Below are 213,235 nucleotides of genomic sequence, written 5' to 3' on the forward strand. Positions count from 1 at the left end.
AAGAATAATTCTCATTTCTAAAGCATCACGGGTTGTTCCTGCTTCTTCCGTTACAATAGCAACAGATCTTCCTGAAAGACGATTCATAATGCTTGATTTTCCAGAATTTGGAGCACCAGCAATAACAATTTTTAATCCATCACGTAAAATACTCGCACGCTCTCCTTCAATAATATATTCACGAATAGAAGTACAAAGATCCTCAACATCTTTCCAAACTTTATCAGATATTGCGTTGGGAATATCTGCTTCATCAACAAAATCAAGTTCTGCCTCAATAAAAGCACGCGCCTTCATAAGCTTATGACGCCAATCACGATAAAGCGTCGTTAAATGTCCACTTGTACCCATAACAGCTAAACGCCGTTGGCTTTCCGTTTCTGCTTCTATTAAATCAGCAAGACCTTCTGCTTGAACAAGATCTAATTTTCCTTCCATAAAAGCACGACGTGAAAATTCACCTGCTTCTGCAATACGGCATCCAGAAAATGTCGACAATTCATCGAGAAAACGACTAACAACGGCTTTTCCTCCATGTAAATGGAATTCTGCACAATCTTCCCCCGTAAAACTATGAGGAGCAGGAAAAAAAACAGTTAAACCAGAATCTAAAAAGCTCCCATCACGAGCAGTAAGATTTCCATAATGCATAAAACGTGCTTTAGGTAAACGACCACAAAGCGTTTTAACTATATCCACAACATGAGGACCAGAAAGCCTAATGACTGCAACCCCTGAAGGTAACAATCCACTCGAAACAGCAAAGATTGTATCCACAGGTTTTATCCTAATAAAAACTTTAATGACTCTACGTATTCATTGAATCAAAAAATTCACTATTGTTTTTTGTTTGCTTTAATTTATCAATCAAAAATTCAATTGCATCTGTTACATTCATAGATGCTAAAATACGACGAAGAACAAAAATTTTGTGTAAATCTTGTCGTTCTACCAAAAGTTCTTCCTTACGCGTTCCTGACTTTAAAATATCCATAGCAGGGAAAATACGCTTATCAGCAACTTTTCTATCAAGAACAATTTCAGAATTACCTGTTCCTTTAAATTCTTCAAAAATAACCTCATCCATACGACTTCCTGTATCAATCAAAGCCGTTGCAATAATGGTTAAAGATCCACCTTCTTCAATATTACGTGCTGCACCAAAAAAACGTTTTGGACGCTGGAGAGCATTTGCATCCACACCACCTGTTAAAACTTTCCCCGAAGAAGGAACAACTGTATTATATGCACGTCCAAGACGTGTAATAGAATCAAGAAGAATAACAACATCGCGTCCATATTCAACGAGGCGTTTGGCTTTTTCAATGACCATTTCTGCTACTTGTACGTGACGTATTGCAGGTTCATCAAAAGTAGAAGAAACCACTTCTCCTTTTACTGAACGCTGCATATCTGTAACTTCTTCTGGTCGTTCATCAATTAAAAGAACAATGAGATAACATTCAGGATGATTAGTGGTAATAGAATGAGCAATATTTTGAAGTAAAACTGTTTTTCCTGTCCGAGGAGGAGCAACAATTAACCCTCTTTGTCCTTTTCCCAATGGAGATATCAAATCAATCACGCGTGATGACATATCTTTCTCTGTAGGATCTTGTATTTCCATTTGGAAACGCTCATTTGAATAAAGAGGAGTAAGATTATCAAAGTGAATTTTATAACGAATCTTTTCAGTTTTTTCAAAATTAATTGTATTAATTTTAAGGAGAGCAAAATAACGTTCTCCCTCTTTTGGACTACGTATAGGACCTTCAATGGTATCGCCTGTTTTTAAAGAAAATGACTGTATTTGTGCTGGTGAAAGATAAATATCATCGGGACCAGGAAGATAATTAGCGTCAGCAGATCTCAAAAAACCAAATCCGTCTTGTAAAACTTCAACAACACCCTCTCCTATAATTTCTACATCTTGTAGAGCAAGTTTTTTCAAGATAGCAAACATTAATTCTTGTTTGCGCATAAGAGAGGCATTCTCAACTTCTAATGTTTCAGCAAAAGAAACAAGTTCAACGGGATTTTTGCTTTTAAGTTCTTGTAGTTTCATTTTTTGCATGAAATATGCTCTTTGTAATTAAGGAGAAGATTATCTTAAATAATTTATGAAAATTTATGAACGAAATATTCTTAAGAAGAAAAATATTTTACACTCAATTTTTTTAATCTGCAAGTACCATTTATATGAAATTTATCCCTGTAATATTAAGTAATTATATGAAAAAATTGAAAAAATATAAATAGTGTTTAATTTATTTTATAACAAAAATATGAGTTAGAGTTATAGCATTAATTAAATGCTATTCAAAAGTATTTTTTACAGAAATTTATATTAATAAATTTATATTAAAGAAGGGATTCTTCTTATTTATAACTGTGTTTAGTGTGGATTATTATTTATCCCCAATTTTATCCACAAAAGGGACTAAAAAAAAGAATAAAAATAACACTATCTTAAAGATATTATCCCCTCTTTTTTATAAGAGGTATAAAATTATCACAAGCATTTAATTTGTGTATAAAAACGAAGAATTTTTCCTAAATTTTAGTTTTATAAAAAACGGTAAGGATATATACACATATCTTAACAAGGAGTTAAAATTTCTGTGACAAAAGAAAAAAAAATCTTTCATTTACACATGCTTTCTGATGCAACGGGAGAAACGTTAATCTCTGTTGGGAGAGCTGTAGCATCGCAGTATACAATGAGTCAGGTAACAGAGCATATCTATCCTATGATTCGTAATGAAATACAGTTACAAAAAGCTCTTGATGAAATACAACAAGAGCCAGGTATTGTTCTCTACACAATGATTGATGAAGAATTTAAACTTCTCCTTCAAAAAAAGTGTAAAAAAATAAAAGTTCCCTGTATTGATATATTGCATCCTGTTTTAAATGCTTTTCAGTCTTACCTTGGAATGCCAACACATTTACGTGCGAGCGCACAACATGATCTTAATGCAGATTATTTTCGCCGTATTGAAGCACTGGATTTTACAATAGAGCATGATGATGGACAGTCTTCCAGTAGCTTATCCGAAGCAGATGTGATCCTTGTTGGAATTTCAAGAACTTCTAAAACGCCAACAAGTATCTATTTAGCAAATCGCGGAATAAAAACGGCTAATGTTCCTCTTATTCCTAATATTGATTTGCCAGAATCCCTTTTAGAGGCAAAAAATTCTTTAATTATTGGTTTAATTGCTTCAGCTGAAAGAATCTCACATATTCGTCAAAATCGAGATTTGGGAGAAGGTTTTGCTCTTGATAGTTATACAAATCGTATCAACATAGCTGAAGAATTAATCTATGCAAAACGCATTTGCGAACGTTTTGGTTGGCCTATTATTGATGTCACAAGACGCTCTATTGAAGAAACTGCTGCTGCAATATTTGAACTTTTATCACGATTTCGTGAAGGAAAATGAGAGAAAATTCTCATGAACGCAGATACGTTAATATTAGCATCTCTTAGTTTTTATCGTGCAAAATTATTAAAAAAAGCAGGTTTAAATTTTTTCATTGAAGGAGCTTCTTTTGATGAAAGAGAAGTAGAAAAAAAAGCAAAAGAAAAAACACCTAAAGAACTCAGCTGTTTTCTTGCGGGTGCAAAAGCAAAAAATGTTTCAGATCGTTTTCCTGATGCTTTCGTTATTGGTTGTGATCAAGTGCTTGATTTGGAAGGTAAAGTTTTTCACAAAGCAACAAATATTAAGGAAGCACATCAACGTTTATGTGAGTTATCAGGAAAAACCCATTCTCTTCATAGTGCGGTAGCTTTATTTAAAAATGGTCAAAAAATTTGGGTTGAAGCTTTTAGTGCACATATGTCCGTCCGTTTGCTCTCGTCAGAATTTATTGAACATTATTTAGCACGCGTAGGAAAAGATGTTCTAAACAGCGTGGGAGTATATCAAATTGAAGGGGAAGGGATTCATCTCTTTGAAAAAATTGAAGGAGATTTTTTTACCATTGTTGGTTTACCTTTGCTGCCTCTACTCATAAAACTGCGTCATTTAGGAATTATTGATGGTTGACTTAACAATAAAAAAAATAAATTATCCGCGTGCTTTTGTTGTTGGTTCTCCAATTCATCATTCAAAATCGCCTAAAATTCACAATTTTTGGCTTAAACAATATGGTTTACAAGGAGAATATCTTGCACAAGAAGTAACATCTGAAGAATTCAGTCATTTTATTGCGTCTTTACAAAAAATAGGCTTTTGTGGAGGAAATGTTACTTTGCCTTACAAACAGGAAGCTTTTCGTTTAGCAGATTATAAAGATGAGAGAGCAACAATGATTGGTGCTGTTAATACACTTTGGTATGAAGGAAATAAGCTTTGTGCCACGAATAGCGATGCCTATGGTTTTAGCGCTAATCTTGATGATTTTGCATCTGATTGGGGAGGGGAAACAGCTCTTGTTTTTGGAGCAGGTGGTGCCGCACGCGCTATCATATATGCCTTAAAAAAACGCGGATTTGAACAGATTTATTTGGTTAACCGTACAAAACAACGCGCTGATAATTTAGCTCAGCATTTTGGAAAATACATTAAAGTTTACGATTGGCATAAAATCCATGAAATACTTCATCAAGCTGATTTGATTGTTAATACAACCTCTATTGGCATAAAAAATCCAGAAGAAAAAAGTGATTCTTTTTTTTGTGATTTTCATAAAGCAAAAAAAACGGCGTTAGTAACAGATATTATTTATACACCATTAATAACTCCTTTTTTACAACAGGCAAAAGCTTGTGATCTCAAGACGGTTGATGGACTTGGGATGCTTCTACATCAGGCTGTTATAGGGTTTGAACAGTGGTTTGGAATAAGACCACAGGTAACAAAAACATTACGGACAGCTATTTTAGAGGATATGAGTGAAAAGAAAGAATGAAGATCATAGGATTAACGGGATCAATTGCTATGGGAAAATCAACAGTTGCTGATTTTTTCAAGCAAGCGGGTATATCTGTTTTTAGTGCTGATGAAGCAGTACAACGGCTTTATAAAAGTGAGCCAGTTTTGTCATTCATAGAGAGTATTTTTCCTGGTGTTGTTGAAAAAGGTGAAGTTAACCGTTTGAAACTCTCTGAAATTTTGATTGATGATAAGGAAAAATTACAAACATTAGAAAAAATAATTCATCCTTTGGTGCAAGAAAAAGAAAGGGAATTTATTGATATAGCGCGTAAACAAGGGAAAAAATTAGTTATTCTTGATATTCCACTTCTGTTTGAAAAAAATGGTGAAAGTCGTGTGGATAGCGTTATTGTTGTTTCTGCTCCACCAGAAATACAAAAAGAACGTGTAATGATTCGCCAAGGTATGAATGAGAAAAAATTTGCCTTTATCAATGCTCGACAAATGCCGGATGAAAAAAAACGAGAACGTGCTGATTTTATTATTTATACAGGGAAAGATTTAGAGAATACACGTCAACAGGTTTTTGATGTGATAAAAAAACTAAAGAATTGAAGTCATGCGGGAAATTATTTTTGATACAGAAACAACAGGTTTAGATAAAGAAAAAGATCGCATAATCGAAATTGGTTGTGTAGAAATGGTTGATCGTTATCTTACGGGGCGACAATTTCATGTTTATTTAAACCCTGAAGGCGTTATTATTCCTGATGAAGTTGTAGCAATTCACGGATTAACCAATGAACGCCTAAAAAACGAGAAAAGTTTTAGTGATATTGTTGATGAATTTCTGGAATTTATCAAAGGTGCGACAATGATTGCGCATAATGCGAGTTTTGATATTGGTTTTATTAACGCAGAATTAAAACGCGTCAACAAACCGCTTATCAGTGTTGATAATATTCTTGATACATTGGCTATGGCACGGCGTAAATTCCCTATGGGTCCTAATTCTCTTGATATTTTATGCAAACGTTTTGGAATTGATAACAGCCATCGTGTTCTTCATGGTGCTTTGCTTGATGCAGAGATTTTAGCCGATGTTTATATTGAACTGATCGGTGGAAAGCAAGGTGTATTGGGTTTTGATAACAGAAGGGGACTTGAACATATCCAGAATGATAAAGATACATCTTATGCAGTTAAAATTCGCCCACAGGCTTTACCTTCAAGATTGAGTCCGCAAGAAAAAAGGTTGCACGCTGATTTTATCAACAAGATAGGTGAAAAAGCTCTGTGGAATAACTTTAAAATTCATGAATAACATCATTTTTTCTCTAAAAAAATCACTATTTAAATTAAAGAATATGGATGTCAAAAAAATGGTCGTTGTGGGGAGGGGAACACCACAACGACCCTGTCGCTACATCGTACCTCAGCTATCATAGGAGGAGCAAAATGAAAGCTATTAATCCTGTAACAGCAAAGAAAAGCTCTAGGTACTTAATATAAAGTGCAACGACTTCATGTGTTATGAAAAGAAAAAATGGCTTTTTAGAGGCAAAATGAAAAAATAAAAATAAAAGTGAAAAAAAATATATACAGGTAATTTGTTTTTTAGCTGAAATGGAGAAATAGAATTGTCATGAAAGCAACAGATCATCTTTTTTTGGTTGACGGATCAGGCTATGTTTTTCGTGCTTATTATGCTTTGCCGCCTTTAAAACGTAAAAAGGATGGACTTCCTGTAGGAGCAGTAGCTGGTTTTTGCAATATGTTATGGAAATTACTTTGTGATGCTCGTAATACAGCTACTGGTATTGTTCCAACACATTTTGCTGTTATTTTTGATTATTCATCTGATACTTTTCGGAAACAAATTTATCCTGAATATAAAGCGAATCGCGCTGAACCTCCTGAAGATCTAATTCCTCAATTTGCGCTAATACGCCAAGCAACGAAGGCTTTTAATTTGCCTTGTATTGAAAAGGAAGGCTTTGAAGCGGATGATTTGATTGCTACCTATGCAAAATTGGCAACAAAGGTTGGGGCAAAAACAACCATTATTTCTTCTGATAAGGATCTTATGCAACTCGTAAATACGCATGTATCTTTGTATGATGGAATGAAAGACAAACATATAGGTATCTCAGAAGTTGTAGAAAAATGGGGTGTTGCGCCTGAAAAAATGATTGATTTACAAGCATTAATTGGAGATTCAACAGATAATGTACCAGGTATTCCAGGTATTGGTCCCAAAACTGCAGCTCAGTTGTTAGATCAGTTTGATTCTCTTGATCTTTTATTGCAAAACGTAACAGAAATTAAACAAACAAAACGACGCGAAAACATTCAAGCTTATAGAGAACAAGTTAAAATTTCTCGTGAACTTGTTAGGCTTAAAACAGATGTTCCTATAGATAATGATTTAGATGATTTTGTTTTGGAGCCACAAGATGGTCCACGTTTAATTGCTTTTTTGAAAGCGATGGAATTTTCAACATTAACGCGTCGCGTGGCAGAGGCAACGTCATGCGATGCAGCTGTTATTGATGCCCTTGATATAGATGTTGAATGGGAAAAACTGAGCCACAGGCATGATTCTGATATCAATAATACTGAGCGCGCATCTCTTCATAATTTTTCTGAAAATTCTCCACAAGTTTTTGCACAAAAACGTAAAGATCAAGCGCTGACTCAAAAAATTACAAGAGATGCTTATACAACAATTCTTGATGAGGAAATTTTAAAAGATTGGTTATCACAAACACAAGAGCAGGGTTTTTTCGCTTTTAATACTGAAACAACATCTCTTGATCCGATGCAAGCAAAGCTTGTTGGTTTTTCACTCGCATTACAGCCAGAAAAAGCAGCTTATATACCTCTTGAACATTTTGATGAAGGAGAAGAGGACCTTTTGAGGGGCGGGCGCATTGCCTCGCAGATTGAGACCCGAAAAGCTTTAGCACTTTTAAAACCGATATTAGAAGATTCATCGGTGTTAAAAATTGGCCAGAATATAAAATATGATTGGTTGGTGATGAAGCAATACGACATTATGATAAGCTCTTTTGATGATACCATGCTTTTATCATATGCTTTTGATGCTGGAACATTAACCCATAATATGGATGATTTATCTGAACGTTGGCTTGAGCATAAACCAATTTCCTATAAAGATTTAACGCATAACGGAAAAAAAATTACTTCTTTTGCACAAGTAGATTTAAAACAAGCAACCCTTTATGCGGCGGAACATGCTGATATAACGCTACGCCTTTGGCAAGTATTAAAACCGCAACTTGTTGCTCGTGGAATGACAAAAATTTATGAGCGTCTTGATCGACCCCTTGTAGAAGTTCTTGCAAAAATGGAAGAACGTGGGATTCTTATTGATCGGCAGATTTTATTGCGTCTTTCAGGAGAATTGGCACAAGCTGCTTTGATTTTAGAAGAGGAAATTTACAAACAAGCTGATGAAAAGTTTAATCTTTCTTCGCCAAAGCAATTAGGGGATATCCTTTTTGGCAAAATGGGATTACCTGGAGGCGCTAAAACTAAGGGTGGACAATGGTCAACTTCTGCACAGACCTTAGAAGAGTTGGCTGCTGAAGGTCATGTTTTGCCGCGTAAAATTATTGAGTGGCGTCAACTTGCAAAGCTAAAATCTACCTATACAGATGCCTTGCCTTCTTATATTTTTTCAAAAACAGGGCGAGTTCACACGAATTATTCTTTGGCAATAACATCAACAGGGCGGTTATCATCATCAGAGCCAAATTTGCAAAATATTCCAGTGCGGACTGCTGAAGGGCGTAAAATTCGAACAGCTTTTATTGCTCCCAAAGGACATGTGTTACTTTCTGCTGATTATAGTCAGATTGAATTGCGCATTCTTGCACATATTGCGGATATAAAAGCATTAAAAGAAGCTTTTGCTAAAGGGCATGATATTCACGCTATAACGGCATCACAAATGTTTGGCGTTGCGATAGAAGGAATGCATTCAGATATACGACGGCGTGCAAAAGCGATTAATTTTGGTATTATTTATGGTATTTCAGCTTTTGGATTAGCCAATCAATTGGGAATTTCACGCCAAGAAGCGGGTCGTTATATTCAACTGTATTTTGAAAGATTTCCAGGAATTAAAGATTATATGGAGAAGACCAAAATCTTTGCACGTGAAAATGGTTATGTAGAAACAATTTTTGGACGTCGTATCCATTATCCAGAAATAAAAGCAAAGAATGTAAAAATTCGTTCTCTTAATGAGCGAGCAGCTATCAATGCTCCAATTCAAGGTTCTGCAGCTGATATTATTCGCCGCGCTATGATACATATGGAAGATGCTTTAAAAGAAGAAAAACTATCAGCAAAAATGTTGCTGCAAGTGCATGATGAACTGATTTTTGAAGTAACAGAAGAAGAAAGTAAAAGAACCATGGCTGTTGTTAAAAATGTTATGGAAAATGCTACAATGCCGGTTTTATCTTTATCTGTACCGCTTGAAGTAAAAGTCATGACGGCTCAAAATTGGGATGAAGCACATTAATTTTTTTATTTATTTTTAAGAATGTTGATTGCGTTGGAAAGATTAAGATAGGCTTTGATAGGCAAATGATCTGAAGCAATGCGTGCAAGCGGTGAATGATGATTTTCAATACTTGTTACCAATTGGTGTGGAAAAGAAAAAACTCTATCAAGGGCTAAAAAAGGAAAGCGAGAGGGAAAACTTGGTACAACTTCAAAAGTGCTATCAAAATAGGGGAAAAAATGATTTAAAGATGAGCCTTTTCCCATCCGCCATTCATTAAAATCTCCTATGAGGAGTGTAGGCATAAGGGAGCGTTTTTGGAAAATTTCAAGGAGCATTTTTGTTTGTTGTTTACGAGAGTAACGTAATAAGCCAAAATGAGCCGCAATAATACGAATAGGGCCTGCTGCCATTTCCAACTCTACAATTACAGCCCCACGTGGTTCAATACCAGGAAGAGTGACTTGTAAAGTATCACGTACATATCCCTTTCGCAAAAAGAGAGCATTCCCATGCCAACCATGTCCATGAGGTGACATAGTATTAAGAGGTACAGGAATCAAACCGGTTTCAGCTTTTAATAGCTGAAGATTAATCAAACCGATGCGTTCTCCAAAACGTCTATCTGCTTCTTGAAGAGCAAGGATATCAACTTGTAATTCAGTAATAACACGGACAATTCTTGTAGGATTAAAAATTTTATCAACACCTACACATTTATGCACATTATAGGAAGCAACGGTCAGATCATAATTACTATTTTTATTGATGATGTTTGATTGATGATGAGAACGGCTGTGAATTGCATTTAAAAAGGAGCTATGGAGTTTTTGTTGGATAAAACCGGTAAACCAAGGAAATTTTTGCTTATAGGGTATTTTTGTCATTTTGCGAAAAGAATAGTCCCTAAGAAACAAAGGGTAAAGACTTACACTAAAAACAAAAGAACCTTGTCTCTTTTAGAAACAAGGTTCTTTAATTAAGTTATGATTTTTGCAATCAATCACGGTTTGAGCCAAGAAATTGTAGCAAGAAGACAAACATATTGATGAAATCAAGATAAAGATTCAACGCGCCCATAATAACTTTACGTCCTCTGGTGTCGCTTTCATCTCCTTCATAATACATCAACTTAATGCTTTGGGTATCGTAGGCTGTCAAACCAGCAAAGATAAAAACACCAATTACAGAGATAGCAAATTGCAAAGCGCTTGATCCAAGAAAAATGTTCACAATCATGGAAAGAAACAAGCCGATCAATCCGATGAATAGGAATGAACCGATTGCTGTGAGATCACGCTTTGTTGTGTATCCATAAAGTGAAAGAGCTCCAAAAGTTGCGGCGGAAATGACAAAGGTTTGCACAACACTTTCTGTCGTATAGCGCAAAACGATTGAAGACAGTGAAAGACCAACCAGAGCAGCATAACCAAAAAAGAGGCTACGAGCAGCGTTTGTACTCAATGTATTAATTTTAAAACTGAGGAATAAAACTGCTATGAGTGGTGCAAACATAACAATGTAAGAGAATGGCGATGTATAAAATGTTACTCCAAATGATGTTAGATAAACACTGCTATTGATCTGAGCTGCTGCTTGGCCCATATCCGTTGTCGTTGCTAATGATACAATTGCATAAGCGGCAGCAGCTGTAATAAGCAAACCAATGGCCATTGTATTGTAGACACCCAACATATAGTCGCGTAATCCCTGATCAATTGATGCATCGGCATGAGAAGCAGGTGCCGAACGTAAATCTTTAAAATTAGCCATAATATAAAATCCTTTAGCATATGTTCCGTCAGGTACAGGGCTTTAAAAGTATCTCTGTCATTATACAGATAAGCTTGGCATAAGCTTTAATTTGGCAAATACAAAAAACCCTTAAGAATCACTGACAGAATTCCAGTATACCTACTCTTATTATGGCGATTTATTTAAAAATTACAAGAGATTTATATAAGCAAGGAACCTTACAAATTGGTAAGGAAATGGTTCATTTTAATAAAAAATGTTTCCATTTTTCGCCATATTTTTACAAGATAATAAAGACTACACTCAAAAATTTTTATTATTCACAGAAACTATGTAATACAATCCTTTATAAAATATCCACTATTTTTGCGTTTATGAGAAGAGCGGCAACTATCATAACGCTATTTTTCAATCTTCAATATTGCACCTGTTTTGCACGGTTAGAAGAGCTATTGAATTGGATTTATATAACATATTGAGATATAATGATAAACTGTCTTTTTGTATGCTAGATAATATTCCGAATATCGTAAGATTCTCTGGTTGCAAATCTGTTTATATTACATAAATCAAGATTATTGACTTGCTTGTGTCTTGCAAGAGACATGGTTTTAATAAATTCAGCATGAACAGATTTCAAATAAAAGAGATTTAGGCTATTAAGGGCTTTTATTCAATATGAAAAACGGTAATTTATATTTATAATCAATAGGTTGATTTAAGAAGACACCATTGAAGATAGTTGAAAAAATGTTTTTTATTAAACAATATATAAACCAAAAAAGGAGAGTTTTTTAACGAAGCGCTTAAGAAGGGCTCTGTAAAAAACAATACCTGTAAAAACTAAAAACATATGAAAAGCAAATGTTCTAAGCAAATAATAGAACTTTAAATGCTGTAAAATATTTTCTCTCTGAATTTGATAGAGGACATATGGATAAAAAATATTGATTTCTATTTGAGTTCATTTCTTTTGCATTGACCAAGTGTAGAAGTGTAAAGTTGAAAAATAAGATTTTATAATCTTATGAAAAGAAACACGAAAAACAATTAGCTGCAAGAATTATCCAAGAAAAATCAATTTATAATCAGGCTTATGATGGTCAATGATCTCTGTTTTCTAAGACAATGAGCATATCAATGAGAAGATGTATTGTTAGAATGATTTTTTGCTTTCATCCAAGCGCGCAATTCTTCAATAAGGATGGCAATAACACCGAGAGTGATAAAACTATCTGCAAGGTTGAAAATAGCAAAATAAAAAATATCATCAATATGAAAGAGTATATAATCAGTGACATGATGAAAGCGAATACGATCAATGAGATTGCCAATTGCTCCCCCAATAATAAGGATAAGGCCAAAGCGCATTAAAGACTTATTATATTCAGTATTTTTCCATAGCCATAGAAGGAAGATAATCACAATGATTGTGATGGCGATGATTACCCAGTGAGAAAAGGAAGAAAAAAACGAAAATGCAATGCCAGAATTACGCACATGATAAAGGGAAAGAAAAGGAATAAGCGAAATTTCTGTTCCTAAAGGCATATTGTGCATAACCCAGTATTTGACAGCTTGATCAAGTAGTACTGTAAAAGCCAAACCCAAGAGAAGAAAAGGGAGTGATTTAGGCGTCATATTTTTCCTCACATGGTTCCAGTATTAAATAGGGGCGACGGATTTCATAAAGCATAACAGCTGTTGCTACAGCTAGATTAAGCGAGTCTGCGCGTCCGCTTTGTGGAATACGCGCAAGTTTATCACACCGATTTGTAAGAAGATCTGATAATCCCTGTTTTTCATTCCCCATTAAAAGGATAATAGGGCCATTTTTGAAATCAAGTGTGCGATAATCCAGAGATCCTTTGAGATGTGTTCCAACGATCATACCTTTAAAGTGAGCAGACCAGTTTAAAAAGGCGCTTTCATCAAGACGATAAAGTGGCACAGAGAAAATAGATCCCATGGTTGCACGGACCGTTTCAGGCGAGAAAGGGTCTGTTGTTTCGCCAATTAAAATAACACCTTTAGCACCTACAGCATCAGCAGTTCGAATAATGGTACCAAGATTTCCAGGATCACGTACACGATCAAGCGCGATGTAAACATCTTTAATCTGTCCTTTTATCATTTCAAGAGAGTGCCATTTTTGCTTGAAAATACCAATAACTGTTTGTGGATTATCGCGTCGGGTAAGTGATTCCATAACCTTTTGTGAGGCTTTAATAACAAAACCACCGTTGGCTACAGCATGTGCGGCAGTATTTTCGATAGCAGCATTACCGATTTTACTTTTAGAAAAAATAAGCGTCTGTATTGTCCAGCCGAGATTGAGAGCATCAATGACCAATTTCAATCCTTCTGCCATGAAAAGACCTTCTCTATTACGGTTTTTCTTTTGGCTAAGTGCTTTAAGATCTTTTATGATGGGGTTGCTAAGAGAGGTAATTTCTTTCACTCTACCAGTTTTGGGTCTACACATATTCAAGCAATCCAACGGCTAAAAAGAGAAGTAGAAAGAGCACGTCCTGCAACTTCTTCACGCAAAATGAGTTCTCCTGATTCGACCGTACCACCAAGATTTACAAATGCATCACGCATTAAAGCATGAAGTGCAAAGAAGGAAGCACGAATAGAATAAGCTGTAAGGACAACAGAGAGCGGTTTATCAGAGAGAAGTTTACGACAATTTGTGATCATAGCGGGTAAATGATCAAACAGTTGCCAAATTTCACCATGGGGTCCACGCCCATAAGCAGGGGGATCAAGAAGAATCATATCATAGCTTTTCTTACGACGCAGTTCACGCTCGACAAATTTCATAGCATCATCGCAAATCCAGCGAATAGAATGATCTGGTAATCCTGCTTTTTCTTGATTAGCTTTTGCCCACGCAATGGCTTTTTTAGAAGCATCAACATGGGTAACATTCGCACCCGCTCGTGCCCCAATCAAAGAGGCAATACCTGTATAGCCAAAAAGATTCAACAATTTTATAGGACGTTCGGCTTTAACAATTTGTTTTTCCATAGAGCGCCAATGGGCATCTTGTTCAGGAAAAACCCCCACATGACGAAAGGAAGTAAAACGGCCTAGAAAAGGCAATCCATTCCAAGAAAGAGTCCATGTTTCATCAAGTGGCTTTTTAGGAAAATGCCAACGACCAACCCCTTCTTCATCACGGTTTCCTGTGAAAATAGCATCAACATCAGCCCATTGTTTTTGTGGTAAAGCGGGTTTCCATAGTGCTTGACCTTCTGGTCGAATAATGCGGTAAGCTCCATAACGTTCTAATTTTTGTCCATGACCAGAATCAATGAGAGCATAGTTTTCACTTACACCTGTTTCTAAAATAAGGGGCAACTTTTCCTGCGGATATCTATTGTTATGGGAGGAGGATTGAAAGCATTGTGCGGGCATGTTTTGTATCACGGTATATGAGGTATGAAAATATATTATAAAGTTCTTAAGTGTTTCGTAAAAGTGCAAAAGAGCTAAAGCCAATTAAAATATGTATAAAAAAGAAAAGAGCACCTTTAACTCTGTACTGAATATAAAATACAGAGAGAAGAGAAAAGATTTAATTAAAATACCATTACACCAGATTTGTGATAGACGTTTTCAATTTCTCTATCTCGGCGTTACTTTTTTTGAGAGCTTTTTTGTATTTGTGATAGGAAAACCAACTGATCAGATTCCCTAATAAAATACCAAAACCAAAGAAAATAAAGAGCCATATAAAGAGGGGAGCATGATAAGTAAAACTTTCAGAATCTGCTCGAAAAGGATCAAGGGTTAACGGAACCATTTGACGATTAGCAACGATAAAAACAATCAAAAAAGCTGCAAGAATCACACCGATACTTGTTAGAAGAATACGTTTAATTATCATAAGTTTCTCACTGATTAAGACGGTCGCGTAAATCCTTGCCAGTTTTAAAAAAAGGAATCCACTTTTCTTCAACAGAAACAGCTTCACCTGTTCGTGGATTACGTCCATTACGGGCTGAACGGCTTTTTACAGAAAAAGCTCCAAATCCACGAAGTTCAACACGATTGCCATTTGCAAGTGCTGTTGAAATTTCCTCAAAAATAGCGTTTACAATATTCTCCACATCCCGTTGAAAAAGATGCGGGTTATGACGAGCGATAATTTGCACAAGCTCTGATTTTACCACAATAGCCTCACTTTCACACAAAAATTTTTTTGTAATTGTGCACTTCATACATATTACAATATATAAACGGATAAAAGCAAAATAAAACGAAGAAAAAACAAATTGCAAGAAACAAAATTTGAAAATACCTTCTATAAAGGTTATACAGATTAAAAATGCGGAGTATTTAAGAGATTAGGAGAGTATGTCCGTACACAATCATTATGAAGCCTTTTCGACGCAATCATCTTTCGGAGATGTTTTTAAAAAAGCATCCCGTCATTCGCGTCGCGTTAGCATATTAAAATTTTTTTTACCTCTCTTAGCGTTGATTTCAGCGCTGGTTTTTTGTTGGTTTACGTTTTTCTTGGTTCCCGTTACTTCTGATTCTATGCCTTTGAATAATGAAGAAAGTGGCGTGGTGAATTTGACGATGCTCAATCCAAAGTTAGAAGGGTATACGCGTGCTCATGAACCTTATTGGCTTAAAGCAGAAAAGGCATTTCAAGACCATACACACTCTGGAATGATTGGATTACAAAACATTACAGCTAAAGCATTTATGGGTCAACAAAGACAGGTTTTTCTTGCAGCACAAGGGGGGGTTTACGATAATATTAATGGTTTTTTACAGTTGGACAAGCCATTCACCATTACGACGAATGATGGGATGATGGCACAATTTATGTCAGCGAGTATTAATTTATCCGAGGGACAGTTAAAAACAGACCAACGTGTTAATATTCAGCAAGCCGGTTTGCATCTTGCCGCAAATGCATTACAAATTCGAGAAAAAGGAAAAAACATGTATTTCCATGGTGGTGTGCATTTAGTGCTTCAAAAGCAATGACGTAATATCAATTTGAATCTTCAAAGGATATTTATAAAGAGAAGTATGTGTATATACAAACAGAAGAATTGAAATAATGAAATCGTACAAAAGATGGATAGGTGTGACGTTAGCTTTTAGCATGGGAATGTTAGGAGGAGGAGCAATTTTAGGATATGCTGAAGTGGCTCATTTTGGAATAAGTTTATCAAGCGACAAAGAACCGGTAGAACTTCATGCAGATTCTTTGGAAATACGTGATAAAGAAGGGATAGCGCTTTTTAAAGGTGATGTTTCAGTGGTGCAAGGTGAACGTCTTTTAAGAACGGCAAAATTAGTTGTTTACTACGATAAAGCACATAAAGAAATTGATAAAAACAAGGAAGATACAAAGGCATCATCTGTTTCTTTATTTGGTTCGTCGAGTATACAAAAAATGGAAGCTTTAGGAAAAGTTTATATAAAAATTGCTACGCAAATTGCTACGGGTGATAAAGGCGTTTTTGATGGAAAGTCAAAAATAATGAGTTTGACAGGGAGTCATGTTGTGTTAACTGATGGTGACAATGTGGCCACGGGGTGCAAACTAACGGCAAATATGGAAAGCGGAAAGGCTTTTTTAGAAGGTTGTGAGACGCCTAAGAAAAAAGGTCGTGTTTCTATTATTTTAAAACAAAATCAAAAGAATGGCCATTAAGATTTCATGTTTGGAATCAAAAGAAAAAGACAGACCGATAGGTATAATCTTGAAAGTGAAGCTTCAAAAAATCCCTTAAAAGGGACCTTGATTGCCAGTAACTTGATTAAAATTTATCGAGGAAGACGAACTGTTAATGGTGTTTCTTTTGGCATTCGTACGGGAGAAGCCGTTGGCATTTTAGGTCCTAATGGGGCAGGTAAAACAACTTGTTTTTATATGGTTATGGGGCTCATAAAATCTGATGGAGGATCCATTAAAATTGATGGATTTGATATTACACATCTTCCGATGTATCGACGTGCACGTTTAGGTATTGGATATCTTCCACAGGAGGCTTCGATTTTTCGTGGTCTTTCAGTAGAAAATAACATTAAAGCTGTTTTAGAGGTCGTTGAAAAAGATCGCCTTAAACAACGTGAAGAATTAGATAGCCTTTTACATGAATTTAAAATTGATCATTTGCGTAAAATGTCTGCACTTTCGTTATCTGGAGGCGAACGTCGGCGACTTGAAATTGCGCGCGCTTTAGCTTCTCGTCCCCATTTTATGTTACTTGATGAACCATTTGCAGGAATTGATCCTATCGCTATTTTCGATATTCAACAACTTATTCGTCATTTAACTAGGCGTGGTATTGGTGTTTTAATAACGGATCATAATGTGCGTGAGACATTAGGGCTTGTCGATCGCGCTTATATTATTCATACAGGGCGGGTGTTAGTTCATGGTTGTCCTAATGATATTATCAACAACGTTGATGTACGCAGAATTTATTTGGGAAATCAATTTTCTCTTTGATTTTACAGCTTTCACGAGTTTCCATTTAAATTTAACCAAACATTATTACTGAAAATCTCCTTATTTATGCCAAAACTTCTTTTATGACTATAACCTTAATGTTGTTATTGAGCGGTGAAAAAGGCTTCATCATTAGAGGTTAATTTGTTGTTTTATAAGTTTAGCTTGCTCATGATTGTATTATAGAAAGATATCACTAGATTAACTTGATAATGAGTGATAAACGAAGCTCTTAATAAATGCGTGCATTATTGAAAGGTAAAAGATATTTATCATATTTTTTTCTGTCGAATCAAATAATATATCGATGATGCTGTTTTAGGTATTTTGATGGGAGCACCGGTTATATATTGCGGTTATTCAATAGGAGTTGTCGTATTTTATTGGTTTATATGGCCTATTTGAAAATAGGAGCTGGGCTACAGATATCAGGATAAATCTATAAATCTTTTAAACTAATCATTAAATCTCTAAAAACCTTTATATTCTTGTTATAAGGCGATGTTCAAGCTATACAATAATTTTCAAAGTAAAGGTCCATTTTGCTCAGTATGCTTTTCATCTTAATTTAAGGGCTCATTTTTAAAGAAAGAAAAACTCTGATGGCGAATTATACATCAACTCTTATGACAAGTTTAATAAATTTATGAATAATGACCTTTTCTAGAGTCGTAAGGAAATTAACTTTATGAACAACTTCATTTCTTTGGTTTCTCATGCCGTTAATGATGATCCGAATACTATTTATTGTTGTGATAGAAGTGATATGAGATGTATTGAGCCATCATCCATTATAAATTGAAAAGTAAAAACACATGCGATGTTGCGAAAAGTGAAAGAACATTAAGTATCTATACTGTTTATAGGTTTATTGATGAGCATTTTAGCGTGTAAGAGGAAAATTAAAGTATGAATTTGAGTGAGTTAATAGCACCGGAAGCGATCATTCCGGCTCTTAAGGCTAATTCGAAAAAACAGGTTCTGCAAATTTTAGCCGAAAAAGCTTCCAAGCTAACAGGTCTTAGTGAGCATGTGATTTTTGATGTTGTTTTACAGCGCGAGAAGCTTGGTTCAACGGGTTTGGGCGGAGGTATTGCAATTCCTCATGGAAAATTACCTGATATTAATCGGATCATTGGTATATTTGCACGTCTTGAAAGTCCTGTTGATTTTGAAGCTCTCGATGACGAACCTATAGATCTCGTTTTTCTCCTTTTAGCACCTGAAAATGCTGGTGCGGATCACTTAAAAGCTTTATCACAGATCGCACGTGTTTTGCGTCACACTGATGTTGTGCAAAAGTTGCGCAATACGCATAATGCTAATGCGCTTTATGCTTTACTGATTCAAACTTCAGAATCAAATGCAGCTTAGAAGATATTATGAGTGCATAAGTTGCAAGGTATACACCACGGAACGTAGAAAATAATATAATTTTTATCTTAAAAGACTGATAGCAAAAGGTTATGTCATGCAATTTATGAGAAATCGTTTCTAAGCGAACTTTCTTTTTAAAGAGCAAGTAACAAAACGAAGTACTTGTTTTTTCTTGTTCTTGTATATTAAAGCATCTAAACATTATGCTTCATGGATTCTTTTATCCTGTTATACTGTAAAAAGCCATCATTTGAGGTGTGGAGAGATAAATCCTTTAAGTCTTCTTAATATATTAAGTGCTTTTAGAGTGCGTGGTAAATATTCTTAAGCAGGACTTGTCTGTAGAGCCTTTAGTTAAGTGAATCACATGAGTAGGAAGACAAGAGTAGACTGCTCGACAAGAATCCAAACTTTTTCAGTCCAGATTGGATTAAGAATCTTCGTCCTTTGAAAGCGGGAAAGAAATCAACAGAAAAGTTTATTTATGCATCGAATTTTTCGTAAGTTGAGTTTGAGTGTTTAGGGATAATATTTTAATGCTCAAGAAAAAATAAGAGTGTATGCTCAGTATAGCAAGATATTGATTTATAAATATAATTAACTATTTTGCATGTTGGATGAGAGATGCGAATACTGTAAGATTCTCTCACTTCAAACCTGCTTATGTTGAATCAATCAAAACCATTTTCTTGCATGTTGTAAACGGAATTAGCGTGTGGATAAAAACTGTACAAGAAAGGGGTAAAAATGAAAGTTATAGCTTTAGGTTGGGTGAAACAGCTTTGTGCATGGGAAGATTTATTAAGATCCACTTTAATTGATTAAAATGTTGTTAAAAAATGATAAGGTTAGAATTGCTGTAGAAAAGGTTTTATATTTTTGTTGATAAATTACTTAGAAATAAGAGAAGGAAACTTTTCAAAAGAATTCTTAGGAAGTTTTTTATAACAGAAAGGAAAATGTCGTCTAACATATTAAAATAATATGATTAAGCTATTATAAGCTACTAAAATCATTTTAGAAATTAATAATTGGAGATAAAATATATAGGGAAATAAGATCAAAAGAAACAAAGTGGTATGTGATTATTGAGATAGAATCTGAATTCTTTATGTTTTATTATTAATATCTTGATAATATTTTATTATTTTTACAAGATATTTTGAAGATTGAGAAAAAGTGTTATCGGGACGATATTGAATACGAAGTATGAATGCACTATAATGGGTGAAAGATGGAGTATTTTGCGAACATAAATGTATTGAATGCATAAAGTCGAGGAGTGATATCCGTAAGGCGATTAAGCTTTTTTGCGGGGAGTACGGTGTGTATTTTCAAAATTTTGCATCAGATTGCTTGTGACATAAAGAGTATGGTTTATTTCTTAACAGAGTGATGGTATATTTTCATCTCGTTTTGAAGTTCTATAGCTTAAAGAAATCTTTTTTTATACAAAAACGAAATGAGTAGCGTAAAATGAAGATGTTATTTTTTAATGTGATTATTGAATAAGAAGTTTATGTTTTGGTAACGATTAAAAGGTCACAATGAAACGTAGAAATCTATTCTGGTTAGTGTGAAAATATTTCGCTTATTGAAGGAATTAAGACAATAACACATGAATATCGAGGAGTTTTTGTTGAATTTTTCCAATGAAGAGAATCTTGTTAGAGACTAAAGAAGTGAGCTAAATGAAGATGTTTGAAAAGACTGTTATTGCTGCATCTGTAATGGTTCTTGTTACAGCGGGCGTGGCATGTGCACAAACGCCAAGCCGTTTAAATCAATTTGAAGCGTGGGGAGCCTATTCTTATAAATCGCCCAAAAATACGATTTGCTATGTGTTATCGGTACCTTTGAAGGCTCTTCCAACGACAGTTAATCATGGTGATAATTTTTTCTTGGTTACCAAGCGTTCTCATTCACCTATTTCGTTTGAACCGCAGTTTATGGCTGGTTATACCCTTCAAGAAGGGTCGAGAGTGACAGTGACCATTGGAGGTAAGGACTTTGATTTTTTCACGAAAGATTCCTCAGCTTGGTTGGCTTCATCAGAGCTAGAAAAGCAGCTTGTTTCTGCTATGCGTGCAGGAAGCAATATGACAGTGAAAGCGATATCAAAACGAGGAACGCATACCACTTATACTTATTCCTTAAAAGGGATCACTGCTGCATTAAATGCAGCTCAAAAGTGCCATTAAGGTTTTGATAATTTCTAAAATAGTGATGTGAATTGGAAAGCAATGGCCATTTCCTATGACCTTAGACCAGTTGGTTCATGTTTTGCGCGAGAAACAGATAATGTGATCGTGAAGGAGAGTTCTAAGCTCTCTTTAATTGGTTTGTCGCAAAATGAGATGGTGCAGGCTTTAAAGACAGTTGGTGTACCAGAGCATCAAACGCGTATGCGTGTGCGTCAGCTTTGGCATTGGCTTTATGTGCGTGGCGTTTCAAATTTTGATGAGATGCTGAATATTTCTAAAGCAATGCAAGAAACACTTAAGTGTCATTTCTCCATTGCGCGCCCAGAAATTGTTGGAGAACAAATATCAAAAGATGGTACGCGTAAATGGCTCTTACGTTTTCCTGCACGTGGAGCTGGAAGGCCTGTTGAAATTGAAACGGTTTATATCCCTGAAGAAGGACGTGGTACTTTATGTCTTTCATCGCAAGTAGGGTGTACGTTAACTTGCTCTTTTTGCCATACGGGAACGCAGATGCTTGTTCGCAATCTGACTGCGGAAGAAATTTTGGCACAATTATTGGTTGCACGTGATTGTTTGGGTGATTTTCCTGATAAAAATAACCCTGATGGGGCAATAGTTCCCATTGAAGGTCGCAAAATTACCAATATTGTTATGATGGGGATGGGAGAACCTCTTTATAATTTTGAAGCTGTTAAAAAAGCTTTATTGATTGCTTCTGATGGTGACGGGCTTTCTTTATCAAAACGTCGGATTACGCTTTCAACCAGTGGGGTTGTTCCTGGAATTATCCGAACCGGAGAAGAAATTGGTGTTATGTTGGCGATTTCACTCCACGCAGTACACGATACATTAAGGGATATGCTTGTTCCCATTAATAAAAAATATCCGCTTGCTTTATTAATGGAGGCTTGCCGTAATTATCCTGGTCTTTCCAATGCAAAACGAATCACTTTTGAATATGTTATGCTGAAAGATATCAATGATAGTTTAGATGATGCTAAGGGATTGATTAAGTTATTGAAAGGGATTCCTGCTAAGATCAATTTAATCCCTTTTAATCCGTGGCCAGGGAGCAATTATCAGTGTTCTGATTGGGAGCAAATCGAGCGTTTTGCTGATGTTGTTAATCAAGCGGGCTATGCTTCTCCTATTCGGATACCGCGTGGACGCGATATTTTAGCGGCATGTGGACAACTTAAATCAGCTTCAGAGCGTTTACGGAAATCTGAACGTTTGCGACTTGAAAATGCCATTGGTCATTAGTTAATACAACTTTCTGCGATATTAAAGCCTATGCTTTTTTTCAGTAAATCAGCATATAATAGCATGTGTGAGACAAAGATTAAGATGGATAAGTGCTAGACGAACAGTTTCAGCTTTTATATGCTCAATGGGGGAAAATATTGTATATAGTAGTCTGTTTGCGTAATCTCTAAAATGAGGAGGAAACCTCATTTAGAGGCAATATGAAGTCTTAAGGGTCTTAACTAATTTCCATATTATTACCATACCTTTTAATTCTATTTTATGACTTTTAAAAGCATCTACGGTAATATCTTTTAAAAAGTGGAGATTGTATATTGCCTCACTCTTTTGTTTATTACGTTCTTTAAAAAGATTTCGCTTTACACACGAAAACTCCCGATTCGCTTATAACGTACAAGGGAAAGATATTGTTTGATTCAAAATAAACAGGTTTAAAATGAGAGAATCCTACAATATTTTTGTTCTCATTTAAATTAAAAACGATAAATTACATTTATAAATCAATGTTTTGTAACTATAAGGAGATGGAGGGCAAAGATAGTAAAAGTACCAGCAATAAGCCAGTCGAGAAAGCGAATATAAAGAGGATTTTTATTGAGAATTTTGGTAAATTTATGCGCTGTAAAAACGATAGAAATTGTAATGGGAAAAGAAATAGGAATATAAGAGAGTCCTAAAAAGAGTAGCTTTTGTGTTGCCATAGGATCATCCGCATTGATAAATTGTGGTAAAAATGTGGCGTTAAAGAGTATAACTTTAGGATTTAAAAGATTGATTCCAATACCAGCAAGATAGTTACGTTTAGCGCTTTGAGATTTAGAAGATGTCTGTTCAAAGGAAAATGTCGGATTTCTCCGTAACGCTTGAAAGGAAAACCATAAAAGGTAAAAGGCGCCAACAATTTTTAGAAGAATAAAAGTGTGTGGTGCAGCAAAAATAAGCGCTGATAAGCCAAGTGCTACAGCGGTAACTTGAATGGCAAACCCTGTTGCACTACCCAAGGCGCACATAATTCCAGCTTTTTTGCTTTGTGTAATGGTTCGTCCTACAGAAAGCATCATATCAGGTCCTGGAATAAGTGCTAAAATCAACGATGCTAAAGCAAATTGTACAACAATAGACCACTCCGGTAGAAATGACACGTAAATCTCCTTTTATTTTTAAGCAGTATTCATTATTTACACTCTAAAGCGTTTTTATTTACCTTTTTTGCGTCTTTTTAATGTTGCTTAAAGAGAATTTATTTTTATACTTGTTGCATTGTTTTGATTTCTAGGTAGAAATAAAAGAGCAGCTCATATAGAACTTTGAAATGAAGAAGTGGCAAAATATTAGAAAAGTTGTTTTGGCTTATTCGGGGGGATTGGATACGTCAATTATTCTCAAATGGTTGCAAAGTACGCTAGGCGTTGAAGTTGTAACTTTTACAGCGGATTTGGGGCAGGGGGAAGAGCTAGAATTTGCTCGTCGTAAAGCTGAAATGTTAGGTGTTAAAGAAATCTATATTGAAGATTTGCGTGAAGAATTTGTGCGTGATTTTGTTTTTCCGATGTTTCGAGCCAATACCGTTTATGAGGGGACTTACCTTTTAGGAACATCAATTGCACGCCCACTTATTTCAAAACGCCTTATTGAAATTGCTAAGGAAACGGGAGCAGATGCAATTGCTCATGGGGCAACGGGCAAAGGCAATGATCAGGTGCGCTTTGAGCTTTCCGCTTATGCTCTTAACCCTGATATAAAGATTATTGCTCCATGGCGTGATTGGGATTTTAAGAGTCGGACAGATCTGTTTGAATTTGCTCGTACACATCAAATTCCTGTAGAAAAGGATAAGCAAGGCGAAGCACCTTTTTCAGTGGATGCAAATTTATTGCATTCTTCATCAGAAGGAAAGATTTTAGAAGATCCAGCACTTCCTGCTCCTGAATATGTCCATATGCGTACTCTTTCGGTAGAAGATGCTCCAGATCAAGCAACAAGAATCACTCTTGGCTTTAAAAAAGGTGATGCTGTTTCAATCAATGGAAAAAATTTATCTCCTGCAACTTTACTTGCAGAATTAAATCATTATGGGCGCGATAATGGTATTGGTCGGTTAGATTTGGTGGAAAATCGCTTTGTGGGTATGAAGTCGCGGGGTATTTATGAAACCCCAGGGGGGACCATTCTTTTAACGGCTCACAGAGCTATAGAATCTTTAACGCTAGATCGTGGTGCAGCTCATTTGAAAGATGAATTGATGCCACGTTATGCAGAACTCATTTATTATGGATTTTGGTTTTCGCCGGAACGTAAGATGCTGCAGGCAGCTATTGATTTATCTCAAGAACATGTTGAAGGTGAAGTCACGTTAAAACTCTATAAAGGAAACGTGATTGTTGAAGGGCGCCAAAGTAAAAAATCACTTTATTCGAGTGAGTTGGTAACTTTCGAGGATGATCAAGGTACTTATGATCAAAGAGATGCAACTGGTTTTATTAAATTAAATGCTTTACGTTTGCGTACATTAGCAATGCGTCATCAAGGCGATAAAGAAAAGAAATAGAAAATTACGGTGACAAGTGTAATGTGGATTAGTGCTTTTGTATGGAATGCCTAGTTGAAGCATTTTTTCTGTTGGTTTTTACCGTTCTTTCGTTCAATATTAGAAGCTTATCTTTTGCGCTAATAAATATAATAAGCAAAACCCATGATAATAATAGCAATGAAGGCTTCGATAATCAAAACAAGTCAATTTTGCTTTATAATATTGAATGTTTTTGATTTTTATCAGAACAAAATATGTTTATAGCGAGGGCGGTTTTTGTATTGTGACTTAAGAGTATAAAGAAATTTTCATCTTTTTGCTTGCTATTATTGACGAATAAATTCAAGAACCATACACCCTATTTTGAAAGAGTGTAATTTTTAGGACAAATAATGATGCGTGATCAGTGTGATACCCTTAACCTTACGCCTGAATTAAAAGATGCAGCTTCTCAATCGAGAACTTGGCCATTTGAAGAAGCACGTAAGATTATCAAACGGTATGAAAAGACGGGTTATCCAGACAGTGTGATATTTGAAACAGGTTATGGCCCTTCTGGTTTACCGCATATTGGAACTTTTGGGGAAGTTGCACGTACAACCATGGTGCGTCATGCATTTCATATTCTTACGGAGAATAAAGTAAAAACAAAATTGCTTTGTTTTTCTGATGATATGGATGGTTTGCGCAAGATTCCTGAGAATGTGCCTGATCGCGAAAGGATGGAACATTATCTTGGTCAACCGTTGAGCCGTGTACCCGACCCTTTTGGAGATGATTATCCTTCTTTTGGGGCAGCGAATAATGCCCGGTTACGGGCTTTCCTTGATCGTTTTGGTTTTGATTATGAATTTGCAAGTGCTACGGATTATTACAGTTCCAGTCGTTTTGATGAAACGCTTTTGAAAATTCTTGCCTGTTATGACAAGGTTATGGCAATTATTTTACCAACATTAGGTGAAGAGCGGCAAGCGACCTATTCACTCTTTCTACCGATTTCTCCCTTTTCTGGAAAAGTATTACAGGTACCGATGATTGCGCGTAATGTTGAAAAAGGTACAGTTACTTATATTGAGCCAGAAACAGGAGAAACCATAGAAACAGAGGTTACAGGGGGCAAGGTTAAGTGTCAGTGGAAGGTAGATTGGGCAATGCGTTGGACAGCGCTTGGCATTGATTATGAAATGGCAGGAAAAGACCTTATTGATTCCACAAATCTTTCTTCTAAAATTTGTAAAGTATTAGGTGGAAAGCCCCCAGAAGGATTCAACTATGAGCTCTTTTTAGATGAGAAAGGGCAGAAAATTTCCAAATCCAAGGGAAATGGCTTAACCATTGATGAATGGCTTACTTATGCTCCAACAGAGAGTTTAGGGCTTTATATGTTTTCAAAGCCTAAAACAGCAAAAAGGCTTTATTTTGATGTCATTCCTAAAGCGGTTGATGAATACTATGCGCATCTTTCAGCCTATGGTCGCCAAGAATGGAAAGAGCGTCTGAATAATCCTGTATGGCATATTCATAATGGTTGTCCACCGCAGGTTGATTTGCCTGTATCCTTTGCGATGCTCCTAAATTTGGTAAGTGCTTCAAATGCGGAGAATGCAGAAGTTCTTTGGGGTTTTATTTCTCGTTACGCTAAAGGAGCAAATGCACAAACTTATCCAGAACTTGATCAATTGGTGAAGTTTGCTATTAAATATTTTGATGTTTTTGTTAAACCAAACAAGAAATTTCGTATACCAGATGATAGCGAACGAGCAACATTAGCACAAATTGAGGAAAAATTAGCTAATTTACCTGAAACTATTGATGGCAACATGTTACAAAATATGCTTCTTGATGTTGCACGATTAACGGAACGTTATCAAGATCATAGCAAAAAAAGCCCTGAAGGTGGGCCTGGTGTTTCCAATGTTTTTTTTCAAATGTTGTATGAAGTCCTTCTTGGACAAGAGCGAGGTCCACGATGGGGATCATTTATAGCGCTTTATGGGATTAATGAAATGCGTGCACTGATTGCTGAAACACTTGCACGGCCGACGGAGGAATAATGGAACGAAGAGTGCAGGAAGTAAAGCGACGCCGTACATTTGCAATTATTGCTCACCCAGATGCGGGGAAAACAACATTAACAGAAAAGCTTTTATTGTTTGGTGGTGCTATTCAACTTGCAGGAGAAGTAAAAGCCAAAAAAGATCGTATTCAAACCCGTTCTGATTGGATGAATATTGAGCGTGATCGTGGTATTTCCGTTGTGACTTCGGTGATGACGTTTGAATATGAAAATCATATTTTTAATCTCCTAGATACCCCAGGACATGAGGACTTTGCGGACGATACCTATCGCACTCTCACAGCTGTTGATAGTGCTATCATGGTATTGGATGGGGCACGCGGAATTGAGCCAAGAACACTGAAATTGTTTGAAGTATGTCGGATGCGGGATATTCCTATTGTTACGTTTATCAATAAAATGGATCGTGAGGCACGTGATCCTATAGAGCTTTTAGATGAAATTGAAGAAAAGCTTGCTCTTGATACTGCGCCTATAACATGGCCAATTGGTACGGGTAAAGATTTTGTTGGTACCTATGACCTTCATCATAATCGTTTTCGTCAAAAAGATGATGAGATAACACAGCGGATAGTTTCAAATCCCAGAGAGGTTGTCCATTTACTCCCTGAATATCAACGTTCCACTTTTATTGAAGGGGTAGAACTCGCTCAAAGTGTTTGCAAGAATTTTGATCTTCAAGCTTTCCGTGAAGGTCATATGACTCCGGTTTATTTTGGTTCAGCTTTGCGAAATTTTGGTGTTCGTGATTTGATCAATGCGCTTATTGATTTTGGTCAAAGTCCTCGTGATCAAAGTGCAGATCAGCGCAATGTCATAGCCATGGAACCTAAAATGACGGGATTTGTTTTTAAAATTCAAGCGAATATGGACCCTAATCATCGTGATCGTATTGCATTTTTTCGGGTATGTTCGGGAACACTTGAACGTGGTATGAAAACAAAGTTGGTTCGAACAGGAAAACCGATGACACTTTCGGCTCCACAATTTTTCTTTGCGCGTTCACGCCAAATTGCTGACCAAGCCTATGCCGGTGATATCGTAGGGATTCCTAATCATGGAACATTGCGTATTGGCGATACTTTGACTGAAGGAGAAGATATCCTCTTTAAGGGAGTACCAAATTTTGCACCAGAGATTTTGCGTCGTGTTTGTTTGGGCGATCCAATGAAAGCAAAAAAGCTCAAGGAAGCTTTGCAACAAATGGCTGAAGAAGGGGTTGTACAATTGTTTATTCCTGATGATGGGTCGCCTTCTCTCATTGGTGTTATTGGTGCTTTGCAAATTGATGTTTTAACGGAACGACTTAAGGTGGAATATTCTCTGCCGGTAAGTTTTGAATCAGCGCGCTTTAATTTATGTCGTTGGATTTCAGCGCAGAGCAAAGATGAGTTGCAAAAGTTTCTTAGCAATCACCGCTCTGCTATTGCGTATGATTTAGAAGGTGATCCAGTTTTTTTAGCGGAGAACCATTTTTCATTGAATTATGAGGCAGAAAGAGCTCCTAAAATAAAATTTTCTGCTTTTAAAGATTATCAAGTACGCTCTTAAAATAAAGAAAAATATTTTCTACAATAATTTGATTTATAATGATAATTTATCGTTTTTCATATTGAAACAATCAAAATCATTTGTTTTCACGTCATAAGTAGGATTGGTGTGTGCGTAAAAACACTTGAAGCAAGAAATACAAAGCCTCTTATAAATTTTCTCTATAGCCAAGAGCTTTCAAAATATTGGGCGAGGGTAAAAAAGTGATTATGGTGGTTTGTAGCGTTATGATGTAGCGATGGCGGTGTGTGATGTATCTTATCCCATTCACGGAAGTTTACATTATACTATTCATTTATATTATTATGGGACGACATTACGAGGTAAGCTCAAGTACAATGAAAGATGTCTATTTAAAAACAAACATATAAAATTGCAACATAATGATATTTTTGGGCATTCTATTTTGCATAAGGGATGTGATCCTAGCAAGATAGAGGCTTGCACGATAAACTTTTGCAAAACTCTCTCCATAAAAGTAATCTATTTTCGCTGTTAAAGGTAGACATATTATTTTTTTCTGAAAATGGTGGGGTATGTAAAGGATATTTTCAGATTGCACTGTATAAAGAATACGGTAAATTTATTATATTCAAAGAGCTGCAATGCATTGGTACCCCTAGCACCTTTTAAAACTTTAATATTTATTTTTATATTACCTATTTGAGTTAGAGAATAAACTGTAGCCAATTCTACGTTGAAAAATATCAGAAAAATTTTATATATTTTTTCGCGATGATTTAAGACATATAATTTACTTCAATATTTTTTTAAATTTAAACTAAAAAATCTGCTGTATAAATATAGCTTTTCAGTTTTTCCTTGTATAAATATTGTATACAGTCAAAATAATACAAATAATCAATAAGCTGAAATTTGTTATCCCAAATATGAGATCATATGACCTATAAACCGCGTGTCTTTTCTATTTCTCCGGGAACTGCTTTTTTGCCTCACTTTGTTGATGCACTACTTTCTGGTAGCCTTATTGATAATTTCGCTTCCAGTGGAGATATTCAAACTGCCCTTGCTGATAGCCTTATTTATGTTCCAACACGTCGTGCTGCTCGCGCTTTGCGTTTAGCTTTTGTTGAAAGAAGTGATACACAATCAACATTTTTGCCAACCATTCGTGCTCTAGGAGATGTAGATGAAGACAGTTTCCTTTTTGTTGAAAATCATACCAGCGCTCTCGATCCACCTATTGGAGAAAGCGAACGTCTTTTACTTTTAGCGCGCCTTATCCGTCCATGGCGTGAAAATTTGCCTGCGCATCTGCGTGCCATGTTTGGTACAGAAGATGTGCTTATTCCGGCTCATAGTGCTGATGCTATTTGGCTCGCGCAAGATTTAGCACATTTGATGGACGAAATTGAAACAGAAGGAGCAGACTGGTCAAAACTTAAAAATATTGCATCTGATATGGTCGCTGAATGGTGGCAAATAACGCTCGATTTCTTGACTATTGTTACGCAAAATTGGCCAAAAATCTTGACAGAAAGACAACGAAGTAATCCCGCGGAATGGCGTAATCAAGCACTCACAATGCATGCAGAAACTTTACGACGTATGCCGCCTGATAAACCGATCATTGCAGCTGGTGTATCAGGTTCTATGCCCGCAGTTTCTCATCTTTTAAAGGTTATCGCTTCTCTACCAAAGGGGGCTGTTGTTCTTCCTGGCCTTGATCTTCATATGGATGAAGAACAATGGAATGCACTAAGCACAAGCAATGAAGAAAAAACAGCTTGTGATTTTTTTGATCTTGCAGAAAATGTTTTTAGCCATCCTCAATATCATTTAAAAAAACTTCTAACTCTCATGGAGTGTCAACGTCATCATGTTTGCGAAATTGGCCAACAAAGTATAACAAAGAAAAAACGAATTGCTCTTTTATCAGAAGCACTCCGACCAGCTTCTACAACAGATAAATGGGTACAAATTGTTCGTAATGATTATGAAAATCTTTGTGCAGATTGGTCATTTATTGAAGCTATAAATGAACGTGAAGAAGCTCTCGCGATTGCTGTTACCTTACGCAAAGCTATTGAAGAACCTCAAAAAACTGCAGCCCTTATTACAAATGACCGTAATTTAGCACGCCGTGTTGCTGTGGAATTACAGCGATTTGGAATTGAAGCAAATGATTCAGGCGGAATACCACTTGCACAAACATTGCCTGTAACTCTCTTACGACTTATCTTAGAAAATGTGTTGCAACCCGATGATCCCATTGCTTTTCTTTCTCTTCTTAAACATCCACTGACAACACTCCAACAAAACCGTCATCGTTTACGGGAAATGGCAGAAAATTTTGAACTTTTTGTTCTTCGAGGGAATACAGGACGCATCAATCTTTGCGAATGTGATCAATTTCTTGAAAAATGGATTGAAACGCACTTTCATAATAGTTCTGAAATCAACGCTCTTGATCAGCAGAAATGTGAAGAAGCACGTTTCCTTTGTCATCTTTTGAGGAAAGCTGTTGAACCTTTAATATCTCTTATGAAACAAGAGAAAGAATGCACCATCAACGAAGCTGCAATAGCAACTGTTGAAGTTTTTGAAAATTTTGGGCGCAATGAGGATAATTCTCTTGCACATCTTTATCAACACGAAGCAGGACAAACCCTATCAAAATTTTTGCGTGAATTGGTCAGTGATCAATCCGGATTAACATTTCATCTTTGCGAATGGCCCGCTATGTTTTCTGCCATAATAGCAACCCGTTCTGTCACACCTTCGCCTGGAGGACATCCACGTTTATTCATCTGGGGTACGTTGGAATCACGTTTGCAAACGGTTGATACAGTGGTCATCGGCGGTCTTAATGAAGGGTCATGGCCGATATCAACCCGAAATGATGCTTTTTTATCGCGACCGATGAAAATGATGTTAACTCTGGAACCACCAGAGCAGCGTATTGGTCTTTCTGCGCATGATTTTCAATGGGCGATGGGAATGGATAAAGTGGTGATGAGTCGCGCATTGCGCGTTAATCATACGCCTTCTATTCCTTCACGCTGGCTACAACGCATGGAAACAGTTGTAGGAAAACAGGTTTGGGAACAAATCCGTGAACGAGGTGAAATACTACGCCATTGGGCAAAGATGCTTGATCATACAAGCATAACTTCTGAGGTGGAACGTCCTTGCCCTGCTCCGCCTCTTGATATACGCCCGCGTCATTTTTCAGTTACTGAAATAGAAACATTACGATATGATCCCTATGCTATTTATGCTAAAAAAATCTTACGGCTCAAACCACTTAAAGAACTTATTCATGATCCTAGCGCTTCAGAACGTGGAACACTTTATCACGCTATTCTTGCAGCCTTTTGCACACAAATAAAAAATCCAAATGATGCAAATGCACTCAATGTACTGCTTTCTATTGGACGTAAAGAGTTTGATAAATTCAATTTTCCACCCGATATTGAAGTAATTTGGTGGAATAGTTTTGAAAATCTTGCTCCACGCTTTATTCAATGGGAACAAAGTTTAGGACTGCGAGAGCGATATTCGGAAGTGGTATCACAAAAAATTCCTATAGGAACAACAGGAGTAACCCTTTCAGGACGTGCTGATCGTCTTGATGTTTTGCCAGATAAAACGGTTGAAATTCTAGATTTCAAAACCGGAACCCCTCCTTCATCAAAACAAGTTCGTGAATTATTATTTCCGCAATTGGCTTTAGAAACAGCTTTACTCATACAAGGGGGCTTCCCAGATTTTCAAGATTTTACCCCCTCAAATTTATTTTACATTCCTCTTAACAAAAAAGGTGAAATTAAATCCCAATCAATTCTTTTAAAGAAAAAAGACGGAAAAACTCATCTAAGTGCTGTTGATCTTGCTGACAATGCATGGGAAAATCTTATCGCACTCATAACTTATTATAAAAATCCACAACAAGGTTATCTTTCACATGCTGTCCCCATGTCAAAACGATATGAAGGTGACTACGACCATTTGGCTCGGTTGTGGGAATGGTCAAGTGGTTTTCATAAAGAAGAGTAATCATGACGTTTTTTTCTATTCCTGAAGCCGCTCTTGATGCACAAGCAACAGCAACACATCCCCAAAAAAACGTGTGGGTTTCTGCAAATGCTGGATCTGGAAAAACCCACGTTTTAAGTGAACGTGTTATCCGTTTGCTTTTAAACGGTACGCCTCCAGCACGTATTTTATGCCTTACTTATACAAGAGCTGCTGCTGCTGTTATGCAATCACGAATTTTTCGCACGCTTTCCAGTTGGAATGAACTCGATGATGCACAGCTGCAAGAAACCTTAACACGGTTTGAAAAAAAACCTGTTAATGCGCAAAAACTAACTTATGCACGACAACTCTTCGCGCGTGCTCTCGAAACGCCTGGTGGCTTAAAAATCCAAACGATTCATGCTTTTTGTGAATCTCTCTTGCATCAATTTATGTTAGAAGCCAATATTGCAGGGCATTTTGAACTTCCCGATGATATCAGTCGAAAAAAATTACGACAAGAATCTCGTCGTCAACTTTTAGCCCGTCGTGATGTACAACCTGCTTTGCAACAGTTACTTCAAGTTATTAGCGAACATACTTTTAACCAATTGCTTTATGAGGCAGTTGAAAAGCAACATAAATTGTCTGATTTTTTATCTTCTCTTTTATCTGAAAATGGAGAAGAAAAATTGCGCGCGCTTTTTAACTTAGCGCCCAATGAAACAAATCAATATCTGCTGGAACAAATTAAACAAACAGCGCGCCTTCCTCTTTATGCTCTTAAGCATTGTGAAATCAATGGTAGTCAAAGCTTTAAGGATATGGTGGAAAAACTTTCCCAATTAGAAAAGGTGCATGATGAGACAAATATTCTCAATATTATTTCTGATATTTATTTTACAACAAAAGGTGAGCCGCGTAATTTTTCACATTTATCTCGTAAAAAATCAGATGAAATTTGGCCTTTTATTCAACAAATGCTTGAAGATAAACAAAAAAAGCTTTCTATTCTTTTAGAGAAATATCAATGCGCAAAAGTTGCTACTCTCAATATGGCTGCTTTTCAGTTATGTGCTGTTTATCTCAAAATCTATACGAATCTAAAAAAGGCCAATGGCTTCTTAGACTTTGACGACCTTATTGAGCGTACACTTCATTTGTTACAGCGTAAAGGTGCAAGCCAATGGGTTCATTATAAACTTGATCGTGGGCTTGATCACATTCTACTTGATGAAGCACAAGACACTAATCCTGAGCAATGGCAAATTATTCAACTGTTGGCACAAGAGTTTTTCTCAGGTTATAGCCAACGAACAAATATACGGACTCTTTTTGCTGTTGGAGATGAAAAGCAATCTATTTATTCTTTTCAAGGCGCAGCTCCAGAAAATTTTGCTGAAAATGGACGAATCATTCAAAAAAAAGTGCAGCAAACCAATCAACAATTTGAAAAAATACAACTGCATTACTCTTTTCGCTCTACAGCGGATGTTCTTAAAAGCGTTGATATTGTTTTTGAAACACCAGAAAACTATAAAGGACTTTCGGCAGAAAATACAAAAACGGTGCATGAAGCTATTCGTGTTCATAGTCCCGGTGAAGTTGTTATATGGGATGCAATTTCTAGAGAGACGAGTGAATTTCCTCATGATTGGCATTTAAGCGTTGATCATTTAGATACCCCTGAAGTTCGTTTAGCAGAAAAAATTGCTGAAACTATTGCCAACTGGTTACAAAAAGGTGAAATGCTTCCAGCAAAAGGACGCTTAATACGGGCAAGTGATATTATGATATTGGTTCGTAAACGTGATCAATTTGTCTCAGCTCTTACCCGTGCTTTTAAACACCGCAATATTCCCGTAGCAGGGGCTGATCGTTTACAGCTTACCAAACATATTAGTATCCGTGATTTAATGGCGCTTGCACGTTTTGTTTTGCAGCCACAAGATGATCTTTCTCTTGCTTGTGTTTTAAAAAGCCCCCTTTTTGCTCTTAGTGAAGAGGAACTCTATCAGCTTGCTGCACACCGCACCGGCTCTCTTTGGCAAAGCTTATGTACGCACGCATCATCGCAGATATCTTTTAAAGATGCTTTTGAAAAGCTAAACCATTATCGCGCTTTAGTGGATAAAATACCGGTTTTCGAGTTTTATAGCCATATTTTGAATAATGATAAGGGAAGACAAAAAATTCTGTCTCGTTTAGGATCTGAAGCAAATGATGTGCTCGATGCTTTTATGGATTATACGCTCACTATTCAAAAAACAGGATTACCAGGATTACAAGCTTTTTTAGAAACATTAAGTGCAAGTGAACCAGAAATTAAACGTGAATTTGAACAAAATAATGAAGAAATCCGCATTATGACTGTTCATGCTGCAAAAGGACTAGAGGCTGCTATTGTGTTTTTAGTTGATCCTGGTAGTGCGATTTGGCATCCTCAGCATGCGCCTCACTTGCTTAAAGTTCCTTTAAACAATGCACAATGGAACGGAAAACAAACCTTTATTTGGCGTCCCAATGAAAAGTTTGATACAAAACTCTCTAAACAAGCAATTTCACACTTAAAAGAGCGTGCAGAAGAAGAATATAGGCGCCTTCTTTATGTAGGAATGACCCGCGCTGAGGATCGCTTGTTTATTTGTGGATATAAAGGACAGAAAACGCCATCTCATACATGGTTACAACTGGTAAAAAAAGCCCTTGAACCGCATGCTCTTGCTATAAAAGATTCTGCGGAAGATATTGCAGCTTGGCGTTATTGTATTACACCTCCTTCTTCTGCTTCTATAAACCCAAAAGTCCTTTGCGCTGAATGCCAAACCTTACCACCTTTGCCTGCTTTTTTCTCCCATAAAGTACCAGAAGAGCCAGTGCTACCAAAACCGTTAAAACCCTCAGTCGCGAGCCTTGCCATTGAAGCTGATACAGAGCTGTCCTCAAGTCCAAAACAGCTTACCATCTCCCCTGTTTTAGGAGAAACAAACACTAACAGAGCTTTTTTCATTGAATATGGTAATATCGTTCACCGATTATTACAATATTTACCCGATTACCCCCCCAAAAAACGTCGAGACTATGCTCGAAACTATCTCAATATCAAAGCCTCTCATTGGTATAAGAGCCAAAGAGAAGATGCTCTTCGCCATGTTTGGAAAATATTAGATCATGTTTACCTCAAGCCCCTTTTTTCTGAGCATTCACGTGCTGAGGTTTCCTTAATGGGTATTGTAAAAATTCGTGGAAAAGAACACGCAATTTCTGGTCAAATTGACCGTCTCTACATCACGCAAAACAGCATCATCTTTGCCGATTTTAAAACAGGAACCCCGCCAGAAAATGAAGCTGCTATTGCTTCCCATCACTGGTTGCAAATGGCTCTTTACCGAAAATTATTACAAGCTATTCATCCTGATAAAGATATCCAAGCTCTGCTTATCTACAGTAAAGAAGCCAAAATTTTTAAGCTTTCTCCAGAAAAACTCGAGGCATTTCTTGGTGAAGTTGCCTTATAAGTTATTCCTTTCCTTCAAAGTATCCTTACGCTTTTTGACTTTCATAAAATCGCCCAAACAAACACAATGCACAATCTCTGGTGTAAAAAAGTCCTTTAATAATTTATCTTTGCAATAACTTGATATGAATTGTTATCATACCAATCTATAAAGAGTGAATATAAAGGATAAATCAATGACGTGTATAAAAGTTGATAAGGACAATTTCGAAAGTGAAGTTCTAACCTCTTCCACCCCTGTTGTAGTTGATTTTTGGGCAGAATGGTGCGCCCCTTGCAAAATGATTGCTCCAATTTTGGATGAAATTTCAATGGAAATGCAAAATCAAGTTAAAATTGCTAAGGTAAATATTGATGAAAATCCGGAACTGGCTACCCAATACGGAGTACGTTCTATCCCTACATTATTAATGTTTAAAAATGGAAATATTTCATCGAATATGGTTGGTGCTACCTCTAAAGGACGTCTTTCTGAATGGATAAAAGATGGGCTTAGTTAATTCCACATATAATCACTATAAAGGAGAGAAGCTTTGTCTCTCCTTTTGATTTTTTAAACATTCTTTTTTGCATTATATTATAATAAAAAGATAATAAAATCAAAATGTTAAATGAATTTAAGAATTCGTACTTTTATGCATGATTCAATTGACTATTTTTTATAAAAAATTGCCCTGTATGAAGAATATAGGCAATTCTTTCCTTATATGCGCGTCAAAAATATTGGGTGAATGATAATTTCATAAAGGTATTTTCTTCTTGAATAAGACTATAGAGATAGATAGTGCTTTCAACACATAAAAAGGCAATATCAATCTAGAAATAAGGAGATTTTTGTTTGGAGTCCTTTGCAATCATGAAAGGAGATTTTAAGAAAAAACTTTGCAAATTACTTTTCTGAAGTTCACAATTTTTAAGCAGAAAGAAGCAAGCAATTCACTATAGGTTATATAATGCTCTTCTAAAGGGTTACCACTTCAATTTAAAATTCTCTTACGCTATTCTCTAGAATCAAAAGACTTTTTTTGAAGCCTTTACTAAAAGTATGAAAGGCAAAAAACATTCTCTAAAATAAATTGATAAATTGCTATAAATTAACGGATGTCCTTTGCAATTTATGTCATTGTTATATAAAAGAGCCAGTATTTCATCTCATCTTCATAGTTGATTACATCCATGAGGGACTTCTTTATGTTGTTCATCATCTCAAATTTCGGTACGTATTGAGGTATTATCAATTAAAAAATGATGATGTTCATGCTCATGTCGATGTTTTTTTAAAATGTACGAATTGCAAAAGACTGTTGCAAACGTTCAATGGAATGTTGTGCTGATCTGAGTGTTACATGACGCCCATGTTCTTTATAGTGTAAGGTGAGTGCAAAAGTGGCGAGTTCTAAAAGAGCTGTATTTCTTTCTGGCCATTCAACAAGTAAAATATTTTTCTCACGAGCTTCATGAAGCCCTAATTCATCAATTTCTTCTGCCATAGAAAGGCGGTAAAGATCAGCATGAATAATTTCAAACTGTGGAAGTTGATAGCTTTGCACAAGAGTAAAAGTAGGGCTTGGAACATCCATAGTATTATCGTTCGCAAGTGTTTGGATGATTGTACGTGCAATAGTTGATTTTCCAGTCCCAAGATCTCCTTGCAGCGTTACAAGATCCCCCGGCTTTAAAGAAAGGGTTAAATGTTGTGCAAAAAGCTTTGTTGCCTCTTCATTTTCAAGAAAAAAACTAAAGTTCATTAAGGGTTCCATGAAATGGATGAAAAATTTTTGTTATAATAAAGATTGAAATTAAAAAATCTTATCTCCTTTGGGAAGTGGGAAAAAACATTTAACTGTTGTTCCTTTTCCAGAACCGGTAAGAATCTCAACATGTCCACCGTGTAGTTCAACGAAACTCTTCACAAGGGAAAGGCCAAGACCCGCTCCTGCACGCCCGCCATGGTGTGAATGAGAAGAAAAACGTTTAAAAATACGATCAAGGACGTCTTTTGGAATATCAGAGCCTTCATTGTGAACGCTAAAGACAATATTATCATCTTGTTCATCAACGCAAAATTCAATAGTGCTCGCCTCCGTTGCAAAATTAATAGCATTACTCAGCACATTCACAAAAATTTGATGCAAGCGTTTTTCGTCAGCAGAAATGGAATTTAAGGAAGGAGAAATTTGTTGTAAAAGCGTAATATGGCGTCCATTAAGGCGATCTTCTATACGTGCTACTGCTTGTATCATAGCATCTGCAATATTAACCGATTTTATGTCCAACTCCATAATGCCTGCATCAAGGGTAGCAAGATCAAGAATATCGTTAACAATATTTAAAAGAGTTCCTGATTCTGAATGAATATGCCCAAGATATTCTTGTTGACGTTTATTGATAGAGCCGAAAATTTGATCACGTAAAATATCCGAAAATCCAATAATATTGGTGAGAGGTGTACGCAATTCATAGGAAACATGTTGGACAAATTCATTACGCAAACGATCAGCACTTTCTAATGCTTCATTTCTTTCTTGAAGAGCACGCGCAACATGGACAGTGTCTGTAACATTCACAAAAGTAAGCATTGTTTGTCCATCGGGAAGAGGAACCAGAGTATAGTCAATAATCATATCATTTTTAAGATCTATACGACCTGAATATGTTTCACGTTTTTCAGCAAAACCGGTAATGAATTTGGTAAATTGATCCCATTCTTGTCCTAAGGTTAAGGCTGAACAATGGCTTTGTAACTGTGTAATATGGGTCCCTTCTACCAGTAAATTATAAGGAAGCGACCACAATTTCGACAAGGCAGGATTCGATAAACGAAGGCGTCCATCGGTACCAAAAACAACCACGCCTTCGGAAAGTTTATCAAGTGTTTCACCTTGTATTTTAATAAGTGTATTATAACGGCGTTCAAGATCAATTTTTTCTGTAAGGTTTTCGTAAAGCCAAGTGACACCTCCTTGTGGATGAGGGTTCGAGATAACACGCACCGTACGCCCATCTGGAAGATTCCAAATTTGTTGGTTCGATTCTGTTTGTCGATAGGCTTTAAAAAGTTCTTCTTTCCATGCGCGCCAATCGGGGTGTTCAGCAATGAGCCCTTTTTCACGTAGACGTTCAAGAAATAATGTATGGCTTGGTTCACTTTCTAAAAAGGAAGTCTCCAACGGCCATAAAACTTTAAAAGCATGATTACAGAATTTTAATTTTTGGTTTGTATCAAAAATAGCTACAGCTGTTGAAATTTGGTCAAGTGTTTCACAATGGCTTTGAAGAACATAACGTAATTCATGAGCAAGATTTTCATATGCGCTGTCATCACGCGCAAAAGCTGCCATCCCTTCGGCTGTTGTAATACGTGTGAGATGAAAACGATGTCGTTCTCCATCAATAACTGTGTGAACATGTTCTTGAAAAATTGTTTCTATTTCATCTGTTTTGCGTTGTGTATTTTCATTGAAAAGATCCCCCACTTCATCACTGCCTTCACGAAAGTCTGTCATTTCTCTAAAGGCGCGATTGATAAAACAAACTTTTCCTTCACAATCTTTTATCCATACGGGCTCTTGAATAAGATCAAGAAGATTACGCTGCATTCTCAGTTCAGTAAGAAGGCGGGCGATATCTTTCTGTAAACGAGCATTTTCACTCTGTTGTTTTGAGATATCTTGAAAACGAGCAATAGCGACTGTTCCTGCGATGACGCCTGTAACTTGTAGCAGTACATTGTTTGTGGTGGTGATAGAAAGATCAAAAGGGTGACATTTACAACGTAGTTGAGTCAATGCATAATCAAGTTCTCGCAGAGAATTTTCTTCAACCCAGAGCTCAAAACGCTGAAAATCTTTCTGATCGATTCCTATTTTTTGCAATGCAGAAAGGGCACCAACGACACGGGGTAAGGTTGTTGGATTTTCCCAAATAAGAAGGAATTGCTCGGTTTCTTCCAGAAGCCATTCATAATATTTAAGTTTTTCAGAAAAATTTGCCTGAATTATCTTCAATGGCTTCTGTGCAGTTTTTTTTGCACACATAATAACAGCTAGACACGTGAGAAGTGAAGCACAAGAAATTCCTCCACACAGCGCTAAAAGCAGCCATGGACCATCTAGTAAAGTGAAGAAAAATGGTAAATAACCTTCCAATGACTGAGCAACAGCGCATGTTGGAGAAAAAAAGAAAAAAAGGCAAAATATATACGCATAGATTCGAATCATTTTTTGAGCTTTTTCTTTGGGGTTATAGTCACCAAAGCTGCGCACGACATCTTACCCTTTTTTAACCCAAGGAAATGTTTAGTAACGGTAATGGTTTGGTTTATAAGGTCCTTGTGGTGTGACTCCAATATAAGCGGCTTGTTCTTCTGATAAAACACTTAATTTTATTCCTAACCGATCAAGATGTAGACGTGCAACTTTTTCATCAAGATGTTTAGGCAAAACAGTGACTTCATTTGTATAGTGTTCTGCACGGGTAAAAAGTTCAATTTGCGCTAAAACTTGATTAGTAAACGAGGCTGACATGACAAAAGAGGGATGCCCAGTCGCATTCCCGAGGTTTAACAAACGCCCTTCAGAGAGCAAAATGATGCGTTTTCCATCGGGAAAGGTGATCATATCAACTTGTGGTTTAATATTTGTCCATGGCAAATTTCTAAGGGCTGCGACTTGGATTTCGTTATCAAAATGACCAATATTGCCAAGAATACACATATCCTTTACTTGTCGCATATGGTCTAAACGAACAACATCTTTATTGCCTGTTGTCGTGATGATAATATCAGCACTGGAAGCAGCATCATCCAAATTAACAACTTCATAGCCATCCATAGCTGCTTGAAGAGCGCAAATAGGATCAATTTCTGTTACTTTAACACGAGCCCCAGCACCAGAAAGAGATGCTGCTGAACCTTTTCCTACGTCACCATAACCACAGACAATGGCAGTTTTACCAGCGATCATCACGTCTGTTCCACGTCGAATACCATCGACCAATGATTCTTTACATCCATATTTATTATCAAACTTTGATTTAGTGACGCTATCATTGACATTAATAGCAGGAAAAGGCAAAAGCCCTTCTTTTTGTAACTGATAAAGACGGTTTACACCTGTTGTGGTTTCTTCGCTTACACCTTTAATTGCTGCGCGCTGTCGTGTAAAAAATCCTGGCGTTGCATCCATACGCTTTTGTATTTGTTTGAAAAAAATTTCTTCTTCTTCTGTTTTGGGATGCGATAGGATATCTTTATTTTGTTCTGCACGACTTCCCATTAAAATATAGTTTGTGGCATCAGCGCCATCATCTAAAATAAGATTGGAAGGATTACCATCTGGCCATTGGAAAATTGCATCTATATAAGTCCAATATTCTTCCAATGTTTCACCCTTAACGGCGAATACAGGAATACCAGTTGCGGCGATAGCTGCTGCTGCATGGTCTTGCGTAGAAAAAATATTGCTAGAGCTCCACCGTATATCGGCGCCAATTGCTTTTAATGTTTCAATTAAAACAGCTGTTTGAATTGTCATGTGCAATGAGCCAGAAATACGCGCTCCACGCAAAGGTTGATTAGAGGAAAACTCCTTGCGACAAGCCATCAAACCAGGCATTTCAGTTTCAGCAATATCAAGTTCTTTACGACCATAAGCGGCAAGTGCAATATCTTTGACAACAAAATCTTGAGCTGCCATTCTTTATTCCTTTAAAATAAGTTTTTCCAAGACGGTAGGAGAAATTAAAAAAAAATGCAAGACAAGAAGAGGACTTCTTTATGTGAAAAAGCTCTTTTAAAATCTCCATAAATTTGTGCAACAAATATGCATTTATGAATCTGAGTAATGATGTTACTGAAAGAATAAGAGATCTTCATGATAAGTCTTATTATATAAACAAAACTCTATCCTTTTCACGTAACTTTAAAGCTTTTAAAAATCTCCAGAGAGAATACCTTTTAAATAATAAAAATTGTGCATTGCTTCACAGTTTTTATATCGATTTTTTATGGGATAATATCGAAAGTAGAATACTTATATTCTACGCGCTTATGCGGTTGTTGAAAAAGGAAGTATTACCCTACTTTAATCTCATTATTAAGCTTTCTACCAAAATAATATAATGCAAAGTCATAGGTTATCATATTTATGAATAGGCAATTCAGAATCGGTTCTTTAGGATTCCAATGTTGCATCTGCTCTTGGATAAAGACAGTTTATAAGAAGTGCTTTTCTCTTGTTTTCAACGATTTTTATCAAAATACTATAGGTATACGATTAAACATTTTTTGTGATACTGAATAGAGCATTTAAAACGCAAAAACATTACTCTATTGAGCATTCTGATTTCAGAATCGCTAACAACGAGCTATAAATTATAAATCAAATAATTAACTCAGTTTTGAAAAAATTTATTCTAGACGAATAAGTTTTGCGAAAATTGACCATGTGGACGAAATCGCCAAAGATAACTTGGCAAGAATGCAGCCATTGCTCTGGGAGTAATTCCCACACCTTCTAGAGTATATCCATTCTCTATAGCCTCTTTAGAAACAATGTTATCCATTTGCAAAAAACGTATCTGATTGGCTGTTACGAGTGTTGGTACAAAAGGCAATTTACCGATAGTTCCCAAAATTCCTCCAATCAATAGACCAGCAGAAAGGGGCATGGATAGGATTGTTTTTTTACGGTGAATAATTTTGAGTATATTTTCAAGAGTATTTTGAAAGGTGATAATCTGGGGACCACCAAGATCATAATTTTTTCCCCAAGCAACCTGTCCATCTAAAGTGCGCGCGATAAACTCAGCAACGTCACCAACATACACGGGTTGCAATTTGCTTTGCCCACCCCCAAAAAGAGGCATAATTGGTAAAAAACGTGACAAATCTGCTAAGGTGTTAAAGAAACAATCCTCTGGTCCAAAGATAACGGATGGACGGATAATAATTGCTTGAGGATGCTTGTTATGAACGATTTGTTCACCCATAAACTTAACACGTGCATAAAGACATGAAGCATTCTCGTTAGCCACAAGTGCTGACATATAGATGAGTGGAATAGCAGCTTGTGCTGTTAATTCAGCAACATTGTAAGCACCATCAATTTGTGTGTTTTTAAAATTCGATTGATTTGCTTGTTTTAAGCTACCAGGTAAAAACACTGCCGCATCAGCTCCAAGCAACGCGCGTGCAACAGAAGCACGATGCTTGATATCCGTTTTAAGCATTTGGGTTTGTCCTACTTCTCCTATTTGGAGCATGTAATAAGCTTTTTGTGGACAACGAACAGCGATACGAACGCGATATCCCCGCTTAGTCAAAGTTTCAACGACATGTCGTCCTACAAAACCAGATCCGCCAAAAACAGTAACAAGTTTAGGATGTTGATAAAGTGCACAATCAAGTTGCATGATTAAAAAGTCTATCTTTCAACGCTTTTAAAATAATCGATTTTTAGCACGGAGGTGTTTTATTGTCACGCAAAATATCGCCCGCAAGATAAAGGGAACCACTAATAAGGACAATTGCCTCTTTATATTCGGCTCTAATCTTATGCAAAGCATCTTGTAGATGCGCTTGTGGAGTAGCAAAGATTCCTGCTTTTTGCGCTGATTCAGCTAATTTTATTGGAGAGATACCGGCATTATTGTTAATCAGCGGTATCGTATATATTTTATCGACAAGGTTCGCTAAGGAACGAAAATAACCAACAGCATCTTTGGTATTGAGCATACCAGCAATCATAATAATGGGACGATCTGTTTTTTTTCTCCATTGTGTAAGTTCTGCCGCAATAACTTTTCCAGCAGCAGGATTGTGACCACCGTCTAACCATAAATCAATATTAGGAGACAGTTGATCAACCAAATGTCCTTGGATAAGATGTTGCATCCGTGCGGGCCAATAGATATTTTTCAAAGCGTCATTTATGGTTTGTTCTGAAAGTTGAAAACCCGCTTGACAAACTGCTTCAAGAGATGCGCCAGCATTGGCAACTTGGTGGTCTCCAATAAGGTTAGGAAGTGAAAGATCCATGAGACCTTGATTGTTTTGAAAAACCATACGTCCATGTTCTTTATAACTTTGATAATCTTGATCAAATAGAGAATAAGGTGCTTTATTTTTATCGGCAAGGGGTATTAAAGTAGCAAGAGTTTCTTCATAATTTTGCTTCCCGATGACTACTGGAACATTTGGTTTGATAATCCCTCCTTTTTGAAAAGCGATTTGAGCAATTGTATTTCCAAGAAAGGTTTCATGATCATAATCAATGGGCATAATAAGCGATACAGCTGGTTTGTTAATGACATTGGTAGCATCAAAACGTCCTCCCAAACCAACTTCTAAAATGACAACATCAGCTGGATGTATACTAAACAGCATAAAGGCAGCGGCTGTAAAAATTTCAAAAATAGTAATCGGCTCTTGACGATTTACTTTTATAATTTCACGGATTATCTCAGCCAATTGGTTTTCTGTAACAAGTTGACCACCTCCTTTTTGACCTAACCGGCAGCGTTCATTCCAGTTGACGAGATGAGGTGAGCTATAGACATGAACGCAGTATCCTGCACTTTCTAAAAGAGCACGGCAAATTGCTGAGGCAGATCCTTTGCCATTTGTTCCAGCGATGTGAATAATAGGGGCAAGTTTTAAATGCGGATTACCAAGACGCTCTAAAAGGTGAATAATACGCTCTAAAGAAAGATCAAATTTTTTCGGATAATTTTTTAGTAAATCATCCACCACCCTTTGTATTTGGCTTTGTTGCATAAACTTAAGCTGCTTTTGTCCTAGAAAGCGATGTTTGAAAGTCTGTTGGGGATGGATCGGAAGGGTTAAAAACAGCAGGGCGTTTCATCATCAAGCGTAAAAGACGCGCAATTGTTGTTTTCATTTCTAAACGCGATACAACCATATCAATCATACCATGTTCGAGCAGATATTCACTACTTTGAAAGCCTTCTGGTAGGGTTTCACGTATAGTTTGTTGAATCACACGTGGACCAGCAAAACCAATCATAGCGCCAGGTTCGGCAATGTGAATATCACCAAGCATGGCGTAAGAAGCAGTAACACCACCGGTGGTTGGATTAGTCAGCACAACAATATAGGGAAGTTTTGCTTCTTTCAACATTTCAATCGCTACAGTTGTACGAGGCATTTGCATCAACGAGAGCGTTCCTTCTTGCATGCGTGCGCCACCAGAAGCAGAAAAAAGAACTAACGGGCGCCTTTCGGCAATGGCAGTGTCAAAAGCTTTAATAATAGCTTCTCCTGAAGCCATACCGAGTGATCCACCCATAAAGGCGAAATCTTGAACAGTTGCAATAATTGGTAAGCCTTCAATCGTACCACGTGCACTTAAAATATTATCATCAACACCAAGTTTAGAACGATAATCTTTTAACCGGTCAATATAACGTTTTTCGTCACGAAATTTTAAAGGATCTGTTACAACCTTTGGATTTTCAAGAGCTGTATAAACACCATCATCAAAAAAATGCATGAGACGATTTTTAGCGCTGATACGCATATGATGGCCAGAATTGGGAGCGACAAATTGATTAGCTTCCAGATCTTTATGGAAGATCATTTCACCACTGGTAGGATCTTTAATCCATAGATTTTCTGGAATTTCACGGCGCCCCAATATAGAATTAATTTTAGGACGAACATAATTTGTAATCCAGTTCATCTTTATAACCTTCCTTTAAATATTACACATCTTTCGCATAATTTGAAAGAATATGAACCTAAGCAGTCACATTTGCTTTACCGGTGTAACAAAGAAGCCTATTTAATACTTTTATCAGTGTACGTATAGCTTGTTTTTTAATTTTTTAATTTTCCAATATCATAACAATCATATCTATGAAGAGTATTCCCTATAACAAATTTCTCATAAGTTTAAGAACTTACATGTTTTTATTTTTTTACTTTGGTATTAAAATTCACTCCTTGCGATGGTTAACAACCCCCTTATTTTTCAATAAAAATGAATATCCAATTAATCATTCGTATCAACAGTTTTGAAGAAAAGAAACCTTATAATATAAGGCGTTAACAAGGCTAAAATAATCCATTTAAGATAATGTATATGATAACACCATATTAGCGAAACGCTAACATCAGAGCAAGATTTTTTTCAAAAGGTTTTTTTAAAGCGCGCGCTTTTCACAATTAAAATAGAATACCCTCAAAAATGCTATCATATTACTCATTCATGTGCTTGTTTTACACAGATATTTTTCAATAATCCCCAAAACTCTCTTATGACGGTGCTCAGAAGAGTGTACACTCTCCATGAATGGTATAAAATACATTATGCTCTTCATTTTTACTGAAATAGAAGGTACAAATCGATACCATCATACTCTTTTCCAGTTTTAATGTGACGATAATGTTTGTATTGAGAGGATTCATAAAAGATATTTTACGCCTTTTTGAAAGTACTTTTATCCACACACCACCTTCGTTTATGACATATTAACAAACGATTTCAATTGATCCAATATGGATAGGATTAAAATGAGAAAGCCTCATGATATTTAGGTTTTTCACTCATGTTATGAAACGATAAATTATCTTTATAAATCAATATATTGCTTTAATAAAAGATAAAGCATAAGATTTTAATATTATGCTTTCTTTGGCTGGCAAGTTTTATTAGCCTTAAAGTCAAGTAACATTATTTTTGTGTAATGCGTGCCATGGTCTTTTGGGAAAGCATTTTGTGTAAATATGTCATAAAGGCGGCTGCAAAAAGCGGTGTTGATAAATTAAGAATTGGAATCGAAACAAAAAGCGCTATCAATAATCCTGCACCAAAAACCGTTGTATAATGAGTATGTAAAAAAGCACGTGCATCTTGCTCTGTTCGAAAACGATAAGCAGCAAACAAGAAATATTCATGACCAAGCAAATAACCATTAATAACATAAAAAGCGATTAAATTAATACCTGGTATGAAGAATAAAATAAAAGCAATTCCATTACCAAGAAGGCTTAAAATAACAAATTTAAAGGAAATGATAAGAGAACGCTGAAACGGCAAAGCTTGTCCAATAGGCTCGTTTGGGTAATCCTCTTTTTCAATGATTTCAGCAACAGAGTCAATGAAAAAACCACCAATCATAGCTGCGATTGGTGCAATCAAAAAAGCCAACAAAAGAGCCAAACCAAGATTAAAAATGATAAGCACGCTAAAACCAATCCATCCCGCCCAACTAGGGAGTCCAGGAAGAAACTGAGCAATCCAGGGCCAAAAGTAAGACACAAAAAGTTGGTGCACACATAACCATAAAATGGCGAGAATGAAAAAAGTAATCCCCAATGCTTTCAGTATCATAATACTATATTGCGAGGTCAGAAGACGTTGTAAAGCACGATAGGCAGCAGTAAAAATCATAGATTAATAAACTAAGGAAAGAAGCAAAAAAACAAGAAATATATTTAAAGAATGCACAGTGTAATTTTTTATTTTTTGAATTACAAGATTTCTTTTCAAGAACATTATAAAAAACGGCTAAGGCTTCTTTGTTTAAAATAAAATTTGAATAAATAGAAATTTTGATTTTTAAAAATCAAGAAGAATTTAAAAAGCAGCTGTTGTAGAAGAAATTTTTAATATTTTTCTACAGAGTGCAGGTTATTGCGTTTATATGATATATGTGAAAAATTAAGGAATAAGAACTATTTGGGAGGAAAGTTGTTGACTTCTATTTATTCAGTAGTGTTGTCTAACTTCGTTTATCTACGTGCTTAATTGTTTTGTACAATTCCTAATGCTCTGTACTTTTATACTATTTGGCGGCATGCTTTTGCCTCTCGCTTTTATTCAAAACATATTGAGTTCAATGGAATCGGAGTAACGTAGTAGCTTGTAGATATTCTGATTTGGGCAACAGAATGATTAATATGATAGAAGTGGAAAATAAGCTTAGGCGATTGATCGTCCATATCCCATGGAAGGGTAATTTCTTGAGAAGAAGCAAAGAGTGGGAGACACCACTGATGATTAAAAATGATGAGATTTTGAATTTTAAAAGCTATAAGTGCAATGAAGTAAGAATTCATTGAAGCACTTTTCATACAAGTGGTGCAATGTATCAAATAATTTTTAGATAATAACACCACTAATTTATGAAGAGAATTGATCATTTTCAACTTGAATAAGAATCCAAAATATAGAAATATTCTTTAATTTCAAAGCCTTTATTCAACATCAAAAAATTATTTACTTGCACATTATAGGCGAGACCAATGTATGGATACAAAGCTTTCGATAAAGGACTAAAAATGCTTCTCATGAAACATCACAATGTGAGGATATCATGGATCAAATTCTAGTCTTTGTGGTCTTGGTATGCTGGAGAGAGGACACACACATTTAATTTTAAAGACCGATCACTGAGGAAAATAATAAAGGCATCAGTTTCATAAACTTATAGACAGTGGTGCAATGAATTTTATCTACACTCTTTATGAGCATCAGTGTAAGATATGCTTCAAATTGTATTGAGATGTTACAATACATTGATTTATTACATTATTTTTCATAGTGAATAAGAGCTTCAAATAAAGTTGTCATATTTTCTCATTAGCTGCTCTCATCATGAAATAATCAAAATCATTTATTTGCACATCATAAATAGGAGCAATATCGGGATAAAAACATTGAAGAAAGAAAATGCTTTTATAAATTTTATTCAGTGCAAGAGCTTTCTCAAAATTGATGATAGGCAAAGTGAATGATAGCTTGTTTTTTTATAAGCTGGGGAGACAGTGGTGCAATAGATCCTACTTTTGTATGAAGACTATGGCAATTTTTTAAAGAAACATTTCCCAACAGTGCCTGTGAATGGTATAAGGGTAAAGCTCTCGTGAATAATATAAAACTTATAGGGCACCACTATCTTTACACTTAATAAAAGAGCACGGCGGGCACCATCATTCTCTCAGTATTGCTCGACAGCTCTGTTCTTGAGACGGTCCATTATAAGCGTTTTTAGTTCTTTCTTAAACGTTTTGTATTCATACGGCTATCCTTCTTTGCAACGTGCAAGAAAATGGTTTTTATTGATTCAACATGAGAGAGATTTGAAATGAGAGAATCTTACGATATTCGGGATTCTAATTTAATATGAACAACGCTAGATTATCACTATAAATCAAAATATTGTATACTAATCGAGATAGATAGACACCTATTGTTAGTTCTATTTTATAAGGTGTTTTAATATGAATGCATTTGAAGGGTTATTATTTGAAATGGGGTATATTTTCCTCATGAGGAGTAGGTGTTTGGGGGGCAAAAAATGATACAATCATGTTTGCTAATTTTTGCGCTACGTGTTGTTTACTCATATGGGGCCATTGTTCAACTTTTTCCTTACTCACGAGATAAACTTGATTTGTATCAGCACCCATGACACTTGTGCCATCTAGTTGAAGAGAAATATCATTAGCAAGAATGAAATCAGCTCCTTTTTCAACACATTTTTTTTGCGCATTGGCAATGATATCACATGTTTCAGCAGCAAAACCAATGACCAATGAGGGGCGATTTGGAGCGTGTCCAATCGTTGCTAAAATGTCAGGATTTTCGACCATATGAAGGGATGGTGGTATTTTATGAGCATTCTTTTTAATTTTGTGTAAAGACTGCGTTTGACTGCGCCAATCACAAACAGCGGCAACGAAGATGGCACCATCAGCAGGCAATGCGGTTTGAACGGCTTGTAACATCTGTTGTGCTGTTTCAACATGAATGGTTTTTACTTCTTGTGGGTCTGCAAGATTAACAGGTCCACAAATAAGTGTTATTTTTGCACCCAAATGCGCAAGAGCGGTTGCGATGGCATGACCTTGTTTTCCTGAAGATCGATTAGCAAGATAACGCACCGGATCAATTGGTTCATGGGTAGGGCCAGAGGTAACGATGAAATGGCGGTCAGAGAGAGGTTTTTCATGCACATTCAAAAGAGCCTCTATGGTAGCGACAATCGTTAAAGGTTCACTCATGCGCCCATATCCTATCTCGTCACGTTCAGCCATATTTCCGATTTCTGGTCCAATGATATGAACGCCATCTGCGCGCAGTTGTGCAACATTGCGAATAGTGGCCGGATGCGCCCACATGGACGGATTCATAGCAGGTGCAATTAAGAGTGGACAGCGTGCCGCTAAAAGGATGCAATCAGCCAGATCATCTCCTATGCCATTGGCTATTTTTGCAATGCGATTGGCTGTAGCAGGGGCTAAAATAATAAGGTCAGCATTACGTGCTAATCGGATATGTCCAATATCGTGTTCTTCTTCGCGTGAAAATAAATCAGTATATACAGTACTACCGCTTAAAGCTTCAGCGGCTAAAGGCGTAATAAATTTTTGTGCTGCTTTTGTCATCACAACTTTTAAGTGTGCTCCGCGTTCTTGTAAACGGCGCATCAAATCAAGTGCTTTATAGGATGCAATACTTCCTCCAATGATAAGAAGGAGAGATTTTGATTTCAATGATTGCACTTCAACAGCACTAGTATGAGAGAGTTGTGTGGTGTAAGGAGTGGGATTGCTTAAAAGGCGTCGGACTTCTTCTTCCATAGAAATACCATTTTTCGCGGCGCGTATGCGCAAAGCTTCTTTGGTTTCAGGAGACAGGTTACGAATAGTAATACTGGCCATAAAATACCTCCAAGAAATAAAATGATTGCAATGATTTCATTATTGATATTTTTAGCATATTAAGGAAATTAGAAAAGATGAAAAAAGTAAAAAGTGAGACAAACGCAACAAAGCGCAATGATGAAAAGGCTATAACGACCATAACGGTTTCTGCGACTTTGTTCGACAGCAAGTTGTTTGAGGGTGGCAGGAGAAAGATTAAAACCTGTTTTTCTCATTTGATCTAAATCTTCTTCTATCCGTTGGAAATTTTGAACCAATTGTGGTGTTTTGCGTGCCAGCGAAAGGAGAGCTTGCGCTCCTTCACTAAAGTCTTTTGCAACGCCTACGGGCCCTAAATTTTTACTAATCCATTCTTTGACAACAGGTTCAGAAGCTTTCCACATATTAAAAGTGGGGTCTAATGTGCGGGCAACACCTTCCACGACAACCATCGTTTTTTGCAGCAATAAAAGTTCAGGTCGCGTTTGCATGTCAAATAATTCAGTGACTTCAAACAATAAAGTGAGCAATTTAGCCATGGAAATGCTTTGTGCTGATTGTCCGTGTATTGGTTCACCAATAGCGCGGTTGGCTTGCGCAAAGCTTTCAATATTATGGTATGAAGGAACATAACCTGCTTCAAAATGGGCGCGTGCAACCCGATGGTAATCGCGGGTAATAAAGCCGTAAAGAATTTCAGCAAGGAAATGCTTTTCTTTTTTGCCAAGTCTTCCTGTAATGCCTAGATCAACAGCAACAATACATCCTTTTGCATCTACAAATAAATTACCAGGATGCATATCGGCGTGAAAAAAACCATCACGCAATGTATGACGAAGAAAAGATTGAATAAGCGTAATGGCAAGCGCCTGCAAATCAAATCCTGCTTCTTTGAGTTTGGAAATTTCGGATATTCTGATACCATCAATCCATTCCATTGTGAGAACATTACGTCCTGTCCGTTCCCAGTCAATACGCGGAACCCGAAAGCCTGTATCATGTTGAATATTTTCAGCCATTTCAGATATAGCTGCTGCTTCTAACCGTAAATCCATTTCAAGGCGTGTTGTTTGTGCTAAAGTATCCACCACACGAACAGGACGAAGCCTTCGAGAGGCAGGGATATAGCGCTCTTGTAAGTGAGCAATGAGATAGAATCCTCTAAGATCTTTAGAAAAACGCGCTCTGATATTAGGACGAATAACTTTTACAGCACATTTTTTCTTATGACCAGTTTCATCACTGTATTCAGCTGGGTGAACTTGAGCAATAGAAGCGGCAGCAATGGGGGGATAAAAATTTATGAATAAATCATCGATAGAGCGACCAAGAGAACTTTCAATTTGAGCGACAGCGGCAGTGCAAGAAAATGTTTGGACACGATCTTGTAGTTGTGACAAATCTTCCGCAATATCACGCCCAACAATATCAGGTCTTGTGGCAAGAAATTGACCAAGTTTTATGTAAGAGGGTCCAAGCTTATTAATGGCATACGAAATATTTTCAGAACGCTGTTTTTTTTTTGTTTTGCGTCGTGCTAATGCACTCGCTATACGATGACATAGCGCTGGAAATCCTTGAAGGTCATCATGAGGAAGAGCACTTAAAACACCTTCACGTGTTAAAACCCATCCTGCACGCATCAATTGAAAGTAAGGGGAAATTTGCACCATTTTTAAATTTTCCAACCTGAATGCAGTGCTGCAATCGCACCGGTGAGATTACGGTACGATACCCGCGAAAATCCCGCATGCTTGATCATATGGGCAAAATCATCTTGCTTAGGAAATTTGCGGATAGATTCAACCAAATAACGATAAGCATCACCATCATTTGCAATAAATTGACCCAGCTTAGGGATAGCATGGAAAGACCAAAGATCATAAATTTTATCGAGCCAAGGCATCTCGACATTTGAAAATTCTAAACATAAAAAACGTCCACCGGGCTTTAAAACACGAAAAGCTTCTCTAAGAGCTTGATCAATATGAGGAACATTGCGAATTCCAAAAGCAATAGTGTAAGCGTCAAAGCTTTGATCTTCAAAAGGTAGATTTTCTGCATTGGCTTCAACAAAATCAATCAGAGGAGCAAGACCATTTTTTTGTGCGCGTTTTTTGCCAACGTTGAGCATTGAGCCATTAATATCAAGCACTGTAGCATGGGCTTTTTGGCGTGAAGCATTAAGAATACGAAAAGCAATATCACCTGTACCGCCAGCGACATCAAGAACTTTCCAATGAGAAAGTGTTGGTGGGGAAAGCCAAGAAATCATGGAATTTTTCCACACACGGTGTAGCCCTAAGGATAAGATATCATTCATCTTGTCATAATTTTCAGCAACAGAATGAAACACACCATCCACCATGGATTGTTTTTGTGTTTCATCTACTCTTGTAAAACCAAAAGAGTGCTCCATGCCACCCTTGGCTCCTACACGTTCTGTTTCAACTGCCATGTGTATGACCTTCCTTATTTTTCTTTTATCGTAAATGAAATAAAGAGGGAATGTTCAAATACGAAAAAACAACGTATAAAACTGCGACATTTACACAGCTAAAAACAGAAGAGTACCTTTAGATATCAAGATTGGCAACGCTTAAGGCATTGTCTTGAATAAAAATACGTCTAGGTTCAACTTCATCACCCATGAGACGAGAAAAGAGTGAATCTGCATCGGTTGCATCATTAATTTTTACTTGCAAAAGAGAACGTGCATTAGGATCAAGCGTTGTTTCCCAAAGCTGTTCAGCATTCATTTCCCCAAGGCCTTTATAACGTTGAAGAGTAACACCTTTTTTACCATTTGTAAAAATGCTTTCTAAAAGGCTCATAGGACCAAAAATACGCTCTGTTTTATCTTTGCGACGTAACAGAACAGGAGGATGATATATGTCGATAAAATTTTGAGAAATGCGATCAATTTGGCGTGCGTCAGTTGAATTTATAAGTCCCACATCAAGCGTAACAACATCTTTAACACCACGCAAAATACGCTCAAAACATAAGTTTCCATCTGCTGTATATTGTCCACTCCAACCTTGTTCCATATCATCAGCAATCAGATTAAGGCGGTGTGCTATAGTATCTGCTATTTTTTGCGCTTTTTCTTGTGTTGCAAAGACTTCAAGATTAAAAGCGCCAACAATTGCTGCTTGTTCAACAATATTACGATCATAACGGGTATGAAGACCATTTAAAAGTTGACGTAATATACGAGCATCTTTAGCGAGTTGATACAAATCAGCCCCTGCACGAACTTCTCCCGTTGAAAGCTCAAGCGTTGTTTCTTCTAATCCAGTATCGATCAAGAATTCTTCAAACGCTGCTTCATTTTTAATATATTGGGAAGATTTTCCACGCGATACTTTATAAAGAGGAGGCTGAGCAATATAAAGATGTCCACGTTCAATCAATTCGGGCATTTGTCTAAAAAAGAAAGTGAGCAGCAAAGTTCGAATATGGGCTCCATCAACGTCCGCATCTGTCATGATAATAATCTTATGATAACGTAACTTATCCGGTGAAAATTCATCTTTACCGATAGACGTTCCAAGAGCTGTAATAAGTGTTCCAATCATATCAGATGAGAGCATGCGGTCGAAACGCGCTCGTTCAACATTGAGAATTTTACCACGAAGGGGTAAAATTGCTTGATTTTGACGTGAGCGCCCACTTTTTGCTGAACCGCCAGCCGAATCCCCCTCGACAATAAAGATTTCTGATTTTGCAGGATCACGTTCTTGGCAATCGGCAAGCTTTCCTGGCAGAGAAGTGATATCAAGCGCCCCTTTTCGTCTTGTGAGCTCACGTGCTTTACGTGCTGCTTCACGTGCTGTTGCAGCTTCTACCACTTTACTAATAAGAAGTTTTGCTTCATGAGGATGTTCTTCCAGCCACACTGAAAGACCTTCATTGACCAAACTTTCAACAATAGGGCGCACTTCAGAAGAGACTAACTTATCCTTTGTTTGTGAAGAAAATTTTGGATCAGGAACTTTGACAGAAAGAATAGCTGTTAATCCTTCACGGCAGTCATCACCGGTTAAGTTCACTTTTTCTTTTTTAGCAATACCTGAAGATTCAGCATAGCCATTAATTTGACGCGTAAGGGCACTTCTAAAACCTATCAAATGAGTTCCACCGTCACGCTGAGGAATATTATTGGTAAAACACAAGACTTTCTCATGATAAGAATCATTCCACCATAGGGCAACATCAACGCTCATACCATCCTTTTCACTTGCAATGTAAATAGGATTATCAAGCAGGGCTTTTTTTGATTGATCAATATATTTGACAAACTCCGTTAATCCACCTTCATAATGTAATTCAACTGATTTAGTATCAGCATGACGCTCGTCAACAAGGAGAATATAAACCCCAGAATTTAGAAAGGCTAATTCCCGTAAACGGCGCTCCAAAGTTTCAAAATCAAACTCAACCATAGTAAAAGTTTCAGAACTTGGTAAAAATCTGATTTCTGTTCCACTTTCTTTATCGCAATCGCCAATAATTTTTAATGGAGCATCAGCCACTCCGTGGGTAAATGATATTTCATGAATTTTACCATTCCGTCTGATTTGCAATTTAAGCCAAACGGATAATGCATTCACAACTGAGACGCCAACACCGTGTAATCCACCTGAAACTTTATAAGAATTTTGATCAAACTTTCCGCCGGCATGAAGCTGTGTCATAATAACTTCAGCTGCAGAAACACCCTCTGTTGGGTGGATATCTGTTGGAATCCCACGTCCATTATCACGAACAGAACAAGAACCATCAGCATGGAGTGTGACGTTTACAAGAGTAGCATGACCAGCTAAAGCTTCATCGATAGCATTGTCTACAACTTCATAGACCATATGGTGTAAACCTGATCCATCATCAGTATCACCAATATACATACCAGGACGTTTGCGTACAGCATCAAGACCTTTGAGGACTTTGATAGAAGAAGCGCCATAATCATCACTTTGTGCCGCTGAGGTTATTTCATCACTCATAAGTTAGTCCATTCCTGTGTTCAATTTACAATATTCTATCTGCTTTTTTAAAGCTTAATGTTCTGATCAGTTATTTATGGAATAACCACATTAAACATTTACCGTATATCAGAACTAGATTCAATATCTGTCGATATATAATGAAGAGAATGATGAAATGAGATTGTACTGTTATGTCGTAAAACTCCGTCATTTAGGGCGGTGATATAAGGAAAGTAAGCACTACCTTGATACATTAAGTATTTTTAAAGTGCGTGGTGAATATTCGGAGCAGGGTTTATTTGTATAATCTTTAGTTAAATGAAGCGCATGAGTGGATAGCCCCGAGGAATTAGTCGAGAGAAGCAGGATTGTCTAGACGTCAACGCTAATAGGAATCCTTTTCCTTTGAGAGTGGGGATGAGGTCAATTAAGCTTTACAATAATGATGCTATTTATTTTGTTTATTTTTGCATATGCGTGATGTTTCAAAATTAGTTATACATTTTTGTGTTAAACTAACAAAGGTCTTACTTGTTTTATCCATAAATCAATTTTCAATTCTAATGCTGCCGTATATTTAAAACAAAGGTTACGAGCTCTCTAAGCAGCTCAAATTTTTGTATATTAGATTGAGGCGAAAATATTGGGTATATTAGACTGTGTATATTAGTTTATGTTATCTTTAAAATGTGGAAAATATAAAGGCGTAAATGTAAAAGCACGTTTCCACTATCGTTCTTTTATTCAGTTTTACAACTTTTAAAAACGTTTACGGCGATGTTTTTAAAGAATGGGGGTGATGACGCATTGTCTTACGCTTTTGTTTTTCTCATTTCTGTAATGGAGGTTACGTCCCTTATTTAAAACAAAGCCCATTGCACTGTTATTCACGCGCTTTTTTAAGAAACATCTCTCAATGTTCCTAAACTCATTTTACAACGATGTTTGAATAGTATAACGCAAAATACCCTGTGAATACTACAAGATTCATGTCCCTCATTTTGCCCATATTGACAATAAGGCACAAACCAGCATCATCATTTTATTTTCCGGTTCTTAAATGTTGATGCAACCTTAATGTTGAGAAAACCCTCGGCATTTGAAGGGTATTTTTACTCTTTTCTTTAATAGTGTCTATATACTCCCTCTGGTTGTGATACGCAAGAAAATGGTTTTGATAAAATGGAGTGTGCCACTAAAGTATGTACAGCTTATTTCTTATATTTAAAAAATCAAATCGCCTTTCTCTCAAATTACTTTTTATAAATAGCAAGAATTTTATTTATTAAACGCCAGATATTTTGGTGAAGTGCGTTAGATAATAATTGAGAAGGGTTGCATCTTAGCTTTAAAAATGGGGGAGAGATTTTGAAAATAAAAAAATCTATATATATAAAACATCTTCAATTGCGTTTATGGTACTTTTTATTCAATAATCCATACAATATTTTTATTCGTATTTTATTTGTAGCAGGGGGGGTTCTATTTTCCTCTTACGGAGAAGCTGAAAGGTTGCCTTCTTTTTTTGATTCGCATGAACATTTGGTACAACCTGATACGACGGATATTCTTCGTTTGCGTTTTGTAACAACTTTTGATTTTCCTCCTTTTAATTTCCTTGATCAAACGGGGCATCTTGCAGGTTATAATATCGATTTATTGCGCGCTATTTGCTCAAAATTAAAATTAGAGAAGCTTTGTGAAGTAGAAGTAATTCCTTGGAAAGAGCTTGTAGAATATGTTAAAAATGGTGGTGCAGAAGTCATTATTGCGGGTTTAAAAGAAACAAGTAAAACCCAGCAAGATCTTGTTTTTACAAAGTCATATTTGCGCTTTCCAGCGCGATTTGTTGCTTCTCGACTTTTAGATCTCGATGAGCCAATAAGCGATCAATTGGTGCATTTAACCAGTGGTGTTTTGTCTAAAAGTATTCACGAAAAGCTCTTTCATCATTATTTTCCTAAAGCAAAATGGCAAGAATTTAAAAAGAGAGAAGAGCTCTATAAAGCATTACAGGAGCGTAAAATTGACCTTATTTTTGATGATGGATTTGCTTTATCGTTATGGTTCAAAAAACAAAAATCTGTTGATTGCTGTCATTTTGTTGGGGGGGCATATATGGCGCCACAGTTATTGGGACAAGGAATGCAGCTTGCTGTTGGAAAAAAGAATGAAAAATTGGTTGATATACTCAATTATGCGCTGAAATCTCTAGAAGAGGATGGTAAACTTACAGAACTTTATTTGCGGTATTTTCCAATAAGTTTTTATTGATGAATAGTTTTTTAATTAAGAGCTGTTAATCTTTCTGTGCCTAGTCGATAGGAAATAGCTTCTGCGAGATGATAGCGTGAAAGATTATCTGATTCGTCAAGATCAGCAATTGTGCGTGCAACTTTGAGAATGCGATGATAAGCGCGTGCAGAGAGGTGCATTTTTTCACTCACATCTCGTAAGAGTGTGGTCGCACTTTTATCAGGAATGGCAATCTGTTCTATAATTTTGGCAGGGCAATCGCCATTGGTGCGAATATGATCAAACCCCATTGTTGCAAAACGTTTAGCTTGAATGGTACGGCATCGTGCGACGCGTTTGGCAACATCGCAGCTTTTTTCTGATTGTTCTGGTTGCATAAGGTCCATAGCTGTCAAAGCAGGGACATCAATCCGTAAATCAATTCGGTCAAGCAGAGGACCAGAAATACGGGACTGATAATCGATTTGGCAGCGTATTCCTTTAGCGCAAACATGGTCTTTTTCGCCTGCCATACCACAACGGCAAGGATTCATTGCGGCAATGAGTTGGAAGCGAGCAGGATAGCTAATATGGTGATTAGCGCGGGCGATAACCGATTCCCCACTTTCTAAGGGTTGACGAAGAGAATCAAGAACCTGCGGAGAAAATTCAGGCAATTCATCAAGAAATAACACACCATTATGGGCAAGGGAGACCTCTCCCGGTCGTCCTTTAAGTCCCCCACCAATCATTGCGGCCATGGAAGCAGAATGATGTGGGGAACGAAAGGGGCAATGAAGTGAAATGGTATTATGAACCGCTTCTCCTGTAATAGAAGCAATCAGAGAGACATCTAAAAGCTCACGGCTATCAAGAGGTGGCAAAATGGAAGGTAAGCGTTGCGCTAACATAGATTTCCCAGCACCAGGAGGTCCTACAAACAAGAGGTTATGGCGTCCAGCAGCACAAACTTCTAAGGCACGTTTGGCTGTTTTCTGTCCTTTGATTTCGCAAAGATCTGGAAGTTCAGTTTCGATAGTATATTGGCGCGGTTGTGGACGTTTTTGAATTTGGGTTCCTTTGAAATGGTTGACTATAGTGAGCAGAGTCTCTGGGGCAAGAATATTTATTTCTGCATTTGCCCAAGCAGCTTCAGGTCCACATTGGAAAGGACAAATCAGTCCTTTATCGAGTGATAAAGCTGTCATGGCAGCTGGTAAAACACCATTAACAGCGGTAAGTGAACCATCCAGTGATAATTCTCCTAAAATGATATAGTCTTGTGCTACTTCGGGAGGGAGGATTCCCATAGCAAGCATTAAGCCTACGGCGATTGGCAAATCATAATGCGAGCCCTCTTTAGGCAAATCAGCTGGTGCAAGATTAATCGTAATCCGTTTAGTAGGCATAGAAAGTCCACAAGCGTGGAGGGCTGCTTGTACACGTTCACGGCTTTCTGCAACTGCTTTATCAGCTAATCCAACAATAGCCATTCCTATTTTACCAGATGAAATCATAACCTGTACATCCACAGGGACTGCTTCTAGACCGCGAAAAGCGACAGTTGTAACACGTGCGATCATTTGTTTATTTCCCCCTTTAGACTTTGTAGAGACAATCATATCTATGCATAAAAATCAAGAAGCATCTCTATGGTTTTTTTTATAGAGAGATCTATATACGTAGGCAGTTTTTTAGCGTTCTCATGGAAAGTCATTTGTACAAATTTAACCATGATAGTATGGAACGCAATAAAACGTTTATAATAAGCTAAATAAATATGTTAAGGAAAAAGAATGAGGCTGTTCGTGTTATGCAACAGTGCAGAATTTTATGAAAATATAAGGGGAGGGTGACGTCATGTATCGCAGAATGTTATTTGATGTGATAAAACGTGTAAAATGTGCAAAGTAATTATATTTACCTTTCCCATTTTTATATTATTTAAAGTGTAGTAGATGCAAAGTGTATTATAAGGTATCTGATTTTATGGTATACCAGGCAAGAATTTTGTTAAAATCAGGGACTGTGCGCTGTGTATTTATAGGCTTGTGTTTCGCTTTTGCTTTTCCACAGCCACTTGCTGCATTTGATTTTTTCGGCATACCTTTTTTTGGTCAAAAGAAAACAAATTCTCCTTCAAATTATGCCAAAAGTACAGAGAGATTTTATAAAGTTGATGTTGTTGCTCCGCCAGGCGCGCCATTAGAAGGTATAAAAATAGTTAAATCTGTTTCTTCTCTTGTTGCTGATAAAGAGAAAGCGTCCGCCAGTTCTTCTGGTTTGCTAGCCAAGGCGCGTTCAGATTATCGAGCAATTCTTTCTGCTCTTTATGCTGATGGACGCTACGGTGGTGTTATTAGTATTAAAATTAATGGCTTAGAAGTCGCTGATTTAAGTCCGGTAACTCAACTTCCAGCACAATCCAATATTGTTATTACAATTAATGCCGGTCCACAATATGTTTTTAGTATTGCAGATATTGATAAAGTAGCTCCGTTTGAAAAACGTAAAGCGCATAAAATGCCCACAATTGAAGAATTGGGCTATAAAGTTGGGGCTATTGCTAAATCTGAAACCATTTTGAAAGCAGAAAAATGGGCGATAGAAGGATGGCGTCAACAAGGTTATGCCAAAGCTAAAATTATGAAAAGTGAGGTCGTGGCTGATCATGCTGCGTTGCGTGTTGAAGGACGGATTGTTGTTGATCTTGGACAAAAGGCTCATTATGGTCCTTTAAGTGTGCGTAATATAAGTAATAAACCACGTGTAGATTCAGCTTATATCGCATGGATGACCGGATTGAAGCAAGGTCAGAAATACGATTCCGATGCGTTAGCGAAGGCAAATGAACGTCTTGCGCGCCTTGGTGTTTTTCGTGCTATCAATATACGTGAGGCTGATACCATTAATCTAGATGGCAGTTTACCGCTTTCACTTGTTGTACAAGAACGTAAACCGCGTCGTTTTGGTGTAGGCGGTAGCTATTCAACATTAGATGGTGCTGGTTTTGAAGCTTATTGGATGCATAACAATCTTTTTGGTCATGCAGAGGTTCTTAAAATTGAAACAAAAATAAGTGGTGTTGGTAGCAATAAAAAGCAATCGTATAATTTTAAAAATTTTGATTATCTTTTCGGTGGTACGTTTATAAAGCCTGGTGTACTCACGCCAGATACAGATCTCAGATCAGAATTAAAAATACAACAAGATGTTCTAGAAAATTATACGACAAAGGCCATCAAAGGAAGATTAGGAATTACACATATTTTCAATGGTAATCTATCGGGACAGGCTGCTGTAGAAGTTTCAAATGGTTATTCACGTGATATTTATTTTGGGAGCCGTAATTTTACAACAATAGGTTTCCCTAGCGGTTTGATTTACGATAGTCGTAATAATAAGCTTAATGCAACAAAAGGTTTATATGGTGAAGTTTTCATTGAGCCTTTTTATGAGATGCGTTTTAGCAACTTTGTTGCAAAAGTAACAGCAGAAGGTCGTTCTTATTGGGCGTTGGATGAAGGGAATCGTTTTGTTTTTGCTACGCGGGCAAAGCTTGGTACAATTCTTGGGAATGATACAGCACAAATCCCCGCGAATACGCTTTTTTTTGCTGGTGGTGGGGGCTCTGTTCGTGGTTATGCTTACCGTAATATTGGTATCAAAACAGAAAATGATGCGGTTGTTGGTGGACGGGCAGTTGTTGAGGGATCGGCAGAATTGCGTGTTTCTTTAAATGATAAAATAGGGTTTGTCGGTTTTCTTGATGGAGGTGCCGTAGGGGAAAAGGCGAATTTTGATTTTTCTCAAAAAATTAAATGGGGAGCCGGTATAGGAGGTCGTTATATGACGGGTCTTGGTCCTTTACGCGTTGATTTAGCCTTTCCTTTAAAGAGAGAGAAGGGTGATCCTCGCATTGGTTTTTATGTGGGTATAGGGCAAGCATTTTAATGAAAAAAGGTGTACATTTATCAGCTTTCTTCTTTGTATTTTTGTTTTTTGGGGTGGGTGGTTTTGTTTTTGCGCAAAGAGGAGATACTCTTCCCTCTAGCGAAATGAAAACAGATGATCGCTCATGGTTTGTTTCTTTAATTGAACGAAAGCTTTCAACGCCCAATCGTCAAGTTCGTTTACATAATATACAAGGGACACTGTCTTCTCAAACATCAATTGATGCTATTACTGTCAGTGATAAAAAAGGGGTTTGGCTTAAAATTACCAATGCTAAAATGGATTGGAATCGTCTAGCGTTGCTGAGAGGGCGGATGGACATTAACCAGCTTTCGGCAGAACAGGTTACATTTTTACGAAAACCGCAAGGCAATTCTTCTTTTGTTTCTTCCCTTGGGACGGGCAAGTTCTCTTTACCAAAATTGCCGCTTGCTCTTTCTATCAATACGCTTATAGCTCAACATGTGACATTTGAACAGAATCTTTTTGGTTTTTCTGCTGATATGTCATTAAAAGGTAATCTCACTTTGGCTAGTGGTAATTTTGATGTCGATATAGCGGCGCATCGTTTAGATGCACCAGGTTCTTTTTCTGTTGTCACCAAGATATCTGATAGTAATCGTACAGCTCAAATTGATATTTCTGCTAACGAACCACAAAATGGTATTTTGGCGAATATTTTTAACATTGAACAACGTCCAGCATTAAATCTCGTCGTGAAAGGTGATGGTACTTTTGATGATTTGGTTATCAAACTTTCTTTAGAGTCCGATCATCATTCTATTTTAGATGGTAATGTTATTCTTGCAAGTGTTCCAGAAGGACACAGTTTTTCTACGAAACTAGAGGGAACACTGAGCCCTTTAATACCTTCTCAATATCGTAGTCTCTTCGAATCTGATATAACATTAAAAGCAAAGACAAGAAGAACAAAAGAAGGTGTGACACACCTTGATCAGATGGTTATTCAGAGCAAAGCAATGAATGTTATAGCCAATGCTGAAATAACCGCTGATGGATTTTTGCGGCGGCTTTTTGTTGATGGTAAAATGGCTCTTGATAACGAACAGGAGTCTATTCATTTACCTGTATCGGAAGTATCAAAACCTGCGAATACTCTTGCTTTGAACATTGACTATGGTCGCGAAGGGCAACAATCTTGGAATGGGCGGTTGGTTGTAGGTCATTTAAGCAATAAAAATATTTATATTCGCGATGCAATTTTTGATATGGGAGGAGTAAGCGAAAATCTTGATAATGCAGCTTCTCGTCATGTTGGTGTTCAGGTTAAAGGAACGCTTCAAGGGGTTAAAAAAATTAAGGGAGCGTTAGTAGAAAATTTAAGCCAAGCGGTTCATGTGCATTTAGATACGGATATTGTTTCGAATAAACCAATTTTGATTCATGATCTGAGTGTTACGGCTCAGGGTTTTTCTTCTTGGTTAAAAGGGACAATGGAGGGTTTTGTTTTTAAAGGCGATCTCGGTTTAAAAGCTCAAACATTAACTCCTTTGGAAGTGTTCAGTAAACAATCACTTTCTGGTAGTGCAGATATTAAAGCCAAAGGAACGATCAATTTATTGAGTGGCATTTTTGATCTCCAATTATCAGGAATGGCTGACGATATGAAAATAGGCGTGCAGTCTTTTGATCGTTTATTCAAAGGAAACATCACTCTTTCAGGTGGTGCTACTCGAAATACGAAGGGTTTCATTTTTCGTCATTTTAATTTGAAAAATCAATATACAAACATAAAGGCTAATGGTTATTTTTCAGATGAAAGCGCTAAAATGGATCTATCTGCTGAAATATCTGATTTGTCCAAATTAGATCCAAAGATAAGCGGTGCGCTTACGATTGAAAGTACGGCGAGAGGGCGCAATAGCCATATAAAACTAAATACACGTGCTCATATTGCTGAAGCATTAATCGTAGGGAAGAAACTTCAAAACACAACATTTAACATAGATGCACTTATAGATAATACAGCACCAGTTACTGCTTTAACGGGGGTGGTAAAAGGTGAAGGGATTTTTGCTAAGAAACCTTTGCATTTATCGGCCTCTTTTAAAGATTCTCATAAAATTCGAAAACTTGAAAATATCGATATTAGAGGGGGAAGTGCAAAAATAACGGGTGCTCTTTCTCAACAACTTGGGGGGGGTTTGAAAGGAGCGTTGCATATTGATGCCGATGATATTTCCGTACTTTCAGCGTTATTTTTGCAGGATGGTAGTGGAAAAGTAAAAGGAGATTTTATTTTTGATGAACAAAATGGCAGACAAAAAACCAATGTGAAGGCGCATGTTAGCCATTTGAATTTTTCCAAGAATAAAATAAAAAAATTGGCAATAGATGCTGACATATTCGATCCTTTTGGCATGACACAGTTTGAAGGAGTTATCAATGCAGAACATATTCAAACACCTTTGATAATGGTCAATCGTTTAAATGCTCACGCCGATAGAAATAATGGACAAACGGTTTTTACTGTCCAAGCGATGTTGCATGATACTCTCAATGCACAGCTTTCTGGTCGTTTAATGGTTGAGGAACTTCCAGACAGTATAAAACGAGAAGTGCAAATTGAAACTGTGGATCTAAAACAACACATTTTTCATGCAACATTGCTGAAACCATCCATAATTGCTTTTGATAAAGATGGAATGACAATCAATGAATTAGGAATTGCAATAAATGGAGGCAACATCATCTTAGCAGGGAATATTCAAGATACCCTGAATTTGCAACTTACAATGAATGCGCTTCCTGCTACTTTAGTCAATCTGTGGAAAGCAGATCTTGGAGCAGCAGGGAGTGTAACAGGGCATGTTATGATTCGTGGTCATTTAAAAAAACCTGATATAACGTACGATATAAAAGGTGAGGGACTGACAACCGTTGCTTTTCAAGATAAAAAAATTATGCCTTTTTCTCTTTCTGCTACGGGAAACACTGTAGATCAAAATCTTACTTTAAATGCAAATTTAACAGGAGAAGGAGTACAAGCACAAGCTCAGGGGCATGTATCTCTAGAGAAAAATACGCTTGATCTTCATATTAATTTGCAAAATTTATCTGCACGTTTGGCGAATGGTTTTATTGCAGGACAAGCGCTTGATGGGACACTGATAGGCAAAATTGATATTGGTGGAATAATGAAGGATCCATCTGCTCATTTTGAGCTTTCTAGTCAAAATTTAACCGCTATGACGCATAAAGGACCAATGTCAATCAATATAAATGCTCGTGGTTCTTATAAAAAATCGACATTTCATATTGAAAATATGATAGCTACTGGAGATAAAGGATTAGATCTTTCCGTCCATGGGCCTGTATCTCTTAATGGTTCAGAGGCAAAATTAAACGTTAAAGGGATAATGCCTCTTGATTTTGTTAATCTCTTATTAGCTAAGCGTGGTGCACATATAACGGGTACAGCAAGAATTGATACAGTTCTTAATGGAACGTTATCAAAGCCACAATTGATAGGAAATATTTCTATAGGCGACGGTAGCTTTTTTGATTCACAAACAAATGTAGGATTGAATAATATAACGCTTGAAGGCAAATTGAATGGTGATCATATCCTTATAGAGAAAGCTTCAGCTTCTTCGTTTGAGGGGGGGAGAATTTCTGCTTCAGGTCGTATCTCTAATGGTCTAGAGACAGATTTGATATTTCATCTTGATAATGCCAATTATAATGATGGTTCTATGATTCTGGCAACATTGTCAGGTGAGATGACAATGAAAGGTCATTTTTTAAATGATCTTGTTGTTGGTGGTGATATCATCGTTGAAAAAGCTGAAGTTTTTGTTCCTGATCATTTTAAAAGTGCTAAGTTTCTTGATATTAGAAATAAGAATTTAACTAAATCGATTCAAACAACACTTGAACGTGCTGATGTTAAGAAAACGAACAAAAGCAAAAGCCGTATAGTTACACAAGAATCTTCATCTGTCGTGTTATCAAATATGAGTATTACAGCACGCAATCAATTTTTTGTACGCGGAAAAGGCTTAGATGCTGAACTTGGAGGACGCATTAATCTAGCAGGCCCATTGAATGATGTGCATCCAGTTGGTGAATTTAGAATGATTCGTGGACGTTTTGATATTCTTTCGCAACGTCTTAATTTTGATCAAGGGCAAGCGAGTTTTAGCGGTAATCTTAATCCTACGGTTTATTTTGTAACCAACAATAACAGTGGTGATATTCGCGTCACTGTAACGGTAAGTGGGACGATTGATAATCTTGATATTAATTTTTCTTCACAACCGAATTTGCCTCAGGATGAGATTTTGGCGCGTTTGATTTTTAATCGCTCTCTTAATGAATTATCACCATTTCAGATTGCTCAACTTGCAGCAGCAGCGGCTGATCTTGCAGGTGCTTCTAATACATCTTTGTTGAATACTTTACGAACTAAAATTGGGCTTGATGATCTTGATGTTATCGTTAATGAGAAGGGTAATACAGGCTTACGTATTGGACGCTACATACACAATAATATTTATTTGGGCTTTGAAGCAGGGTCCGATGGAACGACGAAAGGAACAATTAATTTAGATATTTCGCGTCATCTCAAAGCTAAAGGTGCCATAGGAAATGAACAAAATTCTAGCATTGGTCTCTTTTATGAAAGAGATTATTAAAGATTGAATTTAAAAAATAAATTCTTTGTCTTTTGTCTCTCATTTCTAAATCTGAGGAAGGATACATAGACTAGAAATCCTATAAAAGAAGAAGATTTTTTGAGGCGTGAAGAAATATATCTGAAATATTCGATTTTTGTTTATTGTGTTTTTGAATGAGATCACTTTTCTTATAATGAATAGCCCCCCAAACAGAACACTCCAAAATATAACACTATTGTGTTGCAAATTCATGTGCTTGTTTTAAAGAAACATTTCTCAATGTGGCTTGAGCCTATTTCATAAGATTGCTTGTGAAATGATATAAAGTACCTCTTATGAATGGTATAAAATCCATACTACCATTGTTAATAAAGGTATAAGTATTTATTAAAGATATAAGCCGGCATTATCATTCTATTTTCCAGCTTCTCATGTTGCCGACAATCTTTTCACTTGAAAATGTAGAGGTATTTTTATTGCTTATCTTAAGAGTTTTTATGCATACACCAATATCTCTTATGACGTACAACAAGTGCTTTTGATTAATTCATCATAAATATAGAGAAAATTTACAATAAGCAAATTACATTTTATCTTTTATTTAAGATGTAAAGTAATAAATTATGATTATAAATCAAAGTATTAAAATGCAGGTCAAAAGATATTTTTTGTAAAAATGTTTATCAGAGTTATATGCCGTATTTTTCTATTTAGGCGGTTAAAAGAAAGAGGAATGTCATTTTACTTTTCATCTGTTTTTTTTCATATTGAAATCATAGCCTTATATAAGCACTAACGTTGTGCATTTATAAACTCTTCAAGAAGTTAAGGTATTGGAGGAATATCACTTTAGTTTCGGATGTAGAAAAAACAGCAAAGCTTGCTTTAAAGCAATCTACAACAGTAAAAAAGTTTTATAATAAATCTTCTCTTATTTTTTAATGTTTTTCTTTTACGCTGAGTGTATCTATAATTTGCAGCACAATTTATAATTGTGAGCCTATCCTGCTGTACCATAAAAGACTGACATTTGAGGTTTGGTGATATAAGGCATGTAAGTCTTTTTGACAAAGTATTTTGAAAGCACAGGGTGAATATTTAGGGTAAGCCTTGTATAAGTGAATCACATGATTTGTTATCAAGTGGAACGAACTCAATAAAAATCTGGATTGTTTACAGATCAGATTGGGTAGAATCTTTGTCCTTTAAGGTGTGTGGAGAAAAAATTGTTAGTGCAGGGATAAACACGGATAAAGGTAGTATTAATCCAGATTCATCATCATAATCCGCGGCAATTTTTTCAGACCTTGATGCTCTCTCTTTTAGGATTCAAAACATTTATGAATGTTTCAACACTTATTTGAGGAAGGAAAGGGGTTTTTGAAGTTTCACTGTTAAAGTCAATTGCATTCAACAAAATAGCGAGTAAAGTTTTCATCTAAATCCAAGAAGTTTATTTTCAATAAACCATAAATTCTTTGCCAATTCTTGATTGAAGTAATACTTTTTTTGGTAACAAGCCTTTTTTATAAATGGAGCATTACCTTCTATCCATTTTTATTTCAAATCTTATTTAAGGATCTAGAAATTAGGAGGTATGTCTTTGAACTGGATATTATGAATTTTTTTATAAAACCCATGTTCTTTTGCTAGCAATTCTTTCTGAGTACCTTGTTCAATCAGTTGTCCATTTTGTATGACCACAATTTTATGAGCACGAGCAATCGTTGAAAGGCGATGAGCAATAATGATCGTTGTGCGTCCTTTGGTAAGGTGGTGAATGGCTTCATTAATTTGTGCTTCGGTGTGTGAATCAAGCGCACTCGTTGCTTCATCAAGAATCAGAATTTCGCTATCGTGAATCATTGCTCTAGCGATAGCGAGCCGTTGTTTTTGCCCCCCTGAAAGGTTACAGCCATTATCACCTATCTGTGTATCATAACCATTTGGCAAACTCATAATAAAGTCATGAGCATTTGCTGCTTTTGCTGCTTCGATAATTTCGTCATCACTAGCCCCTTCTTTTCCAAGTCCGATATTATATTTAACAGTTCCTTGAAAGAGAAAAGTATCCTGTCCTACATAGGCCATCAGGTTTCTCAGAGAGCGAAATGTTGTGTAGCGAATATCTTGATCATTAATCAATATGCGTCCTTTTGTGGGGTCATAGAGGCGCATAATAAGGTTGATAAGGGTTGACTTTCCCGAACCGGATGGTCCCACCAATGCTGTCATTTTTCCGGCTTCTATTTCTAGGTTGATATCTTTCAATATCATTTTGTTATTAGTGTATGCAAAAGAAACATGTTCGAAACGAATAGTTCCCTGCTTTTTACTCAGATCTTTAGCTTCTTTATGTTCTATAACTGTAAGGGGACAATCGAGTATTTCAAACATTGTACGGATATTGACCAAGCCAGATTCAATTTTGACACGTACATTTGCTAGTCTTTTTGCGGGTTCATAAGTTAAAAGTAAAGCAACAATAAAGGACATAAATTCACCTTGAACACCTGCGCGTTGGGTTGCAAGATAACCGGAAAAACAAATAATACCTGCAATGGCAACACCCGTGAGTGTTTCCATAATCGGATTGGTAATAGCTTCGAGTGTGGCAATATTGTTTGTTTGTTTTTCAACATCACAAATGGCTTTGTCCATCCGTTTTTTCATGACCTCTTCTAGTGAAAAGGCCTTGATGATTCGAATACCAACAGCCGTTTCCTGTACGATTTTAATAATTTCACCAAGTGAAAGGAGCTCTTTTTCCATCAGGCGGCGAACGCGTTTTAAAGCCATTCGAACGCCTAAAAAAGCTAGTGGTCCTACGATTAAAGTAATGGAGATTAACACAAAGTTTTGAATGAACATGACAAGCAACAGACCACTAACGGAAAGCAAATCACGTACAAAAGTTGTGATAATAGTATCAATTATATTACGTACAGCTGTCGCATTATGAGTTACACGAACAAGAAGATCAGATGAAGTGTTATTATGATAAAAAGAGACTCCTTGTTCCATAAGTCGTGCAAAAATTTTACGCTGTTGTTCCGCAATGATACTATTGCCTGCTTTGTTTAGAAAGTAAGTTTGGGAAAAAGTTGCGACTCCTTTGAGAATAAAGATAAAAGCAATGAAGCTAGAAATCAAAACAATCATAGGAAAATTTTGTGCATCAATAATCTGATTAACAACATCACGCATAATCCATGCACTGGTTGCTGTGGTACAAGAAATGATGATCATTGAGAAAATCGCAGCACTGTACCAACGCATATGTTTACGAAAATTTTCTCGCAAAAGGCGGATAATAAGATGTTTATCAAAAGAGGAAATTTGTTTTTTAGCCATGAAATGCTTCTATATTCTCTCATTATTTTATGCAAGATTGAAACATTCTTAATTAAAAAGCCCCTTAATCTTTTTTACAAAAATAGCCTTTTCTTTCAAGGTTCATCATATCAATTTCACGACGGTGAGAGTGAAAAATGTAGTGCAAAGTTTCTGTGAAAGGTATAACGAAAATTTGTTGTTCATCATTATTTTTAATTTTCAATAAAAGGTAACGGCGAGTTTCACCATTGTATTTACCAATTTCTATATTGTGATAGCCTTTGGCACTTGAAATAGCTCACAAAAAATATTTCGCTTTTTAATAATTTTTATGTATCATTTCCGTTTGTGATGTGTAAGCAAAAATTTTTGCCGCATTACATGATAAGAGAGCTTGAAATAAGAACACCTTACGATGTTTGAGCTTTTTCATTTAATATGCAAAATAACGAATTCTTCTTATAAATCGATAAAGCATTATTAAACTCTTAAAAGGATTTATACACATTTATAAAACCTTAGAAGCACCACAAAAACTCTATGTGGTGCTTCTAAATAATACCATACGCATCATTTTGATGAGTTGCACGCTGACGAGTTGCATGCAAATATTATTCCAATGCAAAACTATTTAGGTGCTATCACCATCATCATTTGCCGGCCTTCAAGCTTTGGCTCCAATTCAATTTTGGCAATTTCACTTGTATCTTCTTTCACACGCTGAAGAAGCTTTAATCCAAGATCTTGGTGAGCCATCTCACGACCACGAAAACGCAAAGTAATCTTTACTTTATCACCATGATCAATAAAGCGATGAACAGCCTTGAGTTTGACTCCATAATCATGGACATCAACATTTGGGCGCATCTTAATCTCTTTGATTTCGATGACTTTTTGCTTCTTACGTGTTTCAGCAGCTTTTTTTTGGGTTTGATATTTTAATTTGCCCAAATCGATGATTTTACATACGGGTGGCTCCGCATTTGGTACAATTTCAACCAAATCAAGCCCCGCATCTGCAGCCATAGCAAGAGCTTCTTGTATCGCAACAACTCCCTGATGTTGCCCCTCATCATTGATAAGCTGAACATGAGGTACTCGGATATCCTGATTTGAACGTGGTCCGTCTTTTTGGGTAGGTGTCATTTTAAACGGTTTACGAATGGTTTATGCTCCTTAATTTTGATTCAACTACAGTTAATTTAATATACAATTATGCGCCTAAAAACAACTATAATTCGCGCCTTTTTCATTATTTGATTTATTACTTTTTGAAATGATTTAGATTATAAAAGTTTTTCTTTTAATTTAAAGAAATCGTTTTATGGAGGATAAAGAATTATGGATCAAAATATTCCTTGTCAGTTTTTTTCGTTTGAGAACACCGCACTTGCAGTACGCTATCGCAAGGGGCGCCAATCTCCAGGTTTGGTTTGGCTTCATGGCTATCTATCCGATATGTCAGGGGATAAGGCGATGTTGGTTGATAGTTTTGCTCAGAAGAATGATTTGTCTTGTTTACGTTTTGATTACTCTGGACATGGAGAATCAGGTGGTGATTTTTTTCAAGGAACGATTTCACGCTGGGTTAAAGAAAGTTTAGCGGTTTTTGAAACTTATTGTGAGGGTCCACAAATTTTGATTGGCACCTCTATGGGCGGGTGGATTGCGCTCAAGCTTGCTATGATGTTAGCACAGAAAAATAAGAAGCTTGCTGGCATGATCTTGATTGCGCCAGCTCCTGATTTTACACAAACATTGATAGAATCAGGGTTGGGTCGAAAGGGGTGGAAAATTTTAGAAGAAACAGAGCATATTGAACGATCTGCGATTAGTTATACGGAGCCGGTTCCCTTTACAAAAGTATTTATTGAAGATGGCAGAGACAACTGCGTCATGAAGGGATGTATAGATGTTGGATGTCCAATCCATATTCTACAAGGGATGGAAGATGTGGAGATACCCTATCAGCATACTATGACTTTACTTGATCATTTGCCTCTCCATGATGTAACATTGACACTCGTTCGTGATGCTGATCATCGCTTTTCTCGTCCGCAAGATTTGGATTGCCTCGAAACGGTATTGAGGTCATTGATTGACCGGATTAATGCGGGAGAAGGGGCAAATTCATTGATGATGAAGATATAATGTATGAGCATTTCTAAACAGCATTTTATTTTTTCTGATCGCTCTGTACCTGTACAGGTGCGGGAAAATAAGTGCGCGCGCCGTCTTACCTTACGTATTGATGCGAGCGGACAGAGGATTTGTGTAACAACACCACCAGCGATAAGTCTCTGTACGATTCAAAGTTTTATTGAAAAGCATCGGTCTTGGATTGAGGCGCGTCTTGCTCGTGTACAAATCTCTCATGAAAATGCTTATCTCAAAGAGGGGGCAACGATTCCTTTGTTGGGTGTTTGCCATTCCATAAAGCATAGAGAAGGACGTGGGGTAACGGAAATTATTGCAGGAGATGCAGAACAAGAACCTCAAATTATCGTTTATGGTCAATTAGAATACCTTCCAAGACGCATTGCTGACGTTTTGAAAAAACAAGCAGCACGTATTATAACACCTTTGGTGGCACATTATGCCCATAAAGTAGAGCGTAAAGTCAAATCAATTTGTTATAAAGATACGAGAAGTCGTTGGGGGTCTTGTTCAATAGATAAGCGTCTTTCTTTTTCTTGGCGCCTTGTTATGGCACCAAAAGAAGTTGTGGAATATGTTGTTGCTCATGAGGTTGCTCATCTTGTTGAAATGAATCACGGTCCAAGATTTTGGGCTCTTTGTGAAGAACTATGTCCTGATAGTAAAACGTATCGTGCTTGGTTGAAGGAAAATGCTCATAGATTGCAAGCAATTAATTTTGATTCATATAATTTAGAGGCGTCAAAAACTTTCAAATGAAGGCAATATTTAACGGAACTTTTTGTTGAGTGTTTTGTTGTGTGTGTACTTGCTCATGCATAATGAGGAAGCCATTGAAGCTCTCAGCACGATTGTTTTCCCCTGCTTGGTTTGCTGAGTGTCTTCAATGTTTTTGCTTTATCTTTTTTGTAATTCAGCGTAATAACCTTAAGTTGCTATGACTTATAAAAAATGGGAAGGGACCTTATGCCTGTTCTTACAGATCCGCTTCAGCTATTACAGAGACTTATCCGTTGTCCTTCTGTTACACCTCATGAAGCAGGGGCTTTATCAACTTTGGAACAATTTTTGAAAAAAATGGGATTTCATGTCGAGCGCCCTATTTTTACGGATAAAAATACAGATAATGTTGAAAATCTTTATGCCAAAATGGGAAACGAAGGACCCCATCTTATGTTTGCGGGTCATACAGATGTTGTACCACCAGGTGCATTGGATGAATGGACCTATTCACCTTTTGAAGCTGTCATAGATCAGGGAAAATTATATGGGCGGGGTGCTGTTGATATGAAGGGCGGAATCGCTTGTTTTATTGCGGCGCTAGCGCGAGTTCTTGAGAAACGTACCATTAAAGGAATGGTAAGTTTTTTGATTACCGGTGATGAAGAGGGACCTGCTGTTAATGGTACTATAAAACTTCTCAAATGGGCGGAAAAAAAGGGCGAAAAATGGACTGCGGCTCTTGTGGGAGAACCAACAAGTGTAAAGACTGTTGGGGATGTCATCAAAATTGGTCGCCGCGGATCGATTTCTGGTATCATTACCGTGAAAGGTCGCCAAGGTCATGTTGCTTTTCCAGAGCGGGCTGCTAATCCCTTGCCTTTGGCAAATAAGCTTATTCAGGCATTGACACAAACTGCTTTAGATAAAGGGACAGAGAATTTTCAACCCAGTAATTTGGAGCTAACAAGCATCGATACCGGTAATTCAACAGTCAATATTATCCCAGCGCAGACAACAGTTCGTTTTAATATACGCTACAATGATCTTTGGACAAAAGAAACACTGGTGGAAGAAATTGAAAAGCGTCTTGCTTTGGTGCAATCAAAAAACAATAGTGATCAATATCCCTCTTATCAGCTTGAATGGATTCCAAGTTTAGGGGATGTTTTTTTGACCAAAAATGATAAACTCATTCAAACTTTATCCAATGCTATTAAAAGTGTAACAGGGAATATACCAGAATGCTCCACTTCAGGTGGGAGTTCGGATGCGCGATTTATTAAGGATTATTGCCCAGTGGTTGAATTTGGCTTACCAGGGCAAACGATGCATATGGTAGATGAGTGTGTAGCCCTTGATGCGGTGGAAGCTCTTACTACTATTTATGAGCGTTTTATTGTTGATTTTTTTGCATGAAGAAATGATTGCTGGTTCAAAAATACCTTTGTCTTGTTGTTCCATAAGATATTACCATTTAAGGTGTGGTGATATGAGACTCGTAAGACTTAATATATTAAGTGGTTTTAGAGTAAGTGGTGAATCTTCTTAAATTGGGCTTCTTGCCTGTAGCGTCTTTAGTTAAGTGAATTACATAATTTGAAAGCCAAGAGGGAGCTGCTTTAAGAAGCAGAACTGTTTACAGACTATATTGGATTAAAAATATTTGTTTTTTAAAGTTTGGAAAGGAAGTTAATACGCAATCATAATGGAAAACAATGAATATTATATCATAATTGTGTGATGACCGGTTGAAGCCATAAAGACACACAAAAACATGCTGCTATTGTAAAAAATTCATACAACATAAATGCGCTCATTCATAGCTCGTGTCTTAATATGGTTTCTGCACTCTCATAAAAGGTACCTCTTATTTCAATTAGCCTCTCTTAGAGTAAAGTCCATAGGAAACGCGTTTTAAGTTTGTTTGACTTCATATATTTTGCCCTGCCTTTTTGTTCCCAAGAACTTCTGTTGCAAAATCATTACGAGATAGAAGGTGAGCTCATTTAATCAGCTTTAATATTGGTTATGATAAAGATACACAGAAATTCTTTTGTAGCATCACGTTGACTTCTTTAGCCTAGTATTTTTCTCAATTTTTTAATAAAATAACCTTAAAGGACGCGTACAGACACTCATAAGCATGTATGCATACAAATAAAATCATATGGGATTAATGTCGTTTCGCTCGCTAACAAAATAATCTCGATTCATATCTGATATATTTGCCATTTGAGTGCATTATTTGTTTTAATAAAACTCATGATTTTGCTGTGACTTATAGATCAATACCAATCATACAGCCGCGTATCTCAAATAAATATTGGTTCAGTATTTTTTTGCGACAACAGCTTTTATATACCAGAATAGGATAAAAGTATTGTGTATATCTATTTTTTTGTAATCTCTGAAACAGACATACAACCACAACCTGATTGAGGGAAAATATAAAGGTATAAAGGTGAAAATCAGTGTGCTTTTTTACTCTCCTTTTTTATTCGGTTTTACGGTTTTCAAAATTATCTAGAGTAATACCTTTTTAAATAATTAGAGATTGATACATGGTTTCATGCTCATTTCTCTGGTTCTTTAAATGGTGCCACGATTTCATAAAAAACAATACATTATCGTATTATGCATTCACATACTTGTTTTAAAGAAATTTTCTCAATATTTGTCACATTCGTGCCATTACGGTGTTTGTGAATAGTGTAATATAAAATTTTCCGTGAAGTGTATAAAGTCTACAGTGCCCACCATCTTTACGTTTATGAAAAAAAAGTTAGACCACCACACACTTTCTAGCTCAAAATATTGCGATAGCTTTTAGCACTTAAGGGTGTTCATAAGAGTTATTTTTACTTCTTTTTATAGCTTTTTTATCCATACGTTTCTCTACTTTTAAGGTGTAAGCAAATGGTGGTAACTAATTTACTGTAAATAGTTTTGAAATGAGAGTATCTCACGATACTCTAATCTCGCCTTTTCTGTGAAAAATGATGATTATGATTAAAATAAGTATGTTGTTATAAAAACTTTAGTTTGCGAGTTGGCTGATGATGTGATCAAGAACAATACGTCCTTTGGTTGTCGCTTTTAAGCGTTGGTTATCCACCATTTCTATCAATTCTTGGTGTTGTAAATCGATCAGTTTTTCCATTGGGATGCGTTTAGGGCTTAAGGTTTCATAGCGTATAAGTTCTAAGCCTTCGCTAAGGCGTAATCCCATAAGGAGCATTTCATTTGCCTGTTGTTCAGTGGTTAAATGTTCCGTTTCAATACAGCCATGTCCTGTTGTTTCTACCAAATTAAGCCATTGTTCAGGATGCTTTTCATTTATTGTGACATAACGTTCGCGGTTTTCAAGGTGTGATGACAATGTTTTTGAACAGGCAGAGGAATGATTCGGTGCGTGCTCAATGAAACGTCCATGTGCTCCTGGACCAAAGCCTGCATATTGGTGATAACGCCAGTAAAGAAGATTGTGTGCTGATTCAGCACCGGGTATTGCGTGGTTTGAGATTTCATAGGCAGGAAGACCATGCAATGCTGTTATTTCTTGGGTAAGATTATACAGATCTGCTGCTAGCTCTGATGGGGGAAGGATAAGTCTTCCTGCATCATGAAGCCGTTTAAAGGCAGTTCCTTCTTCGATTGTCAATTGATAAAGAGAAAGATGGTCCGCTGCCAAATCAATTGCTTGTACAAGTTCAGATTTCCATTGTTCAAGGGTTTGTTCGGGGCGGGCATAAATGAGATCAAAGGATAAACGTGGAAAAATTTGCCGTGCTAAATCAATGGCACAAAGAGCTTGTTCCACATTATGGAGTCGACCAAGTTTGCGCAATGCTTTATCATTGAGCGCTTGTATCCCTAGAGATAAGCGGTTAACACCTGCTGCACGGTATCCACGAAAGCGCTCTGCCTCCACACTGGATGGATTAGCTTCTAATGTAATTTCAACTTTATCATCAACTACCCATTTTTTTGCAAGTGCTTGCAATAGGGCATCGACAGTTTGCGGCTCCATAAGAGAAGGAGTTCCTCCACCAATAAAAATACTTGTAATATGGCGTGGGCCTATTTTGTGGTATTGCGTTTCTATTTCGCGCTTAAAGGCGGCAACAAAACGTTGTTGATCAACACCATGGATGCGAACATGCGAATTAAAGTCACAATAAGGACATTTAGCTGCACAAAAGGGCCAATGAATGTAAATGCCAAAAGGTTCATTCATGAGAATGCTAAAAGGTTTTCTGCCAAAAGTTTGAAAGCACGTGCGCGATGTGAAAGAGGCGGAATATCATTACGTTTCCAGTTGTGTTTTTGCTCTGTTGACATTTCTCCAAAGGTATTTTCATATCCATCCGGTAAAAAAATAGGATCAAAACCAAAGCCTTTGTCTCCCCGTGGAGGCCAAATGAACGTTCCTTCAACGCATCCGCGGAAGTAATCTGCATGAGCATCAGGCCATGCAATGCAAATGACGGATATAAAACGGCATTTTCGTTGGCTTTTTTCTCGCGCTCCAACTTTTTGGAGTTCATTTTCTATTTTTTCCATAGCTTTGGGAAAATTACGTGTACCATCAGCTTGAATTGCCCAATCAGCGGTATAAACGCCTGGTGCACCCTCTAATGCATCTACCTCTAAGCCTGAATCATCAGAGAGGGCAGGAAGTCCTGTCTTTTTTGCTGCTGAAAAAGCTTTAATATAAGCGTTTTCTTCAAATGTTTTTCCCGTTTCTTTTGGTTCTGGCAAGCCCAGTTCTTTTGCCGATTGTATTATTAAACCGAAAGGCTTAGTTAAAGTAGTGATTTCATGCAATTTGCCGGTGTTATGTGTAGCAATGACAAGTTTTTTATCTGCTATGCTTCTCATATAGATTTCTCCAAAAATGAAAGGGGAATTGTTTTTGTGCTAAAAACCGGCTTAAATGCTCATACACACACATTCTGCTTGATTTTACATAATATGATTATTTTACACGTTTTATGATATTTTATTCCAATAAAATTTTTTATCTTGTATGAAGATAACCTTGCAAAGATATGAAAGACATGTCTTTTTCTTATGATAGCATTTTTATGGTAAATTTCCAATTTCTTGTTTGCTCTAAAGGGTGAAATTTTCTATTTACAGCGGTTTTTGAACAATCCAGATTCTCTTGGTCAAATTATCTTGGCAAGTTCCTACAGCAGACCACTTTACAGATCAACTCTTAATCTTAAATATTTCTCACACACTCTAACAAAAAATACCTCCTGCGTAATTTATCAATCATCACTCTGAAGCTAGCATTTTACGGGTCAATAGGATAATATGTTTTTATACTACTTTAGACTATTTGACCAAACCTTGGCAAAACTTATATAAGAGATGAGGATTTTAAAAGTAGTGAAACAATTGTGATGAAGCACAAAACTATTGATAATGAACTAAAATATCTTGATGAACGTTCGCGTGATATTTTTCGCCATATTGTTGAAGCTTATCTTAATGATGGTGAACCTGTAGGGTCACGCAATCTTTCGCGGCTTTTACGACAGACATTATCGCCTGCGACGATTCGCAATGTGATGAGTGATCTTGAACATCTCGGTTTGATTTATGCACCACATGTTTCTGCGGGTCGAATGCCGACACAATCAGGTTTACGCTTTTTTGTAGATGCATTTATGGAAGCGGGTGATTTGCCAAACGAAGAGCGAGAAAATATTGAAATGCAAGTCAAAGAGGCTGGTCATGCACAATCGGTTGAACATTTTCTTGTTCAAGCAAGCCGAGTTCTTTCAGATCTTTCACGTGGGGCAGGGCTTGTTTTAGCAACAAAACAAGAAGGAACATTGAAACATATTGAATTTGTGCGTCTTGATAGGGAGCACGCTCTTGCCGTTTTGGTGACTCAACAAGGTGAAGTTGAAAATCGTATTGTTCATTTGCCAGAAGGGGTTACCCATGCACAATTGACGGAAGCAACGAATTTTCTCAATGCTCATATCCAAGGGCGTACATTGAGTGAAGCTAAAGGGGAAATTGCCCGCTTATGCGCAGAAACACGGGCTGCACTTGATGACTTATCGCATCATCTTGTTGAAACGGGATTAGCTCTTTGGGGAGGAGAAGGTGCTGATCATAAAATACACCTCATTGTTCGCGGGCGTAGCAATTTACTTGAAGATGTGAAAGCAGAAGAAGATTTAGAACGGTTACGCCATTTGTTTGATGATCTTGAAACGCGTGAGAGTATGGCACAGCTTCTCGATTTAACGGATGAAGGTTCTGGGGTTCGAATTTTTATTGGTTCAGAAAATAAGTTATTTTCACTTTCTGGTTCTTCTTTAGTTGTAGCACCTTATCGTGATTCACAACAAAGAGTCATTGGTGCTTTGGGCGTTATTGGTCCTACAAGGCTTAATTATGCAAGGATTGTGCCCATGGTTGATTATACAGCTCAACTTGTGTCACAGTTATTGCGTTAAAACGATGCAGGTAAGTATTTGTACTATAGAAGCTCATTGTATTATATACATCGATACCCCTTGATTTTTGTCTGTAGAATTTCGATATCGAGAATAACGAATCTTATGAAGGAATAAAATTTTTATGTCTGATGAAAAAAACAAATTTACTGACGCTTCATTTGAAAATTGTGATTTAAAAAATCCAGCTGATCGTAATACACTTAAACAGGCAGCCGATGAATTTTTAAAAACACATAAAACAGAGGAACACGAAAACGTTGAAAAAGAAAGCAATGAGGTTAGTGATCTTTTAGCGTCTTTGCAGGATGAAAATAAAGAACTGAAAGATCAGCTTTTACGTCTTGTTGCAGATATGGAAAATCTTCGACGCCGTACTATGCGAGATGTGGCGGATGCAAAGGCTTATTCCATTGCTAATTTTGCACGGGATATGTTATCGGTTTCTGACAATCTCAATCGTGCTTTGGAAGCCATTCCAGAAGGGGCGCGGGAAAGTGATGCTGGTTTGAAATCATTGGCAGAAGGCGTTGAAATGACTGAACGTGCCATGATGGCAGCATTAGAACGTCATGGGGTGCAAAAAATTCATCCAGAGGGACAAAAATTTGATCCTCATTTTCATCAAGCGATGTTTGAAATTCCTAATGCCGATGTTCCAGATAACACTGTTCAACAAGTTGTTCAGGCAGGTTATATTATCGGGGAAAGGGTGTTACGTCCAGCTATAGTGGGTGTAGCCAAAGGAGGAGCAAAAGAAGCTTCTGGTGAAGCTGATTCTGCTTAAAACACATCAATAATAAATCTCCAACATAAAATGCAGTATTCCCTGCAATTACACATATATGAGGTCTTTTCTCAAAGAGTTTTTAAAGGGTGTTATAAACACCCTTTTATCTTTGAAGCGCCCAACTTCCTTTTACAAGATACACGGACTCGCTTGAGGGAGATGACGATGAAAATAAAACAAAATGATCAACCTCAAAAGGAGGGACAAAAAAATTATCTTGAAAAGATAGATAAGAAGAAAGATCTTCAAGATTGATATCAAATATTCGTGCAAGAGTAATATGCGGAATAAATTGTCTTTCATCAGGCTTTAACTCTAATTTATTCCGGATATATTGCATCTTTTCATGTAAAAGATTAAGCTTTTCACAAGGTTCAATGCGAACTACAAGAGAATGAGGAGTATTTTCTGAACCAAAAACTTCAAAACCATCTATTTGTAGCATAAAAGGAGAGAGCTTTATTGTATCAAAGGCGTGCATAAGTGCATCTGCGGTAGCACTTTCAACTTCACCGAAAAAAGATAAGGTGACGTGAAAATTTTGCGGGTTGATCCATTGCGCTTTTGGTAAGCCATTTTGCAACGATACAAGTTGTTGTGTTGTTTGTTGAGGAATCTGAAGGGCACTAAATAGACGACCCATAATATTATCTCCTTATAATGAAAGATGCTATTCCAAGCACAATATAGATAATAAGGGCGAGGCATGTACCATAGAAAATAAGGCAATAGTATTGAAAAAGAATGTCTAAAAAATGCTTACTATAATTATGAGCGTACAAAGCTTATTCGTTTTAAAAAATGGTTATGATATCGATAAGAATTGCGTTTTCATGAGCTGTATCACAATGATGTGCAATAGAAGATTACTTGTGTATTATAAAGACTATAAAGTTAGCAGAAAATAAGAAAAGTTGATAGATTTTTGATGTGCGAAATTATTTTGACATCTATCTTTAGCTTAAAATAAAGCATATTCTAATACAAGGTGAGGAGTTCTCTTTTTCTGTAAAGATTTAATTATACGATTCAGTCGGGTAATAGCCGTAATACGCAAAACTATTCAAATTGATCAAATAATGTTAGGAAAGGAAGGAAAAACTCCAGTATAATAAAATTACTATAAACTTTTACATTTATGATAATTATGCCAATCTATAATGGATATGAATATTGGTATAAAAGCGGGAAGAGAAATTAAAATTCAAAATAATGATGGAAAGTTCCTATTTTCTAAGAATCATCATCCTTATTTATGGTGAGAAAGCGCTAGTTTTCCTCTCCAAAGTTGTTATTGATAAGCTTTTCAAGAGCATTAAGAGCATCTGTTGCTTCTGGTCCTGAAACACGAATGGTGAGGTTGCAACCGGATGAAGCCGCTAGCATCATAAGTCCCATAATTGATGATCCACCAACGATTTTTCCATCCTTTTCAACTTCAACAGTAACATTAAAATTGTCAACAGTTTGTACAAATTTTGCAGAAGCACGTGCATGCAAGCCACGTTTATTACAGATATTGAAATGACGACTTATACATGGGAGGGTATCTTTGGAAAACATTGGTATTTTATTATCCACTATAAAATCATACTTGGTACATTAATATATTTACGCCCTGCTTCTTGTGCTATTCTTAACGCGTCTGATAATGAAATATCAGGACATTTGCGAATAGAAATCAGTTTAATAAGCATGGGCAAATTAACACCCGCAATCATTTCAACGCGTCCTTTTTCAATAGCAGGGATAGCTATATTCGATGGTGTTCCACCGAACACATCTGTTAATATGATTACGCCATGATCCGTATCTGTATCGGTTACTGCGGCTATAACATCACCTCGGCGCTGATCTATATCGTCATCGGGATAAACGCATATTGTTGCGAACTTTTCTTGTACTCCAACAACATGTTCCACGGCATGTAAAAATTCGACAGCCAGCTCACCGTGCGTTACAAGCACGAGTCCAATCATTTACGCAAACTCCTGTTAACTAATAAGATCCGACCATATTGGTGGGAAACACATTTTACAAGGCTTTGTCTTGCTGCCAAGAAAAATTTGCAAAAAAAAGGCAAAAATTGTGATTTTTTTATCTTTAGAAAAAAATTAGACAGATTTTTGCCATATTTTTCTAAACAAAAATGCTTCAATAGCTTGACAAATGGCTGTACAATCGGCTTCACGAAGAGAGGGAAGTTTTAAAAGAGGAATGTGCAAATCTTCAAACTGAAAAGTTTTATTTGTGGAAAAACGTTCATATTTCGGACCGAGAAAAATAACACAATCGATAGTTGTATGCTTTTCAAATTCTATCATATAAAGACCAACGCCACGAATCTCGATACCGCCCTCTAAATTATCAGGAGTGTATCCGTGGAGCTTTCCATTTTCCGCACGCAACATTGTATAATCATCACTGATAAGCTTCGCTTCACGTTTTGACCACTCAGCACGGTCGAGCAAAGAAAGGGTAAGGGTTGATTTTCCTGATCCCGATGGACCTATAATTAACAGCCCCTTGCCGCCTAATTGAAGGCAATTTGCGTGGAGTATTTCACATTTTGTTTTCATGTCTTTTACTTTGGATAAAAGATTTATTTAGCGAGGGGAAGCATAATAATAAAACGTGCACCAGTTTTACACTTCCCAAGTGTAGGATCAATAATATTTTCGGCTGTAATTGTCCCATTATGAGCCTCGATAATTTGCCGACTAATAGAAAGGCCAAGTCCAGAGTTTTGTCCAAAAGCATCTTCGTTTGGTCGATCTGTATAAAAACGCTCAAAAATGCGTTCAATATTTTCTGAACGAATACCTGGGCCATTATCTTCAATGGTTAAAATAAGGGTTGAAGCATGACTTTTCATAGTAATGCAAATTCTGCCACGATTCCGAGGAATAAAAGAACGTGCATTTTCAAGAAGGTTTGAAATCACTTGCCCTAAACGGAGTTCATGTCCCAATACAAGATAGGCTTTTCCATGAGGACGCGGGACAATATTAAGGCTTATATCAATGGTTTGCGTATTACGATACACTTCCTGAACAGCATGAACAAGACTTTCCAAAAGCGGTGTCATATCAACAATCTCTGCGGTTTCTCGTGCAAGCTCTGCATCGAGCCGCGATGCATCAGAAATATCTGTAATCAACCGATCAAGACGGCGCACATCATGTTGAATAATTTCAAGCAATTTCTCTTGTGCTTCTTCATTTTTAGCCAGAGGGAGCGTTTCAACAGCACTGCGTAGGGAGGTGAGAGGATTTTTTAATTCGTGGCTTACATCAGCAGCAAAGCGTTCAATGGCTTCAATGCGCATATAAAGGGCATTAGTCATATCACGAATAGAGGTTGAAAGGTGACCAATTTCATCTTCACGCATTGAAAAATCAGGAATTTCTACACGCTGATTATTGCCATTACGCACTCGATTAGCCGAGGCAGATAATTTACTTAATGGATGGGCAATCGTATGGGCCAAAAAGAGAGAAAGAACCAAAAGTACGCTGCCTACAACGGCAAAAACTTTAAAGATAACCAGTCTTTCACCTTTTACAATGTTATCAATATCAGAACCAGTGGTTGAAAGAAGAAGAGCTCCAACCACTGCGCGATAGCGTTGAACAGGAACGGCAACAGAAACAATTAATTGACCTTGTCTGTTGCGTCTTTTAGCCGTAGCAAGAGATCCGTTTAATGCGCGGTACACTTCTGGATAAGCAATACCACTGGTTTTTGTTTGTTCTCTGTCAAGAGCAATACCTTTGCCATAAAATGTGCTTGAATACCATGAAGTAAGGCGATCCCACATGCTTTGTTCTGTTTTGAGTGGGGGTAAATCATAACTGAAAACTTCTCCACTAGAATAAAGAACGCGCGAATCAAGAAGGAGAGTAGCATCACGATCATAGATACGTGCTCTTGTCGTTTTAGGTGTGATGAGACGTCGTAAAAGAGGGGCAACTTGCTCAGGGTTAATAGGGAAATCCCAAGAATCGGTTGATTGAGGGGCGGGTGTAACGCTTTCACCAGTTTGTAACTCTAAGAGTTTTTGGGGATCAATGAGGATAGAATTTGTATCTACTGTTGCAGAAGCAGCAATAGCCCCAGCAATAATTTTTCCTTGGGTACATAAACTTTTAATTTTTGCTTCAATTAAACCATCGCGAAATTGGTTAAGGTATAAAATGCCTGTAACTAAAATGGCAAGGGCAGCAATGTTTAATATAACAATGCGACGTGTGAGGCTGGAAAAAAGCAATTGTCTAAAGAGACGTTGTGTACGAAGATGCAAACGGGCAAACATAAGAAATGGCGTTGAGGATGTACCATTAACGGTTGTTTTTTGTAAAGTTTCCAGTTGAGAATTGTCTGTCATCGATTTGATTGCCGTTCAAATTTTTGCGACAAAGTAGTTTTATACCTCGTGGAAACGATAACCTACACCATAAAGTGTTTCAATCATTGCAAAATCATCATCCACTTGTTTAAACTTTTTACGCAGACGTTTAATGTGACTATCAATGGTGCGATCATCTACGTAGACTTGATCACTATAGGCAGCATCCATTAAAGCATCACGACTTTTTACAACTCCTGGTCTTTGTGCTAAGGTTTGCAGAATCAAAAACTCCGTAACGGTTAAAATAACAGGTTTATCTTTCCATGTACAGGTATGGCGTTCTTGATCCATCACAAGATCTCCACGTTTGAGAGAAGAGGTGGAAGAAGTTCCTGTAGAAAGTGGTTGGTTACGTGCATTAGAACGGCGCAAAATAGCTTTCACGCGTTCAATGAGAAGACGTTGGGAGAAAGGTTTAGTAATAAAATCATCAGCTCCCATTTTGAGACCAAATAATTCATCAATTTCATCATCTTTAGAGGTAAGAAAAATAACTGGAAGATCAGATTTTTGACGTAAACGACGCAAGAGTTCCATCCCATCCATTCGGGGCATTTTAATATCAAAAATAGCTAAGTGTGGAGGGTGAAGTGTGAGACCCTTGAGTGCAGATGCTCCATCTGTATAGCTTTCAACCCGATATCCTTCTGTCTCAAGCGCAAAAGATAAAGATGTCAAAATATTGCGATCATCATCAACAAGTACAATCGTTTGTGTGATTGTTGGTGTATCTTTCATGGTTTCTTAGACCTTTCTATTGCTGTGGTAGCAAATTACCCACACTTATTTATATGGGAGTTCATATTTTTTTTGCAAAACAAATATGATACAAATTGTAGCAAAGTAAAAAACCTTTTGTCATTACTGTAAAATCTTGTTTTGCTTTCATAATTCATAATGTTTCTACGTCTATTAAGATCCCTTCGTTTGAGAGAAAATTTTCATAAAGGCTTTTTTTATCAAGGTTTATTACAAAGTTTATTATTGTATTTGTCTCATAATTGAACAGGTATAGTTTTGATTGTTGAAGTTTAGAAAATCTGCCTATGTGTTTTAAGAGCAAAGAAAAGAATGTGGCAATATATGCACAAAAATTTGTTTCTGCTACACGGAAGGAGGTTGTAATGGGATTTTTTAATTTTATTAAAACTGTAGGGGAAAAGTTAGGTATTGGGGACCATGAACCAAAAGAAAAAGATTTTAAGACGGCATTTGATCATTTTCAACTCGGTACAGAAAAAGTAAATATTCAAGTTGAAGACGGTAAAGCTATTTTAAGCGGTGAAGTTCCAGACAGGGAAACACTTGAAAAAGCACTGCTAGTTGTTGGCAATTCACAAGGTATCTCTTCTGTAGATGTTGATCAATTAAAGGTTATAGATACAACGCCCAGAAAACCTTCTCGCTTTTATGAGGTTAAATCTGGTGATAATCTTTGGAAAATTGCTGAAGAGGTTTATGGAAAAGGGCAAGGTAATAAAAACACTTTTATTTTTGAAGCCAATAAGCCAATGCTAAAATCTCCCGATAAAATTTATCCTGGACAAGTTTTACGTATTCCTGAAATTGACCATAGTTAATTCATCAAAGGGGATAATTTTTTACTGATGGCATTAAACAAAAAATAAAGAAGCGTGCAAAAGTTTCACGCTTCTTTATTTTAAAAGTGTGTATTATAAAAAAGGAATTTAGTGACCAGGAGAGGATTTAGAAGGTGATGGTGTTTTCATAGCGTTTACAGAGAAATCAACATCAATCGTTCCTGCTTTCTCAAATGTCAATTTTGCGCTAATTTTATCACCTAACTTGAATGGTTGTGAAAGCCCCATAAACATAATATGATCGCCGCCAGGCTTAAGCGTAATTTCGCCATTTCCCGGAATTTCAATGCCATTGTGCATTTTTTCCATTTTCATAATATCATTAACGACAGCCATAGAGTGTATCTCTGTTTTTTTTACTCCGTTTGTGGAAATAGAAACCAAACGGTCTGGGGTATTACTGTGATTAATAATGTAGAGATAACCGCTACCAACTCTTATACCTCTAGGTGTTTCGCGTGTCCAAGGATTGAGAATTTCTATGTCGCCAAGTTGATATTGCTGAGCACCTGCAGGCAGGGTTATACCAGCAAAGAGAAGAGCACACACGATATTTATGATAACCTTTTTGTATGGATATTGTGTATTTATTATATTCTTAAAGATAAGATTTGTTATTTTCTTAATAATAGATGTCATCATTGATTTACCCTCCTTCATAAGGTTCACACTTTGAATAACTGTTTATTTTAGCAGAGCTTTTATTTAAAATAAAAGAAAGAAATGCTAAAATGAAATTGATTTGAATATGAGAATAAAAATCATAGAATTCTTTGATTTTAAAGGAAGATAATAAGGTTTACAATGACAACACACCTCTTAACGCTTCCGTGTTCATCTCATAATAGTGTTTGTAAATGGTATAAAATCTATGATGCACTACTATTTTACTTAATAAAGATATAACACAGAACAATCATCAACCACTTTACCAATTTTTAATATTACGACAGCTCTTGGTATCTTAAAGCGTTTATACAGAGACATTTTTATATATTTTCAAAATTCAAAATTATACAGTTAAGAAAAAACGCTTTAGGTGAGTTTAAAGCACATCTTTCAAATAGCAGTAAACAATGAGACCGTTAAAAGGAGAATTTTTGAAAGGAGATCGATAAATAATATCTCTACTGATATGAGCATTAGATATGATGACTATTTTAGTCCAAGGAAAATTTATAATATTCGTGATATAAATTATTCGCCTTTTAAAAAGCTTTTACGTGAGTATCTTTTGTTAATGATGAGAAAATTAAGAGCGAGAGTGTAATCATTCTTTTGTTTTTTAATTTTTATAGAAAGATATATTTATTGAAAATTGCAAGAAAGATATATTATGATCTCAAGTCTCTCATAAATATGGTATTTATGGGTCATTAGAGCGCCTATTTTAAAATAAATTTTTTATTTTGGAGATGTTTCTCTCATTATTCTCTTGTAGCAATAAAAGCCTGTTCTTATATACGAGGCAGCAAGGCTTATTGCGACTTGCAATTTAATTATTTTATGTTGCTTAAAGCAATATATGGGCTTTGAGTGTTATGAGGAGCTGTCTTAAAAAGATGCTTTATGAAGGTTGAGGTAGCTTGCTGAATGGAGATTATAATATGGCAAAAGTAATTGGTATTGATTTGGGGACAACGAACTCTTGTGTGGCTGTTATGGATGGCAAAAACGCAAAGGTTATCGAGAACTCAGAAGGAGCACGAACAACACCTTCCGTTGTTGCCTTTACTGATGGGGGAGAGCGGCTTGTTGGACAGCCTGCTAAACGGCAGGCGGTAACAAATCCTGAAGGGACAGTTTTTGCAGTTAAACGTTTGATAGGGCGTCGTTTTGATGATCCTATGGTTGAAAAAGATAAAGCACTTGTGCCTTATAAAATTGTTAAAGGTGACAATGGTGATGCATGGGTTGAAGAAGCGGGTAAGAAATATTCTCCATCGCAAATTTCAGCTATGATTTTGCAAAAGATGAAGGAAACAGCTGAATCTTATCTGGGTGAAAAAGTTGAACAAGCGGTTATTACTGTTCCTGCTTATTTTAATGATGCGCAACGCCAAGCGACTAAAGATGCGGGTAAAATTGCTGGACTTGAAGTTTTACGGATTATTAATGAGCCGACTGCTGCTGCTTTAGCTTACGGTTTGGATAAAAAAGACGGAAAAACAATTGCTGTTTACGACCTTGGTGGTGGTACATTTGATATTTCAGTACTTGAAATTGGAGATGGCGTTTTTGAAGTTAAATCAACCAATGGAGATACGTTTTTAGGGGGTGAAGACTTTGACATGCGCTTGGTTGGTTATTTTGCAGATGAATTCAAAAAAGAGCAAGGAATTGATCTGAAAAATGATAAACTCGCTTTACAGCGCTTAAAAGAAGCGGCAGAAAAAGCAAAAATAGAGCTTTCTTCGTCACAGCAAACAGAAATCAATTTACCATTTATCACGGCAGATCAATCAGGTCCCAAGCACTTAACAATGAAATTGACTCGGGCAAAATTTGAATCTCTGGTTGACGATTTAGTGCAGCGCACCATCGAGCCTTGTAAAGCTGCGTTAAAAGATGCTGGATTAAAGGCCGGTGAGATTGACGAAGTTGTTTTAGTGGGTGGTATGACACGTATGCCCAAGATTCAGCAAGTCGTGCAAAGCTTCTTTGGTAAGGATCCACACAAAGGCGTTAATCCTGATGAAGTTGTTGCAATGGGTGCTGCCATTCAAGGGGGTGTATTGCAAGGCGATGTCAAAGACGTGTTGCTTCTAGATGTAACACCTTTATCCTTGGGGATCGAAACCTTGGGTGGTGTTTTTACACGTCTCATTGAGCGCAATACCACTATCCCAACGAAAAAATCTCAAGTTTTTTCAACAGCTGATGATAACCAGAGTGCTGTGACTATTCGTGTTTTCCAAGGTGAACGGGAAATGGCGAGTGATAATAAGTTATTGGCTCAATTTGATCTTGTTGGGATTCCTCCAGCACCACGCGGTATACCTCAAATTGAAGTTACGTTTGATATTGATGCGAATGGTATTGTTAATGTTTCGGCCAAAGATAAGGGAACTGGTAAAGAGCATCAAATTCGTATTCAGGCATCAGGTGGTTTAAGTGATGCTGATATTGAAAAAATGGTACAGGATGCGGAAGAGCATGCAGCTGAGGATAAAAAGCGCCGTGAAGGTGTTGAAGCTAGAAATCAAGCCGAAGCTCTTATTCATTCAACTGAAAAGTCACTCAATGAATATGGCGATAAAGTATCAGCTGAAGAAAAAGGACAGATTGAAACAGCAATATCTGATTTGAAATCTGCGCTTGAAGGCAGTGATACTGAAGAAGTAACAACAAAGATGCAAAAATTAGCTGAAGTCAGTATGAAGCTTGGACAGGCTATGTATGAAGCTTCACAAGCAGCGAGCGCTGACACTGAAACAGAAGCAAAGAATGACGATGTTGTTGATGCTGATTTTGAAGAAGTTAATGATAAGAAGAAATAGTGTCAGCATATGTGTTGATTAATTTATAAACCCGGCCTTTGAAATATAAGGCTGGGCTTTATTATTTGAGTGAGTTGCAACTTTGTTGCTAAAAATATAAATTAAAAGCAATCTTATCCATAAAGATGGATGACAGAAAAATTATCAGGAATACATGATGAAGGTTGACTATTATGAAATTCTTGGCGTGACTCGTGAATGTGATGATAAAAAGTTGAAATCTGCTTTTCGTAAGTTGGCAATGCAATATCATCCTGATCGCAACGCCGGGGATAAAGAGGCAGAGCGAAAATTCAAAGAAATTGGCGAAGCCTATGAAGTTCTTAAAGATCCCCAAAAGCGTGCTGCTTATGATCGATTTGGTCATGCGGCTTTTGAAAATAGCGGTAGTCAAGGAGGAGCAAATCCCTTTGGAGGTTTTGCTGCTGGTGGTGGGTTTGCTGATATTTTTGAAGATTTTTTTGGCGAAATTATGGGAGGTGCGCACCGTAAGCGTGGTGATGGTCGCGAACGTGGTGCAGATCTGAGTTATAATATGGAAATAACCTTAGAAGAGGTATTTTCAGGAAAAACTGCAGAAATTACTATTCCCAGTTCCGTTACGTGCGATGTTTGTGAAGGATCAGGAGCGAGAAAGGGCTCTAAGCCGCAAGTTTGTGGAACATGTCATGGATCTGGTCGTGTGCGTGCTGCGCAAGGTTTCTTTTCTATTGAGCGAACATGTCCTTCATGTCATGGACGTGGTGAAACTATTATGGATCCATGCTCAAAATGTCAGGGGACACGACGCATAGAGAAAAAACGTTCATTGAGCGTGAATGTTCCAGCTGGTATTGAAGATGGAACGCGTATTCGCCTTTCTGGTGAGGGTGATGCTGGTATTCGTGGTGGCCCCAATGGTGATCTTTATATTTTCCTTTCCGTTAAACCGCATGAATTTTTTCAGCGAGAAGGAGCAGACCTTCACTGTCGCGTTCCTATTTCAATGGTAACAGCTGCTTTAGGAGGAGAGTTTGAAGTTTCCGATCTTGATGGTGTTAAAGCGCGTGTTAAGATCCCAGAAGGGACACAGAATGGACGTCAATTCCGTCTTAAGGGCAAGGGTATGCCCATGTTGCGTCGGCAGCAAGCAAGAGGTGATCTTTACATCCATATCACGATTGAGACACCACAGAAATTAACGCAAGAGCAACGTGAATTATTGCAAAAGTTTGAAAAACTTTCAAATCATGAGAATTCACCGCAATCACATGGCTTTTTTTCACGTATGAAAGAATTTTTTGAAAATATTTCTGGTTAAAATATGTGAATGTTCTCAGAATAGATTAGAAAAAACTTTTGGAAGGTTATTTTAATTAAGCTTTCTATAGCCTTATCATCTGTGAAAAGCATTTTTTTCTTGAAAAGAAAAGAGAGAAACGATTAATTTAGGGTAAGTGCCTGCCGCTGATAGTTTTTTACATTTAACGAGTTTTATGGATAAGTCTTATTTTTGAGTATCTATGATATTTTAAAAAGGACTTATCCATACAAGAAGAACGCAATTGAGTGACTAATTTCCAGTGTCATGATAACTGCCTTTATGCATTCGGCATTTTTTGTATTTATTGTTTTACTCAAAATGCCTTTTTAAAAGCCCTATGCTAAAACTGTCAAATAGGTAGTAGCCTACCAAAAAGTAGCTAAATAAGCTGTTAGACAATCCATTTTTTTCAAATAAAATATCAACTCCTCATAACCAATTTTATTTTTGGCATTTTTGATAGTCTTAAAAATTGCTTGGATAAGGTTACAGTGCTAAGTCAACCTATTTCTTATCTTGGTGATCTGTTAATTTTATTATTATAAGAAAATTTTGTTTTTATCTTACAAAATCAATGGTTGTATATATTCTTATTCATTGTTAAGTATCCATAAGCGTAAACTAACGAGTCGAATGTACGGCATAGCTTAAAATTTTTTCAGAACTTTGCTTTTCAATTTTATACATAAAATCATAAAATAATGACGTTTTGTACGCCTGTTTTGTTTAATTTTTCGCTGTCAATTTTTTGAGGAAGTTGTTTTCTTGTTTCATTTCGTTATTACTTTTCCTAAATTCCACTAAGAGATGGTAAAAAGTGATGAGGAGGCTCTATTAATGGATGATGCTAAAAACGGTGCTGTAGATGTTTTAGAAAAACAAGCAGCATTTCTATCGTCTGCTTTACCATATATGCAAAAATACGAAAATGAAACGGTTGTGATAAAATATGGCGGTCATGCTATGGGTGATCCTGCCTTGGGGCGAGCATTTGCGCGTGATATTGCTCTATTAAAGCAATCGGGGATTAACCCTGTTGTTGTTCATGGTGGAGGACCTCAAATTGCTGAAATTTTGATGAAAATGGGGATTGAATCACGATTTGAAAACGGTTTACGGGTAACCGACGAGCGGATCGTTGAAGTCGTTGAAATGGTTTTGGCCGGTTCCATAAACAAAGAAATTGTCGCTCTCATCAATGCAGAGGGTGAATGGGCAATAGGATTATGTGGCAAGGACGGCAATATGGTTTTTGCCGAAAAGGCTTATAAAACTGTCATTGATCCTGATTCGAATATTGAACGTGTTTTAGATTTGGGATTTGTTGGTGAGCCTATTGAAGTTGATCGCACATTGCTGGATCTTTTAGCATGTTCTGAAATGATACCAGTTCTTGCTCCTGTGGCTCCAGGACGCGATGGAAAAACCTATAATATTAATGCTGATATTTTTGCTGGAGCTATTGCTGGTGCATTAGAAGCTAAACGCCTTTTATTTCTCACTGATGTTCCTGGTGTTTTGGATAAACAGGGCCAACTTTTAAAAGAATTGACAGTTTCTGAAGCAGAGAAACTTATCAAAAATGGGACAATTTCAGGAGGCATGATTCCAAAAGTAGAGACTTGTATAAAAGCCCTTCAAAATGGTGTGGAAGGTGTTGTCATTTTAAATGGTAAAACTCCTCATTCTGTTTTACTAGAACTGTTTACCGAACAGGGAGTTGGAACGCTTATTGTTTCATAAATTGTGCGGAAAATTGGAGGAGAAAGCCTTTCATGACAAATATAAAACAGCTTAAATATCCTTTATTAAGTAAGCCAGAATTAGCAATATTTGTTGCAACAATATTGTGGGGTATTACATTTTTAGTCATTCATATCGCGGTACGCTATAGTGGTCCCCTGTTTTTTGTTGGATTTCGTTTTATTGTTGCATCTCTTATATGTGGAGCAATTTTTTGGCGCTCTATAAAAGGTATAACGGTTTATGAAGTTTTCGCTGGGATGGCGATTGGTTTAGCCATGTTTTTAGGTTATGCTTTTCAAGCAGCTGGACTTCAAACGATTATTAGTAGTCAGTCGGCTTTTATTACAGCGCTTTATGTACCTATGGTTCCAATCTTGCAATGGATTGTTTTTAAAAAACCTCCCCGTTTTGCTTGTTGGGTTGGTATTGTTTTCGCTTTTATCGGGCTTGTACTTATTTCAGGACAAAAGCCGGGAAATTTTGATTTTTCAAAAGGCGAAATTTTGACTTTGTTAGGTGCTTTAGCGATTGCTGGAGAAGTCATACTCATCGGAATTTTTGCCAATAAGGTTGATAGTCGGCGTGTGACCATTATTCAGTTATTTTTTAGTGGTTTTTTTTCATTTGCTTGTATGCCTTTGATGGGTGAAAGCATCCCTGAATTTTCGTGGGTATGGTTTAATATTGGTATAGGATTGGCATTAATGAGTGCCATCATTCAATTAGCTATGAATTGGGCACAAAAGTCCATTTCCCCTACACGTGCGACACTCATTTACGCAGGTGAACCGGTATGGGCTGGTATTGTTGGGCGTTTGGCTGGAGAACATTTATCTCCCTTAGCTTTATTGGGCGGTTTGCTTATTCTGATTGGGATCATTGTGGCTGAATTACAACCTTCACAATGGCGTAAAAAAAATAAAGCAATTGAAAAAAATGATTAGCTATGCACCTTTTCTATTATGATTTTATTACATGAGATTTTTGCTTGCAAAGTTTTCATTTTTGAGGCTTTTTTTAATATGAAGATAAAGGAGGCTTTATAAGCTATTCCAGCTTTTGTATAGAAAATTGGAGCAATAATATTTATCTGTTTGCTTAACCTCTGAAACGGGAAGTCAACGTTCATTGAGTCAAAGCATGAAGTGGTAAAGACAAAAAACAGCTTTCATCTTTACGATCATGTTTAAATTTAGCTTTACAATTTTCAAAAACATCCATGGTAATGTTTTTGAATAATGAAAATTACGCACTGTCGCACTTTATTTCTTTTGTCCTTTAATCGAGTTATGCTTCTCACGTAAAATAGAACGCCTAAAGCAGCCTCCCATAATGTTGTATATTAACGCGTTTTTTAAAAAGACAATTTTCTTAATATACATCATATTCATTGACGGTCCGCGTGAAGTATAGAAAAACTACAGAGCATCATCGTTTTACTTAAATAAAAGGCACTAGCATTTTCTTTGTCAGTTCTCAATATTATGACAGCCTTTGGCATTTGAAAGAGAGAGAGGCATGTTTACTCATTTCTTAAACGTTTTTATCCATATACTAGCCCTGTTTTATAATGGGGAAGCACAAAATTTGATTGATTCACTATGAAAAGATTTAAAATGAGAAAGGCTCGCGATATTCATGTTATTTTATATAAGATTGCTAAAAAAAGCAGGTTATTGCGTATAAATAAAAAAGCATTTCTTGCGAATTTTATTGCAAGCTTAAGTGATATACACGCCCATCATATAAATATTATAACACATTGATTTATAATTATAATATAGAATTATTCACATTGAATTAGAACCCTGAATACCGTAAAATTTTCTCACTTCAAATCGTTTTCATATTAAATCAATCCAAATCTACTTGCTGACACGTTACAAGCAGGTAGTCCATGTGGGTAAAAACTGTACAAGAAAGGCATATCTCTTATAAACTTTTTCAAGTGTAAAGGATTGTTGCAACATTGGAGGCTGGCAAAATGTGTGATGGTATCGGTTTATCCAGCATATGAGTCATAAAATAAGATGTGAAAATATCATTTTAGCACCGTTGGATTTAATTTAGCAAATAAAAGCCTTATTTTTTAGGTTATGAAAAGTTGTGTTTTGAGAAGCTTTTTAGGTTTATATTCTTTTGATAGAAGCCGGAGCATAATTGGTCTTTGCGTTTTGTATTATTCTTTGCTAAATCGCCTTATATGACAATAGATCGTAATTATATTCGTAATTTTTCCATCGTGGCGCATATTGATCACGGCAAATCCACTTTAGCTGATCGTTTGATCCAAATAACAGGTGGACTTGATACACGTGAGATGAAAGAACAAGTACTCGATTCCATGGATATTGAGCGTGAACGTGGAATTACTATTAAAGCACAAACGGTACGTTTACACTATAAGGCAAAGAATGGTGAAACCTATATTTTAAATCTTATGGATACACCTGGTCATGTGGATTTTGCTTATGAGGTTTCGCGTTCATTGGCAGCTTGTGAAGGTTCTCTGTTGGTGGTAGATGCAAGCCAAGGTGTAGAGGCACAGACGTTAGCAAATGTTTATCAAGCGATTGATAATTCGCATGAATTGGTTGTTGTACTCAATAAAGTTGATCTTCCAGCAGCAGAACCTGAGCGTGTTAAAGAACAAATTGAAGATGTGATAGGCATTGATACATCTCAAGCAGTAGAAATATCAGCAAAAACAGGTTTGGGTGTTCCTGATGTTTTGGAGGCAATTGTTGCACAATTACCACCTCCCCATACAGGCGATGTTGCAAATCCCTTGAAAGCAATGTTGGTTGATAGCTGGTATGATGCATATCTTGGTGTCATTGTTTTGGTACGGGTGATAGATGGTATTTTAAAAAAAGGCCAAACCATTCGTATGATGGGTACAGGAGCAAAATATCCAGTTGAGCGCGTTGGGGTGTTTACACCTAAAATGGTACAGGTTGATGAGTTAGGACCAGGCGAGATTGGTTTTATCACTGCCTCTATCAAAGAGGTAGCAGATACACGGGTTGGGGATACGATTACTGAAGAGCGCCGTCCTTGTGAAAATGCTTTACCTGGTTTTAAGCCTGCGCAACCAGTTGTATTTTGTGGTCTTTTTCCAATAGATGCTGCCGATTTTGATGATTTGCGTGCAGCCATGGGCAAATTACGCTTAAATGATGCGAGTTTTTCTTTTGAAATGGAAACATCTGCGGCTTTGGGATTTGGTTTTCGCTGTGGCTTTTTGGGACTTCTTCATCTTGAAATTATTCAAGAGCGATTAGAGCGTGAGTTTAATTTGGATTTAATCGCGACAGCACCTTCGGTTGTTTATCGCATGAATATGAATGATGGTTCTGTTAAAGAGTTGCACAATCCAGCGGATATGCCTGATGTGGTTAAAATTTCTTCCATTGAAGAACCATGGATTCGGGCGACAATCATGACTCCTGATAATTATCTTGGGTCAATTTTAGAACTATGCCAAGAGCGGCGGGGGATACAGGCTGGTTTGTCCTATGTTGGAACCCGTGCTATGGTAACGTATGATTTACCACTGAATGAAGTTGTTTTTGATTTTTATGATCGGCTAAAATCAATCTCAAAGGGTTATGCTTCTTTTGATTATCAGATGACCGATTATGCGGAGGGGGATTTAGTTAAAATGTCTATTTTGGTAAATGGAGAGTCTATAGATGCATTGTCTATGCTTGTGCACCGCACGATTGCAGAAAAGCGCGGGCGTTCCATGTGTGAAAAACTGAAAGATCTTATTCCCCAACATATGTTTCAGATTCCAGTTCAAGCGGCTATTGGTGGTAAAGTTATAGCGCGTGAAACAATTCGTGCTTTGCGTAAAGATGTAACAGCGAAATGTTACGGGGGTGATGTCACGCGTAAGCGCAAACTTTTGGAAAAGCAAAAAGAAGGCAAAAAGCGGATGCGCCAATTTGGAAAAGTAGAAATTCCACAATCGGCATTTATTCAAGCGCTCAAAATGAACAAATAATGAAAAAAGGAGTATTGTCTCTCATTGATTGTGCTTTTGCTTTTGTCGATTGGTTCAGATGCTTAAAGAACACTTTTAAATAAAATTGCGCTGTGCTTCATATTTTTTGTGTATTGCGTAATGGTGTCATGCTTCTCACGTAAAAAAGAATACTTTAAACGAAATACATTTATGTTGCATATTGGCGCGCTTGTTTTAGTGAATCATCACTCAATGTATCAACTTCATTTCGCAATGGGGGCTGTGAAAAATATAAAGTAAAATACACAGTGAATAATAAAAATCCCTTTGGCATCAGCGTCTTTACGCGTCATAAAGGTGCAAAGCGCACCTATAATACTCTTTTTCAGCTCAAAATATTATGGCAATCCTTATCACTTAAGAGAATTCATTAAAGATATTTTTACTCTTTACTTAAAGTGTTTCTTACCCACACACTAACTGCGTTTGTAACGTGCAAGGAAATGATAGTGATTGATTCACTATGAAAGGATTTGAAATGAGAGAATCCTTGTATTCGAGGTTATTATTCAAGTTAAAAAACGATGAAATATTATTATGAATTAATCTTGTGTTTAAGAACGTAAAAGATCATTAATGGATGTTTTTTCTCGTGTTTTTTGATCAACGCGTTTTACGATAACAGCGCAATAAAGGTTTGGTCCTGCATCACCATTTGGTAAAGGTTTTCCAGGGAGAGAACCTGGCACGACCACTGAATAGGCTGGTACTTCACCGATAAAAATTTCACCTGTTGTACGATCAATAATCTTTGTAGATTTTCCAATAAAGACTCCCATTCCCAAAACAGCACCTTCACGGATAATGCAGCCTTCAACAATTTCAGAGCGAGCACCGATAAAGCAATGATCTTCAATGATTGTTGGGTTTGCTTGCAGTGGTTCCAAAACACCTCCAATACCAACACCGCCAGAAAGATGGACATGTTTACCAATTTGTGCACAAGAACCAACGGTGGTCCATGTATCAACCATTGTGCCCTCATCTACAAAAGCACCAAGATTAACAAAGGATGGCATCAATATAACGTTGGGTGCAATGTAAGCAGAATAGCGTACAATGGCTCCAGGAACGGAACGGAAATCAGCACTTTTAAAATCTGCTTCTTGCCAACCAGAGAATTTTGAAGGAACTTTATCCCACCAATGTGTTCCATTGATTCCACCAGTAATAAGTTGCATAGGATTAAGCCGAAAAGAGAGCAAAACCGCTTTTTTCAACCATTGATGAACATGCCATTGTCCATTTTTTTGTCGTTCTGCAACACGGATTTCACCTTTATCAAGAAGGTTCAATGCATGTTCGACACTCTCACGGATTTCGCCTTTTGTGGTAGTATTGACAGAATCGCGATCGTCAAAAGCTTGTTCGATAATCATTTCAAGTTGTGTGAGATGGGTCATGACGAGAGTTCCGTTAAACAAGTTGAAAGCTTCAAGGTTTATTCTCTATGAACTACGCGAAGAAATGTGTTCAGTCAATAAAACGATGAGGAAGTAGGACAGGTGCATGAAAAAAAGCTGTAAAGAAAAAAGAAAAGAGGAGCAAGAAAATTGGACACCACTTCTCCATACGAAGGATGCTCTACAACAAATACATAAAATCTCTAATTCAGCACAAATGCGTTCGTCTACTTATCGTTTAGCCTATATCGATCAAGATTTTATAATGCGTCCAGAGTTGCGCTCACAACGTATTGGTCTTGAATTTTTAAAGCCGGAAATAACCCTTAAAGAATATGACATTCAATCAACAGTTGTTTTTTTTGGTGGTTCGCGTATTCCTGAACCTGGGCAAGCAGCGTGGGCTGCAAAAAATGAAATACAAAAGAAAAATTTGCATGCTATGTCACATTATTACGATGAAGCAAGAGAGTTTGCGCGTTTGTGCTCACTTTATTCCGCTACGACAGAATATCGTGAATTTGTGGTTGTTACGGGGGGCGGACCAGGAATCATGGAGGCGGGAAATCGTGGTGCTTGTGATGTTGGTGCCCCAACGATTGGCTTGAATATTATTTTACCACATGAGCAAGAGCCTAATTCGTATGTGTCGCCGCATTTGTGTTTCAATTTTCATTATTTTGGGATGCGCAAAATGCATTTTTTATTACGAGCGAAAGCATTAGCTATTTTCCCTGGAGGATTTGGGACTCTGGATGAACTGTTTGAGACGTTAACTTTAGTACAGACGGGGCGTATGAAACAGGTACCAATTTTATTGTTTGGCAAAGAGTTCTGGAGCAATGCTATCAATTTTGAGTATCTGTCTGAACAAGGTACAATTTCTCCTACTGATGTTAATTATATGAAATTTGTCAATACAGCAGCAGAAGCTTTTGAAGAAATTCGTTCTTTTTATAAACTGCCTTGACGACTTTTAAGATGTCCACTCTTGAAGGATAATTAATACTCTACTTTGGTTAAATAAAGTCCTGAAGGAGGAGCAACAACACCACAACGTTTACGATCTTTAGCATGAAGAGCTGCTTCGAGATCTTGAGCTGTCCAACGTCCAATACCCACTTCCATGAGGCTTCCTGCGAATGAACGGATTTGATGATGAAGAAAAGAACGGGCTTGCGCATAAAGGAAAATTTCATCTCCTTCTCTTTGAATATCGAGGCGTTCAAGGGTGCGAATAGGGCTTTTGGCTTGGCAATGTGCTGAACGGAAAGTGGTAAAATCATGTTTTCCTACAAGCTTTTGAGCAGCTTCATGCATGGCTTCAGCATTAAGAGGCTTTGGCAACCACCACACGCGTTTGGCATTTAAGGCTGGTGGAGAGCGACGATTAAGTATTTTAAAAAGATAATGGCGTTTGGTTGCGGAAAATCGTGCATCAAAGTCATCAGGGACATTTTGTACGTTTAAGATTGAAATCGCTTCTCCCTGTTTACGTAAAAGAGCATTGAGCGCATCACGTACAGTATGGGGATGCCAGTTTTTTATGAAATCAACATGCGCAACTTGTCCCGTAGCGTGTACGCCCGCATCGGTTCTTCCTGCTGTTGTTATGGTCAATTGTTGTCCACTAAAGGAAAAGAGCGCCTGTTCAAGAGCTCCTTGTATAGTGAGAAGTTTTGCTTGACGCTGCCAACCAGCATAATTTGAGCCATCATATTCAAGAGTGAGTTTAAAACGTGGCATCTTAAAAAACAGCAGAAATATGAGCGCCTCGCAAAAAGGTTGCGCTATCAAGGACTTTACCACCCGATCTTTGGAGAGAGGTTATTTCTATCCGCCCTTGTCCACAATGGACAATCAAAGAATCTGGTTCTATTCGTCCAATTTCAAGAGAAGGACCTGTTGTTAAGCGACTATCAAGAATTTTTACACGTTCTTCTCGTCCCCCAATATTCATATTGCACCAGCAGCCAGGAGAAGAAGAGAGCGCACGGATATGCCTATGAATAAACTCTGCAGGTTTTGTCCAATTAATGCGGGTCTCTTCCTTTTTGATTTTGGCAGCATAGGTGATGCCTTCCTCTGATTGTGGGGTCAGTTTAAGTTGTCCTTTTTCAAGAGTTGATAGGGTTTCTACCATAAGTTCTGCGCCAATATGTGAAAGTTTGTTTAAAAGCTCAGCAGTGGTGGTGTTATCAGTAATGGGGATGGAGCGAGAAAGAGCGATAGGTCCCGTATCAAGTCCTTCATCCATTTTCATGATCATAATACCTGTTTCTTTATCACCAGCCATAATTGCTCGTTGAATAGGCGCAGCACCACGCCAACGTGGTAAGAGTGAAGCGTGGGCATTAAAACAACCAAAACGCGGCGTTTCGAGAATAGCTTTGGGTAAAAGGAGTCCGTAAGCTACCACAATAGCAACATCAACAGAAAGTGCTGCAAATTGCTCCTGTTGTTCGATTGTTTTGAGTGTTTGTGGCGTAAAGATGGGAATAGATTTCTCTTTTGCTACATTGTGAACAGGTGAGGGGATTAATTTAAGTCCTCGACGTCCTGCTGGGCGAGGGGGTTGACTATAAACAGCAACAACATCATGACCTGCATCCAATAAAGCATGTAAAATAGGAACAGAAAAATCTGGAGTCCCCATAAAAGCTAATCGTAAAGCCATTACAAAACTGCTTCCTGCATGTTTTTTTCTTTTGCGCGTTTTTTAAATTTTCGTATCACCATATCGCGTTTGATCTTTGAAATGTAATCAATAAAAAGGCGCCCATCTAAATGATCAATTTCATGCTGCAAGCAAGTTGCTAAGAGATCGTCTGCTTCAATTTCTGTTTGTTTTCCTTCACGGTTCTGATAGCGAACACGAAGGCGTTTAGGACGTTCAACCTCTGCAAAATAGTCAGGAATAGAAAGACAACCTTCTTTGTAAATATTACGTTCATCTGAAAGCCATAAAATTTCAGGGTTGATAATAACAAATGGTTTTTTCTGCTCATCTTCAGAATTTCCAGAGACATCTATAACCAACATACGTAGCGGTATACCAATTTGAATAGCAGCAAGACCAACGCCTTTAGCATTATACATGGTTTCCAACATATCATCCGCAAGTTTTTGGAGAGCTGAATCGACCTGCTCAACAGGTCTGGACACTTCCCGTAAAATCGGATCAGGTAAAGTAACTAAAGATCTCATTGGCATAAGTAGAGATTAATCAATGGTTTGTTATTGGTCAATATTGAATAACGGATTCTTGCGTTTTTTTACAACAAGAGCGTTATATTACAATTTATGTTTGATTCGTTTTTTTCCATACTCGTTGGTGAGTTTTTTTCTAAACTAATGCTTTTGCTTTTATTTATATTTGTCTGTTTGGCATTTTTTATGTTGATACATTCTCATCGAAAAAAAGCATTTTTGGAAAATGAAATTGCTGAACGCGCACGTGAGGCACAAATGCAGATGGCTACCTTGCTGAAAACACAAGCTGAAATGCAAGGGCGAATGCAAACGATGGCGGAAATTTTTGGTCAACGGCAGGCTGAATTGAATAAATCACTCAGTGAGCAACTCAATGGGATGACAACAAGCTTAGGCCAAACACTTCAGGTACAGACCAAATCCACTTATGAAAATTTGAATCGTTTGCAAGAGCGTTTAGCAGTGATTGATGCGGCACAAAATAATATTCAATCTCTTACGGGACAAGTTGTTCAGTTGCAGTCCATTTTAAGCAATAAGCAGACACGTGGTACTTTTGGTCAGGGGCGGATGGAAGCAATTATTGCCGATGCCTTACCAACAAATGCTTATGCTTTTCAGGCTGTTCTTTCCAATGGAAAGCGCCCAGATTGTCTCATTCATATGCCCAATAAAGCCCCTTCTCTTGTTGTTGATGCTAAATTCCCTCTGGAGGCTTGGAATGCTATGCGTAAGGCAGAATCAGCGCAAGAGCGTCAAGAGGCAGAACGCCAATTTCGTACCGATATGGAAGTTCATATTCGTGATATTGCACAAAAATATTTGATTCCGGGAGAAACCCATGACACTGCTTTCCTTTTTGTGCCATCTGAATCGATTTTTGCAACAATTTATGAGGACTTTGAGGCATTGGTACAAAAATCCAATAGAGCCCATGTGATTATTGTTTCACCATCTTTGTTGATGCTTTCTGTCCAAGTGGTACAAACCATTATGAAAGATGCACGGATGCGTGAACAAGCACATTTAATTCAATCAGAAGTAGCAAAATTGATGGAAGATTTTGGACGAATGGATATACGTGTTCGTGCGTTACAGAAGCACTTTCACAAAGCAGGTGAAGATATAGAGGGAATTTTGATATCATCCTCCAAAATTATGAAACGGGCAAATCGCATTGAAACTGTCGAATTAAAAGAAAATTACTCTGAACCAACAAAAATAACAACATTGGCTCAGTCGCAAACATTGCGTTTTGCTGATGAGGAATAAAGCAAAGAAAGCTTCTTAGATATCACAAGTCAGATCATGTTCTTTATTGATTGGTAATACTTTTTTAGTATCTCTATCTTGTTTTATTTCTTAAACGAGAGGAATAGGAATATGCGACACCTTTTGTTTTTAGGGGCACTGGTGTTTCTGCTAGATGGGTGTGCAACGACCACTCCCACCCACACAAACAATGCTTGTGCTATTTTGGCACAAAAAAATGGTTTTTTTGACAATTGGGGTAAGGTGTCTCAAAGAGCGGAAATGCGCTATGGGATTCCTATGCCGATTATTCTTGCAACTATTAAGATGGAATCGAGCTTTCGTCACAATGCACGTCCTCCACGCAAGAAACTACTTGGTTTTATTCCATGGAAGCGTCGGTCGACAGCTTATGGTTATTCTCAAGCGCTTGACAGTACATGGGCAATGTATCTTCGCTCTACGGGCAGATCTTTTGCATGGCGTACGAATTTTGCAGATTCTGCTGATTTTGTTGCTTGGTACCATCGCCAAAGTGTTCAACGCAATGGGGTGAGATTTGATGATGCATATAGCCTTTATTTAAATTATCATATGGGACATGGTGCTTATGCGCGTGGCGGGCGTGTCACTGCTGCACTTTCACAGGCAGCACAGCGCATGGCAAGGATATCAAGGCTCTATGAACAGCAATTAAAGAGATGTGGATGGCATTAGGGAAGATTTTTGAAAATCTCAATTAGGGAATTGTTGCGGTAAAATTATTTGAGAGCCAAATTTCTTATGGCGTAATAAGGTTGTATCGTTTTTCTGATTGTTAAATGAAATAAATTGTTATTTTTTAGAATAAACCCAAGAGACAGAAAGCTTTTGCAATGCTCAATATATTTGACTGTACTCTCGATATTTTTACCTTCTTTGTTTAAAAAATTTACAATGGAAACTATATCCTATTTGGCTCAGGCATTTCGCACAGGTCTAAATATCAGAGATTATTAAAGAAAAATTTTAAAGTTTAATATCATTTTTTATTTTCATTATGCGTATTACTGGCTGATTATTACATGAATATTTTCTTTGTTAAGCGTATAAAATAGCAATCAAAAAAATGCAATTCGAGCATCATATTCAAAGTAAGAATCTCGAATGGCGTAGGGTTTTATCATTTCAGATCTCTTGAGATTAAATCAATAAAAACTATTGGCTTGCACATAACAAGCGTAATTGGCATGTGGATAAAAACTGTGAAAGAAAAGACTAAAAATGTTTTTTATGAACATTCTCAAATGTAAGAATTATCGGCAACATAGGGAATTAGCACATATAATGATGGCGCCACTTTGCTTTCACAACTCAACCTTGCTTGTGACGGGCAAGGAAACAAAATTAATTGATTCAATATGTTATTTAAGCGTGAATATACCTTAGTATTGAGCAGGTAGATGCTACTCAAGGTGGGCAATTTTTTAATTTGCAGGACATCTGACTAGGGTAAAAATACTCAAAAAAAGTTCTCATTCGCAATAACTGAGAAGTATATTTTAATATTTTATTCTCTCATCTCTGTTTAGGTACTTCGTACCTTTTAAAAAGATATAGATAACCAACATATTATGATTTTGTGGAAATATTGTGATAAAGGGAATTCAAAATTTGTCCTTTAAAACAAAGCGTAAGTTAAACAGCTCATCGTCTATTTCTATGCAAAGCATAAAAATTATCTACTTTTACAGTTACGACAGTAAAATTTTATAATCCAACAAATGATTAAAAATGTGTTATAATATCATAAAAATGCAAGGAACAGGCGCTATTGGAATGATGATTAAATAGCACATAGACCTTTTAAATTGATGCACACATTCTCTATTATAATTAACCCTTGATAGGATAGCTGGTCCTTTTGGTGGAGCTAAGCGGGATCGAACCGCTGACCTCTTGCATGCCATGCAAGCGCTCTCCCAGCTGAGCTATAGCCCCTACAAAAACAATCTTTCCCAAAAGGGAAGTATACAATTTCAGCTTTTCTAGAACGATCAAAATTGAAGATCAAGAAGAATTTACATTCAATGGAAAAGATATCCTCTTTTACTTCTCTTAAGCATCGTCATCATTAGAAACACCGCCTCCGAGAATATCAGTAACGTCATCATCTTCATCGTCATCATCATGAGATAAAAATGTATCATCGTCATCACCGAGATCTACATCACTATCTTCTAAATCAGGAAGATCGTCATCTTTAGAATCCTCATCATCCTCTTCAAGAAGCATAAAAGCAGATTTTTCAAGTGCTGTATCAAGCTCTTCAGCATCAACGTCTTCCTCATTGTTTGCTTCAGCTGCTGCAACTTCAAAGTAAGAACGCGGATAAGAAATTCCTGTATAGGGCGACACAATAGGATCGCGATTTAGATCGTAAAATTTTTTTCCCGTTTCTGGATCAACACGTTTAGTTCCAAGTTCTTGTTTTGCCATAAACCGTGCCTCTTTGATTAACTATTATTCCATTAAAAGATAAATTGTATGGTGCTTAATCGAAAAATAATGCCTTTGTCAAAGATAAATACACTGTTCCACAGTGATTTTTTCATGACGTCTTTTAAAGCATGTGCTAAAGGATGCACAATTTCATAAAAGTTAGATAGAATTAAATAGAATTTCCATGCAAAAAGCAATCCCTATAACCACCTATAAATCGAGTAGTCTCTCTGGAAAAATTAAAATACCAGGAGATAAATCAATCTCTCATCGCTCTCTTATATTGGGAGGATTAGCAAGTGGTGAGACACATATTCATGGATTACTTGAAAGCGCTGATGTACTCAATACAGCTGCTGCTATGCAAGCTATGGGTGCCTGTATTATTAAAAAAGATGGCTTCTGGACCATACGAGGAACAGGGAATGGTTGCCTTTTAGCTGCACAAAAACCTTTAGACTTTGGAAACGCTGGAACGGGTGCTCGTTTGGTTATGGGAATGGTTGGTCCATATCATATGAAAACAACCTTTATTGGTGATGCTTCTCTCTCTAAACGTCCAATGGGACGTATCCTTGATCCACTGCGTCTCATGGGGGTTGAAATTGAAGCAACGCACGACGATCACCTTCCTTTAACGCTTTATGGCCCGAAAATGGCTAATCCGATTCGTTACCGTGTTCCAATAGCTTCCTCTCAAATTAAATCAGCAGTCTTGCTTGCTGGACTCAATACCGCCGGCATTACAACTGTTATTGAACCAGTTCTGACACGAGATCATACGGAAAAAATGTTAAAAGCATTCGGTGCACAACTTGAAATAGAAAAAGATAATGAAGGTGCGCGTTTGATTCATCTTAACGGTCAACCCCATCTTATTGGGCAAACAATTCATATTCCGGGTGATCCTTCTTCTGCTGCTTTTCTAATTATCGCAGCCCTTCTTGTAGAAGACTCTGATATCACCATTGAAAATGTTTTGATAAATAACTCTCGAATGGGACTTATCGAAACATTGTGGGAAATGGGTGCTCAAATTGAATTTTTGAACCGACGTCAAACAGGTGGAGAGGATGTTGCTGATCTACGGATAAAATCATCGGTTCTTAGAGGCGTTACGGTGCCCAAAGAACGTGCTCCATCGATGATTGATGAATATCCTGCTTTGGCAGTAGCAGCAGCCTTTGCAGAAGGCAAAACAGTGATGTTAGGAATTGAAGAATTGCGTGTAAAGGAATCAGATCGACTGTCTGCTGTTGCTCAAGGATTAAAAATTAATTGCGTAGACTGTGAAGAAGGTCAAGATTTTCTTATTGTTTATGGGAAAGGTTCTGCCAAAGGTTTGGGTGGTGGACATGTCTCCACACATCTTGATCATCGAATTGCTATGTGTTTTCTCATTTTTGGGCTTGTATCAGAAAAACCTGTTACCATTGATGATAAACGAATGATCGCTACGAGCTTTCCAGAATTTATTCCTTTTATAAAACAACTTGGGGGGAAAATCGCTTGAAGCCTTTTGTTATTGCCATTGATGGACCTGCAGCCTCAGGCAAAGGAACCTTAGCACGCAAAATTGCTGTACATTATCGTCTTCGCTATCTCGATACTGGTCTTACTTATCGTAGTGTTGCTCATACGCTTTTACAACAAAATTTAGCTCTTAATGATGAAAAAAATGCTATTATTTATGCTAAAGAACTCGATTTTAACACCTTAAATCCTTCTCTTCTTTCTTCTCATGAACTTGGTGAAGCGGCTTCAAAAATAGCGATTAACCCTGCTGTACGCAAAATTCTTGTCGAAAAACAACGCAACTTTTCTAAAGTTTTACCCGGCTGTGTGCTTGATGGGCGTGATATCGGAACTATTGTTTGTCCTGATGCCGATATCAAGTTTTATGTTCTAGCCAATGTTCAAACACGCGCCAAACGTCGCTATCAGGAGATTTTAAAAAAAGGTGTTCAGGCAAATTATCATGAAATCCTAGCTCAACTTGAACAGCGCGACAGTCGCGATATAACGCGCAAACAAAGTCCACTAAAACCAGCAAAAAACGCCCACTTGCTTGATACGTCAGAATTGAGTATAGAAGCAACATTTGAAATTGCATGCAGTTTTATTGATCCAATCATAAAAATGCATATAATTGGATAAATTCGTTAAGGTAACTTCCAGCCTAGCGCTAACTTTTCTTCCTTTATTCAAGGAAAAAGGCTAGGAGTTGCTTATGTTAACACTAACCTAGCGCTCATACCTTATAATACAAGGTATATATTAGGAGTTCTTATGTCACAATACAATCCCACAACAGCGGATTTTGAAGCCCTTTTAACAGAATCTTTTCAAACTAATGATCTTAATGAAGGATCTGTTGTTAAAGGTCGTGTTATTGCAATCGAAAAAGACATGGCCATTATTGATGCTGGTCTTAAAGTCGAAGGACGTATTCCTCTCAAAGAATTTGGAGCTAAAGCAAAAGACGGTTCTTTGCAAGTTGGCGATGAAGTTGAGGTTTACATTGAACGCATTGAAAATGCGATGGGTGAAGCTGTTTTATCGCGTGAAAAAGCACGGCGCGAAGAAAGTTGGGTCCGTTTAGAGGAAAAATTCAATGCTGGTGCGCGCGTTGATGGAGTGATCTTTAGCCAAGTAAAAGGTGGTTTTACAGTCGATCTTGATGGTGCCGTTGCTTTCTTGCCGCGCAGCCAAGTTGATATTCGTCCCATTCGCGATGTTTCACCTCTCATGCATAATTCACAGTCCTTTGAAATTTTGAAGATGGATCGTCGTCGTGGCAATATTGTGGTCTCACGTCGCACTGTTTTAGAAGAAAGTCGCGCTGAGCAACGTTCAGAAATTGTACAAAATCTTGAAGAAAACCAAATCGTTGAAGGTGTGGTGAAAAATATCACAGATTATGGTGCCTTTGTTGATCTTGGTGGGATTGATGGTCTCTTGCACGTTACAGATATGGCATGGCGGCGTGTTAATCACCCATCTGAAGTGCTCACAATTGGCCAAACGATTAAAGTGCAGATTATTCGCATTAATCAAGATACGCACCGTATTTCTCTTGGAATGAAACAGCTTGAAAGTGATCCTTGGGAAAGCATCAGTGTTCGGTATCCGATTGGTAAAAAAATTACGGGTGCTGTTACCAACATTACTGATTACGGTGGTTTTGTTGAAATTGAACCAGGAATTGAAGGGCTGATCCATGTTTCTGAAATGAGCTGGACAAAGAAAAATGTTCATCCTGGAAAAATTCTGTCTACATCACAAGAAGTAGAAGTGGTTGTTCTTGAGATTGATCCTTCTAAACGGCGTATTTCTCTTGGCTTAAAGCAAACATTTGAAAATCCATGGGAAGCTTTTGCCAATAAATTTCCTGTCAATTCGCAAATTGAAGGAGAGGTTAAAAATAAAACAGAATTTGGTCTGTTTATTGGGCTTGAAGGCGATGTTGACGGTATGGTTCATTTGTCTGATCTTGATTGGAACCGTCCTGGTGAACAAGTCATTGATACTTACAATAAAGGCGATATCGTTAAAGCTGTGGTCCTTGATGTTGACATTGAAAAAGAGCGCATTTCTCTTGGAATTAAGCAGCTTTCCAGCGATAAAGTTGGAGAAGCAGCTGCTTCTGGCGAATTGCGAAAAGGTGCTGTTGTAACATGCGAAGTGATTGCTGTTAACGACAATGACATTGGTGTGAAATTGATTGACCACAACCTTGAGACAACCATTCGACGTGCTGATCTCGCGCGTGATCGTGATGAGCAACGTCCTGAGCGTTTCGCAATTGGGCAAAAGGTTGATGCTCGCATTACAGCATTTGATAAAAAAACACGTAAAATTTCAGTATCGATTAAAGCTTTAGAAATTGCAGAGGAAAAAGAAGCTGTTGCACAATATGGTTCTACAGACTCAGGTGCTTCTCTTGGTGATATTCTTGGTGCAGCTTTGAAAAAACAAGAACAAGATTAATCATCAATCAATAAAACTGACAGTGTTATTAAGGTCACTCATTTTAGGGTGGCCTTTTTATTTTCTAAAAAACTGTCTGCTGATTTTCTAATTATTGCGTCAAAAATTATAAATGCTTGCAATAAAAACAAAAAGTTTGTTTTTTGTCTATCAACGGTTCAATATTCATATAAAATACTTACAATTTAAATAAAAAAATATGTAATTGGATAACAATGGGACATTATGACGTGCATAATACCTTTCATAAAGTGCTTTTTTTCTCAAAAAGAGAAAAAAGACCATTTTATTAATACGGATTTTCCTCTTCGTGCAATTTATAAGGTACAGGAAGATCTTTATAACTTAGGGCATGATATAGCTTCTGGTAAAGAAATTTTACTCCCTGAATATGAGGGAGTAGAAGATTTTCGCAAGAGATTGAACGAAAATGCTAAACTTATTCTTCATGCTTTTCATACCAGTGATTTTGCTGCCCGAAATGATGAAACCATCGCACCGTCTGCTCAATGGCTCATTGATAATCATTACACCATTGATAAAACCATACAAAAGCTACGTCGTAATCTGCCCAAGTCTTTCATAAAGCAACTTCCTCTTTCTACACACAAAGCGGGAATACCACGAATTTTTGCTTTAACTTGGCTTTATATTGCGCATACCGATAGCAGCTTTTCACAAGAAACACTCACTGCTATAACCAACGGATTTCAAGAAGTTTGTGCGCTCACAATTGGTGAATTGTGGGCTCTTCCTTCTGTTATGCAAATGCTGCTCATTGAAAATGTCCGTCGTCTTTCAGTCCGTATCGAAAAAGCGCGACATATGCGCCATCTTGCTAGTCAAGTGGCTGATAAAATTTCTCTTGTAGAAAATAAAACAAATCTACACTCTCTTTTTACGCAGTATAAACCATTTACTGTTGATCCAACTTTTTCAGCACATTTATTCTATCGCCTGCGCAGTGCATCTGTCGATTCAACCGTAGCATTAACTTGGCTTGAAAATCAATTGAAAAGCCAAGGCAGTAGCTTAGAGATTGCAACAGCCGATGAACATACCAGACAAGCAGCAGATGGTGTGACCATGGGAAATATTATCCGTGCTCTTAAAGCTATAGATGATGTTGATTGGACAGCATGGTTTGAAACAGTGAGTTGTGTCGATTCTATTTTGCGTAAAAATAGTGATTTTTCTGAAATTGATTCTCACTCACGCAATATTTATCGACAAGTCATTGAAAAAGTTTCACGCTTTTCGCCTCTTAGTGAGCTGGAAATTGCACATAAAGTTGTAGAAATGGCAAATTCCACTTCTAAAGATATGCCTCATCATTCTTGTGTGGGGTGGTACCTTGTTGATGATGGTCGTGGCATATTTGAAAAGGCTTGTGGATATATCCCGCCCTTTCTCATAAAATGGACACGAGCTTCTTGCTCAAAATTGAGAGTCATCGCCATTCCTGTCTCTTTTCTGACGCTCGCTCTTTTGCTTGTAATTTACGCCCTTTTACAAATATCTGGCATGACATCATGGATGTCTTTTTGCTTTACTGTATTAGCGCTTTTTCCTGCTATCGATGCTGCTTTTGCTTTATTTAACACTGTTGTTTCATGGTTTGTCCCATCAAGACAACTCATTGGCTATGAATATAAAGAAGGTATTCCAAAACATGCACGGACAATGGTTGTTGTACCTACTTTGATGACATCACGCGATGATATTGATGAACAAGTACGCAGTCTTGAAGTGCACTATCTTTCCAATCCTAAAGGTGCCATTCATTTTGCACTCATTACAGATTGGGTGGATGCTCCATTGAGAGAAACGCAAGATGATCTTGATTTATTGCACTATGCGCAAAAGAGTATTGATAAACTCAATAGTCAGTATCATCGTGATGAACTTCCTCTTTTTTTCCTTTTACATCGCCGACGCCTTTATAATGAAAGCGAAAAATGTTGGATGGGATGGGAACGAAAGCGAGGAAAACTTCATGAACTCAATCGGCTCTTAAGAGGTGATAAAAACACAAGCTTTTATCCTCCCAATCCACATCTTCCTATGGATTGCCGTTTTGTTATGACGTTGGATTGTGATACACGTCTTACTCCAGAGAGCGTCGCGAAACTTGTTGGAAAGCTTAACCATCCACTCAATCATCCCATTTTTGATCCGCAAAGTGGAAAGGTTGTAAAGGGCTATAGCATTTTACAACCACGCATTATTCCTTCGCTTACAACAGGAAAAAAAACATCAATTCTCCAACGGATTTTTTCTATCAACCGTGGCATTGATCCTTATGTTTTTGCTGTTTCTGATACTTATCAAGATCTTTTAGGAGAAGGCACCTTTATCGGTAAAGGTCTTTATAATATTGATGCATTCGAACAAGCGCTTGATGGCAAAATTAAAGAAAATACTATCCTTAGTCATGATCTCTTAGAAGGAGGTTATGCTCGTACTGCTCTGGTGAGTAGCATAGAAGTCATTGAAGATTATCCAACCGCTTATAATATTGATGTTATGCGTTATCATCGCTGGATTCGCGGTGATTGGCAGCTTTTGCCTTATCTTTTTTTCCACCGTCAAATAAGTTTCGTGACGCGTTGGAAAATGCAGGATAATTTACGTCGTTCTCTTACTCCACTTATGTGGTTAATCGCAGCATTTGCAGGATGGGCTTTTTTGTCTTTCAAGAGTGCAATTGTCTGGCAAATATTCTTGTTGTTTAGCTCCTTCATTTCTCCCATTCTATGTGTATTAAAAACGCTAGTCTCGTCCAATATAGATCATTCTTTGCGTGGACATTTTCAATTAATTTGGAACAAAACTGCTCTTACAAGCGCTGATATATTTCTTAAAACGACGTTTCTTGCTCATTCGGCGTATTTTATGACCGATGCGATTATTCGTACACTCTATCGTATGACGATTTCAAAACAGCATCTTCTTGAATGGAAAACTTCTGCCGCAACAAAATCAATGCCCAATAGTTTGCGTTTCTATGTTTTTACAATGGCACCAGCATCGCTTATTGGTATCCTTACTATAGCACTCCCTCTTTTTTCTGATAGTTTTGCAAGCTTGATTGCTTTGCCTTTTGGGATAGCATGGTTTTTTTCACCCTTCATTGCTTGGATTGTGAGTCAACCTTCAACCTTTCAAGATAGCCTTGATCTTTCTTCAAAAGATGAAAAAAAACTTCGCTCTATTGCACGGCGTACATGGCTTTATTATACAACCTTTGTCAATGCACAAAACAACTATTTGCCTCCCGATAATTTTCAAGAAGATCCTGAACCTCTTGTTGCTCAACGTACATCTCCTACGAATATTGGCGTTTATCTCCTTTCTATTATTGCGGCACGTGATTTTGGCTGGATTGGTTTTGAAGAGACCATTACCCGTATTGAGTGTACATTACGCTCTCTTACAAAAATGGAAAAGTTCCGTGGTCATCTCTATAATTGGTATGAAACGGATACACTCAGGCCTCTTTTGCCTACTTATGTATCAACCGTTGATTCAGGAAATCTTGCCGGTCATTTGATAACACTCTCTTCTGCCTTAAGTGAATGGGCTGAAAAACCGCATCTTTTTTTTCAAAGTGATCGAGAAGGCTTATCGGATGTTCTTGCTATTCTTGAAGAAACTGTCAGAGAAATTCCAGATCATCAACCCAATTTACGCTCTTTACGTCAAAAAATTGAAGAAAACATCACTCGTTTTCATGACTCTGTCCTCACTTTTGTAGAACAAGAAAATACGATTCCTTCTCACATCACAGACCTTTCACATGCAGCCCACGATATTGTGCACTTAGTCAGTGAACTTGACCACAAAATTCAAACGATAGAATCTGCTCATGCGCTTTCTTGGGCTAAATGCCTTATCGATACCTGTAACGCTTATCATTATGATGCGACTGCTCATTGTGATACTGACAAATTACGTAAAAAATTAAACAGACTGGCTATAGTGGCACGGCAAGTAGCCTTTGATATGAAATTTGACTTTTTAGAACAGCCTAAACGGCATCTCTTATCTATTGGATATCGTGTTCAAGAAAACAAACTCGATGAAAATTGTTATGATCTACTTGCTTCAGAAGCACGTCTTGCAAGCTTTTTTGCTATCGCAAAAGGAGACATAAAACTTAAACATTGGTTTCGTCTTGGTCGACTCCTCGTACCCATAGGTTGGAAAGGTGCGCTCCTATCATGGTCTGGATCGATGTTCGAATATCTTATGCCATCTCTCATAATGCATGAACCTTTAGGATCTCTCCTAGATCAAACAAATCGATTGATTATTCGTTGTCAAATACAATATGCCCATAAACGGGAATTGCCATGGGGTATTTCAGAGGCCGCATTTAACGCTCGCGATCATTTAATGAATTACCAATACGCTCATTTTGGTGTTCCAAACCTCGGACTCCAACGTGGTCTTTCACGCAATGCTGTCATAGCTCCCTATGCCAGCCTTCTAGCGGCACAATATGCTCCTGCTTGTGCTGTTGCTAATTTAAAACGACTCCGTGATCTTGGAGCTTTAGGAACATATGGTTATTATGACTCTGTCGATTTTACCCCTTCACGCGTGAAAACAGGGGAAAAATACGCTGTTGTACGCAATTATTATGCGCACCATCATGGCATGTCTATCCTTGCTCTTAACAATGTTATTTTTCAAGGACGAATGCGTGATCGTTTTCACCGTGATCCCGTTGTTGAAGCAACGCAACTGCTGTTACAGGAAAGAGCGCCTCATCTTATTCCTATTATTCATACCAAAGCTGTTAATCGTATGCGCAACAAGTCTCAAGTATTTGACGCCGCCCCTTTGCGCATTATTACAAACCCGTTGTTCAAACCACGAGCAACTTTACTTTTGTCTAATGGCTTTTATTTTACTATGTTAACAGCGAATGGTTCTGGTTACAGCCGTTGGCGCGATTATGCGATTACGCGTTTTATTCCCGATGCAACAGAAGATCAACAAGGTACTTTATTCTTCTTACGGGATACGCATAGTGGACGGTGGTGGTCTGTTACTGGTGAACCAACACGTGTTATTGAAGAAGAAGCTGTCAGCATTTTTACAGATGAAAAGGCTGAATATACAAAAATGGTTGATGGTATAAAATCAACACTTGAATGTCTTATTACATCTGAAGGATGTGGCGAAGGTAGACGTATTCAACTGATGAATACGACAAATAAAGAGCGCCTCATTGAAGTGACTTCTTATGGTGAATTAGCGCTTGCCACAATGGGCACAGACCAAGCTCATCCTGTTTTTTCCCGCATGTTTATAGAGACAGAAATTGCTGAGGAAGGTAAAACAATTTTTGCCAAAAGGCGCAAACGCTCACCTAGCGATCCTGAAATCTATGTTGCTCATTTTGTCTCCAGTACAACAGATACTCTCCGAGAGACAGAAGCTGAAACGGATCGCTCTCTGTTTATTGGGCGGGGCCGATCCATTCATCGGCCCGCTGCATTTGATCAAAATGCTCGTTTCAGTAACAGTCAAGGTTGCGTTCTTGATCCTGTTATGTCATTGCGATGCCGTATAAAAATTCCAGCCCATGAAAAAGCAGAACTTATTTTTTGGACTTTTGCTGCTCATACAAAAGAAGCACTAAATAATCATATTAAACATTATCGACAACCTGATATGTTTCAAAAAGAACTTTCAATGGCATGGACGCGCTCACAAGTTGCACTGTATCAGAGCGGAACCCAGCTTAAAGAAGCTATTGTCTATCAAAAATATGCAACACCGCTTATTTATCCAGAAAGAACGTGGCGTCTTCCTTCTGAAATATTAGCAAAAACGCTAGGAAAACAGTCTGATCTTTGGCCCATGTCTATCTCAGGAGACAATCCACTCTGTCTTCTTAGATTAAATAACGAGGGAAATATAACCGTACTGCGCGAGCTCCTTAAAGCACATGAATATTGGCGTATGCGCGGACTCATTGTGGATTTGGTCATTCTTAATGAACAAACATTTTCCTATATACAAAATACACAACGCGCTCTTGAGTGGGTCTGTGAATCTTATTATCACCACATGCAAAAAGCAGATGAACGCCAACATATTTTCATGCTTCGGCGCGATCAAATGAGTGAACAAAGCTTTAAAACGCTTCTTGCATCAGCGCGCATCGTTCTTGATGCCCAAAATGGCTCTTTATCTGAACAGCTTAAACGATTTGATGAGAGTGATTTTGATCTTACAATTCGTAAAAATTATCAAGAATCTTATGATCAATTAGATTACCAAAAATATAACGAAGGAAGGCAAGTTACAACACAAACTGAACAAAATTTTTTTGCTTCCATTGGTCTTATTAGCCAACGAAAACCATCTTCTTTTCCCATAAATGGAGAAGATCTAAAATATTGGAATGGTTACGGTGGTTTTAACCAGTATAACCATTATGTAATACGTCTTCATGGACGTACAACTACACCGCACCCGTGGATTAACGTCATCGCTAATCACAAATTTGGTTTTCATGTCTCTGCTGAAGGTGCAATTTTTACTTGGGTTAACAATAGCCGCGATTATAAATTAACTCCTTGGGCAAATGATCCAACATCTAACCGGCCAGGAGAAGCACTTTATCTGGTTGATCGCCAGTCTTTAAAACGTTTTTCACCCGTTTCTACTGTTGAATGTGATGAAAATATTGTCTATGAGGCTTGTCATGGGTTTGGATTCTCAACTTTTAAATCAACACATTCAGAAATCGCATTAGAACTGACTCATACACTTGATCCCGAAAAACCTATTCGCTTTTCACGTCTTATCCTTACGAATGAAGGGAAAGAACCACGCAGTTTACGCCTTTATAATTATGTTGAATGGGTTTTGGGAAATACCCGTACAAAATATGCCCCCTTCATTATTTCCTCTTATGAGGACAAAAGGGGTGTACATTTTATTCAAAATCCTTATCACATTGAAAAATCTCAACAAGTCACATTCTTATCGGCATCTGAAATGCCAACCAGCACCACAACCAATCGTGCTGAATTTATTGGTGCAACGGGAACCGTAACGCATCCAACTGCGATCCGTAAAGCTGGTGCTCTTTCGAATACCATTGAAGCAGGATGTGATCCTTGTTCAGCATTTTCCTATGATATTGATCTTCAAGCAGGGCAAACAAAAGAAATCATCTTTTATCTTGGTAGTGCTGAAAATAGACAAGAAGCTGAAAAATTACTCAATCAAGTACGTGCAAGTGATTTTGAAATTCTGCTCACAAAACAAAAACAGCAATGGAGCGATTTTGTTTCTCCTTTTCAAGTTAAAACACCGGATCCCTCTTTTGATATTATGGTCAATCATTGGCTCCCTTATCAGACCTATGCATGCCGCATCATGGCACGCGCAGGATTTTACCAAGCTAGTGGTGCATTTGGCTTCCGTGACCAATTGCAAGATAGCTTGTCTTTACTCCTCCTTGAACCACAACTGGCACGTGAACAATTGTTAAACGCTGCAGCCCATCAATTTCCCGAAGGTGATGTACAGCATTGGTGGTTGCCTGACACCAACGCAGGCGTTCGCACACGCATTTCTGATGACATTGTTTGGCTAGCCTATGGTAGCGCCCTTTATGTTAACACCACTGGTGAGTACGACTTTCTTGATATTCCCATTGCGTTCATTGAAGGCCCTCCTCTAGAGATAGAACAACAAGATGCTTATTTTCAACCCACGCAATCTCAAAAAACAGCAACACTTTATGAACATTGTTCTTTAGCTTTAGATCTTGCCATCAAACGTTGTGGTCAACATGGTCTTCCTCTCATCTTAGGCGGAGATTGGAATGATGGCATGAATTTAGTGGGCATTGGAGAAAAAGGGGAAAGTACTTGGTTGGGTTGGTTTCTTGGCACTACACTACAAGCATTTATTCCTCTTGCCAAAAAACGTGGCGACCATAACCATGCTAACACATGGAGTGCATACCTTAAACATTTGACTACAGCTTTAGAAAAAAATGGTTGGGATGGCGCTTGGTATCGACGTGGTTATTTTGATGATGGAACACCCCTTGGTTCTAAAATAAATGATGAATGCCAAATTGATACCATTGCGCAATCTTGGGCTGTCATTTCTCAAATGGCATCACTTAAGCGCCAAAAACAAGCAATGGCTTCTATGCTTGAACATCTATGGGACAAAAAAGCCGGCATTATACGTCTTTTTTGGCCTCCTTTTGATAAAAGTACTCTCGAACCTGGTTATATAAAAGGTTATCCTCCAGGCATTCGAGAAAATGGTGGTCAATATACGCATGGTGCTATTTGGAGCATTCTAGCGCTTGCTGAGATGGGTGAAGCAGACAAAGCTTATTCTCTATTTTCTATGATCAATCCAATCACCCATGGTAAAAATCCTGAAGTTTATCGTGTTGAACCCTATGTTATGGCTGCAGACATCTACGCCATTGAACCACGTCGTGGACAAGGCGGTTGGACATGGTATACAGGTTCAGCAGGATGGTTCTACCATACCGCGATACAAGCCATTCTTGGGATTCAACGTCAAGGCAATCTGTTGTTTTTAAAACCACATTTACCCTCCTCTTGGCCTAAATATGAAACAAAAATAAAATTTTATGATGCCATCTATACTATCAAAGTAAAATGGGGATCTGAAAATATGCTTAGTGTTGACGGTAAGAAATATGCCAAACTTAACGCAGGAATAAAGTTAAAAAAAATAGGTCAACATGAAATCATACGTATTCTTAAATCTTAAAAACAGAAAAAATAACAGGCTTTTTTATTCTTGCTCAAAGCCACAGAATTGTTATATTTTCTGCACTCCCTATATTGACCATATTGGTGCACAATAATTTTAGATTCTATGAGACTGAAAGAAAAAGGGTTATGAATCATCCGGATATTGCTAGACGTGTTTACAATCATACTTGGAAACTTGATCCCATTATTCGTTCACTTCTCGATACGGATTTTTATAAGCTTCTTATGGTACAGATGATTTGGGGGTTGTATCCTGATGTTAATGTTACTTTTTCCCTCATAAATCGCTCTAAAACAATACGTCTTGCCGATGATATTGATGAGAGTGAATTACGTGCTCAACTTGATCATGCTCTTAGTTTGCGCTTTACAAAAAAAGAAATGATCTGGCTTGCTGGTAATACATTTTATGGACGCAAACAAATTTTTGAACCGGATTTTCTTCAGTGGCTTGAGAATTTTCAACTCCCAGAATATGAACTAACCCGCAAAGATGGCCAATATATGCTTCATTTTTATGGTTCGTGGGCTCATAGCTCTATGTGGGAAATTCCAGCCCTTGCTATTATCAGTGAATTACGTTCACGTGCAGCTCTCAAAAAACTAGATCGTTTTGCTCTTGATGTACTTTATGCGCGTGCTAAAGCAAAAATGTGGAGTAAAGTTGAACGTCTCAAAAAATTGCCTGATATTAAAATATCTGACTTTGGGACAAGGCGTCGCCATTCTTTTTTATGGCAGCGCTGGTGTGTGGAAGCATTAAAAGAAGGCATTGGTAATTCTTTTACTGGAACTTCTAATGTTCTTCTTGCCATGGATACGGATTTAGAAGCTCTTGGAACCAATGCACACGAATTGCCCATGGTTATTGCGGCTCTCAGCAACAACGATGATGAATTACGCAGAGCTCCATATCAAGTCTTGCAAGATTGGAACCGTTATTATGGTGGAAATCTTCTCATTGTTTTACCTGATACCTTTGGTACAGAAGCATTTTTACGCAATGCACCAGATTGGGTCGCTGATTGGACAGGTTTCAGACCCGATAGTGCGCCCCCTATTGAAGGTGGCGAACGTATTATTCAATGGTGGAAAGAAAAAGGAAAAGATCCACGCGAAAAACTTTTAATTTTTTCTGATGCTCTTGATGTCAATACAATTGAAAAAACCTATCATCATTTCCATGGTAGAGTGCGCATGAGTTTTGGATGGGGCACGGATCTTACCAATGACTTTACAGGCTGTGCACCTCAGGAAATCGAAACTCTTGATGCTCTTTCCCTTGTTTGTAAGGTGACCTATGCTAATGGTCGACCAGCCGTAAAACTTTCAGATAATCCTGAAAAAACGATCGGTAATTCAAAAGAAGTACAACGTTATCTCAATTTTTTTAGTAATAAAAAGCGAATTGCTAGATCTATAAAGACGTAGTTTCCGGTTCTTTAAAACGAGTATATTGACTCACCATATTGTTTATAAGATTGATTTTTGTCCTGCCCTAAAGATGGGGTTCTTAACCTTTGCTGATCTGTAAATAGTTCGGCTGTTTTTTGAGCAGATTCTACTTGGGCTACCACGCATACGCTTCACTTACATAAGGATCGACAGATCAGATTTAAAAAAATACTTAACGTGCTAGGGAAGTTTAGCCAAGGGGGCTTCCTTATATCATTTTCATAAATAACGGTGTTATACGGCATAACAAGATACTATCATTTTGCATGTTGAATGAGCGCGAATATCATAAATTTTTCTCATTTCAACCCTGTTAAATCAAGCACACTAATCTCCTTGCGTGTATGAAGATTTTCAATTTTTAAGGGTTGTTGTTGTAGCTCGACAGTAGGTTTTGTACTAAGTGGGAAGAGATAGGATTAAGTAGGAATACGTGGTAATTTGTTGTTTTTATGTACAATTTTGACCATTAAATGCGCATTTTGTCAAAATAAATTTTGACGCCTAAAATTGCAAAAATTACCGAAAATCAGAAAAAATGCGTTTCCATAGTAAAAATGAAAAAAGGCTTTGAAACCCCTTTGAGAACACCTTTAAAATTCTTTGAAAAAAAATAAATTGGTAAAAAAACTAGCGTCAAAATATACAAAACCAAATGATAAGCTACAATTGTAACATTAGGAATTGCTAAGGCAACATTGGAGGATGACAAATAGCATGGTGACTATCAGTGTGCATTTTGCAAGGCAAGGATGATAGTGCCCAAATAGATTTTATAAACTTTACAGGAGATTTTACTTTATCCAATGTATGGTCTGCTATCATGAAATGCGTAAAGCGTTGAGAAATGTTTCATAAAAATAAATGTGTAAATAACATGATTTGGGAGACCTTTTGTTTTACATGGGGGGCATGACCTCATTAACAAACAGAGAATGCAATAATATTTTTATTTCGAATAAACTTATACAAAGATAGAGAATTTATTTATTCGCATATTATAATAAGAATGCGTGTATGCATAAAACCATCTGAAAAATTCTGTTGTTTTTTAAGAATTATCCTTAAGCTAAGAACAGATGTAACATTAAAGATTAATATAATAGACCGGTTTCTTAACTGTATAAGTATAAAATGATGATGTTTAGTAAGCTTTGTATTATATCCTCATTAAGAGATATGAAAACAAACGAAACGTCTTTTTAGAAAGAAAAGGCTATCATATCAATGACTTTTCAATGACGTATATATAGAGATTCATACAAACATGTCTTATAAAAATAATGACTCTCTTCCATGAATGTGGTTTATCCAAGTGAGAACATTTTGAGTGTGCGTAAACAGTCTTCTTTGTTCATAAAAATCATTTCACAAACATATTATTAATTAATTGCTTTCAAAAAGCTTACTACTTCATATGCATTTTGGATATGGAGAGCTTATATTCAAAACTTAAAAGTCCTCATAGTTTTTACAAATAAGTCGAAGCTAAAAAGAATATCTCATAAAGCCTTTTCTATCCTTATGAAGATGGACGTGTTACAATATAAATGCCAATTAGCAATAATATAACCGCAGCAAGTAAGGAAATCCATAAAGGAGGGTGTACCATTACGAAAAAGGATAAAAATCCTCCTGTCATACTCATCATTGCAAAAACTTTAACGAATGGAGAGATTGCTTTTTTTTCTTCCCATCGCTTAAGAGGGGGACCAAAAATACGATGATTATTCAACCATTGATGAAAACGTGGAGAAGAACGCGTAAAACACCATGAGGCAACCAATAAAAAAGGCACAGTTGGCATAATAGGTAATACTACACCGATAATACCTAATATAACCATTATCCAACCTGCTATATAATAGCAGATACGCAAAAGATGCGATATCTTCAAATCGTTTTTCATTTTCTCGTACTATTTTCCTCTACGCAAAACCTTCTACAAAAACATTGTATCTGTTTTTTTCTGTTTACATGTCCGAGTGCACAATTACGTTCTACCCTTTTATGCGTAAGCGTCTTTGCTGTTATAAGTTCCTTGAAAATACCGAATAGCTTACGCAATATGATAATCATTTTAAATGATTTCAAGAAAAGAGAAGAGATTTTAGAAAATCAAAAAAATAAAAAGGCTGCAGAATAAATCAATGCAGCCTCTTAATTAAGAATGCAGCGTTGGGGGGGGAGAAAATGCACTGCATTCACCTGCTAGACATTAGGAGGAAAAATAACCTAGCACCCCGAACTCTAATTAAAATAAAAATGAGAAACAATATATAAAAATGCATGGCTGATATGCATGAAATTTAACACTTTCAAGTTTCTTGAACTGTGTTTTGACGAAAGAAAATCATCATGAAAATAGCCATAAAAATCAACGTCAAGATCAACACAATTGTGGAAGCAGAATCAGAGCCGATAAATAAGCTGAGATAAATCCCTAAAAAACCAGAAAAAGCTGCAACAAGTATCGCGATCATTAACATAAAAGAAAACCGCTTTGTAACAAGATAAGCAATTGCTCCTGGTGCTATCAGTAAAGAAATAACGAGCACGATACCTACAGCTTTCAGAGCCGCAACAATTGTAAGAGAAATCATCGTTAGAAGGGTATAGTGGAGTAGAGATATTGGTAACCCCATTGCATGTCCTTGAACTGTATCAAAAATATACAGCATAAAGTCGCGCCATTTTGCTGCTAAAATGAAAGTGACAACAGCAGAAATAATCGCCGTTTGTGTTATATCAAGCCAGTTAACACCCAAAAGATTACCAAATAGAATATGATTCAAATCTAAGCTACTATAAATAGACGTGGCTAAAACAAGCCCCAAACCAAACATCGAAGAAAATACCACACCCATTACCGTGTCCTGTTTGATACGGCTATTGCTCCCTAAAAAACCCGTTAATAGTGCACACACCATTCCTGCAACAAAAGCACCGCAAGTAATCAGAGTCATTGTAATGTTCTCTGGACGCATATGCTGAAACCAAGCAAATGGCAAAGAAGTTAAAAATGCGATTACCCATGGTGTTGTCATATAGCCAACAACAACACCTGGAAAAACTGCATGAGAAATGGCATCGCCTAACAGCGCCCATCCTTTCAAAATAAGAAAACAGGAAAGCATCGCCATGGGAATAGAAAGAATCATGACAATAAGCATACCCTTAAGCATAAAAGAAAACTGAAACGGAAGCAGTAATTGATCAATCATGATAATATTACACCCTTTTTTGCCGCATTTATACGTAAGCGCGCAGCAATATACCCATGTTTAGGAGCAAAAATAAAAGCCAAAACAAATAAAGATGCTTGAAAAAGCACAACAACCCCCCCCGTTTGTGCATTTAAAAAATAACTCACATAAACACCCAAAACACTCGTGAATGTTCCAATTATAACTGCAATAACCAAGATATTCACGAAACGATCACTTAAAAGATAGGCTGTTGCCCCAGGTGTCACAACAAGACAAATAACCAAGAACGCTCCAACGGTTTGCATAGCAGCAACAGTACAAGCAGCAAGTAATGTGAAAAAGAGAATCTTTAAAAACTTTACATTTAATCCAATGGCATGCGCATGCGTTTCATCAAATAACGAAACAAGAAGATCTTTCCATTTCAAAAGCAATATAAGCAACGAAAAAAAGCCGATAAAAGCCAATTGTAGAATATCTGATGAACTGACGGCTAAAATATTTCCCAAAACAATCGTATCAATATTAACAGCCATTGGTTTTAATGATTTGAGAAACAACCCAAAGGCAAAAAAGGAAGAAAAAATGAGTCCAATAATGGTATCTTCTTTCAGCTTTGTCCGGTGGTTAAAAAAGAGCATTGCTGCTGCTGCAAGACCACCAGAAAAAAAAGCACCGAGTGAAAAAGGTAACCCTAAAAGGTAAGCTCCTGCTACACCAGGAACAATCGAATGGGAAAGAGCATCACCAATTAATGACCAACCTTTTAACATCAAAAAAGCTGAAAGAAAGGCACAAACACACCCAACTAACCCAGAAACCCACATTGCATTCACCATATATTGATAGCTTAGTGGCTCAAGCAACCAAGAAATCATGCAACGTTCTCCACTCTTTCAATATCTTCACAAACTGCAGCCTGCTTTCTTCCCATGAAAACATCATTTTTTTTTGTGCTTTGAAGATCAAAAATATGGTGGTGCAAAGACCCTCCAAAAGTTTTCTCCAGATTTTCCTTTGTAAAGATTTTTTCTGTTAACCCAGAAGCTAAAACGGTTCCTTTTATTAAAACTGTATGATCACAAAATTCGCGAACAGAACCCAAATTGTGAGTTGAAACCAAGATCACTGCTCCTTCTTTACGAAGATCTTGTAACAAAGCAATGATTTTATCTTCTGTTGTAACGTCAACCCCTGTAAATGGCTCATCTAATAAAATAGCTTTTGCTTTCTGTGCAAGAGCGCGTGCTAGGAAAACACGCTTTTTCTGTCCACCAGAAAGTTCTCCAATCTGGCGCTTGGCAAAAGCCAACATATCAACGCGTTCTAAGGCAATACGAACGGCTTCATAATCTTGTGTACGGGCATAGCGAAAGAAATTCATATGACCGTACCGCCCCATCAATACAACATCTTCGACCAAGACGGGAAAATTCCAATCAACATCTTCACTTTGAGGAACATAAGCAATAAGGTTTTTTTTCAAAGCTATATCAACGGGCAAATCAAACATGCGAATTTTTCCCTTTGAGGGGCGTACAAACCCCATAATCGCTTTAAATAACGTTGACTTACCGGATCCATTAACACCAACTAATGCCGTAATAGAACCCTTTGGACTTTCAAAATTTACTTCGCGTAAAGCTGTATGTCCATTACGATAAGTTACCGTTACTCCTTGGGCAAATATTCCAGATTCCATCATTGGCTTTTTACTCCCTCTAATAAAGCATTGCTAATACGCCCACTCGTGACACGTAATAAATCAATATAAGTGGGTACCTCACCATTTTTCTCACTTAAAGAATCAACATAAAGAACACCACCGTATTTAGCCCCTGTTTCTCTGGCAACCTGCTTAGCAGGTGCAGGGGAAATAGTGCTTTCAGAAAAAACTGCATGAATATTGTATTTGCGAACCATATCAATAACATGCTTGACTTGCTGTGGTGTTCCTTGCTGGTCAGCATTGATGGGCCATAAATAAAGTTCTTTTAGATCAAAATCACGCGCCAAATAGCTAAAAGCCCCCTCACTGGTCACAAGCCAACGTTTATCTTGTGGTACGGCTTCTAATTCAGCCCTAATTGGATCAATTGTTGCACGAATTTTCTGTTTATAAATTTCAGCATTCTCTTTATAAATTTCAGCATGTTCAGGATCATATTTTACAAAAGCATCGCGAATATTATCAACGTAAATCAAAGCAGAGGTCGGTGACATCCACGCATGAGGATTGGGTTTGCCGCTAAAGGGGCCATCACCAATTTTAATGGGTACAACACCTTTTGAAACAACAACACTTGGAACATCCTTGATGTTTTGAAAAAACTTTTCAAACCAAAGCTCTAACTCTAATCCATTCCACAATACAAGGTTAGCTCCCTGGGCACGCATAAGATCGCGTGGGGTGGGTTGATATTCATGAATTTCCGCACCTGGTTTTGTAATGGATTCAACCTCAGCGGCATCACCTGCTACATTGCGTGCCATATCAGCAATGATAGTGAATGTCGTAACAGCTTTAAATTTACCAGCACACAAAGCAAAATTGGGTGTAAAAAAAATAACACTTCCAAAAACTATGCTGAAAAACGTTTTTACGTTCATTGATTCTCTCTTTCCTCTATATGCTTTCTTTTTATTGCAAATAATTTGCATTATCATTTAGCAATAGCAGTTATCTTTTACATTTGCAATGAAGGATTAAGAGAAAAAATAACTTTTCAAGATGTTTAGAAATAGTTTTTTTCATATTGAAAAAATTGATGATTTAAGCAGCTTGTTTTGGTAAGGAGCACCGCTTTCAAGAAGCTCCATCGCTCTTGAATGCCAAATAAAAAGGGAGCACTCAAAAATGCTCCCACTTCATGTAAAATATCTCATAAAAAATGAAAATACTCAGTAGCGCAAATATGCACCTGTCATTTTGGTAACATTATCCACGATCTTTAAGGCAAGCTTTTCTAAATCTTCATCTGTTAGAGTCCGTTCTATGGGCTGAATAGTTACTTCAATCGCAACAGATTTTTTATCTTCGCCAAAGCTTAAATCTTCAAAAATATCAAAAATCTGCACTGAATGAATAAGTTTTTTATCGGCTCCACTTGCCGCACGAATAATAAGAGAAGAGGCAACAGTTTTATCCGCTATAAAGGCAAAATCACGCCGCACCATTTGAAAAGGTGAGAGTTTCAAAGGAGGACGGCTTTTGGTCGTTTTTTTCTTTGATTCTGGAATTCTGTCTAGAAAAATTTCAAAGCCGCATAAAGGGCCACTGACATCTAACTTTTCTAATGTAGCAGGATGAAAAACACCAAAAAAACCAAGAATAATCTTTGATCCAAGTTTTATGACACCTGAACGACCAGGATGATACCAATCGGGCGCTCCAACTTCAATCTGCACTTTTCCAACATCCATATCGCATGCCTCTAAAATAGCTAAAGCATCTGCTTTGGCATCAAAAACATCAACGACGGTTGCATTTCCATTCCAAAAACGACCAGCCCCTTTAAATTGCTCTGTTCCACGACGAATCCCACTAACAACACGGTGTTGTTTATCAGGGGTATCGCCTTCATAAATATTGGAAACTTCAAACAAAGCAAGATCGGAAAAACCACGATCAGCATTTCTCTGTGCCGCCATAATCAAACCAGGTAAAAGGGAAGGACGCATCATTGACATATCAGCAGCAATAGGATTAACCAATTTAAGCTTTTCTTGACCTCCTCCAAAAGCAAGAGCTTGATTTTCAGAAATAAAAGACCATGTTACCGCTTCTTTCATACCACGTTGCACTAAAGCCAAACGTGTAGCACGTGAACGAATTTGTGCGCATGTTAAAATTTGATCTTTTCCTTCTGCGAAGTTTTCCAAAGGAATAGGTTTAATTTTATCTAGCCCATAAATCCTCATGACTTCTTCCACCAAATCGGCTTTCCCCATAATATCAGGGCGCCATGATGGTACTTTTACTGTAACGACATCTCCTTTTCCTTCAACGAAAAATCCAAGTTTTGTTAAAATAGAGATGACTTTTTCAGGCTCTATTTCCAAATTGGTTAAACGTTTAATTTCAGAAAAAGGAAAAACGATCTGTTTGATTTCTTGTTGCTGATAGCCAGCGATCCTCTTCTTAGATACTTCACCACCACAAAGACGTAAGACCAATTCTGTTGCAATCTCAAGCCCTGTTTCCATAAAAGCCGGATCAACACCTCGTTCAAATCGATAACGCGCATCACTGATAAGACCTAATGCTCTTCCTGTTTGTGCAATGTTTTTCGCATCCCAAAGCGCCGATTCAATAATAACACGATGTGTTGTTTCATCACAACTCGTTCTTTCACCGCCCATGATACCGGCAATCGAAACAATCCCATCGTCATCTGCAATGACACAATTCTTAGCGCCCAAATGATAGATTTTTCCGTTCAGTGCTTGAAGCTGTTCTCCCTCACGAGCACAACGTACACACAAATTACCTTTAATTTTATCTGCATCAAAAACATGGAGTGGACGACCAAGGTCAAAACTGATGTAATTGGTCATATCAACAAGCGCATTAATCGGTCTCAAACCAATTGCATTCAAACGCTGTTGCATCCACTGTGGCGATGCTCCATTTTGAACATTGCGAACTTCACGCCAAGCAAAACCTAAACATAATGATGAATCTTGTGAAAAATCTAATGAAATATCGAGAGGTGTTTCAAAGGAAGGTTCAAATTTTGACAAGGATAATTCTTTTAATTTTCCCATTCCGGTGGCAGCAAGATCACGGGCAATACCACGAACACCTGTACAATCAGAGCGATTGGGGGTCAAACCAATATCAATAATCGGATCATCTAAACCAGCATAAGCTGCAAATGAATCTCCAATAGGTGCATCTTCTGGAAGTTCGATAATCCCGTCATGTTCATTTGATAATTCAAGCTCCGCTTGCGAACACATCATCCCAAAACTTTCAACACCGCGGATTTTTCCTACAGATAATGTCACATCGAGTCCTGAAATATAAGTGCCTGGTAGTGCCAGAACACCAACAAGACCTGCACGCGCATTTGGTGCTCCACAGACAACTTGAACAGGTGTAGAAGTCCCTGTATCGACGGACAGAATCTGGAGTTTATCTGCATCAGGATGTTTTATTGCAGTTAAAACTTTTGCAATCACAAAACCTTTTAAAGAAGACCGATCATCAACGTAATCAACCTCAAGACCTATAGCTGTTAGTTTCTCACAAATTTCATCCAAAGATGCATTTGTCTCTAAGTGATCTTTTAACCACGACAATGTAAATTTCATTTTAAAACCTCACATGAAAGCGATGACTAAGATCACATATTTCTATTAGGAAAAAAAGCAGGCATATCAAAGCAACGAAAGCCATAATGGTCTAACCAACGCAGATCGGCATCAAAAAAAGCCCGTAAATCAGGCATACCGTATTTCAACATGGCAATACGATCAATGCCCATTCCCCAAGCAAAGCCTTGATATTCATCGGGGTCTAAACCAACATTTTTCAACACATGAGGATGCACCATTCCGCATCCTAAAATTTCCAACCAATCCTGTCCTTCTCCGAATTTTACTTCTGAACCAGAACGATCACATTGAATATCCACTTCCATAGATGGTTCGGTAAAAGGGAAAAAAGAGGGACGAAAACGCATTTTTACAGAGGGAACTTCAAAAAATTCTTTACAAAAGGTTTCATGTAACCACATCATATGGGCAATGGTGGAGGTTTTATCAATGACAAGACCTTCTACCTGATGGAACATGGGAGAATGTGTTGCATCCGAATCCATGCGGTACGTTTTTCCAGGAATAATGATCCGTATCGGTGCTTTTTGTTTTTCTAGTGTGCGAATTTGTACAGGTGATGTATGGGTCCGCAATAATTTTCGTTCTCCCATTTTATCGACATCAAAAAAGAAGGTATCATGCATTTCTCGTGCTGGATGCCCTTCAGGAAAATTCAATGCCGTAAAATTATAATAATCTGTTTCAATATCAGGTCCCTCTGCAAGAGAAAAACCCAACTTCGTATAAATGGCAATAATTTCCTCAATTACTTGTGAAATAGGATGAATGCGCCCCCGTTCTATAGGTGAAGAGCGAACAGGCAAGGTAACATCAACTGTTTCACGAGAAAGCCGAGCATCCATTGCCTGTCTTTTCAGAAGATCACGCTTTTGTGCCCATAATTCTAAAATACGATTTTTTAATCCATTAAGAACTGGTCCAACTTTATGACGCTCGCCAGCATCCATTTTTCCTAATTCTTTTAATTTTTCAGAGATACTACCTTTTTTACCCAATGCTGCAATACGCACTTCCTCAAGTGCTTGTTCATCACCCGCTGCCTCTAAGGCTAAACAAATTTCTTGTTCCAGACGCTCAATATCATTCATATTTTTGCCTATTTTTTAATAAAGAAAAACCCGCACTCGCAATAGCCAGCACGGGACCTCGAATAAATGAATGCTTTAAGAGAACACGACTGGCTTATTTGACAGCGCCTTCGAAAGCATTAGGTGTCGTATCTTTTAAATATTCCAAAGCCTTTTTTGCCGAGGCAATTAAAGCAGAAAATGCTTCTGCCTCATAGATCGCTATATCTGAAAGAACCTTACGATCAACCTCAATACCGGCTTTTGATAAACCATCAATAAAACGTCCATAGGTTAAACCTTCTGCGCGAACAGCCGCATTAATTCTCTGAATCCACAAAGCACGGAAAGTACGTTTCCTATTTTTGCGATCACGATAAGCGTATTGCTTTGAACGATCAACTGCTGCTTTAGCTGCACGAATGGTATTTTTACGACGACCGTAAAAACCTTCAGCCTGTTTAAGAACTTTTTTGTGCTTAGCGTGTGCTGTCACACCTCTTTTCACACGTGCCATATTATAATCTCCTCAAAATCAAAAGCGTAAGGTTTAAACACCATTCGGCAAATAATGCTGAACGACTTTTTTAGCATCTTGTTCACACAAAACCATTGTTCCACGTGCATCGCGAATAAATTTATTCGAACGCTTAATCATACCGTGGCGCTTACCGGCAGCTGCTACTTTAATTTTGCCTGACGCAGTGATTTTAAACCGCTTTTTAGCGGATGATTTGGTCTTCATCTTGGGCATTTTGCTACTCCGTACATTAATTTATTCAATCAAACATTTTATTCACTCAAGCGGACCAACGCTTGAACAAGCATTTAAACAGCCACGGCATGCCCTGCCGGGCGGTTCTAATAGTGTTTCCATAAGCTAGTATACACAAAATAGCAAGACCGTATTACAAAAAAATCGGAGCTCCATTGCCTTGAAGCTCAACTAAAGGTGCCGGAATAGCATTTGTTTTGATAGCTGCTTTACATAGATCAGCAATAATGCATTGCCTACATTGTGCTTTACGTGCTTGGCAAACATAGCGTCCATGTAAAATCAGCCAATGATGTGCATGACGAAGATAATGGATTGGTATAATCTTTAATAATTTTTTCTCAACAATCTCCGGTGTTTTGCCAGGCGCTAAACCAAGACGATTGCTTAAGCGAAAAATATGTGTATCTACTGCCAATGTAGGCTGACCAAAAGCAACATTCAAAACAACATTAGCCGTTTTGCGCCCCACTCCAGGAAGGGACATAAGTGCTTCACGCGTATCAGGTACTTGACCGCCATAACAATCAATTAAACAGTTGCAAAGTGCATAAACATTGCGTGCTTTTGCTCGCCAAAGACCAATTGAACGGATATGATGTGCTATTTCTTCTTCTCCTAATGCAACCATTTTTTCCGGTTGATCAGCAAGGCGAAATAATTCTTTTGTCGCTTTATTAACGCTTACATCTGTCGCTTGAGCCGAAAGCACAACGGCAACCAAAAGCGTAAAAATATTTGTATAGATAAGATCACTCTTAGGCGCTGGGCGTTGCACAGAAAAACGGCGAAATATTTCTGCAATTTCATTTTCATTATATAATATACCAGATAAATTTCGCACGTTTGACAATTTTATGGTACTTTGAGGCATTGAACTCTCTTAAATCTTCTCTCTTGAAGTTATCATTCACGCTCGCCATATGAGAGGAATGCAGCGAACACTTTTATAGAGTTTGGTCAAGTAAAGCCGTTTTAAAGAGGATACTCATGAATGACACATGTGACACCTTTCTCCAATCCCTTCCTTTTAGGGTTTGAAACCGTAGAAAAAATATTGCAACGTATCGGTAAAGCTGATGAGGCTTACCCAGCCTATAACATTGAACGTTTGCATAAAAATGATGATGCAAATCATATCCGGATAACTTTGGCTGTTGCTGGATTTAAGGTTAACCATCTTAATATTTTGCTCGATGATAATCAATTGGTTATTCATGGTAAACAAACAGACAACCAAAATCATCAATATTTATATCGCGGTATAGCTGCGCGACAATTCCAGCGAACCTTTGTTCTCGCGGAAGGGATGCATGTTACAAATGCAGAGTTGAAAAATGGTCTTTTATCAATTAATCTGTATCAACCAAAGTTAAAAAAAGAAATAAAACAGATTCCAATTAAAGTCAGTAGTGGTGAGTCATAAAAGTTAAGGCGTAAAGGAACAGTGAAATGGGAGAACATAAACAGAACTTGTCGTTTCAGAACACATCCTACTCTGATGCGGGACAGATTGCCTATTTAAAAAAAGTTTGTACAGATGATTTGGCTAAAAATTTTCCAGATCTTCCACCAATGACCCCAGGAATTACGATATGGGCTCTCTTTGGTGAAACAGGTTATCCTATCATTTTATCCGATGAGCGTTCTATCGCTCTTGCTGGAGCCAATGAGCATGAACTACAAATTGTAACTCTGCACTAGATTACCTTACGAGAAAACGCTGTACTCTTTGTAAATTCTATCTGTTTTTTCGTAAAGGGTGTAATGTGAGTTATAATGAGATAAGTATTGGTTTATATTCATAATTAATTTTTTACAACTGGAATGAGAGTCCCGAATATCATAAGGTTCTCTCATTTTAGATCCTCTTGTATTAAAACAATTAAAGTCACTTGCTTGTATGTCACACGCAGGGAAAGCCATTTAGATAAAAACGCTTGAAGGAAGGAATAAAAATATCTCTTGTTAATTGTCTTAATTACCAAGGATGTTCGCAATATTGGGGATGAGAAAAATGTATGATGGTGTCAGTTTGTTTCTTCATAAGTGTGAAGATGTTCTCTATAGATTTATATTATTCACGGGGATTTTTATACCATTCATGGGCGCTATCGTGAAATGGGCTCGAGCGCATTGAAAGATGTTTCTTTAAAATGAGTACATGAAGGCTATAAAAGTGTATTTTGTTTGGGGTGTTCTGTTCTTCCTAAGGGGAGTAACTCCATTGAAGAGTGTAAAAACAAAAGCATGAGATAATGCGTCATCATTATTAAAAAGATATTGCTATGAATGCTTTTGAAAAGTGTAAAGCTGAATTGTAAGGAGATGATAGATTTTTACATGATGCTTTTATATTCTTTCCAAATTAGGCTGTCTTCTTGTTCCAGAAATTACGCAAACAGATAGATGCAATATACTTACCAAATCTGGCCAAATCTGGCATACAAAAATCTGGAACAGTTCGTGCCACACTGAAGCGTTTTGATATTTGTCTCAAACGTGGAATTGCACAGGGATTAGATGTTGATTAACAGGTAATAAGAAAAACAAAGGCTTTATGAAAAAGTTTATGCAGAGCTTTTAATTTTGTGCTTCAAATGCCTCAGTACAAGGTATTTTTCTCTTTTGAATATTAAAGCTCTTGTTTTTATAATGAAGTTACAGCACAACAAGCAAAATGGAATTATTTGAGGGGAAAAAAATAATGCCTTCTTACCGTTCAAGAATATCGACCCACGGGCGTAATATGGCAGGAGCCCGCGGACTTTGGCGTGCAACAGGGATGAAAGATACTGATTTTGGTAAACCCATTATTGCGATTGCGAATTCTTTTACACAATTTGTACCAGGGCATGTCCATTTAAAAGATCTTGGGCAATTAGTCGCACAACAGATAGCAGTTGCCGGTGGTGTTGCGAAAGAATTTAATACCATTGCTGTAGATGATGGAATTGCGATGGGGCACGATGGAATGCTCTATTCTTTGCCCTCACGTGAAATCATTGCTGATTCTGTAGAGTATATGGTTAATGCACATTGTGCGGATGCACTTGTCTGTATTTCTAATTGTGACAAAATTACGCCTGGTATGTTAATGGCTGCTTTACGGTTGAATATTCCGACAATCTTTGTTTCTGGCGGTCCTATGGAAGCAGGTAAGATTAAATGGAAGGATCAAGATCTAAGGGTTGATTTGGTCGATGCCATGGTCGCAGCAGCTTCAGAACAGAATTCAGAAGAAGAAGTTGCTGAAATGGAGCGTGCTGCTTGTCCTACATGTGGTTCTTGTTCAGGAATGTTTACAGCCAACTCCATGAATTGCTTAACGGAAGCATTGGGGCTTTCGCTTCCCGGAAATGGATCAATGTTAGCAACACATGCAGATCGACGGATGCTTTTTGAAGAAGCTGGAAAACAGATTGTTGCATTGGTTAAACGTTATTATGAAAAAGATGATGAAACAGTCTTGCCGCGCTCTATTGCTTCACGCAAGGCTTTTGAAAATGCAATGACCGTTGATATTGCTATGGGGGGATCAACCAATACAGTACTGCATCTTTTAGCCGCGGCGCAAGAAGGTGAAGTGGATTTTACCATGACGGATATTGATCATCTTTCACGTCGTGTTCCTATTTTATGTAAGGTTGCTCCTGCTGTCGCGAATGTACATATGGAAGATGTTCATCGCGCTGGTGGTATTATGGGGCTTTTAGGTGAACTGGATGCGGCAGGACTCATTGATACGTCAACTTATACGGTTCACGCAAAAACAATGAAAGAAGCTCTTTACCGTTGGGATGTGAAACAAACTAATGAACCAACAGTTCGTACATTTTATCGTGCTGCTCCTGGTGGTATTCCAACACAGACAGCTTTTAGCCAATCTTGTCGCTATGAGACCCTTGATCTTGATCGTGAAAAAGGTGTGATTCGCGATAGGGAACATGCATATTCACAAGATGGAGGATTGGCAGTTCTTTATGGAAATCTTGCAAAAGATGGCTGCATTGTAAAAACAGCAGGCGTTGATCAATCAATCTTAACTTTTAAAGGTCCGGCAAGAATTTTTGAAAGCCAAGATTCAGCTGTTTCAGCTATATTAACTGATAAGATTAAAACAGGTGAAATTGTTTTAATCCGTTATGAAGGTCCACGTGGTGGACCTGGAATGCAAGAAATGCTTTATCCAACAAGTTATCTCAAATCTAAAGGATTGGGCAAGGTTTGTGCACTTGTTACAGATGGGCGTTTTTCAGGGGGAAGTTCAGGGCTTTCGATAGGACATATTTCACCAGAAGCTGCTGAAGGAGGAGAAATTGCGTTGGTAGAGGAGGGGGATATCATAGAAATTGATATTCCAAATCGTAGAATTCATATGTTGGTGGATGATATTGAGATGAAGCAGCGCCGTGCTAAGATGGAAGCAAAAGGAAAAGGTGCTTGGCAACCGATTGAGAAGCGTCAGCGTAAAGTTTCAAAGGCTCTCAAAGCCTATGCAGCGATGACCACATCTGCTGCAAAGGGTGCAGTACGTAATATTTGATGAGATGAATGACGCGTCTTATAAAAGAGAGATAGTATTCTGATTTTTTGCATCTTTTGCACGATATTCTAAGCTAATTATTTTATGAGTTTATGAACTTAACAGAATATTTCGAGTCATGATGAGTATGATTAAAAAGCTATCAATACAACTAAAAGCTGCTGAGGATTGCTTATTTTAGCAGCTAGGTAAGACAGATAAAGATAGATATGGTATGATTACTTTTCATATCATATTCCAATTTTATACGAAATTACGATTTCTTGTTACTCATATTTATGAAAGATATTTATTGTAGTGGTGGCATTATCTTGCAATACCGTAAAACACTGTCATTTAGAGCTGTGATATATGGTATTCTTCTTAATATATTTAAGTATTTTTTTAGTGTGTGGTGAATATTCTTAGATTTGTTTATCAGGCTTTGAGTTTAGGTGAATCACATGACTAGGAAGTCAAGGTAAATCTCTTAGAATCTGGACTGTTTGCAGACTTGATTCGAATGAAAATCCTTATCCTTTGAGATGCGGGAAGGAGTTCAAGGATGTTTAGGAAAATAAAATACTGCTGTGATATATTTGATTATATGGTTCATATGAAAACAGTAAAAGAGCTCTTTATAACTTAAAATGTGAAGAAAATGCGAGACCCATTATCTGTGAAGTTATTATGCAAAATGGAGTGGCATCTCAACACCGACAGCTTTAAACTAAAACTGTTGCTATGATAACAATAATATTGATTATGAAAAAGCATAATTCATTAAATATTGCGTATTTGCAAGGTGGAGGAGATTTCATGACAATCTTTGCAAAAAACGACTATCTTGTAAAAATATTCGACATTGACCAATTTTTTGTATACGGGCCAATATTGATCTAAGGAAATATGAAATATAATACATAGGATTTTGCCTCTATATGCATTACACTTATCAAAATATATTGTGTAGAAAAGCGATGGGAATACGGTAAACAACAGTTTATGCTGTGGCATATCAAAAAGGGATACTTTATCTCCTATTAAGAAAGCTTTTTAATAAAAAATAACATCCGTTTTCTATAAAGGGTTGCTCTTTTCAAGCTGTTTGAGGTGGTAAATTGCTTCTAAAGCTTGTTTAGGAGAGAGTTCATCGGGATGGATATTTTTTAAAGCTTCGTGAAGTACACAATGTTTGTTTCTTGCTTCATTGACGGGAGATGTTGCTTTAAGAGAAAAGAGCGGTAAATCATCAATGAGTTTATGTCCTTTTCCAGCCATTTCACCTTGTTCTAATTGATGGAGTACATCTGTTGCTCGTGTAATAACTGCTGGGGGAAGTCCAGCAAGCTTTGCGACTTGTACACCATAGGAACGGTCAGCAGCTCCTGGTGTGACCTCATGAAGAAAAACTACATCACCATCCCAATTTTTGACTTTCATGGTTACATTATGCAGCCTGTCAAGTTTTTCGGTAAGTGCAGTCATTTCATGAAAATGGGTAGCGAGAATAGCACGACAATGGTTAACTTCATGGAGATATTCAACGGCAGCCCAAGCAATAGAAAGTCCATCAAAGGTTGATGTCCCACGCCCTATTTCATCAAGAATAACAAGGGAATGGTGGCTAGCATGATTGAGAATCGTTGCTGTTTCAACCATTTCCATCATAAAGGTTGAGCGTCCCCGTGCAAGGTCATCGGAAGCCCCGACACGACTAAACAGGCGATCAACGACACCAATATGTGCTGAAGTCGCTGGAACGAAGGACCCCATTTGCGCCATAATAGCAATGAGAGCATTTTGCCGCAAAAAAGTTGATTTTCCTCCCATATTAGGCCCTGTCAACAGCCAGATTGCTGCATATTGCTGATTTTCTTGCACAGAGAGATCACAATTATTGGCAATAAAAGGTTCTGCTGCTTGTTTGCGGAGTGCTTGCTCGACGACAGGATGGCGTCCTGCTGTGATATGAAAGGTAAGTGAAAGATCAATTTTAGGGCGGCAATATCCTTGTTCTTCAGCAAGATATGCTAAGGCGACAGAGACATCTAAAATAGCAAGTGCTTCAGAGGCTTTACGAATAAAATCAACTTGTTCGGTAATTTCCTGAACGAGAATATCAAAAATCTCTAGTTCAAGTGTTAATGCGTGATTGGCGGCATGGGCAATACGGCTTTCAAGGTCAGCAAGCTCTGTTGTCGTAAAACGCATAGCATTTGCCATTGTTTGCCGATGAATAAAACGTGCTTTAGCTTGTGGATTATTTGTAAGAGCAGATGCTTGTGTACTGGTTACTTCAATGAAATAACCTAGAATATTATTATGCTTTATTTTAAGCGTCTTAATATCTGTTTCTTGAGCATATTGCGCTTGAAGTTCAGCAATAACACGGCGCGATTCATCACGTAAAGCACGCATTTCATCGAGCTCTTTATGATAATTTGAACGAATAAAACCACCATCACGTTTAAGGAGCGGGAGATCATCAGCTAATGCTTGTTCTAAATGAAAATATAACGCTGTGGGTAAGTTTGAGAACATCTGTTGTACATCACTTATTTCTTGAGGCAGAAGCTCATTATCAAGAAGTTGATGCAATTCACGAATGATTTCAAAGCCGCGCTGGATTGTCGCCATATCACGGGGACCTCCTCGTCCAAGAGCCAAACGTGAAACGGCGCGGGGCATATCTGGTCCCCCTTTTAAAATAAGCTTTATCGCTTCTGCAAGAGAAGGATTACGTAGAAAAAAATCGATAGAATCCAAACGCGTATCAATAGCTGAAGGAGTGGTGAGGGGAGCAATAAGGCGGTCAATAAGAAGGCGTGATCCTCCTCCTGTTACAGTGCGATCAATAGCTTTTAATAAACTTCCATCCCGTTGACCTGATGTCGTACGAATAAGTTCAAGGCTTAATCTGGTTGCGGCATCAATAAAAAGAGTTGCACTTTCATTTTGGCGCTCAGGCTGCATGAGGGGAGGACGATGCGTTATTTGTGTTTTTTCGATATAACGAATAGCAGCTACAATTGCAGAGAGTTCGGAACGTGAATAATCAGCAACACCTTCAAGAGTTGAGAGTTTAAAATAATTGCAAATATCGCGTTCAGCGGTTAGTGCATCAAAGAGACAAGCAGGTTGAGGTGAAATGATACGGTCAAGAACATTAAAAAGTGATTTGTGAGATTTATCATGAAAGAATGAATCAGCAACAATGATTTCTTGTGGATCCACACGCATAATATCTGCTAAAAGTTTTTCTTGGCGGCTTTCTGTTACACGAAATATGCCTGTTGAGATATCAATCCAAGAAAGAGCAAATTCCTCTCCATCGCTAGTTTTTATACGGGAAAGTGTCATCAAATAATTTGCGCGTGTTGGATCAAGGAGTTTTTCTTCTGTTATAGTTCCAGGTGTTACAAGGCGAACAACATCACGCCGAACAACAGATTTTGAGCCACGTTTTTTTGCTTCAGCAGGATCTTCTATTTGCTCACAAACAGCAACTCGGTAACCACAAGCAATCAGTTTTTGTAAATAATCATCAGCAGCATGAACGGGAACACCGCACATAGGAATATCTTGTCCTAAATGTTTTCCGCGTGCTGTGAGTGTGATTCCTAAAGCCTGAGCAGCTTCAATCGCATCATTAAAAAATAATTCATAAAAATCCCCCATTCGGTAAAAGAGAAGAGAATCATGATGTACGGCTTTGATTTCTATGTACTGCTCCATCATAGGTGTCAGACGTTCTTGAGAGGAAGCAGATGAGGAGGCAGGCTGTGGAATTAAATTATTTTTATGGTTGTCTTTTTTATCCATTTGTATGAGGCCTGTTTCCTTTAAGTGAAGTTTTTACTCTTTTTTGTTTACTTCAATATCTATTTATCTCTAAATTGCAACGCATCATCAGATTTGCTAAGGCAAGAATAGCGATTTCTAATATATGAATCAAATTTAATGACTATACGCATTATCAAGCAAAATTTACACTGTTTTTGGAGAAAATAAAGTGAGATGAAAGAGAGCGAGCAGGATCAGAAAATGTCTCAAACTGTTTACAGTGCGAGCGAACGAGAAGCTCTAGATTTTCATAGTCGTGGTCGACCAGGAAAGCTTGAGATTGTTGCAACAAAGTCTATGGCAACACAGCATGATTTAGCACTTGCTTATTCACCAGGTGTTGCAGTTCCAGTTAAGGCAATTGCTCAAAATCCAGCGTTAGCTTATGATTATACAGCAAAAGGCAATCTTGTTGCTGTTATTTCAAATGGAACCGCTATTTTAGGGTTAGGTAACTTAGGAGCCCTTGCCTCTAAGCCGGTCATGGAAGGCAAAGCAGTGCTGTTTAAGCGTTTTGCGGATATTGATTCCATTGATTTAGAAATTGATATAAACGATACAGAAAGTTTTATCAATTTGGTGCGTCATTTAGAACCTTCTTTTGGTGGAATTAATCTTGAAGATATTAAGGCGCCAGAGTGCTTTATGATTGAAAGCCGCCTACGCGAGGTGATGAATATACCTGTTTTTCACGACGACCAACATGGTACAGCAATTATTGTTGCTGCTGGTGTTCTCAATGCTTTGACTTTAACAGGGCGCGATATGCAAAATACGCGGTTAGTCTGTAATGGTGCTGGTTCTGCAGGGATTGCTTGTATTGAACTGATTAAAGCGATGGGCTTTCGTTCCGAAAATATCATATTATGTGATACAAAGGGTGTGGTCTATGAAGGCCGCAAAGAGGGAATGAATCAATGGAAATCTGCGCATGCTATTCAAACAGATAAACGTACGCTTATGGAAGCAATGGAAGGAGCAGATATATTTTTTGGGGTTTCTGCTAAAGGCGCTCTTACTCCTGAAATGGTAAGATCCATGGCACCACAGCCGATCATTTTTGCTATGGCTAATCCTGATCCAGAAATTACGCCGGAAGAGGTTATGCAAGTGCGTCATGATGCCATTGTCGCAACAGGGCGTTCCGATTATCCAAATCAGATTAATAATGTTCTCTGCTTTCCTTATATATTTCGTGGTGCACTTGATGTGCGTGCAAGAGTTATTAATGAAGACATGAAGATTGCTGCGGCAAAGGCTCTTGCTAATTTAGCGCACGAAGAAGTGCCTGACAGCGTTGCAGAAGCTTATCGTGGAAAGCGATTAAAATTTGGTCCTAATTATATCATCCCTGTTCCTTTTGATCCGCGTTTATTAACGGTTGTTTCAATAGCGGTAGCAAAAGCAGCAATGGAAAGTGGTGTTGCGCAAAAGAACATAGATGATTTAGAGGCCTATGAGCGCGATTTGAATGCGAGACGTGATCCTACTTCCTCGATGATGCGTGGGATTTATAATCATGTTCGTCAAGCGCCAAAACAAATTGTCTTTGCAGAAGGTGAAGAAGAGCAAGTTATGCGGGCGGCCGTTTCCTATGTTCATCAAAAATTAGGACAAGCGATTTTGGTTGGTCGTGAAGAGCAAGTAAGAGAAGCGGCTGTTATCGCTGGAATTGATCTGGAGCGTGAAGGTATTTCTATTATGAATGCTAAGCTTTCTTGCCGTACAGATGCTTATGCGAATTATCTTTATAAAAAGATGCAGCGTCAAGGCTGGCTGTTGCGTGATTGTCATCGTCGTATCAATAATGATCGCAATTATTTTGCTGCGTGTATGGTGGCACTAGGAGATGCTGATGCAATGGTTACAGGGGTGACACGCAATTATGAAACAGCGCTGATCGATATACGTCGTGCGATTGATGAAAAACCAAAAGAACGATTGATTGGTATTTCAATGGCTATTTGCCGTGGACGAACTGTGTTTATTGCGGATACAGCCGTTTATGAAAATCCTAATGCTGAAGAACTTGCGGATATAGCGGAACAAACCGCTTCGTTTGTACGTGGATTTGGATATCAACCACGGGTAGCATTTCTAGCATTTTCTACGTTTGGTTATATGAAAGGGCAGATCATACAGCAAATTCAGGATGCGATTAATATTTTGCATGAACGCAAGGTTGATTTTGAGTTTGATGGAGAAATGAGCGCTGATGTGGCACTCAATTCCAAATTGATGCAGCAATATCCATTTATGGGATTAACAGAGCCCGCTAATATTTTGGTTATGCCTGGATATCACGCGTCTTCCATTGCAAGCAAAATGTTACAAGAACTTGGTGGAGCAACCATCATTGGTCCTATTTTAATTGGATTGGAAAAATCTGTCCAAATTGTACCGTTTAGTGGAAGCGATACAGATGTTGTCAATATCGCAATGCTTGCGGCTTATCATGCCGCAAAAGTCGTCTAAAGAAAAAAAGCCCCTAATATACCAATAATATATTAAGGGGCTTTATGATAGCAAAAGAATAAATTTTTTAAGAGGGTTGTATTTGATTGTCGTTTTGTTCTTCAGCGAGACGCTTTTGGAAGAGGGCTGCAAAATCAATAGGATCAATCCATAAAGGTGGAAAACCACCATTTTGAGTAGCATTAGATATAATTTGGCGAGCAAATGGGAATAAAAGACGGGGACATTCAATAAAGACCAATGGCATAACATGTTCTTGTGGAATGTTTTTAAGGTGGAAAACACCACCGTAAATCAGTTCTACATGAAATAAGGTTTCAGTTTCATCATTGGCTTTGACGGAGAGAGACAAAACGACATCATAATTGTCATCACCAATTGGGTTAGCATTGACGTTAATATTGATATCAATTTGTGGTGATTTTTCACGTGTACGCAATGAACGAGGAGCACCCGGGTTTTCGAATGATAAATCTTTTAAATATTGAGTTAATACAGCAAAAACCGGCTCTCCACCACTGTTATTCATTTCATCTTCGGCCATACGACGAACCTCTCTCATTATAATATGTATATTTATTTTAGATCTAAAGACCAAACTGGTTATCACGCCTTGCAAAAGGTTGCAAGAAATGCGCTCTTTATCTTGAATATTTTTTTAGTTTGTTACAGGTTTTTTAGGCATTTCAATGGTTATCATCATTTTTGCGCCATGGAGATTCTGTCGTATCATAAATTGTGTAATCTTCTGCGTTAAGATCAATTACTTTTTCAGCGTCATTTTTTCTTTTAGTATTGAGATTCATTTTGTTTTGTAATGATGTAAAAAAATGCCAAACAACAGAGCGAATTGGTTTAATAAGAAGTAATATTCCCAAGAGATCACTTACAAAGCCAGGAAGAATAAGTAAAATTGCACTAAACATGATGAAAACATCATTAATAATATTATTCTCTAATGTGCGTCCTTGGATAAGTTCAGTTTGTATGTTTTTTAAAAGGCTAAACCCTTGAACTCGCAATAAAACAACCCCAACTATGGCTGTGAGAATAACCAAACTCAAAGTTGCTAAAATACCAATTTCTTGACCAACAAAGATAAAACCAGCGATCTCGATTAAAAGACTGCAAAGAAAGATAACAACAAAAAAACGAGGATTTATAGAATAAAATTTTATCACATGCAAATTTCCTTCTGGATGAGTAAGGGGAGAAATTCTTAAGAGCACTCCATTTAATATAAAATCTATAAAAATATTTGAATGGTAGGATTCCTTATTTTACATATTTATTGATAAATGGTATTGACTGCAATGTTTATTAGAGATTTAAGCTTTGGAGATTGACAGCGCCCATGGAATTTGACGTTATACTTGTCATAGCTCTTGTTGTTATGGTTGTTATTTTTGTGCAGCTCCGTAATGTATTAGGGAAACGAATTGGGTTTGAAAAGCCCCCCTTTGATCCTTATTCACGTCGTTCTAAAAAACAGGTTGAAGCAGAAACGACTGATAATATTGTTTCGTTCCCTCATCAGAAAAATTCACAAAAAGACGACTTTAGTGAAATTGATAAAATTGCACCGGAGGGGAGTATTTTGAATAAAAATTTGCGGGAATTGCATAAAATTGATCCTCAATTTTCTCCTCAATTTTTTATAAAAGGTGCACAAATTGCTTATGAAATGATTGTAACAGCTTTTGCCAAAGGTGATCGCAATCAACTTAGAAGCTTGCTTTGTCAGGATGTTTTTGAGAGCTTTTGTACGGCTATTGAGCAACGAGAAAAAAATAAAGAGAGAATAGAGTTCACTTTTGTTGGAATTAATAAGATCGAATTTGTTGCGGCGGCAATACAAGAAAAGGATGAACTTCTAACGATACGTATTGTCAGTGAGATGATTTCTGTTACTTATAATGAACAGGGCGAGCGTATAGACGGTGATCCTGATGCTATTGTAGAAATCAGAGATATTTGGACTTTTGTTCGCAATAGTTTATCATCAGATCCAAACTGGAAGCTTTTTGCTACAGAAAATGAAAATTAAAATACTTTTTGTTTTTCTTCCATAAGCATTCAATGATTTATGAGAAATTAAAATGTCCTCAAGTAAATGGAGACAAAAAAGAGATTTATTGGCTTCACAAGATCGCCTTTTATGGGAGAGGGTTTGTCGTACGATAACACCGCTTCACGGTAAGATGCTCTCTTCTACTTCAGAAACTATTGCAAATATTAATGATAAAAAACAGCTTGTAACTCAAATCTCCTCATTGTCTCAGGAAAATCAACAACCCTCGACAATTATTAAAAGCGAAAAGAGGGCAGTTACACAAGCACAAAAGATTCATTTCTTTGATCATGTTGCACATCGTAAAATTTCCCAAGGTCGTTATCCTCTTGAGGCGCGCCTTGATCTCCACGGTTATATGCAGGAAGAAGCTTATTTTTTCTTAAAAAAATTTCTACAATCCTCTCAGCAGAGAGGATTACGTTATGTCCTTGTGATTACAGGAAAAGGACGATCCGTTGGGAGCGATGGAACTTTGTATAGATTTGTTCCGTATTGGTTATCAACACCAGCTTTTCGATATTATGTCCACGCGTTTGAGCAAGCAGGGCGTCAACATGGCGGAGAAGGTGCACTTTATGTTTGGTTGCGCCGTTTTGTGTCGGGAAAAGGAAAGTGATGTTATTGTGGTCGTTCTAGGTTTAATATTTATTTATACGTAATAATTTATTGTTTTCGTATATTTCGTAAGAGTCTTGAATACAATATCCCCTTATTTATAATTTTTTATAAATAATTATAAATATATCATTTTACATTCTACGTATTGCTTCACGCTTTTGTTTATCGCGTTCTTTAATGGAGCACATCCCTCACGCAAAACAGAATGACATTGTTGCATATATTCACAGGCTTGTTTTAAAGAAACATTTCTCAACGCTCCCAAGCCTATTTTGCGACAGCATCCGTGAAGGGTATAACGATAAATCCATTAAGCACTCCTATCTTTATACTTAATAAAAGAGCAAGATGGCATCATCACACACTTTGCTAGCTTCCAATGTTGCGACACCCCTTGAAGCCCTTGTTCCTTGAAAGCATTTATAAAAGGCATGCTTTTCTTTAAGTGTTTTTATTCTTCGCAGCTCTCATCTTGCTCGTGACGCTTAAACGAAAGATTTTGATTGATTCAATATAAGAGGCTTAAAATGAAAGAGATATTGATGGGTCTCATTTAGGTTGCAACGCGATAAATTATTTTTATAAACCACAGCATTACTCTATTAAATACACGAAGAATAAAAACATGAGAAATTATCTTATTCAAAAGATATTGCTATGGATAGTGTTAAAAGTAGTGCAACTAAATTAAAGAGAATCTTGAAAATAAACAGGAATATAACTTTACAATACATAATTGTGCAATAGCACCAAAAGATACAATTTCGTTGAATAGTTTCATGAAGAAATTTTTTCACTCATTAAAAGCTTTATTAAATTTCTTTCTCATAATAATTCGATAATTAAAATTTAATAACGAAGCGCAGAAGGCTTAGAATATGAGATTCAATCGAGGATATTACACTCTTATCCGACGTCTTTCAGATATTGGTTGAAATGCTAGCTTAGCATGAAAGGCACAATAGGGGCTATTTTCATCAGAATCTGCACCACAAAAATGAAAATCTGCTGATAATGGATCGCCAACCGGCCATCTACATGTATTTTCACTCAATTGTAAAAGATTAAGTTGACGTGATATAGGCACAACTACATTGGATTTTGTGGACATATCAACTTCTTTTACATCTTCTGCTACAAATTCTGTCTTTAAAACTGGTTCTTCAATACCTACAGATGATGTGTTTATTGGCGATACCGTGGATGTGTTGCGACGCACACGTGGAGATGATGGGCTGCTTCCCACGGGGGTTTTTTGCGTACGCGCACTTCCTTGTGGTGTTTTACCGCGTCCTGGCAACTTTAATCGGTGTACTTTGCCGATGACTGCGTTTCTGCTGACCCCACCTAATTGAGCAGCAATTTGACTTGCACTTAACCCTTCACTCCAAAGCTTTTTAAGAAGCTCAACGCGTTCACATGTCCAACCCATACCAGCACTCCATTCCGATTACGTCACTAAGATGCTCTCCCCCTTTGCATCTTCAAATGTTTTAATAATGTTTTCACTACGCTGAATGAAAGAATTTTACACTCTAAGCGAGCATAAGAAAATCATCCAACCTTTGGACTTACAAACCAAAACACATCATCTTGCTTATTATATAATAAATTACAATATGCACTCACTCTATGACAAGAGTCTTTACCTCTTGAAGAGTTTATTTAGAATGTTTTCCCCAACTTGCAAATCAATCATAGGTTAAACTTTTACTTTTGTTTAAGGATTTTTCCAAAAATGCTTATTTGTAGAACCTTCATTGACTTTTTTTCAATTGGTGTAATGATCTATTCCATAGGTGTAATCATTAATCGTAATGAAATGTTGAAAGCACCGTAACGAAATGTACCATGTTGTTTTATTTGTAGTGTTGCTTTGTATATATATTGAAAAGGTTAAAATATAAAGGAAATTATGATGGATGCCGTCTCTATACAACCACTTTATGAATGCTTCGCACGACGAGATTTGCATTTTGAACAGGGGCATGGTGTATGGCTTATTTCCGATAAGGGAGAACATTATCTTGATTTCACATCTGGCATTGCTGTTAATGCATTAGGGTATTCACATCCAAAATTAGTTGATGCGCTCAAAATGCAAGCTGAAAAACTTTGGCATGTTTCTAATATTTTTCAATCCCCTGAACAATCAGCTCTTGCTACGCGGCTTTGTGCAAATAGTTTTGCGGATAAGGTTTTTTTCTGCAATTCAGGCACTGAAGCATTGGAGTGCGCATTCAAAACGGCACGTCATTATTACTATGCTGCGGGTCATTCAGAACGCATTGAAATAATTACTTTTGAAGGGGCATTTCATGGACGTACACTTGCAGCACTTGCTGCGACTGGGCATGAAAAATATCTTGAAGGCTTTGGACCTAAAGCTGGTGGATTTATTCAAGTACCTTTTTGTGATGAAATCGCTTTGCGTAACGCTATTAATAAAAATACCGCCGCTATTCTTATTGAACCTATTCAAGGAGAAGGAGGAATACGAACGGTCCCTCATGAATATTTAAGATTTTTGCGCAAAATATGCGATGATAATGGTCTGTTATTGATTTTGGATGAAGTCCAAACGGGTATAGGACGAACAGGAAAGCTTTTTGCTTATGAATGGAGTGATGTCTTTCCTGATATACTTACCCTCGCAAAAGGATTAGGAGGAGGATTTCCATTAGGTGCTTGCCTTGCAACTGATAAAGTTGCAAAAAGCATGACACTTGGGACCCATGGTTCAACCTTTGGAGGAAATCTTCTTGGAATGGCTGTAGGAAATAGTGTTCTTGATATTTTGTTAGAGCCAAATTTTCTCAACCATGTTCAGCGCATGGGGGATAAACTAAAAAGTGGACTTTTGCACATTCTCAATATCTATCCTGATATTATCTGCGCAGTTCAGGGGATGGGCCTAATGGTGGGTATTCAGTGTGTTGTGCCTTCAAATCTTGTCGTTAATGCTTTAGAAAATGAATATCTCTTAAGTGTTGCTGCCAACAACAACGTTGTGCGCTTATTGCCTCCTCTTATCATTAGGGAAGAAGAAATAGATGAAAGTTTGCATCGTATTGAAAAAGCAATAGCTTATCTTTCGCAAGTAAACAAAGAAAGACAAATATTACACAAATGACAAATGCTCTTCGTCATTTCACGGACTTATCCATTTTAACGCCAGCAATAGCGCGCGCACTGATCGATTATGCAAAAATCCTTAAAGCGTCTTTTAAAGCAGGGAAAGGTTCAAAACCTTTTATGGGTAAAACACTTGCGATGATTTTTGAAAAACCATCCACACGAACCCGTATTTCATTCGATATCAGTATGCGCCAGCTTGGGGGAGATACAATCATGCTCACGGGTTCAGAGATGCAGCTTGGTCATAGTGAAACTATAGCTGACACAGCTCGTGTTTTATCCCGTTTTGTGGATATCGTGATATTACGAACAACAAAACATCAACGTATGCTCGAATTGGCACAATATGCACAAATTCCTGTCATTAATGCCCTTACAGATGATACACATCCTTGCCAAATTTTAGCAGATATATTAACCTATGAAGAGCATCGGGGGCCAATTGCTGGCAAAATATTCGCGTGGATGGGGGATGGTAATAATGTGCTCCATTCCTTAATTGAGGCCGCAGCTCTTTTTGATTTTCATTTGCGTATTGCTACTCCAAAGGGCAGTGAACCACAAGAAAAATTTATACATTGGGCACGTGAACGAGGAGCACACCTTACACTAACTCATAGTCCCCAAAAAGCAGCTCAAGATGCTGATTGTATTATGACCGATACATGGGTCTCCATGGGACAAGAATTTCGTGCTCGCAGTCGTTCTATTTTTCAGCCTTATCAAGTCAATGAAGCTCTCATGAAATTAGCAAAATCTGATGCTCTTTTTATGCATTGTCTTCCTGCTCATCGTGGTGAAGAAGTGGTTGATTCTGTGATTGATGGACCGCACTCCGTTGTTTTCGATGAGGCTGAAAATCGTCTTCATGCTCAAAAAGCAATTCTTTCTTGGTGTTTACAAGATGCGTTTTTCTCTCCACAATAGCTCCTCTACAACAAATTATATAAAAAAGGCAAAGCTATGAGTAAACAAGCTAAAGATGAAGCCTCTCTCGACAACAACTTCTTGCATGAAGATGATACTGTTATTCCCTTTCAAGTCGAAGAACTTGATATCCGTGGACGTGCCGTACAACTTGGGGAAACTTTAAATTCTATTCTTAACAGACATCAATACCCTGAACCGGTTTCTTATCTTCTAGCAGAAGCTTTACTTTTAACTGTTCTGCTTGGAACTTCTCTAAAGCTTACGGGAAAATTTATTTTACAAACTCATTCCGATGGACCGGTTAATATGTTGGTATGCGATTTTTCGCCTCCTTCCAGTTTACGTGGATACGCTCGTTTTGATAAAGAACAGCTTAAACAAGCCATAGACAATAATCAAATCTCTTCAGAAACCCTTTTAGGGAAAGGCACTTTAGCCTTCACAATTGATCAAGGTCCCCATATGCAACCCTATCAAGGGATAGTTGCATTAGATGGATCAAATTTACAAGAAGCTTCTCGTATTTATTTTGATCAATCAGAACAAATTCCTACCGATATCCGTTTGGCTGTTGCTATATTAATTAATCGTGACCAACAAGGAAAAACGCAGAAAAGCTGGCGAGCTGGAGGTATTTTGATCCAACTTTTACCTCAAGAATCCTCTCATCATAAAATAGATGTCTCTCATCAAAAGCGAGAAGAAACGAAAACCCACACCCAATTGGATAACCAATGGCAGGAAGCTAAAATACTCATGGCAACGATTGAAAGTTCAGAATTAACAGATCCCCAAGTTGGTAGTAAACAGCTCTTGTTCCGTCTTTTTCATGAACAAGGTGTTAGAGTTTTTAATCCTTTTTCTCTTGTCGATCAATGTTCTTGTTCACACGAAAAAATTAAAGGAATCCTAGAAGGATTTTCTATTGATGAACGCAATAAAATGGTTAAAAATAAATATATTTCAGTCACATGTGAATTTTGCTCAAAAACGTATTGTTTTACACCACAAGAATTTTTAGAAGAAAAAACATAATCAAATATTTTTCATAAAAAATGATGATTGCAACAAAAGCCTATTTTATTTGCGTTATAAAAGTTTACCCATAAGCTCATATAAACTTCTAGAATATTTCTTGTCTTAGAGTTTTTTAATGTATACGAGTGATCTTTCTGTTGAAATCAGTAATCACGTCACAGAGTGCTTAAAAAAGAGTTCTCTGTAAAATATATTTTCTCCTCTCGAAAAAGCTTCTTGTTTATTTTTTTCATCTCAAAAGCCTATTTCTTACAATGAATTCTTTTATAATATTCATTGATAGATTGATCATGTACTCATAACTTATCTTTTCTGTTAAATGAGATTTTTTGATTATAGTCATATTTGCTTACTCGAATTTATCTTATTAAGAGTCAAAAAAGCTTATTAGTTATAATCATAAGATAAATTATCGAAAGAATAAGAATGTATAGACTCAATATGGAATTTATGGAGTCTATTACGAACAGATAGTATAATGGGAATAAATATACCAATAACGCTGCGAAGGAATGGATTTGTTATTTTATAAAGATGAAAATAGTGGTGAAGTCCCCTCATAACAATGTGCATTTCAGATAAAAAAGCGGAGACAGAACACTATATGATTTTGAAAATAATAGTTGGTTTCTTTCACTAATCTAACGATGTTTCTATAACAATATTGTTTTGTCCAAATAATCAAAAATAAAGCTCCTAAACAGATATTTAATCGATAAAAAAATGAAAACTACTTAAATTTTTGTCATACTTGGGAGGTTTGCTCTACAGATATTTCTTTGCACATGTTTTTGAATCAACAATGGTAATGCTCTTGTCAAATTTTCCTAAGAAGAATGAGGATCCATATAAATAAAATAGCATACATAGCATGATAAAACGTTATGTTTTTACAAACCTGCATTATTATATTTTTCAACTTAAAATATTGCCAATTATTTTCACGTTTAGACAATTCATAAAAGGTATTTTTAGTCTTTATCTTAAATGTTTTTTTGATTCAACATATAGAAATTTTAAAAATCTCATAGTATAGGGCATTTTCATTTAATAGATAAAAATGGTAAATTATTATTTATAAATCAATATGTTGATATTTTATTTTTCTTCTGTCATGAGCGCTTGTTCAATTTTTGGTAGAATTTTTTTTTGATAAATTTTCCATGTTAAGGGACCAACATGTTTGACAATAATGATGCTCTCTTTATTCAAGAGAAAGGTTTCTGGGGGTCCATATATTCCCCAATCAATGGCTGTATATCCTGAAACATCAAAGCCAATAAATTTAAAAGGATTACCAAAATTGTTTAAAAAGCGTAGGGCGTTTGTTTTGTTATCTTTATAATTAATACCAATCAGATCAAAACGTTTATCTTGTGCAATTTTCATAAGAATAGGATGCTCTTCGCGGCATGGCAAACACCAAGAGCCCCAAAAGTTAACCAATGTGACACGTCCTTTAAACTGTTTTGAATTGAGATAACTTTCTTTATCAAGAAGAGGAAGATGAATATTGGGAGCAGATTTTTCAGCTAATGCGTTTGGGAGAAGAGAAGAATCTTGAAGGTATTTTTTATCCATAAAGTTGAAAAAAAACACCATGAGAAGAAGAAAAAGCACAAATGGTCCAAAAAAAACAAGCAGAACAGGCAAAGATATATTTTTTTTAAGTTTTGGAGGGATGTTTTTCATTATACTTTTCTTTTTGTGGCAGCTCTTTTTTGTTTAGCTGTTGGAGAATTTTTTTTTGGTATAGGGCTTTACAAAGAATATATCCAATAAGACATAAGAGGGATATTGCAGAAAGCACATAGCTTAAAACAACAATTTGCTCGTGTTTAAGGGTGCTAAGGAAAAAATCAATTTTCTGAGATAGATTTCCTAAAAGTCCGCCCTGGATGCCATTTAGGTCGAGCATGATGAAGAGTCCTGTTGTTGTGCACGGCGGGATTTTTTAATCTGAAGTATTCGGATATAATGACTATTGATTTCATTTCGCATAGCCATCAAATAGAGCGCAATAAACATAAAGATGAAACAAAATAGCATTGTTATAAGAGGCCATAACATAGCATTGTCGATTGTTGATCCTCCAGCACGTAACAATGATGCTGGCTGATGCAATGTATTCCACCAATTAACGGAAAATTTAATAACAGGGATATTAACAAATCCAACAAGTGTAAGAATTGCAGTAGCGCGAGCACCTTTTACTTGGTTTTCAAAAGCACGTCCGAGCAGGATAATGGAAAGATAGATAAAAAGCAGAATTAAAACTGATGTTAAACGTGCATCCCAGACCCACCATGTTCCCCATGTAGGTCGCCCCCAAAGTGCTCCTGTCATGAGAGCCAAGGCGGTAAAAATTGCCCCAATAGGCGCCCCACATTTAAGGGCCACATCAGCAAGATGATATTTCCAAATCAGATTTCCTAATGCTGCTGCACTCATCGTTACATAACAGAATGTAGACAACCACGCAAAGGGTACATGAAGGTACATAATCTTAACAGTAATGCCTTGTTGATAGTCATCAGGGGAATGCATCACCAGAATAAGCCCTAAAATAAGGAAACACAATGTTATACCGGCCAACCAAGGTAAGACGACACTGCTTATTTTCATAAAAAGGATAAAACTTTCAGGGAGTGACCTGATTTTATATGGACGAGATAGTTCATTCATGAAATTCATAATAGGCAGAGTTTTTCAATGCGGCAATCATCTTTTATTATTCTGATAAAAGTTTAAGCGTTATCGCAGCAACAAAAGAGCCAAAGAGACTCAAAAGAAGTGAAAAAGCGCTGAGAAGAGCCAAGGACGTGAGAAAAGAAATATTTGGATTTATTGGGGCTGTAGCAGTCGAAACACCAAAAATCATAATTGGAATGATCCACGGCAAGATAATGATAAAAATAAGCAGAGTACTGTGCAACAATGAGGTTGCGAGTGCAGCACCTATGGCGCCAATAAAAATAATGGCTGGTGTTCCGCATAAAAGGGTAAGTATTGTTGTAAAAGTTATTGCTACATCTAAATGGAGCATGAGGGCTAAAATAGGTGTAGCAAAAATAAGAGGAAGCATTGTTCCTACCCAATGGGCAAGACATTTGGTAAAGACAATTAGTGTAAAACTTTGTCTTTTTCCTGAAAGGATAAATTGGTCGAGATTACCATCATCGCGATCGATTTGGAAAAGTTTGTTCAGATTGAGGAGTCCTGCAAGAAGGGCTCCAAACCACAATATACCAGGCCCTATTTGTGCAAGAATTTTGGGATCTGGTCCAATGGCAAAGGGGGTTATGACAACAAAAGCGATAAAAAACAATAGTCCTGTTAGTGAAGAGGCTTGTGGCGCTAATAATAGTTTAAGGTCACGCCAGAACAGTGCTTTCATTTTATTTTCTCCTAGAGAGGTAAAAATTTTTCCAGAGCGATTTTATGGTTTTCTGGAATACCTAGGGAATTATGAGTTGCAGCGATAATCATACCACCTTGATTGAGATGACGCTGGAAAATACGAGCAAGGAGTTTTTGAGCATGGTTATCAAGCCCAGATATTGGTTCATCTAAAATCCAAAGAGGACGATAGGAGAGCAAAAGGCGAGCAATAGCTACGCGTCTTTGTTGTCCAGTTGATAGAGCTTTAAAGGGTAAATGTTCAAGGTTAGAAAGACCAATATCGGCAAGAACCTCATGCACAAAGCGTAAATGTTGACCGTAAAAATCTGCCCAAAATTGCAAATTGTCAATGACAGATAAGAGAGGTTTCATAGCATTTTGAGGACCAAGATAATGACACGCAGTTGCAACAGGGTATATTTGATCATGGTCTTTAAGTATTATATGACCTTCAGCAGCTTCAAGAAGACCGACAATGATTCGGAGTAATGTAGACTTTCCGATACCATTAGGACCGGTGATTGTCATCAGTTGCTGTGAAAATAAACAAAAAGAAAGACCTTTAAACAGAATTTCCTCGTTTCTGTAAGCGGCTAAATCTTTGCCTGATAACACCATGTGATTACCTATTTTGTTTTTATTTTCATATTCTTTATTGCATTATAGAATAAAAAACACATTTTTTGTGCAATTGTACCTAGAATAGTTCTAGAAATAGTTCTATAAGGGATACCTTACATCAATATCTGGTGTAAAATGGTTTCTGGCGCTGATTTCCGCATTTGCCTATGAGAGGTGGAGGGGGAAATGGATAGCGGAGGTGATAGCGTCTGCGCTCAAGCTGCGACCTTGAATCGTAGTTTGTGTTGTTCATTCCTGGAAATTGGGTGGTTATAGTATGAGGGTGGACAGTCATGACTCAAATTGATAGCTTTAATTGTCGCAGAGTATTAAATGTTGGTGGCAAAGAATATACTTATTATAGCTTGATCGAAGCGGAGAAGAATGGGCTTGAAGGTGTTTCTCGTTTACCGTTTTCGATGAAAGTTATTCTCGAAAATTTATTGCGATTTGAAGATGGTCGCACAGTTAAAAAAGAGGATGTCCTCAATGTTGCTAAGTGGTTAAACGACAAAGGGAGCGCTGGGGCAGAAATTGCTTACCGTCCTGCACGTGTTCTTATGCAGGATTTTACAGGTGTTCCAGCAGTTGTTGATCTTTCTGCAATGCGTGATGCTATGGTTAAACTTGGCGGTAACGCTGAAAAAATCAATCCTCTCATTCCCGTTGATCTCATCATTGATCACTCAGTTATTGTTGATGCTTTTGGCAATTCCATGGCTTTTAAGGAAAACGTTGAGCATGAATATGAACGCAATGGTGAACGCTATCGTTTCCTTAAATGGGGGCAGCAAGCCTTTCAAAATTTTCGCGTTGTTCCTCCAGGAACAGGGATTTGTCATCAGGTTAACCTAGAATATTTAGCACAATGTGTATGGATGAAGAATGAAGAGGGCTGTGAGACGATTTATCCTGACACCTGTGTGGGAACTGATTCGCATACGACTATGGTGAATGGTTTAGGGGTTTTAGGTTGGGGTGTTGGTGGTATTGAAGCAGAAGCAGCAATGTTAGGTCAACCTGTTTCTATGTTGTTACCTGAAGTGATTGGTTTTCGTCTAACAGGTAAACTTAAAGAAGGTGTAACAGCCACCGATCTCGTATTGACGGTGACTCAAATGCTACGCCGGAAGGGTGTTGTCGGTAAATTTGTTGAGTTTTTTGGTCCTGGTTTGGAGCAGATGACGCTTGCTGATCGGGCAACGATTGGAAATATGGCACCTGAATATGGAGCGACGTGTGGTTTTTTCCCAATTGATAAGGAGACAGTGCGTTATCTCAATATGACAGGACGTGATGAAAATCGGATTGCCTTAGTAGAAGCTTACACCAAAGCACAAGGGATGTGGCATGACGAAATGGTGGCTCATCCCATTTTTAGTGATACAATTGAATTGGATATGGGAACTGTTGTTCCTTCTATGGCTGGTCCTAAACGTCCTGAAGGACGTATTGCATTGGAAAACGTTGGGCAGGGTTTTGAGAAGGCATTGGTCGAAGACTATAAGAAGACTTCTGAACAAGATAAGCGTTATCAGGTCGAGGGTGAAGAATATACGCTTGGTCACGGTGATGTGGTGATCGCTGCGATTACGTCGTGTACGAATACATCGAATCCAAGTGTTCTTATTGCAGCGGGTCTTTTGGCACGAAATGCTGTGGCAAAAGGTCTCAAGAGCAAGCCATGGGTAAAAACTTCTCTTGCACCTGGTTCACAAGTTGTTGAAGCTTACCTTCAAAATTCGGGTCTGCAAAAAGATTTAGATGCATTAGGATTTAACTTAGTAGGATTTGGGTGCACAACATGTATTGGGAATTCTGGTCCTTTGCATCCAGCTATTTCCAAAACGATTAATGACAATGGTATAGTTGCATCTGCAGTTCTTTCAGGAAATCGTAATTTTGAAGGGCGTGTTTCCCCTGATGTGCAAGCGAATTATTTAGCTTCACCACCGTTAGTTGTTGCACATGCGCTCATCGGGACGGTGTGTAAAGATTTAACCAAGGAACCTCTTGGTGAAGATTCAAATGGCCAACCCATTTATTTGAGAGATATTTGGCCAACTTCTCAAGAAATACAGGAATTCATCGAAAAAAATGTCACGCGTAAGGTTTTTGCTGAAAAGTATGCAGATGTTTTTAAGGGAGATGAAAATTGGCAAAAAGTTCAGATTCCTACGGGTTCTACCTATTCTTGGGATGAGCAATCCACCTATGTACGCAATCCACCTTATTTCGATGATATGCAGAAAACACCTGATATCTTACCAGATATTAAAGATGCACGGATTTTAGGTTTATTTGGTGATAAAATCACGACGGATCATATTTCTCCTGCTGGTTCTATTAAAGCAGCTTCTCCTGCCGGAAAATATTTAATGGATCATGGTGTTAAAGTGGCTGATTTTAATCAGTATGGAACGCGTCGTGGGAATCACGAAGTTATGGTGCGTGGGACCTTTGCCAATATTCGCATTCGTAATTTCATGTTGGGAGAAAATGGTCGAGAAGGAGGTTATACGGTTCATTATCCGTCAGCGGTAGAACAAGCCATTTACGATGCGGCAATGGCGTATAAACAAGAAGGTACTCCACTCGTTGTTTTTGCTGGTATTGAATATGGCAATGGATCATCGCGCGATTGGGCAGCCAAAGGCACCAATCTTCTTGGTATAAAAGCAGTGATTGTACAGTCTTTTGAAAGGATTCATCGCTCTAATCTTGTTGGTATGGGCATTGTTCCCTTTGTCTTTGAGGAGGGTGTAAGTTGGACATCTTTAGGCTTAAAGGGAGATGAAAAGGTGACAATTGAAGGAATTCATAACTTGAAACCTCGTCAAAAGACAGTAGCGAAAATTACTTTTTCTGATGGTACGATAAAAACCGCTCCGTTATTATGCCGTATTGATACTGAAGATGAGCTAGATTATTTGCATCATGGGGGGATTTTGCAATATGTCTTGCGTAAGTTAGCCGTTTAAATTCTTTTATTTGTTAAGGAATGTCTATTATTAAGCTATAAAGCTGCGGATCAAAGAGTTTGGCTTCGTTTTTTTATGACTATCTTTGAAAATCTAATTGACGTTAGCTTTGGGATTGCGCTATAAGCCACACAGTTATAGGCAGCTTTATAGTTTTGCTTGGGTTGAATTTATTTATATTGGTAGAGTTGTTCTTTAGACTCATTTTACCAAGGTGTTGAAAGAGAGATTATATTTATGGCGAATACACCTTCTGCTCGAAAAGCGGTGCGCAAGGTTACGGCGCGCACACAGGTTAATAGGGCCCGCCGTTCGCGCGTTCGTACCTTTATACGTAAGTTTGATGATGCTTTAGCGGGTGGTGATAAGGCATCTGCAGAGATTGCATTTAAGAATTTTGAGCCTGAAATTATGCGTGCGGTTTCTAAAGGAGTTTTTCATAAAAATGCTGCTGCGAGGAAAGTATCGCGTTTAGCTAAACGTTTGAAGGCTCTCAGCGTTTAAGCTTTTTCTCCTTTATTGAGAATCAAGCCAGTATCCATGAGGATGCTGGCTTTTTGTTTATTATTTCAAAAAGTTTCTATCGAAAATAAGAATCGATAATGATTCTCCTCTTGAAAAAGGAGAGAAAGTTTATAGGAGGGGTATGGTTATCCACAAGCTTTGTGGATTTTTACAGAGTCTTTTTTGTCAAGCATTTTATTTTTTTTTTTAAATCTGAAGAGATTCTTTAATTGTTGGTAAATTTAGAGAAAAAAAATGAATTGAATCAATATTTTTTTCATTCCTCATTGATACAAGCATTTTTTTCGGGTTTTTTGATTTTATTTTGACCTCTTGCATTTTACCTCTGCTGTTTTGTATGGTTCTTATGAAGACTAAAAAGCATGAAGGGGTCACACCAGCACATTGTTCTGTATTTTGTTGAGTACAAGATGTTTTGACTTAGGCTTTTTGAAGCTTTTGTGCTGGGGAGGTTTTCTGACGATTTTTTAGTTTTCTGAATAGATATGTTTACCATTTTAGAAGGGTGGGTCATATCATGAGTGCAAGTAAATCTTATTGGTCATCTTTGTTAGTGGGGTTGTGATGAGGCTATCCTAGGGGAGGGTGAGTAATCTTATTTGGGGTAGGGCGTTTTGCCTTCGCTAGATTTATTTTAGCTGTTTGGCAGGACAGAATTTTATTTTTATCAGGATGAAAGATGGTGGATAAATTGAACTCTAAAGCTAGTTCCTTTAAAAGGGTTTCGGTGAATATCCTGTCGGCAGAGAACATAATAAAGAATAGGATGACAGAGAGTGATGAGGACGTTTGTAGAAATGCTTCTATAGGGCATTCTATTGTTTCAGAGGAGGAAAGTGCGGCGGCTTTTATACGTGTTATGGCGCAATTAAAGGTGCAGGTTGGTGTTGAGGCTTATACCAGTTGGTTTGGACGTGTGAAGCTTGCTGAATATAGCCATACTCTTGTAAAGCTTTCTGTTCCTACAGCTTTTTTACGTTCATGGATTAATAATCACTATGGTTCTCTTTTGACTCATTTATGGAAACAAGAGAATTCAGCAATTCTTCGTGTTGAAGTTATTGTTCGTGGTATGGAACGCGTTTCAAGAGACGTCGTTTGTAAAAGAAGTGTTCCTTCTGCTGTGCTAGAGGAGCAAGCGACTTCATCTTTTGTTGAAAGTTGTGCAGAGCATTCAGTTAAGAGTTCTCAAACGGGAGTTTTTGGATCTCCACTTGATTCTCGCTATACTTTTGAAAGTTTTGTTGAGGGGGCTTCTAATCGTGTTGCTTTAGCAGCTGCGCGTTCAATTGCGGAGGGGCATAAAAGTGCTTTGCGTTTTAATCCTCTTTTTATTCACGCATCTGTTGGTTTAGGAAAAACACATTTGCTTCAAGCAATTGCTGCTTCTGCATTGAAGCGTTTAACGTCTGCGCGTGTTATTTATTTAACTGCTGAATATTTTATGTGGCGTTTTGCAACAGCTATTCGTGATAATGATGCTCTTTCTTTTAAAGAGCAGCTTCGTGATATCGACCTTTTGATTATTGATGATATGCAGTTTTTGCAGGGTAAGTCGATACAACATGAGTTTTGCCATTTGCTTAATATGTTGCTTGATAGTGCAAAACAAGTTGTTGTCGCTGCAGATCGTCCGCCAGCAGAATTAGAATCGCTTGATCTTCGCGTTCGTTCTCGTCTTCAGGGAGGGGTAGCTCTTGAAATTGAAGCACCAGATTATGAAATGCGTTTGCAAATGTTGCGCCAGCGGTTGAAGGTGGCACAACAAGATGATGGCATGGTATCAATTTCTGATGATATCTTGGAATATATTGCGAAAACGGTTTTAGGGTCGGGGCGTGATATTGAAGGTGCATTTAATCAGCTCTTGTTTCGCCAATCTTTTGAGTCTGATTTATCTTTAGAGCGGATTGATGAGTTATTAGGTCACTTGACACGTCCTGGTGAACCTAAGCGTATTCGGATTGAAGAAATTCAGCGTACGGTAGCACGTCATTATAATGTTTCTAAACAGGACTTGTTATCTAATCGTCGAACACGTACGGTTGTGAAGCCACGGCAAGTTGCAATGTATTTAGCAAAAGTATTAACTCCTCGCTCGTTGCCAGAAATTGGGCGTCGTTTTGGTGGACGTGATCATACAACAGTTTTACACGCTGTGCGTAAAATTGAAGATTTGGTTTGTGGTGATCAGACCTTGGCTAAGGAACTTGAATTGCTTAAGCGTTTGATTGGAGAACAGGCTGTATAGTGTTTATCGTTTCTTTCTTTGGAGAAACTTTAAAGAATTTAATGAAAAGATTTATTTTCTTCTTATGCAGGAGTGACTTGCCATTTTAAGAGAGGTTTAATAAAGTCTAGCAGGCGATTCTTTGAAGAGGATCTATTTTAATGCTAAGGAATTCTTATAGTTTTTAGTAAATCATACGGGGCTTTTATGCGTATTACAGTTGATCGCAGTCAATTTCTCAAGTCTCTTGGTCGGGTTCACCGTGTGGTAGAGCGCCGTAATACTGTTCCTATTTTATCGAATGTGCTGATTGATGCAGAAAATGGTCGTGTGCAGTTAAAAGCAACAGACCTTGATTTAGAGGTTACGGAATCTTTTGCAGTTAATGTTAAACAAGCTGGAGCAACAACTGTTCCAGCACATTTGCTCTATGATATCATTCGAAAACTTCCTGATAGCAATGAAGTTGTCTTATCCGTCGATGAGAATCAAGCAGGCACAATGTCTGTTGTTTCGGGTTGTGCACATTTTCAGCTTCAATGTCTTCCGAAGGCAGATTTTCCAGAGTCGCTTCCTGGGCAGTTTGGTTATCGTTTTTCTCTATCGGCATCAAGCTTAAAACATTTACTTGATTGTACGCAATTTGCTATTTCTACTGAAGAAACCCGTTATTATCTTAATGGTATTTATTTACATGTTATTAATGATGGTGTTTTGAAATTGCGTTTGGTTGCAACTGATGGTCATCGTTTGGCACAAGTTGAGATGGAAGCTCCTTCAGGAGTTGAGGGAATGCCCGGTGTTATTGTTCCCCGTAAAGCTGTAGGAGAATTGCAAAAACTTCTTTCAGAAGAAAATGATAGCGATGTATGTATAGAGCTTTCAGAGACAAAGATTCGTTTTTCTGTAGGTTCTGTGATTTTTACATCAAAATTAATTGATGGAACATTTCCGGATTATCAACGTGTTATTCCTCTTGGAAATGATAAAGAATTAATTGTTAATAGGCAGGACTTTTCTTCTGCAGTTGATCGTGTTTCAACGATTTCAAGTGATCGGGGGCGTGCAGTTAAATTAACGATTGAGCATGGACAGTTAAGGCTTGTTGTTAATAGCCCAGATTCGGGCAGTGCAGAAGATCAATTATCAGTAACTTATGCATCTGAACCGCTTGAGATAGGATTTAATTCACGTTATCTTTTGGATATTGCTGGGCAGCTTTCAAGTGACGAGATGGTTTTTATGTTGGCTGAGGCTGGAGCACCAGCTCTGATTCGTGATAATGATGATGCGGATGTGCTCTATGTACTGATGCCTATTCGCGTTTAGGGGCAATTGTTTTGCAATGTATGGCCAGTCATGTGCACAAAGTGGCAGTGAGGCAGCTGAAGCTTTTACGTTATCGCAATTATCCTTTTTTCAATATTCATTTTTCTGGTCAGCATGTGGTTTTTACCGGCCATAACGGTGCTGGTAAGACGAATCTTTTAGAGGCGTTATCTTTTCTTTCTCCTGGTCGTGGTTTGCGGCGTGCTGCTTATTCTGACGTTAGCTTTGTAGATGGTGGCGGTGGAGGATTTGTTGTATTTGCGCGTCTTGAATGCGCTCTTTATGGCGAAGTAAAGATTGGTACAGCTTTGGAGGTTAGCGATAACAGTCGAAAAGTCCATATTAATGGTGTGAATGAGTCGGGTGATTGCCTAACAGATTATTGTCATATTAGTGTCCTAACACCGTCTATGGATGGTCTTTTTACAGGTCCTTCGCTTGAGCGCCGTAGTTTTTTGGATCGTATGGTTTTGGCGATTGATCCCTTGCATAGGCGCCGCATAGCCGATTATGATAGAGCTATGCGCGCACGTAATCGTTTATTTTTAGATGGAAATGAAGATTGTGCTTGGTTTGATGCTTTAGAAAAGCAGATGGCAGAACTGGCGACAGCTATTTCTGCGGCGCGTGTTGATGTTATTCGTCTTTTAAATGATATGTTTACACAAATGCCATCACAGATACCTTTTCCACGAGCTTTTTTGCAAATTGATGGTTTTTTGGAAACAGCTCTTAGTGAAATATCAGCAATTGAAGTTGAAGAGCAATTTTGTGATCGATTACGGCATAATCGCGCAATGGACCGTGCTGCTGGTCGGACGTTAGAAGGACCACATCGCGCAGATTTGCAGGTTTTTTATGCTGATAAAAATATAGAAGCAACATCGTGTTCAACAGGTGAACAAAAAGCGCTGCTGACAGGTTTAGTTTTGTGTCATGCTCGTCTAACAGGTATGATGTCGGAAAAAGCCCCCATTCTTCTTCTTGATGAAATGGCTGCTCATCTTGATTCGCACCGACGTGCTGCTTTATTTGATATTCTTGATGATTTAGCTGTACAAACATTTATGACAGGAACAGATCGTCTTTTATTTGATGACTTAAAAGGACGCGCAGAATTCTTTGAGATTAAGGATGGGGCTTTATTGTCGTAAAAACATGCTAAATATTATTTTTAATAAGTGATAGGTCTAAAAGAAAAGGCATGCTATGTCTGAGATGATAACGATTTTAAATGGTCCTAATTTAAATTTTCTAGGTCAACGTGAGCCAGAAATTTATGGAACTGAGACTCTGGAAGATATTGAAAAAAGATGCAGAGAATGGGCAAAAAAAAATGATATCATAATAAATTTTTATCAAAGTAATTGTGAAGGGCAGTTGGTAGCATGGATACAAGAAGCAATAGAGGCAAGTTCTGGATTGATTATTAACCCAGCCGCTTACAGTCACACATCTGTTGCACTTCTTGATGCCCTAAAAATGTTTTCAGGGCCAAAAGTAGAAGTTCATTTATCTCATATTTACCAGCGTGAAGCTTTTCGTCACTACTCTTATACATCTGCAGGTGTAGACGCTATCATAACTGGGTGTGGAGGTGATGGATATTGGTTTGCACTTGAATATATTGCAAAACAATTAAGCAAAACAATTAAATTGTGATAGGTAAAGAATAAGCGTTTGATAAGAGTAATATAGGCATTGAATTCACTTGATAATTATTTTCAAATCTGTACAATACGAGGTATATATTTATGACAATTTTTGGTGCATATGACGGGGGTAAATAGAGATGAAAAGCTTTGTTCGACAATTAGAAATGCTTGTGATTTTAGGGGGAGCACTGCTTTTATCTGGTTGTAAAATTGATGTTATACAGCCATCAGGTTATGTTGCACGTCAACAGCTCATTTTGATAGTTGTTTGTGTGGTGGTGATGCTTTGTGTTGTCATCCCAGTTATGGTGAGTGTGGTATTTTTAGCTATAAAATATCGTGCATCGAATATGAAAGCGGACTATTCTCCTGATTGGGCGCATTCAAATAAAATTGAAGCGTTGATGTGGGGTATTCCAATTGTAATTGTAATGGTTTTAGGTTCATTAACAGCTTATTATACTTATAAGCTGGAACCTACAAATCCTCTCCCAGTGGAAGTTGTAGGTGAAGGAAAGCCATTACAGATAGATGCCGTTTCTCTTGATTGGAAATGGCTTTTTATTTATCCTGAATATGGTGTTGCATCGATTAATGAGATTTATGCACCTGAAGGGCGTCAAGTTTTATTGCAATTGACGTCAGAGAATTCTGTCAATGCTTTTTGGGTCCCCAAACTGGGTACAGTTCTTTACGCTATGCCGCAGATGAATGCTAAGTTGCATTTGGTCGCTGAAGAGCAAGGAGTATTCAAAGGAACCTCAGCAAATTACAGTGGTGATGGTTTTTCGAGTATGCGGTTTAAGTGGCATTCTGTGTCTTTGCAGGACTTTGAGGATTGGATTGTAAAAGCTCGGGCTAATGGTCGAGTACTTGATCGTGCATCTTATCGTCAACTTTCTATTGCGCCTCGTATGGGTGATATTGCTGCGAAGAAAAAAGATGCTGAAGTTCGTTATTTTGCACCTGTGGAGAAGCGCCTTTACTATCGTGTTGTTAATCGATGTGTCGATGAAAATACGGTATGTAATGAGGATTTAATGAAACGTGCTGCTGCTCAGACGCTATGGGGTGCACTATGTTCAGTATTTGATCCTGATGTTATTTAAAGAATCAGTAAAGAAAGAGCCCTTTTAACATAGGGTTTCTTTTAAACTTGAATTTCATTTGAAATGGGTTGAGAAATGTTTGGAAGACTTACAGATCCTACGGCAGGTGCTTTTCATGCACTTGCACATGAGCCGATCGTTTTATACACGTGTATTGCGATTGTTGTGGTTGGTTTAATTGCTGTTGTTGCTCTAACAGCACTTGGGTGGTGGGGGATTCTATGGCGAAATTGGATTACAACTGTTGACCATAAACGCATAGGCATTATGTACATAGTTCTTGGAATTATTATGCTTGTTCGCGGTTTTGCGGACGCACTCATGATGCGAACACATCAAGCTTTAGCTCTTGGGAGTGAAAGTGCAGGTTATTTGCCACCTGACCATTTTGATCAAATTTTTTCGGCGCATGGCACTATCATGATTTTTTTCATGGCTACGCCTATTTTATTTGGTCTTTTTAATTATCTTATACCGCTTCAAATTGGTGCGCGTGATGTTGCTTTTCCCTTTGCAAATAATCTAGGTTTTTGGATTACGGCTGCAGGGGCAATATTGATTAACATATCCCTAGGTGTTGGGAATTTTGGTCGTGGTGGCTGGTTGATGTATCCACCTTTTACAGAATTGCAAACGAGTCCAGATACAGGGGTAGACTATTATTTATGGTCACTTCAACTTTCTGGTATAGCGACAACAATGGGGGCGGTCAATTTTGTTGCGACTTTGATTAAGATGCGTGCTCCTGGGATGACGATGATGAGAATGCCTGTTTTTTGTTGGAGCGCTTTTGTTAGCAATGTCCTTATTTTAGTTATTTACCCTGTCTTAACTGTAGCATTTGCACTCTTGGCATGCGATCGTTATTTGGGCATGAATTTCTTTTCTAATGTTGGTGGCGGAAATCCGATGGTATGGATTAACTATGTTTGGGTTTTTGGTCATCCTGAGGTTTATGTTTTGGTTGTTCCTGCTTTTGGAATTGTTTCTGAGGTTGTATCAACTTTTTCTTCAAAACGCCTCTTTGGTTATACTTCGATGATATGGGCCATGTTGGTTATTTTGATTCTTTCGCTTCTTGTTTGGGGACATCATTTCTTCACAATGGGTGGCGGTGAAGCTGTGAATACTTTCTTTGGTATTGCGACAATGATTATTGCTGTTCCAACAGGTGTAAAAGTCTTTAATTGGCTGCTAACTATGTATAAGGGGCGGATTCGCTTTGAGCCTCCAATGCTTTGGTGCATGGGAATGATTTTTACATTTGTTGGTGGTGGATTAACTGGTGTTTTGTTATCTATTGTGCCAGCTGATTGGCAGTTTCATAATTCGTTGTTTTTGGTAGCGCATTTCCATCATACAATTATTGGTGGTGTCGTTTTTGCGTACTTAGCGGGGATTGCATTTTGGTTTCCAAAAGTTTTTGGTTATAAACCAAATCGAGCATTGGGTATTGCATCTTTCTGGTGTTGGTTCATTGGTTTTTACCTTGCCTTTTTCCCAGTCTATGCACTTGGTTTAATGGGTGGGACGCGTCGTCTCCAGCATTACATGGAACCTAGTTGGCAACCGATGTTTATGATTGCTGCATTGGGTGCTTTTATTATTTTGCTTGGTATCCTTTGTTTTGTGCTGCAAGTTGTTTTGGCGATTTGGTACGGTATCAAACATAAGGGACATTTACCTGTAACATTAAATGATTCTTGGGGTGATGCACGGACCCTTGAATGGTCTATCTCTTCACCGCCTCCTTCTTACAATTTTGCAATAGTTCCGAAAATACAGTCTGATGATGCTTATTGGAATATGAAGAAAAGTGGTTATCAACGTCCTACCAGTGGATTTACAAAAATTCATATGCCGTCCAATACATCGGCTGGAATTATTGCGGGATTTTTCTCATTAGTTGTTGGTTTTGCGCTTGTCTGGCATATTTGGTGGCTTGTTGCGGTCGGCTTGATTGGTTTTATTGCAACGCTTGTGTGTCATTCATTAACAGGTGACCATCATGGTTATTATATTCCGGCTGAAGAAGTACAAAAAACTGAAGATGCCTTTACAGCTGTTCTTAAAGAACAAGGAGTGACAGTATGAGTGCAGTAACAATGAATAAAGTGAGTGCTGTGGATGAACATCACCACGATAATAGTTCGGTAATGACGTTTGGTTTTTGGGTCTATATTCTCTCAGATTTGATCCTGTTTTCGACACTTTTTTCAAGTTTTGCTGTTTTTTCTGCTTCTTATGGTGGTGGTAAGGCGGGCAATGAGTTTATTGATTTAAAATTTGTTTTGGTTGAGACTGCTTTCTTGTTGTTTTCATCCGTCACTTATGGTTTTACAATGGTACAAGCACATAAAAATAACATCAGTGGTGTGCGTTTATGGATGGCTATTACCTTTGTATTTGGGTGTTGCTTCATTGGTATGGAACTTTACGAATTTCATGAACTTTTGGGTGAGGTCTTTTATTACGATCCAAATGCTTATGCTGGTATTGATCCTGCGACGGGTTTACAGCTTTTTGGACGGGAGATTCTCTCTGCTTATTGGTCAGCATTTTTTGCTTTGGTTGGCACCCATGGACTTCACGTAAGTGTTGGTCTTCTTTGGATGGTTGTGATGTTTTTTCATCTTCGTCGTAATGGCTTGGATCAGAACAATAAAACACGTTTAGCATGCCTTTCCATTTTTTGGCATTTACTTGATATTGTATGGGTTGGTGTTTTCACCATGGTTTATCTATTAGGAGCGTTGTGATGAGCATGCAAAATGAAACACATGGTCCCAGTACTGGTTCCTATTTGGTCGGCTTTATTCTGGCTGTATTTTTCACCCTAGGTTCTTTTGTTCCTGTGATGTATGGAATGATGGAAAGTTGGGCAGTTAGTACAAAAGTTGTGTATCTTATTGGGATGGCTATCATTCAGATTATAGTACAAATTGTTTTCTTTTTGCACTTGAACTCTGGTCCAGATGCCAAGTGGAATTTAAGCGCATTGTGGTTTGCTGCTATTTGCGTTTTTGTTATTATTGGGGGAACTTGGTGGGCTATCTCTCATTTGAATTATAATATGATGGGTGGTTCAGGACGTGTTATTGAACCGGAAATATCAAGTAGAGATGGTTCTTCAGTATCTGAGCAGTTATCAAACAAAGATATATCCGTAAGAAAACAGCCAGAAAAGATACAGGGCTCAGAAATGCCTATGGAGCAGGGGGGGCTAAGTACGCAGTCTCCTGTGGAGTAGTTGTTAGAAATATCTGTGGGAGCTGATGCGGCATGTATCAGCTCTTACAAGAAATTCGTAGGATATTAAAGAGAGGGGTAGGTACAAGATATCAGTGGAATGAGTATCATGATTTTGAATGTACTTTTATTTTAAAAGAGAAATTCCATGGAGTATTTAGTCAAGCCTTAATTTTTGAGATAAATAGCTGTTTGTAGGATATACAAAAAGTGATATTTATACAATTTACTACAAAGAAAGAGAATGTGAGAAACAAGTTTTTATGTTGTGTGAGATAAAAGCTACGAGGCGGTAACGTTTTTATGATTTACAGGATTTATATTAAAGATAGCATTAAAGTTATTTGTAATAATAATATGCCATTGAAATCAAAAATTTAGAGAATAATCAGAAAACTTAATGAAAACCGTTGCAATGACAGTTATTGGTGCTGGTTCTTTTGGTACTGCATTAGCGATTGCTCTTGCCCGTAATGGTCATAATGTTTTACTTTGGGGATATAAACCCCAACATATCAAAGAATTACAAGAACAACGTTGTAATAAAGTATATTTACCCGATATTCAATTTCCTGAAAATTTATTACTTGAAGCTTCGCTTGAAACTGCAATAGTAGCAAGTCACAATATATTAATCGCTGTTCCAAGCCATGTATTTCATCAAGTTTTGTATAACATTCAGCCTTATTTAGATCAGCATTCACGTGTTATTTGGGCAACAAAAGGTTTAGAACATGGTACCGGACGTTTCTTACAAGAGGTTGCTCGTGAGATTTTAGGTGAAAAAATTCCTTTAGCTGTTTTTTCTGGACCAACTTTTGCTCAAGAACTAGCTGTTGGTTGGCCTACTGCAATGACGATAGCAGCTTCTGATGTTGAGTTTGGTAAAGAATTGCAGCAACTTTTTCATTGTGACAAAAGTTTTAGAGTTTATAAAAGTTCAGATATGATTGGCGTTCAATTAGGGGGAGCAGTTAAAAATGTTATTGCTATTGGTGCAGGAATATCAGATGGCATGGGATTTGGGGCAAATGCACGAATAGCTCTCATCACACGAGGACTAGCTGAAATCAGTCGTTTAGGAGGGGCTATGGGTGCTGAGCTTTCCACATTTATGGGAATGACAGGCTTAGGTGATCTGGTTTTGACATGTACTGATAATCAGTCGCGTAATCGCCGTTTTGGAATACTTCTTGGTAAAGGAGTAGATATCAAAGAAGCGGAAAAACAAATTGGTCAGGTTGTGGAAGGGTACTTAAATACCAAGGAAGTACATACGTTGGCGCAACGTATTGGGATAGAAATGCCCATTGTAGAACAAATTTATCAAATTCTCTATTGTGGTAAAAACATAACTGAAGCGGCGAACGCATTACTAAGCCGTACTCTTAAGGATGAAATACAATGATATCCTGTTTTTTTAAATAATTCCAATTGTAAAAAATAGAAACATGCTATGATAGGCATATAAAATAGATTGTATTGATGGTTGTATAAGACAGTCATATTCTAGGAAATTATAGATTCATATCATTCGATTCTTTATGAAACATGGATGAAATATAAAAGTTTTGGCTTTTGTCTAAAAACTATCTCTTTGAAAATAAATTATCGTTTCCACTTACACATGTTTATGTAATATAATGAATTTATGCAATGTAATGAAGAAGATATTTTGATTTTCTCTTAAATTCATCTCACAATGATATTTGCAAACAGAATAATACAAGACTCATTAGGTGGAAGCATCTTATTTATTAACGTATAAGCTAAAAATATCATTGCTATTATCCAATTTTCAATATTATTTGCTGCGTGTAACAGCGTTTATATCTCGATAGGGGCAGGGATATCGTGTGTCTCTGTTTGTGTAATTCTTTAAAACAAGAAGACAATCTAATTTGGGAAGAAGATGAAATTTTAAAGATGAAAACCAGTTTCCATTTCTACCATCATTTTTAAATTCAGTTTTACGCTATCTAAAGCATATCTTTTAAATAATGGAGATTACCTCACACCTTGATGTGTCAGGTAAAATAGAACGCCCAAAATAAAACACTATTGCTGTTGTATATTTACGCGCTTGTTTTAAAGAGACCTCTCTTAAAACTCCCAAGCCCAATTCGCGACGGTGACCGTAAATAGTGTAACGATAAAGCCATTGTGCACGTCCCCATCTTTATGTTTATGAAGGAGGAAGCCGAGCATCATCACACATCCTACCTTGAGACAGCTCTTGGCACTTGAGCCTGTTCCGTAGAGATGTTTACGCCTTTTATTTTCTCACATGTCAATTCTGTTTTTTATATGCAAGAAATGACTTTTGGAATTATAAATTTGAAAATCTAAAATTGAAAAAATGTTATTGTACTTATTTGTGGCTGTCATTTAAACTGAAAAAATAATGTGATTATAAAGATAAAAAATTGATTTATATGAATAATTCATTTTATTTTTGTATTGAATTAATTAAAAATATGTGTTTGCTTGTCACAAGCGGGTTAGTATGTGGATAAAAATTATTAAAAATACTTCTAATGAATCATCTCAAGCATCAAGGGGTGTTTCAACATTAGAACATGGCAAGTAAAATGATGGTGTCGGTTTGTCATTTTTATAAACATTAAAATGGTGGAGCAAAAAGGATTTATGTACTTCACGGGGATTTTTATACGTTCTACAGATACCATTGTGAAATGGAATTGCGTGTATTGAGAGATATCTTTTAAAAAAATGCATGAAGGAGCAACAGCCGTAGTGTTTTTGGGCGTTCTATTTTACCTGATATATCAGAGAAATGCTTTCATTAAAGAACGAGAAAATAAAGGTGTGAGGTAAAGCGTAACCTCCCTTATTTAAAAAAATATTGTGTGGGTGCTTTTAAAATTGTAAAGCCTCATTAAAGAATAATAGTCAGATTAATGATTGATTTCTTTACGCCTTCATATTCTTCCTAAATTAGATTGCCTTTGCGTTTCAAGAATAAATAAAACGGTAGGCAATATTTTTTTCAATCTGGTATACAAAAGCTGAAGCTAAGGATTTTAATAATCCCCTAATCTCTGTTTCACACTGCGAGGGCTGGGGATTGATTTATAAGCAACAGCAAAAGCGTATGCTTTAGTAAGGTAAATAACGTCATAAAATACAAAATTTATCAACCATGGATTGAAGAAATATTCCGGATTTTTATGAAACACTTTGCAAAACAAGGTATCTGGTTTTGTATTAGACTTATTCTTATAAAGACCTGCACACGTGCCTTACGTCATATTTTTCTAAGTGCGATGATTTTTATCCTTCCTGAGTATCATCACTTTTTTTCAGCTCTTCAAGTATTGGCATAGACATGATGTTATAGCCTGAATCAACATAATGGATTTCACCTGTAACACCTGATGATAAGTCAGAGAGTAGATAAAGAGCAGATTTTCCAATTTCATGAATATTTACGGTACGACGTAATGGGGCATTACGGCGTTGATGTGAAAATATTGCACGTGCAGCTGCAATACCATTACCTGCTAAAGTTCTAACAGGACCAGCGGAAATCGCATTGACACGGATATTTTGAGGACCAAAGTCCGCTGCTAAATAACGTACCATAGCTTCTAGAGCTGCTTTAGCAACACCCATGATGTTATAATTAGGCACAACTTGCTGTGAAGCACCGTAGGTAAGAGTTAAAAGTGTTCCTCCATTGGGCATAAGCCTACCCGCGCGCTGGGCAATTTCAGTAAAGGAATAAGCTGAAATAACCATCGTGCGTTGGAAGTTTTCACGTGTTGTAACATCAACATAACGTCCTTTTAGCTGAGTTTTATCTGAAAAACCAATGGCATGGACAATAAAATCAATAGTTTTCCATTCTTTTTCAAGTTGCTCAAAGACGTAGTCAATATTTTCAATTTTTTCAACATCACACTCTAGCACTAATTTGCAGCCAAGTTTATCAGCTAGAGGCTGAACACGTTTTCCAAAAGCATTCCCTTGATAAGTCAATGCTAATTCAGCTCCTGCTTGTGCGAGCTGACAGGCAATGCCCCAAGCAATTGAATGGTCATTCGCAATCCCCATAATAAGGCCACGTTTGCCCTCCATCAAACCTTTCATATTATTCTCCGTAAGACCGTACTTTTTTCAATTACTAAGAACGTGTGTTTATTCATAGCGTTGGAAAACAAGCGTTGCATTGGTACCGCCAAAGCCAAAAGTATTTGACAATACGGTATTCAGTTGTTGATGATCACGTCGTTTACGAACGATTGGCATATCAGCAAAAGCTGGATCAAGTTCTTCAATATGGGCACTTTCACAAATAAAATTATGCTGCATCATTAACAGTGTGTAGATTGCTTCTTGAACACCAGCTGCACCCAAGGAATGACCAGTCAGAGATTTTGTGGCAGAAATTGGCGGGCATTGATCACCTGCTCCGAAGATACGGCGGATCGCTTCTATTTCAGGAGGATCACCAACAGGTGTTGCTGTTGCATGGGGATTGATATAATCAATCTTATTTTTGACGGTCGCAAGTGCCATGCGCATGCACCGTTCTGCTCCCTCACCCGACGGAGAGACCATATCGTATCCATCGGATGTAGCGCCATAACCAACAATTTCTCCATAGATTTTTGCACCACGCGCTTTAGCGACTTCTAGTTCTTCAAGAACCAAAACGCCAGCGCCACCAGCAATAACAAATCCATCACGATTAGCGTCATAAGCACGCGAAGCTTTTTCTGGTACATCATTATATTTGCTGGACATAGCACCCATAGCATCGAATAAAACAGATAATGTCCAATCCAGATCTTCGCAACCACCAGCAAAAATGCGATCTTGTTTTCCATATTGGATTGTTTCATAAGCATTGCCGATACAATGATTGGATGTAGCACATGCGGAAGAGATTGAATAGTTTACGCCCTTAATTTTAAAAAAAGTTGCAAGTGTTGCGGATGCCGTGGAACTCATCACTTTAGGCACAACAAAAGGACCGATGCGTTTTGGACCTTTTTGGCGTGTAATATCAGCAGCCTCAACGATTGACTGAGTTGAAGCACCTCCAGAACCCATAATAATACCCGTGTGTTCATTCGATACTTCATGCGGTTCTAGACCCGCATCAGCAATTGCCTGATCCATGGCGATGTGATTCCATGCTGTTCCACGCCCATGAAAACGTAGAGCACGTCGATCTACGAGTTCTTCTATATTAATATCAGGTTTGCCGTAAACTCTGCTACGAAAGCCTAATTCGGCATATTGAGGTGCGTAAGAAATTCCGGATTTTGCTTCACGTAAACTGGTTAAAACAGCTTCAGGTCCATTTCCAATCGCGGAGACAATTCCCATTCCAGTTACAACAACTCGACGCATTCATACCTCCTCGTTCCATACAGAATAGTGAAAAGTTCTTTCTGACGGAAATAACGTTCAATCTTCTTTGAATAAAGCAACGCGTAAATCACTCGCCTTATAAATAGTCTCTCCATCTGCTTTTAGCCACCCATCAGCTATTCCTAAGACTAAATTTCCACGCCGAATACGCTTAAAATCTATTTCATATTCAAGAATTTTGGTTTGTGGAGTTACCATCCCTGATAACTTTACTTCACCTGTTGATATCGCTCTTCCTTTTCCTGGTTCGCCTAGCCAACCAAGAAAAAATCCTGTCAATTGCCACATACCATCCAGTCCGAGACATCCTGGCATGACGGGATCGCCTATAAAGTGACAATTAAAGAACCACAGGTCTGGTGTAATGTCAAATTCGGCGCGAACCATTCCTTTATCGTATTTACCATCAGTTTCACTAATTTGAGTGATTCGATGAATCATTAACATTGGCGGTGCTGGCAATTGCGCATTACCTTTACCAAACATTTCGCCGCGAGCGCAGCTTAGAAGCTCTTCATAAGTGTAGCGAGACTTTTGTTCAGCCATTGTTACTCCATTTATTTGCATATATTTTTATTTCTGCGCTTTTCCCAACCTACTTTTAGAGCAAATTTTAAAGAGAGGGAAATGATTTTATATCATTTTTAATGACAAAAGGCCTTTTTTATGTATTCTACACAGGTAATTATTTAAAAATGGAATACAAGATTACACCATACTATTCCCATTTTTTTGTATTTTGATCTTATTTAGCAGGAATATATTTGGGTTTGTAATATGTCAGTGAGTGCAGACGATTTAGATATGAATGAAGAGCAACAGTTCACAAAAGAGTGTGGAAAAATTGTGCAATATTATTCCATTTCTATGTTAGAAAAACGTTTGCGTCAGAATGGTTTGCGTCCAACACGTCAGCGGTTGGAACTTGCGCATATGATTTTTTCTCAAGGAAATCGTCATATTACTGCTGAAGAGCTCTATGAGGAAGCAGTGAGGGCAGGTGTACCTGTATCTTTAGCAACGGTTTATAATACGCTTCATCAATTTACGGAAGCGGGATTATTACGGATTATTGCCGTAGAAGGCTCAAAAACTTGGTTTGATACCAATACCTCTGATCACTACCATTTTTATATAGAAGGTGAAAATCGTATTCTTGATATTCCTTACAATTTGGAAGAAGCTCCCATTATTAGAAATTTGCCTAAGCCACCAGAAGGTATGGAAATTTCACATGTTGATTTGATCGTGCGATTGAAACCAAAAAATCAATCTTGTGATAGGCAGTGAGGATATTCAATGAGGAATAAAAATTAAATTTAATGAGTTTGTGCATTTACCAACCTTTTACTTTTTCATCAGGATAGATTCCCCATAACTGGGGTTGCTGAAGCCATCCGCGCATATTATTAATGTTTAGTTCGCACCATTGTCCATCACATTGGCGGATATTGCCAATGACATTAGGTTCTACTTCTGCCACAAGCTCTGCGTTGTCGGTGGGGTTTTTTCGGAGCATCAGCCTTTTTGTTTTATCTTTTTGCCATGGAATAGTTATAGCAGTTCGCTTTCCCGATAAAAGCGATTGATACACCCACCCCTCATCGCCTTCTGCATCACGAATTTTGCGCCATTGATCATATTCTTGAATGATTTCAATAGGCAAGCCCTTCTTTTTGTAGGTAAAAATGATAGAATAGTTGCTTCCTGGTCCGACGCGCACATTAACGCTGGTGGGTTTAATCGAAGCAAATCGCGGAAGTGGTAAACCACTGGGCCCTAAATTTTGATTAAATGTTTGTGCGTGCAACAAATGAGGTGAACCCAATACAATGACTGTTGTTATTAAGATACATGATGCGAGCATTGAAACGCGAAACCAACGAGAATTTTGCACACTGAACTCCTTTATTTCGTCATATATTGGAAATTTAAAATCTGAAATATAAGACTAAAATTATGACATATCGCTCGTTAAAGAGATCTAAACAATGAAAAAATTGTTACGAGAATAGCAAAATAAGGAAAACAAAAGTTTGTATTTTTTAGTGCTTATCTTGTTTATAAGGGGATAAATATAAATAAAAACTGGATTTTTATGCAGCTGTACGCGTGATAAAACAGTAAAGTATACTGGGTCCATAGCAATTTTTGTACAGGAAATTAGGGCTAAAGTATTGCATCTCTTTTCTGAGTTTGTTTCTCGAAGTAAAAGTACATATATGCATATTATACAAAGAGCTGTTCAGTAAAGGGGTTATCATGTGGCTTGAAAAGAAGTTTTGAATGGACAAAATAATACGATGAATAAAACAGTTAAGCTTAAAAATATGAGAAAAATTATGAAGTAGATTGATATATGAAGGGCTGATTTTAACAGGACAGTTTTTCGTGATAATCCATTTTATAAAATTTGCTATACTATAATTTCATGCCATGATAATGCTTATCGGTATGGTAGATAAGCTCGATCCATTATACCTTTAGGAGCTCTCAATGTTACGTAGTTCTTATTATTTATGGCGTTCATAAGAAGCATTTTTATTTTTTTCTTAAATAGCTTTTATTCTATTTGCATACTAACCCTGCTTATGATGTACAAGAAATAATCTTGATTGATTCAATATAAGAAGGTGTTGAGAAAATAAGAAGGTGTTGAGAAACTTCACGTTATTCAGAATTATTACTTAATATGAAAAACGATTACTTATAACGATAAATAAACGCGTTAAAAACTTTAACTCGTTATTTGAGTTGTAAATATATTTCCATTAAAAATGGTAATAAAAGGCACATTCATCCATATTAAAATACAGTGTTTTCTCTGTTTATTGTTAATTTTCTTTTTCTATAACTCAGTATAGAAGAAAGTTGAATGAAATAGAGGGGCTTATTCGATACACTTATGGGGGTCATTACATAAGTGATGAATAGAAGAAATTTATCAAGAAAAAAGAATCTGTAGTGCAGTGGTTGAAATTCGTCATCGTTTAGAGAGACAGAGTCAAGGGATATAAAAAGTTATGGAATTATATCGTTTTGTTACATAACTGAAGGGAAAGAGGATTATGCATTTGATATCATATTTGTATACACAATCGCATATTGCGATAGTTACTTTTGTTTTGCAATCTGATCTAGCATCTTCGAAAGATGTAGAATATTTAATGACAAAAAAAGAAAATCATCATGAAATTTATACATAAGAAACAGTTACTTAAGAGATATCCGGAAGGAGAAAAATTATAGCGAAAAGTGATAATAAAACACCCTACACTCAATTCACATAAGAACAAGTCGCTTAAATATCTAAAGCGTAATTTGTTATCTGTTTTTTGAAATATAAGAATGAAAAAACCACCCCTATGACAGAAACCTTATTATTTTCAGATAACTAACATATTAGATAACATTGTACACAAAAAACCATACACAAGCAATTTATTGCAACCGCCTATGAAGATAAAATTTTCTGGAAGCTTATTATCTACTGCTTACGCAATTGCATAAAGTATATTACTTTACCGCAACAGTTCGTCCGTTACTAACAAAACCTTCTCTTTGCGCACGCTTACGAGCAAGCTTACGTGTACGACGAATAGCTTCAGCTTTTTCACGAGCACGCTTCTCAGATGGCTTCTCATAATAACTACGCATTTTCATTTCACGGAAGATACCTTCACGCTGCATCTTTTTTTTCAACGCACGGAGCGCTTGGTCAACATTATTATCACGAACGAGTACTTGCACTATCTATCCTGCTTTTTTCAGTGTCATAAATGATAGGAAAAACCTACGTCCTTTTAAAGGCATATCCAAAAGGACAAGCACCTATATCATATAAATAAGACATTTGTCTATATCGCTTTTTAAAATTCTATTCTTTTTGCAATAAAACACTTTTTATAATGAATGATAAAATTTTACGGTTATAAATTTATGAAAGTCCTTGTATTTGATCATTTTCGTCAAGATGAATTTTTTCAGCCGTGGGATAATGGGGTAGTCCCGGCATGGTCATAACATCTCCACAAATGACAACAATAAAGCCGGCTCCTGCGGAGAGACGAACTTCACGTACGGGAATTTCAAAATCAACAGGAGCACCATATTGCTTGGGATCAGAAGAAAAAGAATAAGGTGTTTTTGCCATACAAATAGGGTAGGCACCAAAACCTTCTTTTTCCCAAGATTCAAGTTGTTTGAGAATAGGGGCTGGGATGATGGCGCCACGCCCACCGTATAGCTTTGTTATAATACAATTAATTTTTTGAACGAGTGGAATATTATCTTGATATAAAACTTTAAAATGAGAATGTTTTTCTTCAATCAAGGTAACGAGTTCTTGTGCAAGTTCTATAGCGCCTTTTCCACCTTGTTCCCAATGCTTACAGATAATAGCTTTGTGTCCAGTTGTTGCAACTATTTTTTGTAATGTTTTTATTTCAGCATCGCTATCGCTGTCAAAATGATTGATAGCCACAACACAAGGAATACCGTAGTGCTCCATATTCTTTATATGTCGTAAAAGATTGGCTGTTCCTTTTTCTAAAGCGGTGATATTTTCTTCTGTCAGGTTATTTTTATCCACACCACCATTCATTTTTAATGCACGAATAGTTGCGACGATCACTGTAGCATTTGGTACAATACCTGCTTGCCTACATTTGATATTGAAGAACTTTTCTGCTCCAAGATCTGCTCCAAACCCTGCTTCTGTGACAACATAATCAGCAAGTTTTAAAGCAGTTTTTGTTGCTATAACTGAATTGCAACCATGAGCAATGTTGGCAAAAGGTCCTCCATGAACGAGAACAGGGTTATTTTCAATTGTCTGTACGAGATTGGGTTGTATAGCATCCTTGAGAAGAACTGCCATTGCACCTTCTGCATTGAGATCAGAAACGGTGATGGGCGTTTTATCATAACGATAAGCAACAATAATTTTTTTGAGTCTTTGTGTAAGGTTTTCTAAATTTTCAGAGAGACAAAGAAGTGCCATAATTTCTGACGCAACAGTAATATCAAAACCTGTTTGGCGTGGAAAACCATTTGTTATGCCCCCCAATGAAATAACAATATCGCGCAATGCGCGGTCATTCATATCAAGAACGCGTTTCCAAACAATGCGACGTGGATCAATGTTTAGAGTATTTCCCCAATAAAGATGATTATCTATTATTGCGGCAAGAAGATTATGAGCAGCTGTAATAGCATGAAAATCACCGGTAAAATGTAAATTAAGGTCATCCATTGGAACGACTTGCGCATAACCACCACCAGCAGCACCACCTTTTACACCAAAACAGGGACCTAAAGACGGTTCTCTCAAGGTAGCTATTGTTTTTTTACCAATAAGATTAAGAGCATCACTTAGTCCAACTGTTGTTGTTGTTTTGCCTTCTCCGGCAGGTGTGGGGTTGATAGCTGTGACGAGGATAAGTTTACCATCTGGATTTTTATCAAGCGATTTTATGTATTCAGAAGAAATTTTAGCTTTATCATGGCCATAGGGAATGAGATTTTCATGTGAGATACCAATTTTTTGTGCAATTTCAATAATATGCTGCTTTTTAGCAGTGCGAGCAATTTCAATATCTGTTTTAGGCATGGAAAAATTCTTTAAACTTATCTTTTATTAATGTTCGAGATCTGTACCCCATGGATTAATTAGAAGAATTCATAGAGAACAGAAAGTGTTAGGATATCATAGAAGTCGATGACATGCTATGCAAGAGATAATGCTAAAGAAGCACGAGAAGAGTTTCATTGTTTTTTAGGAAAAAGAGTTTCTTTGCTTTTAAGCAGTAAAGATATGTTTAATTCAATTAAAAATATCTCGAAAAGAAGCTTTGGTTTGCAACAAAATGTCTAATGATATTAATGGATACCATAAGTGTTTTATGGCGGCACATCTGAAGTCCCTATTAAGATGGGATTGCTAAGAATAAAATATCCAGAAACATCTAGTTATGGAAAAATTAGAAATAAGCACGCAAAAAATTATCTAACTGATTAAAGAGTATAATCCGGAAGAGACTAAAAACAAGCGCATAGATCGAAAAAAGAAAACAACACACGCTGCTTATGCAATCGTTATGATTATTAGCTAATAAAAGCACCTTGGAGCTGAATTGAAGGACTCATAACATCTTATTCTAGCAAAATGGCTAAAGAAACGACTCACAACAGAATAAAGTAACAAAATACAAAAAACAAAGATAGGCAAAAATAAATCACAAAATAAAGGATTTAAAGAGCCTGAATTTATAAGAAGATACTATTGATAGATGGCGCACCCGAAGAGATTCGAACTCCTGACCCCCAGATTCGTAGTCTGGTGCTCTATCCAGCTGAGCTACGGGTGCATACATTTCAGTTTTTTACATTATCTACGACAAAGGGTTCCTAATCGTTTCATTAAAGAAATGCAAGTGAAACTTGGGGCGTCATAAAAAAAATCTCTCTTTTTTATGAGATATTTTAAAAAAGGATATAATATATTATGGTTTCAGTTGGTTTTGATATAATCATTTTTTGTTGTGACCGTACAAAGCAATATGAACGATAGTTAACTTGACGTTTTAATCTATGAAAGATAGTCAAGCAAAGATGAGATGTGTTTTTTGCGGTGGGGGGTAAGATATATACACCCGCTGTTTGGTTTTTGTGTAAAACGCCGATATTACTGTTGAAAACTATTTCAGATGAACATGACACAGCAAGGGTGGATGTATGGCGTTATTAAAAAAGAGCTTTCCGTTGGTATTTTTAATCGTCGTTTTAACGGTTACTTATTGGGCTGGAAAAAAGAGTGCAGAACAACCCATTTCTATGGTAGATAAAACAAGAGTATCGTATAAAGCTTCAAAGGAAAAAATGGGAAGACCACCGGCGAATGTTGTTGTTGATCTTGTAAAAGTTCAAGATTTTTATGAACAACTTAACGTTCTTGGGAGTGGAAAAGCTCTTGCAGAAGTCGATCTTACCCCTTTATCCTCAGGTGTTATTGATAAGCTTTTTGTATCTGCTGGTACAAAAGTACAAGTCGATGATGTGATTGCAAAGCTTGATTCTAAAAAAGAGGAAATAGCGGCTGCAAAAGCAAAAGTACAACGTGATAATAATGCATTAACGCTTTCGCGCATTCTTAAATTACGCGCCAGCAATACAGCAACGGAAGTCCAAGAAATTACAGCACGTTTAGAGTTGGATAACGCAAATTTAGTTTTGCGTAATGCTGAATTAGATCTCGATCGGCGAACAATTCGTGCACCGATTCCTGGAGTTGTTGGTATTTTGCCCGTTGATGTGGGGAATAACGTGACCCTTAATACCGTAATAGGGCGTATTGAGAATAGAGAACGTATTTTGGTCGATATATGGGCCCCTGAACGATATGTGTCGCGCATCCATAAAGGAGATGAGGTAACGGCAACATTAACTGCGCAGCCAGATAAATCGTTTGTTGGTCATATTTATGCGATTGATAATATTGTTGATCCAGAAAGTCGCACGCTTCATGCTCAGGTTGAAATCAATAATGAAAAAGATACGCTCATGTCTGGTATGTCCTTTTCTGTTGTATTGCAATTTCATGGTGGTTCTTTTCCTGTCGTTAATCCTCTTGCGGTTCAATGGAATAGTAAAGGGTCATTCGTTTGGCGTGTGAGAGAAGGAAAAGTAGAGTCTATTCCCGTATCAATTATTCAGCATAAAGCGGATCAGGTTTTCGTGAAAGCTCCCCTAGAAAAGGGTGATCAAGTTGTCATTCAAGGGGTGCAAATGCTTTATCCAGGAAGTAAAGTAACTATTGATGACCCAAAGTCCCATCAACAGCAATTATCAGCGGTTTATGGAACGGATATACAATGAGCCAAGAATTAAGCACAAAACAGCCTATGTCAAAGGTGGAGCAAGGTGGTCTCATTGCCTTATTTATTCGCAGACCGGTTTTTACTTTTGTTTTAAATGCTATGATCATCATTGCAGGATTTGCAGCATGGTTGAATGTTGATGTAAGAGAATTACCCGATGTTGATACTCCAGTAACAACGATTGTGACGATGTTTTCTGGTGCATCAGCAGAAACCATTGATCGTGAAGTAACAAAAATTATAGAAGATGCTGTTTCTCGTGTTTCAGGTGTTAAGACAATTTCTTCAACATCTTCTTTTGGACGCTCTCGTGTGCAAATTAATTTTAATGTCGGTGTTGATTTGAATGTAGCGGCATCTGATATTCGTGATGCTCTGTCTCGTATTGCTTATTCTTTACCAAAAAATGCAGATACCCCTCTGATCATTAAAGCAGATTCGAATGCTGCTGCTATGATGTATTTGGTTGTGACGTCACCAACAATGAGCATTGATGATTTAACAACGATTGTAAATGATCAGATTGTTGATGCAATTTCTGCTGTTGATGGTGTTGGTGATGTACAGGTTGATAGTGCTCGCACAAAGATTTTTCAGATTGATATAGATCAAGCAAGACTTGCAAGTTATGGATTAACTGTAGCAGATATTTCACGTGTTCTTGCTGATATGACAACGGATGTGCCAGTAGGATCATTACGCAATTCTAAGCAAACTTTAGTTGTCCGTGCCACTGCACGTCTAACAACACCAGAATCTTTTGAACAAGTTGTTTTAAAGCCTCATGTGCATCTTGGTGATGTTGCGCATGTTACTTTATCGCCGGATATAGAAACGGTTATTCTTCGTGTCAATGGAAAGACGGGTATTGGATTAGGTATCGTGCGGAAAGCACAATCCAACACGCTTAATATTTCTCAAGGTGTAAGAGCCGTTGTTGATAATCTCAAAAGTATTGTTCCTTCTTCTGTACATATAGACGTTATTAATGACGATGCAATTTTTATTAAAAGTGCTCTTCATGAGGTTGAGGTTGCGTTGGTCATTGCTATTTTGAGCGTTATTTTAGTCATTTTTCTTTTTCTCAGAGATATTCGTGTAACACTGATACCTGCTTTATCTCTTCCTGTTGCCTTAATTGGTACCATTGCAGCTATTTATCTTGTGGGATTTTCATTGAATATTCTCACATTTTTAGGACTTGTTTTAGCAACAGGGCTTGTTGTGGATGATGCCATTGTTGTTCTGGAAAATATTGTTCGATGGCGCAATATGGGGTTAGGTTCCAGAGCTGCAGCGGTGTTAGGAACACGTGAAGTTTTTTTTGCTGTTGTCGCAACAACATTGACTTTAGTGGCTGTATTTGTTCCTATTTCCTTTCTTCCTGGGCAAGTTGGAGGGCTTTTTAGAGAATTCGGTTTTGTCTTGGCAATTTCTATTTTGCTTTCTTCAATTGTTGCTTTAACGCTTTGTCCCATGTTGGCTTCACGTTTTCTCAAAGAACATGTTGAGGAGAAAGAGGAAAAGTCCCATCATTATTTTACTTTTTTATATAAATTAGGTACTTTTTTTCATAAGGCATATACTTACAGTTTGCATAAGTGTTTAGAAAAACCTTGGGCTGTTGTTTTTGCTTCACTTATTTTTGGGGGTCTTTGTGTTGGAGGCTATATGAAGCTGAAACAGGAATTAACGCCAGCAGAAGACAGAGCTTTTATCTTTTTGGTTATTAATGGACCACAAGGTATTTCAACACAATATTTGAACGAACAGGTAGAGCAAATTGAAGCAAGTCTACAGCCATTACGTGATGCAGGGGAGATTGCTAACAGTTACTCTATTGCGGGTATTGGTGGTTCACCCAATACTGCTTTTTTGCTTTTATTGCTTTCATCTTGGGATGAACGTTTACGTAGTCAGCAAGAAATTGTGAAAGATGTTAATGCAAAGGTTAGACAGTTTCCCGCAGTTTTTGTGTTTGCTGCGGAGGGAAATTCTCTAGGTGTGAGAGGAACTGGGCAAGGATTACAATTTGCAATTCTTGGCAACGATTATGCAACACTACAACCCATTGCTGATAAGCTGGTGAGTGCTTTACAAGATGATCCGCGTTTTATTCGACCACGTCTTACTGTTGATGCAACACAACCGCAATTTTTTATTGAAATCAATCGAAAAAAAGCCTCCGATTTAGGGATTGATATCACCAATTTGGGCGATACATTACAAGCAATGTTGGATGGTAAAAAGATTGGTTCCATTAACGTGGATGATCATTCTTACGATGTTAAATTGATATCGCGTAAAAATTCTATGAAGAGTCCTAGTGATTTAGAAAATATTTTCTTAAAGACTAAAGACAATCGATATGTTCCTTTATCGGTTATTGCGCATTTACATGAAAAAGCTATCGCTCCCCAATTAAAACGGGAAAAACGCATGAGCGCTGTTATTTTAAGCGCAAATCTTGCTCCAGGTATCGCTTTAGGGGAAGCTTATCAAACTGTACAGAAAATTGCTTCTCCTTTGTTATCAAAAGGAATCTACGTGGTTCCCTTAGGAGAAGCTGAAACGCTTAATGAAACATCTTCCAATTTTATGATTGTTTTTGGCATTGCTTTTTTGATTATTTTATTGATTTTGGCTGCTCAGTTTGAAAGTTTTATTTCAGGATTCATTATCATGGCTACGGTCCCATTAGGGATTGGTTGTGCTGTAATTGCTATGCTATTAAGTGGTGTGAGTCTTAATATTTACAGCCAAATTGGACTAATTTTGTTAATTGGCGTTATGGCAAAAAATGGTATTCTCATTGTTGAATTTGCGGATCAATTACGAGATCAGGGAAGAAGCGTGCGTGAAGCCGTAGAAGAAGCAGCAAATATTCGACTTCGTCCAGTTTGTATGACAATGATTTGTGCCATTTTAGGAGGTATTCCTTTGGTTTTAGCCAAAGGTGCTGGCGCAGAGGCTCGTATAGCTTTAGGTTGGGTTATCGTTGGTGGCTTAGGTTTAGCAACTATTTTTACGCTTTATGTCACACCGGTTGTTTATCTTTTTTTAGGGCGGTTTATAAGACCGAAAGCAGAGGAAGATTTACGCTTAATAAAAGAACTCAATCAAGTTAAATGATGTATCTGATAGAAAAGATTTGAAAGTTTATTCTTGTAAAAATATCATTTTCGGATCTTATCCTTTTATTTTGTATATTCCTTCATTTTCATGTGAGCAGTGAAAATAGCGAGCAATAAAGGAGACGCTTTCTGCTTTGTTATGGTTTGGGCATAGATTTCATTATCAATAACCGTATAGGATAAGCTTATGGGAGATAGCTTTTCGATTCGAAATGAAAAGGCTTTTGAGGCCACATTAAAAGCTTTAAGAAACCATGCAGCAAAGGATGGGGTCTATGATATTCGTCGACATTTTATAGAAGATGAACAGCGTTTTTCCCATTTTTCCCTCAGACTCGATGATCTTCTTTTCGATTTTTCAAAATGTGGTGTGACATTTAAAACATTGCAACTTCTAGATGATTTAGCTGTCGCAGCAGATGTGTTAGGCCGGCGTGACGCAATGTTTTCTGGTAAGGCTATTAATACAACTGAAAAACGCTCAGTTCTTCATATTGCGTTACGTTTACCTGCGGATGAAATTTTCATGTTGGATGGTCATAATCTTATTCGCGATATTCAAGACGTCCTTGAAGATATGGAAAGATTTTCTGAAAAGGTGCGTGATGGCAGCTATAAGGGAAACAGTGGCGAGAGAATAAGTGATATTGTCAATATTGGTATTGGAGGTTCTGATCTTGGTCCTGCAATGGTCACATATGCTTTAAAACCTTATCATGATGGTCCACAGTGTCATTTTGTTTCTAATGCTGACAGTGCCCATATTTCTGATACTCTCTCTATTTTGAATCCAGCAACAACGCTGTTTGTCATTGCTTCTAAAACTTTTACAACGGCTGAAACAATGGTAAATGCTCAAGTTGCACGTCAGTGGATTTGTTCACATTTAGGAGAAGAAGCCATTGGTACGCATTTTATTGCTGTTTCAAGTGCGCTTGATAAAGTAGCAGAATTTGGCATAGATTCCACAAGAGTTTTTAAATTTTGGAATTGGGTGGGAGGACGTTATTCAATTTGGTCGGCCATTGGACTTGTTGTTATGTTTGCAATAGGTGGTGGAAATTTTCGCCAATTTCTCAATGGTGCATTGCAAATGGACCAACATTTTAAAACAATGCCTTTGCATAAAAATATTCCTATTCGTTTTGCTCTTTTAGGATTCTGGCATCGTGTTATTTGTGGTTATTCATCACGTTCTATCATTCCTTATGCACAGCGTTTAATACATTTTCCAGCTTATTTACAACAGCTTGATATGGAATCAAATGGTAAGCAAGTCTCGCTGGATGGAAAACCATTAAGTTTTTCAAGTGGTCCGATTGTTTGGGGGGATTCAGGAACAAATAGTCAACATGCTTTTTTTCAGCTTCTGCATCAAGGAACAGATATTATTCCTGTAGAATTTATTTTATTTATAAAAGGGCATGAGCAAAATTTACATTCTATGTATGAGATGTTGCTAGCAAACGGTTTAGCACAATCAAAAGCATTGATGAAGGGGCGTAGTATTGAAGATGCTCGGCATATCTTGATAAAAAATGGAGTTGATGAGGGTGAAGCAGATCATTTAGCACTTCATAGGAGTTTTAAAGGAAACCGTCCCAGCATTACGCTAGTTCAAGATTTATTAACACCTTTTGCACTCGGTCGTCTTATTGCGCTTTATGAACATCGTACTTTTGTTGAAGGGATTTTAATGAATATTAATTCATTTGATCAATGGGGTGTTGAACTTGGTAAAGAATTAGCAAACGAGTTACTACCAATTCTTCGTGGCGAAAGTAAAGCGGATAATCGTGATAGTTCAACATTAGGGTTGCTAGCACATATTCAAGCAAGACGTGCAAAATAAATATGATTTTACAGTAGTTTTTGTACTAACTAAGCAAAAGTAGAATGAGAGAGAAATATGAGATAATTCTGCAATTTTACTATGCATTCTCTTAATTATCTGAACTATATTTATGTAAAATAAAACAAAAAAGTGAAAAAATTGTAAAAATGAGAATTTATTCGCACAAACGATAAAGAGCTTTGAAAAGTCTTGAAGACCTTTTGAAAAATGGATTGGTACAAAACCTGCTGATAAACTACACTAGGTAAAAACATACAGAATTCACCGGCAAGCTACGATTAAAGACATTTTAATAATGTCGCTTTATAAACTTTGGCGGAGAGAGAGGGATTTGAACCCCCGATAGAGTTGCCCCTATGCCGCATTTCGAGTGCGGTGCTTTCAACCACTCAGCCATCTCTCCATAATAAAGTGAAATAAAAATTGGCACTATTTGAGTATATAAGGGGTAGATAACCTTCAATTGTTTTTGGTACAACCTTTTTTTCTTTTTTATGGGACTTTATTGACAGAGAATAGAAATTCCTTCATATATACGGAACATGAGCGTGGAGAAATCTGCGCGTATTTGTGTTGAAGAAGGTTTTATCCTTCTTTAAGATCTATTACGACTGATAAAAAGCAGCCTATTTTCCCTTATTTCAAGGCAGAAATTAAATAAGAGCTGGAGTGAACGGAAGGATAAAAAATGTTCGCAGTCATTAAAACTGGTGGTAAGCAATACCGCGTTGTTGCTAATCAAGTGGTGAAAGTTGAAAAAGTTAGTGGAAATGCGGGTGATGTTGTTGAATTCAATGACATATTGATGGTTGGGCAAGAAGGTAATGCGGTTATTGGTACCCCTGTCGTTGCTGATGCATTGGTGACAGCTGAGATTGTAGAACAGGCACGTGGGCGCAAGGTTATCGCATTTAAGAAGCGCCGTCGTCAAAATTCTAAGCGCACGCGTGGTCATCGTCAAGAATTTACGAAGCTTCGTGTTTTAGAAATTTTAATGGGTGGTTCAAAACCTAAAAAAGCAGCTGCAAAGCCGATAAAAGAAGAGGCAACAGCACCAAAAGAAACAAAAGATGCTGCTTCTGTTGAGAAGACGGCTAAAAAAACGGCTGAAAAAAAGACTGCGTCGCAGAAGAAAGCGTCTGTAGCATCAAAGAGTAAGAAAGATTAAAGGAGAGCGTCTATGGCACATAAAAAAGCTGGTGGTTCCTCGCGTAATGGTCGCGATTCAGAATCGAAACGTCTGGGCGTTAAAAAATTTGGTGGTGAGACCGTTATTGCTGGAAATATTATTATTCGCCAGCGTGGTACACGTTGGCATCCTGGCAACAATGTCGGCATTGGAAAAGACCATACGCTTTTTGCATTATCAAATGGAAAGGTTTCTTTTCAACGCAAAGCGGGTGATCGTTCCTATGTTTCAGTCATTCCTATGGTGGAGGCAGCAGAGTAATCTGTAACACTCTCTAGCAATCAACGGGATTCCATTAAATTGTAGTTGTGGTTTTATAAGTATTAAAAGGGAAAGATAGAATCTCATCTTTCCCTTTTTGCTTTGGTACTATAATAAATATAGAAGATATACGAAAAAGGTAGAATTGGGGAAATGACTTTTCTCAATGAGGGGGGGAGAAGTTTGTGCGGTGTTATGTTAGTATTTAGTACTGAACGTATTGATATTATGATAGAATTTGTTGATAAATTTTTGTATAATAATAATGAGGAGAGACTTTCTTTTTATGCATGAAGAAGTGTCTAGTAATTTCTTTATAAGAGAAGCAGTTTGTTTTCAGGAAATTATGAGAAATTTAATGAAAGCATTATTTATGTAATCATTTTGATAAAGATGGATCTTTTTATTGGCATTGTAGTATTGATGAGTTGTCATACTGTTTTTAGGTGGTGGTGTGGATAGGTGATGCTATTCATTTAAAAGGATATAGGGATAAAAAATCCATAAGATGGCAGTCAAAACTACTTTGAAAGTGATGTGCATTAAGGAGTTTTTGGTAAATCGAGAGTGAAATTATATTTTTAAAGAGGACGCTGTTTAAAGATATAAAAATAACCAATCTGCAATCAGCGCTTTTCAAGAATATTTTTTCTGATTTCACTATTATTGTATTGTACATTATTTGAAAACAAACAAGCATAAGAGCTAGGGTTAAGGCAATAACTGCTTTTCATTTTTTACTTTATTCATCTTATTTGTAGAGTTTTTCTTGATTTTAGTAGTTGATGATGGTGCTTGGGTGATGTTCGTACTTTGCAAATGTGCGACGGAGGGCATTGTGTGTTTGCGATATTGATTAAAGTAAAGGAGTAGCTTAAAATATATAAATGTTATATATCAAGGATTTCGTATCATAGGATGAGCTGTACGGAATTTTAAAGATGATAAGTTGCATGGAGCAATTTATAATTATGTAATGAATTTATAAAGAGGAATAATAGGTTAAATAAACTTTGAGGAATCAGTTAAAATATTAGCTGAAGTTACAGATGATTGGGAAGGATGCTTTCTTGTAGGGAGAATAATGAAAAGTTATGTTGAATAACTTGGGATAATGAGAGCGTTTTTAAAACATAGTTTTTTAGGTGATTGGTGCTGTAAAAATCGGGGTTTTGTCTTTGTAAAGTAGAAGAGTAAGAGGCAAACTTGCTTATTGTACTTTTAAGCACTTCGCTAGATGATAATATCCAATTGTATTATCGGTTATATTGAGGTATTTAAGCACCTCACTTAACTACATTTCCTAAAATATAAAGAGAGCTGTGGTGGTATTTATAGATTGTATTTTGGGAAATGCAGCTTTGAAAAGGAATTTATCAGAGATATTGGTGTTCAAATGTGAGGCAATTTGAATTCATGATGAGATGTGAGAAAGCAGAAGCAGTGAATGTAGATTTTACCGAGAGTGAAATCTTGTCTATAAGATCTGTACAACTTGCAGCTGCTTTTGATCATAAAAATGATGCAATTTATGCTGCTGCTGAATTGCTTGTGCAGGTTGGTGCGGTTGATAAGTGTTATCTGGCAAGCATGCTCGCACGTGAAGAAACAACCAATACTTGGCTTGGAAATGGTATAGCCATTCCTCATGGTATGGCTGAAAATCGTGATTTAATTATCAAGGACGCTGTTGCTGTTATACAGGTTCCTGCTGGTGTTGAGTGGCAGGATGGCAAGAAAGCACATTTGGTTATTGCTATTGCAGCGTGTCCAGATCGTTATAGAGAAATTTGTAAAAAATTGACGTCTCTTTTATTTGATAAAAAACAGCTTGAAGTACTTGCAACAACTATGGACAAACAGCAAATTGTTACAACTTTGTTTGATCAAGATATGAAGATAGAAAAAGCTTTTATTGGTGACCTTTCGGTGTGTCAGGAATGGACGTTAGATTATCCAAGTGGTCTTCATGCACGACCAGCTTCTCTTTGGGTTGATTTTGCGAAAAAGGCTCAAAATTCTATCAGAGTTCGCCATGGTCAATATGCTGTTGAAATGAAAAATTTAGTTGGTTTATTGCAATTAGGAGCAAAAAACGGTGATGTTCTGATTTTTTCTACAGATGCTGCAGAAGGAGCACAACTTCTCAATGATGCCATTGCTATTGCAAAAAAAGTGAGTATTAGTGAAAAATGTCTGATGAGAGCAATGGAATCTCAAACAAAAGCTTTTCATGGTTGGTATCCACGCTCTATGCAAAAAGGCATTTCTGGTGTTGGAGCAAGTTCAGGATTAGCATTTGGTAAGATTTTTGTTTTAAGACAAAATGATATTTCCATAATAGACCAGCCAATTGATTTTGCAGCTGGTGCAGCATGTCTTGAAAATGCTCTTACAAAAACAAAACATAAAATGGCATCTGTGATTTCTGATATTACAGTGCGTATGGGAGCAGATTCTGCTGCGATTTTTTCTGCGCAAATTGTTTTGCTTGAAGATGAAAATTTAATAGCTCAAGCTTGTCGTTTTATAGCAGAAGGTCATGGTGTCGCTTGGTCTTGGGATAGAGCGGTTCGTCAATTTTCAGATATGTTTTTTAAGGTAGATAATCCTTTGTTAGCAGCACGTGCTGTTAATTTAGTTGATGTTGGTCGACGTGTTTTAGGTGAAATCAATCCATCCTATAGATCATTCTTTTTAAATGATATTCCACATGGTGTAATTCTGGTTACAAATGACCTTTCTCCTTCTGATGTAGCACAACTTGATTGTACAAGGGTAAAAGGATTAGCAACAGCATGGGGAGGTCCATTATCTCATACAGCTATTTTGGCGCGTACTCTTGGTATTCCAATGGTTGTTGCTGCAGGTGATGATATTTTAGCGATTCAGTCTGATATTCAGGCTATTATTGATGGCGATAACGGGTTTATTTACCTTGATCCTACGCTTGAAGACGTTGAAGATGCTCAAAGGCATATTGATACTGTTGCGCAAAAACGTGTCAGTGAAATAAGTACGTGTAGATTACCAGCGCAAACGATAGATGGTCAAAGAATCCGTATTATGGCTAATGTCAACTACGCAAATCAGGTTCCTGTTGCGCTTGATTTGGGGGCTGAAGGTATTGGACTCATGCGCACGGAATTTTTGTTTTTAGAGAATCCTCATATTCCGGATGAAGAGCTACAATTTAATATATATCGGGCGATGATTACAGCTGTAGGAGATAAGCCATTAATTATTCGTGCACTCGATATTGGTGGGGATAAACAGGTTACGCATTTACATTTATCTAAAGAAGACAATCCTTTTTTAGGTGTTCGAGGGACGCGGCTTTTGTTACGTCGACGTGATCTTTTGGTGCCTCAATTACGTGCTTTGTATCGAGCAGCAAAAGAAGGCGGAGATCTATGGATTGTGTTTCCGATGGTAATGTCTGTTTCAGAGATTGTCACTATAAAAAAGATTGCAGAAGAAATCCGCAATGATATTGATGCACCAAAATTAAAACTTGGTATTATGATCGAAGTTCCAGCAGCCGCCATTATGGCAGATGTGTTGAGCGCCCATGTTGATTTTTTCTCAATTGGAACCAATGACCTAACACAGTATACAATGGCTGTTGATCGGCAAAATCCGTACCTTGTGTCTGAAGCGGATAGCCTTGATCCAGCAGTTTTGCGTATGATTTATCAGACTATACAGGGAGCTTCACAACATAAGTGTTGGGTTAGTGTATGTGGTGGTATGGCTGGAGATCCTTTTGGTGCAATGATTTTGACAGGGTTGGGAATTAATGAGCTTTCTATGATATCTTGCGATATTTCTCCAGTAAAGGCGTGTTTGCAGACTCATAGTTTTGAAGATATGAAAATTTTAGCACAAAAAGCATTACAATGTGAAACTGCACGAGCTGTACGTGCTCTAAGCAAGGATATAAGGTGATAAAGAACATTAAGGGGAACGAGCTAGAAGGGGAACGAGCTAGCTCATTTTGCAGAGTAATCAGATCGTTAGTGCTGTAAAACATTATTCTTTTATACGTTACAGGGAGGAGTAGCGTGTGGATAAAAACGCTTTAAGAAAGAATAAATGCCTTTTATGCATTCTCTCAAATCGCAAGGGATGTTGCAACATTAGAGGCTAAATAGCGTGATGGTACTTGGCTTGTACTTTTTATTTAAGGAAAGATGATGCTATTCAATAGATTTTATACCATTCATAGACACCGTATGAGATAGATGTGACAATCTTTTTATTCCCATTATTGTATTATACAAACCTATCCACGGAAAAAGTTTTTTCTTAAAAAGAAAGGATGTGCTTGTTATTCAACAGATATAAGCTCTTACTTTAATAAATGAATTTGTTTTTTGAACTTTGAATGTATAATTTAGGCTTGCACGTTATTTCTTTCTGGGTATAGTGCGAGACTTCTGGAGAGGTGGCCGAGTGGTTGAAGGCGCACGCCTGGAACGCGTGTATATGGGAAACCATATCGAGGGTTCGAATCCCTCTCTCTCCGCCATTAATTTAAAACGAACTTTCATATGCTTGATATGATATAGCTTAAAAAGCTCAGGATTTTTTACTGTTTGCAATTGACCAGTTTGCGCTGATCTGTGTCTGTCATTGTGTATACCTAGAGATTGCTGTTTAATTTCCATGAATTTTATAATTTCTAAGTTCCTCTCTTCTCGATCTTTAGATAACCTGATCTAGCATAAACGATCTCTTCAAATATCATTAAAGGATTTTTGCCATTATCACTAACTTCTGATAGAGTTTCAGAATTAATGGTGATCATAGTTCTATTTGCAATTCCGATTAACGGGCTAAATGCGTTTATTCACATGAGAGGTAACAAACACCTCAGCTTTTCTCACGCAATGTGCTCATTTAAAATTAATGTCATGAATATTTGTACGAAATCTTTATCTATACAATAATCAAAAAAAGGCTGACGTAATATAATAATTGAAGATCATTCATGCGGCGCTTTCTTTTATTTCTAAGCTTTGTATGTAAATAGATAGTCCGTGTACAATAAATAAAGGGGCGCAAAAACCTATAAATATACACAGGACATATAATATAGAAAATGAAAAAAATTTTTCTGCATATAAAAGCACAATAGAGAATAAAGCCGTTATGATGCGCACACTGGCATCGCCTGCCAAAATCACCTCGGCTAAATTTTCACTAGGTGTGATAGCTTGTCCAATTGTTATTCCCGATACCCTAAAATAAAATTGCCCAATACCTAATAAAAAACCCATAATATAAAGGGAATATTGAGTAAAATTTAAATATAAAACAAAAGAGATTGCGATCACTGCAAAAGCCGGTGTTCCCCATACAAAAAAACGAATTAAAGATGGAAATTTCCGTAAATAATAGGATGAGATAAGACCATTGACTACAAAACCCAGTGCTGACAAAGCAAAAATAGAATTTTGAATAGCTGTGAATTTTATATTATCTGATGTTATAGATGCAAGAACAAGTGGCAATAGAACAATAGGCCCCGTATAGAGAAAATTATTCAAAATACGATTAATCGTTAAAAAACGCAACGCAGAAACCCGCCAAAGGCACCTAAAACCAACTCCATAAGCTTTTTGATATGGCTTTTTTAATAGCTCTTTTACTCTGTTTATTTGTTGTATAGACTTTATACGAAACCATAGGCTGGCATTCAAAAGATAAATAAACACAATAAAGGCTATGGCTGTTTTGTGCCCCAAATGCGCAATTATAAAATATATAAGCAATGGGGATATAATAACAAAAAACTGACAGCAACTAGTATAAAATGCAAAAATTCCAGCTTTTTGTTTGGGAGCTGGAACCAGCTGATTCAAGGCACTATTGTTATTTGGGTTATCTGCCCCCATCAAGAGAGCAAGTAAAAAAAATACAAATAAAATAAAAAAAATACAAATAAAATAAGTACCGGATTGTTCATAAATAATAAGAACGATAATAAACAAGCGCAAATAATTTGACTATAAAACCCAATTATAAAGCCTTGATAGTGCGCCAACACATTCCCCAAACATAAGCCAGCAATTCCAATTGCGATTAAATTAACAACATTTAAAGTAGCAGATGCTTCTCCCGTTGTATCTTGGAATTGTAACAAAGAAAGGCCAATAGATAATACACCACTAGCACAAAAACTCGTCAAACAACCAATCAAAATCATAAGAAAAACAGAATTACGCAATAGCCTTCCCCCTCTTAAATAGAGACTCAAGCCATTTTATGATTTTTTCCATTATCGAATATGGTTCGGTACTAAATTCCAGTTTTTCACAAAATTTTAGTTCAAATGCGTTATAGGCACTTATTTTTTGCAAGTCATCTGTCCGTATGGATTCTATACTTGGCAACGTTGCGCCCATAGATTGAGACAAATAATAGGAAATTACTTTCCAATACATATAAGTACGCTCTCTTGCCAAATAATTTTCCAAGACATATTTCAAATGACAACCATCTAAAATATATTTCGAACAATGGTGCAAAGGATAACAAATACAAATAGCATCTGTTTCATGTACGGGACAAGAAGAAATATTAAAATTTTTATCATTTCATAATATTATAAAAACTTCAGTGAGCAGATCTTCTAAATTTAGTCTAGACAAAACAAGAGTGTTTGCTATTTTTGAGCAACATGAGACAAAGCCAATCTTACTACTAAAGTTCCAATAACCTTTAAGTCAGATTCTGGATAAGCTTTTTTAAAATTCCCCACCCATATGGTTCTATGATATATAATAATTGGCTCATCTCGTCTGAATGAACAAGATGTAATTCTAAATCAATATTATCACAAAGTTTTTAGTTCTTGAATTGCTCGGATCCTAATCTGGTATTCTTAAATCATCATAGGAACTAAAGATTTTTTAAGTATTTCAACTTTTTTAAACTTTGTGTCAATGTATTGGAATCTCCCCTTCACGGACTTCGACAATTATTGTATCACCACTATAAGAACAAAAAATTATCTTTGAATTTGCTTACTTTTAGAAAGAAAAATGAGCAACACTCTTCCTTAACTAAAAGAAATACGCTTTCTACCTTTTTCTTTATGATGATCAAAAGTCTATTCTGTTACAATTTAACCATTAATTATTAGGATAAATATTCTGCGTTTAGCCTAATAAACTGTTATGATCAATGTTTCTCTCTGTTCTAAAAGTCAGCGCTTTTCTTCCTAGAGATACTCGTAATTGCTGTACAATCTTTCCAAAAAAGGCACTCCTTCAACATTGCTATTAACACGATCATTCTGAGAAGTTTAATACATACACACTTCATTATACGGAATTCTATGTATTTTTTTTAACTTACTCAACGAACCAACATTTTCTAATGGGCAACATAAATCACGAAATTTGTGTGCTGTCACAATTCGAAAAACAATCACATATCTCCCTCTAATGATAGACAATGTCATTAGAAGAAAGCCTTAATGATATCGGTAGAATAAATTAACCAGAAAAAATTGCAGCGCAGATAGAACAAATTTTATTTTATACCTTGTAACTCTCTATAAATTTTAATCCTTTTTGTTAAAGGTTCTTATGCAATTTTTTCTATATTCAGTATTTTTTTCTACTTGTTTGCAACAAAAGATTAATAGCTAAATTCACCTATGTCATCATAGTTCTTTTTTTGGTAAAATAGGTCAGCTTCAATTTCGACATATAAATACTTTAACTCTTTAATATATTCTCTTCAGATGCTTTAGATTAACAACACACCAAAACCAAAATATTTATTTTACTTAAGTTATTGAATATTATTTAAGAAGTAGGAAAATAAAGTGATGCAAGAGTTAAAAAAATTATTTAAAAGTTCAAATCCATCTACATTTTAGAGCCATCACGCATGGTAATAACAGTTGTCATTAGGTATACTAAATATGCTTGATAGCTTTTCTGCTTCATGCTTGTAGGGAGTTCCAGATAGAGATAATACCAGAATCCATCCGTGAATGCTTGATAATAAAGCTGTAAACAAAATTATTTTCTTGTTGTTTAACCGGTTAAGCTTGATCCATTTTTTTCCTAAAGAATAACGTTCTATTTTGTGCTGTAAAATGCGGTTTCTGAAAAGTTTTTACGTTGGTTTGGGGTAGGGGCCGTAAACTTCAGAGCCTTATTTTCCGCAGAATCTAGGGGCGTAGAAGTAGGAGTAAAAGAATAAAATCCTATATGAGAAAGAATCCATTAAAGAGCGAGCAGTTACCTATCTCCAATATCTCCAATAGTGAGATTTTCTGTAGCAATTGCATATATGCATCCTACATCTGCTGCAATTGATTTGTGCCTTGTATTGGCAGGTAGATGTATAATATCTCCTGGTGTACAGGTTATACGTTTTTCGCTATAGAAAAAATCTAACCCTCCTTCTATAATTAAGAGAGTTTCATCGACCTGGTGAATATGCCAATCGTGTATTTTTTTTGGAAAGTCTCTTTGTACCTCTATTGATCCTTGCTCTGGAAGCATCATTTTGAATATATCATAGATATTTTTATTTAATTTAATTTTAGAAAATTTAGTCATTATCGTGCTCCATTATATGATATGGGCAAGGTGGGGATTCAATATTATTATCTTGCAAGAAATATTGCGTCCATTCTCTATTTTGGGGTTCGCCATATTTTCCTAAAAAAGGAGATTTTGTTATAATATCAAAAGGTTCAAGTCTTTTTGTTACAGCGGAGAATGCATTTTTTGCTTTTTGTTCTGTATCCAGCAGATCAGGAAAAACCCACCTAGGCTGGAAAGTTAACATAAATATAGAACTTACTTAATTCTGTTTATATAAGACGGGGTATTGCAAACTATAAACATGGGCTCGCCATGAAAGCAGAACTCCCATAGAGGATTATCCATATTTTTTGGTATATGCTTAGGCCATTCTTGGTCATCAAGAGTTCGCAAATCTTTAAGTATAGACCAGAATTTTTCTCTATAAACTTTGATACTTTGTACGAGGGCAGGCTTCTCGAATGCAACAAAAGATGTGTTCTTCAAAAATTTTTATAGTTATCGAAATAAGTTATCAGGTCTTCCATCATATTTTTTGCGGTCAACTTATTGTAGAACCCAAATCTAAGCATATTTTTTGAGTATCCATTTACACCGAATAGGCAGGAAAAGGTCTAATTGTGTTATTCATGGTTGCATCGAATTCTTTAAAAACGACCTGCTTCCATTTTTCATATTTATCTATATTTTCAATTATTTGCGCTGCTGAATCCATGTTTTCCTCCCAATTGTTGTATTTTATAAGAAATTGCTACGAATGATTCTCTCCAAAGCTGATAATTCATCATCACTGTGTCCCCAAATTGCTATAATAGCTGGGCAGGTATTTAAATCGATGGTTAGGGGTAGGGGCTCGTTTTCTTTAAAAAAGAGCATAAAATGAACCACATTTTCCCAAGAATGAAGCTTTTGCTGCCATACGTTAACATCTTTTATAATATGACCGTCGATCTCGTTGATAAGAAAGATAATACGCCCTTTTTTCTTAAAGCGACTTGGTGTTTGCGAAAACACGCCTGCAATAAGGTTAACGGAGCTTTCAAGTAAATCATCTTCATAGCAATGCGCGAATAAAGTGGGTGCAATTCCTCCGTGGAGGCGGGCTCCTACTTCGATCATCACTGGACCACGAGCTGTTTGCATGATTTCCATATGCGCGGGCCCATATTCAATCTCCAGCGCGCGAATGCATTGTTTTGCATAAGAGATAAGAGGGGCATAAGAGGGATCTTGAGCATCAAGTACATCAAGAGATTCATAAACAAAGGCACTTTCATTATGAATACCTTTTTTATACCGCGATAAAGCACATATCTTTATAGCCTCTCCATTTACAACGGCGTCGACGATGTATTCCTCTCCCTCCAATCTTTCTTGGAGTAAATAAGTCTCGTTAGGTGCACCAAAAATATTTTTTTGCGTCCAGTCGATTCTAGAGGACCATGCCGCCACTTCTTCACAGCTGGAGAAAAACAAAACGCCATCGCTTCCAGCAGAATCATTCGGCTTTACCACATAGCCGCTGGGACTTTCAAAACCATCGAGAGTACAATTGTCTTTTGTAAGAATTTTTGATCGGATGTAAGATAAACCATTTTCACAAAGGCGCTTTTGCATTGCTGCCTTTTTTCGTCGCCAATCGGTGGTTGAGGGATTGTTCCCAAGGCAACCATAATAAGCCGCCAATTGATCTGCACAATAAATACTTACCTCGGCGCCTGCCACCACGGCCTCTATCGCGCCGATAGGAAAGCGTGTCTTTATCTCATCTACATTATGAAGTTTCGCTTCTGCCATGCCCTCTCCCTGATAAGAAAGCATATAGTGTGAAAAAGGAGCTTGTTGAGAGACAACACCATAACAAGTATAGCCTAATTTTTGCAAAGCAGGGGCATAGAGGGCACCCGTGGAGAAAGGGTCGACAATAAGAATAGGTTTTCTCATACTTTGTTCCGCTGCAATAAAAGGAAAAGAATATAAATAAAGATTATTAGCCCTATAAGGGGGAGAAGATAAACAGCTGCTTGAGGACCCATAAGGGCAGAGCTTGTAAGAAGACCAAGGATAACATAACCTGCCGATTGGGAGAGAGTATAAAGCATGCCGCTATAGCTTCCCACCAGCTCTGCTTGAGCCTCTGTTTTAGTCGCTTCAATCCTATGTTTGCGGGCATTAATTCGCATGGTATTCATTGAAAAGCCAATAAAAAAGCAAAAGACCACAGCCAAATAGGGCGATTGTGTGGTGCTAAAAATAAGATCAGCCACGCTCAACATAAGGGCTGGGAGAATAAATTCAAAGCGAGGGATTTTGATAAAAGCAGCCAAAAAAGCGCCCATGCCCGCGACCGCACTGCAAAGCCCATAATATTCAGAGCCAAAATTTTTCACACTCTGAAAAAGAATGGTTGCCAGTGTATTATAAGCGCAAATATGAAAGCCAATAAGTCCTATGCAGACGCATAAAAGTTTAAGCTCACGGGAGAGTCCATCCGCTTGCGGTGTAGGTGCTGTCTTCTTATCGGTTGCAGGTGCTGTGGTATCTGTAGCCTTATATTCATCGCAAAAGATGATATATCCGGCTATAAGGCTTATAATGATGTCAAACACACAAAGTGCCACAATCAAACCATTATAGCCAATTTCAGCCGCTACCCCTCTTGGGCTGGTTGCTTCTAAGAGATAACCACTCAATGCTGCTCCCAAAAAGGCGCCAATTTGCACCACTGTTTGCATAATGCGGGAAGCCTTTTGGGCGCTAATATAACCACTAAGCGCTAGTTTAGTATTATAAGTCTCGAGTGTGCTTAAGGTAATCAAAGAGAGATAGCCGATAGAGATAGAGACAGCGATAAAACCAAAGGGGGAATCAGCATAATGGAAAAGTGCAATCAATAAAAGAAGGCTATAGATAATGATCCGCCTTTTGTATAAATCGACCAACCGCAGTGAGGCTTTAATGCGCACAAGTCCGCTTTTTTTCAAAAAATAGGGCATAAGGGTGCCCAAAGCCATGGTTACGCCCAAGAAAACCGATGAGGATGTTATGCGATAAGCATTCCAAAGATTACTTAAAAATAAAACCATATCAGAGAGATAGAGCAGGACAACAAGCCCATAAAACCGAAACATCAGTTGTTTGTGCACATCATCCCCCCATTTCGGAATCTCTTAAAACACGCAGTATTATAAATCAGCACACATTTTTACGAATGATGAATACGCACACATATTACTGGGCATGTCAAGTTTTTTGATCGGGAAAAATTGAACGCTGATGTTTATGGTAGTGATAGCTTATTTTCAGGAGAATGAGTAGGGTAGAGGCTGGTATTTTTACTGCAGGTGGCTTGCCAATAAGGAACTATGTCCTAGAGATATATTTTGCGCTTTCAAGTTGATTTTGTTTACACTCAAGGTTGAGGTTTTGTTATTGACCGTTGTTAGATGTTGTTGTGACAACAAAATTCGTTATCTATCAGAAACATTTATGGCATTAGCGCTAAGGTATGCGGTTGTATTAAAGTCTTTACATGGTAGTCTTTTTCATAGAAAGGTATTATTGGTTCAGTTTTAGGAGGCTTTGTTACGGCTGATTTTGACGTTGTTGTTTGAAGGCTTATTATAATATTCTTAATTTCAGTTTATGAATATATTGAAAATATAGTGAAACATTTGATTTAAAAGCTTTTGCAAGATATATTTCAATATCTCAGCGATGTTTTCCGAGAATTGCTCTGCTGCTTTTTGACGGAATCGAATATCAAATTCTTATAGCGTGGGCAGTGGTTTGAGAAAAGATTGATTTCATTAGATTCCTATGTAGTGCAATCTAGTATCAGCTCTTAAGGGACAATAATATACTGAGATCGAACTCATTTCTATACGCTTACACGACGTTATAGGAGTAATCCTCAGAAACTCTACTAGAATTCGTTAAGAAATGGTAGGGTATGTAGTGTGAGCAAAAAATATATTTTTTACAAATGCTTAATCTCATTTTAAGCTGTCTAACATATAACCTCATCTTAAAACTAAGTCTATATACCGCCATTTATCATAAAGTTAATAAGTTATACAAATGCGGGAGTATTGTGTGTTTCTGTTTAGAGACGAGTAAAAAAACACCTTATTAAACATTAAGAGATTTTAGACATAAAACAATTTAACTTATGGAAAGTATATAGACAAAATGTATCTTGATAAAAAAGTTTATAATTCCATGTGGTCTCCAAAGAAATTTTCTGGTTCTTTTATTGTCTTATGCGGGTTTGAAGGGATTGGAAAGACAACACAAACAAAAGAAATTGCTCGCCATTACTCAACAGAAAAACATATAATGAAAACTTTTCAACCCAGTTATTGGTATAGAAATAATCCAGAAATTAGAGATTACTTAGATAATGGAAAAGCAATTGATCCGTTACTTTTAGCACTTTTAGCAGCGACAGATAGACGCAAACATACGCTTGAAATTATTTAACCTTCCTTAACGTCATCGCAAAATTTATTAATTAGCGATCGATATGTTTATTCTAGTCTTGCTTATTTTTATGCTCGAGAGCTTTCTGTTGAAAGTGTAGTTAAATTAAATCAATCTATTCCAAGACCTCATATTACATTTTATCTTCATTTACCGCCCACTACTATACTGGAGCGGTTGCAGAAAAGGGATGGTTTAAACTTAAAATACGAAGAAAAACTCTCTTTTATTGAAAAAGTTTACAAAGTATACAAAGTTTTATCAGAAATAGATGAGCGGTTTATAACAATTGATGGAACTGCTTCTGTTTCTTTAATTCATCATCAAATACGACATCATATAGATAAGGTTTGTTTTTGATTATGAATAAAATCATTTATTAATCAATTTATCCACGATAGATCCTCCTTTATGTATTCGTACTCTAAATCTGAAACTTTAGAGATATGATTGCAATAATTTAACTGCTCAGGAAAAATATCACGTTATATATTTTAATTGGAAAATTAACTGTAATGGGTTTGTTTTAAAAGATTTAGAGAAGGGGAGTAGAAAAGTTATCAATATTTATCGTGAGAATAATAGTATGTTTATTCTTTTAGAGACGAAGTGTGGTGATAGAATAACGACATGGAGGGATATACTCGAGCATATTTTAGTGCACGGAATAATAAGGACAATGATGTGTGTGAAGCTTCCATACCGTAAATTGTTCCACATATGTATATAAGGTGTAGCTTCTGAATAAAATGCACATAAAATATCAATTTTATTGTATTTTTGTGCATAAATGTTTTGTTTTCATAGAAGAATTAATCATACATACCACAGCACAAAGATTTTAAAAGTCTCACAAAAGGAATTTTGCTTTCTTAAATTTAATGATCTAAAATGAAAATTGTAAGAATGCATGTTTTTAAACAGGATGTATCATGCATATCGACGGGTATTTATTTTAGAGGATAATTTATGTTCACTTCAAATTTGAAGGAACGCATTGCTTTATTTGAAAATAGAACTTTTCTCTATTTTACTTTGAGCGGCTTATTTGCTACATTTGGAAGTGGACTAAATTATATTACATTGTCATGGCTCGCTTACAATCAGACGGGCTCAATCCGTGGTGTAGCGTTGATGATGCTTTTTCTTTGGACGCCTGGCATTATTTTTGCGCCTATTTTTGGCATATTGGCAGATAAATATAACCGTAAAACGCAGATTATTATTTCAAATCTTGTGAGAGGTTTGGTAATCGTTGGCTGGGTAATGCTATGGCATTTTGGTATAAAAATTGAATTGATGATCTTATCTGCTCTTTTGGGTATTTTTATCCCTTTTTATATGCCATCAGCTATTTCTTTAATTCAAAGTATTGTGCTGAAAGAACAGCTCATTAATGCAAATGCGACCATCGATATGGTTTATGAACTTGGCACTATCGTAGGTATGGGCTTAAGTGGATTGATACTGTCCTATGCAGGAACAAAAGGAACTCTTCTAATAGGTGGTATATTCTTTATCATTGCTGGTTTATTTAATTTTGCAATGAAGGTACCTAAAAACCGAAGATTTAAAAATCGAAACCAGCAAAATTGGTGGGAAAATTATACAGCAGCCCTTCATTATTTTAAACAGAATCCGGCTCTTTTTGTACCTTATACAAGCCAGATGATTATTATGACTCTTTTGATGACTATTCCTGTTATCCTCGTTCCTTATATACAAGAGGTTTTACATGCGGATAGCAGGACCTTTGCAATATTTGAGGTGCTTTATTCTATGGGCGTATTGACAGGTGCGTTTTTTTCACCACTTCTTTGTAAAGTTTTATCCATAAAGAAAACATTAGCCATTTTATTAGCTTTTATGGCTATTGGTCTCGCTATTCTATCTGTTAATACACACAATTTTGTTGCTTTTCCTGTTTACTTTATGATTGGATTTGGACTTTCAAGTTGGGCTCTTTCGATTTCTTTATCACAACACTCTTGTGATCCTGAATACCAAGGAAGATTGCAGGCAAGTTTTAATGCTATCTCTGGATGCTTGATCCTCGCAGTCTATCTCATTATGGCACGCGATAACAGTAGCATATCACCTCAATCGATATATTTTTTTCAAAGCATTTTTGCGCTTGTTGGAATATTCATAGTGCTGTTTTATAAACATGAAAAACAATAAATTACATTTATAAGTGTGGTAATACCGCTATTTTATAAACATTGACGCTACAGCACATTTCATATTTTGCTTTTAAAGGAGAGTTGAGAAAATGTAAAAATTGGTGCTTAATGAATAAAGCATACATTGATGTATGCTAGAGAATACTCTCTATTTTTTGATAACGACCCACAAGAATTTCTGCGTTTCTTTAATTCATCTCACTGTTGTTAAGAAGATGAAACCGCAACACTTTAAATCTTTTTGAAAGTTTTTTTGTTTAAGCGCAGTAGAAAATAAAGCGATGAGGTAATATCGTATCATACGGGGAGAGTGTTGCATTATTTTTGTTTTTCAAAATCCATATGAAAAATTGTATCAATTTCATCTTCATTGGAATGGGTATTTCTATGACGATGCAAGGTTTGCACAATCTCTTTTTTTAACACGGCATCTGTTTCACTTAAACGGTGAATACTGAGTTCCAATTCAAGAGATAACGCCAAATCCACGCACAGTTTAAGCTCTTCTCCAATGTCGAAACCGCGTTGATAGTCGTCATAAAGACCAACCAGTGTATCAGATAATTCTTTATCGCATAAAGAGGTCATGCTTAATTCCTCAACGTTGCGGGTTTCCGTGCAGCTTTTTTAAGTATCACTCCACTATTATCACTTAGAATTGCCATGTATATGAACCTCATGGTTTTGTCAATTTTCTGCAAAATACGCGCTTTTAAACCAATGTCTATTAAAGACTTTATTACTTCAAGATTTTGAAGCGCCCAATTGTAAATATGGATGGTAATGTGTTTACTATAGAACTTATAGCATTTAAAATACATTGCCAAAAGGCTTTTAATATGCATAGAGGAGGAGCATTCTGACGATAAACCAAACACCCTGAAATCTCTATTGCCAAGTACAGCTAAATCAGCACCATTAATATATAAAATAAGCAAACATGGTTTGTAAACGTCTAACTTTTTAATAACGAGTGATGATCTCATTTTTTGTAGAATACCAATTATTTTGCCTATTTTATATTGATTTTTAGACATTGATAAACTTTTTACCTTATGTTGTAATGTAAAAACTTTGGGAAGTGTATTTATAGATTTTTGCAAAAAGGTTTAAGCAGGTTTACTGGGCTGTTGAGTGAGAGAACCTGTGTTGGGCTTTTTGCTTCTGAAAGAATATGACTGTGACTTTTGAGAAAGTAGTTGGCAAGAATTTGCTTGGCGTGCAAACTGATAGAGTTGGCAGTGGCGCATTTAGCTTTTTCATTAGGCTGTGTCCAAATGTTTTTGACTCTGGAAAATAGCCTCTGATAGGCTTGAGTTTTTCCAAAGTTATATTACAGGGGCGCAGTTCAGTAAAATACCACGGCGATTGCATTTTTTGTGTGATTGTCATAAATTTCGCTCCTGCTTAAACGGATACTACAACATCCATTTTTGTGGGGTTATGTATGTGATAACTGCTCTTCTTAAGGAGCAGTAATGATAGATATAAATCAATATAATTATTTAGTCAACAATTATATTGATTTGGGAGTGTTTTTTTGGCTCGTCCGGAAGCAAAACCTAAAACTGAGTTGGCAAAACGTTTTCGTGAGGTGCGTCACGCTCTTGGTTTTACAGAGCGTAAGCAGTTTGCTGAACATCTTGGTATCACTGCTGGCTCTATAGGAACTTATGAAACTGGTATAAGTGAGCCTACAGCCTCTGCGCTCTCCAAATATCAAGAAATTTGTGGTGTTTCATTAGATTGGCTTGTAACGGGCAATGGTGAGATGTTTTCAGATATGGCGAAGGCGAAAGCAGCTGGTTTTAAACCACAAGCGATTCCTGTTGGGCTGATGAAAAAGCTTGGACATTTGGTTTATACGACCTATCATGATGCAAAAATAACACTTTCTCCTGAAGATGTTGCAGAATTAGCAGCAGAGCTTTATGGGAAATTGCAAGAGCTCATTCAAAATCTCAATGATATGGAAGAAGTCGAAGCCACTTTGCCACTTTTAAAATTACATTTAAAGCGTAAAATCGAAACTGAAAAGCACATCTAGAAAATTTATAAGATATAAACGAACAGCCTTTTTAAAAAATAAAACTTTTTTGGTCTCTCATTCAACATGAAAAAATGATAAATTATCATTATAAATTAATGTGTTGCTCTAATAAAGGTAAAACTGCTTATAAAAAGAATTACAGTTAGTAATACAAAAATTTATACAACAGTGAAAATACAATGACGATGTTTTGTTTCTATAAAAGGGTCACAGACATATAAGAGAGAAGAACGAAAGACTATTTATAGGTGCGCTTTTGTCTTTTATGAAGATGATGAGATGAGTACGTTGAAACTTTTTACAGAGCGTGCATCATTATATAAAGAAAGATTTCTTTCAAAGATATATATCATATATTGAAACAGCTTACCTTGCAGAAAAGAGTGAGGTCATTATGATAATCGTTATCCATTACATTATGCTATAAGTTAAAAAAAATCATAAATTTGCGCTTATAAGAACAGCTAATTTATTGAGAAGTATTTTGGTACATTTATAAAAATTATTTTTTGTACTCTTGTCATTCTTCTGAGGTGCTTTATCTAAAAAGTAGAATTGCTCTTTAGTGAAACTATTTTTGTTAAGAGATAAATCGCAGTGTTTTTGAATGGAGATTACGTTATATTTTCAAAGTCTTGTGTTTTTATTTATTTTTTAGCTTGAATCCCTCTAGCTAAAAGGGTTGGGGACTTTTCTAGATTCGATGTTGTTGCAAAGATTTTAGGGCGATGCCGTAATAAATAGCGGTGTCGAGGGGGGATTTTGTCTTCATTTATTGGTTTTTGAAGTGCGCAAACTTAAGGGTTTTGCCATGTGCGTTTTTACGCGTTGTGATGATGTTGAACTCTGTTGGAGGAGGTTCTTATGAAAAAAAAATATTCCACACCAAATTTAATTAAAGCTGTCTCGCTCAGCGCGGCAATGGCCACACTCTTATCGAGTGTTTCTCCTGTTTTTGCTGCCAATTTTGCCTTCGTAGGAGGGAATAATAATAGTACAAGTGGTACCAGTGTTTCCTATGCACATGGGAGTCATGGTAGTGTTGTTTTAGCTGGTGATGATGATTTCTGTGGTGCAGACAGTGTTATTGGGCGTGGCGGCAAACAACAACAAGGAATTTCTGATAATCGACGAATAACCGCACAAGAACAATATGAGAGATTTATTGGTGAGAAAGTTTTCAGTGGTCGTCAGCCTTATGGCACGACCACTGAAAAGGTTACTTGGACGGGTGATGGAACATTAAGTGATCCCACTAAAGGTTATATGGGAACAAACACTTTTGGTGTCGGTAATGCTATGCCTGAGGCTTACGGTGTTTATTCTTTTGCTACCGGTTGTGGATCTGCAGCGACGGGTAATTATTCAACCGTATTTGGTGCAGGTGCGACAGCAAAGGCAGGGGGTGCACAAGCCTTTGGTGTTTCTGCACTTGCAAGTGGTATAGCAAGTGTTGCCATGGGTGTAGGCTCAGAAGCATCGGGGAAATCTACAGTTGCTATTGGGGGACTTGCAACTGCCTCTGGTAGCAATAGTATTGCTTTAGGGACTAAAGTAGAGGCGAAACAGAATTATTCGATTGCTATAGGTACAGATGCTAAAGCTTTAGGTTCAGGTTCTATTGCAATAGGGGGCAGGCGTTCTGACAGAACTGAAGGAGTGGATCCTAACAGAATAGTAACAGCGAAGGCTGAAAATTCGATTGCTATAGGTACGCAAGCTTATGCTGAAACGGAAGATTCCGTTGCCATTGGTGTAAATTCGCAAGTACTTTCTAAGGATGGTGTTGCTGTAGGCGGTGGGGCTATCTCTGATAGAGACAAGGGTGTTGCTGGTTATGATCCTGTAACAGGTGTAGGGACAACAAAAACCGATATGGCTTGGAAAAGCACAACAGGAGCTTTTAGTGTAGGGGAAGTTGGTGGTCGTGGTAATGGTACCCTAACACGACAAATTACCGGTGTGGCTGCGGGTAGTGAAGATACCGATGCGGTAAACGTGGCGCAGCTAAAAGCTATGAGAGATGTCATAGCAGGAGGAGGGGGCTGGAAACTGTCTGCTAACGATACAAATCCTACAGACGTGAATTCAGGAAATACCGTAGATTTTTCAGTGAACAATAGTGAAGAAGGAAAAGACAATTTAACGATTGTAAAAAATACTGAAGATACTAAGCATAAAATCCAATTTACTTTGAGTGATACTCTCACACTTACAAAAGTCACTACAGGTCAAAGCTCTATGAGTGATGATGGCTTTATTATTCAGAATGGTCCAATGATGGGGATTGATGGTATTGATGCTGGAAATCAAGTCATCACAAATGTGGCTGAGGCAGAAGACGATACTGATGCAGTAAATTTTAAACAGCTGAAAGAATTTACAGCAGGAATTAAAGAGGGCGGCTGGAAGCTTTCTGTTGAAGGTCAAGATGCTACAGATGTTAAAGCAGGCAGTACAGTGGATCTTATTGCTGATGAGAATGAGGACGGCAGTAAAAATATCAAAATTACAAAAAACAAAGACAATAAAGTCACATTTGATCTAGCTGATGATATTCAGGTAATGACTGTCACAGCAGGAGACAGCATTATGGATGCTGATGGCTTTAGATTTGACGGTGATGAGGGGCCGAGCATAACTGTTAATGGCATTCATGCTGGTGATAAAACGATTAAAGGAGTAGCGGCAGGGGAAGACGATACCGATGCTGTAAACTTTGCACAGTTGACAGAAGTCAAAACACTTGCAGAAAAAGGCTGGAAACTTTCTGTTGATGGTAACAATGCTACAGATGTTAAAGCTGGGAGTACAGTAGATCTTGTTGCGGCTGCGAGTGGGGACGGAAGCAAAAATATCAAAATTGAAAAAGATAATAATAATAAAGTTACATTTTCTTTGAATGATGCTCTTAAACTCACGAGTGTTACGACAGGCAACAGCATTATGAATAGTGATGGCTTTAAGTTTATTGATGGTAATGGCCCTAGCATGTCTCAGAATGGTATTGATGCTGGCGATAAAAAGATTACAGGAGTAGCTAAGGCAGAAGATGATACCGATGCTGTAAACTTTGCACAGTTGAAAGAAATAAAAGACGAGATAGCTGACAATGGTCTTGTTCAATGGGATGAGAAGGAAAAGATTATTACCATTGGTAAAGAAAAAGGCGGTACAAAAATCGATATCGCAGGTAATGAGGGAGAGCGAACCATTGCGGGTGTGAAAAATGGAAAGATTTCAGAAGAGTCAACAGATGCAATAAATGGTTCCCAACTTTATGCGATGGGCGATACGATTGCAAATTATTTTGGCGGTGGCGCTAGTTATGAGGATGGAGAGTGGATAGAGCCTACTTTCAAAATTTCTCAGCGTGAAGCGAATGGTACTATTACTCAGAAAGAACACCATAATGTCGCTGATGCTTTTGAGGGTGTCGATAATTCTATCACAGATATTTATAATCAGATTAATAATGTGACAGAAAATAGCCTTGTAAAACAGGAAGGAGAAGATGGTCTTATTACTGTGGGTAAAGCAACCGGTGGTACTGAAATTAGCCTTGTAAATAAAGATAATCAAGAAAGAACACTTTCCGGTGTGAAAGATGGAGAACTTTCTCAAACATCAACGCAAGCAGTAAATGGGTCTCAGCTCTTTAAAACAAATGCAAATGTTACTACTGTTACCAATGATCTCAAAACAGTTGCTCAAAATACATCGAAATATTTTGGTGGCAGTACAGATGTACTGAACGGTGTAGAGCCATCTTTCCTTATTCAGGATACAAAATATAATAATGTTTTTGATGCATTTACTGCTGTCAATACTTCTATCACAAATATTGATAATAAGATTTCCGATGTGGTAAAAAATAGTCTTGTTAAGCAAGACGGAGTTTCTGCTTCTATCACTATTGGTAAGGATACAGCTGGTACTGAGATCAATATTGCAGGATATGGTAAGGTCGCACGTTCCATTTCTGGTGTTAAGGCAGCAGAAAAGGGCGATGAAGCTGTTAACAAAGACCAACTTGATAAAAGCATAAAGGATATTACGAAAGATATTGAGACAGCAAGTGCTGCTGCGGTTCTCTACGATAAGAATGGCGATGATAGTGTTAATTATGGGAGTGTGACTTTAGGCGGCAATAAGAGTAATGGGCCAGTTGCTCTTCTTAACGTAAAAGATGGCAGCCTTTCTCAAGATTCTCATGATGCAATCAACGGTAGTCAGATTAATAAAATATCAGCAGAGATTGCAAAGTTTTTTGGGGGTGGTGCAAAGTTTATTGACGGTGCTTTTAAAGGGCTGAAATATACTTTATCGGCTATTGTAGATGGTAAGGTAGGGCAGGCTAATTTTTATGACGTTGGTTCAGCTTTAACAGGTCTTGATAATAATGTTCAAGATGTAAATAAGCGCTTAACAAATGTATCCAATGAGTTTAATCAGAAAATTGAAGATTTCTCAAAAGATGCTTTACTGTGGGATGATGGTGAAGAAGCATTCGTGGCACGTCATGAAAAAGATGGGCAGAAAACAAAGAGCAAATTGAAGTATCTTTTGGATGGTGAAATTGCTAAAAATTCAACAGATGCCATTACGGGTAACCAGCTTTATTCCATGAGTAACCAGCTTGCTAATTATTTCGGTGGCGGTGCCAAATATGAGAATGGCAAATGGACAGATCCTACTTTTAAGATTGTTCAAGTCAATGCTGATGGTACGACTGTTGAGAAAGAGCACCATAATGTCGCTGATGCTTTTGGTGATATTAATAATGGGATGTCAAATATTAATAACCGTATTGATGATGTCATCAACAAGGTCGATACAGATGCTTTAAAGTGGAATGATAAAGAAAAAGCCTATGATGCTGGTCGCAATGGAAAGCCGAATAAAATTATCAATGTAGCTGATGGTAAAATTGTAGAAGGTTCGAAAGATGCGGTTAATGGTGGACAACTTTGGAAAACCAATGAACGTGTCACGGGTGTTGAAAAAGATGTTAAGCATCTTACCAACAGAGTCGACAATATTTCCACTACGGTTACGGATATTGGTGAAACGGTTTTCAATATTGAAAACAAAGTTAACGATATTGCTGAGGACGCTGTTCGTTATGACAGAGATGAAAACGGCAAAAAAACCAATAAAATCACATTAGCGGGTGGTGATGCCAGTGAACCTGTTTTAATTGATAATGTAGCTGATGGTAAAATTGAGAAGGGATCAAAAGAAGCTGTAAATGGTGGTCAACTCCATGACTATACTAAAGAACAGATGAAGATTATTCTTGATCAATCCAAGCATTACACAGATCAACGGGTGAACAATATTGTTGTCGATGCGATTGATGATGCTGTTGATCGGGCTAACCAATATACAGATATGAAGTTTAACGTTTTAAACTACAGTATTGAGAATGTAAAAAAAGAGGCAAGACAAGCAGCGGCTATTGGTCTAGCGGTGTCTAACTTACGCTATAATGATACACCTGGAAAATTAAGCGTTGGATTTGGTACTGGTTTATGGCGTAGTCAGTCTGCATTTGCCTTTGGTGCAGGTTATACCTCAGAAAATGGAAAATACCGCTCTAACATATCCGCAACAACTTCTGGAGGTCACTGGGGTGTAGGTGCGGGATTCAATATGACATTAAACTGATAATAAACAAAATACATAAAAATTCCTTTTCACCCCTGTCTCATGAGGCAGGGGTGAAATGTTGTTACGTATGTAAAAATTATATATATAAATTGATAAGCGCTATAACGACAAATACAGGTTTAAAAAACAGAAAAAACCTATACACTTTCAACAAAATGAACTTCTTATTTCAAAATAAGATAATAAGTTTTTTCATAAATCATAAGTCCATTATTTTCTGCGTTAACTTTTAAATCTAAAGAAAATTTCACTCTCTAAAAATCTATTAAAAAACTTTCTAGTAAGACAAAGGTATATATTTAAATGTATTTCAATTTTACTGTAGGAAGTTATAAAAACAATATACTAAACCAATTCTACCCCTTGCAAAAAACAACCAACAGGTTTAAAGATTAAAAAAAACCAACCAACACAAGAAAACTTACCTTTTTAGGAAAGGTAAGAGAACAGAGCACGTTAACTACAAAACATCAACTTCTCTATCTTTTCAATCAGTCCTTAAGCTTTTGAATATATTTAGAAAAAACAATTTCAGAGAACTTTGTAGCGTTTAAATGTGTTTTTTTTGTGGTTATAGTTATTTTTTCATTGGGGAGTTCATTATGAAAAAATTATATACAAAATTAGCAGGGAGCGATTTAAAATTTTCTCGTTTTTCTTTTGTTAAAGTTCTTTCATTGGCTACAGCGGCTACATTTTTATCGAATTTTACACCTGTTTTTTCAGCAAATCCTGATTTTAGAAACAGCTTTCTCGAAGGTGTTAACAGTGCTGGTGTTTCTTATCCGCAAAGCATTATCTCTGTTTCTGGTTTGAATGCTTCTTCTGTTTCAAAAGACAATTATTTAACAGCACTCAATAAAGCCGGGTTAGAAAAGATTAATGCTGCCGATGACTATGCAAATTTTTTAACTAAAACCCTCTCTGGTGTAAGTGATTATAGTCCTGTCGTGAATGTTTTGATGGCGGATAGCAAAAATGTATTGGCAAGAACCCTAGATGCAGGAGGGCAATATAAAAGGTCTCTCGTCAGTCCACGGTCATTTGTGGTTGATAGCTCTTTAGACCAACAGCTTGCACAGGATGATGAGAATACAGATATTATTAATGTGTCTAATATCTTACGGAGTGGTTCAACAGAGGGAATGCAACGTGATGTATCGGGAAATAATGTTATTTTTGGTAATGATATTACTTCGGAAACCACGGACAGTGTTGTTATTGGTTATAAAGCGAAGGCGGTATTAGCTGAAGGAAATAAAAAGCTAGCGGCATCCGTTATCATAGGTTCTAAATCTGAGATCCATAGAGGTGGATCCGTTGCTGTTGGTGCAGATATAGTGTCACTAAAGAATGACGCGGTTGCTGTTGGTCGTTTTGTACGGGTGGAGGAGGAGGACGGTACAGCTTTAGGCTTCAAAACGCAGGTGAAAGTGGCAGGGGGCGTTGCTCTAGGAAGCAATTCTATAGCTAATAGGGCTGCTGGTGTTCCGGGTTATACTTCTGTGCTGCAGGGACCTGCAAAAAATACGTCATCTTATTGGAAATCTACATTAGGTGCTGTTAGTGTTGGTGATGCTGGTACTAAAAAAACGCGCCAAATTACAGGTGTAGCGGCTGGTAGTGAAGATTCAGACGCAGTGAATCTAAGACAATTGCAAGACTTAGAAGAAGTCGTAAGAAAAAATGGTTGGAAACTCTCTGTCGGTGGGAAAGATGCTAAAACAGTCATTATGGATAGCGGAGTAGATTTTTCAACTGGAAGTACAAATCTTAACATTACAAAAGGCGATAAAGATAATAATGTAAAATTTGATTTAGCTCAAGATGTTACATTAACGAGCTTAAAGGCAGGCACAACCACCCTAGATGCAACAGGTCTGGTCATTACTGATGGTCCGAAAATAACGACCGATGGTATTGGTGCTGGAAATAAAAGGGTAACTGGTATTGCATCTGGTGATCTTAGTGCAGATTCACAAGATGCGGTAAATGGGAGTCAGTTGAATGTTGTAGCGACCCATATAGCCGGATATTTAGGCGGTGGTGTTAAATTTACGAATGGCCAATGGGATGATCCAAAGTTCAAGATTAAAACTTTCAATCCTAAGACGAATGAGATTGAAGAAGAAAGTTTTTCGGATGTAGCAAAAGCCTTTGAGAGTGTGGGTAAGTCTTATGTAAATCTTCACAATGAGATTAAAAAAGCTACCGATGATAGTGTCTTTAAATGGAATGCCGAATCGAAGAGCATTAAAATTGCAGCCGGTGAGGAAGAAAGTGGGCAAGGAAGTATTGCTATAGGTATTGGATCAAAGACAAAAGGGGATGCAGGAATTGCGTTAGGGAAGCTTTCAAATGCATCTGCCGAAAATAGTATTGCATTAGGTGGTTTTGCAGCGGCATCTGCTGAAAATAGTATGGCATTAGGTGGACTTTCAAATGCATCTGCTGAAAATAGTATTGCATTGGGCTCAAATGCACAAGTACAAGCTGATGTTACTGGTGGTGTTGCTGTGGGTTATAAATCTGTTTCTCGTAACTCGGCGTCTATTGTTGGCTATGATCCTTCTATAGGTAGCCAGTCAACAAATGATGATGTGATATGGAAAAGCACTCAAGGAGCTTTTAGTATTGGTGATACTCCGAATAAGATAACACGACAGCTTACAGGTGTTGCCGCTGGTACCAATGACACTGATGCTGTCAACATTGCGCAGCTGAAAAAATTAAGAGAATTTGTAGCACAAGGGTGGACACTTTCTCTCAATGATAAGGCTGTTTCAGGCTTTCAGCCGGGCGATATATTAAATTTGGTCTCTGGAAGCGAAAACTTTGAGATTAAAAATAGTGATGAAAGAGACAGTAACGATAAAAAAATAACATTTGATTTGGCACAAGATGTCACATTAAACAGCGTAAAATTAAAAGACGTCACTTTAGATAAAACGGGCTTAACCATTGAAAATGGCCCCAAAGTAATAGCGGATGGTATTGATGCTGCAGGTAAAAAAATAACAGGTGTTGCCGGTGGTTCTATAATATCAGCTTCGAGTGATGCGATTAATGGTGGTCAGCTTCATACAATCACTGAGGATTTATCAAAAATTTTAGGCGGAGATGTATCCTTTGATGGCAAAAACTTTAAAGTACCGGAGTATAAATTATCGAATATTGATGAAAAAGGTGAAGTAACAGATAAATCGCATACCGATGTTGGTTCTGCCTTTAAAGGACTTGATGACAATATCAAGAATGTGAACGCTCGTATTAAGGAAGTTTCTCAAGGTGTTGCAAAGGATTCGTTGTCGTGGAGCAAAGATGAAAATGCCTTTACTGCGCAGCATGGAGAAAAAGAGGACAGAAAAAATAGCAAAATCACCTCTCTTAAGGATGGTGAGCTCTCAGAAAGCTCAACCGATGCGGTGAATGGTTCACAGCTCCATTCTACGAACACAGCCCTTGCTAAATATTTTGGTGGTAATGCCAAGTATGAGGACAGCAAATGGACAGAACCTGATTTCAAAGTTGCGCAATTTGATGCTGATGGCACAGAAGGTGACGAGAAGACTTATCACAATGTTGCTGATGCTTTTGGAGGTGTTAACAGTACTTTCAACACTTTGAATGAAGAGATTGTCGATGTAAGAGATAGTATCCTTGTTAAGCAAGAAGAAGAGGTTACTTTAGCGCGTAGTCTCCGTGCGGGGGGATCGGGTACTATCACCATTGGTAAGGCATCAGGCGGTACTGAAGTAAGTATTCTCAACAAAGACGGTGCTAATCGGACCATTTCTGGTGTGAGTGCTGGAACACTCTCAGAAGACTCAAGCGAAGCGGTTAATGGCTCACAGCTTTTTACCACCAATGAAAATGTTACTAAGGTTGCTGAGCATACAGCGAAATATTTTGGTGGTGATGCTAAGTATAAGGATGGTGAATGGACAGATCCCACTTTCAAGGTTAAGACCGTTAAGGAAGATGGCACTGCAGAAGATAAAAGCTATACTGATGTAGCTTCTGCCTTTGAGGGTGTAGGTACTTCTATCACAAATGTAAAAAAAGAGATTAACAAGGTTGTAGGTGATAGCCTAGTTAAACAGGATACAGACAGCAAGACTATCAAGATTGGTGCGGAGACAGATGGCGCTACAATCAATATTGCCGATAAGAGTAGTGCTGATCGTGTTATTTCCGGTGTGAAGGAAGCGACCAATAACAATGAAGCGGTTAATAAAGGCCAACTTGATAAGGGTTTAAAAGACCTTTCTGATAATCTTCAATCTGATGAATCAGCAGTTGTTCATTATGATAAAAATACAGATAAAGAAAACACCATTAATTATGAAAGTGTGACGTTAGGGAAAGGTAAGGAAGCAAAAGCCGTTGCTCTCCATAATGTAGCTGTTGGCAGTATTGCCAAGGATTCACGTGATGCCATTAATGGTGGACAAATTCATACCCTCTCTGAAGATGTTGCGAAGTTTTTAGGTGGTGGTACAACCTTTACAGATGGTGCTTTCACGGGACCCACCTATAAATTATCTAAGATTTCTAAAGACGGTAATGAAGAAGAAGCTGAATTTAAAGATGTTGGTACAGCTTTTGAAGGCATTGATACGAGTATCAAGAATGTAAATCAGCGGATCAAAGATGTGACACAAGGTGTTGCACAGGATTCGTTGTCATGGAGCAAAGATGCAAATGCCTTTAGTGCGCAGCATGGAGAAAAAGAGGACAGAAAAAATAGCAAGATCACCTCTCTTAAGGATGGTGAACTCTCAGAAAGCTCAACCGATGCGGTTAATGGCTCACAGCTCCATTCTACGAACACAGCCCTTGCGGAATATTTTGGTGGTAATGCCAAGTATGAGGACAGCAAATGGACAAAGCCTGATTTCAAAGTTGCGCAATTTGGTGCTGATGGCGTAGAAGGTGACGAGAAGACTTATCATAATGTTGCTGATGCTTTTGAAGGTGTTAACAGTACTTTCAACACTTTGAATGAAGAGATTGTCGATGTAAGAGATAGTATCCTTGTTAAGCAAGAAGAAGAGGTTACTTTAGCGCGTAGTCTCCGTGCG

General features: G+C 37.3%; 144 protein-coding genes, 4 tRNA genes and 2 pseudogenes (1 of these 150 running past the window's edge). 74 read left to right on the forward strand and 76 right to left on the reverse strand.

The window, feature by feature from the left end; genetic code table 11:
* Positions 1 to 777, reverse strand: the 5' portion of a protein-coding gene (mnmE, locus tag ACFIKJ_RS00495) for a tRNA uridine-5-carboxymethylaminomethyl(34) synthesis GTPase MnmE (RefSeq protein WP_375670139.1). Its footprint begins 531 nt before the window's first position; the window shows 777 of its 1,308 coding nt (coding positions 1–777); it begins with the start codon at positions 775 to 777; the stop codon falls past the left edge of the window.
* A gap of 31 nt (positions 778 to 808) precedes the next feature.
* Complete coding sequence (gene rho / locus ACFIKJ_RS00500) at positions 809 to 2,074, reverse strand: transcription termination factor Rho (RefSeq protein ID WP_375625520.1); 1,266 nt, start codon at positions 2,072 to 2,074, stop codon at positions 809 to 811.
* Positions 2,075 to 2,621: 547 nt separating this feature from the next.
* Between rho and ACFIKJ_RS00505 the strand changes: the two genes are divergently transcribed.
* From ACFIKJ_RS00505 to polA, 6 genes are all read left to right on the forward strand, one after another.
* A complete protein-coding gene (locus ACFIKJ_RS00505) occupies positions 2,622 to 3,446 on the forward strand; it encodes a pyruvate, water dikinase regulatory protein (RefSeq protein WP_375626120.1) in 825 nt (274 codons plus the stop codon).
* A gap of 12 nt (positions 3,447 to 3,458) precedes the next feature.
* A complete protein-coding gene (locus ACFIKJ_RS00510; protein ID WP_273787544.1) occupies positions 3,459 to 4,055 on the forward strand; it encodes a Maf family nucleotide pyrophosphatase in 597 nt (198 codons plus the stop codon).
* Positions 4,048 to 4,920, forward strand: coding sequence for a shikimate dehydrogenase (locus ACFIKJ_RS00515; RefSeq protein WP_375670140.1), 873 nt, complete (start codon positions 4,048 to 4,050; stop codon positions 4,918 to 4,920). The genes ACFIKJ_RS00510 and ACFIKJ_RS00515 overlap by 8 nt, the downstream gene beginning before the upstream one ends.
* Positions 4,917 to 5,501 (forward strand): dephospho-CoA kinase, encoded by a 585-nt coding sequence (gene coaE, locus ACFIKJ_RS00520; RefSeq protein WP_375625516.1) that lies wholly within the window; start codon positions 4,917 to 4,919, stop codon positions 5,499 to 5,501. The genes ACFIKJ_RS00515 and coaE overlap by 4 nt, the downstream gene beginning before the upstream one ends.
* A gap of 4 nt (positions 5,502 to 5,505) precedes the next feature.
* Entirely contained in the window at positions 5,506 to 6,210 is a 705-nt protein-coding gene (gene dnaQ, locus ACFIKJ_RS00525) for a DNA polymerase III subunit epsilon (protein WP_375625515.1), read from the forward strand.
* A 321-nt stretch (positions 6,211 to 6,531) separates the two neighbouring features.
* Positions 6,532 to 9,441 (forward strand): DNA polymerase I, encoded by a 2,910-nt coding sequence (gene polA, locus ACFIKJ_RS00530; protein WP_375648192.1) that lies wholly within the window; start codon positions 6,532 to 6,534, stop codon positions 9,439 to 9,441.
* A 5-nt stretch (positions 9,442 to 9,446) separates the two neighbouring features.
* Here polA and ACFIKJ_RS00535 read toward each other — a convergent pair whose 3' ends face one another.
* The 7 genes from ACFIKJ_RS00535 to ihfB form a co-directional block, all read right to left on the reverse strand.
* Positions 9,447 to 10,310 (reverse strand): endonuclease/exonuclease/phosphatase family protein, encoded by an 864-nt coding sequence (locus ACFIKJ_RS00535; protein ID WP_375625513.1) that lies wholly within the window; start codon positions 10,308 to 10,310, stop codon positions 9,447 to 9,449.
* Positions 10,311 to 10,422: 112 nt separating this feature from the next.
* Positions 10,423 to 11,196 carry a Bax inhibitor-1/YccA family protein gene (locus ACFIKJ_RS00540; protein ID WP_375626129.1) on the reverse strand — a complete coding sequence of 258 codons (774 nt, stop codon included), beginning with the start codon at positions 11,194 to 11,196 and terminating at the stop codon, positions 10,423 to 10,425.
* Between the two features lie 1,119 nt (positions 11,197 to 12,315).
* Entirely contained in the window at positions 12,316 to 12,819 is a 504-nt protein-coding gene (lspA, locus tag ACFIKJ_RS00545; RefSeq protein WP_375626131.1) for a signal peptidase II, read from the reverse strand.
* On the reverse strand, positions 12,809 to 13,663 hold the full coding sequence (locus ACFIKJ_RS00550; RefSeq protein WP_375625510.1) for a TrmH family RNA methyltransferase: 855 nt from the start codon (positions 13,661 to 13,663) through the stop codon (positions 12,809 to 12,811). Before ACFIKJ_RS00550 ends, lspA begins: the two co-directional genes overlap by 11 nt.
* A 2-nt stretch (positions 13,664 to 13,665) precedes the next feature.
* A complete protein-coding gene (locus tag ACFIKJ_RS00555) occupies positions 13,666 to 14,601 on the reverse strand; it encodes a class I SAM-dependent methyltransferase (RefSeq protein ID WP_375625509.1) in 936 nt (311 codons plus the stop codon).
* 175 nt (positions 14,602 to 14,776) lie between these two features.
* Positions 14,777 to 15,073, reverse strand: a complete 297-nt coding sequence (locus ACFIKJ_RS00560; protein WP_375626136.1) for a LapA family protein — start codon at positions 15,071 to 15,073, stop codon at positions 14,777 to 14,779.
* Between the two features lie 7 nt (positions 15,074 to 15,080).
* Complete coding sequence (gene ihfB, locus ACFIKJ_RS00565) at positions 15,081 to 15,359, reverse strand: integration host factor subunit beta (protein ID WP_012754445.1); 279 nt, start codon at positions 15,357 to 15,359, stop codon at positions 15,081 to 15,083.
* Between the two features lie 184 nt (positions 15,360 to 15,543).
* Between ihfB and lptC the strand changes: the two genes are divergently transcribed.
* From lptC to rlmN, 6 genes are all read left to right on the forward strand, one after another.
* The gene (gene lptC / locus ACFIKJ_RS00570; protein WP_375626138.1) at positions 15,544 to 16,188 is read left to right on the forward strand and encodes an LPS export ABC transporter periplasmic protein LptC; all 645 of its coding nucleotides are present in this window, start codon (positions 15,544 to 15,546) and stop codon (positions 16,186 to 16,188) included.
* A gap of 76 nt (positions 16,189 to 16,264) precedes the next feature.
* Positions 16,265 to 16,864 (forward strand): LptA/OstA family protein, encoded by a 600-nt coding sequence (locus ACFIKJ_RS00575; protein ID WP_375626140.1) that lies wholly within the window; start codon positions 16,265 to 16,267, stop codon positions 16,862 to 16,864.
* Between the two features lie 6 nt (positions 16,865 to 16,870).
* A complete protein-coding gene (gene lptB, locus ACFIKJ_RS00580) occupies positions 16,871 to 17,665 on the forward strand; it encodes an LPS export ABC transporter ATP-binding protein (RefSeq protein WP_375626142.1) in 795 nt (264 codons plus the stop codon).
* Between the two features lie 909 nt (positions 17,666 to 18,574).
* Positions 18,575 to 19,039, forward strand: coding sequence for a PTS IIA-like nitrogen regulatory protein PtsN (gene ptsN / locus ACFIKJ_RS00585; protein WP_012754449.1), 465 nt, complete (start codon positions 18,575 to 18,577; stop codon positions 19,037 to 19,039).
* Positions 19,040 to 20,739: 1,700 nt separating this feature from the next.
* Positions 20,740 to 21,243: an invasion associated locus B family protein gene (locus tag ACFIKJ_RS00590; protein WP_375625556.1), complete on the forward strand. Its 504-nt coding sequence runs from the start codon at positions 20,740 to 20,742 to the stop codon at positions 21,241 to 21,243.
* Positions 21,244 to 21,285: 42 nt separating this feature from the next.
* On the forward strand, positions 21,286 to 22,512 hold the full coding sequence (gene rlmN, locus ACFIKJ_RS00595; RefSeq protein ID WP_375626145.1) for a 23S rRNA (adenine(2503)-C(2))-methyltransferase RlmN: 1,227 nt from the start codon (positions 21,286 to 21,288) through the stop codon (positions 22,510 to 22,512).
* 503 nt (positions 22,513 to 23,015) lie between these two features.
* Here rlmN and ACFIKJ_RS00600 read toward each other — a convergent pair.
* The gene (locus ACFIKJ_RS00600; RefSeq protein WP_375626147.1) at positions 23,016 to 23,657 is read right to left on the reverse strand and encodes a LysE family translocator; all 642 of its coding nucleotides are present in this window, start codon (positions 23,655 to 23,657) and stop codon (positions 23,016 to 23,018) included.
* A 170-nt stretch (positions 23,658 to 23,827) separates the two neighbouring features.
* On the opposite strand from ACFIKJ_RS00600, the gene ACFIKJ_RS00605 reads away from it, so the two are divergent.
* The 6 genes from ACFIKJ_RS00605 to trxA all read left to right on the forward strand — a co-directional run bounded on the left by ACFIKJ_RS00605 (position 23,828) and on the right by trxA (position 36,671).
* Positions 23,828 to 25,063, forward strand: a complete 1,236-nt coding sequence (locus tag ACFIKJ_RS00605) for an argininosuccinate synthase (protein WP_375625502.1) — start codon at positions 23,828 to 23,830, stop codon at positions 25,061 to 25,063.
* A 374-nt stretch (positions 25,064 to 25,437) separates the two neighbouring features.
* Positions 25,438 to 27,099 carry a lysine--tRNA ligase gene (locus ACFIKJ_RS00610; protein WP_375625501.1) on the forward strand — a complete coding sequence of 554 codons (1,662 nt, stop codon included), beginning with the start codon at positions 25,438 to 25,440 and terminating at the stop codon, positions 27,097 to 27,099.
* The gene (locus tag ACFIKJ_RS00615) at positions 27,099 to 28,673 is read left to right on the forward strand and encodes a peptide chain release factor 3 (protein ID WP_375625500.1); all 1,575 of its coding nucleotides are present in this window, start codon (positions 27,099 to 27,101) and stop codon (positions 28,671 to 28,673) included. Before ACFIKJ_RS00610 ends, ACFIKJ_RS00615 begins: the two co-directional genes overlap by 1 nt.
* 900 nt (positions 28,674 to 29,573) lie before the next feature.
* Complete coding sequence (gene addB / locus ACFIKJ_RS00620) at positions 29,574 to 32,693, forward strand: double-strand break repair protein AddB (RefSeq protein ID WP_375670141.1); 3,120 nt, start codon at positions 29,574 to 29,576, stop codon at positions 32,691 to 32,693.
* A gap of 2 nt (positions 32,694 to 32,695) precedes the next feature.
* Entirely contained in the window at positions 32,696 to 36,172 is a 3,477-nt protein-coding gene (gene addA / locus ACFIKJ_RS00625; RefSeq protein ID WP_375670142.1) for a double-strand break repair helicase AddA, read from the forward strand.
* A gap of 175 nt (positions 36,173 to 36,347) precedes the next feature.
* Entirely contained in the window at positions 36,348 to 36,671 is a 324-nt protein-coding gene (gene trxA / locus ACFIKJ_RS00630; protein ID WP_375625497.1) for a thioredoxin, read from the forward strand.
* Between the two features lie 777 nt (positions 36,672 to 37,448).
* Here the strand turns inward: trxA and tsaE are convergent.
* The 11 genes from tsaE to gyrB form a co-directional block, all read right to left on the reverse strand.
* Positions 37,449 to 37,919 carry a tRNA (adenosine(37)-N6)-threonylcarbamoyltransferase complex ATPase subunit type 1 TsaE gene (tsaE, locus tag ACFIKJ_RS00635; protein ID WP_375626156.1) on the reverse strand — a complete coding sequence of 157 codons (471 nt, stop codon included), beginning with the start codon at positions 37,917 to 37,919 and terminating at the stop codon, positions 37,449 to 37,451.
* A gap of 51 nt (positions 37,920 to 37,970) precedes the next feature.
* Positions 37,971 to 40,436: a PAS-domain containing protein gene (locus ACFIKJ_RS00640; protein WP_375625495.1), complete on the reverse strand. Its 2,466-nt coding sequence runs from the start codon at positions 40,434 to 40,436 to the stop codon at positions 37,971 to 37,973.
* Between the two features lie 33 nt (positions 40,437 to 40,469).
* The gene (ahcY, locus tag ACFIKJ_RS00645; RefSeq protein ID WP_375633659.1) at positions 40,470 to 41,867 is read right to left on the reverse strand and encodes an adenosylhomocysteinase; all 1,398 of its coding nucleotides are present in this window, start codon (positions 41,865 to 41,867) and stop codon (positions 40,470 to 40,472) included.
* A gap of 718 nt (positions 41,868 to 42,585) precedes the next feature.
* Positions 42,586 to 43,584 (reverse strand): complex I NDUFA9 subunit family protein, encoded by a 999-nt coding sequence (locus ACFIKJ_RS00650; RefSeq protein ID WP_375625493.1) that lies wholly within the window; start codon positions 43,582 to 43,584, stop codon positions 42,586 to 42,588.
* A 43-nt stretch (positions 43,585 to 43,627) separates the two neighbouring features.
* A complete protein-coding gene (locus tag ACFIKJ_RS00655; RefSeq protein ID WP_375651656.1) occupies positions 43,628 to 44,947 on the reverse strand; it encodes a bifunctional folylpolyglutamate synthase/dihydrofolate synthase in 1,320 nt (439 codons plus the stop codon).
* Between the two features lie 4 nt (positions 44,948 to 44,951).
* On the reverse strand, positions 44,952 to 45,872 hold the full coding sequence (accD, locus tag ACFIKJ_RS00660; protein ID WP_375625491.1) for an acetyl-CoA carboxylase, carboxyltransferase subunit beta: 921 nt from the start codon (positions 45,870 to 45,872) through the stop codon (positions 44,952 to 44,954).
* Positions 45,873 to 46,865: 993 nt separating this feature from the next.
* Entirely contained in the window at positions 46,866 to 47,585 is a 720-nt protein-coding gene (locus ACFIKJ_RS00665) for a sulfate transporter family protein (RefSeq protein WP_375625490.1), read from the reverse strand.
* A gap of 1,853 nt (positions 47,586 to 49,438) precedes the next feature.
* Positions 49,439 to 50,860, reverse strand: a complete 1,422-nt coding sequence (gene coaBC, locus ACFIKJ_RS00670; RefSeq protein WP_375626168.1) for a bifunctional phosphopantothenoylcysteine decarboxylase/phosphopantothenate--cysteine ligase CoaBC — start codon at positions 50,858 to 50,860, stop codon at positions 49,439 to 49,441.
* A 68-nt stretch (positions 50,861 to 50,928) separates the two neighbouring features.
* Positions 50,929 to 52,515 carry a 2-polyprenylphenol 6-hydroxylase gene (gene ubiB / locus ACFIKJ_RS00675; protein WP_375625488.1) on the reverse strand — a complete coding sequence of 529 codons (1,587 nt, stop codon included), beginning with the start codon at positions 52,513 to 52,515 and terminating at the stop codon, positions 50,929 to 50,931.
* A 2-nt stretch (positions 52,516 to 52,517) separates the two neighbouring features.
* On the reverse strand, positions 52,518 to 53,300 hold the full coding sequence (gene ubiE, locus ACFIKJ_RS00680) for a bifunctional demethylmenaquinone methyltransferase/2-methoxy-6-polyprenyl-1,4-benzoquinol methylase UbiE (protein WP_375670143.1): 783 nt from the start codon (positions 53,298 to 53,300) through the stop codon (positions 52,518 to 52,520).
* Positions 53,301 to 53,418: 118 nt separating this feature from the next.
* Positions 53,419 to 55,851 (reverse strand): DNA topoisomerase (ATP-hydrolyzing) subunit B, encoded by a 2,433-nt coding sequence (gene gyrB, locus ACFIKJ_RS00685; RefSeq protein ID WP_375648995.1) that lies wholly within the window; start codon positions 55,849 to 55,851, stop codon positions 53,419 to 53,421.
* Positions 55,852 to 57,201: 1,350 nt separating this feature from the next.
* Between gyrB and ACFIKJ_RS00690 the strand changes: the two genes are divergently transcribed.
* Entirely contained in the window at positions 57,202 to 58,107 is a 906-nt protein-coding gene (locus ACFIKJ_RS00690) for a transporter substrate-binding domain-containing protein (protein WP_375626174.1), read from the forward strand.
* An 11-nt stretch (positions 58,108 to 58,118) separates the two neighbouring features.
* Here the strand turns inward: ACFIKJ_RS00690 and ACFIKJ_RS00695 are convergent, their stop codons facing one another.
* A complete protein-coding gene (locus tag ACFIKJ_RS00695; RefSeq protein ID WP_273722401.1) occupies positions 58,119 to 59,651 on the reverse strand; it encodes a YifB family Mg chelatase-like AAA ATPase in 1,533 nt (510 codons plus the stop codon).
* A 406-nt stretch (positions 59,652 to 60,057) separates the two neighbouring features.
* Between ACFIKJ_RS00695 and ACFIKJ_RS00700 the strand changes: the two genes are divergently transcribed.
* Positions 60,058 to 62,022 carry an autotransporter assembly complex family protein gene (locus ACFIKJ_RS00700; protein WP_273722402.1) on the forward strand — a complete coding sequence of 655 codons (1,965 nt, stop codon included), beginning with the start codon at positions 60,058 to 60,060 and terminating at the stop codon, positions 62,020 to 62,022.
* The gene (locus ACFIKJ_RS00705) at positions 62,022 to 66,680 is read left to right on the forward strand and encodes a translocation/assembly module TamB domain-containing protein (protein WP_375670144.1); all 4,659 of its coding nucleotides are present in this window, start codon (positions 62,022 to 62,024) and stop codon (positions 66,678 to 66,680) included. Before ACFIKJ_RS00700 ends, ACFIKJ_RS00705 begins: the two co-directional genes overlap by 1 nt.
* A gap of 1,563 nt (positions 66,681 to 68,243) precedes the next feature.
* On the opposite strand, the gene ACFIKJ_RS00710 is transcribed toward ACFIKJ_RS00705, so the two are convergent.
* Positions 68,244 to 70,016, reverse strand: a complete 1,773-nt coding sequence (locus ACFIKJ_RS00710; protein WP_375626179.1) for an ABC transporter ATP-binding protein — start codon at positions 70,014 to 70,016, stop codon at positions 68,244 to 68,246.
* Positions 70,017 to 70,625: 609 nt separating this feature from the next.
* Entirely contained in the window at positions 70,626 to 71,144 is a 519-nt protein-coding gene (infC, locus tag ACFIKJ_RS00715) for a translation initiation factor IF-3 (protein WP_026500140.1), read from the reverse strand.
* A 195-nt stretch (positions 71,145 to 71,339) separates the two neighbouring features.
* Here infC and ACFIKJ_RS00720 point away from each other — a divergent pair, with 195 nt between their 5' ends.
* The 3 genes from ACFIKJ_RS00720 to dapE all read left to right on the forward strand — a co-directional run bounded on the left by ACFIKJ_RS00720 (position 71,340) and on the right by dapE (position 74,294).
* The gene (locus ACFIKJ_RS00720) at positions 71,340 to 72,149 is read left to right on the forward strand and encodes an alpha/beta hydrolase (RefSeq protein ID WP_375625481.1); all 810 of its coding nucleotides are present in this window, start codon (positions 71,340 to 71,342) and stop codon (positions 72,147 to 72,149) included.
* A 3-nt stretch (positions 72,150 to 72,152) separates the two neighbouring features.
* Positions 72,153 to 72,914: a M48 family metallopeptidase gene (locus tag ACFIKJ_RS00725; RefSeq protein ID WP_375625480.1), complete on the forward strand. Its 762-nt coding sequence runs from the start codon at positions 72,153 to 72,155 to the stop codon at positions 72,912 to 72,914.
* Between the two features lie 207 nt (positions 72,915 to 73,121).
* On the forward strand, positions 73,122 to 74,294 hold the full coding sequence (dapE, locus tag ACFIKJ_RS00730; protein ID WP_375651651.1) for a succinyl-diaminopimelate desuccinylase: 1,173 nt from the start codon (positions 73,122 to 73,124) through the stop codon (positions 74,292 to 74,294).
* Positions 74,295 to 75,915: 1,621 nt separating this feature from the next.
* Here the strand turns inward: dapE and hemW are convergent.
* Both hemW and rdgB read right to left on the reverse strand, forming a co-directional pair.
* Positions 75,916 to 77,115, reverse strand: coding sequence for a radical SAM family heme chaperone HemW (gene hemW, locus ACFIKJ_RS00735; RefSeq protein WP_375670145.1), 1,200 nt, complete (start codon positions 77,113 to 77,115; stop codon positions 75,916 to 75,918).
* Positions 77,112 to 77,759, reverse strand: coding sequence for an RdgB/HAM1 family non-canonical purine NTP pyrophosphatase (gene rdgB / locus ACFIKJ_RS00740; protein WP_375625477.1), 648 nt, complete (start codon positions 77,757 to 77,759; stop codon positions 77,112 to 77,114). The genes hemW and rdgB overlap by 4 nt, the downstream gene beginning before the upstream one ends.
* Before the next feature lie 530 nt (positions 77,760 to 78,289).
* Here rdgB and hrcA point away from each other — a divergent pair.
* Positions 78,290 to 79,360: a heat-inducible transcriptional repressor HrcA gene (gene hrcA, locus ACFIKJ_RS00745; RefSeq protein ID WP_273787508.1), complete on the forward strand. Its 1,071-nt coding sequence runs from the start codon at positions 78,290 to 78,292 to the stop codon at positions 79,358 to 79,360.
* Between the two features lie 124 nt (positions 79,361 to 79,484).
* On the forward strand, positions 79,485 to 80,147 hold the full coding sequence (gene grpE / locus ACFIKJ_RS00750; RefSeq protein ID WP_375625476.1) for a nucleotide exchange factor GrpE: 663 nt from the start codon (positions 79,485 to 79,487) through the stop codon (positions 80,145 to 80,147).
* A 106-nt stretch (positions 80,148 to 80,253) separates the two neighbouring features.
* On the opposite strand, the gene thpR is transcribed toward grpE, so the two are convergent.
* The 6 genes from thpR to ACFIKJ_RS00780 form a co-directional block, all read right to left on the reverse strand.
* A complete protein-coding gene (gene thpR, locus ACFIKJ_RS00755; protein ID WP_375670146.1) occupies positions 80,254 to 80,793 on the reverse strand; it encodes an RNA 2',3'-cyclic phosphodiesterase in 540 nt (179 codons plus the stop codon).
* Positions 80,794 to 81,419: 626 nt separating this feature from the next.
* The gene (locus ACFIKJ_RS00760; RefSeq protein ID WP_012754483.1) at positions 81,420 to 81,713 is read right to left on the reverse strand and encodes an HPr family phosphocarrier protein; all 294 of its coding nucleotides are present in this window, start codon (positions 81,711 to 81,713) and stop codon (positions 81,420 to 81,422) included.
* 17 nt (positions 81,714 to 81,730) lie between these two features.
* Entirely contained in the window at positions 81,731 to 82,129 is a 399-nt protein-coding gene (locus ACFIKJ_RS00765) for a PTS sugar transporter subunit IIA (protein ID WP_375626191.1), read from the reverse strand.
* A gap of 135 nt (positions 82,130 to 82,264) precedes the next feature.
* Positions 82,265 to 82,729: an HPr kinase/phosphatase C-terminal domain-containing protein gene (locus tag ACFIKJ_RS00770; RefSeq protein ID WP_375648607.1), complete on the reverse strand. Its 465-nt coding sequence runs from the start codon at positions 82,727 to 82,729 to the stop codon at positions 82,265 to 82,267.
* A gap of 23 nt (positions 82,730 to 82,752) precedes the next feature.
* Entirely contained in the window at positions 82,753 to 84,537 is a 1,785-nt protein-coding gene (locus ACFIKJ_RS00775; protein WP_375625472.1) for a stimulus-sensing domain-containing protein, read from the reverse strand.
* A gap of 39 nt (positions 84,538 to 84,576) precedes the next feature.
* Complete coding sequence (locus ACFIKJ_RS00780; RefSeq protein ID WP_005774392.1) at positions 84,577 to 85,299, reverse strand: response regulator transcription factor; 723 nt, start codon at positions 85,297 to 85,299, stop codon at positions 84,577 to 84,579.
* Positions 85,300 to 85,685: 386 nt separating this feature from the next.
* Between ACFIKJ_RS00780 and lysM the strand changes: the two genes are divergently transcribed.
* On the forward strand, positions 85,686 to 86,141 hold the full coding sequence (lysM, locus tag ACFIKJ_RS00785) for a peptidoglycan-binding protein LysM (RefSeq protein ID WP_012754487.1): 456 nt from the start codon (positions 85,686 to 85,688) through the stop codon (positions 86,139 to 86,141).
* 108 nt (positions 86,142 to 86,249) lie between these two features.
* Here the strand turns inward: lysM and ACFIKJ_RS00790 are convergent, their stop codons facing one another.
* Positions 86,250 to 86,804, reverse strand: coding sequence for a copper chaperone PCu(A)C (locus ACFIKJ_RS00790; RefSeq protein WP_375625470.1), 555 nt, complete (start codon positions 86,802 to 86,804; stop codon positions 86,250 to 86,252).
* A 965-nt stretch (positions 86,805 to 87,769) separates the two neighbouring features.
* Here ACFIKJ_RS00790 and dnaK point away from each other — a divergent pair.
* The 5 genes from dnaK to lepA all read left to right on the forward strand — a co-directional run bounded on the left by dnaK (position 87,770) and on the right by lepA (position 96,720).
* On the forward strand, positions 87,770 to 89,662 hold the full coding sequence (gene dnaK / locus ACFIKJ_RS00795; RefSeq protein WP_273722421.1) for a molecular chaperone DnaK: 1,893 nt from the start codon (positions 87,770 to 87,772) through the stop codon (positions 89,660 to 89,662).
* Positions 89,663 to 89,819: 157 nt separating this feature from the next.
* Positions 89,820 to 90,962: a molecular chaperone DnaJ gene (dnaJ, locus tag ACFIKJ_RS00800; RefSeq protein ID WP_375625469.1), complete on the forward strand. Its 1,143-nt coding sequence runs from the start codon at positions 89,820 to 89,822 to the stop codon at positions 90,960 to 90,962.
* A gap of 840 nt (positions 90,963 to 91,802) precedes the next feature.
* The gene (argB, locus tag ACFIKJ_RS00805) at positions 91,803 to 92,708 is read left to right on the forward strand and encodes an acetylglutamate kinase (RefSeq protein WP_375653409.1); all 906 of its coding nucleotides are present in this window, start codon (positions 91,803 to 91,805) and stop codon (positions 92,706 to 92,708) included.
* A 32-nt stretch (positions 92,709 to 92,740) separates the two neighbouring features.
* On the forward strand, positions 92,741 to 93,655 hold the full coding sequence (locus ACFIKJ_RS00810) for a DMT family transporter (RefSeq protein ID WP_375625468.1): 915 nt from the start codon (positions 92,741 to 92,743) through the stop codon (positions 93,653 to 93,655).
* A 1,259-nt stretch (positions 93,656 to 94,914) separates the two neighbouring features.
* A complete protein-coding gene (gene lepA, locus ACFIKJ_RS00815; RefSeq protein ID WP_375651693.1) occupies positions 94,915 to 96,720 on the forward strand; it encodes a translation elongation factor 4 in 1,806 nt (601 codons plus the stop codon).
* A 575-nt stretch (positions 96,721 to 97,295) separates the two neighbouring features.
* Here the strand turns inward: lepA and dapD are convergent.
* A complete protein-coding gene (gene dapD / locus ACFIKJ_RS00820; RefSeq protein WP_375651646.1) occupies positions 97,296 to 98,144 on the reverse strand; it encodes a 2,3,4,5-tetrahydropyridine-2,6-dicarboxylate N-succinyltransferase in 849 nt (282 codons plus the stop codon).
* Between the two features lie 106 nt (positions 98,145 to 98,250).
* Here dapD and ACFIKJ_RS00825 point away from each other — a divergent pair, with 106 nt between their 5' ends.
* Positions 98,251 to 99,114, forward strand: a complete 864-nt coding sequence (locus ACFIKJ_RS00825) for an LOG family protein (protein ID WP_375625466.1) — start codon at positions 98,251 to 98,253, stop codon at positions 99,112 to 99,114.
* Positions 99,115 to 99,146: 32 nt separating this feature from the next.
* Here the strand turns inward: ACFIKJ_RS00825 and truA are convergent, their stop codons facing one another.
* From truA to def, 3 genes are read right to left on the reverse strand one after another with little or no spacing between them, the layout of a single operon-like run.
* Positions 99,147 to 99,890: a tRNA pseudouridine(38-40) synthase TruA gene (gene truA, locus ACFIKJ_RS00830; RefSeq protein WP_375651645.1), complete on the reverse strand. Its 744-nt coding sequence runs from the start codon at positions 99,888 to 99,890 to the stop codon at positions 99,147 to 99,149.
* Position 99,891: 1 nt separating this feature from the next.
* Entirely contained in the window at positions 99,892 to 100,821 is a 930-nt protein-coding gene (gene fmt, locus ACFIKJ_RS00835) for a methionyl-tRNA formyltransferase (protein ID WP_375670147.1), read from the reverse strand.
* On the reverse strand, positions 100,821 to 101,357 hold the full coding sequence (gene def / locus ACFIKJ_RS00840; RefSeq protein ID WP_375653397.1) for a peptide deformylase: 537 nt from the start codon (positions 101,355 to 101,357) through the stop codon (positions 100,821 to 100,823). Before def ends, fmt begins: the two co-directional genes overlap by 1 nt.
* A 90-nt stretch (positions 101,358 to 101,447) precedes the next feature.
* On the opposite strand from def, the gene ACFIKJ_RS00845 reads away from it, so the two are divergent.
* Positions 101,448 to 102,629 carry a DNA recombination protein RmuC gene (locus ACFIKJ_RS00845; RefSeq protein ID WP_375670148.1) on the forward strand — a complete coding sequence of 394 codons (1,182 nt, stop codon included), beginning with the start codon at positions 101,448 to 101,450 and terminating at the stop codon, positions 102,627 to 102,629.
* Between the two features lie 111 nt (positions 102,630 to 102,740).
* Entirely contained in the window at positions 102,741 to 103,325 is a 585-nt protein-coding gene (locus ACFIKJ_RS00850; protein WP_375653393.1) for a hypothetical protein, read from the forward strand.
* A gap of 1,187 nt (positions 103,326 to 104,512) precedes the next feature.
* On the opposite strand, the gene ACFIKJ_RS00855 is transcribed toward ACFIKJ_RS00850, so the two are convergent.
* Together ACFIKJ_RS00855 and ACFIKJ_RS00860 are read right to left on the reverse strand one after the other, a co-directional pair.
* Positions 104,513 to 104,588: transfer RNA gene (locus tag ACFIKJ_RS00855), tRNA-Ala, on the reverse strand.
* 117 nt (positions 104,589 to 104,705) lie between these two features.
* Positions 104,706 to 105,086, reverse strand: a complete 381-nt coding sequence (locus tag ACFIKJ_RS00860) for a TIGR02300 family protein (protein WP_012754501.1) — start codon at positions 105,084 to 105,086, stop codon at positions 104,706 to 104,708.
* A 187-nt stretch (positions 105,087 to 105,273) separates the two neighbouring features.
* Between ACFIKJ_RS00860 and aroA the strand changes: the two genes are divergently transcribed.
* From aroA to pncB, 5 genes are all read left to right on the forward strand, one after another.
* Positions 105,274 to 106,602 carry a 3-phosphoshikimate 1-carboxyvinyltransferase gene (gene aroA, locus ACFIKJ_RS00865; RefSeq protein WP_375648471.1) on the forward strand — a complete coding sequence of 443 codons (1,329 nt, stop codon included), beginning with the start codon at positions 105,274 to 105,276 and terminating at the stop codon, positions 106,600 to 106,602.
* Positions 106,599 to 107,246, forward strand: coding sequence for a (d)CMP kinase (gene cmk, locus ACFIKJ_RS00870; RefSeq protein ID WP_375651642.1), 648 nt, complete (start codon positions 106,599 to 106,601; stop codon positions 107,244 to 107,246). The genes aroA and cmk overlap by 4 nt, the downstream gene beginning before the upstream one ends.
* 132 nt (positions 107,247 to 107,378) lie before the next feature.
* The gene (rpsA, locus tag ACFIKJ_RS00875) at positions 107,379 to 109,079 is read left to right on the forward strand and encodes a 30S ribosomal protein S1 (RefSeq protein WP_026500132.1); all 1,701 of its coding nucleotides are present in this window, start codon (positions 107,379 to 107,381) and stop codon (positions 109,077 to 109,079) included.
* Positions 109,080 to 109,304: 225 nt separating this feature from the next.
* Positions 109,305 to 117,872 (forward strand): GH36-type glycosyl hydrolase domain-containing protein, encoded by an 8,568-nt coding sequence (locus ACFIKJ_RS00880; protein WP_375670149.1) that lies wholly within the window; start codon positions 109,305 to 109,307, stop codon positions 117,870 to 117,872.
* 131 nt (positions 117,873 to 118,003) lie between these two features.
* Positions 118,004 to 119,308 carry a nicotinate phosphoribosyltransferase gene (pncB, locus tag ACFIKJ_RS00885; protein ID WP_375625455.1) on the forward strand — a complete coding sequence of 435 codons (1,305 nt, stop codon included), beginning with the start codon at positions 118,004 to 118,006 and terminating at the stop codon, positions 119,306 to 119,308.
* Positions 119,309 to 120,854: 1,546 nt separating this feature from the next.
* Here pncB and ACFIKJ_RS00890 read toward each other — a convergent pair.
* From ACFIKJ_RS00890 to nth, 10 genes are all read right to left on the reverse strand, one after another.
* Positions 120,855 to 121,241 (reverse strand): YbaN family protein, encoded by a 387-nt coding sequence (locus ACFIKJ_RS00890; protein ID WP_375625454.1) that lies wholly within the window; start codon positions 121,239 to 121,241, stop codon positions 120,855 to 120,857.
* Between the two features lie 409 nt (positions 121,242 to 121,650).
* On the reverse strand, positions 121,651 to 122,556 hold the full coding sequence (locus tag ACFIKJ_RS00895) for a metal ABC transporter permease (protein ID WP_012754509.1): 906 nt from the start codon (positions 122,554 to 122,556) through the stop codon (positions 121,651 to 121,653).
* Complete coding sequence (locus tag ACFIKJ_RS00900) at positions 122,553 to 123,419, reverse strand: metal ABC transporter permease (RefSeq protein ID WP_375625452.1); 867 nt, start codon at positions 123,417 to 123,419, stop codon at positions 122,553 to 122,555. Before ACFIKJ_RS00900 ends, ACFIKJ_RS00895 begins: the two co-directional genes overlap by 4 nt.
* Positions 123,416 to 124,246 (reverse strand): manganese/iron ABC transporter ATP-binding protein, encoded by an 831-nt coding sequence (locus ACFIKJ_RS00905; protein WP_375626222.1) that lies wholly within the window; start codon positions 124,244 to 124,246, stop codon positions 123,416 to 123,418. The genes ACFIKJ_RS00900 and ACFIKJ_RS00905 overlap by 4 nt, the downstream gene beginning before the upstream one ends.
* The gene (locus ACFIKJ_RS00910) at positions 124,243 to 125,151 is read right to left on the reverse strand and encodes a metal ABC transporter substrate-binding protein (protein WP_375625450.1); all 909 of its coding nucleotides are present in this window, start codon (positions 125,149 to 125,151) and stop codon (positions 124,243 to 124,245) included. The genes ACFIKJ_RS00905 and ACFIKJ_RS00910 overlap by 4 nt, the downstream gene beginning before the upstream one ends.
* A 291-nt stretch (positions 125,152 to 125,442) precedes the next feature.
* Positions 125,443 to 127,857: a phenylalanine--tRNA ligase subunit beta gene (gene pheT, locus ACFIKJ_RS00915; RefSeq protein ID WP_375670150.1), complete on the reverse strand. Its 2,415-nt coding sequence runs from the start codon at positions 127,855 to 127,857 to the stop codon at positions 125,443 to 125,445.
* Between the two features lie 32 nt (positions 127,858 to 127,889).
* Positions 127,890 to 128,972, reverse strand: coding sequence for a phenylalanine--tRNA ligase subunit alpha (gene pheS, locus ACFIKJ_RS00920; RefSeq protein ID WP_375626226.1), 1,083 nt, complete (start codon positions 128,970 to 128,972; stop codon positions 127,890 to 127,892).
* Positions 128,973 to 129,066: 94 nt separating this feature from the next.
* Complete coding sequence (gene rplT, locus ACFIKJ_RS00925) at positions 129,067 to 129,468, reverse strand: 50S ribosomal protein L20 (protein WP_375626228.1); 402 nt, start codon at positions 129,466 to 129,468, stop codon at positions 129,067 to 129,069.
* Positions 129,469 to 129,501: 33 nt separating this feature from the next.
* Complete coding sequence (rpmI, locus tag ACFIKJ_RS00930; protein ID WP_012754516.1) at positions 129,502 to 129,705, reverse strand: 50S ribosomal protein L35; 204 nt, start codon at positions 129,703 to 129,705, stop codon at positions 129,502 to 129,504.
* A 154-nt stretch (positions 129,706 to 129,859) separates the two neighbouring features.
* The gene (gene nth / locus ACFIKJ_RS00935; protein ID WP_375651639.1) at positions 129,860 to 130,600 is read right to left on the reverse strand and encodes an endonuclease III; all 741 of its coding nucleotides are present in this window, start codon (positions 130,598 to 130,600) and stop codon (positions 129,860 to 129,862) included.
* A 120-nt stretch (positions 130,601 to 130,720) separates the two neighbouring features.
* Between nth and ACFIKJ_RS00940 the strand changes: the two genes are divergently transcribed.
* The 4 genes from ACFIKJ_RS00940 to ilvD all read left to right on the forward strand — a co-directional run bounded on the left by ACFIKJ_RS00940 (position 130,721) and on the right by ilvD (position 134,272).
* Positions 130,721 to 131,152: an Hsp20 family protein gene (locus ACFIKJ_RS00940; RefSeq protein WP_375625445.1), complete on the forward strand. Its 432-nt coding sequence runs from the start codon at positions 130,721 to 130,723 to the stop codon at positions 131,150 to 131,152.
* Positions 131,153 to 131,178: 26 nt separating this feature from the next.
* Positions 131,179 to 131,430: a DUF1150 domain-containing protein gene (locus ACFIKJ_RS00945; RefSeq protein WP_012754519.1), complete on the forward strand. Its 252-nt coding sequence runs from the start codon at positions 131,179 to 131,181 to the stop codon at positions 131,428 to 131,430.
* A gap of 677 nt (positions 131,431 to 132,107) precedes the next feature.
* Entirely contained in the window at positions 132,108 to 132,260 is a 153-nt protein-coding gene (locus ACFIKJ_RS00950) for a hypothetical protein (protein ID WP_375625444.1), read from the forward strand.
* Positions 132,261 to 132,433: 173 nt separating this feature from the next.
* The gene (gene ilvD, locus ACFIKJ_RS00955) at positions 132,434 to 134,272 is read left to right on the forward strand and encodes a dihydroxy-acid dehydratase (protein ID WP_375653372.1); all 1,839 of its coding nucleotides are present in this window, start codon (positions 132,434 to 132,436) and stop codon (positions 134,270 to 134,272) included.
* A 1,059-nt stretch (positions 134,273 to 135,331) separates the two neighbouring features.
* Here ilvD and mutS read toward each other — a convergent pair.
* Positions 135,332 to 138,076, reverse strand: coding sequence for a DNA mismatch repair protein MutS (mutS, locus tag ACFIKJ_RS00960; protein WP_375670151.1), 2,745 nt, complete (start codon positions 138,074 to 138,076; stop codon positions 135,332 to 135,334).
* A gap of 195 nt (positions 138,077 to 138,271) precedes the next feature.
* On the opposite strand from mutS, the gene ACFIKJ_RS00965 reads away from it, so the two are divergent.
* Positions 138,272 to 140,572 carry an NADP-dependent malic enzyme gene (locus ACFIKJ_RS00965; RefSeq protein ID WP_375626236.1) on the forward strand — a complete coding sequence of 767 codons (2,301 nt, stop codon included), beginning with the start codon at positions 138,272 to 138,274 and terminating at the stop codon, positions 140,570 to 140,572.
* 67 nt (positions 140,573 to 140,639) lie between these two features.
* Here ACFIKJ_RS00965 and secB read toward each other — a convergent pair whose 3' ends face one another.
* Together secB and ACFIKJ_RS00975 are read right to left on the reverse strand one after the other, a co-directional pair.
* The gene (gene secB, locus ACFIKJ_RS00970) at positions 140,640 to 141,116 is read right to left on the reverse strand and encodes a protein-export chaperone SecB (RefSeq protein WP_375625440.1); all 477 of its coding nucleotides are present in this window, start codon (positions 141,114 to 141,116) and stop codon (positions 140,640 to 140,642) included.
* Positions 141,117 to 141,258: 142 nt separating this feature from the next.
* Positions 141,259 to 141,753, reverse strand: a complete 495-nt coding sequence (locus ACFIKJ_RS00975; RefSeq protein ID WP_375626238.1) for an FxsA family protein — start codon at positions 141,751 to 141,753, stop codon at positions 141,259 to 141,261.
* 173 nt (positions 141,754 to 141,926) lie between these two features.
* On the opposite strand from ACFIKJ_RS00975, the gene ACFIKJ_RS00980 reads away from it, so the two are divergent.
* Positions 141,927 to 142,619, forward strand: coding sequence for a Tim44/TimA family putative adaptor protein (locus ACFIKJ_RS00980; protein ID WP_375625438.1), 693 nt, complete (start codon positions 141,927 to 141,929; stop codon positions 142,617 to 142,619).
* 52 nt (positions 142,620 to 142,671) lie between these two features.
* Positions 142,672 to 143,262, forward strand: coding sequence for a Smr/MutS family protein (locus ACFIKJ_RS00985; RefSeq protein WP_375670152.1), 591 nt, complete (start codon positions 142,672 to 142,674; stop codon positions 143,260 to 143,262).
* Between the two features lie 136 nt (positions 143,263 to 143,398).
* Here the strand turns inward: ACFIKJ_RS00985 and ACFIKJ_RS00990 are convergent.
* Together ACFIKJ_RS00990 and ACFIKJ_RS00995 are read right to left on the reverse strand one after the other, a co-directional pair.
* Positions 143,399 to 143,719 (reverse strand): annotated as a pseudogene (locus ACFIKJ_RS00990) (integrase arm-type DNA-binding domain-containing protein); the annotation flags it as partial.
* A 443-nt stretch (positions 143,720 to 144,162) separates the two neighbouring features.
* Positions 144,163 to 144,696, reverse strand: coding sequence for a GcrA family cell cycle regulator (locus ACFIKJ_RS00995; protein ID WP_375626243.1), 534 nt, complete (start codon positions 144,694 to 144,696; stop codon positions 144,163 to 144,165).
* 486 nt (positions 144,697 to 145,182) lie between these two features.
* On the opposite strand from ACFIKJ_RS00995, the gene ACFIKJ_RS01000 reads away from it, so the two are divergent.
* From ACFIKJ_RS01000 to ACFIKJ_RS01010, 3 genes are read left to right on the forward strand one after another with little or no spacing between them, the layout of a single operon-like run.
* Positions 145,183 to 146,397: an aspartate aminotransferase family protein gene (locus ACFIKJ_RS01000; protein WP_375670153.1), complete on the forward strand. Its 1,215-nt coding sequence runs from the start codon at positions 145,183 to 145,185 to the stop codon at positions 146,395 to 146,397.
* Positions 146,394 to 147,329 carry an ornithine carbamoyltransferase gene (argF, locus tag ACFIKJ_RS01005; RefSeq protein WP_375625435.1) on the forward strand — a complete coding sequence of 312 codons (936 nt, stop codon included), beginning with the start codon at positions 146,394 to 146,396 and terminating at the stop codon, positions 147,327 to 147,329. The genes ACFIKJ_RS01000 and argF overlap by 4 nt, the downstream gene beginning before the upstream one ends.
* A gap of 36 nt (positions 147,330 to 147,365) precedes the next feature.
* Entirely contained in the window at positions 147,366 to 148,367 is a 1,002-nt protein-coding gene (locus tag ACFIKJ_RS01010; protein WP_375626247.1) for an Hsp33 family molecular chaperone, read from the forward strand.
* Positions 148,368 to 149,468: 1,101 nt separating this feature from the next.
* On the opposite strand, the gene ACFIKJ_RS01015 is transcribed toward ACFIKJ_RS01010, so the two are convergent.
* The 5 genes from ACFIKJ_RS01015 to ccmA are packed head-to-tail and all read right to left on the reverse strand — an operon-like array spanning position 149,469 to position 152,390.
* Positions 149,469 to 150,062 carry a DsbE family thiol:disulfide interchange protein gene (locus ACFIKJ_RS01015; RefSeq protein WP_375625433.1) on the reverse strand — a complete coding sequence of 198 codons (594 nt, stop codon included), beginning with the start codon at positions 150,060 to 150,062 and terminating at the stop codon, positions 149,469 to 149,471.
* Entirely contained in the window at positions 150,037 to 150,288 is a 252-nt protein-coding gene (locus ACFIKJ_RS01020; protein WP_375625432.1) for a hypothetical protein, read from the reverse strand. Before ACFIKJ_RS01020 ends, ACFIKJ_RS01015 begins: the two co-directional genes overlap by 26 nt.
* A complete protein-coding gene (locus ACFIKJ_RS01025; RefSeq protein WP_375626251.1) occupies positions 150,276 to 151,055 on the reverse strand; it encodes a heme ABC transporter permease in 780 nt (259 codons plus the stop codon). The genes ACFIKJ_RS01020 and ACFIKJ_RS01025 overlap by 13 nt, the downstream gene beginning before the upstream one ends.
* A 46-nt stretch (positions 151,056 to 151,101) precedes the next feature.
* On the reverse strand, positions 151,102 to 151,767 hold the full coding sequence (ccmB, locus tag ACFIKJ_RS01030; protein ID WP_375625430.1) for a heme exporter protein CcmB: 666 nt from the start codon (positions 151,765 to 151,767) through the stop codon (positions 151,102 to 151,104).
* Between the two features lie 11 nt (positions 151,768 to 151,778).
* Positions 151,779 to 152,390 (reverse strand): heme ABC exporter ATP-binding protein CcmA, encoded by a 612-nt coding sequence (gene ccmA / locus ACFIKJ_RS01035; protein WP_375625429.1) that lies wholly within the window; start codon positions 152,388 to 152,390, stop codon positions 151,779 to 151,781.
* Between the two features lie 296 nt (positions 152,391 to 152,686).
* Here ccmA and acnA point away from each other — a divergent pair, with 296 nt between their 5' ends.
* The 11 genes from acnA to gpsA all read left to right on the forward strand — a co-directional run bounded on the left by acnA (position 152,687) and on the right by gpsA (position 166,879).
* Complete coding sequence (gene acnA, locus ACFIKJ_RS01040; RefSeq protein WP_375626254.1) at positions 152,687 to 155,374, forward strand: aconitate hydratase AcnA; 2,688 nt, start codon at positions 152,687 to 152,689, stop codon at positions 155,372 to 155,374.
* Positions 155,375 to 155,611: 237 nt separating this feature from the next.
* A complete protein-coding gene (rpsT, locus tag ACFIKJ_RS01045; RefSeq protein ID WP_375625427.1) occupies positions 155,612 to 155,878 on the forward strand; it encodes a 30S ribosomal protein S20 in 267 nt (88 codons plus the stop codon).
* 700 nt (positions 155,879 to 156,578) lie between these two features.
* Positions 156,579 to 158,150 carry a chromosomal replication initiator protein DnaA gene (dnaA, locus tag ACFIKJ_RS01050; protein ID WP_375648581.1) on the forward strand — a complete coding sequence of 524 codons (1,572 nt, stop codon included), beginning with the start codon at positions 156,579 to 156,581 and terminating at the stop codon, positions 158,148 to 158,150.
* 186 nt (positions 158,151 to 158,336) lie between these two features.
* Complete coding sequence (dnaN, locus tag ACFIKJ_RS01055) at positions 158,337 to 159,458, forward strand: DNA polymerase III subunit beta (RefSeq protein ID WP_375626259.1); 1,122 nt, start codon at positions 158,337 to 158,339, stop codon at positions 159,456 to 159,458.
* 20 nt (positions 159,459 to 159,478) lie between these two features.
* Positions 159,479 to 160,612 carry a DNA replication/repair protein RecF gene (gene recF, locus ACFIKJ_RS01060; protein WP_375625424.1) on the forward strand — a complete coding sequence of 378 codons (1,134 nt, stop codon included), beginning with the start codon at positions 159,479 to 159,481 and terminating at the stop codon, positions 160,610 to 160,612.
* A 55-nt stretch (positions 160,613 to 160,667) separates the two neighbouring features.
* Positions 160,668 to 161,120: a type II 3-dehydroquinate dehydratase gene (gene aroQ / locus ACFIKJ_RS01065; RefSeq protein ID WP_375625423.1), complete on the forward strand. Its 453-nt coding sequence runs from the start codon at positions 160,668 to 160,670 to the stop codon at positions 161,118 to 161,120.
* A gap of 130 nt (positions 161,121 to 161,250) precedes the next feature.
* Complete coding sequence (gene cyoA / locus ACFIKJ_RS01070) at positions 161,251 to 162,222, forward strand: ubiquinol oxidase subunit II (protein ID WP_273787465.1); 972 nt, start codon at positions 161,251 to 161,253, stop codon at positions 162,220 to 162,222.
* A 75-nt stretch (positions 162,223 to 162,297) separates the two neighbouring features.
* Positions 162,298 to 164,316, forward strand: coding sequence for a cytochrome o ubiquinol oxidase subunit I (cyoB, locus tag ACFIKJ_RS01075; RefSeq protein ID WP_273787464.1), 2,019 nt, complete (start codon positions 162,298 to 162,300; stop codon positions 164,314 to 164,316).
* Entirely contained in the window at positions 164,313 to 164,981 is a 669-nt protein-coding gene (locus tag ACFIKJ_RS01080) for a cytochrome (ubi)quinol oxidase subunit III (protein ID WP_375619284.1), read from the forward strand. The genes cyoB and ACFIKJ_RS01080 overlap by 4 nt, the downstream gene beginning before the upstream one ends.
* Positions 164,981 to 165,472, forward strand: coding sequence for a cytochrome o ubiquinol oxidase subunit IV (gene cyoD, locus ACFIKJ_RS01085; RefSeq protein ID WP_375626263.1), 492 nt, complete (start codon positions 164,981 to 164,983; stop codon positions 165,470 to 165,472). The genes ACFIKJ_RS01080 and cyoD overlap by 1 nt, the downstream gene beginning before the upstream one ends.
* Positions 165,473 to 165,871: 399 nt before the next feature.
* Entirely contained in the window at positions 165,872 to 166,879 is a 1,008-nt protein-coding gene (gpsA, locus tag ACFIKJ_RS01090) for an NAD(P)H-dependent glycerol-3-phosphate dehydrogenase (RefSeq protein WP_375625419.1), read from the forward strand.
* 1,886 nt (positions 166,880 to 168,765) lie between these two features.
* Here gpsA and fabI read toward each other — a convergent pair.
* Genes fabI through fabA form a run of 3 tightly spaced genes read right to left on the reverse strand, consistent with a single transcriptional unit; the run spans position 168,766 to position 171,420 of the window.
* Positions 168,766 to 169,584 carry an enoyl-ACP reductase FabI gene (fabI, locus tag ACFIKJ_RS01095; RefSeq protein WP_273787460.1) on the reverse strand — a complete coding sequence of 273 codons (819 nt, stop codon included), beginning with the start codon at positions 169,582 to 169,584 and terminating at the stop codon, positions 168,766 to 168,768.
* 48 nt (positions 169,585 to 169,632) lie between these two features.
* Positions 169,633 to 170,853 carry a beta-ketoacyl-ACP synthase I gene (gene fabB, locus ACFIKJ_RS01100; protein ID WP_375619287.1) on the reverse strand — a complete coding sequence of 407 codons (1,221 nt, stop codon included), beginning with the start codon at positions 170,851 to 170,853 and terminating at the stop codon, positions 169,633 to 169,635.
* A gap of 57 nt (positions 170,854 to 170,910) precedes the next feature.
* Entirely contained in the window at positions 170,911 to 171,420 is a 510-nt protein-coding gene (fabA, locus tag ACFIKJ_RS01105) for a 3-hydroxyacyl-[acyl-carrier-protein] dehydratase FabA (RefSeq protein WP_375625418.1), read from the reverse strand.
* A 231-nt stretch (positions 171,421 to 171,651) separates the two neighbouring features.
* Here fabA and irrA point away from each other — a divergent pair, with 231 nt between their 5' ends.
* On the forward strand, positions 171,652 to 172,164 hold the full coding sequence (irrA, locus tag ACFIKJ_RS01110; RefSeq protein WP_375626267.1) for an iron response transcriptional regulator IrrA: 513 nt from the start codon (positions 171,652 to 171,654) through the stop codon (positions 172,162 to 172,164).
* Positions 172,165 to 172,210: 46 nt separating this feature from the next.
* Here the strand turns inward: irrA and ACFIKJ_RS01115 are convergent, their stop codons facing one another.
* The 4 genes from ACFIKJ_RS01115 to ACFIKJ_RS01130 form a co-directional block, all read right to left on the reverse strand.
* Positions 172,211 to 172,771, reverse strand: coding sequence for an SH3 domain-containing protein (locus ACFIKJ_RS01115; RefSeq protein WP_375626269.1), 561 nt, complete (start codon positions 172,769 to 172,771; stop codon positions 172,211 to 172,213).
* A gap of 1,619 nt (positions 172,772 to 174,390) precedes the next feature.
* Positions 174,391 to 174,624: a 30S ribosomal protein S21 gene (gene rpsU / locus ACFIKJ_RS01120; protein ID WP_012754552.1), complete on the reverse strand. Its 234-nt coding sequence runs from the start codon at positions 174,622 to 174,624 to the stop codon at positions 174,391 to 174,393.
* 187 nt (positions 174,625 to 174,811) lie between these two features.
* Complete coding sequence (locus ACFIKJ_RS01125) at positions 174,812 to 176,485, reverse strand: formate--tetrahydrofolate ligase (protein WP_375670154.1); 1,674 nt, start codon at positions 176,483 to 176,485, stop codon at positions 174,812 to 174,814.
* 680 nt (positions 176,486 to 177,165) lie between these two features.
* Positions 177,166 to 177,242 (reverse strand) — tRNA-Arg (locus ACFIKJ_RS01130).
* 367 nt (positions 177,243 to 177,609) lie between these two features.
* Between ACFIKJ_RS01130 and ACFIKJ_RS01135 the strand changes: the two genes are divergently transcribed.
* From ACFIKJ_RS01135 to pgi, 3 genes are all read left to right on the forward strand, one after another.
* Positions 177,610 to 178,749 (forward strand): efflux RND transporter periplasmic adaptor subunit, encoded by a 1,140-nt coding sequence (locus ACFIKJ_RS01135; RefSeq protein ID WP_273787455.1) that lies wholly within the window; start codon positions 177,610 to 177,612, stop codon positions 178,747 to 178,749.
* On the forward strand, positions 178,746 to 181,883 hold the full coding sequence (locus tag ACFIKJ_RS01140) for an efflux RND transporter permease subunit (RefSeq protein ID WP_375670155.1): 3,138 nt from the start codon (positions 178,746 to 178,748) through the stop codon (positions 181,881 to 181,883). The genes ACFIKJ_RS01135 and ACFIKJ_RS01140 overlap by 4 nt, the downstream gene beginning before the upstream one ends.
* A gap of 189 nt (positions 181,884 to 182,072) precedes the next feature.
* On the forward strand, positions 182,073 to 183,737 hold the full coding sequence (gene pgi, locus ACFIKJ_RS01145) for a glucose-6-phosphate isomerase (RefSeq protein WP_375651630.1): 1,665 nt from the start codon (positions 182,073 to 182,075) through the stop codon (positions 183,735 to 183,737).
* A 316-nt stretch (positions 183,738 to 184,053) separates the two neighbouring features.
* On the opposite strand, the gene ACFIKJ_RS01150 is transcribed toward pgi, so the two are convergent.
* Positions 184,054 to 184,143 (reverse strand) — tRNA-Ser (locus ACFIKJ_RS01150).
* A 285-nt stretch (positions 184,144 to 184,428) separates the two neighbouring features.
* Here ACFIKJ_RS01150 and rplU point away from each other — a divergent pair.
* The 4 genes from rplU (at position 184,429) to ACFIKJ_RS01170 (ending at position 189,721) form a co-directional block, all read left to right on the forward strand.
* Positions 184,429 to 184,908, forward strand: a complete 480-nt coding sequence (gene rplU / locus ACFIKJ_RS01155) for a 50S ribosomal protein L21 (RefSeq protein ID WP_273787452.1) — start codon at positions 184,429 to 184,431, stop codon at positions 184,906 to 184,908.
* A gap of 12 nt (positions 184,909 to 184,920) precedes the next feature.
* On the forward strand, positions 184,921 to 185,190 hold the full coding sequence (gene rpmA / locus ACFIKJ_RS01160) for a 50S ribosomal protein L27 (protein ID WP_273787451.1): 270 nt from the start codon (positions 184,921 to 184,923) through the stop codon (positions 185,188 to 185,190).
* A gap of 1,416 nt (positions 185,191 to 186,606) precedes the next feature.
* Positions 186,607 to 189,138: a phosphoenolpyruvate--protein phosphotransferase gene (gene ptsP, locus ACFIKJ_RS01165; RefSeq protein ID WP_375670156.1), complete on the forward strand. Its 2,532-nt coding sequence runs from the start codon at positions 186,607 to 186,609 to the stop codon at positions 189,136 to 189,138.
* Positions 189,139 to 189,631: 493 nt separating this feature from the next.
* A tRNA-Ser gene (locus tag ACFIKJ_RS01170) sits at positions 189,632 to 189,721 on the forward strand.
* Positions 189,722 to 190,181: 460 nt separating this feature from the next.
* On the opposite strand, the gene ACFIKJ_RS01175 is transcribed toward ACFIKJ_RS01170, so the two are convergent.
* From ACFIKJ_RS01175 to ACFIKJ_RS01205, 7 genes are all read right to left on the reverse strand, one after another.
* Positions 190,182 to 191,186 carry an MFS transporter gene (locus tag ACFIKJ_RS01175; protein ID WP_375670157.1) on the reverse strand — a complete coding sequence of 335 codons (1,005 nt, stop codon included), beginning with the start codon at positions 191,184 to 191,186 and terminating at the stop codon, positions 190,182 to 190,184.
* A 2,265-nt stretch (positions 191,187 to 193,451) separates the two neighbouring features.
* The gene (locus tag ACFIKJ_RS01180) at positions 193,452 to 193,775 is read right to left on the reverse strand and encodes a cupin domain-containing protein (protein ID WP_375651626.1); all 324 of its coding nucleotides are present in this window, start codon (positions 193,773 to 193,775) and stop codon (positions 193,452 to 193,454) included.
* Entirely contained in the window at positions 193,768 to 194,007 is a 240-nt protein-coding gene (locus tag ACFIKJ_RS01185) for a YqcI/YcgG family protein (protein ID WP_375651625.1), read from the reverse strand. Before ACFIKJ_RS01185 ends, ACFIKJ_RS01180 begins: the two co-directional genes overlap by 8 nt.
* A gap of 11 nt (positions 194,008 to 194,018) precedes the next feature.
* A complete protein-coding gene (locus ACFIKJ_RS01190; RefSeq protein ID WP_375627400.1) occupies positions 194,019 to 194,249 on the reverse strand; it encodes a YqcI/YcgG family protein in 231 nt (76 codons plus the stop codon).
* 103 nt (positions 194,250 to 194,352) lie between these two features.
* Complete coding sequence (locus ACFIKJ_RS01195) at positions 194,353 to 194,478, reverse strand: hypothetical protein (RefSeq protein ID WP_375627401.1); 126 nt, start codon at positions 194,476 to 194,478, stop codon at positions 194,353 to 194,355.
* Between the two features lie 23 nt (positions 194,479 to 194,501).
* On the reverse strand, positions 194,502 to 195,707 hold the full coding sequence (locus ACFIKJ_RS01200; RefSeq protein WP_375670158.1) for an ATP-grasp domain-containing protein: 1,206 nt from the start codon (positions 195,705 to 195,707) through the stop codon (positions 194,502 to 194,504).
* Entirely contained in the window at positions 195,704 to 196,894 is a 1,191-nt protein-coding gene (locus tag ACFIKJ_RS01205) for a hypothetical protein (protein WP_375670163.1), read from the reverse strand. Before ACFIKJ_RS01205 ends, ACFIKJ_RS01200 begins: the two co-directional genes overlap by 4 nt.
* 1,090 nt (positions 196,895 to 197,984) lie before the next feature.
* On the opposite strand from ACFIKJ_RS01205, the pseudogene tmk reads away from it, so the two are divergent.
* Both tmk and ACFIKJ_RS01215 read left to right on the forward strand, forming a co-directional pair.
* A pseudogene (tmk, locus tag ACFIKJ_RS01210) lies at positions 197,985 to 198,605 on the forward strand (dTMP kinase).
* 609 nt (positions 198,606 to 199,214) lie between these two features.
* Positions 199,215 to 200,426 (forward strand): MFS transporter, encoded by a 1,212-nt coding sequence (locus ACFIKJ_RS01215; RefSeq protein WP_375670159.1) that lies wholly within the window; start codon positions 199,215 to 199,217, stop codon positions 200,424 to 200,426.
* A 320-nt stretch (positions 200,427 to 200,746) separates the two neighbouring features.
* On the opposite strand, the gene ACFIKJ_RS01220 is transcribed toward ACFIKJ_RS01215, so the two are convergent.
* Positions 200,747 to 201,016, reverse strand: coding sequence for a hypothetical protein (locus ACFIKJ_RS01220; RefSeq protein WP_375627404.1), 270 nt, complete (start codon positions 201,014 to 201,016; stop codon positions 200,747 to 200,749).
* Positions 201,017 to 201,018: 2 nt separating this feature from the next.
* Complete coding sequence (locus ACFIKJ_RS01225) at positions 201,019 to 201,465, reverse strand: hypothetical protein (protein WP_375627405.1); 447 nt, start codon at positions 201,463 to 201,465, stop codon at positions 201,019 to 201,021.
* Between the two features lie 503 nt (positions 201,466 to 201,968).
* Here ACFIKJ_RS01225 and ACFIKJ_RS01230 point away from each other — a divergent pair.
* From ACFIKJ_RS01230 to ACFIKJ_RS01240, 3 genes are all read left to right on the forward strand, one after another.
* Positions 201,969 to 202,475 carry a helix-turn-helix domain-containing protein gene (locus ACFIKJ_RS01230; RefSeq protein WP_375648668.1) on the forward strand — a complete coding sequence of 169 codons (507 nt, stop codon included), beginning with the start codon at positions 201,969 to 201,971 and terminating at the stop codon, positions 202,473 to 202,475.
* Positions 202,476 to 203,342: 867 nt separating this feature from the next.
* Entirely contained in the window at positions 203,343 to 208,148 is a 4,806-nt protein-coding gene (locus ACFIKJ_RS01235; RefSeq protein ID WP_375670160.1) for a Vomp family autotransporter, read from the forward strand.
* Positions 208,149 to 208,753: 605 nt separating this feature from the next.
* The coding region (locus ACFIKJ_RS01240) for a hypothetical protein (protein WP_375670161.1) at positions 208,754 to 213,235 on the forward strand (4,482 nt) is incomplete at its 3' end.

The sequence above is a fragment of the Bartonella sp. PS7NMGDW genome (genome assembly GCF_042193585.1).
Lineage (GTDB): Bacteria > Pseudomonadota > Alphaproteobacteria > Rhizobiales > Rhizobiaceae > Bartonella > Bartonella grahamii.

Coding starts and splice junctions, on each gene's coding strand:
- rho (WP_375625520.1), bottom strand. CDS start 2,074: ATGCAAAAAATGAAACTACAAGAACTTAAAAGCAAAAATCCCGTTGAA.
- ACFIKJ_RS00510 (WP_273787544.1), top strand. CDS start 3,459: ATGAACGCAGATACGTTAATATTAGCATCTCTTAGTTTTTATCGTGCA.
- ACFIKJ_RS00515 (WP_375670140.1), top strand. CDS start 4,048: ATGGTTGACTTAACAATAAAAAAAATAAATTATCCGCGTGCTTTTGTT.
- coaE (WP_375625516.1), top strand. CDS start 4,917: ATGAAGATCATAGGATTAACGGGATCAATTGCTATGGGAAAATCAACA.
- dnaQ (WP_375625515.1), top strand. CDS start 5,506: ATGCGGGAAATTATTTTTGATACAGAAACAACAGGTTTAGATAAAGAA.
- polA (WP_375648192.1), top strand. CDS start 6,532: ATGAAAGCAACAGATCATCTTTTTTTGGTTGACGGATCAGGCTATGTT.
- ACFIKJ_RS00535 (WP_375625513.1), bottom strand. CDS start 10,310: ATGACAAAAATACCCTATAAGCAAAAATTTCCTTGGTTTACCGGTTTT.
- ACFIKJ_RS00540 (WP_375626129.1), bottom strand. CDS start 11,196: ATGGCTAATTTTAAAGATTTACGTTCGGCACCTGCTTCTCATGCCGAT.
- lspA (WP_375626131.1), bottom strand. CDS start 12,819: ATGACGCCTAAATCACTCCCTTTTCTTCTCTTGGGTTTGGCTTTTACA.
- ACFIKJ_RS00550 (WP_375625510.1), bottom strand. CDS start 13,663: ATGTGTAGACCCAAAACTGGTAGAGTGAAAGAAATTACCTCTCTTAGC.
- ACFIKJ_RS00555 (WP_375625509.1), bottom strand. CDS start 14,601: ATGCCCGCACAATGCTTTCAATCCTCCTCCCATAACAATAGATATCCG.
- ACFIKJ_RS00560 (WP_375626136.1), bottom strand. CDS start 15,073: ATGATAATTAAACGTATTCTTCTAACAAGTATCGGTGTGATTCTTGCA.
- lptC (WP_375626138.1), top strand. CDS start 15,544: ATGTCCGTACACAATCATTATGAAGCCTTTTCGACGCAATCATCTTTC.
- ACFIKJ_RS00575 (WP_375626140.1), top strand. CDS start 16,265: ATGAAATCGTACAAAAGATGGATAGGTGTGACGTTAGCTTTTAGCATG.
- lptB (WP_375626142.1), top strand. CDS start 16,871: ATGTTTGGAATCAAAAGAAAAAGACAGACCGATAGGTATAATCTTGAA.
- ptsN (WP_012754449.1), top strand. CDS start 18,575: ATGAATTTGAGTGAGTTAATAGCACCGGAAGCGATCATTCCGGCTCTT.
- ACFIKJ_RS00590 (WP_375625556.1), top strand. CDS start 20,740: ATGTTTGAAAAGACTGTTATTGCTGCATCTGTAATGGTTCTTGTTACA.
- rlmN (WP_375626145.1), top strand. CDS start 21,286: ATGGCCATTTCCTATGACCTTAGACCAGTTGGTTCATGTTTTGCGCGA.
- ACFIKJ_RS00605 (WP_375625502.1), top strand. CDS start 23,828: ATGAAGAAGTGGCAAAATATTAGAAAAGTTGTTTTGGCTTATTCGGGG.
- ACFIKJ_RS00610 (WP_375625501.1), top strand. CDS start 25,438: ATGATGCGTGATCAGTGTGATACCCTTAACCTTACGCCTGAATTAAAA.
- ACFIKJ_RS00615 (WP_375625500.1), top strand. CDS start 27,099: ATGGAACGAAGAGTGCAGGAAGTAAAGCGACGCCGTACATTTGCAATT.
- addB (WP_375670141.1), top strand. CDS start 29,574: ATGACCTATAAACCGCGTGTCTTTTCTATTTCTCCGGGAACTGCTTTT.
- addA (WP_375670142.1), top strand. CDS start 32,696: ATGACGTTTTTTTCTATTCCTGAAGCCGCTCTTGATGCACAAGCAACA.
- trxA (WP_375625497.1), top strand. CDS start 36,348: ATGACGTGTATAAAAGTTGATAAGGACAATTTCGAAAGTGAAGTTCTA.
- tsaE (WP_375626156.1), bottom strand. CDS start 37,919: ATGAACTTTAGTTTTTTTCTTGAAAATGAAGAGGCAACAAAGCTTTTT.
- ahcY (WP_375633659.1), bottom strand. CDS start 41,867: ATGGCAGCTCAAGATTTTGTTGTCAAAGATATTGCACTTGCCGCTTAT.
- ACFIKJ_RS00650 (WP_375625493.1), bottom strand. CDS start 43,584: ATGCAACTTGATTGTGCACTTTATCAACATCCTAAACTTGTTACTGTT.
- ACFIKJ_RS00655 (WP_375651656.1), bottom strand. CDS start 44,947: ATGCAACAAAGCCAAATACAAAGGGTGGTGGATGATTTACTAAAAAAT.
- accD (WP_375625491.1), bottom strand. CDS start 45,872: ATGAACTGGATTACAAATTATGTTCGTCCTAAAATTAATTCTATATTG.
- ACFIKJ_RS00665 (WP_375625490.1), bottom strand. CDS start 47,585: ATGATTTTTACTGCTGCCTATCGTGCTTTACAACGTCTTCTGACCTCG.
- coaBC (WP_375626168.1), bottom strand. CDS start 50,860: ATGGCCAGTATTACTATTCGTAACCTGTCTCCTGAAACCAAAGAAGCT.
- ubiB (WP_375625488.1), bottom strand. CDS start 52,515: ATGGTGCAAATTTCCCCTTACTTTCAATTGATGCGTGCAGGATGGGTT.
- ubiE (WP_375670143.1), bottom strand. CDS start 53,300: ATGGCAGTTGAAACAGAACGTGTAGGAGCCAAGGGTGGCATGGAGCAC.
- gyrB (WP_375648995.1), bottom strand. CDS start 55,851: ATGAGTGATGAAATAACCTCAGCGGCACAAAGTGATGATTATGGCGCT.
- ACFIKJ_RS00695 (WP_273722401.1), bottom strand. CDS start 59,651: ATGATCGCACGTGTTACAACTGTCGCTTTTCGCGGTCTAGAAGCAGTC.
- ACFIKJ_RS00700 (WP_273722402.1), top strand. CDS start 60,058: ATGGTATACCAGGCAAGAATTTTGTTAAAATCAGGGACTGTGCGCTGT.
- ACFIKJ_RS00705 (WP_375670144.1), top strand. CDS start 62,022: ATGAAAAAAGGTGTACATTTATCAGCTTTCTTCTTTGTATTTTTGTTT.
- ACFIKJ_RS00710 (WP_375626179.1), bottom strand. CDS start 70,016: ATGGCTAAAAAACAAATTTCCTCTTTTGATAAACATCTTATTATCCGC.
- infC (WP_026500140.1), bottom strand. CDS start 71,144: ATGACACCTACCCAAAAAGACGGACCACGTTCAAATCAGGATATCCGA.
- ACFIKJ_RS00720 (WP_375625481.1), top strand. CDS start 71,340: ATGGATCAAAATATTCCTTGTCAGTTTTTTTCGTTTGAGAACACCGCA.
- ACFIKJ_RS00725 (WP_375625480.1), top strand. CDS start 72,153: ATGAGCATTTCTAAACAGCATTTTATTTTTTCTGATCGCTCTGTACCT.
- dapE (WP_375651651.1), top strand. CDS start 73,122: ATGCCTGTTCTTACAGATCCGCTTCAGCTATTACAGAGACTTATCCGT.
- hemW (WP_375670145.1), bottom strand. CDS start 77,115: ATGAATGAACCTTTTGGCATTTACATTCATTGGCCCTTTTGTGCAGCT.
- rdgB (WP_375625477.1), bottom strand. CDS start 77,759: ATGAGAAGCATAGCAGATAAAAAACTTGTCATTGCTACACATAACACC.
- hrcA (WP_273787508.1), top strand. CDS start 78,290: ATGAAGCACAAAACTATTGATAATGAACTAAAATATCTTGATGAACGT.
- grpE (WP_375625476.1), top strand. CDS start 79,485: ATGTCTGATGAAAAAAACAAATTTACTGACGCTTCATTTGAAAATTGT.
- thpR (WP_375670146.1), bottom strand. CDS start 80,793: ATGGGTCGTCTATTTAGTGCCCTTCAGATTCCTCAACAAACAACACAA.
- ACFIKJ_RS00760 (WP_012754483.1), bottom strand. CDS start 81,713: ATGTTTTCCAAAGATACCCTCCCATGTATAAGTCGTCATTTCAATATC.
- ACFIKJ_RS00765 (WP_375626191.1), bottom strand. CDS start 82,129: ATGATTGGACTCGTGCTTGTAACGCACGGTGAGCTGGCTGTCGAATTT.
- ACFIKJ_RS00770 (WP_375648607.1), bottom strand. CDS start 82,729: ATGAAAACAAAATGTGAAATACTCCACGCAAATTGCCTTCAATTAGGC.
- ACFIKJ_RS00775 (WP_375625472.1), bottom strand. CDS start 84,537: ATGACAGACAATTCTCAACTGGAAACTTTACAAAAAACAACCGTTAAT.
- ACFIKJ_RS00780 (WP_005774392.1), bottom strand. CDS start 85,299: ATGAAAGATACACCAACAATCACACAAACGATTGTACTTGTTGATGAT.
- lysM (WP_012754487.1), top strand. CDS start 85,686: ATGGGATTTTTTAATTTTATTAAAACTGTAGGGGAAAAGTTAGGTATT.
- ACFIKJ_RS00790 (WP_375625470.1), bottom strand. CDS start 86,804: ATGATGACATCTATTATTAAGAAAATAACAAATCTTATCTTTAAGAAT.
- dnaK (WP_273722421.1), top strand. CDS start 87,770: ATGGCAAAAGTAATTGGTATTGATTTGGGGACAACGAACTCTTGTGTG.
- dnaJ (WP_375625469.1), top strand. CDS start 89,820: ATGAAGGTTGACTATTATGAAATTCTTGGCGTGACTCGTGAATGTGAT.
- argB (WP_375653409.1), top strand. CDS start 91,803: ATGGATGATGCTAAAAACGGTGCTGTAGATGTTTTAGAAAAACAAGCA.
- ACFIKJ_RS00810 (WP_375625468.1), top strand. CDS start 92,741: ATGACAAATATAAAACAGCTTAAATATCCTTTATTAAGTAAGCCAGAA.
- lepA (WP_375651693.1), top strand. CDS start 94,915: ATGACAATAGATCGTAATTATATTCGTAATTTTTCCATCGTGGCGCAT.
- dapD (WP_375651646.1), bottom strand. CDS start 98,144: ATGACCCATCTCACACAACTTGAAATGATTATCGAACAAGCTTTTGAC.
- ACFIKJ_RS00825 (WP_375625466.1), top strand. CDS start 98,251: ATGAAAAAAAGCTGTAAAGAAAAAAGAAAAGAGGAGCAAGAAAATTGG.
- truA (WP_375651645.1), bottom strand. CDS start 99,890: ATGCCACGTTTTAAACTCACTCTTGAATATGATGGCTCAAATTATGCT.
- fmt (WP_375670147.1), bottom strand. CDS start 100,821: ATGGCTTTACGATTAGCTTTTATGGGGACTCCAGATTTTTCTGTTCCT.
- def (WP_375653397.1), bottom strand. CDS start 101,357: ATGCCAATGAGATCTTTAGTTACTTTACCTGATCCGATTTTACGGGAA.
- ACFIKJ_RS00845 (WP_375670148.1), top strand. CDS start 101,448: ATGTTTGATTCGTTTTTTTCCATACTCGTTGGTGAGTTTTTTTCTAAA.
- ACFIKJ_RS00850 (WP_375653393.1), top strand. CDS start 102,741: ATGCGACACCTTTTGTTTTTAGGGGCACTGGTGTTTCTGCTAGATGGG.
- ACFIKJ_RS00860 (WP_012754501.1), bottom strand. CDS start 105,086: ATGGCAAAACAAGAACTTGGAACTAAACGTGTTGATCCAGAAACGGGA.
- aroA (WP_375648471.1), top strand. CDS start 105,274: ATGCAAAAAGCAATCCCTATAACCACCTATAAATCGAGTAGTCTCTCT.
- rpsA (WP_026500132.1), top strand. CDS start 107,379: ATGTCACAATACAATCCCACAACAGCGGATTTTGAAGCCCTTTTAACA.
- ACFIKJ_RS00880 (WP_375670149.1), top strand. CDS start 109,305: ATGACGTGCATAATACCTTTCATAAAGTGCTTTTTTTCTCAAAAAGAG.
- pncB (WP_375625455.1), top strand. CDS start 118,004: ATGAATCATCCGGATATTGCTAGACGTGTTTACAATCATACTTGGAAA.
- ACFIKJ_RS00890 (WP_375625454.1), bottom strand. CDS start 121,241: ATGAAAAACGATTTGAAGATATCGCATCTTTTGCGTATCTGCTATTAT.
- ACFIKJ_RS00895 (WP_012754509.1), bottom strand. CDS start 122,556: ATGATTGATCAATTACTGCTTCCGTTTCAGTTTTCTTTTATGCTTAAG.
- ACFIKJ_RS00900 (WP_375625452.1), bottom strand. CDS start 123,419: ATGATTTCTTGGTTGCTTGAGCCACTAAGCTATCAATATATGGTGAAT.
- ACFIKJ_RS00905 (WP_375626222.1), bottom strand. CDS start 124,246: ATGATGGAATCTGGAATATTTGCCCAAGGAGTAACGGTAACTTATCGT.
- ACFIKJ_RS00910 (WP_375625450.1), bottom strand. CDS start 125,151: ATGAACGTAAAAACGTTTTTCAGCATAGTTTTTGGAAGTGTTATTTTT.
- pheT (WP_375670150.1), bottom strand. CDS start 127,857: ATGAAATTTACATTGTCGTGGTTAAAAGATCACTTAGAGACAAATGCA.
- pheS (WP_375626226.1), bottom strand. CDS start 128,972: ATGAATGATATTGAGCGTCTGGAACAAGAAATTTGTTTAGCCTTAGAG.
- rplT (WP_375626228.1), bottom strand. CDS start 129,468: ATGGCACGTGTGAAAAGAGGTGTGACAGCACACGCTAAGCACAAAAAA.
- rpmI (WP_012754516.1), bottom strand. CDS start 129,705: ATGCCCAAGATGAAGACCAAATCATCCGCTAAAAAGCGGTTTAAAATC.
- nth (WP_375651639.1), bottom strand. CDS start 130,600: ATGCCTCAAAGTACCATAAAATTGTCAAACGTGCGAAATTTATCTGGT.
- ACFIKJ_RS00940 (WP_375625445.1), top strand. CDS start 130,721: ATGACACATGTGACACCTTTCTCCAATCCCTTCCTTTTAGGGTTTGAA.
- ACFIKJ_RS00945 (WP_012754519.1), top strand. CDS start 131,179: ATGGGAGAACATAAACAGAACTTGTCGTTTCAGAACACATCCTACTCT.
- ilvD (WP_375653372.1), top strand. CDS start 132,434: ATGCCTTCTTACCGTTCAAGAATATCGACCCACGGGCGTAATATGGCA.
- mutS (WP_375670151.1), bottom strand. CDS start 138,076: ATGGATAAAAAAGACAACCATAAAAATAATTTAATTCCACAGCCTGCC.
- ACFIKJ_RS00965 (WP_375626236.1), top strand. CDS start 138,272: ATGAAAGAGAGCGAGCAGGATCAGAAAATGTCTCAAACTGTTTACAGT.
- secB (WP_375625440.1), bottom strand. CDS start 141,116: ATGGCCGAAGATGAAATGAATAACAGTGGTGGAGAGCCGGTTTTTGCT.
- ACFIKJ_RS00980 (WP_375625438.1), top strand. CDS start 141,927: ATGGAATTTGACGTTATACTTGTCATAGCTCTTGTTGTTATGGTTGTT.
- ACFIKJ_RS00985 (WP_375670152.1), top strand. CDS start 142,672: ATGTCCTCAAGTAAATGGAGACAAAAAAGAGATTTATTGGCTTCACAA.
- ACFIKJ_RS00995 (WP_375626243.1), bottom strand. CDS start 144,696: ATGGGTTGGACATGTGAACGCGTTGAGCTTCTTAAAAAGCTTTGGAGT.
- ACFIKJ_RS01000 (WP_375670153.1), top strand. CDS start 145,183: ATGGATGCCGTCTCTATACAACCACTTTATGAATGCTTCGCACGACGA.
- argF (WP_375625435.1), top strand. CDS start 146,394: ATGACAAATGCTCTTCGTCATTTCACGGACTTATCCATTTTAACGCCA.
- ACFIKJ_RS01010 (WP_375626247.1), top strand. CDS start 147,366: ATGAGTAAACAAGCTAAAGATGAAGCCTCTCTCGACAACAACTTCTTG.
- ACFIKJ_RS01015 (WP_375625433.1), bottom strand. CDS start 150,062: ATGAAAAACATCCCTCCAAAACTTAAAAAAAATATATCTTTGCCTGTT.
- ACFIKJ_RS01020 (WP_375625432.1), bottom strand. CDS start 150,288: ATGCTCGACCTAAATGGCATCCAGGGCGGACTTTTAGGAAATCTATCT.
- ACFIKJ_RS01025 (WP_375626251.1), bottom strand. CDS start 151,055: ATGAATGAACTATCTCGTCCATATAAAATCAGGTCACTCCCTGAAAGT.
- ccmB (WP_375625430.1), bottom strand. CDS start 151,767: ATGAAAGCACTGTTCTGGCGTGACCTTAAACTATTATTAGCGCCACAA.
- ccmA (WP_375625429.1), bottom strand. CDS start 152,390: ATGGTGTTATCAGGCAAAGATTTAGCCGCTTACAGAAACGAGGAAATT.
- acnA (WP_375626254.1), top strand. CDS start 152,687: ATGACTCAAATTGATAGCTTTAATTGTCGCAGAGTATTAAATGTTGGT.
- rpsT (WP_375625427.1), top strand. CDS start 155,612: ATGGCGAATACACCTTCTGCTCGAAAAGCGGTGCGCAAGGTTACGGCG.
- dnaA (WP_375648581.1), top strand. CDS start 156,579: ATGGTGGATAAATTGAACTCTAAAGCTAGTTCCTTTAAAAGGGTTTCG.
- dnaN (WP_375626259.1), top strand. CDS start 158,337: ATGCGTATTACAGTTGATCGCAGTCAATTTCTCAAGTCTCTTGGTCGG.
- recF (WP_375625424.1), top strand. CDS start 159,479: ATGGCCAGTCATGTGCACAAAGTGGCAGTGAGGCAGCTGAAGCTTTTA.
- aroQ (WP_375625423.1), top strand. CDS start 160,668: ATGTCTGAGATGATAACGATTTTAAATGGTCCTAATTTAAATTTTCTA.
- cyoA (WP_273787465.1), top strand. CDS start 161,251: ATGAAAAGCTTTGTTCGACAATTAGAAATGCTTGTGATTTTAGGGGGA.
- cyoB (WP_273787464.1), top strand. CDS start 162,298: ATGTTTGGAAGACTTACAGATCCTACGGCAGGTGCTTTTCATGCACTT.
- ACFIKJ_RS01080 (WP_375619284.1), top strand. CDS start 164,313: ATGAGTGCAGTAACAATGAATAAAGTGAGTGCTGTGGATGAACATCAC.
- cyoD (WP_375626263.1), top strand. CDS start 164,981: ATGAGCATGCAAAATGAAACACATGGTCCCAGTACTGGTTCCTATTTG.
- gpsA (WP_375625419.1), top strand. CDS start 165,872: ATGAAAACCGTTGCAATGACAGTTATTGGTGCTGGTTCTTTTGGTACT.
- fabI (WP_273787460.1), bottom strand. CDS start 169,584: ATGAAAGGTTTGATGGAGGGCAAACGTGGCCTTATTATGGGGATTGCG.
- fabB (WP_375619287.1), bottom strand. CDS start 170,853: ATGCGTCGAGTTGTTGTAACTGGAATGGGAATTGTCTCCGCGATTGGA.
- fabA (WP_375625418.1), bottom strand. CDS start 171,420: ATGGCTGAACAAAAGTCTCGCTACACTTATGAAGAGCTTCTAAGCTGC.
- irrA (WP_375626267.1), top strand. CDS start 171,652: ATGTCAGTGAGTGCAGACGATTTAGATATGAATGAAGAGCAACAGTTC.
- ACFIKJ_RS01125 (WP_375670154.1), bottom strand. CDS start 176,485: ATGCCTAAAACAGATATTGAAATTGCTCGCACTGCTAAAAAGCAGCAT.
- ACFIKJ_RS01135 (WP_273787455.1), top strand. CDS start 177,610: ATGGCGTTATTAAAAAAGAGCTTTCCGTTGGTATTTTTAATCGTCGTT.
- ACFIKJ_RS01140 (WP_375670155.1), top strand. CDS start 178,746: ATGAGCCAAGAATTAAGCACAAAACAGCCTATGTCAAAGGTGGAGCAA.
- pgi (WP_375651630.1), top strand. CDS start 182,073: ATGGGAGATAGCTTTTCGATTCGAAATGAAAAGGCTTTTGAGGCCACA.
- rplU (WP_273787452.1), top strand. CDS start 184,429: ATGTTCGCAGTCATTAAAACTGGTGGTAAGCAATACCGCGTTGTTGCT.
- rpmA (WP_273787451.1), top strand. CDS start 184,921: ATGGCACATAAAAAAGCTGGTGGTTCCTCGCGTAATGGTCGCGATTCA.
- ptsP (WP_375670156.1), top strand. CDS start 186,607: ATGATGAGATGTGAGAAAGCAGAAGCAGTGAATGTAGATTTTACCGAG.
- ACFIKJ_RS01180 (WP_375651626.1), bottom strand. CDS start 193,775: ATGACTAAATTTTCTAAAATTAAATTAAATAAAAATATCTATGATATA.
- ACFIKJ_RS01185 (WP_375651625.1), bottom strand. CDS start 194,007: ATGTTAACTTTCCAGCCTAGGTGGGTTTTTCCTGATCTGCTGGATACA.
- ACFIKJ_RS01195 (WP_375627401.1), bottom strand. CDS start 194,478: ATGGATTCAGCAGCGCAAATAATTGAAAATATAGATAAATATGAAAAA.
- ACFIKJ_RS01200 (WP_375670158.1), bottom strand. CDS start 195,707: ATGAGAAAACCTATTCTTATTGTCGACCCTTTCTCCACGGGTGCCCTC.
- ACFIKJ_RS01205 (WP_375670163.1), bottom strand. CDS start 196,894: ATGTTTCGGTTTTATGGGCTTGTTGTCCTGCTCTATCTCTCTGATATG.
- ACFIKJ_RS01215 (WP_375670159.1), top strand. CDS start 199,215: ATGTTCACTTCAAATTTGAAGGAACGCATTGCTTTATTTGAAAATAGA.
- ACFIKJ_RS01220 (WP_375627404.1), bottom strand. CDS start 201,016: ATGACCTCTTTATGCGATAAAGAATTATCTGATACACTGGTTGGTCTT.
- ACFIKJ_RS01225 (WP_375627405.1), bottom strand. CDS start 201,465: ATGTCTAAAAATCAATATAAAATAGGCAAAATAATTGGTATTCTACAA.
- ACFIKJ_RS01235 (WP_375670160.1), top strand. CDS start 203,343: ATGAAAAAAAAATATTCCACACCAAATTTAATTAAAGCTGTCTCGCTC.